The sequence below is a fragment of the Pseudomonas sp. HP_08 genome (assembly GCF_055284095.1).
In genome coordinates this window covers 111,080-312,790 of the sequence record NZ_JBTOQC010000051.1, presented here as the reverse complement: position 1 = coordinate 312,790, position 201,711 = coordinate 111,080, and the positions used below count along the sequence as shown (strand labels likewise).

General features: G+C 60.3%; 183 protein-coding genes, 2 tRNA genes, 1 pseudogene and 2 riboswitches (1 of these 188 running past the window's edge). Of the genes and pseudogenes, 89 read left to right on the top strand and 97 right to left on the bottom strand.

Annotated features, from left to right (window positions below; genetic code table 11):
* A partial coding sequence (locus tag ACYAS9_RS27865) for an amino acid adenylation domain-containing protein (protein ID WP_463571686.1) occupies positions 1 to 8,541 on the bottom strand: 8,541 nt, incomplete at its 3' end.
* Positions 8,542 to 8,983: 442 nt separating this feature from the next.
* On the opposite strand from ACYAS9_RS27865, the gene ACYAS9_RS27860 reads away from it, so the two are divergent.
* From ACYAS9_RS27860 to ACYAS9_RS27850, 3 genes are all read left to right on the top strand, one after another.
* The gene (locus ACYAS9_RS27860) at positions 8,984 to 11,101 is read left to right on the top strand and encodes an NACHT domain-containing protein (protein ID WP_463571685.1); all 2,118 of its coding nucleotides are present in this window, start codon (positions 8,984 to 8,986) and stop codon (positions 11,099 to 11,101) included.
* Position 11,102: 1 nt separating this feature from the next.
* Positions 11,103 to 11,996 carry a hypothetical protein gene (locus ACYAS9_RS27855; protein ID WP_463571684.1) on the top strand — a complete coding sequence of 298 codons (894 nt, stop codon included), beginning with the start codon at positions 11,103 to 11,105 and terminating at the stop codon, positions 11,994 to 11,996.
* 379 nt (positions 11,997 to 12,375) lie between these two features.
* Positions 12,376 to 13,140, top strand: coding sequence for a hypothetical protein (locus ACYAS9_RS27850; RefSeq protein WP_463571682.1), 765 nt, complete (start codon positions 12,376 to 12,378; stop codon positions 13,138 to 13,140).
* Between the two features lie 742 nt (positions 13,141 to 13,882).
* On the opposite strand, the gene ACYAS9_RS27845 is transcribed toward ACYAS9_RS27850, so the two are convergent.
* From ACYAS9_RS27845 to ACYAS9_RS27825, 5 genes are all read right to left on the bottom strand, one after another.
* Positions 13,883 to 14,851: a hypothetical protein gene (locus ACYAS9_RS27845; RefSeq protein ID WP_463571681.1), complete on the bottom strand. Its 969-nt coding sequence runs from the start codon at positions 14,849 to 14,851 to the stop codon at positions 13,883 to 13,885.
* Positions 14,852 to 15,313: 462 nt separating this feature from the next.
* The gene (locus tag ACYAS9_RS27840) at positions 15,314 to 15,649 is read right to left on the bottom strand and encodes a ComEA family DNA-binding protein (RefSeq protein WP_463571680.1); all 336 of its coding nucleotides are present in this window, start codon (positions 15,647 to 15,649) and stop codon (positions 15,314 to 15,316) included.
* 21 nt (positions 15,650 to 15,670) lie between these two features.
* Entirely contained in the window at positions 15,671 to 16,132 is a 462-nt protein-coding gene (locus ACYAS9_RS27835; RefSeq protein WP_463571679.1) for a hypothetical protein, read from the bottom strand.
* 553 nt (positions 16,133 to 16,685) lie between these two features.
* Positions 16,686 to 17,246, bottom strand: a complete 561-nt coding sequence (locus tag ACYAS9_RS27830; RefSeq protein ID WP_463571678.1) for a BRO-N domain-containing protein — start codon at positions 17,244 to 17,246, stop codon at positions 16,686 to 16,688.
* 786 nt (positions 17,247 to 18,032) lie between these two features.
* Entirely contained in the window at positions 18,033 to 24,440 is a 6,408-nt protein-coding gene (locus ACYAS9_RS27825; RefSeq protein ID WP_463571677.1) for an amino acid adenylation domain-containing protein, read from the bottom strand.
* Positions 24,441 to 24,676: 236 nt separating this feature from the next.
* Between ACYAS9_RS27825 and ACYAS9_RS27820 the strand changes: the two genes are divergently transcribed.
* On the top strand, positions 24,677 to 25,474 hold the full coding sequence (locus ACYAS9_RS27820; RefSeq protein ID WP_463571675.1) for a helix-turn-helix transcriptional regulator: 798 nt from the start codon (positions 24,677 to 24,679) through the stop codon (positions 25,472 to 25,474).
* Positions 25,471 to 26,889, top strand: a complete 1,419-nt coding sequence (locus tag ACYAS9_RS27815) for an efflux transporter outer membrane subunit (RefSeq protein ID WP_463571674.1) — start codon at positions 25,471 to 25,473, stop codon at positions 26,887 to 26,889. The genes ACYAS9_RS27820 and ACYAS9_RS27815 overlap by 4 nt, the downstream gene beginning before the upstream one ends.
* Here the strand turns inward: ACYAS9_RS27815 and ACYAS9_RS27810 are convergent.
* Together ACYAS9_RS27810 and ACYAS9_RS27805 are read right to left on the bottom strand one after the other, a co-directional pair.
* The gene (locus ACYAS9_RS27810) at positions 26,881 to 27,306 is read right to left on the bottom strand and encodes a DUF1294 domain-containing protein (RefSeq protein WP_463571710.1); all 426 of its coding nucleotides are present in this window, start codon (positions 27,304 to 27,306) and stop codon (positions 26,881 to 26,883) included. The genes ACYAS9_RS27815 and ACYAS9_RS27810 overlap by 9 nt on opposite strands.
* Positions 27,303 to 28,133: an undecaprenyl-diphosphate phosphatase gene (locus tag ACYAS9_RS27805; RefSeq protein ID WP_463571673.1), complete on the bottom strand. Its 831-nt coding sequence runs from the start codon at positions 28,131 to 28,133 to the stop codon at positions 27,303 to 27,305. The genes ACYAS9_RS27810 and ACYAS9_RS27805 overlap by 4 nt, the downstream gene beginning before the upstream one ends.
* A gap of 228 nt (positions 28,134 to 28,361) precedes the next feature.
* Between ACYAS9_RS27805 and pnuC the strand changes: the two genes are divergently transcribed.
* Together pnuC and ACYAS9_RS27795 are read left to right on the top strand one after the other, a co-directional pair.
* Positions 28,362 to 28,925 carry a nicotinamide riboside transporter PnuC gene (pnuC, locus tag ACYAS9_RS27800; protein WP_463571672.1) on the top strand — a complete coding sequence of 188 codons (564 nt, stop codon included), beginning with the start codon at positions 28,362 to 28,364 and terminating at the stop codon, positions 28,923 to 28,925.
* Entirely contained in the window at positions 28,922 to 29,470 is a 549-nt protein-coding gene (locus tag ACYAS9_RS27795; protein WP_463571708.1) for an AAA family ATPase, read from the top strand. The genes pnuC and ACYAS9_RS27795 overlap by 4 nt, the downstream gene beginning before the upstream one ends.
* Here ACYAS9_RS27795 and ACYAS9_RS27790 read toward each other — a convergent pair.
* Positions 29,463 to 30,788: a sigma-54 dependent transcriptional regulator gene (locus ACYAS9_RS27790; protein ID WP_463571671.1), complete on the bottom strand. Its 1,326-nt coding sequence runs from the start codon at positions 30,786 to 30,788 to the stop codon at positions 29,463 to 29,465. The two genes, ACYAS9_RS27795 and ACYAS9_RS27790, sit on opposite strands and share 8 nt — an antisense overlap.
* 376 nt (positions 30,789 to 31,164) lie before the next feature.
* Between ACYAS9_RS27790 and ACYAS9_RS27785 the strand changes: the two genes are divergently transcribed.
* Complete coding sequence (locus ACYAS9_RS27785) at positions 31,165 to 31,431, top strand: hypothetical protein (protein WP_459746307.1); 267 nt, start codon at positions 31,165 to 31,167, stop codon at positions 31,429 to 31,431.
* Positions 31,432 to 31,635: 204 nt separating this feature from the next.
* Positions 31,636 to 32,814 carry an AAA family ATPase gene (locus ACYAS9_RS27780; RefSeq protein ID WP_463571669.1) on the top strand — a complete coding sequence of 393 codons (1,179 nt, stop codon included), beginning with the start codon at positions 31,636 to 31,638 and terminating at the stop codon, positions 32,812 to 32,814.
* Between the two features lie 277 nt (positions 32,815 to 33,091).
* On the opposite strand, the gene ACYAS9_RS27775 is transcribed toward ACYAS9_RS27780, so the two are convergent.
* Genes ACYAS9_RS27775 through cobW form a run of 4 tightly spaced genes read right to left on the bottom strand, consistent with a single transcriptional unit; the run spans position 33,092 to position 39,599 of the window.
* Positions 33,092 to 33,703, bottom strand: coding sequence for a vWA domain-containing protein (locus tag ACYAS9_RS27775; protein WP_463571707.1), 612 nt, complete (start codon positions 33,701 to 33,703; stop codon positions 33,092 to 33,094).
* Positions 33,704 to 33,756: 53 nt separating this feature from the next.
* Positions 33,757 to 34,761: an ATP-binding protein gene (locus ACYAS9_RS27770; RefSeq protein ID WP_463571667.1), complete on the bottom strand. Its 1,005-nt coding sequence runs from the start codon at positions 34,759 to 34,761 to the stop codon at positions 33,757 to 33,759.
* Between the two features lie 5 nt (positions 34,762 to 34,766).
* On the bottom strand, positions 34,767 to 38,531 hold the full coding sequence (gene cobN, locus ACYAS9_RS27765; RefSeq protein WP_463571666.1) for a cobaltochelatase subunit CobN: 3,765 nt from the start codon (positions 38,529 to 38,531) through the stop codon (positions 34,767 to 34,769).
* A 3-nt stretch (positions 38,532 to 38,534) separates the two neighbouring features.
* Positions 38,535 to 39,599 carry a cobalamin biosynthesis protein CobW gene (gene cobW / locus ACYAS9_RS27760; RefSeq protein WP_463571665.1) on the bottom strand — a complete coding sequence of 355 codons (1,065 nt, stop codon included), beginning with the start codon at positions 39,597 to 39,599 and terminating at the stop codon, positions 38,535 to 38,537.
* Positions 39,600 to 39,693: 94 nt separating this feature from the next.
* Positions 39,694 to 39,884, bottom strand: a riboswitch (cobalamin riboswitch).
* Positions 39,885 to 39,940: 56 nt separating this feature from the next.
* A riboswitch (cobalamin riboswitch) is annotated at positions 39,941 to 40,157 on the top strand.
* Positions 40,158 to 40,262: 105 nt separating this feature from the next.
* On the opposite strand from cobW, the gene ACYAS9_RS27755 reads away from it, so the two are divergent.
* From ACYAS9_RS27755 to cobM, 4 genes are read left to right on the top strand one after another with little or no spacing between them, the layout of a single operon-like run.
* Positions 40,263 to 40,448, top strand: coding sequence for a CbtB domain-containing protein (locus ACYAS9_RS27755; RefSeq protein ID WP_463571663.1), 186 nt, complete (start codon positions 40,263 to 40,265; stop codon positions 40,446 to 40,448).
* Positions 40,449 to 40,459: 11 nt separating this feature from the next.
* Complete coding sequence (locus tag ACYAS9_RS27750; protein ID WP_463571662.1) at positions 40,460 to 41,161, top strand: CbtA family protein; 702 nt, start codon at positions 40,460 to 40,462, stop codon at positions 41,159 to 41,161.
* Positions 41,145 to 41,570, top strand: a complete 426-nt coding sequence (locus tag ACYAS9_RS27745; protein WP_463571661.1) for a cobalamin biosynthesis protein — start codon at positions 41,145 to 41,147, stop codon at positions 41,568 to 41,570. Before ACYAS9_RS27750 ends, ACYAS9_RS27745 begins: the two co-directional genes overlap by 17 nt.
* Positions 41,571 to 41,603: 33 nt before the next feature.
* Positions 41,604 to 42,350, top strand: a complete 747-nt coding sequence (gene cobM / locus ACYAS9_RS27740; RefSeq protein ID WP_463571660.1) for a precorrin-4 C(11)-methyltransferase — start codon at positions 41,604 to 41,606, stop codon at positions 42,348 to 42,350.
* Between the two features lie 124 nt (positions 42,351 to 42,474).
* On the opposite strand, the gene nfuA is transcribed toward cobM, so the two are convergent.
* From nfuA to ACYAS9_RS27725, 3 genes are all read right to left on the bottom strand, one after another.
* Complete coding sequence (gene nfuA / locus ACYAS9_RS27735) at positions 42,475 to 43,068, bottom strand: Fe-S biogenesis protein NfuA (RefSeq protein WP_459746328.1); 594 nt, start codon at positions 43,066 to 43,068, stop codon at positions 42,475 to 42,477.
* A 69-nt stretch (positions 43,069 to 43,137) separates the two neighbouring features.
* Positions 43,138 to 44,160, bottom strand: coding sequence for an acyltransferase family protein (locus tag ACYAS9_RS27730; RefSeq protein WP_463571658.1), 1,023 nt, complete (start codon positions 44,158 to 44,160; stop codon positions 43,138 to 43,140).
* A 176-nt stretch (positions 44,161 to 44,336) separates the two neighbouring features.
* Positions 44,337 to 46,628 (bottom strand): fatty acid cis/trans isomerase, encoded by a 2,292-nt coding sequence (locus tag ACYAS9_RS27725; protein ID WP_463571657.1) that lies wholly within the window; start codon positions 46,626 to 46,628, stop codon positions 44,337 to 44,339.
* A 156-nt stretch (positions 46,629 to 46,784) separates the two neighbouring features.
* Between ACYAS9_RS27725 and metH the strand changes: the two genes are divergently transcribed.
* Both metH and ACYAS9_RS27715 read left to right on the top strand, forming a co-directional pair.
* Positions 46,785 to 50,504, top strand: coding sequence for a methionine synthase (gene metH, locus ACYAS9_RS27720; protein WP_463571655.1), 3,720 nt, complete (start codon positions 46,785 to 46,787; stop codon positions 50,502 to 50,504).
* A 173-nt stretch (positions 50,505 to 50,677) separates the two neighbouring features.
* The gene (locus ACYAS9_RS27715) at positions 50,678 to 50,854 is read left to right on the top strand and encodes a DUF2970 domain-containing protein (protein WP_463571705.1); all 177 of its coding nucleotides are present in this window, start codon (positions 50,678 to 50,680) and stop codon (positions 50,852 to 50,854) included.
* Here ACYAS9_RS27715 and ACYAS9_RS27710 read toward each other — a convergent pair.
* Positions 50,836 to 51,942 carry an ABC transporter substrate-binding protein gene (locus tag ACYAS9_RS27710; RefSeq protein WP_463571654.1) on the bottom strand — a complete coding sequence of 369 codons (1,107 nt, stop codon included), beginning with the start codon at positions 51,940 to 51,942 and terminating at the stop codon, positions 50,836 to 50,838. The genes ACYAS9_RS27715 and ACYAS9_RS27710 overlap by 19 nt on opposite strands.
* 613 nt (positions 51,943 to 52,555) lie before the next feature.
* Here ACYAS9_RS27710 and ACYAS9_RS27705 point away from each other — a divergent pair.
* The 3 genes from ACYAS9_RS27705 to ACYAS9_RS27695 all read left to right on the top strand — a co-directional run bounded on the left by ACYAS9_RS27705 (position 52,556) and on the right by ACYAS9_RS27695 (position 55,841).
* On the top strand, positions 52,556 to 54,214 hold the full coding sequence (locus ACYAS9_RS27705) for a nitrite/sulfite reductase (RefSeq protein WP_463571653.1): 1,659 nt from the start codon (positions 52,556 to 52,558) through the stop codon (positions 54,212 to 54,214).
* Positions 54,198 to 54,692, top strand: coding sequence for a DUF934 domain-containing protein (locus tag ACYAS9_RS27700; protein ID WP_463571651.1), 495 nt, complete (start codon positions 54,198 to 54,200; stop codon positions 54,690 to 54,692). Before ACYAS9_RS27705 ends, ACYAS9_RS27700 begins: the two co-directional genes overlap by 17 nt.
* Positions 54,693 to 54,815: 123 nt before the next feature.
* Positions 54,816 to 55,841, top strand: coding sequence for an IS110 family RNA-guided transposase (locus tag ACYAS9_RS27695; protein ID WP_463571649.1), 1,026 nt, complete (start codon positions 54,816 to 54,818; stop codon positions 55,839 to 55,841).
* A 295-nt stretch (positions 55,842 to 56,136) separates the two neighbouring features.
* Here the strand turns inward: ACYAS9_RS27695 and sohB are convergent, their stop codons facing one another.
* Positions 56,137 to 57,168 (bottom strand): protease SohB, encoded by a 1,032-nt coding sequence (gene sohB, locus ACYAS9_RS27690; RefSeq protein ID WP_463571648.1) that lies wholly within the window; start codon positions 57,166 to 57,168, stop codon positions 56,137 to 56,139.
* 210 nt (positions 57,169 to 57,378) lie between these two features.
* On the opposite strand from sohB, the gene ACYAS9_RS27685 reads away from it, so the two are divergent.
* From ACYAS9_RS27685 to ACYAS9_RS27670, 4 genes are all read left to right on the top strand, one after another.
* Positions 57,379 to 57,696, top strand: coding sequence for an SCP2 sterol-binding domain-containing protein (locus ACYAS9_RS27685; protein ID WP_463571646.1), 318 nt, complete (start codon positions 57,379 to 57,381; stop codon positions 57,694 to 57,696).
* A 79-nt stretch (positions 57,697 to 57,775) separates the two neighbouring features.
* Positions 57,776 to 58,543: an SDR family oxidoreductase gene (locus ACYAS9_RS27680; protein WP_463571644.1), complete on the top strand. Its 768-nt coding sequence runs from the start codon at positions 57,776 to 57,778 to the stop codon at positions 58,541 to 58,543.
* 92 nt (positions 58,544 to 58,635) lie between these two features.
* Positions 58,636 to 59,784, top strand: a complete 1,149-nt coding sequence (locus ACYAS9_RS27675; protein WP_463571643.1) for a Gfo/Idh/MocA family protein — start codon at positions 58,636 to 58,638, stop codon at positions 59,782 to 59,784.
* A gap of 83 nt (positions 59,785 to 59,867) precedes the next feature.
* Positions 59,868 to 60,647: a TSUP family transporter gene (locus ACYAS9_RS27670; RefSeq protein WP_463571642.1), complete on the top strand. Its 780-nt coding sequence runs from the start codon at positions 59,868 to 59,870 to the stop codon at positions 60,645 to 60,647.
* Here ACYAS9_RS27670 and nudC read toward each other — a convergent pair.
* Entirely contained in the window at positions 60,600 to 61,445 is an 846-nt protein-coding gene (gene nudC / locus ACYAS9_RS27665; protein WP_463571640.1) for an NAD(+) diphosphatase, read from the bottom strand. The two genes, ACYAS9_RS27670 and nudC, sit on opposite strands and share 48 nt — an antisense overlap.
* Positions 61,446 to 61,470: 25 nt before the next feature.
* Complete coding sequence (locus ACYAS9_RS27660; RefSeq protein WP_463571639.1) at positions 61,471 to 62,283, bottom strand: crotonase/enoyl-CoA hydratase family protein; 813 nt, start codon at positions 62,281 to 62,283, stop codon at positions 61,471 to 61,473.
* A 105-nt stretch (positions 62,284 to 62,388) separates the two neighbouring features.
* Here ACYAS9_RS27660 and ACYAS9_RS27655 point away from each other — a divergent pair.
* From ACYAS9_RS27655 to ACYAS9_RS27645, 3 genes and pseudogenes are all read left to right on the top strand, one after another.
* Positions 62,389 to 62,574: pseudogene (locus ACYAS9_RS27655) on the top strand (RHS repeat domain-containing protein); the annotation flags it as partial.
* A 476-nt stretch (positions 62,575 to 63,050) separates the two neighbouring features.
* Positions 63,051 to 64,535 carry an ATPase domain-containing protein gene (locus ACYAS9_RS27650; RefSeq protein ID WP_463571638.1) on the top strand — a complete coding sequence of 495 codons (1,485 nt, stop codon included), beginning with the start codon at positions 63,051 to 63,053 and terminating at the stop codon, positions 64,533 to 64,535.
* Positions 64,532 to 66,556, top strand: a complete 2,025-nt coding sequence (locus ACYAS9_RS27645; protein ID WP_463571636.1) for a response regulator — start codon at positions 64,532 to 64,534, stop codon at positions 66,554 to 66,556. The genes ACYAS9_RS27650 and ACYAS9_RS27645 overlap by 4 nt, the downstream gene beginning before the upstream one ends.
* A 9-nt stretch (positions 66,557 to 66,565) precedes the next feature.
* Here the strand turns inward: ACYAS9_RS27645 and ACYAS9_RS27640 are convergent, their stop codons facing one another.
* The 5 genes from ACYAS9_RS27640 to ACYAS9_RS27620 form a co-directional block, all read right to left on the bottom strand.
* On the bottom strand, positions 66,566 to 66,943 hold the full coding sequence (locus ACYAS9_RS27640) for a response regulator (RefSeq protein ID WP_459745694.1): 378 nt from the start codon (positions 66,941 to 66,943) through the stop codon (positions 66,566 to 66,568).
* Between the two features lie 110 nt (positions 66,944 to 67,053).
* On the bottom strand, positions 67,054 to 68,253 hold the full coding sequence (locus tag ACYAS9_RS27635) for a hybrid sensor histidine kinase/response regulator (protein ID WP_463571634.1): 1,200 nt from the start codon (positions 68,251 to 68,253) through the stop codon (positions 67,054 to 67,056).
* Positions 68,247 to 68,858 carry a chemotaxis protein CheB gene (locus tag ACYAS9_RS27630; RefSeq protein ID WP_463571632.1) on the bottom strand — a complete coding sequence of 204 codons (612 nt, stop codon included), beginning with the start codon at positions 68,856 to 68,858 and terminating at the stop codon, positions 68,247 to 68,249. Before ACYAS9_RS27630 ends, ACYAS9_RS27635 begins: the two co-directional genes overlap by 7 nt.
* Positions 68,855 to 69,676 (bottom strand): CheR family methyltransferase, encoded by an 822-nt coding sequence (locus ACYAS9_RS27625; RefSeq protein WP_463571631.1) that lies wholly within the window; start codon positions 69,674 to 69,676, stop codon positions 68,855 to 68,857. The genes ACYAS9_RS27630 and ACYAS9_RS27625 overlap by 4 nt, the downstream gene beginning before the upstream one ends.
* 48 nt (positions 69,677 to 69,724) lie before the next feature.
* Positions 69,725 to 73,237 (bottom strand): response regulator, encoded by a 3,513-nt coding sequence (locus ACYAS9_RS27620; RefSeq protein ID WP_463571630.1) that lies wholly within the window; start codon positions 73,235 to 73,237, stop codon positions 69,725 to 69,727.
* 258 nt (positions 73,238 to 73,495) lie between these two features.
* On the opposite strand from ACYAS9_RS27620, the gene ACYAS9_RS27615 reads away from it, so the two are divergent.
* Positions 73,496 to 73,861 (top strand): response regulator, encoded by a 366-nt coding sequence (locus ACYAS9_RS27615; protein ID WP_463571628.1) that lies wholly within the window; start codon positions 73,496 to 73,498, stop codon positions 73,859 to 73,861.
* A 10-nt stretch (positions 73,862 to 73,871) separates the two neighbouring features.
* Positions 73,872 to 75,164 (top strand): glycosyltransferase, encoded by a 1,293-nt coding sequence (locus ACYAS9_RS27610; protein WP_463571626.1) that lies wholly within the window; start codon positions 73,872 to 73,874, stop codon positions 75,162 to 75,164.
* 3 nt (positions 75,165 to 75,167) lie between these two features.
* On the opposite strand, the gene ACYAS9_RS27605 is transcribed toward ACYAS9_RS27610, so the two are convergent.
* Both ACYAS9_RS27605 and ACYAS9_RS27600 read right to left on the bottom strand, forming a co-directional pair.
* Positions 75,168 to 75,716, bottom strand: a complete 549-nt coding sequence (locus ACYAS9_RS27605; protein WP_463571625.1) for a hypothetical protein — start codon at positions 75,714 to 75,716, stop codon at positions 75,168 to 75,170.
* 157 nt (positions 75,717 to 75,873) lie between these two features.
* Positions 75,874 to 78,735 (bottom strand): sensor domain-containing phosphodiesterase, encoded by a 2,862-nt coding sequence (locus tag ACYAS9_RS27600; RefSeq protein ID WP_463571623.1) that lies wholly within the window; start codon positions 78,733 to 78,735, stop codon positions 75,874 to 75,876.
* A 190-nt stretch (positions 78,736 to 78,925) separates the two neighbouring features.
* On the opposite strand from ACYAS9_RS27600, the gene ACYAS9_RS27595 reads away from it, so the two are divergent.
* From ACYAS9_RS27595 to ACYAS9_RS27580, 4 genes are all read left to right on the top strand, one after another.
* The gene (locus ACYAS9_RS27595) at positions 78,926 to 79,990 is read left to right on the top strand and encodes an NAD(P)-dependent alcohol dehydrogenase (protein WP_463571622.1); all 1,065 of its coding nucleotides are present in this window, start codon (positions 78,926 to 78,928) and stop codon (positions 79,988 to 79,990) included.
* A gap of 131 nt (positions 79,991 to 80,121) precedes the next feature.
* Complete coding sequence (locus ACYAS9_RS27590) at positions 80,122 to 80,484, top strand: hypothetical protein (protein ID WP_463571620.1); 363 nt, start codon at positions 80,122 to 80,124, stop codon at positions 80,482 to 80,484.
* A 68-nt stretch (positions 80,485 to 80,552) separates the two neighbouring features.
* Entirely contained in the window at positions 80,553 to 80,915 is a 363-nt protein-coding gene (locus ACYAS9_RS27585) for an NUDIX hydrolase (RefSeq protein ID WP_463571619.1), read from the top strand.
* A gap of 106 nt (positions 80,916 to 81,021) precedes the next feature.
* Entirely contained in the window at positions 81,022 to 81,252 is a 231-nt protein-coding gene (locus ACYAS9_RS27580) for a zinc ribbon domain-containing protein (RefSeq protein WP_463571617.1), read from the top strand.
* Positions 81,253 to 81,338: 86 nt separating this feature from the next.
* Here the strand turns inward: ACYAS9_RS27580 and ACYAS9_RS27575 are convergent.
* The 3 genes from ACYAS9_RS27575 to ACYAS9_RS27565 form a co-directional block, all read right to left on the bottom strand.
* Positions 81,339 to 81,415 (bottom strand) — tRNA-Val (locus ACYAS9_RS27575).
* 100 nt (positions 81,416 to 81,515) lie between these two features.
* On the bottom strand, positions 81,516 to 83,015 hold the full coding sequence (locus ACYAS9_RS27570; RefSeq protein ID WP_463571615.1) for a sensor domain-containing diguanylate cyclase: 1,500 nt from the start codon (positions 83,013 to 83,015) through the stop codon (positions 81,516 to 81,518).
* 152 nt (positions 83,016 to 83,167) lie between these two features.
* Positions 83,168 to 83,518: a PLD nuclease N-terminal domain-containing protein gene (locus tag ACYAS9_RS27565; RefSeq protein WP_463571614.1), complete on the bottom strand. Its 351-nt coding sequence runs from the start codon at positions 83,516 to 83,518 to the stop codon at positions 83,168 to 83,170.
* A gap of 104 nt (positions 83,519 to 83,622) precedes the next feature.
* Between ACYAS9_RS27565 and ACYAS9_RS27560 the strand changes: the two genes are divergently transcribed.
* Positions 83,623 to 84,528 (top strand): DHH family phosphoesterase, encoded by a 906-nt coding sequence (locus ACYAS9_RS27560; protein ID WP_463571613.1) that lies wholly within the window; start codon positions 83,623 to 83,625, stop codon positions 84,526 to 84,528.
* A 104-nt stretch (positions 84,529 to 84,632) separates the two neighbouring features.
* The gene (locus tag ACYAS9_RS27555) at positions 84,633 to 84,959 is read left to right on the top strand and encodes a DUF2388 domain-containing protein (protein WP_463571612.1); all 327 of its coding nucleotides are present in this window, start codon (positions 84,633 to 84,635) and stop codon (positions 84,957 to 84,959) included.
* Positions 84,960 to 85,144: 185 nt separating this feature from the next.
* Here the strand turns inward: ACYAS9_RS27555 and ACYAS9_RS27550 are convergent.
* A tRNA-Val gene (locus tag ACYAS9_RS27550) sits at positions 85,145 to 85,221 on the bottom strand.
* 160 nt (positions 85,222 to 85,381) lie between these two features.
* Here ACYAS9_RS27550 and ACYAS9_RS27545 point away from each other — a divergent pair.
* A complete protein-coding gene (locus tag ACYAS9_RS27545) occupies positions 85,382 to 86,665 on the top strand; it encodes an NAD(P)/FAD-dependent oxidoreductase (RefSeq protein WP_463571610.1) in 1,284 nt (427 codons plus the stop codon).
* 3 nt (positions 86,666 to 86,668) lie between these two features.
* Here ACYAS9_RS27545 and ACYAS9_RS27540 read toward each other — a convergent pair whose 3' ends face one another.
* Positions 86,669 to 87,364: a peptidase C39 family protein gene (locus ACYAS9_RS27540; RefSeq protein WP_463571609.1), complete on the bottom strand. Its 696-nt coding sequence runs from the start codon at positions 87,362 to 87,364 to the stop codon at positions 86,669 to 86,671.
* Positions 87,365 to 87,586: 222 nt separating this feature from the next.
* Here ACYAS9_RS27540 and ACYAS9_RS27535 point away from each other — a divergent pair, with 222 nt between their 5' ends.
* On the top strand, positions 87,587 to 87,769 hold the full coding sequence (locus tag ACYAS9_RS27535) for a hypothetical protein (protein ID WP_463571608.1): 183 nt from the start codon (positions 87,587 to 87,589) through the stop codon (positions 87,767 to 87,769).
* A gap of 79 nt (positions 87,770 to 87,848) precedes the next feature.
* On the opposite strand, the gene ACYAS9_RS27530 is transcribed toward ACYAS9_RS27535, so the two are convergent.
* Together ACYAS9_RS27530 and ACYAS9_RS27525 are read right to left on the bottom strand one after the other, a co-directional pair.
* Positions 87,849 to 88,595 (bottom strand): TerC family protein, encoded by a 747-nt coding sequence (locus ACYAS9_RS27530; RefSeq protein WP_463571607.1) that lies wholly within the window; start codon positions 88,593 to 88,595, stop codon positions 87,849 to 87,851.
* Positions 88,596 to 88,630: 35 nt separating this feature from the next.
* A complete protein-coding gene (locus tag ACYAS9_RS27525; protein ID WP_463571704.1) occupies positions 88,631 to 88,873 on the bottom strand; it encodes a hypothetical protein in 243 nt (80 codons plus the stop codon).
* 132 nt (positions 88,874 to 89,005) lie between these two features.
* Between ACYAS9_RS27525 and nhaR the strand changes: the two genes are divergently transcribed.
* Entirely contained in the window at positions 89,006 to 89,902 is an 897-nt protein-coding gene (gene nhaR, locus ACYAS9_RS27520) for a transcriptional activator NhaR (RefSeq protein WP_463571605.1), read from the top strand.
* Here the strand turns inward: nhaR and ACYAS9_RS27515 are convergent, their stop codons facing one another.
* Positions 89,903 to 91,048, bottom strand: a complete 1,146-nt coding sequence (locus ACYAS9_RS27515) for an MFS transporter (protein ID WP_463571603.1) — start codon at positions 91,046 to 91,048, stop codon at positions 89,903 to 89,905. It lies immediately after the preceding gene.
* A gap of 181 nt (positions 91,049 to 91,229) precedes the next feature.
* Here ACYAS9_RS27515 and ACYAS9_RS27510 point away from each other — a divergent pair, with 181 nt between their 5' ends.
* Entirely contained in the window at positions 91,230 to 91,880 is a 651-nt protein-coding gene (locus ACYAS9_RS27510) for a YceH family protein (protein WP_463571602.1), read from the top strand.
* A 3-nt stretch (positions 91,881 to 91,883) separates the two neighbouring features.
* On the opposite strand, the gene ACYAS9_RS27505 is transcribed toward ACYAS9_RS27510, so the two are convergent.
* Entirely contained in the window at positions 91,884 to 92,699 is an 816-nt protein-coding gene (locus ACYAS9_RS27505) for a shikimate 5-dehydrogenase (RefSeq protein ID WP_463571600.1), read from the bottom strand.
* Positions 92,700 to 92,924: 225 nt separating this feature from the next.
* Between ACYAS9_RS27505 and ACYAS9_RS27500 the strand changes: the two genes are divergently transcribed.
* Both ACYAS9_RS27500 and ACYAS9_RS27495 read left to right on the top strand, forming a co-directional pair.
* Positions 92,925 to 93,281, top strand: a complete 357-nt coding sequence (locus tag ACYAS9_RS27500) for a hypothetical protein (protein WP_463571599.1) — start codon at positions 92,925 to 92,927, stop codon at positions 93,279 to 93,281.
* A 140-nt stretch (positions 93,282 to 93,421) separates the two neighbouring features.
* Positions 93,422 to 93,604, top strand: coding sequence for a hypothetical protein (locus tag ACYAS9_RS27495; RefSeq protein ID WP_463571597.1), 183 nt, complete (start codon positions 93,422 to 93,424; stop codon positions 93,602 to 93,604).
* A 6-nt stretch (positions 93,605 to 93,610) separates the two neighbouring features.
* Here ACYAS9_RS27495 and ACYAS9_RS27490 read toward each other — a convergent pair whose 3' ends face one another.
* Positions 93,611 to 94,171: a hypothetical protein gene (locus tag ACYAS9_RS27490; RefSeq protein WP_463571596.1), complete on the bottom strand. Its 561-nt coding sequence runs from the start codon at positions 94,169 to 94,171 to the stop codon at positions 93,611 to 93,613.
* 256 nt (positions 94,172 to 94,427) lie between these two features.
* Here ACYAS9_RS27490 and pbpG point away from each other — a divergent pair, with 256 nt between their 5' ends.
* Positions 94,428 to 95,366, top strand: coding sequence for a D-alanyl-D-alanine endopeptidase (gene pbpG / locus ACYAS9_RS27485; protein ID WP_463571594.1), 939 nt, complete (start codon positions 94,428 to 94,430; stop codon positions 95,364 to 95,366).
* Positions 95,367 to 95,416: 50 nt separating this feature from the next.
* Here pbpG and ACYAS9_RS27480 read toward each other — a convergent pair whose 3' ends face one another.
* The 4 genes from ACYAS9_RS27480 to ACYAS9_RS27465 all read right to left on the bottom strand — a co-directional run bounded on the left by ACYAS9_RS27480 (position 95,417) and on the right by ACYAS9_RS27465 (position 100,445).
* Positions 95,417 to 96,847: an NAD-dependent succinate-semialdehyde dehydrogenase gene (locus ACYAS9_RS27480; RefSeq protein WP_463571592.1), complete on the bottom strand. Its 1,431-nt coding sequence runs from the start codon at positions 96,845 to 96,847 to the stop codon at positions 95,417 to 95,419.
* Between the two features lie 65 nt (positions 96,848 to 96,912).
* Entirely contained in the window at positions 96,913 to 97,770 is an 858-nt protein-coding gene (locus tag ACYAS9_RS27475; protein ID WP_463571591.1) for an SDR family oxidoreductase, read from the bottom strand.
* Between the two features lie 93 nt (positions 97,771 to 97,863).
* Positions 97,864 to 99,594 (bottom strand): FAD-dependent oxidoreductase, encoded by a 1,731-nt coding sequence (locus ACYAS9_RS27470; RefSeq protein WP_463571589.1) that lies wholly within the window; start codon positions 99,592 to 99,594, stop codon positions 97,864 to 97,866.
* Positions 99,591 to 100,445: an IclR family transcriptional regulator gene (locus ACYAS9_RS27465; RefSeq protein WP_463571588.1), complete on the bottom strand. Its 855-nt coding sequence runs from the start codon at positions 100,443 to 100,445 to the stop codon at positions 99,591 to 99,593. Before ACYAS9_RS27465 ends, ACYAS9_RS27470 begins: the two co-directional genes overlap by 4 nt.
* 245 nt (positions 100,446 to 100,690) lie before the next feature.
* On the opposite strand from ACYAS9_RS27465, the gene ACYAS9_RS27460 reads away from it, so the two are divergent.
* Positions 100,691 to 101,524, top strand: coding sequence for a sugar phosphate isomerase/epimerase family protein (locus ACYAS9_RS27460; RefSeq protein ID WP_463571587.1), 834 nt, complete (start codon positions 100,691 to 100,693; stop codon positions 101,522 to 101,524).
* Between the two features lie 16 nt (positions 101,525 to 101,540).
* Here the strand turns inward: ACYAS9_RS27460 and ACYAS9_RS27455 are convergent, their stop codons facing one another.
* On the bottom strand, positions 101,541 to 101,933 hold the full coding sequence (locus ACYAS9_RS27455) for a RidA family protein (protein ID WP_463571586.1): 393 nt from the start codon (positions 101,931 to 101,933) through the stop codon (positions 101,541 to 101,543).
* Positions 101,923 to 103,059 (bottom strand): DSD1 family PLP-dependent enzyme, encoded by a 1,137-nt coding sequence (locus ACYAS9_RS27450; RefSeq protein ID WP_463571585.1) that lies wholly within the window; start codon positions 103,057 to 103,059, stop codon positions 101,923 to 101,925. The genes ACYAS9_RS27455 and ACYAS9_RS27450 overlap by 11 nt, the downstream gene beginning before the upstream one ends.
* Before the next feature lie 95 nt (positions 103,060 to 103,154).
* Between ACYAS9_RS27450 and ACYAS9_RS27445 the strand changes: the two genes are divergently transcribed.
* On the top strand, positions 103,155 to 104,039 hold the full coding sequence (locus ACYAS9_RS27445) for a LysR family transcriptional regulator (protein ID WP_463571584.1): 885 nt from the start codon (positions 103,155 to 103,157) through the stop codon (positions 104,037 to 104,039).
* Between the two features lie 58 nt (positions 104,040 to 104,097).
* On the opposite strand, the gene ACYAS9_RS27440 is transcribed toward ACYAS9_RS27445, so the two are convergent.
* Complete coding sequence (locus ACYAS9_RS27440) at positions 104,098 to 105,723, bottom strand: FMN-binding glutamate synthase family protein (RefSeq protein ID WP_463571582.1); 1,626 nt, start codon at positions 105,721 to 105,723, stop codon at positions 104,098 to 104,100.
* Between the two features lie 176 nt (positions 105,724 to 105,899).
* Between ACYAS9_RS27440 and ACYAS9_RS27435 the strand changes: the two genes are divergently transcribed.
* Positions 105,900 to 107,189, top strand: a complete 1,290-nt coding sequence (locus tag ACYAS9_RS27435) for a M16 family metallopeptidase (RefSeq protein ID WP_463571580.1) — start codon at positions 105,900 to 105,902, stop codon at positions 107,187 to 107,189.
* On the top strand, positions 107,182 to 108,504 hold the full coding sequence (locus ACYAS9_RS27430; RefSeq protein ID WP_463571579.1) for a M16 family metallopeptidase: 1,323 nt from the start codon (positions 107,182 to 107,184) through the stop codon (positions 108,502 to 108,504). The genes ACYAS9_RS27435 and ACYAS9_RS27430 overlap by 8 nt, the downstream gene beginning before the upstream one ends.
* Positions 108,505 to 108,514: 10 nt before the next feature.
* On the opposite strand, the gene ACYAS9_RS27425 is transcribed toward ACYAS9_RS27430, so the two are convergent.
* Positions 108,515 to 109,567, bottom strand: a complete 1,053-nt coding sequence (locus tag ACYAS9_RS27425; protein ID WP_463571577.1) for a LacI family DNA-binding transcriptional regulator — start codon at positions 109,565 to 109,567, stop codon at positions 108,515 to 108,517.
* Positions 109,568 to 109,710: 143 nt separating this feature from the next.
* On the opposite strand from ACYAS9_RS27425, the gene ACYAS9_RS27420 reads away from it, so the two are divergent.
* Genes ACYAS9_RS27420 through ACYAS9_RS27410 form a run of 3 tightly spaced genes read left to right on the top strand, consistent with a single transcriptional unit; the run spans position 109,711 to position 112,776 of the window.
* Positions 109,711 to 110,634: a sugar phosphate isomerase/epimerase family protein gene (locus tag ACYAS9_RS27420; RefSeq protein ID WP_463571576.1), complete on the top strand. Its 924-nt coding sequence runs from the start codon at positions 109,711 to 109,713 to the stop codon at positions 110,632 to 110,634.
* Between the two features lie 37 nt (positions 110,635 to 110,671).
* On the top strand, positions 110,672 to 111,841 hold the full coding sequence (locus tag ACYAS9_RS27415; RefSeq protein WP_463571575.1) for a Gfo/Idh/MocA family protein: 1,170 nt from the start codon (positions 110,672 to 110,674) through the stop codon (positions 111,839 to 111,841).
* Positions 111,842 to 111,873: 32 nt separating this feature from the next.
* Positions 111,874 to 112,776 (top strand): sugar phosphate isomerase/epimerase family protein, encoded by a 903-nt coding sequence (locus ACYAS9_RS27410; RefSeq protein ID WP_463571574.1) that lies wholly within the window; start codon positions 111,874 to 111,876, stop codon positions 112,774 to 112,776.
* Between the two features lie 27 nt (positions 112,777 to 112,803).
* Here the strand turns inward: ACYAS9_RS27410 and ACYAS9_RS27405 are convergent, their stop codons facing one another.
* The 3 genes from ACYAS9_RS27405 to ACYAS9_RS27395 all read right to left on the bottom strand — a co-directional run bounded on the left by ACYAS9_RS27405 (position 112,804) and on the right by ACYAS9_RS27395 (position 114,364).
* Positions 112,804 to 113,550 (bottom strand): DUF72 domain-containing protein, encoded by a 747-nt coding sequence (locus ACYAS9_RS27405; protein ID WP_463571573.1) that lies wholly within the window; start codon positions 113,548 to 113,550, stop codon positions 112,804 to 112,806.
* Positions 113,547 to 113,978 (bottom strand): HhH-GDP family DNA glycosylase, encoded by a 432-nt coding sequence (locus ACYAS9_RS27400; RefSeq protein WP_463571572.1) that lies wholly within the window; start codon positions 113,976 to 113,978, stop codon positions 113,547 to 113,549. The genes ACYAS9_RS27405 and ACYAS9_RS27400 overlap by 4 nt, the downstream gene beginning before the upstream one ends.
* Positions 113,979 to 114,076: 98 nt before the next feature.
* Positions 114,077 to 114,364 carry a DUF1330 domain-containing protein gene (locus ACYAS9_RS27395; protein ID WP_463571570.1) on the bottom strand — a complete coding sequence of 96 codons (288 nt, stop codon included), beginning with the start codon at positions 114,362 to 114,364 and terminating at the stop codon, positions 114,077 to 114,079.
* Positions 114,365 to 114,458: 94 nt separating this feature from the next.
* On the opposite strand from ACYAS9_RS27395, the gene ribBA reads away from it, so the two are divergent.
* The 5 genes from ribBA to ACYAS9_RS27370 all read left to right on the top strand — a co-directional run bounded on the left by ribBA (position 114,459) and on the right by ACYAS9_RS27370 (position 119,787).
* A complete protein-coding gene (gene ribBA / locus ACYAS9_RS27390) occupies positions 114,459 to 115,568 on the top strand; it encodes a bifunctional 3,4-dihydroxy-2-butanone-4-phosphate synthase/GTP cyclohydrolase II (RefSeq protein ID WP_463571568.1) in 1,110 nt (369 codons plus the stop codon).
* A 270-nt stretch (positions 115,569 to 115,838) separates the two neighbouring features.
* The gene (locus ACYAS9_RS27385; protein WP_463571566.1) at positions 115,839 to 116,864 is read left to right on the top strand and encodes an ABC transporter substrate-binding protein; all 1,026 of its coding nucleotides are present in this window, start codon (positions 115,839 to 115,841) and stop codon (positions 116,862 to 116,864) included.
* Entirely contained in the window at positions 116,849 to 117,817 is a 969-nt protein-coding gene (locus tag ACYAS9_RS27380) for an ABC transporter permease (RefSeq protein WP_463571565.1), read from the top strand. Before ACYAS9_RS27385 ends, ACYAS9_RS27380 begins: the two co-directional genes overlap by 16 nt.
* A 6-nt stretch (positions 117,818 to 117,823) precedes the next feature.
* On the top strand, positions 117,824 to 118,639 hold the full coding sequence (locus ACYAS9_RS27375) for an ABC transporter permease (protein WP_459745631.1): 816 nt from the start codon (positions 117,824 to 117,826) through the stop codon (positions 118,637 to 118,639).
* Positions 118,636 to 119,787 (top strand): ABC transporter ATP-binding protein, encoded by a 1,152-nt coding sequence (locus ACYAS9_RS27370; protein WP_463571564.1) that lies wholly within the window; start codon positions 118,636 to 118,638, stop codon positions 119,785 to 119,787. The genes ACYAS9_RS27375 and ACYAS9_RS27370 overlap by 4 nt, the downstream gene beginning before the upstream one ends.
* Before the next feature lie 135 nt (positions 119,788 to 119,922).
* On the opposite strand, the gene ACYAS9_RS27365 is transcribed toward ACYAS9_RS27370, so the two are convergent.
* Together ACYAS9_RS27365 and ACYAS9_RS27360 are read right to left on the bottom strand one after the other, a co-directional pair.
* Entirely contained in the window at positions 119,923 to 121,113 is a 1,191-nt protein-coding gene (locus tag ACYAS9_RS27365) for an MFS transporter (protein WP_463571563.1), read from the bottom strand.
* 102 nt (positions 121,114 to 121,215) lie between these two features.
* Positions 121,216 to 121,890, bottom strand: a complete 675-nt coding sequence (locus ACYAS9_RS27360) for an NADPH-dependent F420 reductase (RefSeq protein WP_463571561.1) — start codon at positions 121,888 to 121,890, stop codon at positions 121,216 to 121,218.
* 125 nt (positions 121,891 to 122,015) lie between these two features.
* On the opposite strand from ACYAS9_RS27360, the gene ACYAS9_RS27355 reads away from it, so the two are divergent.
* The 5 genes from ACYAS9_RS27355 to ACYAS9_RS27335 all read left to right on the top strand — a co-directional run bounded on the left by ACYAS9_RS27355 (position 122,016) and on the right by ACYAS9_RS27335 (position 126,157).
* Positions 122,016 to 122,882, top strand: coding sequence for a LysR family transcriptional regulator (locus ACYAS9_RS27355; RefSeq protein WP_463571560.1), 867 nt, complete (start codon positions 122,016 to 122,018; stop codon positions 122,880 to 122,882).
* Positions 122,883 to 122,973: 91 nt separating this feature from the next.
* A complete protein-coding gene (locus tag ACYAS9_RS27350) occupies positions 122,974 to 124,140 on the top strand; it encodes a pyridoxal phosphate-dependent aminotransferase (RefSeq protein WP_463571702.1) in 1,167 nt (388 codons plus the stop codon).
* Complete coding sequence (locus tag ACYAS9_RS27345) at positions 124,137 to 125,057, top strand: AEC family transporter (protein ID WP_463571559.1); 921 nt, start codon at positions 124,137 to 124,139, stop codon at positions 125,055 to 125,057. The genes ACYAS9_RS27350 and ACYAS9_RS27345 overlap by 4 nt, the downstream gene beginning before the upstream one ends.
* A gap of 238 nt (positions 125,058 to 125,295) precedes the next feature.
* Positions 125,296 to 125,571: a hypothetical protein gene (locus tag ACYAS9_RS27340; protein ID WP_463571558.1), complete on the top strand. Its 276-nt coding sequence runs from the start codon at positions 125,296 to 125,298 to the stop codon at positions 125,569 to 125,571.
* Between the two features lie 79 nt (positions 125,572 to 125,650).
* Complete coding sequence (locus ACYAS9_RS27335) at positions 125,651 to 126,157, top strand: hypothetical protein (RefSeq protein ID WP_463571556.1); 507 nt, start codon at positions 125,651 to 125,653, stop codon at positions 126,155 to 126,157.
* Positions 126,158 to 126,177: 20 nt separating this feature from the next.
* On the opposite strand, the gene ACYAS9_RS27330 is transcribed toward ACYAS9_RS27335, so the two are convergent.
* The 8 genes from ACYAS9_RS27330 to ACYAS9_RS27295 form a co-directional block, all read right to left on the bottom strand.
* Positions 126,178 to 127,119, bottom strand: coding sequence for a hypothetical protein (locus ACYAS9_RS27330; RefSeq protein ID WP_463571555.1), 942 nt, complete (start codon positions 127,117 to 127,119; stop codon positions 126,178 to 126,180).
* Between the two features lie 263 nt (positions 127,120 to 127,382).
* A complete protein-coding gene (locus ACYAS9_RS27325; RefSeq protein ID WP_463571553.1) occupies positions 127,383 to 127,574 on the bottom strand; it encodes a PAAR domain-containing protein in 192 nt (63 codons plus the stop codon).
* Positions 127,575 to 127,797: 223 nt separating this feature from the next.
* Positions 127,798 to 128,208 (bottom strand): hypothetical protein, encoded by a 411-nt coding sequence (locus tag ACYAS9_RS27320; RefSeq protein WP_463571551.1) that lies wholly within the window; start codon positions 128,206 to 128,208, stop codon positions 127,798 to 127,800.
* Positions 128,209 to 128,630: 422 nt separating this feature from the next.
* Positions 128,631 to 129,023 (bottom strand): RidA family protein, encoded by a 393-nt coding sequence (locus ACYAS9_RS27315; RefSeq protein ID WP_463571549.1) that lies wholly within the window; start codon positions 129,021 to 129,023, stop codon positions 128,631 to 128,633.
* Positions 129,024 to 129,059: 36 nt separating this feature from the next.
* A complete protein-coding gene (dsdC, locus tag ACYAS9_RS27310; RefSeq protein ID WP_463571548.1) occupies positions 129,060 to 129,998 on the bottom strand; it encodes a DNA-binding transcriptional regulator DsdC in 939 nt (312 codons plus the stop codon).
* 34 nt (positions 129,999 to 130,032) lie between these two features.
* Positions 130,033 to 131,385 carry a D-serine ammonia-lyase gene (locus ACYAS9_RS27305; protein ID WP_463571547.1) on the bottom strand — a complete coding sequence of 451 codons (1,353 nt, stop codon included), beginning with the start codon at positions 131,383 to 131,385 and terminating at the stop codon, positions 130,033 to 130,035.
* Between the two features lie 105 nt (positions 131,386 to 131,490).
* Positions 131,491 to 132,795, bottom strand: coding sequence for an MFS transporter (locus ACYAS9_RS27300; RefSeq protein WP_463571546.1), 1,305 nt, complete (start codon positions 132,793 to 132,795; stop codon positions 131,491 to 131,493).
* Between the two features lie 49 nt (positions 132,796 to 132,844).
* Positions 132,845 to 133,267 (bottom strand): MarR family winged helix-turn-helix transcriptional regulator, encoded by a 423-nt coding sequence (locus ACYAS9_RS27295; RefSeq protein WP_463571545.1) that lies wholly within the window; start codon positions 133,265 to 133,267, stop codon positions 132,845 to 132,847.
* A 169-nt stretch (positions 133,268 to 133,436) separates the two neighbouring features.
* Here ACYAS9_RS27295 and ACYAS9_RS27290 point away from each other — a divergent pair, with 169 nt between their 5' ends.
* Positions 133,437 to 134,264 (top strand): aldo/keto reductase, encoded by an 828-nt coding sequence (locus tag ACYAS9_RS27290; protein ID WP_463571543.1) that lies wholly within the window; start codon positions 133,437 to 133,439, stop codon positions 134,262 to 134,264.
* Between the two features lie 3 nt (positions 134,265 to 134,267).
* Here the strand turns inward: ACYAS9_RS27290 and ACYAS9_RS27285 are convergent, their stop codons facing one another.
* A complete protein-coding gene (locus ACYAS9_RS27285) occupies positions 134,268 to 134,720 on the bottom strand; it encodes an Lrp/AsnC family transcriptional regulator (RefSeq protein ID WP_463571542.1) in 453 nt (150 codons plus the stop codon).
* A gap of 164 nt (positions 134,721 to 134,884) precedes the next feature.
* On the opposite strand from ACYAS9_RS27285, the gene ACYAS9_RS27280 reads away from it, so the two are divergent.
* Genes ACYAS9_RS27280 through ACYAS9_RS27270 form a run of 3 tightly spaced genes read left to right on the top strand, consistent with a single transcriptional unit; the run spans position 134,885 to position 136,396 of the window.
* On the top strand, positions 134,885 to 135,499 hold the full coding sequence (locus ACYAS9_RS27280; protein WP_463571700.1) for a LysE family translocator: 615 nt from the start codon (positions 134,885 to 134,887) through the stop codon (positions 135,497 to 135,499).
* A gap of 25 nt (positions 135,500 to 135,524) precedes the next feature.
* The gene (locus ACYAS9_RS27275) at positions 135,525 to 135,863 is read left to right on the top strand and encodes a tRNA-binding protein (protein ID WP_459745598.1); all 339 of its coding nucleotides are present in this window, start codon (positions 135,525 to 135,527) and stop codon (positions 135,861 to 135,863) included.
* A gap of 50 nt (positions 135,864 to 135,913) precedes the next feature.
* Complete coding sequence (locus ACYAS9_RS27270) at positions 135,914 to 136,396, top strand: OsmC family protein (protein ID WP_463571540.1); 483 nt, start codon at positions 135,914 to 135,916, stop codon at positions 136,394 to 136,396.
* 29 nt (positions 136,397 to 136,425) lie between these two features.
* Here the strand turns inward: ACYAS9_RS27270 and ACYAS9_RS27265 are convergent, their stop codons facing one another.
* Positions 136,426 to 137,013 (bottom strand): glutathione S-transferase family protein, encoded by a 588-nt coding sequence (locus ACYAS9_RS27265; RefSeq protein WP_463571539.1) that lies wholly within the window; start codon positions 137,011 to 137,013, stop codon positions 136,426 to 136,428.
* Positions 137,010 to 137,480 (bottom strand): VOC family protein, encoded by a 471-nt coding sequence (locus ACYAS9_RS27260; protein WP_463571537.1) that lies wholly within the window; start codon positions 137,478 to 137,480, stop codon positions 137,010 to 137,012. The genes ACYAS9_RS27265 and ACYAS9_RS27260 overlap by 4 nt, the downstream gene beginning before the upstream one ends.
* Before the next feature lie 117 nt (positions 137,481 to 137,597).
* On the opposite strand from ACYAS9_RS27260, the gene ACYAS9_RS27255 reads away from it, so the two are divergent.
* Positions 137,598 to 138,509: a LysR family transcriptional regulator gene (locus ACYAS9_RS27255; RefSeq protein ID WP_463571536.1), complete on the top strand. Its 912-nt coding sequence runs from the start codon at positions 137,598 to 137,600 to the stop codon at positions 138,507 to 138,509.
* Between the two features lie 61 nt (positions 138,510 to 138,570).
* On the top strand, positions 138,571 to 139,515 hold the full coding sequence (locus ACYAS9_RS27250; protein ID WP_463571535.1) for a lysozyme inhibitor LprI family protein: 945 nt from the start codon (positions 138,571 to 138,573) through the stop codon (positions 139,513 to 139,515).
* 42 nt (positions 139,516 to 139,557) lie between these two features.
* Here ACYAS9_RS27250 and ACYAS9_RS27245 read toward each other — a convergent pair whose 3' ends face one another.
* On the bottom strand, positions 139,558 to 140,268 hold the full coding sequence (locus tag ACYAS9_RS27245) for a hypothetical protein (RefSeq protein WP_463571533.1): 711 nt from the start codon (positions 140,266 to 140,268) through the stop codon (positions 139,558 to 139,560).
* Positions 140,269 to 140,374: 106 nt separating this feature from the next.
* On the opposite strand from ACYAS9_RS27245, the gene ACYAS9_RS27240 reads away from it, so the two are divergent.
* Complete coding sequence (locus ACYAS9_RS27240) at positions 140,375 to 140,791, top strand: DUF1810 domain-containing protein (RefSeq protein ID WP_463571532.1); 417 nt, start codon at positions 140,375 to 140,377, stop codon at positions 140,789 to 140,791.
* Here ACYAS9_RS27240 and ACYAS9_RS27235 read toward each other — a convergent pair.
* Together ACYAS9_RS27235 and ACYAS9_RS27230 are read right to left on the bottom strand one after the other, a co-directional pair.
* Positions 140,785 to 141,666, bottom strand: coding sequence for a carbon-nitrogen hydrolase family protein (locus ACYAS9_RS27235; RefSeq protein WP_463571531.1), 882 nt, complete (start codon positions 141,664 to 141,666; stop codon positions 140,785 to 140,787). The two genes, ACYAS9_RS27240 and ACYAS9_RS27235, sit on opposite strands and share 7 nt — an antisense overlap.
* Positions 141,666 to 142,256: a GNAT family N-acetyltransferase gene (locus ACYAS9_RS27230; RefSeq protein WP_463571529.1), complete on the bottom strand. Its 591-nt coding sequence runs from the start codon at positions 142,254 to 142,256 to the stop codon at positions 141,666 to 141,668. Before ACYAS9_RS27230 ends, ACYAS9_RS27235 begins: the two co-directional genes overlap by 1 nt.
* A gap of 92 nt (positions 142,257 to 142,348) precedes the next feature.
* Here ACYAS9_RS27230 and ACYAS9_RS27225 point away from each other — a divergent pair, with 92 nt between their 5' ends.
* Together ACYAS9_RS27225 and ACYAS9_RS27220 are read left to right on the top strand one after the other, a co-directional pair.
* Positions 142,349 to 142,747 (top strand): nuclear transport factor 2 family protein, encoded by a 399-nt coding sequence (locus tag ACYAS9_RS27225; protein ID WP_463571527.1) that lies wholly within the window; start codon positions 142,349 to 142,351, stop codon positions 142,745 to 142,747.
* Positions 142,748 to 142,808: 61 nt separating this feature from the next.
* Positions 142,809 to 143,774 carry a ribonuclease Z gene (locus tag ACYAS9_RS27220; RefSeq protein WP_463571699.1) on the top strand — a complete coding sequence of 322 codons (966 nt, stop codon included), beginning with the start codon at positions 142,809 to 142,811 and terminating at the stop codon, positions 143,772 to 143,774.
* On the opposite strand, the gene ACYAS9_RS27215 is transcribed toward ACYAS9_RS27220, so the two are convergent.
* Genes ACYAS9_RS27215 through ACYAS9_RS27205 form a run of 3 tightly spaced genes read right to left on the bottom strand, consistent with a single transcriptional unit; the run spans position 143,767 to position 146,896 of the window.
* Positions 143,767 to 145,071, bottom strand: a complete 1,305-nt coding sequence (locus tag ACYAS9_RS27215) for a CitMHS family transporter (RefSeq protein ID WP_463571526.1) — start codon at positions 145,069 to 145,071, stop codon at positions 143,767 to 143,769. The genes ACYAS9_RS27220 and ACYAS9_RS27215 overlap by 8 nt on opposite strands.
* Before the next feature lie 39 nt (positions 145,072 to 145,110).
* The gene (locus ACYAS9_RS27210) at positions 145,111 to 145,839 is read right to left on the bottom strand and encodes an ABC transporter substrate-binding protein (protein ID WP_463571524.1); all 729 of its coding nucleotides are present in this window, start codon (positions 145,837 to 145,839) and stop codon (positions 145,111 to 145,113) included.
* Positions 145,840 to 145,849: 10 nt separating this feature from the next.
* Complete coding sequence (locus ACYAS9_RS27205; RefSeq protein WP_463571523.1) at positions 145,850 to 146,896, bottom strand: Ldh family oxidoreductase; 1,047 nt, start codon at positions 146,894 to 146,896, stop codon at positions 145,850 to 145,852.
* A 190-nt stretch (positions 146,897 to 147,086) separates the two neighbouring features.
* On the opposite strand from ACYAS9_RS27205, the gene ACYAS9_RS27200 reads away from it, so the two are divergent.
* The 4 genes from ACYAS9_RS27200 to ACYAS9_RS27185 all read left to right on the top strand — a co-directional run bounded on the left by ACYAS9_RS27200 (position 147,087) and on the right by ACYAS9_RS27185 (position 150,626).
* Positions 147,087 to 147,974: a LysR family transcriptional regulator gene (locus ACYAS9_RS27200; RefSeq protein WP_463571521.1), complete on the top strand. Its 888-nt coding sequence runs from the start codon at positions 147,087 to 147,089 to the stop codon at positions 147,972 to 147,974.
* Positions 147,975 to 148,094: 120 nt separating this feature from the next.
* On the top strand, positions 148,095 to 149,000 hold the full coding sequence (locus ACYAS9_RS27195; RefSeq protein ID WP_463571519.1) for a DMT family transporter: 906 nt from the start codon (positions 148,095 to 148,097) through the stop codon (positions 148,998 to 149,000).
* 70 nt (positions 149,001 to 149,070) lie between these two features.
* Positions 149,071 to 149,400: a DHCW motif cupin fold protein gene (locus ACYAS9_RS27190; RefSeq protein WP_463571518.1), complete on the top strand. Its 330-nt coding sequence runs from the start codon at positions 149,071 to 149,073 to the stop codon at positions 149,398 to 149,400.
* Positions 149,401 to 149,585: 185 nt separating this feature from the next.
* The gene (locus ACYAS9_RS27185; protein WP_463571517.1) at positions 149,586 to 150,626 is read left to right on the top strand and encodes a GGDEF domain-containing protein; all 1,041 of its coding nucleotides are present in this window, start codon (positions 149,586 to 149,588) and stop codon (positions 150,624 to 150,626) included.
* 99 nt (positions 150,627 to 150,725) lie between these two features.
* Here the strand turns inward: ACYAS9_RS27185 and ACYAS9_RS27180 are convergent, their stop codons facing one another.
* The gene (locus ACYAS9_RS27180; RefSeq protein WP_463571516.1) at positions 150,726 to 151,226 is read right to left on the bottom strand and encodes a hypothetical protein; all 501 of its coding nucleotides are present in this window, start codon (positions 151,224 to 151,226) and stop codon (positions 150,726 to 150,728) included.
* A 17-nt stretch (positions 151,227 to 151,243) separates the two neighbouring features.
* Here ACYAS9_RS27180 and ACYAS9_RS27175 point away from each other — a divergent pair, with 17 nt between their 5' ends.
* Positions 151,244 to 151,462 (top strand): hypothetical protein, encoded by a 219-nt coding sequence (locus ACYAS9_RS27175; protein WP_463571515.1) that lies wholly within the window; start codon positions 151,244 to 151,246, stop codon positions 151,460 to 151,462.
* Positions 151,463 to 151,500: 38 nt separating this feature from the next.
* On the opposite strand, the gene ACYAS9_RS27170 is transcribed toward ACYAS9_RS27175, so the two are convergent.
* Together ACYAS9_RS27170 and ACYAS9_RS27165 are read right to left on the bottom strand one after the other, a co-directional pair.
* Entirely contained in the window at positions 151,501 to 152,856 is a 1,356-nt protein-coding gene (locus ACYAS9_RS27170; RefSeq protein ID WP_463571514.1) for a sensor histidine kinase, read from the bottom strand.
* Positions 152,853 to 153,563 (bottom strand): response regulator, encoded by a 711-nt coding sequence (locus ACYAS9_RS27165; RefSeq protein WP_463571513.1) that lies wholly within the window; start codon positions 153,561 to 153,563, stop codon positions 152,853 to 152,855. Before ACYAS9_RS27165 ends, ACYAS9_RS27170 begins: the two co-directional genes overlap by 4 nt.
* Before the next feature lie 168 nt (positions 153,564 to 153,731).
* Here ACYAS9_RS27165 and ACYAS9_RS27160 point away from each other — a divergent pair, with 168 nt between their 5' ends.
* Together ACYAS9_RS27160 and ACYAS9_RS27155 are read left to right on the top strand one after the other, a co-directional pair.
* Positions 153,732 to 154,520, top strand: a complete 789-nt coding sequence (locus ACYAS9_RS27160) for an MlaA family lipoprotein (protein WP_463571512.1) — start codon at positions 153,732 to 153,734, stop codon at positions 154,518 to 154,520.
* Positions 154,510 to 154,749, top strand: coding sequence for a hypothetical protein (locus tag ACYAS9_RS27155; RefSeq protein ID WP_463571511.1), 240 nt, complete (start codon positions 154,510 to 154,512; stop codon positions 154,747 to 154,749). The genes ACYAS9_RS27160 and ACYAS9_RS27155 overlap by 11 nt, the downstream gene beginning before the upstream one ends.
* On the opposite strand, the gene ACYAS9_RS27150 is transcribed toward ACYAS9_RS27155, so the two are convergent.
* Entirely contained in the window at positions 154,724 to 155,653 is a 930-nt protein-coding gene (locus ACYAS9_RS27150) for a LysR substrate-binding domain-containing protein (protein WP_463571510.1), read from the bottom strand. The two genes, ACYAS9_RS27155 and ACYAS9_RS27150, sit on opposite strands and share 26 nt — an antisense overlap.
* Before the next feature lie 103 nt (positions 155,654 to 155,756).
* Between ACYAS9_RS27150 and ACYAS9_RS27145 the strand changes: the two genes are divergently transcribed.
* Positions 155,757 to 156,374, top strand: a complete 618-nt coding sequence (locus tag ACYAS9_RS27145) for a LysE family translocator (protein WP_463571698.1) — start codon at positions 155,757 to 155,759, stop codon at positions 156,372 to 156,374.
* On the opposite strand, the gene ACYAS9_RS27140 is transcribed toward ACYAS9_RS27145, so the two are convergent.
* The 4 genes from ACYAS9_RS27140 to ACYAS9_RS27125 form a co-directional block, all read right to left on the bottom strand.
* Positions 156,352 to 157,113 carry a sulfite exporter TauE/SafE family protein gene (locus ACYAS9_RS27140; RefSeq protein WP_463571509.1) on the bottom strand — a complete coding sequence of 254 codons (762 nt, stop codon included), beginning with the start codon at positions 157,111 to 157,113 and terminating at the stop codon, positions 156,352 to 156,354. The genes ACYAS9_RS27145 and ACYAS9_RS27140 overlap by 23 nt on opposite strands.
* A gap of 17 nt (positions 157,114 to 157,130) precedes the next feature.
* A complete protein-coding gene (locus ACYAS9_RS27135; protein WP_463571508.1) occupies positions 157,131 to 157,622 on the bottom strand; it encodes a GNAT family N-acetyltransferase in 492 nt (163 codons plus the stop codon).
* A gap of 97 nt (positions 157,623 to 157,719) precedes the next feature.
* A complete protein-coding gene (gene dctA, locus ACYAS9_RS27130; RefSeq protein ID WP_463571507.1) occupies positions 157,720 to 159,042 on the bottom strand; it encodes a C4-dicarboxylate transporter DctA in 1,323 nt (440 codons plus the stop codon).
* Between the two features lie 77 nt (positions 159,043 to 159,119).
* A complete protein-coding gene (locus ACYAS9_RS27125) occupies positions 159,120 to 160,289 on the bottom strand; it encodes a mandelate racemase/muconate lactonizing enzyme family protein (RefSeq protein WP_463571506.1) in 1,170 nt (389 codons plus the stop codon).
* Positions 160,290 to 160,464: 175 nt separating this feature from the next.
* On the opposite strand from ACYAS9_RS27125, the gene ACYAS9_RS27120 reads away from it, so the two are divergent.
* Entirely contained in the window at positions 160,465 to 161,346 is an 882-nt protein-coding gene (locus tag ACYAS9_RS27120; protein WP_463571505.1) for a LysR family transcriptional regulator, read from the top strand.
* Positions 161,347 to 161,356: 10 nt separating this feature from the next.
* Here the strand turns inward: ACYAS9_RS27120 and thpR are convergent, their stop codons facing one another.
* Positions 161,357 to 161,941, bottom strand: a complete 585-nt coding sequence (gene thpR / locus ACYAS9_RS27115) for an RNA 2',3'-cyclic phosphodiesterase (protein ID WP_463571504.1) — start codon at positions 161,939 to 161,941, stop codon at positions 161,357 to 161,359.
* A gap of 29 nt (positions 161,942 to 161,970) precedes the next feature.
* The gene (locus tag ACYAS9_RS27110) at positions 161,971 to 163,038 is read right to left on the bottom strand and encodes an NAD(P)H-dependent flavin oxidoreductase (protein WP_463571503.1); all 1,068 of its coding nucleotides are present in this window, start codon (positions 163,036 to 163,038) and stop codon (positions 161,971 to 161,973) included.
* 92 nt (positions 163,039 to 163,130) lie between these two features.
* Here ACYAS9_RS27110 and ACYAS9_RS27105 point away from each other — a divergent pair, with 92 nt between their 5' ends.
* A complete protein-coding gene (locus tag ACYAS9_RS27105; RefSeq protein ID WP_463571502.1) occupies positions 163,131 to 163,997 on the top strand; it encodes a LysR substrate-binding domain-containing protein in 867 nt (288 codons plus the stop codon).
* Between the two features lie 9 nt (positions 163,998 to 164,006).
* Here the strand turns inward: ACYAS9_RS27105 and ACYAS9_RS27100 are convergent, their stop codons facing one another.
* Together ACYAS9_RS27100 and ACYAS9_RS27095 are read right to left on the bottom strand one after the other, a co-directional pair.
* A complete protein-coding gene (locus ACYAS9_RS27100; RefSeq protein ID WP_463571501.1) occupies positions 164,007 to 164,537 on the bottom strand; it encodes a glyoxalase superfamily protein in 531 nt (176 codons plus the stop codon).
* 191 nt (positions 164,538 to 164,728) lie between these two features.
* On the bottom strand, positions 164,729 to 165,898 hold the full coding sequence (locus ACYAS9_RS27095; RefSeq protein ID WP_463571500.1) for an MFS transporter: 1,170 nt from the start codon (positions 165,896 to 165,898) through the stop codon (positions 164,729 to 164,731).
* A gap of 172 nt (positions 165,899 to 166,070) precedes the next feature.
* Here ACYAS9_RS27095 and ACYAS9_RS27090 point away from each other — a divergent pair, with 172 nt between their 5' ends.
* The gene (locus ACYAS9_RS27090) at positions 166,071 to 166,973 is read left to right on the top strand and encodes a LysR substrate-binding domain-containing protein (RefSeq protein WP_463571499.1); all 903 of its coding nucleotides are present in this window, start codon (positions 166,071 to 166,073) and stop codon (positions 166,971 to 166,973) included.
* A gap of 24 nt (positions 166,974 to 166,997) precedes the next feature.
* On the opposite strand, the gene metE is transcribed toward ACYAS9_RS27090, so the two are convergent.
* Complete coding sequence (gene metE / locus ACYAS9_RS27085; RefSeq protein ID WP_463571498.1) at positions 166,998 to 169,307, bottom strand: 5-methyltetrahydropteroyltriglutamate--homocysteine S-methyltransferase; 2,310 nt, start codon at positions 169,305 to 169,307, stop codon at positions 166,998 to 167,000.
* Positions 169,308 to 169,543: 236 nt separating this feature from the next.
* On the opposite strand from metE, the gene ACYAS9_RS27080 reads away from it, so the two are divergent.
* From ACYAS9_RS27080 to ACYAS9_RS27070, 3 genes are all read left to right on the top strand, one after another.
* Positions 169,544 to 171,055, top strand: a complete 1,512-nt coding sequence (locus ACYAS9_RS27080; protein WP_463571497.1) for a methylenetetrahydrofolate reductase C-terminal domain-containing protein — start codon at positions 169,544 to 169,546, stop codon at positions 171,053 to 171,055.
* Position 171,056: 1 nt separating this feature from the next.
* Positions 171,057 to 171,557, top strand: a complete 501-nt coding sequence (locus ACYAS9_RS27075; protein WP_463571496.1) for a P-loop nucleotide/nucleoside kinase family protein — start codon at positions 171,057 to 171,059, stop codon at positions 171,555 to 171,557.
* Positions 171,558 to 171,787: 230 nt separating this feature from the next.
* Positions 171,788 to 172,426, top strand: a complete 639-nt coding sequence (locus ACYAS9_RS27070) for an RES family NAD+ phosphorylase (RefSeq protein WP_463571495.1) — start codon at positions 171,788 to 171,790, stop codon at positions 172,424 to 172,426.
* Between the two features lie 22 nt (positions 172,427 to 172,448).
* Here the strand turns inward: ACYAS9_RS27070 and ACYAS9_RS27065 are convergent, their stop codons facing one another.
* Positions 172,449 to 173,084 carry a hypothetical protein gene (locus ACYAS9_RS27065; RefSeq protein ID WP_463571494.1) on the bottom strand — a complete coding sequence of 212 codons (636 nt, stop codon included), beginning with the start codon at positions 173,082 to 173,084 and terminating at the stop codon, positions 172,449 to 172,451.
* A gap of 289 nt (positions 173,085 to 173,373) precedes the next feature.
* Between ACYAS9_RS27065 and ACYAS9_RS27060 the strand changes: the two genes are divergently transcribed.
* Positions 173,374 to 175,380 carry a DUF262 domain-containing protein gene (locus tag ACYAS9_RS27060; RefSeq protein WP_463571493.1) on the top strand — a complete coding sequence of 669 codons (2,007 nt, stop codon included), beginning with the start codon at positions 173,374 to 173,376 and terminating at the stop codon, positions 175,378 to 175,380.
* A 38-nt stretch (positions 175,381 to 175,418) separates the two neighbouring features.
* Here ACYAS9_RS27060 and dapA read toward each other — a convergent pair whose 3' ends face one another.
* Together dapA and ACYAS9_RS27050 are read right to left on the bottom strand one after the other, a co-directional pair.
* Positions 175,419 to 176,300 (bottom strand): 4-hydroxy-tetrahydrodipicolinate synthase, encoded by an 882-nt coding sequence (dapA, locus tag ACYAS9_RS27055; RefSeq protein ID WP_463571492.1) that lies wholly within the window; start codon positions 176,298 to 176,300, stop codon positions 175,419 to 175,421.
* A gap of 296 nt (positions 176,301 to 176,596) precedes the next feature.
* On the bottom strand, positions 176,597 to 177,517 hold the full coding sequence (locus tag ACYAS9_RS27050) for a LysR family transcriptional regulator (protein WP_463571491.1): 921 nt from the start codon (positions 177,515 to 177,517) through the stop codon (positions 176,597 to 176,599).
* Positions 177,518 to 177,630: 113 nt separating this feature from the next.
* Here ACYAS9_RS27050 and ACYAS9_RS27045 point away from each other — a divergent pair, with 113 nt between their 5' ends.
* Entirely contained in the window at positions 177,631 to 178,035 is a 405-nt protein-coding gene (locus ACYAS9_RS27045) for a RidA family protein (RefSeq protein ID WP_463571490.1), read from the top strand.
* Here ACYAS9_RS27045 and ACYAS9_RS27040 read toward each other — a convergent pair.
* From ACYAS9_RS27040 to ACYAS9_RS27020, 5 genes are all read right to left on the bottom strand, one after another.
* Complete coding sequence (locus tag ACYAS9_RS27040; protein ID WP_463571489.1) at positions 178,001 to 178,396, bottom strand: VOC family protein; 396 nt, start codon at positions 178,394 to 178,396, stop codon at positions 178,001 to 178,003. The two genes, ACYAS9_RS27045 and ACYAS9_RS27040, sit on opposite strands and share 35 nt — an antisense overlap.
* A gap of 16 nt (positions 178,397 to 178,412) precedes the next feature.
* Positions 178,413 to 179,603, bottom strand: coding sequence for a CaiB/BaiF CoA transferase family protein (locus ACYAS9_RS27035; RefSeq protein ID WP_463571488.1), 1,191 nt, complete (start codon positions 179,601 to 179,603; stop codon positions 178,413 to 178,415).
* 98 nt (positions 179,604 to 179,701) lie between these two features.
* Positions 179,702 to 180,487: a hypothetical protein gene (locus ACYAS9_RS27030; protein ID WP_463571487.1), complete on the bottom strand. Its 786-nt coding sequence runs from the start codon at positions 180,485 to 180,487 to the stop codon at positions 179,702 to 179,704.
* 8 nt (positions 180,488 to 180,495) lie between these two features.
* The gene (locus ACYAS9_RS27025; protein WP_463571486.1) at positions 180,496 to 180,972 is read right to left on the bottom strand and encodes a hypothetical protein; all 477 of its coding nucleotides are present in this window, start codon (positions 180,970 to 180,972) and stop codon (positions 180,496 to 180,498) included.
* Between the two features lie 527 nt (positions 180,973 to 181,499).
* The gene (locus ACYAS9_RS27020) at positions 181,500 to 182,906 is read right to left on the bottom strand and encodes a purine-cytosine permease family protein (RefSeq protein ID WP_463571485.1); all 1,407 of its coding nucleotides are present in this window, start codon (positions 182,904 to 182,906) and stop codon (positions 181,500 to 181,502) included.
* Positions 182,907 to 183,541: 635 nt separating this feature from the next.
* Between ACYAS9_RS27020 and ACYAS9_RS27015 the strand changes: the two genes are divergently transcribed.
* The gene (locus ACYAS9_RS27015; RefSeq protein ID WP_463571484.1) at positions 183,542 to 184,027 is read left to right on the top strand and encodes a flavin reductase family protein; all 486 of its coding nucleotides are present in this window, start codon (positions 183,542 to 183,544) and stop codon (positions 184,025 to 184,027) included.
* A 91-nt stretch (positions 184,028 to 184,118) separates the two neighbouring features.
* Complete coding sequence (locus ACYAS9_RS27010) at positions 184,119 to 185,156, top strand: LLM class flavin-dependent oxidoreductase (RefSeq protein ID WP_463571483.1); 1,038 nt, start codon at positions 184,119 to 184,121, stop codon at positions 185,154 to 185,156.
* A gap of 94 nt (positions 185,157 to 185,250) precedes the next feature.
* Here the strand turns inward: ACYAS9_RS27010 and ACYAS9_RS27005 are convergent, their stop codons facing one another.
* Both ACYAS9_RS27005 and ACYAS9_RS27000 read right to left on the bottom strand, forming a co-directional pair.
* Positions 185,251 to 188,343 (bottom strand): M10 family metallopeptidase C-terminal domain-containing protein, encoded by a 3,093-nt coding sequence (locus tag ACYAS9_RS27005; protein ID WP_463571482.1) that lies wholly within the window; start codon positions 188,341 to 188,343, stop codon positions 185,251 to 185,253.
* A gap of 93 nt (positions 188,344 to 188,436) precedes the next feature.
* Positions 188,437 to 188,661 carry a hypothetical protein gene (locus tag ACYAS9_RS27000; RefSeq protein ID WP_463571481.1) on the bottom strand — a complete coding sequence of 75 codons (225 nt, stop codon included), beginning with the start codon at positions 188,659 to 188,661 and terminating at the stop codon, positions 188,437 to 188,439.
* On the opposite strand from ACYAS9_RS27000, the gene ACYAS9_RS26995 reads away from it, so the two are divergent.
* Positions 188,660 to 189,874 carry an alpha/beta hydrolase gene (locus ACYAS9_RS26995; RefSeq protein ID WP_463571480.1) on the top strand — a complete coding sequence of 405 codons (1,215 nt, stop codon included), beginning with the start codon at positions 188,660 to 188,662 and terminating at the stop codon, positions 189,872 to 189,874. The two genes, ACYAS9_RS27000 and ACYAS9_RS26995, sit on opposite strands and share 2 nt — an antisense overlap.
* Before the next feature lie 139 nt (positions 189,875 to 190,013).
* On the opposite strand, the gene ACYAS9_RS26990 is transcribed toward ACYAS9_RS26995, so the two are convergent.
* The 5 genes from ACYAS9_RS26990 to glnT all read right to left on the bottom strand — a co-directional run bounded on the left by ACYAS9_RS26990 (position 190,014) and on the right by glnT (position 195,958).
* Positions 190,014 to 191,339: an ammonium transporter gene (locus tag ACYAS9_RS26990; RefSeq protein ID WP_463571479.1), complete on the bottom strand. Its 1,326-nt coding sequence runs from the start codon at positions 191,337 to 191,339 to the stop codon at positions 190,014 to 190,016.
* A 227-nt stretch (positions 191,340 to 191,566) separates the two neighbouring features.
* The gene (locus ACYAS9_RS26985) at positions 191,567 to 192,889 is read right to left on the bottom strand and encodes an FMN-binding glutamate synthase family protein (RefSeq protein WP_459743948.1); all 1,323 of its coding nucleotides are present in this window, start codon (positions 192,887 to 192,889) and stop codon (positions 191,567 to 191,569) included.
* A 15-nt stretch (positions 192,890 to 192,904) separates the two neighbouring features.
* The gene (locus tag ACYAS9_RS26980; RefSeq protein WP_463571478.1) at positions 192,905 to 193,588 is read right to left on the bottom strand and encodes a GltB/FmdC/FwdC-like GXGXG domain-containing protein; all 684 of its coding nucleotides are present in this window, start codon (positions 193,586 to 193,588) and stop codon (positions 192,905 to 192,907) included.
* Between the two features lie 12 nt (positions 193,589 to 193,600).
* Positions 193,601 to 194,506 (bottom strand): class II glutamine amidotransferase, encoded by a 906-nt coding sequence (locus tag ACYAS9_RS26975; protein ID WP_463571477.1) that lies wholly within the window; start codon positions 194,504 to 194,506, stop codon positions 193,601 to 193,603.
* A gap of 117 nt (positions 194,507 to 194,623) precedes the next feature.
* A complete protein-coding gene (gene glnT / locus ACYAS9_RS26970; protein ID WP_463571476.1) occupies positions 194,624 to 195,958 on the bottom strand; it encodes a type III glutamate--ammonia ligase in 1,335 nt (444 codons plus the stop codon).
* Between the two features lie 291 nt (positions 195,959 to 196,249).
* On the opposite strand from glnT, the gene ACYAS9_RS26965 reads away from it, so the two are divergent.
* Entirely contained in the window at positions 196,250 to 196,843 is a 594-nt protein-coding gene (locus ACYAS9_RS26965) for a helix-turn-helix domain-containing protein (RefSeq protein ID WP_459743954.1), read from the top strand.
* A 57-nt stretch (positions 196,844 to 196,900) separates the two neighbouring features.
* On the opposite strand, the gene ACYAS9_RS26960 is transcribed toward ACYAS9_RS26965, so the two are convergent.
* Positions 196,901 to 197,563, bottom strand: a complete 663-nt coding sequence (locus tag ACYAS9_RS26960; protein ID WP_459743955.1) for an RraA family protein — start codon at positions 197,561 to 197,563, stop codon at positions 196,901 to 196,903.
* A gap of 1 nt (position 197,564) precedes the next feature.
* On the bottom strand, positions 197,565 to 198,968 hold the full coding sequence (locus tag ACYAS9_RS26955) for an MFS transporter (RefSeq protein WP_463571475.1): 1,404 nt from the start codon (positions 198,966 to 198,968) through the stop codon (positions 197,565 to 197,567).
* A gap of 158 nt (positions 198,969 to 199,126) precedes the next feature.
* Here ACYAS9_RS26955 and ACYAS9_RS26950 point away from each other — a divergent pair, with 158 nt between their 5' ends.
* From ACYAS9_RS26950 to ACYAS9_RS26940, 3 genes are all read left to right on the top strand, one after another.
* Positions 199,127 to 200,029 (top strand): LysR family transcriptional regulator, encoded by a 903-nt coding sequence (locus ACYAS9_RS26950; RefSeq protein ID WP_463571474.1) that lies wholly within the window; start codon positions 199,127 to 199,129, stop codon positions 200,027 to 200,029.
* Positions 200,030 to 200,153: 124 nt separating this feature from the next.
* Positions 200,154 to 200,819, top strand: coding sequence for an RraA family protein (locus tag ACYAS9_RS26945; RefSeq protein WP_463571473.1), 666 nt, complete (start codon positions 200,154 to 200,156; stop codon positions 200,817 to 200,819).
* 194 nt (positions 200,820 to 201,013) lie between these two features.
* Positions 201,014 to 201,711, top strand: the 5' portion of a protein-coding gene (locus tag ACYAS9_RS26940) for an MFS family transporter (RefSeq protein ID WP_463571472.1). 679 nt of this gene lie beyond the right edge of the window; 698 of the gene's 1,377 nt are visible here — the first part of the coding sequence; its start codon is at positions 201,014 to 201,016; its stop codon lies beyond the right edge, outside the window.

Sequence of the window (201,711 nt, the reverse complement as noted above, 5' to 3'; positions counted from 1 at the left end):
TAAAGCCGCTCCTACGACGGACCGCATTTTTCGCGTAGGAGCGGCTTTAGCCGCGAAGAATTCACCACGGTCCAGATCAATAACCGGCACAGCCAAGTCGGGCAAGCGTCCACGCAATGCGCGGAGGGTCAACACCACCTTCGGCGCGCTATCCGTCAATAAATACTCGATCCGCTCGGCCGGATGCGCCGGATCAATCGGCACATACCCTGCCCCGGCCTTCAAAACGCCCAATAACCCCACCAGCGTTTCCAGACCGCGCCGGGCGACGATGGCGATACGGTCGTCCGCCTGCACGCCCAGCCCGATCAAGTGCTGCGCCAGCCCGTCGGCCTGCCGGTTCAGTTCGGCATAGGTCAGCGACTGATCCTGGTACACCGCCGCCACGGCCTCCGGCCGCGCTTGAGCCTGCTGCTCAACGCGCCGATGAATGCTCAAGCCCTGCGGATAGTCCGCCTGCGTGGCGTTGAACCCTTCCAGCACCTGCGTCCGCTCGCTCACCGGCAGGATCGGCAACTGATCGAGCCGCTGCTGCGGCTGCTGTTCCAGCGCCGCGACCAGTTGTTCTACCGCCGTGAGCATATAGCCGCCGATTCGTTCGGCGCCGCTGTTCGCAGCGGCGAGTACAGTCAGGGTGAAGTCTTCGCCCAGGTCATCGACGCTGAGGGTCAGCGGGTAGTTGCTGCGTTCTTCGCCGCCAAGCAGGCGCACGCCTTCCCAGATGCCCTGGCCGTCGCGCGGCGAGTGCTCGGCGCTGCTGTGGCGGTAATTGAGCAAGGCGCTGAACAGCGTCGATGACGCCGGCACCGCGCTGCAACGCTGGGCCAGGGCCAGCGATGCATGTTCGTGGCCCAGCAAGGCGGTGAGCCGCTGGTGGGTGATGCGTACGCCGTCGCGCACGCTGCCGCCGGCATCGACGCGCAGCGGCAAGGTGTTGATAAAGACCCCCAGCGCCCGGTCGGCGCCCTCGCCGCCTTGCATGCGGCCCAGCAGCACGGTGCCGAACACCACGTCGCGACGGTTGGCCAGAACGCCCAGCACTCGCGCCCAGGCCAGGTGCATCAGGCTTGCGGCGCTGACCCCCAAGTGCCGGGCCTGGCTGCGCAGGCGCAGGCTCAGCGCCGGGTCCAGCGCCCGACGGGCTTCCTGAATGCCGCTGCCGTCGCCCTGTACGTCTTGCAGGCCAAAGGGCAGCGTCGGCTCATCGATATCGCCGAGCATGTCGTGGAAAAACGCCTCGTGCTCCTGCTCGTCCGCGCCCAGCCGCGCCTGCGCCACGTAGTTGCGGTACGGCACCGGCGTGCCCAATGTGGCGCCGTGACCGAACATCAGCGCCTGCATTTCCTGGCCGACCACCTCCATGGCCGTGTGGTCCAGCACCAGATGGTGAAACAACAGAATCGCCACCACCCGCTGCTGCGCCGGGTCGTGGGCATAGACGATGCGCAGCAGCGGCGCCTGACTCAGGTCCAGGCGGTAATGACGGGCGTCGAAACGTGCATGCAATTGCTCGAGAATGTCGCCCTTGGCCGGGTCCAGCGGCACTTCCAGCAGCGGCAGCTCGGCCTTGCGCCACACCACTTGCTGCGGCGCCGGCAAACCTTCCCAGACCACCGAGGTGCGCAAAATGTCGTGGCGGTCGATGACCTGCTGCAAGGTCGCGGCAAAACTGTGCAGCCGCGCCAGGCTGTCGAATGCCAGGCGCGACTGCAACAGGTACGGGTCGCCCTGGGCGGCGCTGATGTGGTGATACAGAATGCCTTCCTGCAACGGCGCCAGGCTGTAGATTTCCTGCACATTGGCCGCGCCACCCGGCACGCTGGCAACGATGCGCGCGATGGCCCCCGGCGCCAGCGTGGTCAGCGCCAGCATGTCGGGCGTGATGGACCGCGCATCGTGCGGCACCCGATTGCCCGGCACGCTCACCTCGCGGCCGCTGCCCACCGCATCGGCCAGCGCGGCCAGGCTTGGCTGGCTGAACAGCGCACGCACATCACAACTCAGGCCGATCTGGCGCATGCGCTCGATCAGCGTCACCGCCAGCAACGAATGCCCGCCCAGTTCGAAAAAGTGATCATGACGGCCGACCTGGCCGACCTTGAGCAACTCGGCCCAGATCTGCGCCAGGGCGATTTCGGTCGCGCCTTGCGGGGCGACATAACCACGGCTGAGCAGCGCGTCCTGATCCGGTGCCGGCAAGGCGCGGCGGTCCAGTTTGCCGTTACTGGTCAGCGGCAACTGCGCAAGCTGCACATAGGCCGAGGGCACCATGTAGTCCGGCAACAGGCGGTGCAAATGCCCGTGCAGATCGCTGATGGCCGGGGCCTGTTCGCCCTGGTGAAGGGTGAAATACGCCACCAGGCGCTTGTCGCCCGGCGTCTCTTCGCGCACCAGCACCGCCGCCTCGCGAATCGCCGTCAAGCTGGCCAGGCGCGCTTCGATTTCGCCCGGTTCAATGCGGAAGCCGCGAATCTTCACTTGCTGGTCAGTGCGCCCCAGGTACAACAAGGTGCCGTCGGCCTGCCAGCTGACACGGTCGCCGGTGCGGTACATGCGTGCGCTGCTGTCGGCCACAAACGGGTCGACGAGAAATTTTTCGGCGCTCAGTTGCGGCTGGTTCAGATACCCCTTGGCCACGCCATCGCCGCCGACATACAGCTCGCCCACCGCTCCCACCGGCAACGGTTGCTGCCAGGCATCGAGCACATACACCCGGCTATTGCCGACCGGCCGGCCAATCGGAATGCTGCCCGCGCCCACCGCATCGATCTCGAACGTGGTGGTAAAGGTCGTGGCTTCGGTCGGGCCGTAGCCATTAAGCAGATGCTGCGGCGCACCGTCGCGCAACACGAGGGCGATCACCGCAGGGTCCAGCACATCGCCGCCGACCATCAGGTAGCGCAAACGGCTGAAGGCTGGCAGCAGGTCGGCGGCGTACTGGTGAAACAGCCCGGCGGTCATCCACAGTACGGTGATCGCCTGCGCGGCCAGCACGTCGGCGAAGGCCTGGCGCGACAACACCGTCTGCTGATCGACCACCACCACGCGGCCGCCATTGAGCAGCGGTGCCCAGACTTCCAGGGTGCTGGCGTCGAACGCCGGGTTGGAGGCAAACGCGACCCGGTCGTGCTCATCAAAGTCGGCATAGCCATTATTGAGCACCAGCCGGCTGATCGCACGGTGCGGCACCAGCACACCCTTGGGCGTGCCGGTAGAACCGGAGGTGTACATGATGTAGGCGACCGATTCGGCGGACTGCATCACCTGCGGGTCGTGCGCCGGGTAGTCGTTCAGCGGCAACGATTCGAGACCGTTCGCGTCGAGCGTCAGCAGCGCCTGGCTGTCCTGCACCATGAACGCCTGGCGTTCGGCCGGCGCGTTGATGTCCAGCGGCACATACACCGCCGCGCACTTGAGCACCGCCAACTGAGCGACCAGCAACGCCAGCGAACGCTCCAGCAACAACGCCACGCTGTGCCCCGGTTGCACACCGAGGCTGATCAGGTGATGGGCCAGGCGGTTGGCCTGCGCGTTCAGCTCGCGGTAGCTCAACTGCTGCGCGCCATGCACCGCCGCCACGGCCTCGGGATGAGTGGCAGCCCGGTGTTCAAACAAGCGCTGCACGGTCTGCTCGCGGGGGAACGGTCGACCGGTCAGGTTGAAGCCGACCAGCACGCGCTCACGCTCGCGGGCCGAGAGGCTCGACAGCGCCTGCAACGGCGTCGGCGCTGAGTGTTCCAGCGCGGCGATCAGGTTCTCCAGCACCGTGCTGAAGTACTCGCAGACCCGCGCACCGTCCACCGACGCCACGGCCTGCACGGTCACACGCAGGCCATCGCCCTGGTCGTCGACATTGACGGTCAGCGGGTAGTTGCTGCGCTCGCGCGAGCTGAGCACTTCAATACCGGCCCAACGCGCAGCGCCGGTCCGCTCGGCCGCGGCGCTATGGCGGTAATTGAGCAGGCTGCTGAATAGCGGCTGCCCGCCGGCCATCGCACTGCAACGCTGCGCCAGGGCCAGCGAGGCCTGCTCATGACCGAGCAATTGCGCCAGACGCTGATGCGTGGCACGGACACCATCAGCCACACTCGCGCCTGCGGTATCGACCCGCAGCGGCAAGGTATTGATGAACATGCCCAACGCCCGATCGGCTCCCGCACCGCCCTGCAAACGCCCCAGCAGCACGGTGCCGAACACCACATCCTGGCGCCCGGAAAGCTGCGCCAGCACCTGTGCCCAGGCCTGATGCACCAGGCTGGCGACGCTGATCCCGAGTTGACGCGCCTGCTGCCGGGCGCGCCGATCAAGGGTCGCGTCCAGTTGCAGATGGCTGTCGACAACCGCGCTGCCGTCGCCATGAATGTCGTGCAGGCCGAACACCGCCGTGGCTTCGTCGACATCGCCGAGCATGGCGCTGAAGAACGCCTCATGCGCCTGATCGCTCGCCCCCAGCCGCGCCTGGGCCACATAGTTACGGTACTGCGCAGGCGCGGGCTGCAATTGGCCAACGCCTTGCAAGTGCTCGCTGATTTCTGCCACCAGCACCTCAAGCCCGGTGTGGTCGAGCAGAATATGGTGCAGCAGCAAAATGCCGACCCAGCGCTGATTGGCCGCGTCCTGGGTATACGCCAGGCGCATCAGCGGCGCCTGTTGCAGGTGCAAGCGGTAATGGCGCGGGTCGAAGCGGGCCTGCAAGTGCTCCAGCACATCACCGTGCAGTTCACTTTCGTCGATGCGTTCCAGCGCCAGCGAAGCCTGGCGCCAGACCACTTGCACCGGTTCCGGCAGGCCTTCCCAGACCACGCTGGTGCGCAAAATGTCATGCCGGCCGATCACCGCGTTCAGCGCCGCGACAAAGGCCTTGATCGACGCCAGCCCGTCAAAGGCGAACTGCACCTGCAACACATACGGGTCGCCGGCGTCGCTGGCCAGGTGGTGATACAAAATGCCGGCCTGCAACGGTGCCAGGCCATAGATGTCCTGCACATTGGCCGCACCGCCCGGCACGCTGGCCAGCACCCGGTCGATCTGCGCCTGATCCAGGCTCACCAGCGGCAGCATTTGCGGCGTGATCTCTACGGCGCCTGCCGGAATCAGGTTGGCCGGCACCGCCACCTCATGCCCACCGCCCACCGCGGCGGCCAGTGCCGCCAGTGTCGGCTGGCCAAACAGCACGCGCACATCAGCGTGCAGTTCCTGCTGGCGCATGCGCTCGACCAGCTTGACCGCCAGCAACGAATGCCCGCCCAGCTCGAAGAAATTGTCCTGCCGCCCCACCCGCTCGACCTGCAACAAATCCTGCCAGAGCGCGGCAATGCGGCGCTCGGTATCGCTCACTGGCGCTTCGAACCCGCGCCGGGCCAACGCCTCGCTGTCCGGGCGCGGCAAGGCCTTGCGGTCCAGCTTGCCGTTGACCGTCAACGGCCAGGCTTCAAGGCGCACAAAGGCGCTCGGCACCATATAGTCGGCCAGTGACTGCAACAGCTGCTCACGCAGCACGGCCGCCGCCGGCTCCGCGCCCGCAGTGGCGATCCAGTAAGCCACCAGGCGCTGGTCGCCCGGTTGATCTTCACGGGCAATCACCACGGCCTCGCGCACCCCGGCACAGGCTGCCAGCCGCGCCTGGATTTCGCCCAGTTCGATCCGGAAACCGCGAATCTTGACCTGATCGTCGTTACGCCCCAGGTAATCGAGGCTGCCGTCGGCATTCCAGCGCGCCAGGTCGCCGGTCTTGTACAGCCGCGCCGTCGTCCCTGGCGCAGTCCGGCCGCTGAACGGGTCGGCAATAAAGCGCTCGGCACTCAACTGCTCACGGTTCAGATACCCGCGCGCCACGCCGGCGCCGCCGACATACAGCTCGCCGACCACGCCCACCGGCAGCGGCTCGCGCTGCTCATCCAGCACATACAGCTGCAAATCGGCAATCGCCCGGCCAATCGGGCTGACCCCGACCAACTGGGCGTCTTGCGCCTGCAACGGCCGATAGGTGACATGCACCGTGGTTTCAGTGATGCCATACATGTTCACCAACCGTGTGCCGGCATTGCCGAGCTGCGCGTACCACGGCTTGAGCATGCCCGGCTCCAGCGCCTCACCCCCGAAAATCACCTCGCGCAGCGAATGCTTCAGCGGGCTGGCCTGCTGCGCGGCAATCAACTGGCGAAACGCGCTGGGCGTCTGGTTCAAAATGCTCACGCCATGCTGGCACAGCAACGCATAGCACTCGTCCGGCGAACGACTGACCCGCTGCGGCACGATCAGCAACTGGCCGCCATGACTCAGCGCGCCCCAGATTTCCCACACGGAAAAATCGAACGCGAATGAATGGAACAGCGCCCACACATCCTGCGCATTGAAAGCAAAATCGGCCTGCGTGGCACTGAACAACCGCGTGACGTTGTGGTGCTCGACCATCACCCCCTTGGGCGTGCCAGTGGAGCCGGAGGTGTAAATCACATAGGCCAGGTGACGCTTGCCGAGGTCGACGATCACCGGGTTACTGTCCGCAAAGTACGCCAATGCAGCGCTGCCCAACTCGATGCCCGGCACACCGGCAGCCGCTATCAAATGGCGGGTATCCGGCTGCACCAGCACCGCCACCGGCGCGCTGTCGTGCAACGTGAAATTGATTCGCTCCTGCGGATAACCCGGGTCGATGGGCACATAACCGGCCCCGGCCTTGAGCACGCCCAACAGGCCGACCATCATCTCGACACCGCGCTCGACACAGATCGCCACCCGGTCATCAGCCCCCGCCCCCAGCGCCAGCAACTGATGCGCGACCTGATTGGCACGACGGTTCAGCTCGCCGTAACTCAGGGTCTGGCCTTCAAAAATCAGCGCCGTGGCCTGCGGGCGCGCCAGCGCGTGGGCCTCAAACTGCTGATGGATCAAAGGCACATCAGCAAACGTTTGCGCTGGTGCGTTAAAACCGTGCAACAGGTGCTGACGCTCCTCGGCCGGGAGGATATTCAAGCGGTGCAACGGCGCGTGCGGCTCGACCTCCAGCGCCTCGACCAGGCTGTACAGCGTGCTGTGCAAGTAATTGGCAATGCGCTGCGCACCGATGCGCGTGTCGGCCAGCACGGTGATGCGCAGCGCCTCGCCCAGGTCATCGATATTCACCGTGAGCGGATAATTGGTGCGCTCCTCACTGCCCAGAACCTGAATACCCGGCGCCACCTCGATGACCTCGGCGCTGTCGCCGGCATCGCTGTGGCGATAATTGAGAATCGCGCCAAACAGCGGTGTCGGCACCGCCACGGCACTGCAACGCTGGGCCAGCGCCAGCGACGCCTGCTCATGATCGAGCAACGCCGTCAGGCGCTGATGGGTGCTCAACACCCCGTCGCGCACGCCCTGCTCGCCGACATCCACCCGCAGCGGCAAGGTATTGATAAACATGCCCAGCGCCCGGTCGCTGCCGTCGCCGGCGTCCATGCGCCCCAGCAACACCGTGCCGAACACCACCGCCTGCCGCTCCGATGACGGGCCCGACAACTGCCCCAGCACCCGCGCCATCGCCAGGTGCAACAGGCTCGCCACACTGACACCCAACTGCCGTGCCTGAGCGCGCAAGCGCAGGCTCAACGGGCTGTCGAGCATCAAGCGGGTCTCTTCGATCACCTGCCCGTCTTGCGCCTGCACACCGAACGGCAAGGTCGGCGCATCGATGTCGCTGAGCATCGCGCGGAAAAAATCCTGCTGCGCCGCCACATCGTTGTTCAAGCGCACCCGCGCCAGCGCATCGCGAAACGGCACTGCCGCCGCCACCTGCGCCGTCTGCCCGGCCAGAAACGCCTGAATCTCGCGGCGCACCACATCCAGCGCCGTGTGGTCCAGCGCCATGTGATGAAACAACAACAGCGCCACCACCCGGCTGTTCGCAGGATCCTGCGCATACACCAGCCGCAACAACGGCGCCTGTCGCACATCCAGGCGGAAATGCTGAGAATCGTAACGCGCCCGCAGCTGCGCCAACACATCCCCGCACGTGTCCAGCGCCAGCGCCTCACGCACCAGGGTCGCCTGCCGCCAGACCACCTGCAACGGCTCGTCGAGCCGCTCCCACACCACCGCCGTGCGCAAAATATCGTGACGATCGATCACCCACTGCAACGCCTCACCAAACGCCTCGAGCCGCCCGGCATCGGCAAAGGCAAACTGCGCCTGCAAGACATAAGGATCACCCTGCGCCGCGCTCAAATGGTGATACAGCATGCCCTCCTGCAACGGCGCCAACGGGTAAATGTCCTGAACATTGGCCACCCCGCCCGGCACCGTTTCAACGATACGGTCGATGGCCGCCTGGTCCAGATTCACCAGCGGCAGCATGTCCGGGGTAATGCGATAGGCAGGGCTCAGCCAGTTGCCGCCACGGATGGCGAGCATGTCCAGCAGATTGGCCTTGTGGGTGATCAGATGATCCCAGAGCGCGTCGTCCAGAGAATCGTCGTTGCCGAGGATGACCAGGTCATCACCTTCGCGTTGAAGACCGATTGCGTGGGTGGAGAGAACAGCCATCAAATCGCGCAAATGCATGGGGTGACCTGCCTTGAGAATCGTTGACGGGAACGTGCGCGGGGGCATGTTCCGGGTGTAAAGCCAACGCGGGCCGTCCTGGCTCGCTAGTGGGGTGGGAAATTAGAAGATTTGAGGGGTGGGGGGTGACATGGGAAGGGGGGACATGGGAAGGGGGGACATGGGAAGGGGGGACATGGGGCCACCGGGGGCGGCGTTTGGACAGAAGCGACAGATCCACAATCGTGCCGGTGCCGCGTGACTCTGAGCACTACTGGTCCCGCAGCAACCCACTGCTGACCAGATAGACGCGTTTCGACCTTGACATCATGCAGTGTCGAATCCGCTGTGGTTACCACTGGCGACCGATCTATGGGAAAGCGAACACCTACCGCCACACGGAGAGTGATATCATATAGACATCAATGCACAGCATTCGAATCAGATGCTTTATGGAGTAAGCATGATAGACCCAAGTTCACTTACTAGAATATATAAACAATATGGATTTGAATCTGCGAAGTGCCGAGAGGATGGAATATATGTTTACACCATTAGGTCCGGACACTTTCATAACGCAGATATTGTAAAAGTCAACGGCAATGGAGATGAAGAAAAAGTATTCGACGAATTTAAAAGATCCGGCTTCGCATGTAAAATACGCAACTATGAAAACAACTCCTCAGTAGAGCAGGAGCTTTTCAAGGGCTTCTTCTCGGTAGAGTCGACAAAGTCTCGCCTAGACAAAGAGTATGAAAAACATGCAGACGCCATTACTAAAATACACTCTGACGAGGGTGTATATTCTTACATAAACTCTAACTACACCATCAATGAAAAGCCAGGCGAAAATGATGTAGTTCAGGAAATCTTTTCAAGACTTTCCGTAAGAAAACCAGTGCTATTTTTAGTTGAGGCGGCGGCTGGCTTTGGAAAAACATGTACTGCTTTTGAGTTACTAAAAAAAATCACTACATGCTCAGCTGACAAAGTTCCTCTTTTTAGTGAGCTATCTAGAAATCGCCAAGCAAAAATTTTTCGATATGTATTACTTGACGAAATTGATCGTAGCTTTCCTCTCCTCAGTTCCGCACTTGTAAGGTCTGAAATCCAAAACGGGAACGTTCCTGTTATATTGGATGGCTTTGATGAACTTCTCCACCAAAGCAAAAACAAAGAAGGTGATGGTTATGACAACACTGAGCCAATGCTTGAAACAATTGGGGAACTATTAAAAAACTCCGCAAAAGTAGTATTGACTACTCGTCGAACTGCTATTTTCGATGGAGATGAATTTCATAGCTGGGTTGAGTCTCACAATGAAGATTTTGAGATATATAGAATTAGAATAAGTGAACCAACTATTAATGATTGGATCCCACCCAACAGACTAGAAGAGCTTAGAAAGTTAAAATTTCCCATCGACAGACTAAATAACCCCGTACTACTATCTTATATTCGGTGCATCACGGACCAGCAATTTACAGAGGCTGTACAGTCACCGGACTTGATCGTAGACAAATACTTCAACTCAATGTTGGAGCGGGAGCGTAAGCGCCAAGATCTAAGAGTGTTACCGGGCGATCAATACAAAATACTCAAGCACATCGCCAAGGACATGATGGCTTTAGACTACACCTCAGAATCAAGAGATTATATCTCAGAAGTAATTTTTGATGGATTTAGCGACTTACTTGATAGCACACGCAAGCAATATCCGGCCGATGAAAGACCAACCTTGGATGAGCTGGTAACCAAACTGGCTGGCCATGCACTTCTAGACAGAAGCTCAGATGATGGGCAAGGAATTGGATTTGTAAATGAGTTCGTACTAGGGAATTTTTGTTCAGAATTAATTATAGAAGATACTACTGGTGAATGGGTTGGAAGCGCTAGATTTGTCGAACCTTCAGTAGTGGCTACCTTGCCGAGATCTAACATTCGACGTGAAACATTCTGGCAGTCCATAAAATTCTTTTTAGAGTTTCTTCCTGCGAGTGACAAGCTTTCGTTTACGATTAGTTTAACTGGCAATGCAGATATCGAACTGTCAGATAGCGCGATAGAAAACCTCGAAATAGGCGCCGTCGAGTTAGGCGCTATTGAAATTATTAAAAATTATCTATTTATTGGCTGCGCGTTCACCAATACTTCCTTCAACACTTCCAACCTTCAAAATGTCACATTTGTGAATTGTAAATTCTATAGCTGCACAGTTAATCATCAAGGCATTTTTGGTGATATATTTACTCGCGGATGCCACAGCGATACGGAAGGTTTTTTAAGTCAACTATCTCAGTCTGACGAAGCAAATGAACTACTGCCGGACTTAAATGAATCTGTTAAAGCTCAAATATACGTACTTGAAAAATTCTGGCCTCGTGGACGTCCTACATTCACTAAGCACCGCCCTATACGGGTTATCTGCGCTTACAATAGCTTTTTTTCTCAAGAGCAGATATTGGCGGCGATTTCAGAGCTGAGAAATAAGCAGTTTCTCCTTGAAGGAGATAAAATTAGCTTCCTAGAGCTAAATATGACGTTTATTCCTGAGATAAAAGAACTGCTGGGAAAGTCCTAAAATGTATAACTCCTCCGAACTTCGTATCGCAAAGCAGTTGCAGGATATTATTGAAGCTGAGCTAGCCAAACTCGGCTTGCTGTGCCGAGTCTTCTCTAGATCAAAATCTGAACACTCGATCGCAAGCAAAATCAACAGAGAGCCTGGAAAGTACAGCCGCAATGGAAAAAAGATCCAAGATATATTCGGCATACGCATCGCCCTTTATTTTTTGGACGACCAAAAAATAGCAATCGACACAATTAAAAATATTTTCATCTATGATGCTAAATCGTCAACCATTGATTCTCCAAATGGAAGCAGCTTCTCTGCAACGCGATGCAACTTAGTGTTTAGACTCCCAGACCATATAGCCGAGACCAGTAGCATATTTAAAAAATATGATTGCATTGACAGGACGTTTGAAGTACAGATCAGAACGATCTTGTCTGAAGGCTGGCATGAAGTAGAGCATGATCTGAGATACAAATGCAAAGAGGACTGGGAAAGTCACTCAGACCTAGATAGAGCACTTAATGGCATTTACGCCAGCTTAGAAACTTCAGACTGGAGCATGCTGAAGGTCCTAGAAGATTTGGCGTACCGGCACTATAAACAATCTGAATGGACACAGATGCTTAGGGCAAAATTCCGTTTGAGATCGAACGGCACAATTAGCCCGAAAATCACTGCCATCTTAGATGAAGATCTTGGAGTTGGTAAATCCATCTATAGAGTGGATAGAAAAAAGCTGATGGAAAAATTGTCCAATAGAAAAATATCCATCCCAATCACTCCTGACAATATCGTTTACTTGTGTAATTATTTTTTTATAAAATCAGAGAAGATAACAGCCGCCACTCCACCTCCAATAATTGATATATTTGAGGAGTCACACATGGAGACAGAAACTTAGGACCCGAATTGGCAACTACTTACAAAATCAGTTGATCCTTGATTACGATACCATTGAGTATTTTCGGGTGTCCAACCGCCGAAAGACTGATTTCGGCGAAGGCTTCCTTTCGCGACCGTCCACTTTGGATCTGAAGCGGACATAGTCGAACATCCGTTAATGGCGATAGATACCAAGTGGTGATGGGCGGCTTTTAATCGTTTTGGCTCAATCAGTAGATTAAACGTGGCAAATTTCACATAAAGAAAAGATTTTCGGAAGGTATTACTATCGACGAGGATCGTTAATTCCAGCATTCTTCAGACCAATACGCAAGAGGAGCGGCAATTGCATAGAGCTTCTCACTCACAACCTAATTTAATAACACAGCTCACACAAAATGAATATTCTAAACCCCTTCAAAAAAAAACCTAATACACCCACTACATCTGAATTGCAAAAAATTGAAATTCTCTCCTTAAGCAAAACAGAGAAAAATAGGAAGCTACCAAAAAAATCAGTTCCAGAATTCTCCAACACACATAGATCCATAATGGAAATCTGGAGCAAAATCGGGGCAAAGTCCTGCATCGTTGATAAAGACACAATTTTCTACTCAGGAATTCGTTCAAGATCGCCTATCGTGGATATTAATAAGCTCTTTAAAAGCCGCAACAATTTATGGATGTCTCAAAGTGCTTTTTATGCCGGCGAATATTGCTATCGCGACGCTAGCTCAACAAGCTATTTCGCACTGTTAAAACTCCGCATTACTCAACCTACTATTTTCCTAGAGTTCCCAAACGGATTCCATCCAGCCACCGCTTTTTTTGTGTACAAAGAAACTGAATCCGGATTCGAAGCTGACTATTCTATCCCTCCAAGATACGAGTGGTTCGAACACGGGCAAGCCGACCACCATATAGATGTCTACTTTCGCGACATTGTAAAGAACGGCAACTTTAAATCCGACCCAATTGGCCACATACGAAGAACTATAAAACATGAACTTGGCGCAACTCCTGGAGAAATAATAGAACTTTATACTACAGACTTAAGCGCCATTAAGATTATTGATTGGATCGTGCCGCCTGCGACAAAACCAGAATACATTAACTTGATTGGTTCCAGCCAAGTCAATGCTGCAAAAACGCTATTTTCATAAGCTCCAACTTCTTCAAAAAAGCCCTTTCAATAAGATAGGCTTTTTGACAAGCAAAAAGGGGATATATATTACTCACCGTCGACACTCTGTGCCTGTGATATCTGAGTTTTTTACACTCTGGAGCACCTCAAAAAAACCAAGTTTCGGTATCCGAGGCTGTACTACCAGCGTCTTGACTCAGGTAGGCCTGCTCCCAAGTTCACTTTGTCTTCCGACCAAAAACATGAAGCGAAGCTAGACCAGCTCAGTGATTCACTCGCAGTAGTGAACGCGCACGTTGATTGCACTGCCATCGCCGCCAAGATTGACCGCTAAATTCCAAGACCCAGCAGGGTCAAGAGCGGTTGGCCGTCATATCCCACAGAACTCATGATTCGTTTGCTTGCGCTTCAGCAGCTTTCAACCTGTCTGACGAAAAGGTCGAGTACCAAATACTTGACCGTATGAACTTCCAGCGCTTTGCCAAATTACTCAAGACGGGTTTGATCCCGAATCGCAACATGCTCTAGTTTTTTCGTGAGTAGTTGATCAAGTCCAAGGAAGCCCCCCAAAAACAGCCCTAACGTCGTTGCAACCAAATGCGCAGATACTATTTCGACGGTGGTCATTGCCGGCCATTTGAGTCGCAAACAGTCTTGGTCGGCTAGCTAATAAAGAGGGATTGGACATCGACTGATACGCGCCTATCCCTCGACACCAAGAGATGCTCAGTAGCAGGATCGCAACTGCCAGAAACAATTGACTAAGATTCTGCCTGCATCTGGAAAAGCTTCTTCACCTTGCTCATGAGATGGGTATCGCAGAATTGCTCCATATCCAACACAGACACTAAGGACTTAATCTGCGCGTCACTGCGGTGCTCGAACGACATCACCTTCTCAAGCTGATCCGCCGTCAGGTACCGCGCTAAATACTGATACGGATTCAGCCCTGCAGGCACATGCCCGAGAATAAGACTCCACTTCATTTGCTGATTAAGGCCTTGGTGAATTCGCTTGTACTCGAAGTATTGCTGTAGGAGACCAGCATATTGGACGAGCACGGCACCCTTGAGCCACTCGTAAAAAGATTTCACCTGTTTTTTATACTCAAAAAGCGTAGCTCCTATATCAATGCTTTCCCCAGCATTTTCGATAAACAGCTTGGCCTCAGCTTTCCAGCCGTCCCAGGCGAGTAAGTCCTCACGCACAACCACAAACCGAGCAACCCGCCCGCCTTTTTCAAGGTCGTAATTGATCACCCAATCCGCCGCCACAATCCGTCTGTGAGAGTTGTAATTTCGAAGATCCTGAAGAAACCTATGCAAGCCCGGTGTAGCAAAATAGGCTTTCAACTTATCATCGTATCCTGCGACCGGCCATTTTTTATTGAAAATCCTAGAGACCTCTACGAGAGCCATCACAGACGTCGTAGTGTAAAACAGCTTCCGCTTAACTTCCTTACAAAAATACTCCGAATCTACTTTGTTTGTCTCTTCCCAAAAGCCTGAATCCTTTGTTCTCTCCGAAAACAAGCTGATTACCTGAAACAACTCATCTGCGCTAGTCTGAAAAACCCACACTGTATCATCCAGCTCTTCTACTGCATTCCAAAGACGTCCACCTGCGGTATCGTCAATTGTTCGTTGGGCCTCTCCAATCTTATTCATTATCGCAGCGCGAATATCATCTACCGACCACGGTTCGGGGATAGTATCTAGGTAACGTGTCATAGAGATCCTAGTGGCTTGCTGAGAAAATTCCTGCAGCCTTAATACCAAAAAAAGAGCACCAATACAACGTCGGCTCTCCACTCAACCTAAATTTTCTAACACGACGTCCTTACAAACTCTGCGTCAACAGCGGCCATTTGTGAGTTACAGCTATCGGCCGATTCTATTGAAAAATATGGTCCTTCCAGACTACACCATGCTACACGCTATAAAAATGACAATTTTTCGAGCCGTTTCGCGTAATCTTATTCCAGAATTCCTCGGGTCAAAATGAGGTTTTCAATCTCAAGCGCATACTTTTCTGCGGTGGAATGCCATCGCCGAATTTTTCAACAGAGTCGGCCAAAAGCGGAAATTCTAGAAAAGCCGTATTTTCCCAATTTGAGCGAATATGACTTTTAGAAAGTAGAAGCGACGCCGCTCCTACTTTTTGTGAAGCAACAAGAGATAGAATTTTTCTTGCTATAGATTGAATACCTCAATTGCTCTCGACATAGTTTTTGTACCCACGCCCTTAACCTTGGACAACGAATCCTTATCTAGCCCTCCAAACTGGAATCGCGCCTTGATGATTTCTTTCGCAGTACTTCTACTCACATCCAGCAATGCTTCAATCTCATCAATGGTCGAGACGTTAATATCCAGAGTAGTCATAGTCCTTTGGGATGCATCCATATATTCCAGAAGGCCTGCAATTATGAGACATATATGAAAGACAGCCTTGACAGCTTCTACCTGCTCAACATCAGCGTGAACGCTTTTATTAATTATTTTTTTGTTTTTCAAGCCATGAGCCAAGAAAGTCCACATGTGCCTTGGCTAAATCTCGATTACTTTCTGATTCAATAGCATTATGCATAAAAGCTCAAGTTTATTCACATACTGTCCCTGACCAAGGATCCGCCCTTTATGGGGGGGTTGATTTGCAGGGCAAAGCTCGTCAGCCAGGCCCTCGAGAATCCGTCTACATGATGTAAGTGCTTGAGACCACTCTTCGGCCTTAGTCGCGGATACTGAACGAAAAGCTATCATGAGCTGCTCAGCCAACAATGGGTTCAGATCAAAAAGCTTGTCATCGATAATTGTTTTTAATAAATCAAAGCTACTACTGATCGCTCCCGAAAAACGCAATTTATTATAAAGCTCAGTAGCAAACTCATGCGCCTTCCTGCGAACATAACCAAGGTGGTTATACAGAGGTGTTTTATAATAGACCCCATCGTTACCTTTCTTGATGCGAGCAAGATCAGAGTACCGTTCCTCGACAAACTCAATACTCAAATAACCGCCACCTGCGGCACTATTTTTCAGTATTAGCTCTTCGGTAACAAAGTGCAGCTTGCGCTTTATGCCAAGCTTTTCAAGCTCTGAGACAACCCTATCAATTTCTTGCTGCTTAACCTCTTCACTGAATGGTCGCCTTTAGTCACAGCAGCCAATAGCTTTTTCAATTAGCCAACATAATTATGATCACCAAAATGAATTTTGCACCATACTTGCTTGAATATCGACTTTATCAACCAGCACTGCTGCGCGCGATAATTTTTGCACTGACGAAAAAACCGAACCCTTTGGCGACTCCAAACCCTTTAAAACCTGCTCTAATAAATTCAAAGCTTCAGCTTTTTACGTCATAGCCCACTCGCAAGACAAAAAATTAAAATGGATTTTTCTTTGCAAATAGTACGCAAATTACAACCACTGAGATAGAGGCGACTTACGTTGAACATCATTCATGCTTTGGTTGAATACATCTGGCTAAATATATCCATGAGCACACTCAGCCTCAATCGATTCTGGCCGATAGCGTCCTACCGGGCGCCTTGCTGTTTAGCTATAGAAAATCATTGCCCCTCAGCACAGCTGAGTCGCTGCAACAAAACCAATCCCAAACCCGCCGCCACATCCCCCGCCCCCTCGGCACCTCCGCCACCAAACACGGCATATCCCGCCACCTCACCCAGCTCTCATTCTTCCACTGCAACATCAACAACGTATTCCCCAACCACTCCAGCCGACTCACATCCGGCTCTTCCACCATCCGCTCCGCCCGCTTGTGCAGCTCCGGCAGCACCTCATGCGTCAACCATTGCCGCAACGCCCGGTTCTCCGGCACGTAATGATGAATCAACAAAGCAAACACTCCGGATTCACTAATCATCAGGCATTTTTCCCAAATGCCATGACATTCAAGCCAGGCCGTCCGGCGTTGGTCAGGATCGAGTTTTATCGTGCAGCGTTCGTCGAGTCGCACGCCCATCAGGCGGGCAAGGTCGGGGAGGCAGAACCAGGCTTGGCCGTCGTGGCGGATGGTGCGCAGGCGGCGGTGATGGCGGAAAAAGCATTCAGCGGGGTAGAGCTCCAGAATTGGGGCGCTGGGAGTCAGATTTTGCATAAGCGGCATTCCTTCCTTGTGAATGAGGAACTGCCACGAATCGTCGCCAAACAATGGGTGACAGCTGCACGCAGGTTGGCGAACCGGAGTAGAAGGCAACCCGGCAGGCCCGAAGGCCTCCCACGTGCAGCCGCCATGACACGATTTGCGCGCGCGGTTATGCGCTTGCGATCGTGCTGTAGCACTGCAATGCCGACTATTTACGGGTCGCCAAACCCGCCTCGCTGATTTGGCAGCGAGAGGCGCGCAGGTTAACGAAGCAAGATAGTCATCACAAGTGATGGCAGGTTATTACCGGGTGATTACAGATATTTCAGAATCGGGCTACAGAGGTGCGGGTTGGTTTGGGGGTGGCGAGGTTTGTGAAACGCTGGAATCTAACGGCTGCTGACTTGTCATCGTATCCAGTGATTGATCGCGTGTTCTGCCGAGTGGTGAACTGTCTTGGTCGCGACCGAGCGGCTAAGCGCGAATTGTTTAAATGCTGAGAATTTACGACTGCTAGGCAGCCGTTAGCGGCGGCCCGGTATTCCGGCAGAGCCCCAGCCACAGGCTAATGCCGATCAGTCAAGATGGTTTGCGCCGATATTTAGCCTGGCACCGAATCCATAGGAGTGAATCGGATCGCCGCCCGGTAGCTTGCGGAAGGGCCCGTAAAACCGGCACATCGGCTGTGTTTGTAGTGCAGCATTCGCGAGCTTGCGCTCACTCCTACGGATCCGTGTTTTGCCTTGACTGATCGGCATTACTTTTACAGGCCTGTTTTTACTGCGCTGTTGTCTGCGCTCAAATCCTCCGCTTGCGATTCAACGCCGGAATGGTGGTCGCCGGAATGGCTTGTTGTTCCACTTGCCGCCGTGTCTGCGCCGCCAATGCCTGCAAGGTCGGGTGGCTGAACAAAGTTCTGGCATCCGCATGCAGCCCGGCCTGTCGCAACCGTGCAACCAGGGTGACAGCCAGCAGCGAGTGCCCGCCCAGTTCGAAGAAGTTGTCGTCGCGCCCTACCCGTTCCACGCCCAAAAGCTGTGCCCAGACGCGGGCCAGGATGGTTTCGACCTCGCCTTGCGGCGCTTGATAGTCGCGGCTGAGCAGTGCGTGTTGATCCGGGGCCGGCAACGCTTTGCGTTCGACTTTGCCGTTGGGGCTCAGTGGCAGTGCGTCGAGGGTGACGTAGGCGGAGGGCACCATGTAGTCGGGCAGTTGCGCCAGTACAAAGGCGCGCAGGGCTTCGATGCCGGGTGCGGGCTGGCCGGGTTGCAGGGTGAAGTACGCCACCAGGCGTTGTTCGCGCAGCATTACCACGGCTTCGCGCAAAGCCGGGTGTTGGGTCAGGCGGGCTTCGATTTCACCCAGTTCGAGGCGCAGGCCGTGCAGTTTGACCTGAAAGTCGTTGCGACCCAGAAATTCGATCTCGCCATCGGGGCGCAGGCGCACCAGGTCGCCGCTGCGGTACAGGCGGTCGCCGGGCACGAAGGGGCTGTCGATGAAGCGTTCGCCGTTGAGTTGTGTCAGGCCGCGATAGCCGCGCGCGACGCCGACGCCGCCGATGTGCAGTTGGCCGCTGACGCCGTGCGGCACCGGACGGTCCTGGGCGTCGAGCACGTAGACGCGAGTGTTGGGCAATGGCCGGCCAATCGGCAACTGGCTGTCGGGCAGCGGCGCGTCGGGTTCGAGGGTGAAGGCGGTGCTGTCGACGGTGGTTTCGGTGGGGCCGTAGACGTTGTGCAGGCGCACCTGCGGCAGGCGTTCGCGGACCAGACGGGCCAGCGCGGCGGTGAGTTCGCCGCCACCGCACACGACGTCGGTCAGGCTGTGGCACTGTTCGACGCCGTCGGCTTCGAGAAACTGTTGCAGCAGCGCCGGCACGAATTTGACCACGCTGATGCGTTGCTCGCGCACTTCGCGCACCAGGTAATCGGGGTCGCGGTGACCGTCGGGGCGCGCCAGCACCAGGCGCAGGCCGGCGCTCAGCGGCCAGAAGAATTCCCACACCGAGCCGTCGAAGCTGAACGGGGCTTTTTGCAGCAAGGCGACCTCGGCACGCGGCGCAATCAGTTGCGAGCCCCAGCGCACCAGGTTGCACAGGCCACGGTGCTGGAGCATCACGCCTTTGGGCGTGCCGGTAGAGCCGGAGGTGTAGATCATGTAGGCCAGGTTCGAGGCGCTGAAGTCTGGCAACTGCGGGTCATGTTCGGGTTGTGCGTGCCAGTCGCAGCGGTCGAAGTCGAGCAGTGTTCGATCATCCGCCACCACGCGCTCACGGGTCGCCGCGTGCACCAGCACCGCCACCGGGGCGCTGTCGTCGAGCATGAAGTCGAGGCGTTCGGACGGGTATCCGGGGTCGAGCGGCACATACGCGGCGCCGGCCTTGAGAATGCCCAGCAGGCCGATGACCAGTTCCAGCCCGCGCTCGACACACAGTCCGACCCGGTCGTCGGGCTTTACACCCAGCGCGATCAGGTGATGGGCCAGGCGGTTGGCTTGCTGGTTCAGGGCTTGATAACTCAGGCGGCTGTCGCCGGCTTGCAGGGCGATGGCGCGTGGCTGGCGGCGCACCTGCTCTTCGAACAGCGCCTGAATGCCCTGCTCCAGCGGCCACTCGACGGCGGTGGCGTTGTAGTCCACCAGCCACTGGCGGCGCTCGGCTTCGGGCAGCACCGGCACGTCGCCAAGTGCGCGGTGCGGCGCTTGCGCCAGTGCGTCGGCCAGGCCCAGCAAGGCGCTGCGCAGGTAGTCGAGCACCCGCTGCGCGCCAATCTGACGCGGCACTCGCGCAGTAATGCGCAAACCGCTGGCGGTGTCGTCGACCGCGAGCATCAAGGCGTAGCTGACCACTTCGGTGCTGCTCAGGCGGTCGATGCCGGGCAGTTCGGGCTCGGGCTGCGCATGGCGGTAGTTGAGCAGGCTGTTGAACAGCGGCGTGCCGGCCGCCAGTGCGCTGCAGCGCTGGGCCAGCGCCAGGGGCGCGTGTTCATGGGCGAGCAGCGCCGCCAGCCGTGCATGGGTCTGCAAGGCAGCGGCGCTGACGCTTTGCCCGGCCAGGTCGATGCGCAGCGGCAAGGTGTTGATGAACATGCCCAGCGCCCGGTCGGCGCCCTCGCCGGCCAGCAGGCGGCCAAGCAGCACGGTGCCGAACACCACGTCCTGGCGCCCGGCCAGGCTGCCGAGCACGTGCGCCCACGCAAGGTGAAACAGGCTTGCCGTGCTGACGCCCCACTGCCGCGCCTGGGCACGCAGTTGTTCGCTGAGCGCATCGTCGAGCCAGGCCCGCGCCTCTTGATGGTCGCGGTCGTCCAGCGGGCGTTCGCGCAGGTCGAAGGCCAGGGTTGGCTCGTCGACATCGCCGAGCAATTGACTGAAGAACTGCTCATGCCCGGCCTGACGGTTGGCCGCGCCGGCCTGCGCCACATAGTTGCGGTACGGCACCGGTGCCGAAAGGCTGGCGCCGGCGTCGTGCAGCAGGGCCTTGATTTCTGTCATCAACACAGCGGTAGAGGTGGCGTCGTTGATCAGGTGATGAAACTGCAACAGGCCCAGCCAGCGCGGCTGGTCGGGGTCTTCGGCACAGGCCAGGGCCATCATCGGCGCACGGCGGATATCCAGCGGGCGCACGCCAGGCTCGAAGGCTGCACATAACTGCCCGATGGCATCGCCTGACGCCAGGATCAGGGTTTCGATCGGCAGCAGCGCCTCGCGCCACACCACTTGCACCGGTTGTTCCAGGCCTTCCCAGAACAGGCTGGTGCGCAGAATGTCGTGACGCGCGATGACCTGTTGCAGCGCGGCAATAAAGGCATCGAGGCGCTCGCGGCTGGCAAAGGCAAAGACCGCCTGTTGTTGGTAGGGATCGCGCTGGCCGGCGGTCATGTGGTGGTACAGCAGACCGTGTTGCAGCGGCGCCAGCGGGTAGATTTCCTGCACATTGGCCGCGCCGCCCGGCACGCTGGCAACGATGCGCTCGATGCTGGCCTGGTCCAGCGTCAGCAGGGCCAGCGTGTCCGGGGTGATTTGCGTGCAGCCGGCCGGCACGCGATTGCCGGGCACGTCTACCTCACGGTCGCTGCTGACGGCTGCCGCCAGGCTGGCCAGGGTTGGCTGGCCGAACAGCACCTGTACATCGGCGCCAAGGCCCTGGCGGCGCATGCGCTCGACCAGTTTGACCGCCAGCAACGAATGCCCGCCCAGTTCGAAGAAGTGATCCTCGCGGCCGACCTTTTCCACGCCCAGCAACTCGGCCCACAGCGCGGCCAGCAGGATTTCGACTTCCCCTTGCGGGGCCTGGTACTCACCGCGGATCGAGGCGTCGATGCCCGGTGCCGGCAAGGCCTTGCGGTCCAGCTTGCCGTTGGCGGTCAGCGGAAAGTGCTGCAAGCGCACATAAGCGGCGGGCAACAAAGCGACGGGCAGGCGTTGTTTCAGATGCTGGTGCAGGTGCGCGACAGGCAGCGGATGGTGGGCAGTGAACCAGGTCAGCAACTGGCCGTCGCGCACTAGTGCCACGGCCTCTTTGATTTCCGGGTGGCTGGTCAGCGCGGCTTCGATTTCACCCAGCTCGACACGTACGCCACGGATCTTGACCTGATCGTCGTTGCGGCCCAGGTACTCGAGATTGCCATCGGCCAGCCAGCGCACCAGGTCGCCGGTTCTGTACATGCGCGCCTTGGGTTGCGGGCTGAACGGGTCTTTGAGAAAGCGCTCGGCGCTTAGGTCGGGACGATTCAGATAGCCACGGGCGACGCCGGCACCGCCGACATACAGCTCGCCGGTGACGCCGATCGGGACTGGATTTTGCTGTTCATCCAGCACATAGGCCTTGGCGTTGGCCATGGGTTTGCCGATGTGCAGCGGCTGGCCTGCTTGTACCAGGCCCGAGGTGGCGACGACGGTGGCTTCGGTCGGGCCGTAGTTGTTGACCACCTCGAAGCGCTGGTTGTGCGGAAACTGGCGCAGGCGGTCGCCGCCGATCAGCAAGGTGCGCAGGGTTGGGTGTGGTGTGTCGTGATTGAAGGCGTACTCGGCGATGGGCGTGGGCAGGAAGCTGACATCCAGCGGCTGGGCGCGCCACCAGTTGAGCAAGGCATCAATGTCTTCGGCGCCGTCCTGACTCGGGGCCAGATGCAGGGTTGCGCCGCTGCACAGGGCTGGCCAGATTTCCCAGGCAGTGGCATCGAAGCCGAAGCCGGCGAGGCTGGAGGTGTGTGTGCCGGGTTTCAGATCGAAGGTCTGGCAGTGCCAGTCGACCAGATTCGACAAGGTTTGATGTTCGACCATGACGCCTTTGGGGCGGCCGGTGGAGCCGGAGGTGTAGATCACGTAGGCCAGTGTGTGGGTGGCCTTCGCGGCTAAAGCCGCTCCTACGACGGACCGCATTTTTCGCGTAGGAGCGGCTTTAGCCGCGAAGAATTCACCACGGTCCAGATCAATAACCGGCACAGCCAAGTCGGGCAAGCGTCCGCGCAATGCGCGGAGGGTCAGCACCACTTTTGGCTCGCTGTCCGTCAGTAAATACTCGATCCGCTCCTGCGGATGCGCCGGGTCAATCGGCACATAGCCGGCCCCCGCTTTCAAAACCGCCAGCAACCCGACCAGCGTCTCCAGCCCGCGCCGCGCGACGACGGCGATACGGTCATCCGCCTGAACGCCCAGCCCGAGCAGGTGCAGCGCCAGCCCGTCGGCCTGCCGGTTCAGTTCGCCATAGGTCAGCGGCTGCCCTGCATAAACAGCCGCTACAGCGTCTGGCCGTGCCTGCGCCTGTTGTTCTATTCGCTGGTGAATCGTCAGCCCTTGCGGATAGGCGGCCCCGGTCTGGTTCCATGCGTCTATCTGCGCCCGCTCATCCGGCGTGCTCAAGGTGAACGCCGCCACGCACCGTTGAGGATGCTCCAGCGCCTGCTCCATCACGTGCATCAACCGGTCGGCCAGGGCCTGGACTTCATCGGCCTGGAAATAGGCCTCGTTGTAGACGAAATGAATCCAGGCCTTGTCGTTGTAGCGGTTGCTGCGCAGGTGAATGGCCAGCGGTGTCGGCTCGTGGCGGTTGGAAACCTTGACCGTGTGCGCCACTGCCTCGCCATAGCGGTAGTCGTGGTCGTCCTGTTCCCAGGACACCGACACTTCAAACAATTGTGCGCGGTCTTCGCGCAGCAGGCCCAGGGCGCGGTTCAGCTCGCTGAGCGGCAGGCGCTGGTGGCGAAAGTCCTGGCGCAGTTCGTCGCGCACCCCGCGCAGCAGTTCGGCAAAGGTCAACTGGCGGCCGAAGCGCAGGCACACCGCGCTGACCTGGGCGAACAACCCCAGCGTGGATTTGAACCGCGCCCCGGCACGGTTGAGGATCGGCAGGCCCACCACCCATTCGTCACGTTGGGCCGTGCCGCTGAAATACACATGCAGCGCTGCCAGCAACACCTGAAAGGCCGACGCCTGATGCTCGCGCGCCACGTGCTGCATGCGCGTGTGCAGCTCGGAGCAGAACGGCTGCACCAGCGTGTGGCTGGGTGTCGTCTGGCTGGAGGTTGCACGGTAGCGCGGGGTCAGCAGCGGGTCGGGAATACTGGCGTATTTGTTCAGCCACCAGGCGCGGTCCTGGGCGTGGCGCGGCGAATCCTGATAGCGCGTGTCGTCGGCGATGAATTCGATGTAGGACGGTGCGGCCGCAGGTGCTGGCTGGCCGGCGCTCAGGGCGCTGTAGATCTCGCCCAGCGACTTGAGCATCTGGCCGAAGCCCCAGCCATCGAGAATCAGGTGGTGGGCCTGGGTGGCGAGAAAGTGGCGCTGCGCATCGAGACGGATCAGGAAAAACCGAAACAGCGGGCTGCTGTCGAGCGCGTAGCTACGGCGCATCTGTTCCTGGATCAGCGCTTGCGCTGCGCTTTCGGGCGCGTCCAGCGACGAGCAATCGTAGTGCGGCACGCTCACCGGTACGCTGTCGGCAAAGGTCTGCAAGGGCAGACCGTCAGCACCGGCCCCCGGCAGCAGCACGGTGCGCAAGGCATCGTGGCGGCTGACCAGGTGCTCCACGGCACGCTGCAACAATGCCGCATCCAGCTCGCCGTTGAGTTCCACATAGCCGCCGATGTTGTACAGCGGCGAGTCGCCACGGCTCAGTTGGTCAAGCCAGATATCGCGCTGGGCGCAGGTCAACGGCAAGGTCGGGGTGGTGACAGCGACAGGCAGGGCAGCGCAAAGGAGGTTCATAAGGTCCGTCTCATATGATTCTGCGCCGGATTTAAGCACCGCCCCCAGGTACTGCATGCCCCCCGAAACCCGGACAGTTGTAAGGTTCTGCAGAATAGGCGACCCGATTCGTCTGAAAAGGTGTCGCCACGTGTCCCTGTTTTCCACTACAGACGCAGGCCAAATGCCTGGGATTAAATCGTCGACGAAACACGAATACCGCCGGGCCTTGGCTCGACTTCAAGGATGATAAACAGATGAACCTCACCGACCGCATTCGGGACGTCCACAGCCCGCAGTTTTATCTGCAACTGGGTGAGCTGATTTCCAGCACCGGCAGCGAAGCCTTTGCCGCCCATATGTTCCGCCTGATCGACCCGCTGGTGCCGATCAAATGGCTGGAACTCAGTGAATGGATTCTTGATGAGCGCCAGGCCTGCGGCGTGATGCAGGTCAAGCCGTTGGGCCGCGCCGGCCCCCCTTCGCAGCTGAGCACAGAACAAACACCGATTGACCGGCAGGAACACCTGCTGTTGCCCAACATGCTGGACATGGACGATTCGCTGCTGATCCAGTTGCGCGCCCCGGTGCAGCCGCGTGCGCAGCACGAAAGTGCCCATCAGTGCAGCCTGGTGTCGCGCAGCGGCAATCGGCGCTGCGTCATTTCGCTGTACCGCACGCCAACCCAACGGCTGTTTTCCCTGTCGGAATCGTCGTTTCTGAAGAACCTGTCCGACACCCTGTTGCCGCTGATCGAGCGACATGCGCAGGTCGAACGCCAGGTCACCGCGCGCAAACCGGGTTTGTCGTTGCGTAAACAGCAAGCGTTGCCGCTGCATCAGGCGTTCACCGAGCGCCTGGCGCTGGGCGAGATCACCTTGTCGGCGCGTGAACAGGAAGTCTGCCTGGGCTTGTTGACCGGCGGCACCGTGCCGCAGATGGCAGAAAAGCTGAAGGTCAAGAACAGCTCGGTCGAAACCTACCTCAAGCGCGCCGCCGCCAAGCTGGGCGTCAGTGGCCGGCATGGCCTGGCCAAGTGGATGGCCGGCGTATGAAGCGCTTGCCCATCGTGGTGTTGGCGATCGGTCTGGCGGGCTGCTCGCTGATTCCCGACTACCAGCGCCCGCCCTCGCCCAGCCCCGATCAGTACCCGCAAGGCCAGGCTTACCCGGCCAGAGACGCCGCGGCCAGCACCACGGGCGACTGGCAGCCCCTGTTCCATGACCCGCAACTGCGCCGCCTGATCGAACAGGCGCTGGTCAATAATCGTGATCTGCGGGTGGCGGTGCTGAATGTTGAGGCGTTTCAGGCGCAGTACCGGATTCAACGCGCTGATCTGCTGCCGGCGCTGTCGGCCAACGTCACTCAATCGCGCCAGCGTGTGCCGCCCAGCCTGACCGGCACCGGGGAGCCTGCGATCAGTAGCAGCGCTTCGGCGACGCTGGGCATCAGTGCCTATGAGCTGGACGCCTTCGGCCGGGTGCGCAGCCTCAGCGAACAGGCGCTGTTGACCTGGCAGGCCAACGAGCAGTCGCGGCGTGCGGTGCAATTGAGCCTGGTGGCCAATGTCAGCCGTGCCTGGTTGACCTGGCGCGCCGATCAGGCACTGCTGGAAGTGACCCGCCAGACGCTGACCGCCGACGAAGACACCCTGCGCCTGACCCGTCGCAGCCGCGAGGCGGGCAGGCAGTCGGCGCTGGAACAGGCCCAGGCGCGCACCCGCGTCGACGCCAGCCGCGCCAATCTGGCCCGCTACCAGCGCCAGGTGGCCCAGGACTTGAATAACCTGAGCCTGCTGGTGGGCATAGCGGTACCCGACAACTTGCCAGCGATTGGCCTGGACACTGACCCGATCGCCTCGTTGCCCGCCGGGCTGCCCTCGGATTTGCTGCAACGACGCCCGGACATTCTGCAGGCCGAATTTCAGCTGAAGGCCGCCAACGCCAATATCGGCGCGGCCCGGGCGGCGTTTTTTCCCAGCATCAGCCTGACCGCCAACGCGGGCACCTCCAGCACCGACCTGGCCGGGCTGTTCAAGGGCGGTTCGGGAAGCTGGACGTTTCAGCCGCAGATCAACCTGCCGATCTTCAATGCCGGCAGCCTCAAGGCCAGCCTGGATTACGCCCGGCTGCAAAAAGAGGTGACGGTGGCACAGTACGAAAAGTCGATTCAGACCGCCTTTCAGGAAGTCGCCAACGGCTTGGCCGCACGCCAGACCTACCAGGCCCAGTTGCAGGCGCAACGCGACCTGGTCAAGGCCTCGGAGGATTACTACCGCCTGGCCGAACAGCGCTACAGCAATGGCGTCGACAGCAGCCTGGTATTTCTTGATGCCAAGCGCTCGCTGTACAGCGCCCGCGAGGCGTTGATCGGCGACCGCTTGGCGCAGTGGGTGGCAGAGGTGGATTTGTATGCCGCGCTGGGCGGTGGATGGGAGGTGGCGGCACTGCACGAAGCGCCGCTACGCTAGAACCAGCCCTGACAACTGCCGCTGCAGAAACAGCCAGTCGACCCAGAAGAGCTGGTGCGCAATCACAATCAGCCAGAACACCAGTTGATACGACAGCTTGCGGGTCTTGTGCCGAAACAGTTGCTGGGCGAGCAAGGCCCCAGGCCAGCCGCCCAGCAGTTCGATGCCGTGCAGCAGGTTTTCCGGGGTGCGCTGGCCGCCCTGTCCGGCCTGGCGTTTGTCGTGCCGGTACAGCAGCAGCGCCAGCAGGCTGGGCAACAGGTACACCAGCGCCGCCAGGCGAATGCCCTGTTCTTGCCACAGGCTGAACAGCCCGGCCACCGGCAACCCGCACAGGATCAGCCAGACCAGCAGCTTGAGCCCCGGCGCGCGTACCGCCTGGCGCGCCGGAGGTGCAGTGCGCGAGCGCGCCATCAGCCTTGCGCCGTGGACCAGTCGACCCAGCCGAACAGCCAGGTGGCCAGGATCAGCAGGCCGAAGGCAATGCGGTACCAGGCGAACAGCGCATAGCTGTGGCTGGCAATGAACTTGAGCAAGCCGCGCACAGCGATCATCGCGAAGATGAACGACACCACAAAGCCCACGGCAAACACCGAGAAGTCTTCCGGCTGGAACAGGTCGCGGTACTTGTAGCCTGAGTACACCGCGGCGCCGACCATGGTCGGCATCGCCAAGAAGAACGAGAACTCGGTGGCCGCCTTGCGCGACAGGCCGAACAGCAGGCCGCCGATGATGGTCGAGCCGGAGCGCGACGTGCCGGGGATCATCGCCAGGCACTGGGCGAAGCCGATTTTCAGCGCGTCTTTCCAGGTCATGTCATCGACCTGCTCGACCTTGATCACATGCTCGCGGCGCTCGGCCCAGAGCATGATGATGCCGCCGATCACCAGCGCCACGGCCACGGTGATGGGGTTGAACAGGTAATGGTGGATCCAGTCGGCAAACAAGACGCCCAGCACCACGGCGGGCAGGAACGCCAGCAGCAGGTTACCGGTAAAGCGCTGCGCCTGGCGCTGGCGCGGCAAGCCCACGACCACTTCGAAGATCTTGCTGCGAAACTCCCAGACCACGGCCAGAATCGCGCCGAGCTGAATGATGATGTTGAACGCCATGGCCCGTTCGCCACCGAAGCCGATCAGGTCGGCCACGATAATCTGGTGACCGGTGCTCGAAATCGGCAAGAACTCCGTCAACCCTTCCACAATGCCCAGTATCAACGCCTGGACAGCGACCCATGCATCCATCATTCCCCCATACGGCGCAGCCATCCGCTGCACCGGTCAGTCTTGTGGTTGGTCCAACGATATGCGAAAGCAATAAATACCTTCCGCGAAGGGCGCAAATGCTAGCAGACCCTCAGGTGGCGCGCCTGTCTGTTGCCTGTACAGCCGCCTGCAGCATGGACTCCCCGTATGAGTCATATGCGCTTACAATCGCCGCCCATTCGAATTCGCCTTTATTCAGGAGCCCGCATGTCAGGGATTGAACTGTTCGCTGCCGCACTGGGTGTACTCGCGGTCTGGCTGACCGTCAGGCAGAACCCGTTGTGCTGGCCGATCGGCCTGGTCATGGTGCTGATCTACACCTGGATATTCTTCGATGTGAAGTTGTACTCGGACATGCTGCTGCAAGTGGTCTACGCGGTGCTTCAGGTGTATGGCTGGTGGCAATGGACGCGCCATGGGGCGAATGTGCCGGCGCGGGCCGTGACCACGCTGCACGGCAGTTCGGTGCTGGGCGGGCTGGCAGTCGGCGCACTGGCAAGCCTGGCGCTGGGCGCCGGCATGGCGCACTTCACCGATGCCGCGCAGCCCTGGCTGGATGCAGCGCTGACCGGTTTCAGCCTGGTCGCGCAGGTGTGGATGGCGCAGAAGCGCCTGCAATGCTGGCCGCTGTGGATCGTGCTGGATGTGATTTTCGTCGGGCTGTTCCTTTATAAGGCGCTGTACCTGACCGCCGCGCTGTATGCCCTGTTCACCCTGCTGGCCGTCCAGGGCTGGCGCGAATGGCGCATCGCGATGGTGCCGGCCCGATGAAAGTGCTGGTGCTGACAGGCCCCGAGTCCAGCGGCAAGAGCTGGCTGGCCAATGAAACCCGCAACCGCTTCGGTGGCGTGCTGGTCGGCGAATACGTGCGTCATTTCATCGACGAACAACGCCGCGACACGGTTTATGCCGACATCACGCCCATCGCCCAAGGGCAACTGGCCTGGGAAGATGCCGCCCGCGCAGCCGCACCGGCGCTGGTGATTCTCGACACTCACCTGCTGAGCAACATGCTCTGGAGCCGCACGCTGTTCGGCGATTGCCCGGCCTGGCTGGAACAGCAACTGCTGGCCCGGCAGTACGACCTGCACCTGTTATTGAGCCCGGAAGGCGTGAACTGGACCCAGGACGGGCAGCGCTGCCAGCCGGCGCTTGAAGACCGGCTGGCGTTTTTTGCCGCCAGCCGCGACTGGCTGCAAGCCCATGATCAGCCTTATCAGGTGGTCGGCGGTGACTGGAATGAGCGGCTTGAGACGGTGATGCAGGCGGTGGCGCACTTGTTGGCGGCTACAGATGCCGATGCAGCCATCACCTGATCTGGTGTTTGTGCAGTAACCGGTAAAACGTCGGCCTGGAAATACCCAGCACTTTGGCGGCCACACTGAGGTTATCGCTGTGCCGGGTCAGCACATCACACAGCGCCTGACGTTCGGCACGGGACTTGTATTCGTCCAGCGTGCTCATGTTGCTGGTCATTTCCTCCTCTCCCAACAATCCCAGGTCACTGGCTTCGATCTGCCGCCCTTCGGCCAGCACCAACCCGCGTCGCACGCGATTGGCCAGTTCGCGCACATTGCCGGGCCAGTCATGCTTGCCCATGGCGATCAGCGCATCCTGGCTGAAGTTTCGCGCCCGCCTTCCGGTTTCCTGGCTGTAGAAGTGCGCAAAATGGTTGGCCAGCATCGCCAGGTCGCCATGCCGCTCGCGCAGCGGCGCAGTGCCGACCTGCAAGACATTGAGGCGGTAATACAGGTCTTCGCGAAAACGCTTCTTGCGTATCGCCGCTTCCAGATCGACATGAGTGGCGGCGAGTACCCGCACATCCACCGCGATCGGCTCGCTGCCGCCAATGCGCTCGATCTGCCGGTCCTGGAGAAAGCGCAACAAGTGGCCCTGCGCTTCCAGCGGCAAATCGCCGATCTCGTCGAGAAACAGCGTGCCACCATCGGCCGCTTCGATGCGCCCGATACGCCGTTCCTGGGCGCCATTGAACGCACCCTGCTCATAACCAAACAACTCGGCATGAATCAGATGCTCGGCAATCGCGCCGCAATGCACCACCACAAACGGCTTGTTACGCCGCTGCGACTGGTTATGCAGGGTGCGCGCAACGAGTTCCTTGCCGGTGCCCCGCTCGCCACGGATCAACACCGGCGACTCAGTGGGCGCCAGCTTGCCTAGCAAGCGGCGCAATTCACGGATCGGCCGGCTTTCACCGAGCATTTCCTGATCCGAGGCCGACAACTGCTGCGCCCCTTGGGTACGCAAGCGTGCCATGCCGTAAGCGCGACCCAGCGTCACCTGCATACGGGCCACGTCGAACGGCAAGGTATGAAAGTCGAAAAACCATTCGCAGACAAAATCGCCGATCTTCTCGCGGCGCAAATCGTCGGGCGTCAGCACGGCTATCCATTCAGTGTTGCTGCGGGTAATAAGCTCGCGAACCGCTTCGGGATGCTCGAAGTGGTAAGGCATCAGACGAATCAGACCTACATCACACCCCAGGTCTAGCGCCGATTCCAGCGAACTGCTGTCCACGCCCCAACCAGCGGCGTGCAACACGGGAATCAACTGGTGACAATCATCACAGGGGTCAACGATCAAAAGACGTCGCGAGGGGGCCGTTTCGGGCATGAGGGTTTCCTTGGCGCACGGCGGCGATGCGATTGGTCTAAAAACTTTGTGTAAACAGCGTGTTGGCGCATGTGAATGTTACGTTAGCAAATATTTGACACAGCCTTGTACCGTTTGCGACTAAGCCCTATAACCAGATTTCCGCGGCAGTTACAGCACGCTGTAACTGCACGGTACACGCTGCCGAAAAGCCACTCGAACCGGCAATAAAGTTGCGTAGGATTACTACATTGCGACAGTGGCGTAAAAAATCCGAAAATTATCGAGCAGGTGTGTGACTCCTTGATCAACCACGGCATCAACCAAGTAACCAGCCGCACGGTATGCCCGCCGACGAGACTGTACTGGACTGAATGGGCACTTTGAGGAAATGACCATGAACGCCCCACTGCGCTTCAACGATGCACTGCTGATTGCCGGTAAAGCTTTCCATCCCTTCCAGTGCGTGGCCTGGGCCCCACAGGACGGTAATGGCGAACTGAGCCTGACAGTGCTCGACCGCTTCAGCGCACGTATTGGACGCCAACAACTTCCACGTGGCACTTATTCAGACCCGGTGCAACTGGCCAACGCCTTGCAACAAGCACGCGAAGAACTAAGCCGCGACGGTTACAGCCTTCAGCCATGGACCATGCCGGCCTGAAAGTTTTAATAAGCCTGTGAATGAAAGTGGCTCTTTCAAGAGCCACTTCATTAATTATCAAGCTGGCTTAATCTGCGTTTTCCACTGTCGGTCGAAAGACCCTGTCATGTGTACAGCGCCCCAAAAGACTGGATAAACCCCCAGCCTTTCTTGTACCGTTGCTCCTCCTGCCGCCTACACCCGCCAGGTACAAGGAGCTCCACCTTGCTGCATACCCTCGCTGTCGAAAACTATCGTTCCCTCCATGACGTGCAGCTTGCGCTGGGCCGGCTGACGGTGGTGACCGGGGCCAATGGCAGTGGCAAATCCAACCTTTATCGCGCACTCAGGCTGCTGGCCGAAACGGCTCAGGAAGGCGTGGTTCAAGGCATCGCCCGTGAAGGCGGGCTGGACTCGTGCTTCTGGGCCGGACCGGAGCAGCTATCGGCGGCGGTGTTGCGTGGCGAACAGCCAGTGCAAGGCCTGCACAGACGCAAACCGCAACGCATGCGCCTGGGCTTTGCCAGCGAGCATTTCAGCTACGCCCTGAGCCTGGGGCTGCCGGAGCCCGACGCCGGTGAGGCACGCAATCGCCCGTCGCTGTTCGGGCGCGACCCGCAAATCAAGCGCGAGATGATCTGGGCAGGTCCTGTGTATCGGCCGGCCAGCGTGCTGGTCGAACGCAAAGGCCCGAGTGTGCGCATGCGCGAGCAGCGTGAGTGGCGCACGCTGACCACACGATTGCCAGATTTTTACAGCCTGTTCGATACCGGCGGCACCCTCGATTGCCCGGAGATAGAAACCCTGCGCAACAGCGTGCGCGACTGGCGCTTTTATGATCATTTCCGCACCGATGCCACAGCACCGGCGCGCCAGCCTCAGGTGGGCACGCGCACGCCAGTGCTGCACCACAGCGGCCGCGACCTTGCCGCAGCGCTACAGACCATCCGCGAAATCGGCGACCCGCAGGCACTGGATGCCGCCATCGACGACGCCTTCCCCGGCTCGACCATGCACATCAGCGTACGCGACGGGCTGTTCGGTCTGGCCTTGCAGCAACCGGGCATGTTGCGTCCCTTGCTGGTCAGCGAACTGTCCGACGGCACGCTACGTTACTTGCTGCTGGTCGCCGCCCTGCTCACGCCACGCCCGCCGGCCTTGATGGTGCTTAACGAACCGGAAAGCAGCCTGCATCCCGATTTGCTGCCCGCGTTGGCACGTTTGATCAGCCAGGCGGCAGTGCGGGGCCAGGTGTGGGTGGTGTCGCACTCCAGCCGACTGGTGGCGGCACTTGAGCAATCGCCGGAGTGCGTGAGTGTGGTGCTGGAAAAGCAGTTGGGACAAACCAGGATACAAGGGCAGCAAGGGCTGCTGGATGGGCCGGCGTGGCAATGGCCAGCTTGAATACACCAGCAAACATGGGATGTAGGAAGGGGCTCTGCCCTGAGCCGCACCCGTTCGCAAAACTCTGTAAGTGCTTTTATAAACTTAATTAAATCAATACGTTATTTTATGTTCGATCAGAGCCCGTGCTTCGTCGCTGACACAGCGCTGTCGCCCAGCAAACATCAGACCGGTAGGAGCCCGCTTGCCGGCGACCGAGGGCGAAGCGCTCGCAGAAATCTATGAACCGCTGAAAATTTACGACTGCTAACGCAGCCGTTCGCGGCTATAGCCGCTCCTATGCGGTTTGCAGCGTTTCGACGTGCCGGTAATCAATCCCTAATCCACTCGCCAATGCCTTTGCCCTGCCCAGCCTGATCGGTCCGGTTTCGATGTCGATCAGCAAACCGGGGCACTCAAACACCGGCAAGGCCGGCATCTGCGCCAATCGGCCGTCGGTGAGCACCAGCACGCGCTGCTGTTCACTGGGGTGGCGTTTGCGCCGTTGTTCCAACCAGTGCGCCGCTTGCTGCAAGGCTTCGCCCAACGGTGTGCCGCCACCGGCGCCGAGGCTTTCGAGCCAGGGTTGCAGGGCGCGGCTGGCCTTGAGGCCCTGATGCTGCCAGCGCGGCTGGCTGCCGCTGGCGGTGAGCAGCGCCAGCCGGGCGCGGCGACGGTAGGCATCGTCGAAGGTTTGCGCGAGTACGCCCTTGGCCAGGCTCAAACCCTGATTACGCCGGGTCGAGGCGGAAGCGTCGACGATCACCAGCAGCAATTCCAGCGGGCGCTGGCTGCGCGGTTGGCGGATCAGGTCGCGAGCCTGTTTGGGCCGGCCGCGCAGCAGGGTCGGCAGCCAGGCGATCTGACCGGCCTGCCCTGTGCGTGCGGCGCCCAGTCGGCCGCCAGCCAGTTTGCCTTTGCGAGGGCTGGCATCCGCCCCCTTGGCTTGACGGGGGCGAATGCCTAGGGCTTTTTTGGCCAGCTCGGCACCTGGCGGCGCTGAGCAGTAGCGACGCTCTGCGCCGGCAGCTCGCCCCAACTGCCCTGCCCCTCGCTTTGATTACCAGGCTGTTGCGCAGAAGGAGGCGGAGACTGTTCAGGCGACTTTGATTGCGGGGTGGTATTACTCCGACGATGACGCAGTGCAAACTCGGCGACGGCGTCGATATCTTCCGGCGTTATTTCTTCCGCGCCGCGCCAGGCGGCATGCGCACGGGCGGCGCGCAGCCAGACCAGATCGGCGCGCAGGCCGTCGACGCCGGCGGCGAAACAGCGTTCATTGATCAACGCCAGGCTGGCGTCATCCAGCGGGATGCTTGCCAGGCGCTGCCGGGCGTGCGTGCAGCGTTGTTGCAAGGCCTGTTGCGCGGGTTGCCATTGCGCGATAAACGCGTGCGGGTCGCTGTCGAAAGCCAGCCGGCGGCGGATGATCTGCCCGCGCTCGGCCGGCAGGGTCTGGCCACTGAGAGCGACATTGAGGCCGAAGCGGTCGAGCAGTTGCGGGCGCAGCTCGCCCTCCTCCGGGTTCATGGTGCCGATCAGGATGAAGCGCGCGGCATGGCGATGGGAGATGCCGTCACGCTCGACCAGATTGGTGCCGCTGGCGGCGACGTCGAGCAGCAGGTCGACCAGGTGATCGGCCAGCAGGTTGACCTCGTCGACATACAGCACGCCGCCGTCGGCCTTGGCCAGTACGCCGGGCGAGAACTTCGCCTTGCCCTCGCCCAGCGCCGCTTCCAGGTCGAGGGTACCGACCAGCCGCTCTTCGCTGGCACCCAGTGGCAAGGTGACGAACGCCGCACCTTCGAGCAGATCGGCAAGACCACGAGCCAGTGTCGACTTGGCCATGCCGCGCGGGCCTTCGATCAGCACGCCGCCGATCTTCGGGTCGATGGCGGTCAGGCACAGCGCCAGCTTGAGTTCGTCGGCGCCGACCACGGCGGCTAGAGGAAAATGCGCAGTGCTCACGGTGTTCAGTTCTCTTCTATGTCCAGCAACAGGGTTTCCAGCGCTTCGCGGTATTCGCCGGGCGCTTGCCACAGGCCGCGCTGCTGGGCTTCGAGCAGGCGCTCGGTCATGTCGCGCAGGGCGTCGGGGTTGTGCTGCTGGATGAAATCACGGGTGTCGGCGTCCAGTAGATAGGCGTCGGCGAGCAACGCATATTGATGGTCGTCGATCAGTTCGGTGGTGGCATCGAAACCAAACAGGAAGTCGACGGTGGCGGCCATTTCAAACGCGCCTTTATAGCCGTGGCGCTTGACCCCTTTGATCCACTTGGGATTGGCCGCGCGCGAGCGGATCACCCGGTTCAGCTCTTCTTTGAGCGTGCGGATTTTCGGCAGGTCGGGCTGGCTGTGGTCGCCGTGGTAACTGGCGGTTTGCTCGCCGCGCAAGGTGTCGGCCGCCGCGAGCATGCCGCCCTGAAACTGGTAGTAGTCGTTGGAGTCGAGCAGATCGTGCTCGCGGTTGTCCTGGTTTTGCAGCACCGCCTGCACGTTCGACAGGCGCTGGGCGAAGTTCTGTCGCGCCGGCGTGCCGTCGTCGCTGCCACCGTAGGCGTAGCCGCCCCAGTTCAGGTAGACCTCGGCCAGGTCTTCGCGGCTCTGCCACAAGCGCCCGTCGATGGCGCCTTGCACACCGGCGCCATAGGCACCCGGCTTGGCACCGAAGATGCGCCAGCCGGCCTGACGCCGGGCGTCTTCTTCACTGATGCCTTTGGCTTGCAATTCCAGGCGTTCCTGGCGAACCCGTGCGGCCAGCGGATTGAGATCGTCCGGCTCATCGAGTGCTGCGACGGCTTGCACAGCGGCATCGAACAGCCGGATCAGGCTGGCAAAGGCATCGCGGAAGAAGCCCGATACGCGCAGGGTCACATCGACCCGTGGCCGGTCGAGAATACTCAACGGCAGGATCTCGAAATCGTCGACCCGCTGGCTGCCGGTGGCCCACACCGGGCGCACGCCCATCAGCGCCATGGCCTGGGCGATGTCGTCGCCGCCGGTGCGCATGGTGGCCGTGCCCCATACCGACAGGCCAAGCTGGCGAAGGTGATCGCCATGGTCTTGCAGGTGACGCTCCAGCAGCAGGCTGGTGGATTGAAAGCCGATGCGCCACGCGGTCGGCGTCGGCAGGTTGCGCACATCGACACTGAAAAAGTTGCGCCCGGTGGGCAGTACGTCGAGCCGCCCGCGACTTGGCGCGCCGCTGGGGCCGGCGGGCACGAACTTGCCGGCCAAGGCATCGAGCAAGCCCTGCATTTCTGCCGGGCCGCAGGCGTCCAGTCTCGGGGCGACCAGCTCACGCAGGTGCTCGATGATCGATTGCAAGTCTTCATACACCGGCACATCGCTCAGGCTTTCACCGGCGGTGACGCGCTCGATCAGTTGCGCCGCATACAGTTCCAGCCGTTCACGGCTGTCGCCCAGCGTACGCCATGGCTCGTGGCTGATCGCTTGCAGCACGGCAGGCCGGGCATGGCTGCACGGCTCGGCCAGCGCGCAATCCAGCGGGTCGAAGTCCAGCGCGAAGGCCTTGGCCAGCGCACGCAGCAGGCTGGAACGCGGGCCACGCCCGTCGCCACGCGGGATGCGCAGCAGCGCCAGCAAGGTGTCGGTGCGCAAGCGCCCGCTCGGCGACTCGCCGAACACGTGCAGGCCATCGCGAATCTGCGATTCCTTGAGGTCGCACAGGTAGGTGTCCAGGCGCGGCAGCCAGACGGCGGCATCGGCGTCGGCATTCAGCGAGGCGTCCAGTTGCAGTTCCTGGTCGAGCCGGGTGTCGCGCACGCGCTGGAGAATCTCGCGTTGCAGCTCGCGGGCGCGGCGCGGGTCGAGCAGTTGCGCTTCGTAATATTCGTCGGCCAGCAGCTCAAGGTCGCGCAGCGGCCCGTAGGTTTCGGCGCGGGTCAGCGGCGGCATCAGGTGGTCGATGATCACCGCCTGCGTGCGGCGCTTGGCCTGGGCGCCCTCGCCCGGGTCGTTGACGATAAACGGATAGATGTTCGGCAGCGGCCCGAGGACCGCGTCCGGCCAGCACTCGGCCGACAGCCCGACGCCCTTGCCCGGCAACCACTCCAGATTGCCGTGTTTACCGACATGGATCACCGCCTGAGCGCCATAGGCACGACGCAGCCAGAAGTAGAACGCCAGGTAGCCATGGGGTGGTATTAAGTCGGGATCGTGATACACCGCACTCGGGTCGACCTGATAGCCACGGGCCGGCTGGATGCCGACAAACGTCAGGCCAAAGCGCAGGCCGGCGATCATCATCCGCCCGCCACGGCACATCGGGTCGGCCGCAGGCTGGCCCCAGCGCTGGATCACCGCCTGTTGACTGGCTGCCGGCAACATGGCGAACGCCGCCAAGTACTCATCCATCGCCATACTTTGCTGGCACGGCCGCAGGTCCAGGGTTTCAAGGTCGTTGGTGACGCCGCCGAGCAGTTGCTGGATCAGCGCGGTGCCGCTGTCGGGCAACCCTTCGACCGGGTAGCCCTGCTGCTGCATGGCGCACAGGATATTCAGCGCCGCTGCCGGCGTGTCCAGGCCAACACCGTTGCCGATGCGCCCGTCGCGGGTCGGGTAGTTGGCCAGAATCAACGCCACACGCTTGTCGGCGTTATCGCGCTGCGCCAGCTCGACCCAGTTGCGCGCCAGTTGCGCGACAAAGTCCATGCGCTCGGGCTGCGCGCGGTAGCAGACCACATCCGACTGGCTGCGCTCGCTGCGCCAGGCCAGGTCCTTGAAGCTGATCGGCCGGCTGATGATGCGCCCGTCCAGTTCCGGCAGGGCAATGTGCATCGCCAGGTCGCGTGCGCCCAGGCCCAGTTCGCTGGCCTGCCAGGCCGGCTCGTTGTCTTGGGCGCAAATGGCCTGAATCACCGGAATATTGCGTCGAAACGGACGCATGTGCGGCGCTTCGGGGCTCGATTGCGCAAACCCCGTGGTGTTGAGAATCAGCGCGGCACCCGCCTCGTCCAGCCAGTCTTCGACCACGGTCAGGCAACCGGGCTCCTTGAGGCTGGCCACGGCAATCGGCAGCGGGTTAAGACCTTGCGCCTGCAAGCGTTGGCAGAACACATCGATAAAGGCGGTGTTGGCCGCTTGCAAATGTGAGCGATAAAACAGCAAGGCCACCACCGGCGCGTCATCAACCCATTCGGCTTGCCAATCGGCCAGACCGGCGCGGGTGTTACGCGGGTGATAAATGGCGGTGCGCGGCAAGGCCTGCGGCTCGCGCCACGGGTAATCGCGGGCCAGCCACTGGCTGGCCATGCAGTTGAACAGATTCAGCGCGTTGTCCAGCCCGCCCTGGCGCAGGTATTGCCAGAGCCGGTCGCGCTGCTCGGCGGGCACCGTGCTGAAGTCCGACAGTTCAGGGTCCGGGCGATCGTCGCCCGGCACCAGAATCACCTGCACACCGCGCGCGGCCAGTTCCAGCAGCCGCTGCACGCCGTAGCGCCAGTAGCCGATGCCGCCGTGCAGCGAGATCAGGATGATCCGTGCGTGTTGCAGCACCTCTTCGACATACAGGTCGACCGAGGCGTGGTTCTGCACCTGCATCGGGTTGGCCAGGCGCAGGCTCGGGTAATCATCGGGCAGTTGCTGCGCCGCCTCGGCCAGCAAGGCCAGGCTGGAGTCGCCGCTGCAGAGAATCACCAGCTCGGCGGGGGTTTGCCCGAGGTCGGCGATGCTGTCGTCCGGTACAAAACCACCGGGCTGGGTTCTCAGCAGGTGCATGGATCAGCCAGCCAGTGCCGCGTGCAGACGCGCTTCGAGAACGGCCGCGTCCAGTTCCTGGCCGATCAGCACCAGTTGCGTGGCGCGTTCTTCATCGGCGCGCCAGGCGCGGTCGAAATGCTTGTCGAAACGGGTGCCGACACCCTGCACCAGCAGGCGCATCGGTTTGCCGGGGATGGCCACAAAGCCTTTGACGCGCAGGATGCCGTACTCGACCACCAGTTGCGTCAGGGCCGCGAGCAGGCGTGCTTCGTCGGCTTCGGGCAGTTTGATCGAGATCGAGTCGAAGGCATCGTGATCATGGTCGTCGTGATCGTCGCCTTCGTGATGATCGTGGTGGGTCTTGCGCCCGTCGATGTGCAGCTCCGACTCGGCGCCCAGGCCCAGCAATACGCTCAGCGGCAGGCGGCCGTTGCTGGCTTCGATGACCTTGACCGCGGGCGGCAGCTCTTCGGCGACTTCAGCGCGCACCGCCGCCAGGCCTTCGGCGTCGATCATGTCGGCTTTATTGAGGATTACCAGATCGGCACTGGCCAGTTGATCAGCGAACAGCTCGTGCAGCGGCGATTCGTGGTCCAGGTTCGGGTCCAGCTTGCGCTGCGCGTCGACCTGATCCGGGTAAGCGGCGAAGGTGCCGGCCTTGACTGCCGGGCTGTCGACCACGGTGATGACCGCATCCACCGTGCAGGCATTGCGGATTTCCGGCCACTGGAAGGCCTGGACCAGCGGCTTGGGCAGCGCCAGGCCCGAGGTTTCAATCAGGATATGATCCAGGTCGCCACGGCGCTCGACCAGTTCGCGCATGACCGGGAAGAACTCTTCTTGCACGGTGCAGCACAGGCAGCCGTTGGCCAGCTCGAAGATACGGCCGCTGGCCTCTTCTTCAGTGCAGCCGATGGTGCATTGCTTGAGGATTTCACCGTCGATGCCCAGCTCGCCGAACTCGTTGACGATCACCGCGATGCGCCGGCCTTCGGCGTTGTCGAGCATGTGCCGCAGCAGCGTGGTTTTACCCGAGCCCAGAAAGCCGGTGACGATGGTGACGGGAAGCTTGGCGAGAGTTTTCATCGGATGCCCTTTGGCAATGCGGCGGGCAAGCAGGACGACCACCGCACGCCGTGCGCACAGTGCGAATCGCCACCGGATCACCCCGCCCGGTTGTAGTGAGAATTCGGTTGAGGCAGGTCTCCTGGCTGGCGGTGGCCTTGAAGGCATCCGGCGCGCCTTCCCGCTTGCGCAGTGGCTGTGCGACGAACATGACCGCTTACAGTTGCGGGGGCAGCTACGGCTTGACCGTATTCCCGTCTTAGCCTTGCCTGTACAGGTCAAGGAACCTCAAGGGCGCAAGGCTACGCAGTGGCCGCTGACAGGTCAATGTCGAGATTGACGTTGGCCGTGCCCCATGATCTTCTACACACCTTGTTACGGGTGCCCTTCACAGGGTGAAACGGGAAACCGGTGCTGCGTCTGTGTTTTTCAAGCGACGCAAAGTCCGGTGCTGCCCCCGCAACGGTAAGCGAGTGAGGAGTCAATCCACTGTGCCCTCGGGCATGGGAAGGCGATTCCTGGCAGATGCTCCAAGCATCCCTCGCGAGCCCGGAGACCGGCCCGCAATCGAATTCAGACACCCCGCGGTGGGCGGGCGCAGTCGATACCTGCCCGTGTTCGCTGGCCGGTGTCCGTGCGCATGCCTGCCCTTCACACCTGCCCTTCACTCAAGAGGCACGCAGCATGTCGATCATCAGCAGCAGCCATTCAGCCGCTACCCCCACGACCCTCAGCCAGCGCCTGACCGCCGCCATCGGCGCCGTTCTGCTCGGCTGCAGCCTGGTGTATTTCGCCGGCTTCTCGCACATCGATGCCGTGCACAACGCCGCGCACGACACCCGGCACAGCGCCGCCTTTCCTTGCCATTGAGACCTGAACCCATGTTCAAGCGAATTGTGCAGACAGCCGGTTTCAGCGGCCTGCTCGCGGCCCTGCTGTTGACCCTGGTGCAAAGCCTGTGGCTGACGCCGTTGATTCTTGAAGCAGAAACCTTCGAGCAGGCGCCTGCCGCTCAAGAGCATTCCCATGAGCCGGGCGCTGCTGCGCATGTGCATGAACACGACGAAGAAGCCTGGTCGCCGGAAGATGGCTGGCAGCGCCTGCTGTCGACCACCGGCGGCAACCTTGTGGTCGCCGTGGGTTTTGCCTTGATGCTGGCCGGGCTTTATACCCTGCGCGCACCGGGCAGCGCGGTTCAGGGGCTGTTCTGGGGACTGGCCGGGTTTGCGGTATTTGTTCTGGCACCCACGCTGGGATTGCCACCGGAATTGCCGGGCACCGCAGCGGCCGATCTTGGCCAGCGCCAGACCTGGTGGATTTCCACCGCCGCGGCAACGGCCGCCGGTCTTGCGCTGATCGTCTTCGGTCGAGGCGCACTGCTCAAGCTGCTGGGTGTTGCCTTGCTGGTGGTGCCGCACGTGATCGGCGCGCCACAGCCGGAGCAGCATTCCAGCCTGGCGCCTGAAGCACTGGAGTCGCAGTTTATCGTCGCCTCCCTGGTAACCAATGCACTGTTCTGGGCAGCATTGGGTGCGATCAGCGCCTGGCTGTTCCGTCGCGGCCGGCATGCCGGGCAATACTGATAGACCGTTGTTGGCGATCGGCCTGGGCTGCCAACAAGGCTGCCCGGCCGAGGTGCTGCTGGACCTGATCGAGCGCAGCCTGCATGAGTACGGCCTGAAGACCAGCGCGATCAGTGCGCTGACCTCTATCGACAGCAAGCGTGACGAACCAGGCCTGCGGCAACTGGCCGGGCAGCTTGGCTTGCCGCTGGTGTTTTTCAGTGCGGCGCAGTTGCAGGTAAATGAAGGCCAGTTGACCCATCGCTCGGCGCTCGCCTTCGAGCGCACCGGCTGTCATGGCGTTGCCGAAAGTGCCGCGCTGGCAATGGCCAGCCAGTTGAGCGGTGCCCCTTCCCGGCTGCTGATCGAGTACCGGAAAAACCGCCAGGCGACATTGGCCTTGGCAATCAGCCCATCAAGGGGCGGATAATGCCGGCTTTGATTCAAGCTTCCGGAGTGTTCATTGACTGTTTATTTCATCGGCGCCGGCCCCGGCGACCCGGAACTGATCACCGTCAAGGGCCAGCGTCTGATCCGTAGCTGCCCGGTGATTATTTATGCAGGTTCGCTGGTACCCATGGCGGTGCTGGAAGGCAATAACGCCCGTCAAGTGGTCAACAGTGCCGAGTTGCACCTCGAACAGATCGTCGCCTTGATGAAATCTGCTCATGCACAGGGCCTGGATGTCGCTCGTGTCCATTCCGGCGACCCGAGCCTGTATGGCGCCATTGGCGAGCAGATTCGCTGCCTGCGCGAGCTGGATATTCCGTTCCAGATCATCCCCGGCGTCACCGCGACAGCGGCGTGCGCGGCGTTGCTGGAAAGCGAGCTGACCCTGCCTGATATTGCCCAAAGCGTGATCCTGACCCGCTTTGCCGACAGCACCGAGATGCCTGCCGGTGAAGCACTCGGCGACCTGGCGCGGCACGGCACGACCATGGCGATTCACTTGGGGGTCAAGAATATCGGGCGGATTGTCGATGAGTTGCTGCCGCATTACGGCGCCGATTGCCCGATTGCCGTGGTGCATCGCGCCAGCTGGCCGGACCAGGATTGGGTGCTGGGCACGCTTGCGGACATTGAGCAGAAGGTAACGGCCAAAGGCTTCAGGCGTACGGCGTTGATTCTGGTTGGGCGGGTATTGGCAGCGGACAATTTTGCCGAGTCATCGCTGTACCGGGCGGGACACGCACATTTGTACAGGCCGTAGGAGCGCGCTTGCCCGCGACCGAGTGCGCAGCGCTCGCAAAATCTCGGAAACGCTGAAAATTTACGACTGCTAACGCAGCCGGTCGCGGGCAAGCGCGCTCCTACAGGGGAGCGCTGCTGCTTACTTAGTAGTAGGCGTTTTCTTTCTGCGTATGGTCGGTGACGTCGCGTACGCCGTGCAGCTCGGGGATGCGCTCGAGCAGGGTGCGCTCGATGCCTTCCTTGAGCGTCACGTCCGCCTGGCCGCAGCCCTGGCAGCCGCCGCCGAATTGCAGGATGGCGATGTTCTGCGCATCTTCCTCGACCACGTCGATCAGGCTGACCTGGCCGCCATGGCTGGCCAGACCCGGATTGATCTCGGTTTGCAGGTAGTAATTGATGCGCTCGTTGACCGGGCTGTCGGCATTGACCGATGGCACCTTTGCATTGGGCGCCTTGATGGTCAGCTGGCCGCCCATGCGGTCGGTCGCGTAATCAACCACGGCGTCATCCAGAAACGCCTCGCTGAAACCGTCGATCCACGCCGTGAAGCGTGCAAGGCCAATGGCCTTGTCTTCAGGTTTTTCTTCGCCCGGCTTGCAGTAGGCAATGCAAGTCTCGGCGTATTGAGTGCCGGGCTGGGTAATGAAAACACGGATGCCGATGCCCGGGGTATTCTGCTTTTCCAGCAGATCGGCCAGGTAGTCGTGGGCAGCATCGGTAATAGTGATAGCGGTCATGAAATTTCCTCGCAGACGTGCTGGCAGTTTACGCCAATCGGTGGCATCGCACAAAACCCAGTATTTTTGTCAGGATAGTGCAACCGACCGGCGCCCGGCCCGGCGTTCGTCCAGCCAGGTTTTCATGCGCACGTACACGCCCTTCTCGATCCACTCATAACTGAGCCAGGCACCAATGCCGATCACCGGCACGCAGACCGCAAAGACCAGATACGGATCCAGCCCGTAGCGCTGCGCCACCAACAGGCCACCGTAAAGCACCAACACATGCAGCAGGTAGACCGAGTACGAACAGTCGCCCAGCGTCTTGAGCAGCTTGCTGCCACGAAAAAGCGGTTCCAGCGAGACGCAGCACAGCACGATCAACGCACTCGGCAGCCCCCAGTTCAGCAGGCGCTGGCTGTTATCCAGGTTTTGAATCAGTGCCAGCGCCGCAATGATGCCGGCCAGTGGCAACCACACCGCCTGGCGAATCCAGCCGCGTTGGTAAAGCATGCCGATACCGATGCCCAACAGGAATTCATAAATGATGTCGTTGCCATAGAAGCGGCTGACCAGGCCCGAACGCGCCAGCACTTCGGTGACCACAAACAACGCTGCGGCGACGATCAGCACGCGGTGGCGGCGCTCGAACAGGAAGACCATGGAGAACAACAGGTAGAAGAGCATTTCATAATTCAGCGTCCAGCCCACGTTCAGCGTCGGGTACAGCCCGTAGCCACCGGGGTTTTCCGAAGGAATGAACGCCAGAGACAGCAGGAAGTTCTGCCAGCCTATGACCTGATGCGGCAACCACGGCGCAGCCCACAGCAGCAACAGGCCCATGGCCAGGGTGTACAGCCAATAGGCAGGAACAATGCGAAACAATCGATAGGCAATGAAGCGCGAGGCTGGCATGTCGCGCTCGCAGGTAGACAGGTAGATCACCAAGCCGCTGATGACGAAGAAGATGTCGACGCCCACGGCGCCCTTGGAAACGAAAAATTCACCGATCGGGCCACTGGCCTTGAAGTCGAAGAAGATCTGCATGAAGTGATGGCAGACTACAACCCATGCAGCAATTGCCCGCAGGGCCTGAACCGAAATCAGCATTTCTGAACCTCTTTTTTGCGCGTCTCTCACTGATCGCCCGCACCGAAAATGGTCGAACACTCAAAACAAGGGACCGTAACAATTGGCAAAAGGTCAGCAAAAAAGCACTTCGTTCAGCTATTCAATAATGGCTGCAGGCCATATCCAGCGTGGCCTGCAGCCCTGAGACCGCGATTCTAGAGGTTCTCGTAGCGATTCATGTCCAGCACGCCTGCCTCGTGCGGATCGCGCTCCTGAATGTAACGATTCAGGTCATGGAACCAGGTCCAGAACTGCGGATGGGTGCGGCGGATGCCCCAGCGCTCGACGATCTTTTCAAAGGCTGGCTGGTCGCCGGCCTGCTGCATGGCCTGGACGAACTGCCCTGCTTCGGCCGCTGGAATATTGAACATGAAGTTGGGGTAGCTGCTCAGCACGCCGGGGTAAATCGTCAGGTTGTCGAGCCGTGGCTGGTAGCGATACGACTCGCCCAGCAAGAACGCGACGTTGCTGTGTGCCCGGTTGCGCAGCAGGCTGTAGATCTCGCGGTGGCCGTCGCTGTCTTCAATGCGCAGCATGGTTGCTTCAGGCAACTGATCGATGACTTTGAGCTGGGCGGCAGGCCGCGCGGTCAGGCGGCTGAGCAATTGCTCGGCCTCGGCCAGTTGCGCAGGCAATCCCGGCCGCGAGCATTCGCCCTGGCAGCGATTCAGCGGGTCTGGCGTCGCGTTCAGCGAGCCGACGCGCTGCAACAGTTGCCCGGCAAAGTCGCGCATCGGCCGGCGCTCGTCGAGTTTCAGGTTACTGGGCGTGTCGTCATCGATGCTCTGGTAATCGAGCCACATCTTGATCTTGCCGGAATTCTCGTAAAGGCCGTCCAGCAAGTCTTCACGGCGATCGGCCGGCATCAGGCGCAGGAAGTTGATCTCTGCTCCATTACGAATCAGGTCGAAATACAAGCGCGTTTGCGCCTGATGGGCGACGTTGCCGTACACATCGAAATTGACCACCAACTGGTAATAGGTGCGTTCCAGCAGCGGGTAGTCGAACAGCCACATCGATGTCGGCACATCGCCGATCAGGCCCTTGTTCACCGTGGCGCTGTCGAAGTGCCGGAAAACCGTGAGCAAGGCATTGTCGTTGCCGGTCCACAGGCTTGGCCAGCCCGCAGGCGTGGCCTTGGCGTAATGGTCGCGGCGCAGGTCTTCATAGGCATTGCGCCGCTCGCGGTAGGACAGCCAGACACTGAGGACACTGCCGACCTCGTCATTTTGTCCCGGCATGGCCAGCAGCGGCGTGGCCTGGCCCTGATAACGGGCATCGGACAGGTAAAGGTCGCTGGACGGGTCCTGGAACAGCACCCAGAACTGGTCACGGATCACGTCAGTGGCAATCTGACCACGGCATACCGGGCCGCGAATGAAGCTGCGCACGAAGTATTCGGCGTTGTCGAGCATGAACTGGTAGCGCGCCCTGGCCGGAATCGCTTCAAAGGTCAGAAACGGATTGGCCCGATGCCCCGGTCCATAACCGGGCACGGCCTGGGTCTGCCAGTCGTTGCCATAGAACAGCTCGCGCAGGCGCTGCAGTTTCTTTGGCCCCACCGGGTAAGTGATGTGGGTCTTGTGCACGATCACGCCCTGCACCGGCACCAGGCGGTAATAGAACTCGCTGCGTCCCGGATCATCGTTGGGCCGCCGCGTGGCGATGATGTCGGCCGGCTGACCGCTTGGCGTGCGCGAGCGAACCCACTGGAAGAAGTGCCCAGGCTCGCCGCCCTCGAAATAGATGTGCGCCAGAAACAGATGCTCATAGAGCCAGCGCCCGACCAGCGCCTGATTGGCGCCGGGCAGGTTGAACTGCGCTTCCCACTCGGCAATTTGTGCAGCTTCGACGCGGCTGGGCTGGATCGGCTGCTGGTCCACCGGCGCGCCGGCAGCCAGCCAGCGTTGCAGGGTCTGATACTCGGCCGCGCTGAGCCCCGTGACCGCCAGCGGCATGCCCTGATTGGCGTGAGCCCCGGCGTAGGCGTTGAATTCTTCAGGCAGCGGGCAGATGTTCTCGCGGTTGATGCCCAGCGCGATGTTCTCGGGCAGCTTGCTGTTGGGCGGCAGTTGCGTTTGCTGGCCCAGTTCCAGCATGCGGGTCATCAGCGCGGCCTGGCCGCCACGCGGTTCGAGCACCGAGTAGAAGCCTTTGCGCTGCCAGGCCGACACGCCATTGGCATCGTAGAACAAGCGCGTCGGGTCAACGGCCTGCGACCGGTCGCCCTGATAGACCGGCACCTTGTTGGCACCGCGCAGCAGGCCTTCGCCACTGCCCAGGTTGAGTTGGCACGGCGCATCGTTGCAGGCATGGCAGGCCACGCATTTCTCGGTAAGGATCGGCTGGATGTCGCGAGTGTAGGAAACGGGTGCAGGCAGGTCACCGGCTTGAAGCGTGTAGCAGGATAAAAACAAGGCAAGCCCTGCTAACAGACGGTACGGCATATCCGGATTATTCCCCAAGGCAATTGGCCACGAGTTTAACGTGGTTAACGCGCGTCAACATGAGCGTTTTTCATGGAAAAGCCCAGGCAACGCTAAAAGTGTTGTGGTTTGTTATGATTTCGGCCTTTCTGTTCCAGCCTTTTCAAGGTAGCCCCAATGTCAGACCGCAGCGCCCGTCATCAAGCTTTGCTCAATGCTCTCCAACAGCGCATCCTGATTCTCGATGGCGGTATGGGCACCATGATCCAGAGCTATCGGCTCGAAGAAGAAGACTATCGTGGCGCGCGCTTCGCCGACTGGCCCAGCGATGTCAAGGGTAACAACGACCTGCTGATTCTGACTCGCCCGGATGTCATTGGTGCCATTGAAAAGGCTTACCTGGATGCCGGCGCCGACATTCTCGAAACCAACACCTTCAACGCCACCAAAGTTTCCCAGGCCGACTACGGCATGGAAGAACTGGTGTATGAGCTGAACGTCGAAGGCGCGCGCATTGCCCGCCAGGTGGCTGACGCCAAGACCCTCGAAACCCCGGACCGCCCGCGCTTCGTCGCCGGCGTACTCGGCCCGACCAGCCGCACCTGCTCGATCTCGCCCGACGTCAACGACCCTGGCTACCGCAACGTCACCTTTGACGAGCTGGTCGAGAACTATATCGAGGCCACGCGCGGCCTGATCGAGGGCGGCGCCGACCTGATCCTGATCGAAACCATCTTCGACACCCTGAACGCCAAGGCGGCGATTTTTGCGGTGCAGCAGGTGTTCGAGGACGACGGCGTCGAACTGCCGATCATGATCAGCGGCACCATCACCGACGCCTCGGGCCGCACGCTGTCCGGGCAAACCACCGAAGCGTTCTGGAACTCGGTGCGCCACGCCAACCCGATTTCGGTCGGCCTGAACTGCGCGCTGGGCGCCAAGGATCTGCGTCCGTACCTTGAAGAACTGTCGAACAAGGCCGGCACGCATGTTTCGGCGCACCCTAACGCCGGCCTGCCCAACGCCTTCGGCGAGTACGACGAAACGCCGGCGCAAATGGCCGAAGTGGTCGAAGAGTTCGCTGCCAGTGGCTTCCTGAACATCATCGGCGGTTGCTGCGGCAGCACGCCTGCGCACATCCAGGCAATTGCCGAAGCGGTGGCCAAGTACGCGCCGCGCCCTATTCCAGACATTCCCAAGGCCTGTCGCCTGTCGGGGCTTGAGCCGTTCACGATTGATCGCAGCTCGTTGTTCGTCAACGTCGGCGAGCGCACCAACATCACCGGTTCCGCCAAATTCGCCCGTCTGATCCGCGAAGAGAACTACACCGAAGCTCTGGAAGTTGCGCTGCAACAGGTTGAAGCCGGCGCCCAGATCATCGACATCAACATGGACGAAGGGATGCTCGATTCCCAGGCGGCCATGGTGCGCTTCCTCAACCTGATTGCCGGCGAGCCGGACATCTCGCGCGTGCCGATCATGATCGACTCCTCGAAATGGGAAGTGATCGAAGCAGGCCTGAAATGCATTCAGGGCAAGGGCATCGTCAACTCGATCTCGATGAAAGAAGGCGTCGAGGCCTTCAAGCACCATGCGCGCCTGTGCAAGCGCTATGGCGCCGCCGTGGTGGTCATGGCCTTCGACGAGGTCGGCCAGGCCGACACCGCCGCGCGCAAGCGCGAAATCTGCCAGCGCAGCTATGACATTCTGGTCAACGAAGTGGGCTTTCCGCCGGAAGACATCATTTTCGACCCGAACATCTTCGCGGTCGCCACCGGTATCGAGGAGCACAACAACTATGCCGTGGACTTCATCGAAGCCTGCGCCTATATCCGCGATCACCTGCCGTATGCGCTGACCTCGGGCGGCGTATCGAACGTGTCGTTCTCGTTCCGCGGCAACAACCCGGTGCGCGAGGCGATCCACTCGGTATTTCTCTACCACGCGATCCAGAACGGCCTGACCATGGGCATCGTCAACGCCGGCCAGCTGGAGATCTACGACGAGATCCCGGCCAAGCTGCGCGAGAAGGTCGAAGACGTGGTGCTCAACCGCACCCCGGAAGGCACCGACGCCCTGCTGGCCATCGCCGAAGACTATCGCGGCGACGGCAGCGTCAAGGAAGCGGAAACCGAAGAATGGCGCAGCTGGCCGGTCAACGAGCGCCTGGAGCACGCGCTGGTCAAGGGCATCACCGCCTACATCGTCGAAGACACCGAACTGTCGCGCCAATCGTTCAAGCGCCCGATCGAGGTGATTGAAGGCCCGTTGATGTCCGGCATGAACCTGGTCGGTGACCTGTTCGGTTCGGGCAAGATGTTCCTGCCGCAAGTGGTCAAGTCGGCGCGGGTCATGAAACAGGCCGTCGCGCACCTGATTCCATTCATCGAAGCCGAAAAAGGCGACAAGCCGGAAGCCAAGGGCAAGATCCTCATGGCCACGGTGAAAGGCGATGTGCATGACATCGGCAAGAACATTGTCGGCGTGGTGCTGGGCTGTAACGGCTACGACATCGTCGACCTGGGCGTCATGGTTCCGGCCGAGAAAATCCTGCAAGTGGCGCGTGAGCAGAAGTGCGACATTATTGGGCTGTCCGGTCTGATTACTCCGTCGCTGGACGAAATGGTGCATGTGGCGCGTGAGATGCAGCGCCAGGATTTCCACCTGCCGCTGTTGATCGGTGGCGCGACCACCTCCAAGGCGCACACGGCGGTGAAGATCGAGCCGCGCTACAGCAATGACGCGGTGATCTATGTCACCGACGCTTCGCGTGCGGTCGGCGTGGCCACCCAGTTGTTGTCCAAAGAGCTCAAGCCGGCCTTCGTGGAGAAAACCCGCGAAGAATACGTACAGGTTCGCGAACGCACCTCGGCCCGCAGCTCGCGCACCGAGCGCCTGCCCTACGCCGCCGCCGTGGCCAACAAGCCAAAATTCGACTGGGCCAGCTACACCCCGATCAAACCGACGTTCACCGGCACCCGGGTGCTGGAAGACATCGACCTCAACGTGCTGGCCGAGTACATCGACTGGACGCCGTTCTTCATTTCCTGGGACCTGGCCGGCAAGTACCCGCGCATTCTGACCGACGAAGTGGTCGGTGAAGCGGCCACCGTGCTGTTCGACGATGCCCAGACACTGCTGCGCAAGCTGATCGACGAAAAACTGATTCGTGCCCGCGCGGTATTCGGTTTCTGGCCGGCCAGTCAGGTCGACGATGACGACCTGGAAGTCTACGGCGACGACGGCCAGCCACTGGCGCGCCTGCACCACTTGCGCCAGCAGACCATCAAGCCCGACGGCAAGCCGAACCTGTCGCTGGCCGATTACATCGCGCCCAAAGACAGCGGCGTGACCGACCACATGGGCGGCTTTATCACCACCGCCGGCATCGGTGCCGAAGAAGTCGCCAAGGCCTATCAGGACAACGGCGATGACTACAACTCGATCATGGTCAAGGCGCTGGCCGACCGTCTGGCCGAAGCCTGCGCCGAGTGGCTGCACCAGCAGGTGCGTAAAGAGTACTGGGGCTATGCGCGTGACGAGCACCTGGACAACGAGGCACTGATTCGCGAGCAGTACACCGGCATCCGCCCGGCGCCGGGCTATCCGGCCTGTCCGGACCACACCGAAAAAGGCACGCTGTTCACCCTGCTCGACCCGTTGCCGATCGACGCTGCACCGATGACTGCCGGCCGCAGTGGCGTGTTCCTCACCGAGCATTACGCCATGTTCCCGGCAGCCTCGGTCAGCGGCTGGTACTTCGCCCATCCACAGGCGCAGTATTTCGCCGTGGGCAAGGTCGACAAGGATCAGGTCGACAGTTACACCGCCCGCAAGGATCAACCGCTGAGCGTGACCGAACGCTGGCTGGCACCGATTCTGGGCTACGACGAGTAAACCGATCGCAGGAGCGGCCGGCCCTACGGTCGCTTCGTGCAACATTACCCGCGTGATGGGACTACCCTGCATGACACATGCGTGCGCAGGGCAGGCCCGTGAACGATCCCCTCGAAAAACCCAAGCCTGAAAAACGTAAGCCCGAAACACTTAAGCCGCCGACGTTCTGGCAGATGCTGCGCAGTGTGGCCGCGGCGGCGCTTGGCGTGCAGAGCAACAAGAACCGCCAGCGTGACTTCAACCACGACAAGCCCTGGCACTTTATCGTGCTGGGAGTCGGTCTTATGTTGGTGCTGGTGCTGAGCCTGCTGCTGATCGTACGCCTGGTGCTCTATTGCCTGGTGGCTTGAGGCGCTGGCAGCAGATGGCGCAGGGCAAAGGGTGAATCCCCGGCAGTGTCCAGCTTCTGGAAGGCCTGCGTGTCGACCTGATAGCGCTCGACGCGCGCCGCTTGCAGAAATCGCAGGGTCTCTTCAGGCTCGACCAGCTGCAACACGCGAATCTGTCGGTTGCCCAGCGGCGTTGGTCCGTCATGGCCAATCTTGCCCTGGTCATACTCGTTGAGCAGCACCAGCGCCCAGCCGCCCAAGGTGAAATGACCACTGGCCACAACACTCAAACGCCCATCCAGCTGCGCCTGCAACGAAGTCGCAGTGCCATTGATCGCACTGAATAAAACGTCTTTGCCTGGCACACCACCGATTTCAGTCAGGGCATCCATCGCGCCGTAGGCCATTTGCTCGTTGGCTGACCAGATCAGGGAAATGTCCGGGTAGCGCTTGAGCAATGTGCGTGCCTGCTCCAGCGCCCGGTCACGACGCCAGACACCGAGTACCACCTGGCGCAGACGCACCTCGGGATGCTCGGCCACGGCGCGGCGCATGCCTTTTTCGCGTTGCAGCGACACCGGCGTGGCGCTGGTACCGGAGAACGCCAGCATGTCGATGAACTGACCGGGCTCGACCGCTGGATGCAGGCGGATCAAGCGCTTGGCCGTCTGATAGCCGCCCTCCTCGTCATTGCCGATCAGGCTGCCCAGCAGGTTCGGATACCGCGCCGACAGATCACCGAGAATCCGCACCTGATCGGCGGTGAGGGTGTTATTGACCGCAAACAATTTGACCCCGCTGCCTTCAGACAGGCGCAGGATTTCGGGGGCGACGTTGAGTTCGTTGGAGAACAACAGGTAGTCAGGCCGGGTATCGCCCTTGAGGGTCTTGCGGGCCAACTCGACCTGGGTTCGGGTATCGCGATCGGAAAATTCCACGGTCAGTTGCATGCCCGTGGCCTGGGCGGCCGCCTGCAAGACAATGGCGTAACTGTTCCAGTAGCCGTCGGACGCAGGTCCCGGACTCAGAAAGACCACCGAGGCGGCTCCACCAGAGCCGCACCATAGTGCGCAAACAACTGCCAGTAATCTGGTAAACCTATCCGTCATGTCATCCGAAGCCTTGAGCGCTTACTTGATTGCCTGCCACCTGGTTACGTATCACTTGAATACTTGCCAAGGGTGCTCGCCCGCTTCGTACCTGCATAGCTTCAAGGGTATCGGCCGCACTCGGATAAAACTGGAGGCCTGTATTGCCTTATATAAGGTGCGTTTTTGTGAAGGCGCCGTTATTGGCCGCTGACCCAGAACACCGCAGCCCCCACCACCAGCAGAATCAGAAAGAATATGGCCCAGGCGTCTACGGCACTGTCGGAACTGGCGCTTTTCGGGTGATTACGCATTGCATCGCCTCTTGTCGGTTTTATGGCTGATTGCACATCGAAACTCACGGTTTCACCCAGTAAAGACGAGCCTTGACCATACTTCAAGTGTGGACATGGACAGAGGCACCCGCCTTTATCGCTTTTAGCGATTTGCATATATATAAACATCACTTTTACCGATAACGGCAAGCTGGTATCTTCGCCACCGCTCCGCAGGGAGTGCGCGACCGTGCGCGCAGAATTGTCCAGATGGTGTTGCCCCGGTTACCCGGTTACTCCACGAACGTGGCGAACCAGGCCGCCTGACATCATCGCCGAAGCCTGAGAACAGGACTTATATGTACGTATACGACGAATACGATCAGCAGATCATCGAGGACCGCGTAAGGCAGTTCCGGGATCAGACCCGACGCTACCTGGCAGGGGAACTGAGCGAGGAAGAGTTCCGACCGCTGCGCCTGCAAAACGGTCTGTATGTCCAGCGTTTCGCGCCCATGCTGCGCGTGGCCGTGCCTTATGGCCAGCTGACGTCGCGACAGATGCGCATGATGGCCAAGATTGCCCGCGATTACGACAAGGGCTACGCGCACATCAGCACCCGGCAGAACGTGCAGTTCAACTGGCCGGCGCTGGAAGACGTGCCGGACATCCTGGCAGAACTGGCCACCGTGCAGATGCACGCGATCCAGACCAGCGGCAACTGCCTGCGCAACGTCACCACCGACCAGTTCGCCGGCGTGGCCGCCGATGAGGTGGTCGACCCGCGCCCATGGTGTGAAATCATCCGTCAGTGGACCACCTTCCACCCTGAATTCGCCTATCTGCCGCGCAAGTTCAAGATCGCTGTCAATGGCTCGGCCAGTGACCGTGTCGCCATCGAAGTTCATGACATCGGCCTGGAGCCGGTCCTGAACGACGCCGGCGAGCTGGGCTTCCGGGTACTGGTCGGTGGCGGTCTGGGACGTACTCCGGTGGTCGGCGCCTTCATCAATGAGTTCCTGCCATGGCAGGACCTGTTGAGCTATCTCGATGCCATTCTGCGTGTCTACAACCGCTATGGCCGTCGTGACAACAAGTACAAGGCGCGCATCAAGATTCTGGTCAAGGCCCTGACGCCTGAGGTTTTCGCCGAGAAGGTCGAAGCCGAAATGGCTCACCTGCGTGGTGGCTCGACCACCCTGACCGAAGCCGAACTGCAGCGCGTGGCCAAGCACTTCGTTGATCCCGAGTACAAGACGCTGACCAACCAGGACGCGGAACTTGCCGCTCTAGACGCCGAGCACCCAGGCTTTGCCCGCTGGCGCCAGCGCAACATCACCGCACACAAGAAGCCGGGCTATATCGCCGTGACCCTGTCGCTGAAGCCGACCGGCGTGGCGCCGGGCGATGCGACCGACAAACAGCTCGATGCCATCGCCGACCTGGCCGATCGCTACAGCTTCGGTCAACTGCGCACCTCCCACGAGCAGAACGTGATCCTCGCCGATGTCGAGCAATCGCGCCTGTTCGAGCTGTGGGGCGAACTGCGCGAGAACGGTTTTGCAACGCCGAACATCGGCCTGCTGACCGACATCATCTGCTGCCCTGGCGGCGATTTCTGCTCGCTGGCCAACGCCAAGTCGATCCCGATTGCCGAGTCGATCCAGCGTCGTTTCGACGATCTGGATTACCTGTTCGATATCGGCGAACTGGACCTGAACATTTCCGGTTGCATGAACGCCTGCGGTCACCACCATGTCGGCCATATCGGCATTCTGGGCGTGGACAAGAAAGGCGCCGAGTTCTACCAGGTGTCGCTGGGTGGCAGCGCCAACCGTGACGCGACCCTGGGCAAGATCCTCGGCCCGTCCTTCGCCCAGGAGGCGATGCCGGATGTGATCGAGAAGCTGATCAACGTGTACATTGAAAAACGTACCGAAGACGAGCGCTTCATCGACACCTACCAACGTATTGGCATCGACCCTTTCAAGGAGCGCGTCTATGCAGCGAATCATTAAGAACAACGAAGTCATCGATGAAACCTGGCACTTGCTGCCCAAGGACACGACCTTCGACAGCCTGTCCAACTGCGACGACCTGATCGTACCGCTGGCGCTGTGGCGCGAGCACGGCCATGCCCTCAAGGCCCGCGATGGCGGCCTGGGCGTGTGGCTGGACAGCGATGAAGAAGCCGAAGAAATCGGTGAAGACGTTAATCAGTTCCAGGTCATTGCCCTGAACTTCCCGGCCTTCACCGACGGCCGCAGCTATTCCAACGCCCGCCTGCTGCGTGACCGCTATGGCTACAAAGGCGAGCTGCGCGCCATTGGCGATGTGTTGCGCGACCAGTTGTTCTATCTGCGCCGCTGCGGTTTCGATGCCTTCGCCATTCGCGCCGACAAAGACCCGTATGACGCACTGGAAAGCCTGAAAGACTTTTCCGTGACCTACCAGGCTGCCACCGACGAACCGCTGCCGCTGTTCCGTCGCCGCTGACAGGCGCCTGATGTAAAAAAGCCCGGTTCTCTGTGAGGAGACCGGGCTTAATGAGATGGTCACCCCCAACACCCTGTGAGGGCTACGCTTTCACAGGGTGTTTTGTTTTCGGAGGCCATCATCATGAGCGAGTCAGCGCTGATCGGTATCGATCTCGGCAAACATACTTTCCACCTTCACGGCCAGGATAAGTCGGGCCGTGAGGTATTTCGCAAAAAATGCTCACGTGCGCAGATGATGCAGTTTTTCGGCAATGTGCCGAGCTGTGTCGTGGTGATGGAAGCCTGTGCGGGATCGCACTATGTTGCTCGTCAGTTGGCGGCAATGGGGCACACGGCCAAGCTCATTTCCCCGCAGTTCGTTAAGCCTTTCGTCAAAGGCAACAAAAACGACTTTGTCGACGCTGAGGCAATCTGCGAAGCCGCTTCGCGCCCATCCATGCGCTTCGTTGCGCCCAAGACCGAGTCCCGGCAAACCTTGTCTGTACTACACCGTATGCGCGAATCGCTGGTACATGACCGCACCAAAACGGCTAATCAGATGCACGGATTCCTGCTGGAATTCGGGATCAGTCTGCCCAAGGGACTGGCCATCATGAAGCGTTTGGCGAACGTCCTGGCCGAGCATGAATTACCCGCTCGGCTGACGGCATTGTTGCAACGCCTGCACGATCACTTTGCCTATCTGGATGAGCAGATCAAGGTCCTGGACAAAGAGCTTGCGGGCCAACTGGCCGACGATGATCTGGGTAGTCGTTTGCTGAGCCTGCCCTGTGTCGGCCCGATCACCGCCAGCCTGCTGGCTGTGGAGATGGGCGATGGCAAGCAGTATCGATGCAGTCGGGACTTTGCCGCCTCAGTGGGCTTGGTACCAAGACAGTACAGCACGGGCGGCAAGGCTAATTTGCTGGGGATCAGCAAGCGTGGCGACAAGCACCTGCGACAACTGCTGGTGCAATGTTCCAGGGTCTATATGCAGAATCTGGAGCGCCAAAAAGGAGCCTTGGCCGATTGGGTGCGCTCATTGCTGAGTCGACGACACTCAAATGTCGTGGCCTGTGCCCTGGCTAACAAACTGGCGCGTATCGCCTGGGCGATAGCCGCCCACCATACGCAATATGAAGCAGGGCCAGACGCCTTGAGCGCCTGACCCTGCGGTTGTTGCAGTACCACGATTCACCCTTCAGGTTTTGCGATAGCTGAACAACAGATGATGTGAACGGCACACCGGCCTGGCGAAGATCCTGACATAAAAATCGGCTTCAGAAGCCGAGGGCTTTTTAAGGATCGTCAGGCGCGACTCTCATCGTGGCGCTGGGGCATGCCCCAAACAGACGCCGGATAGATTTAAGCAAGCCAACCACACCACCCGTTAATCAGTATTGCAAAAATGGGGGTGACCATAGATTTTTATAGGCGCTGGAGCCGTTGTGTCGCGATACCTGTTACGACCAGAAGCGTTGCTGGGTCAGGCGGCTCCACCATTTGATCGCCACGCTGTCGACCGAGGCGGCAGCAGCCATGCCGACGCGCTCCTGCAGGCTTTTGCGCTGGGCATAGTGCAAGTGGAATACATCGGCGCTTTTGGCCTTGTCCGACAGGTATTCATCGCTGGTCTTGAGCTCGTCGACCAGTTGCTTGTCGAGTGCCGCCATGCCCAGCCAGACTTCGCCGGTGGCCACTTCGTCGATGCTCAACTGCGGCCGGTAGCTGGCCACAAAGCCCTTGAACAGGTCGTGGGTGATTTCGAGATCCTGCTGGAATTTCTCCCGGCCCTTCTGGGTGTTTTCGCCAAACACGGTCAGGGTACGCTTGTACTCGCCTGCGGTCAGCACTTCGAAATCGATGTCGTGCTTCTTGAGCAAACGGTTGACGTTGGGCAACTGCGCCACCACGCCAATCGAGCCGAGTATCGCAAACGGTGCGCTGATGATGCGGTCGCCGATGCACGCCATCATGTAGCCGCCGCTGGCCGCCACCTTGTCGATGCACACGGTCAGCGGGATGCCAGCCTGACGAATGCGCGCCAGTTGCGAAGAGGCCAGGCCATAGCTGTGCACCAGGCCGCCGCCGCTTTCCAGACGCAGGACCACTTCGTCCTTGTCGGTGGCCAGGGTCAGCAACGCGGTGATTTCGTGACGCAGGCTCTCGGTGGCCGAGGCCTTGATATCACCATTGAAGTCCAGCACATAGACCCGCGCCTTCGGTTCGGCCTGGGCCTGCTTCTTGTCTTTCTTCTGCGCCTTGGCCTGCTCTTTGCGCAAGGCCTTCAGGCGCGACTTGTCGAGCAACGAACCCTCAAGGCGCTCGCGCAGGCCTTTATAGAAGTCGTTGAGCCGGGTGACCTGCAATTGCCCTGCAGTGCGGGCCCGGCCCTTGCTGCGCAGCGAAGCGATGGCGACCAGCACGACCACAATGGCGACCACCAGCGTGACGGTCTTGGCCAGAAAGCCTAAGTAATCAGCAACAAAATCCACGGATACTCCTTGATTGCCCGGCGCCCTTCAGCCGAGGACGCGATGGCCAAGCATACCGAGCAGGTCGGCCGATCACCAGCGCACAGCGTGTCGAGCGGGTTTAAACAGCTAATTCAAACACACGTATGATTTACGGTTGACAGGCTCCTGGCATCCTCATAACCTCGCCAGCAGCTGCGCACGCAGACACTCATTCATAAGGACCGAACCATGACTTCAGTAGCCGATGCAGTCCAAACCATGCAAGCCAAATTCAATCCTGCCGCCGCTGCCGGCCTGGATCTGGTGTTCGGCTTCAATATCACCGACGAAGACAAGCACTACGCGCTGATCGTCAAGGACGGCACCTGCCAGTTGCAGGAAGGCGAGAACCCGGACGCCAACGTCACTCTGGTCATGGACAGCGAAACCCTCAAGGGCATCGTCAGCGGCGAAACCGACGGCATGCAGGCCTTCATGGGCGGCAAGCTGCGCACAGAGGGCGACATGATGCTGGCGCTGAAACTGAGCGAGCTGTTCCCGGTCTGAGCCTGATACCTGGCCTGCCCAAGCAAAAAACCGAAGCCTGCGTGCTTCGGTTTTTTTTCGTCCGCATGAAGGAGCCATCATGAGCAAAACCACTCTGTTCGACCTCGACGGCAAGATTGCCCTGGTTTCCGGCGCCAGCCGCGGGATTGGCGAGGCCATCGCCCGACTGCTGGCCAGCCAGGGCGCGCATGTGATTGTCTCCAGCCGCAAGCTTGCGGCCTGCCAGCAGGTCGCCGACAGCATCGTCGCAGACGGCGGCCAGGCCACGGCGCTGGCCTGCCATATCGGCGAGACCGCGCAGATCGAGCAGGTCTTTGCGCAGGTTCGCGAACGTTTTGGCCGGCTGGACATTCTGGTCAACAACGCGGCCACCAATCCGCAGTTTTGCCACATTCTGGACACCGACCCCGGCGCCTTCCAGAAGACCGTCGATGTAAACATTCGCGGCTATTTCTTCATGTCCGTGCAGGCAGGCCGACTGATGCGCGAGCACGGCGGCGGCAGCATCATCAACGTCGCCTCGATCAATGGCGTCTCACCCGGTGAGTTCCAGGGCATTTATTCGGTGACCAAAGCCGCTGTGATCAACATGACCAAGGCCTTTGCCAAGGAGTGCGCGCCGTTCGGTATTCGCTGCAACGCCCTGTTGCCAGGGCTCACCGATACCCGCTTTGCCTCGGCACTGGTCAACGACCCGAACATTCTGAAAACCGCACTGGCGCGTATTCCTCTCAAGCGTGTTGCTGCCCCTGAAGAGATGGCCGGCGCGGTGCTGTACCTGGCCAGCGCGGCGTCGAGCTATACCACCGGCGCGATCCTGAATGTCGATGGCGGCTTTCTGTCCTGAGAGAAAGTCACTCAATTAAGAATTAAATTTCCAGTATTTTAATTTTTGGAATATATTTTCTGCACAACAACATTTCCTGTCAGGAGAGTGTCATGCAGAAAACTTCCCCCACCGGTCAGGCTGAGCTGGGTATCGGTCTGATCGGCACCGGGTTCATGGGCCGCGCCCATGCGCTAGCCTTCCACAGCGCTCGAGCGGCGCTGGATCTGCCGGTGCGGATTCGCCTGGCGGCCCTGGCCGATGCCGACAGCGCACGCGCCGAACAATGCGCCCAGGCCTGGGGTTTCGATCATAGCCACAGCGACTGGCAGCAACTGGTGCAGGATCCTGACGTTGACATCGTGGCGATCACCACGCCCAACCATTTGCACTTTCCGATGGCCATGGCGGCCATTGCCGCCGGCAAGGCGGTGTACTGCGAAAAACCTTTGGCCGTCAGCCTTGCGCAGGCCACTGAGATGCATCTGGCCGCCAAGGTAGCGAACGTGGTGACCCAGGTCGGTTACAACTACCAGCACAACCCCATGATCGGTCTGGCGCGCGAGATGATCCAGAGCGGCGAGCTGGGCGACATCATCAGCTTTCAGGGCGAGTTCTGCGAAGACTTCATGGGCGATGCCCGCTCACCCTGGTCGTGGCGTTGTGAAGCGGCACATGCCGGCGGCGCTTTGGCCGATCTGGGCAGCCATTTACTGGCGATGGCCCGCTATCTGCTCGGCGATATCGAGGCGGTATGCGCCGACTCCAGTACAGTGCACGCCAAACGCCCGGCCAGCGCCGGCAGTCGGGAACTGCGTGCCATTGCCGTCGACGACCAGACCCATGCCCTGCTGCGTTTCGCCAGCGGCGCGCGCGGCACCGTCAGCACCAGCTGGCTCAAGCACGGCTACAAGAATCACCTGAGCTTCGAGATCAGCGGCACCCGCGGCACCCTGGCCTTCGATCAGGAGCGACTAAACGAACTGCGCCTGTATCGCAGCGGCAATCCGGGGCGCGATGGCTTTCAACGGATTCTGGCGGGTCCTGCCCAGGCCGGTTACGCTGCGTTTTGCCCGGCACCGGGGCATCAACTGGGTTACAACGAGCTCAAGGCACTGGAGGTCCGCGACCTGATTCTGGCGGTAGCAGGCGTTGGGCAACAGGGCCCGGACTTTACCGAGGCCTGGCAGGTCGAGCGGCTGGCCAGCGCGATTCGACTCGCCGCCAGTGAGCAGCGCTGGGTGGCGCTGGGGGAAATCTGATGTCTGACAGACAGCGTTGATCGGCGTAGAATGCGCCGCCTTCGGGCAGCCATTCTGCCCCCCTGCCGAACAAGTCTGCCGTCATGTTTTTTGAACTCAGTGTCGAACCCACCACCCTTGCCATTCTTGCGGTCGTCGCCTTTGTGGCCGGCTTTATCGACGCCATTGCCGGCGGTGGCGGGCTGCTCACCACGCCCGCGCTGATGACCGCCGGCCTGCCGCCGCACCTGGTGCTGGGCACCAACAAACTCTGCGCCACCTTTGGCTCGGCCACCGCCAGTTTTACCTATTACCGACGCAAGCTGTTCGACCCACGGCAATGGAAGCTGGCACTGTTCAGCACCGCGGCGGGCGCCCTGATCGGCGCCATCATTGCCCATTACCTGCCGGCCGAGTGGATCAACCAGATGTTGCCGGTCATCGTGTTCGCGTGCGGCATTTACCTGCTGTTCGGCGGCACCCCCAAGGCACCGCTGAACAGCGATGCACCGATCAAGAAAGGCCGGCAATTGCCGCAAGGGTTCGGGCTGGGTTTCTATGACGGTGTGGCCGGCCCCGGCACCGGCGCTTTCTGGACCGTCAGCACCCTGCTGCTCTACCCGGTCGATCTGGTCAAGGCCAGCGGCGTGGCACGCAGCATGAACTTTGTCAGCAATGCCGCCGCGCTGTCGGTGTTTGCGTTCTCGGGTCAGGTCGATGTGCTGATTGGCGTCAGCATGGGCCTGGCGGTGATGCTCGGCGCCTATTTCGGCGCCGGCACTGCGATCAAGGGCGGCGCCAAATTCATCCGCCCGGTGTTCATCACCATGGTGCTGCTACTCACCGTGCGCCTGGCCTGGCAGCACTGGTTCGGGGGCGCCTGAGCGGCGCGCCAGATACAGCTCGATCAAGTGCCGGGCAATCGAGCGGCTGGCCGGCAGCGGCGGCATATCGTGGATGCTGAACCAGCGTGCATCCTCGATTTCATCGGCCTGTGGGACAATGTCGCCGCTTTCGTATTCGGCATGAAAGCCCAGCATCATCGAGTGCGGGAACGGCCAGCACTGGCTGCCCACGTACTGGATATTACGGATGCGCACCTGCACCTCTTCCATCACCTCGCGGCGCACGCAATCTTCGGCAGATTCGCCGGGCTCGGCAAACCCTGCCAGCGTGCTGTACACGCCGGGCACGAAGCGCGGCGAACGGGCCAGTAATACCTCATCGCCACGGGTGATCAGCACGATCATGCTCGGGGAGATACGCGGATAAAAACGCAGGTTGTCATCGCTGCAGTACATCGCCCGCTCGCCGGTGACCTGCACCGTCGGCTGGCCGCACGCCCCACAGAAACGGTGCTCGCGCGCCCAGGTGGCGATCTGCGCGGCATAACCCAGTTTCTGGTAAACGGCATAGTCGCCTTGCAGCATGAACTGACGCAAACCCTGCCAGGCAAGGCCTTCAACCTCTACATCACGCTGCAGCACCCAGACATACACCGGCTCGCCGTCGAAATGACCAATACCGTGTTCGCCCAGCAACGGCAGATCCAGGCTGGCCAGCCATTGCCTGGAAAACAGCACGCCCTCCTCGCCCAGCAGAAAGCCTTGAGGGCTATGCACGACGGCACGCCCGCCCGTGACTTGAGGGTCCAGTACGGCAGTGGTCCAACGGGGTGTCATCGAAAAACTCCTTTATGCGCCATGTTCAATCGTCGAACACCGGTTGCTGCTTGCTCATCTGCGCCATCATGGCCAGCTTGAGGTCGGCTGATTGCAGCATGGACGCGTTCCAGATAGCAACGTGTTCCAGGCCGTCAGCAATCCGATGGTCGCGCATGTAGTCGATCATCCGCTTGGTGCCTTCAACAGCAATCGGCGATTTTTGTGCAATCTGTCGGGCCAGGGTCAGTACCGCCTCGAGCAATTGGGTACTGTCGTCGTAGACCCGGTTGACCAGGCCGATGCGCTCGGCCTCATTGGCATCGACGCTGCGCCCGGTGTAGGCCAGTTCACGCAACATGCCATCACCGATGATGCGCGGCAAGCGTTGCAGGGTGCCGACATCGGCGGCCATGCCCATGTCGATCTCACGAATTGCAAACTGCGCATCCCGGGCGGCGTAACGCATATCGCAGGCGGCAACCAGATCGACTCCGGCGCCCAGGCAATAGCCTTGAATCGCGGCCAGCACTGGCTTGCGGCACTGCGCCACGGCGTTGAACGATGCCTGCAACTGCTCGATCTTGCGCCGCAACAAGCGCGCATTGCGCCCGGCATCGGGTCCCAGCTCACTGGCCACCGCCCCCAGCAACGCCAGATCGATACCCGCAGAAAAATGCTTGCCCGCACCGCTGAGCACCACGGCGCGCACCTCATCGTGCTCGTCGATCCAACGGAAGATATCGATTATTTCGTGCCAGAACGCCGTATTCATGGCGTTGGCCTTGTCCGGGCGATTGATCTGCACATGAGCGACCTGCTCATGCAACTGGACGATAAAAGCGTGGTAGTCGGACACGGCAGGTTCCTTTTGCGTTCGGGGCTGAGCGCCAGACTATAACAAGCCTGAGAGAAGCGTCGTAAGGCGGCGCAAGTGCCATTTGCCGGACCGGCCAGATAGCTAGACATTACCGACGCCTATGGCGAACTGCTCTGGTCCGCCCGCTTGCGCGCCTATGGCAGCGTGGCGATACAAGACATAGCAAAAATCGACAACCCGCTGCGTTTTCAGGGCCCGTACTTCGACGCCGAAACCGGCCTGCACTGCAAACGCCACCGGTACTACAATCCGCGTAACGATCGCTACCTGAGAGACAATCATAAAGACCTAATTGTCAGAAAAAAGCCCACACAAACTCACAGACATAGATACATGCTATTAAAAAAGCTTGAAAACACACTGCACAACAAGTATTTCGATTTCTCCGCGCTATTTGATAATGACGACGATGACGACTACACAAGTGCAGCATGGGAATCGCATGAGATAGACGACCCAAGAGGCTTCTTCGAGGACATTTATAGAATCGCGATGAACGTATGGAAAGAAGATATAGAAAAGGCAAAATCAGAAAATCAGGATGAATGGTAGCGGCTCGAAGGAGCTGCATCGTGGTATTCAGTTTTGCAACAAATCAAGTCGCAGGCCCTGACCAACCACTCGCATCCCGCACCCCGCAAAAACTCTGAACCCCCACCCACCCGCCGCTGTCTAGCATCAATGCGATACGACGACTGGCCGGGAGGCCGGGTCGGTGTCCTGTTTTCCGACATCGAGGGTTTTCATTGAGTACATCCAAAGCGGCAACCGGTATTGACGGGCTGGACGACATCCTGACGGGCGGGCTTTCCCGTGGTCATGTGTTTCTGGTCGAAGGTGAGCCTGGTACAGGCAAGACCACCGTGGCGCTGAAGTTTTTGCTGACCGGCGCTGCGGCCGGTGAGACAACGCTGTACATCACCCTGTCGGAGACCGAGCGTGAGTTGCGTGACAGTGCGCGCTCGCATGGCTGGGAGCTGGGGGAGAACATTCATATCTTCGAGTTGACCCCACCAGAAAGCCTGCTCAGTGCCGAGCAACAGCAGAGCCTGCTGTATTCCTCTGATCTGGAACTGGGCGAAACCATTGCCAAGCTGTTTGAAGCCGTCGAGCGCACCCAGCCGACGCGGGTGGTGATCGACAGCCTTTCTGAAATTCGTTTGCTGGCACAGAGTTCCTTGCGCTATCGCCGGCAGGTTCTGGCGATGAAGCATTACTTCGCCCGCTTTGATACGACTGTGCTGCTGCTCGACGACCTGACCACCGATACGCTGGACAAGACCGTGCACAGCGTTGCCCATGGTGTGATCCGCTTGCAGGAGCTGACGCCCAACTATGGCGGCGAACGCAGGCGCTTGAAGATCATCAAGTACCGTGGCCAGAAGTACCGTGGCGGCTTTCATGACTTCACCATCCAGGAAGGCGGCGTGCAGGTGTTCCCGCGCCTGGTGGCAGCGGAGCACCGCAATCAGTATGAACGGCGCCAGTACAGCAGCGGCATTCCCGAGCTTGATGGCTTGTTGGGCGGCGGCGTCGACAGTGGCTCCAGCACGTTGATTCTCGGCCCGGCGGGTACGGGTAAATCGCTGATTTCGCTGATATTCGCTGTGCAGGCCATGGCCCGTGGCGAGCGGGTCGGGCTGTTTGTTTTCGATGAAGAACTGGGCTTGCTGTACGACCGTATGCTCAGCATAGGCATTGATCTGCAGGCGTATCAGGACAGTGGCAAGTTGTGGGTCGAGCAGGTCGACGCTGCCGAGCTGTCGCCGGGTGAGTTTTCTCATCGCGTGCGCCGTTATGTGGATGAACAGCAGATCAAAACGGTGATCATCGACAGCCTTAACGGTTATCAGGCTGCAATGCCGGAAGAGAATGCTCTGGTGCTGCACATGCATGAACTGTTGCTGTACCTCAATCGCCAGGGCGCTTCGACGTTCATGACCGTGGCCCAACATGGCCTGGTCGGTGATATGCGTGCGCCGGTAGACATTACCTACCTGGCCGATACGGTGGTTCTGCTGCGCTATTTCGAGGCGCTGGGCAAGGTGCGCCGGGCTGTTTCGGTGATCAAGAAGCGCACCGGCGCGCACGAAACCACCATCCGTGAATACCGCATCAGTAACAAAGGCCTGCGCATCGGCGCGCCCCTGCATGAGTTTCAGGGTGTGTTGCGTGGCGTACCCAGCTATCGAGGCGATGGGCAGCCACTGCTGCAGGATGATGAAAAGTGACTCCAGCGTTTTCAGAACGGGCAATCATCCTGGCCCCCAACGGCCGCGACAGCCAGATCGCGGCGGCGATTCTCAACGAAGCCGGTTTGCGCACGAAGATCGCCAACGATACAGCCGAGCTGGTCAAGGAGTTGAGTATCGGCGCGGGGCTGGCAATCATCGCCGACGAAGCCTTGCGGGGTGTGGACTTTAACCCTTTGCTCAAACTGCTGGCCAGCCAGCCGGCGTGGTCCGATTTGCCGGTGGTGTTACTGACCCGGCATGGCGGCCCTGACCAGAACCCTTCGACGCGCCTGGGCACATTGCTCGGCAACGTGACGTTTCTGGAGCGGCCTTTTCATCCGATGACGCTGGTCACGCTGGTGACCACCGCTGTGCGCGGCCGGCGTCGTCAATACGAAGCCCGGGCGCGCATGGAGGATCTGCTTGAAGGCGAAAGGCGCTTGCAGAATGCCCTAACCGCTGGACGCCTGGGTTCCTGGCAACTGGAAGCCGAATTTCTCACCCTCACCTGCTCAGCCATCAGCAAGGCCCACTACGGGCTTGCCGAGGATGCCGCGTTTGACTATCAGGCCTGGCTGGACTCGGTGTATGCCGCCGATCAGCCGCGCATGCAGTCAGCCTTGCAGCGCAGCCTGGATACGGGGGTCGACTTCATTATCGAATACCGCAACCTGTGGCCGGACGGTTCGCTCAACTGGGTCGATGTTCGTGCGCGGGCCATCTATGGCAAAAGCGGCCAGGTGATTGCGCTGGTCGGGGTCACTTCCGATATCAGCGAGCGCAAGCAAGGCGAAGCCGAGTTGCGCCGGCTCAACGAAACCCTTGAGCAACAGGTTGAAGAGCGCACCTCGCAACTGCGCCACAACGAGGAAGCGTTGCGCCAGTCGCAGAAGATGGAAGCGGTGGGGCAACTCACCGGCGGTATCGCGCACGACTTCAACAATATGCTGACCGGCATCATCGGCAGCCTGGAGCTGATGCGCCGGCGCATTGCGCGCGGGCGGGTAGATGATCTGGATAATCTGATCGACCTTGGCGTGACTTCGGCCAACCGCGCCGCCGCCCTCACCCATCGTCTGCTGGCGTTTTCCAGACGCCAGTCGCTGGATTCCAGGCCGGTGGAAATCAACCACCTGGTCAAGGCCATGGACGAGTTGATTCTGCGCAGCCTGAATGAAAGCATTCATCTGGACATGCAACTGGACACGCAGTTGTGGACCGCAGAAGCCGACCCCAACCAGCTGGAAAGCGCCCTGCTTAATCTGGTGCTCAATGCCCGCGATGCCATGCCCGACGGTGGACTGCTGCAGGTAGAGACCCGCAACGAGCGGCTTGAAAGCAGCTTTACCGACGCCTACGAAAACCTGCTGCCTGGCGATTATGTGCTGCTCAGTGTCAGCGACACCGGCTGCGGCATGCCCGAAAACGTGGTCAGCCGCGCTTTTGATCCGTTCTTCACCACCAAGCCGATCGGCCAGGGCACCGGCCTTGGCTTGTCGATGATCTACGGTTTCAGCAAGCAATCACGCGGGCATGTGCTGATTGAAAGCGAAGTGGGTCACGGCACCACCGTCAAGCTGTACCTGCCGCGCCACAAGGGTGTTCTGGAAGACGATCAACTGGCATTTCAAAGCAACGCCACCTACGCCAAGGCCGGCGAAACCGTGTTGATTGTGGAAGACGATCCAGCAGTAAGAACACTGGTCAGTGAAGTGCTCAGCGAGCTGGGTTATGCCTTTATCGAAGCCGCCGACGCACAAAGTGCGATGCCGGTGCTCGAGTCGCAGACGCGCATCGATCTGCTGATCAGCGATGTGGGATTACCCGGCATGAACGGCCGGCAACTGGCCGAAATAGCCCGGCAATTGCGTCCCGGCCTCAAAGTGCTGTTCATCACCGGTTACGCCGAGCATGCCGCGGTGCGTGCCGACTTCCTCGGCAACGACATGCAGATGATCACCAAGCCCTTCGCGTTCGATCACCTCACCTCGAAAGTACGCGAGATGATCGAGGCCTGACCCTTGCGGTCAGGCCAGCAAGTGCTCGATCTGCGCGTGCAAGGTTTCCATGGTGAACGGCTTGGCCAGAATCGGAGCCTTCAAGGTAATCGGGCTGCCGGAATCGACGATCTCTGCCGGATAGCCACTGATGAAGATCACTTTCAGGTCCGGACGCAGTTTCACGGCGGGCTCGGCGATCATTACGCCAGAGATGCCACCGGGCAGCCGGTAATCGGTGATCATCAGGTCCAGGTGCGGCCGGGTGGCGAGGATTTCAAAAGCCTGCTCACCATTTTCGGCCTGCAACACACGATAGCCCTCGCCCGACAGATAGTCGGCCAGGAGCATCATGATCAGGGGTTCGTCTTCGACAATCAGTACAACGTCTTGGGCATCAGCGCTCATTGCAACGGCCTTCAGTGTTCAAATAGCTGCCAATACGACCACGGTGCGCACTGGAGGTTGCGCGAAATGTCAGACAATTCGCACATCATTGAGGTTTATTTTGCAAAGCTTCATGCCGTTGTCTGCAACGGCAGGCACACGGTAAATGTAGAGCCCTTGCCTTCTTCGCTTTCGACCAGAATCCGGCCGCCATGGGCAATGACGATCTGCTCTGAAATGAACAGGCCCAGGCCCAGTCCTGCGACCGCATGGTTAGCCGAGACCCGCTCGAACTGCTGAAAGATGCGCTTCTGGTTCTCTTCGGAAATACCAATGCCCTGATCGGCGACTTCAACGCGCGCCCGGTGCTGTTCAGTGTCGGCATAGACCCGCACATGAATCGGCTTGCCGGCGCCATAACGCAGGGCGTTGGTCAACAGGTTGACAACCACCTGTTCGATGCGGAACTCATCCCAGATACCAATGACCGGCTGCTCGGCGCTCAAGGTAACGCTGCAATTGGCGGCGGCAATCTGTGCGGCGAAGTTTTCCAGCAGCCGACCGGCCAGTTCCGACAGGTCGAACGGATGGGTACGGATCGACAGTTTGCCGGTGCGGATACGCGAGACATCGAGCATGTCTTCGATCAAGCGGATCAGGCTCTGGATCTGCCGCTCGTCGCGCTCGACCATGCCGCGCAGCTTTTCCATGCTGAACGCGGCTTCGTTGTTCTTGGCCAGGTGCAGCTTGCGCAGCTGGGTTTCCAGAATCAGGCCATTGAGCGGTGTACGCACCTCATGGGAGACGATCGACATGAAGTCGTCGCGCATGCGCACCGCGTGCTCCAGCTCGGCCTGGGTGGCTTGCAGGCGATTGAGCAGAAGCTCCTGCTCCTGGCGACTCTGCTCCAGCGCCTCGACCTGCAACTTCACGGCCTTGCGCTGGCGGTACAGCTCGACAAAGACATTGACCTTGCTCTTGACCGCATGAATGTCCAGTGGCTTGTAGAGAAAGTCCACCGCGCCGCTTTCATAGCCCTTGAAGGCGTAGTTCAGCTCGCGGCCGGCGGCGGTGACGAAGACGATGGGAATGTTTTTGGTCTTCTCGGTGCCGCGCATCATTTCGGCCAGCTCGAAGCCGTTCATGCCGGGCATCTGCACATCGAGCATGGCCAGGGCGAATTCGTGCTGCAGCAGCAACGACAGGGCCTCATCGGCGGACAGCGCCTTATAGACAATGCGGTCTTCGCGTTTGATCAGGGCTTCAAGCGCCAGCAGGTTCTCTGGCAGATCGTCGACGATCAGAAGTTTTGTCTGGGTATTACTTAGCATGCGATTCGTTCCAGCTGGACCAGCAAGGGACCGATGTCCGACAAGGGCAACAGGTAATTGGGCGTGTGCAGGCTCAACCCGGCTTCAGGCATGGTGCGTGCCAGCGCAGTCTCCGGATCCTGGATGACCGTCAGGCCACCCACGACCCTGATCTTCGCCAGCCCCCGGGCGCCGTCATTGTTGGCACCGGTCAGCAGCATCCCGGCGAGTCGCGGGCCATAAGCATCGGCTGCCGATTCAAAAAGGATGTCGATGCTGGGCCGCGAATGAAACACTTTATCTTCCTGGCTCAGCGACAGGCTCAGGTCGTCTTCAACCGACAAGTGATAACCGGCCGGGGCAAAATACAGCGTGCCGGCCTTGATGGTTTCCTTGTCCCGGGCTTCACGCACCGGAATCGGCAAACGATTCTGAAAGACCTGCGCCAGCTGGCTGTTGCGCTCTTCGGGCAGGTGCAACACCGCCAGGATCGGCAGGGTAAAACCCGGCCGCACGCTGCGCAGCACGGTCAGCAAAGCCTCTACGCCACCGGCCGAGGCGCCCATCACGATTGCATCGACCACCGGCAAATCGCCGGCGGCTTGAGCCTCGAAGGATGTGTTCATAACTTGCGGTAGATCCGTTCCGGCTTGACCAGGGTTTCGAAAGCATCGCTGTACCCGGAGAAATCCAGGGTTTCCTTGCTGCCCAGGGCCAGGAAACCCCGGTGGCAGAGGGACTCGTGGAATAGTCCAAAGGCGCGATCCTGTAGTTTTTTATTGAAATAAATCAGGACGTTACGGCAAGAAACCAAATGAGTTTCGGAGAATACACTGTCGGTCGCCAGGCTGTGATCGGCAAAGGTCACTGTTTCACGCAGGGTCTTGTCGAAAATCGCGTAGTCGTAGCCCGAGGTGTAGTAATCGGAAAAGTCACGCAGCCCGCCCGCCAGCCGGTAATTCTCGGCCCAGCCATGCACGCTGTCCATCGAGAAGATGCCTTGCTTGGCTTTCTCCAGCGAGCTGGGATTGATGTCGGTGGCATAGATGATGGTGCGTTCCAGCAGGCCTTCTTCACGCAACAGAATGGCCGTCGAATACACCTCTTCACCGGTGCTGCACCCGGCGATCCAGACCTTCAGGGATGGATAGGTGCGCAGCAGCGGCACCACTTCGCGGCGGATCGCCAGAAAATGCGACGGGTCGCGAAACATCTCGCTGACCGGAATGGTCAGCAATTGCAGCAACTGCATGAAGGCTGCCGGGTCGTGCAACACCCGCTCCTGCAAGGCCGAGATGGTGCTGCACTCGAACTGGCGCAAAGCGTGTTGCACACGGCGCTTGATCGAAGCGCCGGAATAATCACGAAAATCGTAGCTGTATTTGAGATAGATCGCCTCGATCAACAGGCGCAGCTCGATATCGGCATTCTTGTCGTAAGACATGCTTGAACCTGACGAGGTGAATCGGAGTGCTGCTTTGGCCGCAAACACTCAGATACGTTCCATTTTTGGCAGCCAGACCCGGATCAGCGAAAACAGCCTGTCCAGATCGATCGGCTTGGCCAGGTAATCGTTGGCCCCCGCCTGCAGGCAACGCTCCTGATCGTCCTTCATGGCCTTGGCGGTCACGGCGATGATCGGCAGCTTGCGCCAGCGCGGGTCCTTGCGGATATGCTGGGTGGCTTCGAAGCCGTCCATTTCCGGCATCATCACGTCCATCAGCACCAGATCGATGTCTTGCACCGCGTTCAACCGCTCGATGGCCTCAAGACCGTTACGCGCCACCTCGACCACTGCGCCCTTGTGTTCCAGCGCACTGGTCAGGGCGAAGATATTGCGCACATCGTCATCGACTACCAGAATCTTGCGGGCCTCGAAGACCTTGTCGCGGCTGCGCGCGGTCAAGAGCATTTTCTGCCGTTCGTTGGACAACTGCGACTCGACCTTGTGCAGGAACAGCGTGACCTCATCGAGCAGCCGCTCCGGCGAACGCGCGCCCTTGATGATGATCGAGCGCGAGTACTTCATCAGCTCGGCTTCTTCATCACGGGTCATGTTGCGCCCGGTGTAGACGATGACCGGCGGGAAGGCGCAGATGTCCTCGGTCGACATGCGCTTGAGCAGTTCGTTACCGAGCATGTCGGGCAGCTTGAGGTCGATGATCATGCAGTCGTAGACATGTTCGCGCAGCAGATCGAGCGCTTGCTGGGCATAGCCTACGGCGGTGATTTCGATATCGTCGTCGCCGATCAACCGGGCAATGCTGTCGCGTTGCAAGGCATCGTCTTCGACCAGCAGGATGCGCTTGACCTTCTGGGTGCGCTTGGCTTCCAGTTTGGCAAACACATCCTTGAGTTCTTCACGGGTGGTCGGCTTGACCGCATAGCCGATGGCACCCATGTGCATGGCCGCTTCCTGGCGGTCTTCGACAGAAATCACATGCACCGGGATGTGCCGGGTTTCAGCCTGTTCCTTGAGGCGCTGCAACACGGTCAACCCGGAATGGTCGGGCAGGCGCATGTCCAGCAGCACCGCGTCCGGCGTGTAGTTCAAGGCCAGGTCGAAGCCTTCGTCGGCGGCATGCGCCACCAGGCAGTGATACCCCAGCTCATGGGCCAGATCGAAGAGAATCTGCGCGAACGACACATCGTCTTCGATGACCAGAATGCTGCGGCTCTCGAACGGCGCCTTGTGCCGGTCATCAGCAAATGGCGCGGCGACAACGTCTACCGGCGCGGGCGCAGGTTCTGGCTCTGGGCGACGAACCGGCAGCGTGGTGACACCGGGCGACATCGCCGAGACCACGGCCGACAACGGCGCAGCGCGCTCTTCCCCTTCGGCACGCCAGGCTTGCGGCAGCACCAGCGTAAAAATGCTGCCCTGGCCCAGCTCGCTGACCACGCTGATCGAGCCGCCGAGCAAGGCAGCCAGGTCACGGGAAATCGACAGGCCAAGACCGGTGCCGCCATAACGGCGGTTGGTGGTGCCATCGGCCTGATGGAAGGCTTCGAAAATGCTTTGCAACTGATCGCCGGCAATGCCGATGCCTGAGTCGCGCACCGCAAAGGCGATGCCGTCACCCGGCTGACGCGAGACGATCAGGCTGACCGTGCCGCCTTCGGTGAACTTGATGGCATTGGACAACAGGTTCTTGAGGATCTGTTCCAGGCGCTGGAAGTCGGTGTACAGCAAGGCCGGCGCGCCCTCTTGCAGCTCGACGCTGAACTGCAGGCGCTTCTCCTGAGCCATGGGCTGGAACACGTTGTGCAGGTTCTCCAGCAAGCGGGCGACGCTGCTGTTTTCCGGGCGCACTTCCAGCTTGCCGGCCTCAACCTTGGCGATGTCGAGAATGTCATTGATCAGGTTGAGCAGGTCGTTGCCCGCCGAATAAATGGATTCGGCAAACTTGACCTGTTCGTCGGTCAGGTTGCGGATCGGGTTTTCCGCCAGCAGCTTGGCCAGGATCAACGAACTGTTGAGCGGCGTGCGCAGCTCGTGGGACATGTTGGCGAGAAACTCCGATTTGTAGCGGCTCGAACGCTGCAACTCATCGGCACGCGCCTGCAATTGCACCTGCGCGTAGCTCAACTCTTCGTTGTTGCGGTCCAGCGCGTCACGCTGCTCGGCAACCGCCTGGCTTTGCTCGGCCAGTTGCAGGTTGGTCTGCTCAAGCTCGGCCTGCTGGGTTTCCAGCTGGGCCTGGGATTCCTTGAGAATCCGCGACTGCTCTTCAAGCTCTTCGTTGGCGGTGCGCAACTCTTCCTGTTGCACCTGCAACTCTTCGTTGAGCTGCTGGGTTTCGCTCAGCACTTCTTGCAGGCGTTGACGATAGCGCGCCGCCTCGACCGAGGTGCCGACGTTGTCGGACACCAGTTCGAGAAACTCCAGATCGCGCTCGGTCAAAGGCCGCAGGAAGCCCAGCTCGACCACCGCATTGACCTGGTTGTCGTTGCTGGTCGGCACGATCACTACGCTGGACGGCTCGCCCTCGCCCAGGCCCGAGCTGACCTTGAAATAGTCGCTGGGCAGGTTGTCGAGGGTGATGATGCGGTCTTGCTGCACAGCCTGGCCGATCACGCCTTCGCCGGCGTAAATCGACTGCTCGTGCTGCTCCTGCTCGCGAGAAAAGCCGTAGGAGGCAACCCGCACCAGGCCGCCGTGCTCCTGGCGCACGTACACCGCCGCCACGACTGCACCGAGGTACTGGGCAAAAAACTGCAGCACGTTACGGCCGACCAGGTTCAGGGTCAGTTGGCCCAGCACCTCCTCGGCCAGGGCGCTTTGGCCATTGCGCAGCCAGGCAACCTTTTCCAGGCGCTCGGCGTTGATCTGCTGCTGTTTCAGATTGGCGTCATAGGTGGTGGACAGCGACAACAAGTCACGACGACCGACATAGGCCAGCGCCGCACTGACGCTCAGTACAAAGATCAGGTACAACGTGACCGACAGCACGGTGGTGCGCGTCACATCAGCGTTGCGGGAAATGCGCAGTTGTTGCTCCATGGCCACGGCCAGGTCGTACTCGGTGCGCATCTGGTCGGTGATGCGCTTGCCGCGCCCGGCCTGGGTCGGTGTCAGGTAGTCGCCGTTCTGGCGACGCAGGCTGATCATCTGCTGGGCGAAGTTATCCCATTCTTCCTGCAAGGTGGACAGCCGACGGATCCGGTCCTGTTGCGTGGGGTTATCGGCCACCAGCTCTTCGAGGCCACCAAGCTCAGCCTTGAGCAAGGGTCGGGCAACCTCGTAAGGATCGAGAAAATGTTCGTCACCTACCAACAGAAAACCGCGCATGCCGGTTTCCATGTCGATGGACAGCTTCATCGAACGGTTGATGTTATTGATCACCCTGTCGGTGTGCTCGACCCACTGGATCGCCTGCAACAGATAGTTGATCAGAATGATGAAAAACACGGCGCTGAGCACGCCGACACCCAGCGGCAGACCGACGTTACGCCCCAGCAGTTTACGAAAACGCTGCGCGTCGATAGTGGACAGGCGATTCATGTAAAGTCCCTGATGGCCCAGTGAAACCATGGAGTTTGCCGCAAACTTAACAAAAAGACTCGGTTTTCGGTCTTACAGGATTGAAATTCCAGACATAAATCGGCGATAAGCTCGCCCACATCACAGAAAGCCGGCCGTTTTGGAGAAGGAATGCATGGCGTTGAGCTGCTCATGGAACTTCTGAGGGTGTTTTACTTACAGATTTAGGAGGCTGCGCGACAAAGCCGCCTTTAATGATCATTTCCAGGGGAGTTAACCATGTCCGATCCAACCAGCACGATTCTTGTGGTCGAAGACGACGACATCGTGCGCATGCTGATCGTCGATGTCCTTGAAGAGCTGGAATACCAGGTGCTTGAGGCCGGTGACGGCACAGTGGCACTGGAAACGCTCGGCGACACGCAGAAAACCATTGATCTGCTGATGACCGACCAGGGCTTGCCTGACATGAAAGGCACCGATCTGGCCTTGAAAGCCCGTCAGTTGCGTCCGCAGCTGCCCGTGCTGTTCGCCAGTGGCTATTCGGAAAACATTGAAGTGCCCGAGGGCATGCATTCGATCGGCAAGCCGTTTTCTATCGATCAATTGCGCGACAAGGTAACCGCTATTCTTGGCCAGGCATGACGTATCCAACGTGACCCTTTCTTCATCTGTTCGCCTGCTGATCATTGGTTATGTCTGGCCAGAGCCCCGCTCTTCAGCGGCCAGCGGTCATGTGATGCAACTGATTCATTGTTTTCTCGATCAGGGTTGGCGGATCACCTTCGCCAGCCCCGCCACAGAGGGCGCGCACAAGGCCGACCTCGCTTGCCTGGGCATCGACGAGCAGCACATCGAACTCAATAGCAGCAGTTTCGATGACTTTGTCCGCCAACTGGACCCGCACATCGTGGTTTTCGATCAATTCATGATCGAGGAACAGTTTGGCTGGCGCGTCGAAAAACATTGCCCGAATGCCCTGCGCCTGCTCGAGACCTCGGACCTGCAAAGCCTGCGGCATGCGCGCCATCAGCAGCTCAGGGACTTGCTCAAGAACGAACCGCAAGCCGATGACAGCGCTGAGCTTTTTCAACAGAACCATGACCAGTTGTTCGAGCGCATGGCCGGCACCGATCTGGCCCAGCGAGAAATAGCGGCGCTGTATCGCTGCGACCTCAACCTGATGACGTCCGATGTAGAAATACACCTGCTCACCGAGCAGTTCGGCGTGCCGCCGGCGTTACTGCACTGGTGCCCGCTGATGATCGAAGAAGGCCTGGCACAACCACCGGCATTCGAACAACGGGCAAATTTTCTGAGTATCGGCAATTTCCGCCACGCCCCGAACTGGGACGCCGTACTGTGGATGAAGCAAAGCATCTGGCCGTTGATTCGCCAGCAACTGCCGGGCGCGCAACTGCATGTGTATGGCGCCTATACGCCGCCCAAAGCCACGGCGCTGCACAATGCTGCGCAGGGTTTTCATGTGATGGATTGGGCCGAAGATGCGCTGGCGGTCATGAGCAACGCGCGGGTGTGCCTGGCGCCCTTGCGTTTCGGCGCGGGCATCAAAGGCAAACTGATCGACGCCATGCTCTGCGCCACCCCGTCGGTAACCACGCCGATCGGCAGCGAGGCCATGCACGGTGACCTGCCGTGGCCAGGCCTGGTGGCCGAAAGCGCTGAGGACCTTGCCGCTGCCGCCGTGCGCCTTTATCAGGACCAGACGCTGTGGGAACAGGCGCAACAGGCAGGTCAGACCCTGTTGCAGGCCCGCTATCAGTACCGCCAGCATGCGCAGAGCCTGATCGAGCGCATCGAAGCCCTGCGCCGCGACCTGCCTCGGCACCGCTTGCGCAATTTCACCGGGGCGATGCTGCGCCATCACCAGCACAAGAGCACGCAGTACATGGCGCAGTGGATCGAAGCGAAAAATCGCCCGGCCTGATCTTTATCCGATCAAGCCGGCCTTCAGGGCATTAATGCGCACATTGATGTCTTGTTGGGCGACTTCCTGCTGCTGCTTGAGCGCGTCCTTGAACTTCTCGTCTACGCCGTGCTTTTCCTCAGCACTCATGGCCTCGTACTCGTCCTTACTGACGCCGGTGAGTTGCTCGCGCAAGCGGTCTTCGGCCGGTTGCTTCATGTAATCGAGAAACTGCTGCTGGGCCGAGGTGTAGGTGGTGTCGTTGGCGGCCGCCGTCTGCACGTCACTGCTGACGCCGTTGTCACGGTCGGCGGTGGTTTCAGACAGCGTCGCCTCGGCCTGGGTCTTGAGCCCCAGCATCATCCGCGCAAACGACTCTTCATAGGCCGAGCTGTTCTGGGCGCTGCCTTGCGACGCGCCATTGTCTGAGTCTGAGGTGAGGGCTGCGGCAGAAGCCTTGGCCTCAGGCGGCGAGATCAGGCTGAACGACGCCTGGGAAAGCTCATCCAGCGCCCCGCGCCCGACGACAAACCTGGACGCCAGGCTTTCGAGCGTACTGTTACTGACTAACATGGTTGTCTCCTGCTATAGCGGGGCAGTCCAGCCCCGGCCAGGCTCTGTGCAGCAAGATAAATGCCACCGCGCAAATCCCCGGCGTTAGCGGGACATTGACCTCTTGCCACTCGCTCACGCCGGAGACACCTTGCCAACCGTGGCAATACCTTGCCGGTCAACCGGCGCCTGGCAGCTCCAGTCGATGCTGGGGCATGGGCACGGAAAAGTGATAACCCTGAGCCTGACCGGCGCCGATGCTGCGCAGCAGTTCAAGCGTCGCCTGGTCTTCAACGCCCTCGGCCACCACGGTCAGGTCCAGCGACTCGGCCATGCGCACAATTGCACGCACGATCGCCCGGCTGCGCGCGCTGGTGCTGAGTTCGAAAATGAACGACTTGTCGATCTTCAGGCCGCTGAAGTGATACTGGTGCACATAACTGAGCGATGAAAAGCCCGCGCCAAAGTCATCGAGGACCACTGACATGCCGTTGTCGGCCAGTTGCTTCATGGTCTGGCGCGCCTGCTCCGGTTCGGCAACCAGTGCGCCTTCGGTCAACTCCAGGCAAATCCGCGACGGCGCCACGCCCTGCCCGGCCAGCATGGCCAGCACCTCGGCGGCGAACTCCGGCCGGGTGATGCTGTAGCTTGAGCAATTGACGTGTACGGCCGGCCAATGAGCATTGGCCGGCAGCGCAAGAATGGCGATGACCTGCTGCAGCATGTAGAGATCCAGACGACCGATCAGTCGCAAACCCTCAAGAGCCGGTAAAAAGTGTCCGGGGGCGATCACCCGGCCATCGGGCTGGTGCCAGCGAATCAGCGCTTCAAGTGCCAGCAGCTTGCCGCTGTTGACGCAGACGATGGGCTGAAAATACGGGATCAGCTCATCAGTACGCTTGAGCGCGTTCCGCAGCGCGCCCTCTTGCTCGACCTGATCGGACACCTCACGGCGCAGTGCCTGGTTGAACACCGCAAAGCTGTCACGCCCGGCATTCTTGACCCGGTACATGGCAATGTCGGCATCGCGCAGCAGGTCTGCAGGCTCGCGATGAAACTGGCTGTCGGCACCGACCACACCAATGCTGCACGAAGAAAACACCGCATGGCCGTCAATGAAGAACGGCAGGTCGAAGCTCGCCAGAATACGCTCGGCAATGCCGCTGCCGACCTCCAGCGAAGCTCCGACCGCCAGCACCGCGAATTCGTCACCGCCCAGGCGGGCCAGCAGGTCGCTGCCGCGCATGCAACTGCGCAAACGCTCGGCGGCCTGGACCAGCAGGTCGTCGCCGCAATGATGGCCCAGGCTGTCGTTGACCAGCTTGAAACGGTCCAGGTCGATGAACATCACCACCAGTGGCCGTCCCTGCTCACAGAAATCGCGCCACACCGTGTGCAGCCGCTGTTGCAGATGACTGCGGTTGGCCAGCCCGGTCAGCGCGTCGTGGGCATTTTCGTATTGCAGCTTGGCATTGGCGTGATCCAGCTCACGGGTGCGGTCCTGCACCCGCGCTTCAAGTTGCAGGTTGGCCGCATGAATGGCCTCGGCCGCGCTGCGCCGCGACAAGGCAGTGTCGATATGCCGGGACACAAACGTCAGCAGCTCCTGATCGCGCTGGGTGTAGCTGACGTTTGGCGAATAGCTTTGCACGACAAGAATGCCGCGCACCTGATCGCCCTCGAACAGCGGGATACCGAGCCACGACCAGGAACGCTGCGACTCTTGCTGTTCTTCGATCTCGCCCAGCGCCGCAAGGCGCATGGCCTCTTCGCGATTGATCAGGCACGGGCGACGCTGACGGATCACGTATTCGGTATAACCGCGCTGGCCACGCCGCGAACGAGGACGCGCGCTTTTTTCGTCGACAAAATAGGGGAACGCGACCTCGCCGGTGTTGTGGTCATACAGGGCGATGTAGAAATTCAGCGCCACGAGCAGTTCGGCCACGATCAGGTGCAAGCGCTGGAACAGCTCAGCCATGTCGCCCTGCTGGCTGGACAGCTCGGTGATCTGGAACAGGGCGCTTTGCAGGTGTTCGGCACGCTCGCGGTCGGCCACTTCCTGGCGCAAGGCATCGTTGGCGGCTGACAGTTGCTGGGTGCGCAGCAACACGGTCTGCTCAAGATCGGTACGGTGCAGCAGCCGGTCCAGAGCCATGGCCACATGGCGGGAGACCACCTGAAACAGCGCGCGGTCCTCAAGGCTGTAGACCCGGCTGGCATCGTAGACCTGCATGGCCAGCATGCCGAAGACTTCGTCCGAGGCGTTTTTCAGCGGCGCGCCCATCCAGAATTCCGGACGGTGCCCGACACAACAGAAGCGCCCCTCGAGCCGGGCCTGTTCGATATCGGCGGCATCCACGAACAAGGACTGGCCGGTGGTCAGCACATAGCCGGTCATGGACATCTGGCCGCGGTCGAGAAACTCGAAGGCGTCTGCCTCCGGCGCCTCGCCGTCGATGCTGTCGACGTAATACGGCCAGGTGATCTTGTCGCGCAGCCGGTCGTACAGGGCCAGGGCAAAGTTCTCGGTATCGATCAGTTTCGACAACTGCTGGTGAACGCCCTTGATGAACTCGCCACGGTCACGCGTCGAGCTGGCCAGGTGACTGATTTCATAGAGCACACGCTGGGTGTGCTGGGCACGGATCAGGGCCGCACTCTGCAACAGCGAGCCCACACGAAGGGCCAGATCCGCAAACCATGGACTGTGAGCCTGCGCGTCCGGCGCCACGACCCAGCCCAGAACATCTTCGCCCATGCCGGCGACCCAGCGAGACAAGCCGCGCGCCTGGCAGAAGCCATCGAAATCTGCACTGGCGATATGCTCGGGCCAGTCACCGCCGGCATCGTCCTGGCCCAGCAGGCGCTTCTGCTCGCCGGCGCCATAGACAGCCCACAGGGCAGCGGGTTGGTTGGCTCGTACCACCTGCAGCAGGCCGCCGATCGAGGTGGCGGTGCAAGGCAGCTCACCGGCCAGGCCCTGGTCAGGCCATGGAGCGGGATGACGCCTGTCATCGATCAGAGAAGGACTATTCATCTTCAAGCATCACACCCGTAAACCCGTTAGCGCCCACTGTCATGAAACCCGCCCCCATCGAACTGCACCATGGGAAAAACGGACCTATTCTATGCGCCTGCAGGTTGCGCGCCGATGGCACCAGGCATCCGCAGAGCGGTCACATCCACACACACCATCTTCCACCGACTTGACCTTGCAGAGGTGATCCATGGTCCAGACCTACAGCTACGCGGCTCATTCAGCCACCGACAGCCTCAAGCCTTATCGCTTTGAGCGACGCGCCCCCGGCCACGACGACGTACAAATCGATATTCTTTACTGCGGCGTCTGCCACTCGGACCTGCACACCGCACGCAACGAATGGAACAACACGCTTTATCCTTCGGTGCCGGGCCACGAAATCGTCGGACGGGTAAGCGCCGTGGGCGCAGGCGTGACGAACTTCAAGGTTGGCGATCTGGCTGGCGTCGGCTGCATGGTCGACAGTTGCAAGCAATGTGCCTCCTGCGCTGACGGTGAAGAACAATACTGCGAAAACGGCTTCACCGGAACCTATAACGGCCCGGTATTCGGCGGCGAAAACACCTTCGGTGGCTACAGCGACACGATTGTCGTCAAGCAGGCGTTTGTACTGCGCATTGCGCCCACTGACAATCTCGCCGCCGTCGCGCCATTGTTGTGCGCCGGCATCACCACCTATTCGCCCTTGCGCCACTGGAAAGTCGGCCCCGGGCAACGGGTCGGCGTGGTAGGCCTTGGCGGGCTGGGACACATGGCCGTCAAGATCGCGCACGCCATGGGCGCCCATGTGGTGCTGTTCACCACCTCGGCCAACAAGCGCGAAGACGGCCTGCGCCTGGGCGCCGATGAAGTGGTGGTGTCGCGCAACCCCGATGAGATGGCGGCGCATGCCAACAGCCTGGACTTCATTCTCAATACCGTGGCAGCCCGGCACGATCTGGATGCGTTTCTGAATCTGCTCAAACGCGACGGCACCATGACCCTGGTCGGCGCCCCCGCAGAGCCGCACCCCTCGCCCACTGTCTTCAACCTGATCTTCAAGCGCCGCAGCCTCGCCGGCTCGCTGATCGGCGGCATCCGCGAGACCCAGGAGATGCTCGACTTTTGCGCAGAGCACGGCATCGTCTCGGACATCGAAACCATCGCCATACAAGACATCAATCAGGCCTATGAGCGGATGCTCAAGGGCGACGTCAAATATCGCTTCGTCATCGACATGACCAGCCTCAAGCAAGAAGCTTCGGCGGCCTGACAGCCAAGGCTGAGCGAGAAGTGGCTGCCGTTCCATCTGACGAATGCCACCCCAGCTCGTCTATCGGCGTTTGACTCCTTTGCCAGGCAGGCGCGCAATGTGCGCCTGCTTGAAAATCAGGAGAGATGAACATGGCAAGGATCAATGTTTTATCAGGCGATTTTCTTCAGGGTGACGGGGACTATCACTCTGGCATCCTCACACTGGTGACCCCGCTGTTTCCATGGCCAGGTATCAGTTTCAAGCACAGTGACATCCAGTCCATGGAAATAGCCAGCCAGGCCAGCAGGAAGAGCATCGACGACACCATTGGCATGGGGCTGGCCGGAGCGCTGATGCTGGGCCCGGTCGGTGCGGCAGCGGGCATGATGCTGGCCGGCGAGGATAAGGAAGTCACGTTTCTGGTCAACCTCAAGGATGGCCGAACCTTGCTGGCAGCCAGCGACGACAAGACATTTCGGCGCATTGCACGGCATATCGGGCTGAACCTTTGACGTCTTGCGTGGGACAAAGCCTGACAGCGCATAAACGCCCTTCCGCAGGCCAGGATATCTATCCCCACATGAAAGACAGAGCCACCGTTATCTGCAAACGCGACGACCAGATTCTTTGTGTACGCAAGCCCAAATCGCGCTGGAACCTGCCAGGCGGCAAGATCGAAGCCGGCGAAACCCCCAAGCAAGCCGCCACCCGTGAGTTACGCGAAGAAACCGGGCTGCGCGATCTGCAACTGTTGTATCTGGACGAGTTTACCGGTGACCAGGTGCGCCATTATGTGTTTGTGACCGTGGTGCCAAAGAAGGACAAGCCCAAGCCCCACAATGAGATCAGTGCCTGCAAGTGGCTGGCGGACACTCAGTGGAGCGACCTCAAGGTCAGCAACGCCACCAAGTCGATCATCAAGGCCTTTGCTCGCCAATCCTGAACGGGCCTGCAAAGTGCCAACTGCTGCACATCCCTGCCATGTGCAGGCGAACCTGCGCGGTTTTTCAGGGTCTTTCAGGCTGAGAAAACAACGACGGACCACGACAATGAGCCTGATCGACTGCCCTGAATGCGCTGCCCGCATTTCTGACAAGGCCTATGCCTGCCCACAATGCGGCAACCCCATGCGCGAAGCGTCCAGCCGCCTGCTTAGCGAGAAAAACATCGGCCAGATTGCCGGCGCCACCGGTGTCTGGCTGACAGCCCCCTGGATTGCGCGGATGATTTTTGGCGTGGTGTTTGTGATTGCAGCCGCTGCCGTGCTGATTTTCCGGTAAGCCGGCGCTTTTAAAAGCACCAGACGCAAAAAAGGCGACCCTTTCGGATCGCCTTTTTTGTACCGCCCAGCAGAGCGGATTTTGTTTGGTAGGCGCGATTGGACTCGAACCAACGACCCCCACCATGTCAAGGTGGTGCTCTAACCAACTGAGCTACGTGCCTGCTGTGAGGCGGCATTCTACGGAAATTCAAAACCCTGTCAACGACTTTTTTCAGTAAGCCACTGAAAAACCGGATTTTTTATCGAGAGGCGTGCCCGCGCTCATACCTCTACCCGATTGCGCCCGCAGGCCTTGGCCCTGTAAAGCGCGCTGTCAGCCACCTCAATGATCGAGGGCTTGCGCAGGGCAATCTCGTTACCGCGGAAACAGGCGATGCCAAAGCTCATGGTTACGCGACCGCATGGGCTCGACGCATGAGCGATATTCGCTTGAGCCAGCGCTTCGAGCATCGCAGTGGCCAGCTGATGTGCACCTTCGGCGTCCGTGTCCGGCAGAATCGCCGCCAACTCTTCGCCGCCATACCTGGCCACCAGGTCTGAAGGACGCCGCACGCAACCTGCGATTACACGACTGACCGCTTGCAGGCACTCGTCGCCTGCGACATGGCCATACGTGTCGTTGAACAGTTTGAACAGATCGATATCCATCAGGATCAACGACAACGGCGTCCCGGCACGCTGAGCACGCCGGGCTTCCGTTTCCAGTGTTTCGTCGAAACAGCGTCGATTGGCCAGGCCCGTCAGTTGATCCTTCGAGGCCAATTGTTCCAGCTTTTGATTGGCGCTCATCAGTTGCTGACGGGCCATCTGCAGTTGGGATTGCGCTTCAATTCTGCGCTTGATGAGATTGAACAACACCCAGCCGGTGCCGGCCGTTAACAGGATCAATACCGTCAGCACCATCAATGACAGCTGGGTTTCAATCCGCCAGGTTCGCAAAGCCTCGTTTTTGCCAAGGGCTACGGTCGTGATCAATGGAAAGTTGTCGCTCTTGCGAAAAGCATATAAACGCTCGACACCGTCAAGCGTTGAAGTGAGCGAAGCCGTCCCGGAGTCGCGGTCCATAAAATACTTTCTAAACCCCGGCGACTGGGAAAAGTCCTTGCCCATGTCTTGTTCACGGAAGGGATAGCGCACCAGCAACTGACCGCTGGCATAGGCCAGGGAAATCGCGCCATATTCACCAACATCGATCTTGCCGTACAAGTCCAGAAAGTTCTTGATGCCCAGCCTCGCGACGACCACTCCGGCAAACCTGTCGTCGTCATCGTCCACACGACGACTGATCGTAATGACCCACTCTTTGGTCACGCGATGCAGGATGGGCGGACCAATGAATAGATCGCGCGACGGATCATCACGGTGATGAGTGAAGTAGGCACGGTCGCTGCCATTGAGTCCGGAAGCAATAGTGCCGCCCGATGACAACAGCGAGTTGCCATCCTTGTCGTAGAGGGTGATGCCGCTCAATTGCGGCATGGCGCCATGCTGAACCTTCAGAAACTTGTGCAGCCGATCAAACTGCGCAGGACCCGCGCCTTCAGTTTCAATACGTTCGACCACGCTGTTAAGCAGCATCGAACTCTGACGCATGATGCCTTCGGAATAAGTCACTAACGCCTGGGCCAGGTTCGCGCCATTGATATTCACATTGCTCAAGGCTCCTTCACGTGCCGCCATGATTTTCCAGAAAGTGATGAACACCAGCGAAAAACACACGATCAATAAAAGCGCTACGACGAGCTGAAGATCACGTTTCACTTGAGCACCTGACAGCCAGATCCAGTACACGCTGCCGCGACCAACCCTTGACGGGATGACCCGACACAGCGAGCCAACCCCTGGCCCGCCGTGGCGCATGGTAGCACTTGAGCGAGTGATAGCCCTATGCCGTGTAATGGATTAAAAGCAGGTCACGCCCCCGAACTGCCCCTGCGCGGCCCTGCAATTGCCCAGGCGATCAAGCCCAGCACGGGAAACAGAAAGATACCTGCACTCCAGGCCGCTTTGACGCCTGGACTTTTCTCGCTGCGCCATACTCCGATGATCACCACCACGTCTGCAATTAATACGAGCAACGTGAACGGCAGCCATAACAGGCTGATAATTGCTTCCATGACGGGTACCCCGCAATTGATAAATACAGCTAAACGAATACCGGCACGGCATTCGGAGGCGGGGCATTTTGCAAAAAATCCCCCCATAAAAGAAGGGCGGTCGTCGCGGATCATCTGATGGAGACATGATTCAAGTCTGGCTTTCATGAATATTCGATGCAATGGTGCCGCATCGATCAGGACTGCAGCATTGATGTGCCGGCCCGCAGCGCCTCATTCACAGGGCTGATAATCTCGAACCAGGAGCCGAAATGGCCATAGCATCGACACTTTGCATCTACCACGCCAATTGCGCCGATGGCTTCGGCGCCGCCTGGGTCGTGCGCCGCCGGTTCGGAGCCGACGTCGAGTTCTACGCTGCCAGGCATGGAGAACCGGCGCCTGAAGTCTCTGGCCAGCATGTCGTGATTGTGGACTTCGCCTACTCCTTCGACGTGCTGACCGCGATGGCCAGCACCGCGCTGTCAGTTCTGGTTATCGATCACCACAAGACTGCACAAGCCGATCTGGCTGATGTGAAGCCGGTTCCTGACCGGCAGCAGCCAGGTCCACTCGAAGGACTGCATGCCGTGTTCGACATGAACCGCTCCGGTGCCGGACTGACCTGGGATTACTATTTCAAAGGCAAGCCGCGGCCCGACCTCATCAATCACATTGAGGATCGTGACCTGTGGCTGTTCAAGCTTGAAGGTACACGGGAGATCACCGCGAACCTGTTCAGCCATCCGCAAGACTTCGAGGTGTGGGATGAGCTCATGGCTACGCCGGTCAGCGCACTGCGCGACGAAGGCGCCGCGATTGAGCGCAGCCGACGCAAAGAACTGGCTGATCTCTTGCGGACCACTCAGCGGCGCCTGGTGATTGGCGGATTCGACGTGCCGGCAGCCAACCTGCCCTTTACCCACGCCAGCGATGCAGGGAATCTGATGTGCGCTGATGAGCCTTTCGCTGCGATCTATTGGGATACGCCGAAAGGACGGTCTTTCTCTTTGCGCAGTACCGACGCCGGCGAGGATGTGTCTGCGATTGCCAGGCACTTCGGCGGCGGAGGACATCGTAATGCGGCGGGCTTTAGTGTGCCGTACGGGCATGAGCTGACGTTGTACGTTGAGCCGGACCACATCAAGGACGGTGATTGCACAGTCCAGGCCGATTAAGATAGCGGCTTACACCAACCCGGCCCAGCGCCGGGCCTTTTGTTTGTGGTGATCCCCTGCTCTGCCAGGGTGGCGACCATTCAAGTGCCGGGAAGCAAAGACAAGTGGACTCATGGAAATCTCTTTCATTTATCGTCGTCGCGGCGATCAGCACTCCGTCATTGGCAGCCGAAAACAACAACCCATTCCAGGCGGCGTTGATGCTTACCACTGTAGCTCCGTTTGTTATCGTTTCAGGAGCAACAGCAGTTACATCAAACATTCCTGAAGCTTTCAAGTCAGCCAGGACCGACGCTCTGGTATTCATTGGTTCAGGTGGCGAGATTCGTGGCGCGGAGTTCGAACAGGCTTCCCGTTATTACCGCTCCACCTACACCTCGCCGCTTATGTCCGACATACAACTGGCCCAGGCAATCGCGGCTTCGCTCTGACACCCGTCGTAAAGATGCCTGCATTAACAGGAAGGACACGGAAAAAGGGGATCGAGTACATCGAAGCGAATGCCGGACTGGCTTTTTGAATGCGGGGAGTTTTGCAAAGTTTTTTGCAAATAAAAAAGGGGGAGATCATTTCTGATCTCCCCCCTTCCCAGCCCGCGCATTACGCGGGTTTTGTCTGGTAGGCACGATTGGACTCGAACCAACGACCCCCACCATGTCAAGGTGGTGCTCTAACCAACTGAGCTACGTGCCTGCTGTGAGGCGGCATTCTACGGAAATTCAAAACCGTGTCAAACGTTTTTTTCGCTAAGCCACTGAATTCGAAAACTTTTTATAAACGACCCGTTTTGCATCTTTAACAATCTCGGGTAGGATCGCCATCATTCGTCAAGAATTTTAAACGGAGAGTTCGCATGGCGAGCATTGCCTATCCTCAGTCTTATTACGCAGCGTCAGCCAATCCGGTGCCGGAGCGCCCTGCCCTGCAAGGCGATGTCGAGACCGATGTGTGCATTATCGGTGCCGGCTACACCGGGCTTTCCAGCGCGCTGTTTCTGCTTGAGCATGGCTTTAAAGTCACGGTGCTGGAGGCGGCGAAAGTCGGTTTCGGTGCCTCGGGCCGCAATGGCGGGCAGATCGTCAACAGTTATAGCCGCGACATCGATGTGATCGAGCGCAGTGTGGGCGCGGACCAGGCGCAACTGCTGGGTCATATGGCCTTTGAAGGCGCGCAGATCATTCGCGAGCGCATTTCGCGTTATGCCATTCAGTGCGACCTGAAAGATGGCGGTGTGTTTGCCGCCCTGAATTCCAGGCAGATGGCGCATCTGGAAGGCCAGAAACACTTGTGGGAACGCTATGGTCATTCGCAACTGCAACTGCTGGACACCGCGCGCATGCGTGAGGTGGTGCAGTGCGACCAGTATGTCGGCGGCATGCTGGACATGAGTGGCGGGCATATTCATCCGCTGAACCTCGCACTGGGCGAAGCGGCTGCGGTTGAATCGCTGGGCGGCGTGATCTACGAGCAGTCGGCGGCGATTCGCATCGAGCGCGGCGCCAATCCTGTGGTGCATACCGCTCAGGGCCGGGTGCGGAGCAAGTTCATCATCGTGGCGGGCAATGCCTACCTGGGCAATCTGGTCCCGGAACTGGCGGCCAAGTCGATGCCGTGTGGCACGCAGGTGATTACCACTGAACCGCTTGGCGATGAGCTGGCGCGCACGCTGCTGCCGCAAGACTATTGCGTCGAGGACTGTAACTACCTGCTGGACTATTACCGCCTGAGCGCCGACAAGCGTCTGATCTTCGGCGGTGGCGTGGTTTATGGCGCACGGGACCCTGCCAATATCGAAGCGATCATCCGCCCGAAGATGCTCAAGGTCTTCCCGCAGCTGAAGAACGTGAAGATCGATTACGCCTGGACCGGCAATTTCCTGCTCACCCTGTCGCGGCTGCCGCAGGTTGGCCGTCTGGGCGACAACATCTATTACTCGCAAGGCTGCAGCGGCCATGGCGTGACCTACACGCACCTGGCCGGCAAGCTGCTGGCCGAAGCGCTGCGCGGCCAGGCGGAGCGCTTCGATGCGTTTGCCAGCCTGCCGCATTATCCGTTCCCGGGCGGCCAGTTGCTGCGCACGCCGTTTACGGCGCTGGGTGCGTGGTATTACAGCTTGCGGGACAAGCTGGGGTTCTGACGCCTAGCGCCCCAGCGTCTTGACCGCCTCCCCGGCCGCCTGCTCCTGGCCGGCCTTTGCCAGCGCCTCGGCCGCTTGCAGCCAGCGCTGGCGGTCGACATTGACGGGGAGCTGGCGGGCGCCCTGCACCAGCACGGCCCAATGGCCGGCGTCATTCCAGGCCGAAGTGAAGCTGTCGAACTTCATCAACAGACGCCGGTTCATACCCGCCTGCAACAACACCCCGTCACGGTAACGGTCGTAGCCGACCAGTACGGCGTAGCGCGGCTCTTTCCACAGCGCCGAACCTTCGCTGAAGCGCAACAGCACCGGGTAACCGGCAGCCAGTTGAGCCTTCAGATCGCTCAACTGGCCATTTAGCGGATAAACCACAAACCCGTACTCACGGGCGACACGCTGCAGGTTCTGCTCCAGCTGCGCCTCAGCGCCGGGCAGTTGCAGGTTTTTCTCCAGCAGGCCGGGTGTCGTACCAACGTTTTGGTGGGCCAATACAGTGGCCAAGGCGTTCGGCCCGCTCTGGAAGGCATTGCCGCGAAAGAATGGCATCGACGTCAGTTCGACCCGGTCGGGCAACCCTTGTGGATCTGGCGGCAGTGCATGCAAGGTGCGTGGCGAGGACGAACAGCCTCCCAGAATCGCCAGCATGGTAACTGCCAGCCCGACCCGGACCGCCCTGGACGCAAATGATACCGGCAACATGTTCCCTCACTTGATCGAACGTCAGGCGACCGCTGACCTGACGGGAATGCGGATCATAGAGCGGCGCACGCCGTCGGTATAGCCTTTAGGCCTGTTGCCATCATTGCATAGAGCAAAACAGTCGAAGCCGGCAACCACTTGTCAAGTTGGCGAAACACTCAGGGGTCTAGACTGTCGGTTATCAAGACTGCAACAGATTGCAGCAACTGTGGAGGTACATCCATGAACCTGGAAATGACCATCGTGATGTTGATCGCCGCCTGGCTTGCGGTAGCCTGCGCCATGCTCTGGGGCGTTATGCGTATTGCCCGCCGCCATCATCGTCATCACACCCAACCCACTCCAGTTGTTCAACGTTCCAAGCCCGCCAGACATCACAAGATTCGACCGGCGACCGCTCACTGATATTGTTTTTTCAGACCTGAAAGCAAAACGGTCGGCCCCATGACAGGACCGACCGTTTTTTTTCACTCGCCTGCAGGCATCAGGCGGTAGAGGCTTTCTTGCGTTTGGAGCGACGCGCCAGCATGTTCAGCACCTCGATCAGCGCCGAGAAAGCCATCGCTGCGTACACATAGCCTTTCGGCACATGGGCACCAAAGCCTTCGGCGATCAGCGTCATGCCGATCATGATCAGGAAGCCCAGGGCCAGCATCACCACGCTCGGGTTCTCGTTGATGAACTTGGCCAGCGGGTCAGCGGCAACCAGCATCACCACAACAGCGGCCACCACAGCAATGATCATGATTGGCAAGTGTTCGGTCATGCCCACTGCGGTAATGATGCTGTCGATGGAGAACACCAGGTCGAGCAACAGGATCTGCGCAATGGCGGCGCCCATGCTCAGGGTTACCTTGGAACCGACGGTGTCTTCCTTGTCGTGCGCCTCATCCATGCTGTGGTGGATTTCAGTGGTCGCTTTCCAGACCAGAAACAGACCACCGGCGATCAGGATCATGTCTTTCCAGGAGAATGCCTGGCCCAGCAACTCGATCACCGGCTCGGTCAACTGCACGATCCAGGCCACGGTGCTGAGCAGACCCAGGCGCATGATCAGCGCCATGCCGATACCCAGCCGGCGCGCCTTGGGCCGCTGATGCTCCGGCAGCTTGTTGGTCAGAATCGAGATAAAGATCAGGTTGTCGATGCCCAGCACCACTTCCATCACCACCAGTGTTGCCAGCGCCACCCAGGCCGCCGGGCTTGAAGCAAGTTCCAACAGGTATTCCATATAGATATGTCCCGAATGAGCCAAGGTTAATAACGTCAGATTTCCTGCCCGGCTTTAGTGCCGGAATCTTTTGGCTTTGCCGCAGGCTCCACGACCGACAACTCTTCACGAGCTTCCTGAAGCGCCTTGGTGGCCGCTTCATGGGTGTCGTCGATGGCCTGTTTGGCGGAACTTGCCGCCGTATCGAGCATTTGCTTGCCGGCTGTTTCAACCTGATCACAGCCACTTATTACAAACAGAGAACATGTCAACAATGCAGCATAAATAGAGACTTTCATGGTTTCCTCGATCATCGGTGCCTGCCGCGTGAGCATCATGGCGATGAGGAAGCATTCTAAAGACCTTGTAACATCAGGAAAATTCGCATTTACAAGGTATATACTTCGGTTTTTACGAAGTGTTTCAAACCCATGCTCAATTACCGTCAACTGCACTATTTCTGGGTGGTTGCCAAGACTGGCAGCATCGTTCGCGCCTGCGAGCATCTGAACCTCACTGCCCAGACCATCAGCGGTCAGATCAGCCTGCTGGAGCAAGGCCTTGGCGTAGACCTGTTCCAGCGCGTGGGCCGGCAACTGGAGCTCACCGAAGCCGGGCGCCAGGCGCTGCCCTATGCCGAGCAGATGTTTCAACTGGGCAACGAACTGGAAACCGTATTGCGCTCACGGCTCGATGAACAGCAGATCCTGTTTCGCATCGGCGTGGCCGATGTGGTGCCCAAGTCCATCGTGTACCGCCTCATCGCGCCGACCATGGAGCTGAACGAGCCGGTACGTATCACCTGCCGTGAGGACAAACTCGAACGCCTGCTCGCGGACCTCGCTATCCAGCGCCTGGACATGGTGGTGTCCGACAGCCCCATGCCGCCGCACCTGGACATTCGTGGCTACAGCCAGAAACTGGGCGAATGCGGCGTCAGCTTCTTTGCTACCGAAGAGGTCGCGCAGCGCTTGCACCCGGATTTTCCGCAAGCGCTGGACAACGCACCGCTGCTGATCCCCGGCCAGGACACCGTGGTACGTGGACGCCTGATGCGCTGGTTTGCCGAGCAAAAGATACGCCCGCGCATCATTGGCGAGTTCGACGACAGTGCGCTGATGAAGGCGTTTGGCAAATCCGGCAGCGGCGTGTTCGTTGCCCCCAGCGTCATCGCTGACGAAGTACAGGCGCAGTACGGCGTGCGCATGATCGGTCAGACCGACGCGGTGACCGAATCGTTCTACGCCATCACGGTAGAACGCAAAGTGCGCCACCCCGGCGTCGTGGCGATCACCGAGGGCGCGCGCAACAAGCTGTTCAGCGACTGATCAGGCGCTGGCAGGCTGGCCTGCCCTGATCATGCCCAGCGCCAGAATGATGGCCAGCACAATGATGCCGGCCGCCGCGAAGCCAAGGCTGGCCAGCCCCAGGCTGTCGATGACCCGCCCGCCAATCAGCGCGCCCAGGCCGATACCGAGGTTGCCACCGGCCACGTTCAGCGAGGCGGCAAAGGCCGGCGCCTGAGGCGCAGCCTTCATGATGCGCACATGGCAGACCAGAAACAGCGCCGCCTGAGTCACGCCCCAGACGGTCAAGGCCGCCGCCAGGGCCGGCAACGAATGAATGCTTGGCACCACCGCCAGCATGCCGGCAATCAGAAAGGCACAGAACACCAGGCTGGCGACCAGCGGATGACGATCGACCATGCGCCCGCCCAGGGCATTGCCCAGCAAGCCCACCGCACCAAAGCCCATCAGGCACCACCCCACCACCGAACCATCGAAGCCGGCCAGGCGCTCGAGAATGTCGGCCAGATAGGTGTAGGCAGTGAACATGCCACTGAACACCAGCACCGACAGCAATACATGCCCCTGCATCAGGCGGCTGCGCAGGATGCCGAACTGGCTGAGCATCGACACCTGTTGCGCCGGCCTGGATTCAGGCAGCCAGATGGCCAGCAGCAAGGCCTTGAGCAGCGCCATGCCGGCCAGCACCGCAAAGGCGCTGCGCCAGCCGAACATATCGCTGATCAAGGTGCCGGCCGGAATGCCGAAGACCATGGCGCAAATGATGCCGACGCCAAAACGCGCCACCGCGCGACCGGCAAACTCGGGGCCGGCGATATTCACCACGGTTTCACTGGCCAGCGCCCAGAACACCGGCAGACCCAACGCCGGGATCAACCGCGCCACGGCCATCACTGCAAAATTGCTGGCCAGCGCAGCAATCAGGTTGGAGGCTGCAAACAACAGCAGCACGCCAATGAACAGCCGCTTGCGCTCGAAGCGCGAGAAGTACGCGGTCAGAAAAGGGCCGAAGGCGGCCACGGTAAAGGCAAACAGGGTCACCAGCAGCCCCGCCTGTGAAATCGAAACATTCAGATCACGGGCAAGCGCCGGCAACAGGCCGACGATAACGAACTCCGTAGTCAGCACCGTAAAGCCGGCCGCCGACAACAGAAAAATGGGCAACATGCGCAAACTCCAGAACGACACGAATCAGCCGCAGCAATGGGCGGCCTTAAGAAGGGCCGACGATTATAGACGGCCCGGCCGGCCGATCGTTGCGACTTTTCGCCCGTCAGGGCGCTGTCCTCTGGCAATAATTCTCGCCACACCATAGGCTGGCGGCCTGCCATTGCTCAGGGAGTACAGCATGTCCAATACCACCGAAACCACCGCCGATTCACACGCATTGCATCTGGACAGCAGCCAGGTACGGGTACTCGGTTGCCTGATCGAGAAAAAGGCGACCAACCCGGAAACCTACCCGCTGACGCTCAACGCACTGATGCTGGCCTGTAACCAGAAAACCAGCCGCGACCCGGTCATGAGCCTGACCCAGGGCCAGATCGGCCAAAGCCTGCGCAGCCTGGAAAACATTGGTCTGACCCGCCTGGTGATGGGCAGCCGCGCCGACCGCTGGGAGCATAGGGTCGACAAGCACCTGGAACTGGTGCCGGCGCAGGTGATCCTCACCGGCCTGTTGCTGCTTCGCGGTCCGCAGACGGTCAACGAGTTGCTGACGCGCAGCAATCGCATGCACGACTTCGAAGATGCCGAACAGGTGGTGCACCAGCTCGAACGCCTGATCGCCCGCGGCCTGGCGTCGCTGTTGCCACGCCAGAGCGGCCAGCGCGAAGATCGCTATATGCACAACCTCGGTACCGAGGAAGACCTGCAGGCGCTGCTGGCCAACCGGCCGCAAGCTACAGAACGCAGTGCCCCGCCTTCAAGCGAGCGCCTGGACGAACTGGAAGCACGCATCGCCGCACTGGAAGCGCGGCTGGCGCAGCTCGAGGGCTGAGGTTTACAGACTGCGGGCAAACGCCGCCGCACGCTGATACTGCTCGTCACTGGGACGCACGCCGGTGTACAGCACAAACTGCTCCAGCGCCTGGATCGCCGCCACCTGATCGCCGCTGATCAGGTGTTTGCCCAACCGGCGACCGGCCCGGATCAGCGGCGTTTCAGCGGGCGTGGCAACCACATCGAACAGCGTCTGGGCCGCTTCGATGGCCGCCAGCTCAAAGGCCAGCTCATCAGCCTGGGCGCCAGCCATGCCCAGCGGCGTGACATTGACCAGCAAGGGTGGTCGCTCATCACCCAGTTCAGGCTGCCAGCGCAGGCCGCACGTCTCGGCCAGGCGCCGGCCCGCTGCCTCGTTGCGGGCAACGATGATTCCATCGGTAAAGCCTGCATCGCGCATGGCGCACGCCACCGCCTTGGCCATGCCGCCGCTGCCGCGCAGGGCAAATGGTGTGCGCGGCACGGCATGCGCGTCGAGCAGCTGCGCCACAGCAATGTAGTCGGTGTTATAGGCTTTGAGATGGCCCTCGGTGTTGACAATGGTGTTGATCGACTCGATGGCCGCCGCCGAAGCGTCCAGCTCGTCGACCAGTGCGATGCAGTCTTCCTTGAACGGCATCGACACGCCGCAACCGCGAATGCCCAGCGCACGCATGCCATTGACCGCGCCGACCAGGTCGTTGGGCGCAAAGGCCTTGTAATAGAAATCCAGCCCCAGTTCACGGTACAGATGGTTATGAAAACGCACTCCGAAGTTACCGGGACGGGCGGCAAGGGACATGCACAACAGCGTGTCCTTGCTGGCGGTGACGGGCATGTAAATCTCCTGAACGGTATTGGCTAAAGCCTGCAAAACAGGCGTACACTCGCGGCCACAGACGCTGCCGAAAAAGACGGTTTGGTGCAACAGGTGCCTACCTTACACAAACTTTACTCAACGGCTTCGCAGATCTGAACAAAACCGCTGTCTTAGCAATAACCCCGTAGCAGCACCAGAGCCGGTGCAACGCGATAACGGGTCGAAAGCCGAGGAACAACCATCATGATTCGTCAATTACCCAAGATCGCCTTGTTTGTAGGTGCACTGGCCCTGGCAGGTCAGGCCAACGCCGGTGGCCATGGTTGGGGAGGTCCTGCGATCGTCGGCGCAATCGTCGGCGCAGCTGTTGTCGGTGCCGCCGTGTCTTCGGACCGCGGTCGCGATCGCACGGTGTATGTAGAGCGCGAGCCTGTCTATGTGCAGCAGCCACGCACCGTTTACTACGCACCGCCACCGCCGCCGGTCTATTACCAGCCGGCTTATGAAGTGGTCGAGCGCTACCCTGGCCCACCGCCAGGCTACTACCGCCAGTACGCGCCACCGCCGCCGGTCTACTACGGTCGTCCGAGCCGCTGGTAACCCACAAGACCCCGCCCTCCCGGCGGGGTTTTGTTTTATGGCGTCCCCAAGCTTCTATCAATGACCACTATCGAAACGGTTGATTTCTACGTGACATCAGCCTTGAGTAAAGTGGCCAGCATGAATAGATGGAGGCAGCCATGAACGAAGTACACATCATGTCGGTAGTCGGCAGTGCCGTTCCCGTGCCACTCAGAGAACAAGGCCTGCTGGCCTGCTGGTACCTGATCCGCGACGGCGAGCCGATTGGCGGGCCGTTCACTTCACGCCCGCAGGCCCAGGCGTTGTCCGAGCAACTGGCTGCCCCCACGCTCAACAGCTAAGGCGTTTCACGAGCGCTCGGCAATCACCACAATCAACTGGCAGCGCTGGGTCAGCTTTTGCAAGCGCCGCTCCAGCGCCACATATTCGGTGCGATCGGTACGCCCGCTGTCCAGCTCTTCGATGAGGTTATTGGCCACCTGACGCAACTCATGCGCTACCACAATCCGGTCATCGTTGAGGTCGCGCTTGTGCGACTCGAACACCCGGTGCAGGTAATCCTGCAGGGTGAACTTCAAACGATGGCGGTCATTGGCACGCAGATGCGGCAAGTTCAGGCTGATGCGCCCGTGCATCTCGCTCAATTCCCCACACAGGTACTGAATGCGCCGCGCATAACCAACCTCACGTGCGCGATGACGCAAGGCGGCCTGATGCGCCTCTTGCTGGCGCTGAATGGCCGGCACTGCCACCGCCATCAACAGTGCAACGATCACACCGCTGGCCTGTACCCAACCGGCCCAGTCGACCGGCCTGACGAAAAACCCCGCCCCCAGCAGCAGGACTGCAAGAGCCACTGCAACGATTACCAGCACGCCATAATCCTTGCCGATCAAGCCTTTGGGCATTACCTGACTCCTTGAATCCGTTACATACGATAGGGCTGGGATGCTAATCGGTGTCAGCATTGGATACCACGAATATCGGTCCTGGCCTGGCTAAAAGCGCTTTCCTACTTAACAGTGTCTGAATAAGCACACTTTCGTATGATTAAAAGGATGAAATGCCGGTGGCGCCCCATCGACTTTAAGTAAAACCTGCTCCTAAAATGCACACTTTATTTCTGTTTACGTGCACGTGCGCACAATCATCGAGTGAGCTTACTTGAAAATTCGTCATACGCTTCTGGGCCTCTTGTTTGCACTCACCGGCCCACTGCTTGGCACTCAGGCCTTTGCCAATGAATCGGCAGCCCTGGCACGCGACCCGGCCAATCTTCACCTGGCCTCCGGCAGTACCATGGTCGTCGATCTGCAAAGCAACAAAGTGCTGTATTCCAATAACCCGGATGTGATTGTGCCCATTGCCTCGGTCACCAAGTTGATGACCGCCATGATTGTGCTGGACGCCAAACAATCGATGGACGAAGTCATCCCGGTCGATATTTCCCAGACAGCAGAAATGAAGGGCGTGTTCTCCAGAGTCAAACTGGGCAGCCAGCTTAACCGTCGCGACATGCTGCTGATCACATTGATGTCATCGGAGAACCGTGCCGCCGCCAGCCTGGCCCACAGTTACCCCGGCGGTTATCCGGCCTTCATTCTGGCCATGAACAACAAGGCCAAGGCGCTGGGCATGAAGCACACCGTCTATGTCGAGCCTACCGGGCTTTCGGTCTATAACGTCTCGACTGCTCGCGACCTGACCAAGCTGCTGCTGGAGGCGCGCAAATACCCGATGCTCAGCGAACTGAGCGCCACCGAAGAGAAGACCGTACGGTTTACCAAACCCAACTACACCCTGGGCTTTCGTAACACCGACCATCTGGTACACCGCGAAAACTGGGACATCCGCCTGACCAAGACCGGCTTCACCAACCAGGCCGGGCATTGTCTGGTGCTGCTGACCAACATGGCCAAACGTCCGGTGTCGGTGGTGATCCTCGATGCCTTCGGCAAACAGACCCACTTCGCCGATGCCAGCCGCCTGCGCAAATGGCTGGAAACCGGCCAGAGCGGCCCGGTGCCGGAAGTGGCGTTGCAGTACAAGAAGGAAAAGAACCTGGCGATCCGCCAGAACGGCTTGCAGCAAGCCAAGGAATAATCGGGGAAGGAGCGGCATAGCCGCTCCTTTTGCATTGCCTTGGTTAAACTTTAGTTAAACTGCGTCACCAGTTTGGTATTCAGGTAAGCCTCGATTGCCTCGATCCCGCCCTCTGAGCCATAGCCGGAATCCTTGATGCCGCCAAACGGCACTTCCGGCAAGCCAATGCCCTGATGGTTGATCGACAGCATGCCCGCTTCGATACCGTAGCTCAGGGCCTGCGCAGTCTTCATCGAGGTGGTGAAGGCATACGATGCCAGCCCGAACGGCACGCGGTTGGATTCGGCGATGGCTTCTTCCAGCGTATCGAACGGCACCAGCAAGGCCACCGGGCCGAACGGCTCGTCGTTCATGATGCGCATCGCCGGCGTCAACCCGGTCAGCACGGTGGGTTCGAAGAACCAGCCCTCGCCTGCCACAGCCTTGCCGCCGGTCTCGACCTTGGCACCCGCGCCGACTGCATCGTTAACCAGATCACGCAACGCCGGCACCCGGCGCTCATTGGCCAGCGGGCCCATGGTGGTGTCCGACTCCAGGCCGCTACCGACCTTGATTTCGCGGGTCAGGCCGACAAACTGCTCGGTAAATGCATCGAATACCGAACGCTGGACCAGAATCCGCGTGGGCGACACGCATACCTGCCCGGCATTGCGGAACTTGGCGGTGGCCAGAGTACGGGCCGCCAGGTTCAGGTCGGCGTCTGCGAACACCAGCGCCGGCGCATGACCGCCCAGTTCCATGGTCGCGCGCTTCATGTGCTTGCCGGCCAGCGCCGCCAGCTGCTTGCCCACCGGCGTCGAGCCGGTAAAGGTGACCTTGCGGATCACCGGGTGCGGAATCAGGTAGCCGGAAATCTGCGCAGGATCGCCATACACCAGACCGATCACACCGGCCGGGACGCCGGCATCATGAAAGGCACGAATCAGTTCGGCAGGCGATGCCGGGGTTTCTTCCGGGGCCTTGACGATGATCGAGCAACCCGCCGCCAGCGCCGAGGACAGCTTGCGCACGACCTGGTTGATCGGGAAGTTCCACGGCGTGAACGCCGCCACCGGGCCGACCGGTTCCTTGATCACCTTCTGCTCGACATTGGCGCCGCGCGATGGCACCAGGCGGCCATAGCTGCGACGGGCTTCTTCGGCCAGCCAGTCGATGATATCGGCGGCCGACAATGCTTCGGCACGCGCTTCGCTGAGCGGCTTGCCTTGTTCCTGGGTCATGATGCGGGCAATCGAGTCAGCGCGTTCGCGCACCAGTACCGCCGCCTTGCGCATGATCTTGTAGCGATCGAAGGCCGACACCGCGCGCCAGGCGGCAAAGCCACGGTCAGCAGCGGCCAGTGCGTCGTCCAGGTCGCTGATATCGGCATGTGCTACCTGGCCGATGATCTGGCCGGTCGCAGGGTCAAGCACTGGCTGGGTACGGCCGTCGTGAGCAGCGCGCCATTGACCATTGATATAAAGCTGAACATCCGGATACATGAAGCTCTCCATTAACCGTTGAACAAAGGGCTAGAGGGCCATCATCCAGTGGCCCTCGTCAAGCCTTAAAGAATCGGCTTGCCGCCGGTCACGCCAAAGCGTTCGCCAGACAAGTAACTGCCCTCTTCGCTGGCCAGCAGCACATACAGCGGCGCCACTTCGACCGGCTGGCCGGGACGACCCAGCGGGGTATTGCTGCCGAACTGCTCGACTTCATCCTCAGGCATGGTGGCGACGATCAACGGTGTCCAGATCGGACCCGGCGCGACGCTGTTGACGCGAATGCCGCGCTCGCCCAGCAACTGCGCCAGGCCACCGGTGAAGTTGGCAATCGCGCCCTTGGTGGTGGCGTACGGCAGCAACGTCGGCTTGGGCATGTCGGAGTTGACCGAGCTGGTATTGATGATCGACCCGCCCTTGGGCATGTGCGGAACTGCGGCCTGGCAGATGCGGAAAATCGCGGTGATATTGATATCGAAGGTGCGCACCCACTCTTCATCGGGGATGTCTTCGAAGCGCTGGTGGGTCATCTGGAATGCCGCGTTGTTGACCAGCACATCGATGCGGCCGAATTGCTCGACGGTCTTGGCCACCGTCTCCTGGCACACCGATCTGTGCGCCAGATCACCCGGCAACAACAGGCACTGACGACCGGCTTGCTCGACCCAGCGTGCCGTTTCCTGAGCGTCTTCATGTTCATCCAGATAAGCGATGGCGACATCGGCGCCTTCACGGGCAAAGGCGATGGCCACCGCACGACCGATGCCGCTGTCGCCGCCGGTGATCAGCGCAATCTTGTTCTGCAAACGGCCGGAGCCTTTATAACTTTCTTCGCCGCAGTCCGGATACGGGTCCATCTTGCCTTGCAAACCAGGCACTGGCTGTTGCTGCCTGGGGAAAGGTGGACGTGGATAATCGGTCATGAGATTTCTCCTGAGTGTTCGGAACGTGACCTCTTTGTGTCCCGCTATTCAGGTGCAATGTTCAACGCGATTTCGCCTGGCCCTGACGAATGGTTAGTCCGCACTGCCTTGTTTGCCCGCCGCATGCCTGCCGGCGATATAGCCAAAGGTCATCGCCGGCCCCAGGTTGATACCGCCCGAGGGATACACGCCGCCCATCACACTGGCCATGTCGGTGCCGACCGCATACAGGCCGGCAATGACGTCGCCATGGGCGTCGAGCACCTGCGCCGCAGGGTTGGTCTTGAGCCCGGCAAACGTGCCAAAACTGCCGGGCAGGACTTTGACCGCATAGAACGGCGCCTGCTCGATCGGCGCCACGCACGGGTTGCCCTCACGCATCAGCGGGTCGCCCTGTTTGCGGTTGTAGGGCGTCGAGCCGCGGCCAAATTCGGGGTCTTCGCCGTTGCGCGCATGTTCATTGAAGACACGCACGGTTTGCGCAAGACCTGTCGGATCAATGCCGCAGGCACGCGCCAGCGCTTCGATGGACTCGCCGCGCTGCAGATAACCGCTGCGCACGGCCGGGCCTACCGGCAAGGGAAATGGCCGCGAATGGCCCAGCCCGAAGCGGCGCTGAAAGCGGTGATCGCAGATCAGCCACGACGCCACCTCTTCGCCGTGCGGCGCCTGGGCGACCATGGCGGCGGTGTAATCGTAGTAACCGTCGGCCTCGTTGACGAAGCGCTTGCCGTTCGACAACACACCGATCAGGCCGGGTTTGGCGCGGTCGATGATGTGCGGAAAATGCCCGCTCGTGCCATCGGCATGCATAACCCGCGACACCGGCGCCCAGGCCACCGGCGAGGCCAGATCGACAGCCAGCACGCCGCCGGCCGATTCACCCAGGCTGATGCCGTCGCCAGAGCATTCCTGCGGCGGCAACGCCAGGTGTTCATGGCCAGAAGGCGTACGCGGGAACAACGCCTTGCGCCGGGCGATGTCATGCGGAAAGCCGCCTGCGGCCAGCACCACACCCCGACGTGCATGAATCTCGGTCACGCCTTGTGGCGTGTCGACGCGGGCGCCGGTCACCCGCCCCTGTTCGATGAGCAACTGCCGCGCCGGCGCCGACTCGATCAGCGTCACACCCAGGTCGACGGCGGACCTGGCCAGCCGCCCGATCAGCGCCACGCCATTGACCAGGTGCATGGCCCGGCCATGCCGTGCCAGGTCACGCAGGTGGCGGACAAAGCGTTTGCTCACATGCACGAAGGATTTGAACGAGCGGGTCATGCTCAGGAACGCCGCCAGGTCCGCGCCGGCCATGATCGGCATGCCCAGAAACGAGGTTTCACGCATCGTCTTGCGCAAGCGCTGTAGCAGCGGACCCAGCTCGCGGGCGTCATACGGCGCGGCGATGACCTGATGACCCTGCAGTCCGGCGCCCGGTACGTGACCATGGATGTCCGGAATGCCATTGCCGTCGACCCATTGCACGGCGGTGTGCTGCTCGAAAAACGCGACCATGCGCGGCGCATGCTCGAGAAAGGCATCGACCCGCCCGGCGTCGAAACGCTCGCCCAGTTCGTGTTGCAGGTAAGTGCGCGGCTGTTGCGGGTCTTCGTTGATGCCGGCGCGCCTGGCCAGCGGATTGCCGGGCACCCATAGCCAGCCGCCGGACCAGGCGCTGGCCCCGCCGAAGGTGTCATGCTTTTCCACGACGATGACCTTCAGCCCGTGATGGGCGGCCGTCACCGCAGCCGCCAGGCCCGAAGCCCCCGAGCCGATCACCAGCAGGTCACAGTCCAGACGCCGCACCGCGTTTTGAGAATGCTCGCTCACCGTGGCTCTCCTTGCTGTGCATCCAGGGCGCTGAGCCGCGGGCTCATCAGCGCCGGCGAGCCTGGCATCAAGTGGCGGATTTCTTCGGCGGCCGCCAGCAGCGCAGGTGCGATCTGGTGCAAACGCGCTTCAGGCAGGCGAAACACCGGACCGGCCACGCTGACCACGCCGATCACCTTGCCGCTGACCGGATGGGTCACGGCCACGGCAATCGCCGACATCCAGTCGGCAAAGGTCTGGATCGCCAGGGCATAGCCCAGCGTGCGCGTCACTTCAATGCGCGGCAGCAGCGTGCCGATGCTTTGCGGCGCGTCGGGACCGTAGTCCTGCACGCTGCCGAAACCCTGTTGCGCCACCCGTTCAAGCGCTTGCGGGTTGTCCATGCTCGCCAGCCAGGCGTAACCGCTGGCCGAGCAGGACAACCGCGCGGCCATGCCCATGTCCGGGTCATAGCGCAGCCCTGAACGGGCGCCCTGCGCGCGCGCCACCCAGACCAGGCGGTCTTCGTCGACCACCGACAGGCGCACAAGCTCGCCGACCTCGCCCGCCAGGCGGTTGAGCACCGGCTGCACGGCATCGACCATGCCTTCGGCGCTCAGGTGGGTGAAGGCCAGGGTTTGCAGCTTCGAGGTCAGCACATAGGTGCCGCGCTCATGCTCCTGGCGCACAAAACCGGCCTCGCACAGGGTATTGAGCAGCCGATGGGTCGCGCTGCGCGGAATCTGCAACTGCTCGGCAATCACGGTCAGGGCAATGCCCTCGGCGCTGCTGGCGAGCATTTCCAGAATGGCCAGGCCGCGTTCGAGCAAACCGGCGTGGCTGGAAGGTGTGGCACTGGCAGCGCTCGGCATCAGCGGTCTCCTGTCGGGATAATCACGATTTCTGGAAGAGTGTTCCAGTTGATGGCGAGGAAAGTATTCCAGCCCTGCCCATGCTGTCAATTGCTTTACCAGGGACACGACCAGTCACTGGAAATCAATTCCAGATAGCCACTTGATTTAAAACCGGAACTCGGTTCTAACTAGAAAAAGGCGTTCGACCCGGTGATCACCGATCGAGCATTTTTTGCGCAACCCTCCAACAACGAGAGTCGACCATGAGCGAACCGGTCTTTTCCCTTGCCGCCCTCACCGTGCTGGAGCTATCGCCGCCGGACATGGTGGAGGTCGCCGCGCGCGCAGGTTACAGCCACGTGGGGCTGCGGCTGTTGCCGGCCACGCCGCAGGAGCATCACTTTGCCCTGCTGAGCGACGCCGGTTTGCGCCGCCAGACGCATCGGCGTTTGCGCGACACCGGCATCAAGGTGATGGACATCGAAATCCTGCGCCTCACACCGCAGACGCAGGTGGCGGACTGCCAGGCCCTGCTGGAAACCGGGGCGGAATTTGGCGCCACCGAACTGCTGGTAGCCGGCAACGACCCGGTTGAGGCGCGAATGATCGAGCATTTTGCGGCGCTCTGCGACCTGGCGGCCGGCTTCGGTATTCATCCGCACCTTGAGTTCATGCCCTGGACCGACACGCCGGACCTGACGCAGGCCCTGCACATTGTCGAGCAGGCCAATCGCGCCAATGGCGGCGTACTGGTCGATGCGTTTCACTTCAACCGTTCGGGTTCATCACTGGCGCAACTGGCCACCGCCACAGCGGCCAGTCCACAGCGCTTTCGCTATGCCCAGCTGTGCGATGTAGCCGGCCCGCGCCCTGACGACATGGATGAAATCCTGCGCCAGGCACGCAACGAACGGCGCTTTCCGGGCGACGGCGAGTGTGATCTGCACGGGTTGCTCAAGGCGCTGCCCGCCGCGACGCCGCTGAGCCTGGAAATTCCCACGCGGCAATTGCTGGAGCAAGGCGTAAGCGCCTATGAACGCGCCAGTGTCGCCTTGCAAAAAGCCCGCTCGGTGCTCGGCCTGGCGAACACCCGGTAACCTTGCACGGCAGCGCTCAGCCCAGACGTGCAATCGCCTCGATCTCGATGAGATAGCCATGATGCAGTTCTGGCACGGGAACCACGGCACGCGCGGGAAGGTGCGCGCCCAAAGCCTGGGCATACAGCGCGTTGAAGGCGGGCCAGTGCTTGACGCCGACAATGTAGACCGTGACTTTCACCAGGTCGGTCATTTGTGCTCCTGCGTGTTCGAGAATGGCCAGCAGGTTATTCAAGGCGATTTGCGCTTGCGTCTCGAAAGGCTCATTCGCGCTATGGCTGCCATCGGCACGAACCGGAAGTTGCCCCGAGACATACAGCGTGTCCTGATAACGCACGGCCTGAGCGTAATGCCCGCCGGGAGGCGCTGCCTGGGCGGTTTGCACAGGTTGAATCGTATTACCAGCCATAGAGCCGACTCCATTGCTCGGCAGCACCGTTGCTGTCGATGCCTTGGTAAAAAGGAAATTGTGCACCGGTCGCGCAGGCGTGGTTGGGCAGGATGCGTAACCGGCTACCGATGGGAAAACGCTGTTCGAGGGCCTCGCCGTCCAGGCCCTCAAGGGTCACGATGCCATGTTCCTGATTGGCGCTGTGCAGTAGCGCACCCTCGATCCACTGGCCCTGAAGGGTGCAGACCTGGCCGTAGCCATAGTCATGGTTTTGCCGTTGGGTACCGCGGTCCCGGCTCATGGCCATCCAGCCTGAATCGGTAATCACCCAGCCTTTTTCCGCCTGGTGGCCGATCACGGTCGTCAGCACGCTCAGGGCCAGTTCATCGCGCTGACAGACCCCCACGTTGTGCATGACCAGGTCAAAAAACACATAGACCCCGGCGCGGACTTCCGTCACGCCGACAAGATCCTGTGCCGACAGCGCGGTGGGCGTAGAGCCGATGCTCACTTCGGGGCACGCGATGCCCAAGGCCCGAATGCGCTCGGCTGCGGCAACACACTCACGCCGCTCCTGTTCAGCGAGTCGCTCAAGCGCCGGTCGATTATCGAGTTCATAGCTTGAGCCGGCGTGGGTCAAAACGCCTTTTACATTCATGGCGCCACGCTGAAGGGTTCGCGCCACCTCTAGCAACGCTGCGGATTCGCTCTTGAGTCCCGAGCGATGCCCGTCGCAGTCCACTTCAATCCACACGTCGAACACCGCGCCATGCTGATGAGCAAAGGCAACGATTGCCGCTGCACCCTGGACGCTGTCCGTGAGAATGCTCAAATTGCATCCGCGCTGTTTCAGCTCATGCGCCTGGGACAGCTTTGCCGGCGCCATCGACACCGCGTAGAGGATGTCATCGATGCCTGAATCGAAGCATTGCTGCGCTTCCTTGAGCGTCGAAACGGTGACGCCGCACGCGCCCGCCTCGATCTGCGCGTTGATCACCGGCAGGCATTTTGTGGTCTTAACATGCGGCCGCAGGCGCACGCCGAGGCGGTCCATTCGCTGCTGCATACGCTCGATATTCGCGAGCATCTTCGCCCTGTCGATAATGGCGGCCGGCGTTTGCAATCGGGAAAGTGAAGAGGTCATGGGCAGTACCTGGTTGAAAGCTGACCTGAGTACTCTACTCATTCGAGATTAAGCTGTGGTTCAATGTTGGGTCATCAATGATTAAGAAAGACTGAATGATCTCCATAGAAGACTTGCGCCTGGCCGTGACCCTGGCGCATTCGGAATCGCTCAGCGCGGCCGCGAGAAGACTGAATGTTTCTGCACCTGCGCTATCGATGCGGCTGCGTAAGCTGGAAGCGCATCTGGGCGTCAACCTGGCGAGTCGGGACGCGCGCAGGTTAAGCCTGACGGCAGAGGGAGAACGCTTCGCAGCGGAGTCGGCCACATTGCTGCAACAGCTGGAGGCGCTGCCCGAATCATTCAGGCGCGCTGATGACGCACTGACCGGAACACTGCGACTGGCAGCACCGTTCGGTTTTGGCCGCCAACGTATTGCGCCATTGCTCTCCAGATTCGCTACAGCGCATCCACAATTGCGCGTTCATCTGGATTTACGCGAGACGCCCTGGCCCGATCGCCATGACAGCGATGCGGTGATTCACATCGGCCGTATCAGCGACAGTTCGTGGGTGGCGCGTACGCTTGTCAGTAACGAGCGATGGTTGTGCGCCAGCCCTGAGTACCTGGCCGTACGCGGCACTGCGCAGACGCCAGAAGACCTGGTCAACCATCGGTGCCTCTGTATCCGCGAAAACGAAGAAGATGTAACGCTGTGGCACTTGCGCAAGCGCTCGGTGAGTCGTGTGTTACGCATCGAGCCTGCCATGCTGACCAACGACGGCAGTGTTGCCCGCGATTGGGCTGAGCAGGGACAAGGGCTGGTGCTTCGTTCCGAATGGGATGTCAGGGAGTCCATCAGCTCTGGAAGGCTGGTCAGGGTGTTGGCTGACTGGTCATTCGAAAGTGCCCCCGTCTCACTGCTGATACCTTCGCGCAAACATCAGACTGCCAGAGTGCGCGCCTTGGCGAATTTTTTGATTGAGGCAATCAAACTTTAAAACGCCTTGCGCACTCCAGCATCAAGCCAGGTTCTTCGATGAAAAGCGCCTTGGGCGGTCAGGCCGCTTCATCCCCCGGCATCGGGTCGAAACTGTCCGCCCGCGCCGCCCGCCACATGCGTTCATAGAACTCGCCACGGACCTGATCGGCCAGTAATTCCCCAGGCTTGAGGAACACGTGCATTTGCGAGAACAGCTTGACCTCGGTGGCCGACATGCGCCGCACCAGATGGCGAGCGGTCAATTGCGAGGGATGCGTGAGCCCCGCCGCCGCGAGCATCTCGGCCAGTGCCTTCAAGGTGCTGCGGTGGAAGTTGTAGACCCGCGTGGCCTTGTCTTCGACCACCAGCGCCCGCTGGCGCAGCGGGTCCTGGGTGGCGACGCCGGTGGGGCATTTGTTGGTGTGGCACGACTGCGACTGAATACAGCCGATGGCAAACATGAAGCCGCGCGCGGCGTTGGCCCAGTCGGCACCGATGGCCAGCAGGCTGGCGATGTCGAACGCGCTGATCACCTTGCCGCTGGCGCCCAGCTTGATCTTGTCGCGCAGATTGATGCCCACCAGGGTGTTGTGCACGAACAACAAGCCTTCGCGCATCGGCACGCCGAGGTGATCGGTGAATTCCACCGGTGCCGCACCCGTCCCGCCTTCGGCGCCGTCGATGACGATAAAGTCGGGCAGGATGCCGCTCTCGAGCATCGCCTTGGCGATGCCCATGAACTCCCACGGATGACCCAGGCACAGCTTGAAGCCCACCGGTTTGCCGCCGGACAGCTCACGCAGGCGGGCGACGAACTGCATCAGCTCAAGCGGGGTATTGAAGGCGCTGTGGCGTGACGGCGAGATGCAGTCTTCGCCCATCATGATGCCGCGGGTGCTGGCGATTTCCTGAGTAACCTTGTGCTTGGGCAGGATGCCGCCGTGGCCGGGCTTGGCGCCCTGGCTCAGCTTGATTTCGATCATTTTCACCTGCGGGTCGGCGGCCTGCAGGGCAAATTTGTCCGGGTCGAAACGACCGTCGGCGGTGCGACAGCCAAAGTAGCCGCTGCCCAGTTCCCAGGTCAGATCGCCGCCGTGCTCACGGTGGTAAGGGCTGATGCTGCCCTCGCCGGTGTCATGCGCGAAGTTGCCCAGGTGCGCGCCTTTGTTCAGCGCCCGGATGGCATTGGCACTGAGCGAACCAAAACTCATGGCCGAGATATTGAACACCGACGCCGAGTACGGCTGCGTGCATTGCGGCCCGCCGATTTCGACCCTGAAGCTTTCAGGGTCGGTCAACGGCGCGGGGCGCATGGAGTGGCTGATGAATTCATAGCCGGTTTCGTAGACGTTCATCAAGGTGCCGAACGGCTTGTCCGACGCCTCGCTCTTGGCGCGCGAGTACACCAGCGCCCTTTGCGCCCTGGAAAACGGCGTGGCTTCAGAGTCGGCTTCCAGCAGGTACTGGCGAATTTCCGGGCGGATACCCTCGATCAGGTAACGGATGTTGCCCAGGATCGGGTAATTGCGCCGCACCGCATGGCGCGACTGCAACAGGTCGAACACCCCAAGCAGGCTCAGGGCACCTGCGATCAGCGTAAACACCCAGAGCCATTCATGCTGCGGGGCAAACGGCAGCGTGGCGAGGGTGAACACCACACATCCTACAAAGAAAGCGTAACGGCTCAGCAAAGACAGACTCATGGGATTTCCTTTAAGGCGTTGCACGGTCAAAGCAACTTACCTTCAAAATAGCGGCATTTTGAAATCCCGAAAGATTTGTGCCGTGTAACCGGCTTCGCGTTCAGGCGATATGTATATAGCCCCACTCATGATCGGGGCCGGTGGATGCTTAACCTTCACGTCAAAGGAAGGGCACCATGCCGAATCAACCGCCAACGCTCGCTACCCATGATTTTTCGCTGCCCAATGGGCTGCGCGTCATCCTGCGCGAGGATCACAGGGCTCCCGTGGCAGCCTGTCATCTTTGCTACAAGGTCGGTTCCGCCCAGGAGCCTCCGGGCCAGTCGGGCATGAGTCATGCGCTGGAACACTTGTTGTACGAGGGCAGCAGCAAGCTCGATGCCGGTCAGGCGAGCCGTTTGCTGGAGCGCCTGGGCGCTCGGGAGAACGCCTACACCACCCAGGACATGACGGTCTTTCATCAGACCCTGGCCAGCCATTACCTGGACGTTGCGCTGGAAATCGGTGCCGACATGATGAACGACGCCCTGTTGCCGGATGCCGCCTTCAATCGCGAAATCGAGGTCATCAAGTCCGAGCGCAGCCTCAGTGTCGATGCCGACGTTACCAGCAGCGCCCATGAACTGTTCCAGAGCGCCGCGCACCCCATGAGCAGCTACCGGACGCCGGTCATCGGCTGGCCAGCCGACCTCGAACGCCTGAGCAATGCCGAGGTACAGCACTGGTATCGCCAGTGGTATACGCCGGCCAACGCCACCCTGGTGGTGGTCGGCGACCTGCAACCGAAGCCTTTCAGGGCAATGGTCGAACGACACTTCGCTCACCTGCCGCCCGGCATCCCGGTGGTACACAAGCGTGCGCTGGAACTGTCGGCGCCCGGAGAGCGCAGGATCGAGATCAGACGGGCAGGCGCAATGCCTGCGCTGATCCTGGCAATCAACGTGCCCAGCCGCGCCACTGGCACCGACCTGCGCATGATCAATGCGCTGCGCTTGCTGGCGGTGATATTGGGCATCGGCCGCAGCGCGCGAATCGTCGCGCGGTTGATGCACGCCGCCGACATCCTGACCTTCGCGCAGATGACCTACAACGCCAACGCCTGCGGCGATACCCTGCTGGAATTGTCAGCGAGCCCCAAAGCCGGCATCGGCCTGCAACAGCTTGAAGACCGGGTGTGGGCGCAGTTTCAGCAAGTGACCACGGAGCTGGTGAGCCTGCCGGAGCTTGAGCGCGCCCGTGCCCGCCTCCTCGCCGCACAGGTTTATGCCCGCGACTCGATCCAGGCCCAGGCCGAGCAATTGAGCGAGCTGGCCGTGGCAGGCCTGCCTTTGTCGCTGCTCGACAGCGAGCAGAACGACCTGCAGGAAATCACCCCTCAAGACCTGCGTGAGGCGGCGCGAAGCTGGTTTACCCGCGACCGGCTTTGCATTGCCCATATTCTGCCCAGGGACGACAGCCATGAATGAATTCAGCCGTTTGCAATCACTCAAGGGCCTGGCGCCCATCGCGCCCTGCCACACGCCGCAGATCGAACAGTGGCTGACCGCTGAAGGCGCGCGCGTCCTGTTCGTGCCCGCCAGGGAGTTGCCTATGTTCGATGTGCGCCTGGACATCGCCGCGGGCAGCTGTCGCGATGACGCCCGCTCCGGCAGCGCGTACCTGACCCTGAGCCTGCTGAGCGAGGGCGTTCCGGGACGTGATGCAACGCAGATTGCCGACACCTTCGAGGGCGCAGGCGCCAGGTTCGATATGCACCTGGAAAAGGACCATGCCGTGCTTTCGCTGCGCTGTCTCAGTGCCGCCGCCCAGCGCGAAGCGGCCGTCGAGACCTTCGCCAGCGTCGTCGGCCAGCCCAGCTTTCCCGACGCCGCCATCGCTCGGGTCAAAGGCCTGTGCGCAGACTTTGTCGACGCTCGCGAGCACGTGCCTCACTACCGCCTGCAGAACCAGATCTATCGCCATCTGTTTGCCGGCCATCCCTATGGCTACCCGCGCTACGGCGACCGCGCAAGCATCGCCAGCCTTGCGCGCGAGGACTTGCAGGCGTTTCACCAACGCCACTACACCGCGCCCAATACCGCCATCAATCTGGTCGGGGACCTGAGCCTGGAACAGGCCCAGGCCATTGCCGCGAGGATATCGGCACAGTTGCCGCGCGGGCCGGCGACGCCGCTTATCCAAAGCCCGGCCGTCAGCGAACCGGAAGTGCTGCATCTCGCCACCGACAGCGGGCCGACACTGGTGATGTTTGTGCTGCCGGGCATCCTGCGCCATTCACCCGACCATGCCGCCATGACCGTCGCCAACGACATATTCGGCGCAGGCGTACATTCCAGAATCTTCCATGAACTGCGGACGCGCCGTGGTCTGTCCTACAGCGCGGGTTCCAGCCTGGCCTACACGCTGGCCGACGGCCGGTTTGCCATCGCGTGGCAATGTGCGGCGCAGTACAACAACGCATCACAGGATCGAATCAAGGAAATGCTCAACGAGTTTGTCGCCAACGGCCCGACCGAGGATGAGCTGAGCCAGTCGCAACAACGCATCCTCAACCAGGCGGCACTGCGCGTCGCGACAAACCAGGCCATTCTGGCGCAACTGGCAACGCTCAATGCCTTCAGGCTACCGGTCGATGCCATCGGGCAATTTCACGCCCGGGTCATGGCCTTGACCCCGGCAACGGTAAAAGACGCCATTGGCCGCAACGTGCAGCCCGATCACCTGCTGTACGCCAGTATCGGCCCGGATATCGCGCAAGTGCCTCTGCCGCCCCTGCCCTGAAGGCACGGTTTCAGACGCTTTCCGGCACGTCGATCTGGATCGGCAGCAGGCAGGTATCCGATTCCTCCGGCACCTTGATCACCGCGTGCACCAGCCGGACGATGGTGGCCTGCGCCAAGGCCTCGATCGGGTGTGACAGCACCACATTGACCACGCCTTCGCGCAGGGCCGTTCGGGTCAGCGGCGTCAGGTCGTGGCAGACCACGACCGGCATCGCGACCTGTTGCGCCTTGAGTTCGCGCAGTGCCTTGATCACCCCTTCGATGCCGCCACCGCCCACATACAGGCCGGCAAGGTCCGGCTGGCTGGTCAGCAGGTCAAGGGTGCCGGCATAGGCAAAGGCCGGGTCTTCGAGAGTCAGCCGCGTGGCAAGCACTTCCCAGTCGGCGCCCTGCTCGGCCATGCACGAGCGAAAGCTCAGCTCGCAGAGTTCCTGGCACTGATAGCGCTGGGTGCCGACCATCACCGCCACCGCACCGGGCCGCGCCGCCAGCTGGCTGACGAACCAGGCGGCGGTGCGGCCCATGCGCCGGTTGTCGACGCCGACATACCCGGCCCCGGCGGCCGCGCTCAATTGCGAAACCATGGCGATCACCGGCACACCGGCTTCACGCAACTGCGCAACGGCGGCGCGCACGGCGCTGTGATCAGCGGCCACCACGCTCAGGGCATCGACTTCGTGTTGCAAGGCCAGAATCCGCTCGGCGGTGGCGACAGGGTCGAGGTCGTCGATATAGCCGATCATCACCCGCACCTGCGCCCGCACGCTGGCTGCAGCGGCGTCAGCCAGTGCCTTGGCCAGGTTCTGATAAAACGCCACGCCGCGCTTTTGCAGCAACAGGCCGATGCGCACCGTAGGCCGGTGTTGCAGCAAACGCTGCTCGATGACCTTGCGCCCGTAAAAGCCCAATTGCTCTGCCGCCTCGGCGATGCGCTGCGCGGTGTCGGCACGCACGTTGGCGCGCAGGCTCATGACCCGGTCGACCGTCGACACGCTGACCCCGGCCAGCCGGGCGACATCCTCCAGCGTGGCGCGGCGTGAGGGCGGCTGTGCGTCTGACATGAAATGACATCCCTTTTCGGCTATTTGACAGGTTATGACAGGTATTGCCGGGCAACTATAGCAACGGCACCGCGCCTGCCTCAGGATTGTTTCAAGCCTTGCACACAGGCCATACAACAATAATGAATGACGGAGCCCTTCCCATGACCCTGCATATCTGCACGGCCCCTTGCTGCTGGGGCGTCGACGACCCCAAAAACCCGCACCTGCCGGCATGGCAACAGGTCTTGAGCGAAGCCGCCCAGGCCGGTTATCGCGGCATCGAACTAGGCCCTTACGGCTACTTGCCGCTGGACGCCGAGCGTGTTGGCAGCGCCTTGCAAGCCAACGGCTTGAACGTCGTGGCCGGGACCATTTTCGATAACCTGGTAGCGCCGGCCAATCTGGCCAGTCTGCTGCAACAAACCCACGACATCTGCGCCCTGCTCAAGCAACTGCCGCAGGTGGCGCCCGAGCCCGGCCAGCGCTATGCCGCGCCTTATCTGGTGGTCATCGACTGGGGCCATGAAGCCCGCGATTACGCCGCCGGGCATTCGGACCGGGCACTGCGCCTGGCGCCTGAAGCGTGGCAGACGATGATCGGCCATATCCGCGCCATCGCCGAACTGTCGTGGCGCGAATACGGCGTGCGCACCGTGGTGCATCCGCATGCCGGCGGGCATATCGAGTTCGCCGATGAACTGGCGCAACTGGTGCAGGACATTCCCGCCGACGTGGCCGGCCTGTGCCTGGACACCGGCCACCTGTATTACGCCGGCATGGACCCGGTGGCGACGCTGCGCCAGTACGCCGGGCGCCTGGACTACATCCATTTCAAAGACATTGATCAGGTGGTGTTCGATCAGGTGCTGAACGAGCGCATCCGTTTCTTCGAGGCCTGCGCCAGGGGCGTGATGTGCCCGATCGGGCGCGGGGTCATCGATTACCCGGCGCTGCACGCGCTGCTCGAGGAGATCGGCTACCAGGGCTATATCACCGTCGAGCAGGAGCGTGACCCGCGCAATGCCGGCGGCAGCCTGCAAGACGTCGCCGCCAGCCGCGCCTGGCTGGCCAGCACCGGTTTCTGAGCCAGACGCCCCCTTTTGATCAAACAAGGACAATTCCATGATCAACGGCAGCAAACGCATTGCCTCCCCTATTCGCTGGGCCATGGTCGGCGGCGGCATCCACAGCCAGATCGGCTATATCCATCGCTCGGCCGCCCTGCGCGACCAGAATTTCGTGCTGGTGGCGGGCGCATTCGATATCGACCCGCAGCGCTGCCGCAGTTTCGGTGAGCAACTGGGGGTCGACCCCGAGCGTTGCTATGCCGACTACCTGAGCCTGTTCGAGCAAGAGGCGCAGCGCGAAGACGGCATTCAGGCGGTGTCGATCGCCACGCCCAACGGCACCCATTACGCGATCACCAAAGCAGCGCTGGAGGCCGGCCTGCATGTGGTGTGCGAAAAGCCTTTGTGTTTCACCCTCGCCGAAGCCGAATCGCTGCGCACGCTGGCCACGGCCAGATCGCGGATTGTCGGCGTCACTTACGGCTATGCCGGGCACCAGTTGATCGAACAGGCGCGGGCCATGATTGCCGCCGGCGAGCTGGGCGATATCCGCATGGTGCACATGCAGTTTGCCCACGGCTTTCACAGCGCCCCGGTCGAGGCCCAGAGCCAGGCCACGCAATGGCGCGTCGATCCGCGTCAGGCCGGTCCCAGCTATGTGCTGGGCGATGTCGGCACGCACCCGCTGTACCTGTCGGAAGTGATGCTGCCGGACCTGAAGATCAAACGCCTGATGTGCAGCCGGCAAAGCTTCGTCGCCAGTCGTGCGCCACTGGAAGACAACGCCTACACCTTGATGGAGTACGAGGGAGGTGCGATGGGCATGGTCTGGTCGAGCGCGGTCAACGCAGGCTCCATGCACGGCCAGAAGATCCGCGTGATCGGCTCGCGGGCCAGCCTGGAATGGTGGGACGAACGCCCCAACCAGTTGAGTTTTGAAGTCCAGGGCCAGCCGGCCCAGGTGCTGGAGCGCGGCATGGGCTATCTGCATGCCGACGCCTTGCTGGATGACCGCATCGGCGGTGGCCACCCCGAAGGGTTGTTCGAAGCCTGGTCGAACCTGTACTACCGATTTGCCCTGGCCATGGACGCCGCCAGCCGTGGCGATGACGCCGCGCTGGCCGCCGTGCGCTACCCGGACATCGATGCCGGCGTCGAAGGCGTGCGCTGGGTCGAGCGCTGCGTGGCCTCTGCCGATCAGGACTCTGCCTGGGTTGCTTACTGACTTCGCGTTGACTTTTTACCTGGAGAACAATAATGAAAATAGCCATCGACCCTTACATGCAGCGCCACCTGAGCCTGCCGGAACTGTGCCGCAGCACCGCCGAGCAAGGTTTCGAATACCTCGAGATGTCGCCGCGCGAGGATTTCCTGCCGTGGTGGGTACACCCGCGCGCACACAAGGAACGCATCGCCGAGTTCAAGAAAGCCTTGCGCGACCATAACCTGCAACTGGCCTCCATCCTGCCGATGTACCGCTGGGCCAGCCCCCATGAAGACGAACGCCTGACCGCCGTCGAACACTGGAAACAAGCCATCGAGGTGGCGGTGGAAATGGGCTGCACCACCATGAACTCCGAATTCGGCCGCGGCCCTTCGCCCGATCGCGGGCACAAGGTCAGTTGCTGCGGCGGCTCGCACAGCCACGAGTCCAGCGAAGCGGCCTGGTGGCGCACGATGGAAGAACTGGTGCCGATTCTGGAACGCGAAGGCATCACCCTCAACGTCGAGCCGCATCCCGAGGACTGGTGTGAAACGCTCAATCCCGCCGTCGACATGCTCAAGACGATCGGTTCCGACAACGTCAAATTCCTCTACTGCGCGCCGCACACCTTCTACTTTGGCGACGACATGGCGAAGATGATCAGCGACGCAGGATCGATGATCGCCCACGTGCACATTGCCGACACCTGGAACCACAAGGCCTCGTCGGGGCTGCGCTACATCGTCAACCCGCCGGGCGCGAAGGTCTCGGTGCACCAGCACATGGAAATGCACCAGGGCGAGGTCGACTGGGACGTGTTCTTCAGTTCACTGTCCAAAACCGGCTTCGACGGCATCGTCACCGCCTGCGTGTTTGGCTGGGAAGAACGCGCCGAAGCCTCGGGAAAGTTCATGCGCCAGGAAATCCAGAAGTACGTGGACCGGTATTTCAAATAACGCCGCGGCTCACCTGAAACGATACGCTCAGTCGGCCTGTACACCTGCTGCGCCTTCGAGCATGGCGTGCAGGCTCAGGGCGTCATGCACGGCAGCGCCGGCGGCGGTGTTGTCGAAGATGCACCAGGTCTCGATGCCTTCGCTTGCCGAGCGCCGCAATGCGCTCGCCAGGCTGAGCAAACGCTCGTGGCCATAGGCGCTGTAATAGATTTTCGGGGAGCCATGCAGCCGCCAGTAATGAAGCTGCGGCCAGCCTGAGGGGCGCGTGTCGGTGCTCAGCCGCGAAGGGTCGGCGGCCACCTGCGCCACCCGGTAGTCGATCAGTTGCGCTTGCGCCGCAGCCCAGGACTCATGCCGTGGCTCGATGACCAGGGCACCACTGAAGCGCTGCCTGAAGGCTTCGAAAAACCGCGCCACCCGCAGCGGCTCATAGTCCAGCGAGGGCGGCAGCTGAATCAGGATGCAGCCCAGCCGCTCGCCCAGTTGCGTGCATTCGCCCAGAAACCGCTCAAGCAAAGGCTCGCAGTCGACCAGCCGTTGAACATGGGTGATGGTTTGCGGCAGCTTGACTGAAAAGCGAAACCCCGCCGGCACGGACTCGCCCCAGCGCGCCCAAGTCTGTGGACGGTGCGGGCGATAAAAACAGCTGTTCACCTCCACTGCGCTCAACCGTGCGGCATAGCGCTGCAGGTGCGTCCCCTCGGCCACGAAGTCAGCCTGGTGTTCACGGGCCAGGGCCCAGCCCGCGCACCCCAGGAATATGCCCGTGTTCAATAGAGCACCCTCGCCGCTTCGCGCATGAAGATTTCTACGGTCTTCGGGCCAATGCCTGTGAATTCCAGCAAGCGTTGCTCGAACGTTTCACGGTCAATGCTCACCGCATGAATGCCGGTGACTTTGCCGTGATAATCGTTCTTGAGCTTGCCGGCCAGGGCCAGCAAACGCTCGGCAGTGGATTCGTCGTAGCGGGTGTAATTGCCTTCACCGAGCATGACCACCAGTTCCCGGTGCGTGCAGTGCAGGAGCTTGAGCGGTGTGTCGCGCTGACGGTGCTCGACAATCACACGCCAGGCCTGAACAGCGATGTCTGCCTGGATACGCTTGCCCAGTAGAAAGCTGGCCAGCAACCATTTGAACAGGCCCTTTTCGCGATCGATGACAAACTCGATGCCCAGGTCTTGCGCGCAGAGTGTCTTGCTCATCGTCAACCTCATCAACGCCGTACCGGCGAGAGTTGTGTCTCAGATGTGGAGGGCGGGTGCAGGACAAAATTCCCCCGCCAATCCAGGCAAGACCTGATTCAGATCCCTTCTACAATCACGATCTCCGCCTTGGCCACGCCCTGGCGGTGGCTCATGGCTTCCTGATACTGCGGCGAGTTGTAGCAGGCCAGCGCTTGTTCGTAGGACTCAAACTCGATCACCACAGTACGTTGCGGTGTCTCACGGCCTTCGATGGCTTCGGAGCGACCGCCGCGTGCCATGAATTTGCCACCAAATAATTTGAACGCTTCGGGCGCGCGCTGGGTATATTCGCTGTACTGCTGCGGGTCGGTTACATCGACATGGGCGATCCAATAAGCTTTCATCACGATCTCACTGTTTCATTGATAGGGAATTCATGAAATATTCTGTCTTATGGTATACCACGATTCATTCATCCATAAAACCGAGATCCTGAGCATGCCGTTCGACCGTATCGAAGACATCATTGACGACTATCGCCAAGGCAAGATGGTCTTGCTGGTGGATGACGAGGACCGGGAAAACGAAGGCGATCTGCTGCTGGCCGCCGATCGTTGCACCCCGCAGGCGATCAGTTTCATGGCCTGCGAAGCGCGCGGGCTGATTTGCCTGACCCTCACCGAAGAACACTGCCAGCGCCTGGGCCTTGAGCAGATGGTGCCCAGCAACGGCAGCGTGTTCGCCACCGCTTTTACCATCTCTATCGAAGCCGCCACCGGCGTCACCACCGGCATCAGCGCCGCCGACCGGGCGCGTACCGTGCAAGCGGCCGTGGCCGCCAATGCCACGGCCGAAGACCTGGTGCAGCCGGGGCATATCTTTCCGCTGCGCGCCCGCGAAGGTGGCGTGCTGACCCGCGCCGGGCACACCGAGGCCGGTTGCGACCTGGCGCGCCTGGCCGGCTTCAGCCCGGCCTCGGTGATCGTCGAAGTCATGAACGACGACGGCACCATGGCCCGCCGCCCGGACCTTGAAGCCTTTGCCGCCAGACACGGCATTCGCATCGGCACCATCGCCGACCTGATCCACTACCGCCTGAGCACCGAACACACGGTCGAGCGCATCGGCGAGCGCGAGCTGCCGACGGTGCATGGCACCTTCCGTCTGTTTACCTACGAAGACCGCATCGAAGGCGGCGTACACATGGCCATGGTCATGGGCGACATCAAGCGCGACGAGCCGACGCTGGTGCGCGTACATGTGGTCGATCCGCTGCGTGACCTGGTCGGCGCCGAATACACCGGGCCTGCCAACTGGACCCTGTGGGCCGCCCTGCAAAAGGTCGCCGAAGAAGGCCACGGCGTGGTCGTGGTGCTGGCCAACCACGAATCCTCGCAAGCATTGCTGGAGCGCGTGCCGCAGCTGACCAAGCCGCCGCGCCAGTACACCCGCTCGCAATCGCGCATCTATTCGGAGGTCGGCACCGGGGCGCAGATCCTTCAGGACCTGGGCGTCGGCAAGCTGCGTCACCTGGGCGCACCGCTGAAATACGCGGGCTTGACCGGTTACGACCTTGAGGTTGTAGAGAGCATTCCTTTCACCGGTTAAGCCCGCTTTTCACGGGTAAAGACCGCCTATGAAAAAACGTCAGATGGAGGGGTCTTGAGGCAGGCAAAACGCTTGCAGAAAGTTTGGAATACCATAATATGATATCCCGTAGACCGAGATTTTCGTCAGGGGCACGCGTCAACACGTAGCCCAATAACAAAAGCACCTGGCACGGTCGCCCAGTTTCAAAAGGTCCACTTGGACCTACTGCTCCGAATACGCGGGCGAAAACACAAGCCCGCTCAAAACACAACAAATGAGGGCGTGAAAATGGTGTTGAACAAACGTGCAACTGCAGTGCTGGCCGCTGGTGTGTTGGCATTCTCGAGTGTTGCCGCCATGGCTGCCGAGAGCGTCAACTTCGTCAGTTGGGGCGGCTCGACCCAGGACGCCCAGAAACAGGCGTGGGCCGTACCTTTCCAGAAAACCAGCGGGATCACGGTCGTACAGGACGGCCCAACCGACTACGGCAAACTCAAGGCCATGGTCGAAAGCGGCAACGTCCAGTGGGACGTGGTCGACGTAGAGGCTGACTTTGCCCTGCGTGCTGCCGCCGAAGGCCTGCTGGAACCGCTGGACTTCAACACGATCAAGCGCGACAAGATCGACCCGCGTTTCGTCTCCGACCATGGCGCCGGCTCGTTCTTCTTCTCCTTCGTGCTGGGCTACAACGAAGGCAAAGTGGGCAAGACCACGCCAGAAAGCTGGGCCGCCCTGTTCGACACCAAAACCTACCCCGGCAAGCGCGCCCTCTACAAATGGCCAAGCCCTGGCGTGCTGGAACTGGCCCTGCTGGCCGACGGCGTAGAAAAAGACAAGCTCTACCCGCTGGACCTGGACCGCGCCTTCAAGAAGCTCGACACCATCAAGAAAGACATCGTCTGGTGGGGCGGCGGTGCTCAGTCGCAGCAACTGCTGGCGTCCGGTGAAGCCTCGATGGGCCAGATGTGGAACGGCCGCGTCTATGCCCTGCAGCAAGACGGCGCACCGGTCGGTGTGAGCTGGAAACAGAACCTGGTCATGGCCGATTTCCTCGTCGTGCCAAAAGGCGCCAAGAACAAAGACGCCGCCATGAAGTTCATTGCCGAGGCCACCAGCGCCAAAGGCCAGGCCGACTTCTCCAACCTCAGCGCCTATGCCCCGGTCAACACGGACAGCGTGGCGCGCCTGGATTCGACCCTGGCGAAAAACCTGCCAACCAACTACGCATCCGAGCAGATCACCCTGGACTTCGCCTACTGGGCGAAAAATGGTCCTGATATTGCTACACGGTGGAACGAATGGCTGGTCAAGTAAAAATGGCGGCCACGCTACCCGGCCAACCCTCTGTGTCCGGTGGTGCCTCGCGCACCGCCGGCGCGGTTCACGCCCCGGCCCAGACCTTGCGAGCGAACATGACTATCAAGCCTTCCCTGGCCCAACGCTGGCGCGGCAGCCGCAATCTACTGCCGGCGCTGCTGTTTCTCGGCGTGTTCTTCTTCGCCCCATTGATCGGTCTGCTGCTGCGCGGCTTTCTGGAGCCGGTTCCGGGTTTGGGCAACTACGAACAACTGTTTGCCAACTCGGCTTATTCGCGCGTGCTGTTCAACACCTTTTCGGTCGCAGGCCTGGTGACCCTGTTCAGCGTGCTGCTGGGCTTCCCGCTGGCCTGGGCCATTACCCTGGTGCCCAAGGGCTGGGGCCGCTGGCTGCTTAACGTGGTCCTGCTGTCGATGTGGACCAGCCTGCTGGCCCGCACCTATTCCTGGCTGGTGTTGCTGCAAGCCTCGGGCGTGATCAACAAGGCCTTGATGGGCATGGGCCTCATCGATCAACCACTGGAGATGGTGCATAACCTCACCGGCGTGGTGATCGGCATGAGCTACATCATGATTCCGTTCATCGTCCTGCCCTTGCAGGCGACCATGCAGGCCATCGACCCGATGGTGCTGCAAGCCGGTTCCATTTGCGGCGCAAGCCCATGGACCAACTTTTTCCGGGTGTTCCTGCCGCTGTGCCGGCCGGGGCTGTTTTCCGGCGCCTTGATGGTGTTCGTGATGTCGCTCGGTTACTACGTCACGCCGGCCCTGCTGGGCGGCGCGCAGAACATGATGTTGCCCGAGTTCATCGTCCAGCAGGTGCAGTCGTTCCTCAACTGGGGCCTGGCCAGCGCCGCCGCTGCGCTCCTGGTCGCCATCACCCTGGTGATGTTCTATTTCTACCTGAAGCTCCAGCCGGAATCCCCGGTAGGCGCCAGCAACGCGAGGTAAGCGATCATGCTCCTGACCCCCAACGCGATGGGCTCGCGGCTACGGATTGGCCTGTACACCGTCACTGGATTGATCGCCCTGTTTCTCCTGTTGCCCATTGTGTTCATCGTGCTGTTGTCGTTCGGCTCCTCGCAGTGGCTGGTATTCCCGCCACCGGGCTGGACGCTCAAATGGTACGAGCAGTTCTTCTCCAACCCCGACTGGATGGCGGCCGCGATGTCGAGCTTCAAGGTCGCCATCCTGACCACGATCTTCGCCGTCGCGCTGGGCCTGCCCACCGCCTTTGCCCTGGTGCGCGGGCGCTTTCCCGGCCGCGACATGCTCTACGGGCTGTTCACCCTGCCGATGATCGTGCCGCTGGTGATCATCGCCGTGGCGGTCTATGCACTGTTTCTCAAGCTGGGCTACACCGGCACGCTGTTTTCGTTTGTGGTCAGCCATGTGATCGTTGCCTTGCCGTTCACGATCATCTCGATCATCAACTCGCTGAAACTGTTCGACCAGTCCATCGAAGACGCCGCCGTGATTTGCGGTGCCTCGCGGCTGCAGGCGATCTACAAGGTGACCTTTCCGGGCATTCGCCCCGGCATGATCGCCGGCGCCCTGTTCGCCTTTCTGGTCTCGTGGGATGAAGTGGTGCTGAGCGTGATGATGGCCAGCCCGACCCTGCAAACCCTGCCCGTGAAAATGTGGACCACCCTGCGCCAGGACCTGACCCCGGTCATTGCTGTCGCCTCGACCCTGCTGATCGGCCTGTCGGTGCTGGTCATGTTCATCGCCGCGACCCTGCGTCGCCGTAACGAAGCCCGGAGTACCTCATGAGCGCCGTGATCAAAGATTCCGAAACCGCCGGCCAGCCCCTGGTGCGCCTGCGCAACCTGAACAAGCACTACGGCGACTTCGCTGCGGTGGACAATATCGACCTGGACATCAAGGACGGCGAGTTCCTGACCTTCCTCGGTTCCAGCGGCTCGGGCAAGAGCACCACGCTGTCGATGCTGGCCGGTTTCGAGACGCCAAGCAGCGGCGAGATTCTGGTCAACGGCAAATCGCTGATCAACGTGCCGCCGCACAAACGCGGCATCGGCATGGTGTTTCAGCGCTACTCGCTGTTCCCGCACCTGAACGTGCGCGACAACATTGCCTTCCCGCTCAACATCCGCAAGATGTCAGCCGCCGAGCGCGACCAGAAAGTCGACGCGATGCTCAAGCTGGTGCAACTCGACCAGTTCGCCCATCGTCGCCCGTCGCAAATGTCCGGCGGCCAGCAACAGCGCGTGGCCATTGCCCGGGCGCTGGTCTACGAGCCACGCATCCTGCTGATGGACGAACCGCTTGGCGCACTCGACAAGAAGCTGCGTGAAGACCTGCAGGACGAGTTGCGCCAGCTGCATCGCCGCCTGGGCATCACCATTGTCTATGTGACCCACGACCAGGAAGAAGCCATGCGCCTGAGCCAGCGCATCGCGATTTTCAGCCACGGCAAGATCGTCGGCCTGGGCACCGGTTACGACCTGTACCAGAACCCGCCGAATGCGTTTGTCGCCTCGTTTCTGGGCAACTCCAACTTCCTGCGCCTCAAGGCCCAGGGCAATGCGGTGGCGACCTTCGAGGGCCAGCCCTTGTCGATCCGCCTGACCGCAGGCTTGAAAACCGATCAGGACATTCTGCTGATGGTCCGCCCGGAAAAAGCCCAGGCCCTGAGCGTCAGCCAGGCCTTGAGCACGCCATTGGCCGAAGGCTGGAACGAAGTCACCGCCAAGGTCACCGAAGTGCTGTTTCTCGGTGAAAGCCAGACCTGCGCAGTGGTCACCGACAGCGGCACGGCCATGACCGTCAAGGCGCTTTCAGCCACCGGCATGCCGCTGCAAGCCGGCGATACGGTGAAAGTGCGCTGGGCCACGGCAGATGCCTGCATCTACACCGAATGGGCCGACGGCGACCTGAACAAGGCCGCTGGCGCGCATTGAAGCCGCGTTTACCTGTAGGAGCGCGCTCTGCCCGCGACCGAGTGCGTAGCGCTCGCAAAATCTCGGAACCGCTGAGAATTTACGACTGCTAACGCAGCCGGTCGCGGCGGTCCGACAGAACGCGCTTCTACGGGATTAACGTGAAGACAAACTTGCGCAATCTACCGGTCTGCGCGCCATTTTCGGCAGCATGACACTGAGCAGGCCCAGCAACGCCATGCCCGCGCCCACCCACAGCGGCGCGCGCAAACCATAACCGGCCTCGATGGCGGCGCCGCCCGCCCAACTGCCGAACGCCAACCCTGCGGTGATCACCGAGGTGTGCAAGGTATTGACCAGTGCACCGGGCTCAGCCGCCTTCATCACCCGCGCAACCATGGCCGGGTTCAGCGCCACGCCAGTCAGGCCCAGCGCGATAAAGCACGCAAGACTCAGCCAGTGCTGCTCGCCCGACAGGGCAAAACCCGCCAGTGCCAGCACCATGACCGCCAGCCCCGCACGCAACGCGGTAAACGTATGGCTGTCGGCGATGCGGCCAATAAGCATGTTGCCCAGCAGGTTGGCCACGCCGTACAACGCCAGCAACGGCGCCACCTGGCCCGGCGATATGCCCACTTCTTCAATCAGGATCGGCGTGCAATAGCTGAAGGCGGCGAAGGTCGCGCCGATGATCAGCCCGCTGGTGACATAAGCGCCCCACAGGCTGCGGCTTTTCAAGGTTGCCCATTGCCGCGAAAGCGCAGGCTCGCTGCCGGCCTTGCTGCTCGGCAGGCGTGTCGCCGCCAGTGCGGTGCAGATCAGCGCCAGCCCGACCACCAGCCATGAACTGGCGCGCCAGCCGTAATGATGTTCGACCCAGGCGGTCATCGGCACGCCGGCAACCGGCGACAGCATCAGCCCGGCCAACACCACCGACACCGCCTGACCACGACGTTCCAGCGGCACCAGGCCTGCGCACACGGTCATGCACAGGCCGATGCAGGCCGCGCTGGAAATCCCCATGATGATCCGCGCCAGCGCCAGCAGCGTGTAGCTGGGCGCAACGGCGGCCAGCACGCCGGCCGCGACATAGACCGCCAGCAACCCGACCAGCGCCTGCTTGTTGCCGATGCCGCGCGACAGCAGCAACACCGTGACCGGCGGACCACCCAAGGCCATGCCCAGCGCATAGAAGGCGATGAGGTTGCCCACCTGCGCCAGGCTTACCGAGAACGCTTCGGCGAGGGCGGGCATCATGCCGGCGACCATGAACTCGGCGGTGACCAGTGAGAAGATGGTCAAGCCCAGCAGGTAGACGGTCGGGGGCAATTTAGAGCGGTCGGTCATGAGGGTCTCAGGCAGAAAAACGGCCAGACACCCTATGGATTGTTGAGCGATTGGTCAAATAATCATTAGCGAATATTTCAAAACTGCAGGGTATAAGCGCCGTCAAAGCCCCAGTTTCTGCTTGAGTTCAGCCTCGCTCATCACCCCGCTGGTCAGGCCGCCCGGCAAGCCATCGTTGGCCCGCGCCAAGGGTAAAAGCACCGGCACAAAGCCTGCGTCGCGCACCAGCCGGGCACCCATCTCGCGGGCCTGGGCATCATCGGCAAAAGTGGCAATCGCCTTGCCCTTGCCGGACTGGCTGCTCATCGAGGCATAACCGATAGCGTTGAACGCCCGCACCAGATGCACGCCGGGCAGATACTGCTGGTCCGCCAGCGCAACGCCTTGCTCCAGCGCTTTGCGGCCAATCTCGGCATCGCGGCCACTGAACGGGTTGCTGGCACTGAGCACCATCTTGCCCGCCAGTGCGTCCTTGATCTGCCTGGACAGCGCCGGCATTGCGCCATAAGGCACGCTCAGCACAATCACATCGCCCCATTGCGCCGCCTCGCTGATCGAGCCCGCCCGCGCAGTGGGTCCGGCGCTCTTGACCAGATCGGTCAATTCCTCGGGATGACGCGAGGAAAACATCACCTCATGGCCGGCCTTGACCCACAAGGTGCCCAGCGTGCCGCCGACCTTGCCGGCGCCAATCACACTGATTTTCAGGGTATCGGCCATGGCCTGGCTGGTGCACAGGATCATGGCGGCGAGGAAGACGAAAAAGGTTCTGGGCATGCACTGCGCTCCTGGGTCGGGAAATGGCCTGGTTAGCAACCGTAGTAGAGCTTGTGCCGAAAGGAAAGGTAAGCTTGCCGCGCCTGCGTTTCCTATGCACTTTGCCTGCACCAGAAGGTTGATCAATGTCTCTGAAGGCCCTGCGTTCCCTTGTTGCCATTGCCCGATACGGCAGCTTTGTCAAAGCCGCCGATATCCTCAGCCTGACGCCGTCCGCGATCAGCCTGCAGATCAAATCACTGGAGGATGAGCTGCACGTCAGCCTGTTTGATCGCAGCAGACGCCAGGTCACGCTGACCGAGGCAGGCCAACTCGCGCTGGCCCAGGCTGAAAGCCTCATTGCACAGTACGATGACCTGGCCAACCAACTGTATGCAGGGCCCGGACTGAGCGGCAAGCTCAGGATCGGTGCCATTCAGACCGCCTTGGCAGGCCCGTTGCCCGAAGCCTTGGTGTGGATCAGGAATCATCACCCCAAACTGCATATCAGCGTGGTTTCCGGCATGTCATCGGAACTCGCAAGACGGGTTCAGGACGGCGAGCTGGATGCTGCCATTACCACCGAACCCGTCAAACCCTTCCCGTCGGGCCTGAAGGTGACGCCCCTTTACCACGATCTGTTCTGGGCGGTAGCAGCACGACACCTTGAGGGACAGAGCCTGGCGGAACTGCTGGCCAATCAGCCCTTTCTGCGCTTCGACAAGCGCGCCTGGGCTGGCCGGGTCATCGAGCAGGAACTTAACCGGATGGGCATTGATGTCACCGAGGCCATGGAGCTCGATAGTCAGGAAGCGTTGTCGCGCATGGCCTCGCAGGGGCTGGGAGTAGCCGTAGTGCCGATGCCGGACCAGGATTTACTGAAACTGGAAGGCGTCACCCTTCTGCCCTTTGGCGACCCGCAGCTCATTCGCCGGGTTGTGCTGCTGGAACATGAAAAAAGCAGCCGTCAGCACTTGGCTGGCGTGCTGGTCAAGGCACTGGGCAACCATTAAGTTTTTCTCAATCCTCACGTGAAAACATCCCGTTTTTATTTATCGAACGCATTCACTACCTTGTCTGCAACCCCCAGCCAAGGCGCCTTTGATGAACATTGCACTCCCTCCACCCTCCCCTATTCTGGCCATGGCCCGGCGCGCAGCCGAGCTGAAAGCAGCGGGTCACGACATCATCGACCTGACCCTGGGCGAGCCTGATTTCAATGCGCCCGCGCATGTCATCGAGGCCGCTCATGCCGCGCTGCAAACACGAAAGCTGGGCTATTCGCCCGCCAACGGTTTAGCGGAACTGCGCAACGCCATCGTTCATGCTTTTGAGCGAGACCGGGGTTTGCGCTATGGCACTGACGAAATTGCAGTCGGTTGCGGGGCTAAACAGATCATTTTCAACGCCTTCCTGGCCACCATCGCACACGCTGACGAAGTCATTATTCCCACGCCCTACTGGGCTTCCTATCCCGACATGGTCAATGCCTGCGGTGGCCGGTCCGTCATCGTGCCCTGCAGCCAGACAAACGGATTTCGCCTGCAGGCCGGGCAGCTTGAAGCGGCAATCACCGAACGAACCCGCTGGTTGATCATCAATGCTCCCGGCAACCCGAGCGGCGTGACTTACAACGCCAACGATCTAGAGGCACTGGGTGCGGTGCTGCTCAAGCACCCGCACGTCATGATCATGTCAGACGACATTTATGCGCCTATCCATTTTGCGGATAACGGCCAACCCTTGCGCACGTTGCTGAGTGTCGTGCCGTCGCTCAAGGACCGGACACTGACGGTGGACGGCGTCTCGAAAGCCTATGCAATGACTGGCTGGCGAGTCGGCTGGGGCGCCGGGCCACGGCACCTGATCGAGCGCATAAATGCCGTGCAGTCGCAGAACTGCACGCAAACCTCAACCCTGAGCCAGATTGCCGCCGTGGCCGCGTTACAGGGTTCTCAGCAGTGCTTGCGAGAGCGCAATGAGATTTATCGCGAGCGACGGGACGCCGCGTTGTCGATACTCCAGTCATCGCCCGGACTGATCGTCACACGGCCCGAGGGCGCCTTTTATCTGTTTCCGACCCTGACCTGCGCCATGGCCGATGGTGATGCCACGGCGCAACGGTTGTTGTACGACTACGGCGTCGCGCTCGTACCGGGCTCGGCCTTTGGCGTGCCCAATGCCTTGCGCCTGTCCTTTGCGACCGAAAAACAGCACCTGATCGAGGGCTGCAAGCGCATCGTGGACTGCATCGGGAATGGCCGAAAATGATCCCTCTGGTGCTCTCGACTGTTTGCCCGGTTATTTTATTGATTGCGCTGGGGTGGCTGATCAAGATCAAAGGCTTCGTGGCCGACAGCTACTGGCAAGGCGCTGAACGCATTGGCTATTACATCCTGCTGCCTGCGCTGTTCTTTTATAGCCTGGCCACGGCGGACCTCCAGCAGGTGCCCATAACCGCAATGGCCTCGGTGCTACTGGCATCCACATTGTGCAGCGCAGCCATTCTGTACCTCTTTCGCCAACGGATAAGCACACAAGGCCCGGCCTTTACCTCCGTGTTCCAGGGCGGCATCCGCTTCAACAATTTTATTGGCGTGACCGTGGCCGCCGGACTGTTTGGCAGCGCAGGCGTCGCCATGGCGGCGGTGGCCAATGCCGTTATCGTGCCCACCGTGAACATTCTTTGTGTCGCGGTGTTTGCCAAATGTGCAACGGGCGATAAAGCGCTCAACAGCATCGTCAGGTCGATCCTGACCAATCCACTGCTGCTGTCATGCTTGCTGGGCGTACTGTTTCGTCTCAGCGGCCTGCCACTGCCGGGCTATTTGTCGCCCGTGATCGAGTCATTGGGGCACGCCGCCTTGCCCTTGGGATTGATGTGCGTCGGCGCCGCCCTGAATCTGCATTCACTGCGCCCTCACATAAGGCCGATCGCGTGGTCATCGTTGTTCAAGTTTCTGGTCATGCCCGCGACGGTCTATGCGGCGTGTCGAGCATCGGGATTCGGCGGAGAAGCCGCCGCCGTCGCGGTGATCTTTCAGGCACTGCCGACGGCGTCGTCCTCGTACATCATGGCCAGGCAAATGGGCGGTGACGCCGTGTTGATGGCCAATATCATTGCGGTGCAGACAGTGTCGGCGGCGCTCATATTACCGGTAGTCATGGTGTTCGCTCTGGCACTGTAATGCCTGTGCAGCGAGATACTTACCGTCTGAACTCAACCCGAAGCGCAACTCTGCATCACAGCAGGCGCCTTCAGGGCACCTGCTCGCAGCTCGGTCTGCCACACGGCCTGAGCCTGCCGCTGACGTTGAGCGGCCGCCCGCTGGATTGCCGCACAGTCTGAAAATCGGTGGTGCTGATACGTCCTTGAGTGAGCGGTGTCTTCATAGGCATCAGGCAGAACACCCAAGGATCAGATAAATGATTTTCACTCGCCGGATAAAAGCGGCACTGCCAAGCGTGTCGATAGTATTGCTCTGCGCATCGGCCTGGTACCTGGGCAGTATGTTGACGTCGTTTTCCGTACACGATTGCTACACCCAGGTGCTTGTCGAGGTGTCCGCCGATGTACAGAACGCTGCCGCCTCACAGGAGGCAGCCACGCTGCAAGCCTTGAGCAAGCGGCTTCAGGCGCTGCCGTTACGCGGGTATGAATCGGACTGTCAGAGCATTCTTGCGGCTATTCGCGACAAATAATGACTGACTGGTTTGAAATGCAGAGTCGCTTTTCGTGGCCTGCCTGACATTAGTTCTACGGCTGCACAGGATGCCTCTCATGCTTCATCGATTCTGTTACTGGCTGGGCGGTATTGTGCTGGCGCTTGTTGTGTTGGTGCTGCTCTCGCCCATGATGATTTATTGGGTGGGTTTACACGGTATTTCGCGCCTTCCCGAACCGCCGACCGAGGTGCTGTCAGCGGCGCAGCAGGACTGGGTATGGCGGCTTACCAAAAGCCCGGGCGAACCGGTCATTGAAAAGCGCAATCCCTACAGCTACGTCTACCGCTTTTACACGATGGCTAACACGGACAACGTGGCCAGCCTTCAGAAAACCTCTGGCGGCGACAGAGTTGTGCATTGGGTCACTCGCGATTATTTACACACGCTGGAAGCGAGGCCTTCCAACACGTGGTGGCAACTTTCAAATGCTTCACTAAGCATCTGGTTAACGCGCCACTGGACGCAGGAGCAAATCTTCGCGGCGTCATTCAAGGCGCTGCATAACATGCGTGAGGTGTATGACGAGGCCACGAGCTCTGCTCAGAAGATCCCTCGTTCATGACCAAGCCATGCTGCGGGCCATTATTGTGGTGAAGGCAATTTCACAGGTGCCACGACCGTACTCCAGAGCCGGCCCCTTGGATGGTCATTGCCGCTCACCACAAATTGCCACCCCCCTTCAAACTGAGCGGCTTGAATCGCAGCGGCAATCGCCAGCCATGACGAAGCCTCACCGGCTCGTCCCAGCAAGGCATCCAGATGGCACAGCGTCATGCCGGGTTGCAGAGGTATGGACAGGCGACTGTACATCTGGCTAAAACATGCATTGCGCCGCATATCGACACCCGCTCGCCAGCCTCGATAAATCTTCTGCCCGGATACAGCCGCCCATTCCAGCGCGTTCTCGGCAGCCTGCTGCAAAGACTCTGCATTGGGTTCACGCTCCTGCTCCGGCCGGTGCAGACAGGCGATGGGAGGCACAGTAGCTTTGTGCTTATTGCCCAGCAGCAACCTCAGCGCTACCTCAGCAGAACCTTTCAGGGGCTGCGGCGCAAGACGTACGGCAACGATCAACCCCAGTTCCTGATCAGACATAGGCCGCTCCAGCCACTGATCCACAGCATCCAGACCTGTGCGGTCTACTGCGATGGTCGTTTGGAGAATGCCTGACTCGGCCCACGCGCTTGCCAAAATCCGCTGCACCTGATCCTCGGGCAAGCCGCAGTCGATTTCCAGCAACAAGGCCAAGCGCGTGGTAGCAGGAACCTGTAGCAACGTCGGCGCCAGATCGGCAAGCACCTGTTTCAATGTTTGCAGCAGCACACTGTGAGGCGATCCTTCAATACCGGCCAACCGGCTATAACCCACAACGTCAGAGCCGAGTCTGGAAGGCTGCCGCTTGAGCGCCCTGCCATCACTGAGCATGGCTTGCAGTTGCGCGGCACCACTGCGGTCACCTGCCTGCCGCAAGCCGGTGTACAGGCTTGTACCCAGCACGTCCAAAGAGCGACGTCCAATCTTCATGAGTTTCTGACGGTGTTTTTCAAGATCTTCATTAAAGCGTGTGCTTAGAAAAAAAGGAATGTACTAAAAGGTCAGTCTGATTATAGTCACCGGGCTAAACACCAGCAACGCTGTGGACAGTATCGACGGCCATAACAAGTCACGACCAGCTAACACATCTGACCCCGCTACGAGCAGCACGACAAATAATGGCCACACCAACATCCAAAACCATACATGTGACTGTTCGGGCAGTTCGGCCTCTTCTGGAAGTTGATCCAGTCTCACCGGCATGAGGAATGCATTCCTGCTTCGGGCAATGACGAAATCACCGCAAGTACATGAAGTGGTACTGAACACATCACAGGATCACCCTGCCGAGCCACACCGATACCGCTGAATATCATGGCACTGGAGCCGGACATGACCGTGCCGCCACATGTGGTTTTATCGCCAATGCGGATGATGCCGTGCATAGTAAATCCTCGATAAGTAAATAATTCAGACTAAAGCTGGGTTACGGGTTTGCAAGCCCCTGACAATTTAATCAGTACACATACCTCTCAGAGGAGAGCAGTGACGATCATCCAACGGTTGCCGCTTTTCAAAATCAGGATCATCCGATACCGAATAATCAACCGATGAGCCATCGCTGTCATATTGCTTACGCCTGACCTCCCCGCAGCCAACGCAGCTATCCTATAGAATGGGTAACGCCTTACCCCCTGCCAACCTATAAACATCTTCTTTCCACATTGCGCCATCCCGATAACGGCTAATCAAATACCCATTCCGAGTTTCAAGATTGCACACATCACCGTTTGAAAAAATCAACTCGTCTAGCGAACGACTATCCGCATCGTAAATCAATATTCTTGAGCAAGCATTTACAGCGCTCGCCGGCATCCTGAATACAACCTCATGTATGCCGTCATCATTTAAGTCCTGCAGGAACACATCGTCATAAATATCTTCAATCCCTTCCATAAACTCAACGGGAATTGATAAAGGGTATGACCCACCCTGTTCAGTCACAGAAAACGCAACAGGCGACTTCCTGTCAATCTCCAATACAGGTTTTTTTTTGGGGGGGGGGGGGGGGTAGAGCATGAGCCCTAGCTAGCAAGGCAGCAGTCAAACCACCCACCAGTACAAGCCAATATCTCACGCGCCAACACTGGGCCATTTCAATTAATCAATCCAGAGCCCTCTATCAAAATAAGAAATATCCCAGCACATTTAAAGACATTTCCTACAAAGCAAGAAAGCGAGCCCATCACGAGGCCTTTGTTAATCAACACTCATAATTACTTAAAAAATACGACTTAACCCTAAGCATTCGGGCAATCAAGCAGATGTTTTCCGAAATTATCTCGTCGCAGCAATCACGAACAATCAGCAATCGATAAAGCTAGGGACATTAACTTAATGCCCCCCCTGTTTCATTACAAACCAAAAGCCGTTTTAATCAAGCAAGCCGCCACAACATAGGTACCGCCTTCCCTGAGCAGAATCTTGTTTGAACCCATGGTTCATTGCCTCACCGCTACGCACTTGATCTCCACCAGCAAACCCGGTTTTGCCAGTTCGCTCACGCCTATGCATGTCCATGCGCAAGTATTTCGAGGAAAGACCTTGTCCTTCACGCTTCTGAACAGCGGCATGTGGCGTTGCAGGTCAATGTGGTAAGTCGTCATATCCACCACATCTTCAAAACTGCAGCCGCCCGCTTGCAGGACAAGACGCAGGTTTTCCCAGGCAGCGAAAAACTGTTGTTCAGGGTCTTCGATTACCACCAACTCGGGTGTGCGGCCTACCTGCCCTGCGCAATAAAGCGTGGTACCGACCTTGATGGCGGGCGCGTAGCCGGCACGCTCGGAGAGTGATTTCATGCTGTCCGGGACGATGATCTGGCGGTCGCTCATGATGGTTGACGCTCAACGATTAATCGGAAGAGCAACCTATCCGATGCTCGCCTGTTCAACCAGCCATTCGATCAACACCTTTAACCGCCTGGGCATGATTTCGTGCGGCGGATGAACCAGAGAGTAGCCATACCCGGTCACCTCCCTGAAGCCACCGAATGGCAGCACCAGTTCGCCGCTGTCGATGTGCCTGCGCACCAGTTGCTCGCGCCCCATGGCAACGCCGGCATGATTGATTGCCGCCAGTGTGCTCAGGTCGGAGCGGTCAAAGGTCATGAAGCGGGCCGGCAGTTCGCGGGTGTCGTCCACCGCTTCCAGCCATGCACGCCACTCGGCATCGAACGCCATGTTTTCCCACGCGGCCACGTCATGCAACACCTTGCAGTCCGACAAGCGCTCTGGACGATCGATCAAACCGTGATCCCGGGCATATTGCGGGCTGCACACCGGCGCGATTCTTTCGGGCATCAGGCGCAGGCTTTCAAGCCCAGGGTAGTTGCCATTGGAATAGCACAGCATCAGGTCGATGCGCCGGGTGCGGAAGTCGATCGGCTCGTTACCGACCCGAATATCGAGTTGAATGGCAGGATAACGCGCTGTGAAATCGGCCAGTCTTGGCACCAGCCAGCCTTGCGCGACCGAAGGCCTGGCGTAGAAGCACAGTTGCCCTTCGATCTGTGCGTGCGAACGTTCTTTTACCGCCGCTGACAGCGTGTCCATGGTCTGCTGCATGACCTTGAAAATCCGCTCGCCATCGTCGGTGAGTTCGACTTTTCGCGGCAGCCGGTGGAACAGCTTGAGCGACAGCTCTTCTTCCAGGCGCGCGATGCGGTGACTGACCGCGCTGGCGGTCAGGCACAACTCATCGGCCGCGCGGGCGAAGCTCAAATGCCGGGCGGCCACCAGAAAGGTATGCAGGTTGGACAGATGCGCGCCATTGAGCCTGGGCGCCTGGGTCAAGCCCGATACGGGCATGGCTGCACTCCTGTTGTGTGGCTGTGCGTTCTGGTCAGTGCGCAGGATGTTGCAGCACACTGCCCTTTTCAAGATAGTCAGCGAACTCTGCCGCAGGCACCATGCTTCCGCCGGTCCCCCAGATCAGGTGCGTGGCGTTGGCCAACCGGGCCGCCGAAACACCCATACGTTGCAGATACGCCTCATTACCCAGTACCCGCACGATACCCGGCGCACCGGCCAGCGCTGAAGGCTCCAGTTTTACCTGCTCAAGTTCATGGGCCAGAAACATCAGGCGATAAAGTGCTTCATCTGTGACGGTGTAGTAACCATCGATAAGCCGCTGCATGGCCCGCCCGACAAAACCTGAAGGGCGCCCAACTGCCAACCCGTCGGCAGCCGTGACGTTGTCGATGCCAAAATCCTGAACACTCACTTGGTCATGCAGACCGGTATAGACCCCGAGCAGCATGCACGGTGAATGGGTCGGTTCGGCAAATACGCAGTGCACCGCATCACCAAAGACGAGCTTCAAGCCAAACGCAACTCCGCCAGGGCCGCCGCCCACGCCGCAGGGCAGGTAAACGAACAATGGATGATCGGCATCCACCTGCACGTTTTCCTGTGCAAACTGCCGGGCCAGACGTTCGGCGGCAACGGCATAGCCGAGGAACAAGTGCGGTGAGTTCTCATCGTCGATGAAGTAACACGCGGGATCGTTTTGCGCTTGCAAGCGACCGTTTTCGACCGCCACGCTGTAGTCGGACGCGTACTCGACAACCGTCACGCCACTGGCGCGCAGTTTGTCTTTCTTCCATTGTCGGGCGTCGGCGGACATATGCACCGTGGCCTGGAACCCCAGCGTTGCACTCATGATGCCGATGGATAAACCCAGGTTGCCTGTCGAGCCTACCGCGATCTTGTAGCGGCTGAAGAATGCCCGTGCCGTGTCACTGGCCAGCACTTCATAGTTGTCATCCAGCGTGATCAGTCCGGCTTGCAGCGCCAGGTCTTCAGCATGCTTGAGCACTTCATGAATACCCCCACGCGCCTTGATGGAGCCGGAGATCGGCAGTTCGCTGTCTTTTTTCAGCCACAGCGAACCGCTATTCGCGATACCGGCCTCACTCAACAACCGTTGCTGCAATAACGTGAGCGGAACAATCCCGGACTCGATGATGCCGCCCGCTGCCGCGGTTTCCGGGAACACGCTGGCGATATAAGGCGCGAAGCGGCGCAGGCGTTCACTGGCGGCGTTGACATCGTCGACTGTCAGGCCAACATCGGCCAAGGCCTGTGAAGCCGGCGCAATCGCCGGATTGAACCAGGTGGTTTCCTGCAATGAAACCAGATCCTTGATAACAGGATGGCTTTGATACCAGGTGTCGAGCGTCTTGCCGTGAATCATGGGAACGACCTGTCGTGAGAACGTGTGCATGGATTAGATTTCAAGCCTTTGGCGTTCACAAACGATCGTTCGTCAGGCACTGGATGACGCCTGTTCACTTACGCTTCACGCCGGTTGCGCCACCGGCTTTGCCGCAGCCGCCGCAGGTGCCGGCGTGATCGACAATACAAGCAACGCCGCAATCAGGCACAACAGCCCCGCGACAAAAAACGCCGGCAGGTAAGTCGCCAGATTCGTGCGTGTCCAGCCGGCGCCGTAGGCCGCACACGCCGCGCCTAACTGATGCCCGGCGAAAATCCAGCCGAAGACGATGTTGGCACGCGCTGGTCCAAAACGTTGTGCGGTCAGTTTGACGGTGGGCGGCACGGTGGCGATCCAGTCCAGGCCGTACAGCAAGGCAAAGATCGACAGGCCGAACAGGGTGAAATCCGAAAACGGCAGCAGCATCAGGGCAATACCGCGCAGCCCGTAGTACCAGAACAGCAGCCAGCGATTATCGAAACGGTCCGAGAGCCAGCCCGAGCCGACGGTGCCGATGAAATCGAAGATCCCCATCATCGCCAGCACCCCGGCAGCGGTGGTCGCAACGATGCCGTAGTCCCCGCACAGGCTGACGAAGTGGGTCTGGATCAGGCCATTGGTGCTGGCGCCGCAGATGAAAAAGGTCAGGAACAGCACCCAGAAGGTCCAGCTGGAACTGACCTCGACCAGCACCTTGATCGGGCTGGCCAGCATCTGCGCCATGCTCGCGGTGCGTGCGGCGGGCGGTTCGGCCTTGTCGTCGCCGTAGGCCGGCAGGTCGAGATCGGCGGGGTGATTGCGCATCAGCAGGAACACCGCCAGCGCCACCAGCGCAATCGCCACCCCGATGTAGCCCAGCGCGACGCGCCAGCCGTAGGCTTCGGTCAGGCCGGCCATGATCGGCATGAACACCAGTTGCCCGGTGGCCGAACTGGCCGCCAGTAACCCGAGCGCCAGACCGCGCCGCTGGCTGAACCAGCGCGTGGCGACCGTGGCGCCGAGTACCATGGCGGTCAGCCCGGTGCCGAAACCGACCAGCAATCCCCAGAGCACGACCAACTGCCAGAACTGGGTCATGAACAGCGACAAGCCAAGTCCTGTGGCGACGATGCCCAGCGCCGTCAGCATCACCCGGCGCACGCCGTAGTAGTTCATGAACACCGCTGCAAACGGCCCGATCAGACCGAACAAGGCAAAACGCAGCGCCAGCGCCGCCGAGATATCGGCGGTGTCCCAGCCGAATTCCATACGCAGCGGCGTGATCAACACGCCCGGTGCGCCGATGGCACCGGCCATCACCAGCATGGTCAGGAAGGTGACGGTCAGGGCGACCCAACTGTAGTGAATCTTGCGGCGGGCCAGCGAGGTCGCCAGAGCGGTCGAGAGCATAATGACGGTTCCATGATGTGTGTAATTGCACATGTATAAGCAAAAAAAATCAGTCGCCCGCCGAAACCTGCAACGACTCGCGAATCGCCACGGCGCGTTCAGCGCCCACAAGGTCTTCGTACTCCTGCTGCGCCGCCAGCCAGAACGGCCTGGCCTCCTTGACCTTGAGCAAGCCTTGCTCCGAAAGCGCCAGCCGCAGCGCAGCACGCGGCCCTTCGGCCCGGCTGTGAATCAACCCCTCGGCCTGCAACGGCTTGAGTGCCCTGACCAGCGTGGTTCTTTCCATGACCATGGCCTCGGCCAGCTCGGCAATGGCGATGTCGGGATTTTTATTGACCAGCACGAGGATGGAAAACTGCGAGATCGAGATGTTCGCGGCAGACAAATGCCGGTCGTACAGCCGGGTCAGAAAGCGCGCATGGCGCCTGACGGCATGACAGTGGCAGAGCCCGGTGGCTTGGGATTTATTCATGAGCCGATCATATGTGCAATTACACAGATGTCAATGGCAACTTTACGCCTCAATGACGTCCAATACGCCAAGGGCATGCCTGTTCACTTGCAGAAAATGCAATTGACGGCCTGCCGAAAAACACAGGAAGGTCTTGGTCCATCCTGTTCAACCACCCAGCGAGGCATTCATGACCCAGCGACAATCCATCATCGACCTGTCCGACGGCAAACAGATCCCGCAACTGGGCCTGGGCGTCTGGCAAGCCAGCCCGGAACAGGCGCGCACCGCCGTCAGCCAGGCCTTGCAGATCGGCTATCGGCACATCGACACGGCCGCCATCTACGGCAACGAAGAAGGTGTCGGCGCCGGTATCCGCGATGCCGGTCTCGGCCGTGACCAGGTGTTCGTCACCACCAAGGTCTGGAACGCTGACCAGGGCTTTGCGGCCGCAGGCCTGGCGCTGGAACAAAGCCTGAGCCGCCTGCAACTCGACTATGTCGACCTGCTGCTGATCCACTGGCCGACGCCCGCCAAAAACCTCTACGTCGACACCTGGCGTGCCCTGATCAAGGCTCAGGAGCAAGGCAAGGTGCGCTCGATCGGTGTGTCGAACTTTACCGGCGAGCACCTGCAACGGCTGATTGACGAGACCGGCGTCGCCCCGGTGTTGAACCAGATCGAACTGCACCCGTCGTTGCAGCAACGCGAGCTGCGCCGCCTTCATGAGCAACTGGGCATTCGCACCCAGTCATGGAGCCCGCTGGGCCAGGGCAAGGCGCTGGACAATCCAGTGATCAAGAACATTGCCGCCCGGCACAACCGCAGCAGCGCCCAGGTGATCATTCGCTGGCACCTGCAACTGGGGCTGATCGCCATTCCCAAATCGGTGACCGAATCGCGCATTGCGGAAAACTTTCAGGTGTTCGATTTCCAGCTCGATGCCGAGGACCTGGCGGCCATTGCGACGCTCGACAGCGGCGAGCGTCTGGGGCCGGATCCTGAGACGTTGAACTGAGTTTCAGAGCGGCAACGGCCGGCCCGCGATCACCTGCTTCATCACCAGTGTCGAGGTCAGCCGTTGCACATTGGGTAAGCGGGTCAGGCGCTCGTCATACAAACGCTGAAAGGCTGGCAAATCCTTGCTGATCACATGCAGCAGATAATCCGGGTCGCCGAACAGCCGCTGTGCTTCGACCACTTGCGCGATGTCTTGCAGCGCCGTTTCAAAAGCGATAACCGCTTCGCTGTTGCCTTCGCGCATGGTTACGAATACCAGTGCAGAAAAATTCAAACCGACCGCTTCCGGCGCCAGCTGGGCGCGGTAACCCTTGATCACGCCGCCCTCTTCCAGCGCCCGTAATCGACGGTGACACGGCGACAGGCTCAAGCCCACCCGCTCGGCCAGTTCGGTGACCGACAAGCGACCGTCGGATTGCAACTCGGCAAGAATCTTTTTATCAGTGCGATCCATAAGCAAGAATCTACCCCTTTTGCAGCTTTATTCTGGAAGATTTGGAAGCCAATTCTAGCAGCATCTCTTTATCGTTCTTTTTCCGATATCCCTTGAGAGAAAGAACCCATGCCGTCTTGCATTTCTGCTTCAGCCACCCCGATGACACCCCGAGTCGCAGCCCGATGAGCGCCAGCCTGTTGGCCGCGTTCTGGGCCGTGTCGTTGTTGTTCATCATCACGCCCGGCGTCGACTGGGCCTACATGATCTCGGCGGGCATGCGCGGCAACAGTGTGGTGCCGGCAGCCGGCGGGCTGTTATCCGGGCACCTGGCAGCCACGCTGGTGGTCGCCGCCGGGGTCGGCACGATCGTGGCGGGCACACCGGTGGCGATGGCCGTGCTGACGTTGGCCGGTGCCGGCTATCTGCTGTGGCTGGGCGTCAACCTGCTGCTCAAGCCGGCAACGCCTGCGGCCGGTGAGATTCAGGCGCCGGCGTCCTGGACTCACTGGACACTGAAAGGCGCCTGCGTCAGCGGACTGAACCCGAAAGTCTTCCTGTTGTTTCTGGCGCTGTTGCCGCAATTTACCGACCCCGATGGCAGCTGGCCGATACCGTTGCAGATCGTCGCCATGGGTCTGTTGCATGTGTGCAGTTGCGCGGTGGTTTACCTGCTGGTCGGATTCAGCGCTCAGGCGGTGCTGCGCACACGTCCGGCAGCGGCGCGGATCGTCGGGCGAATTTCCGGGATGGCCATGATCGTCATTGCCGCAGCATTGCTGCTTGAACATCTACTATGATGGCGCTCCACATCAAGGAGCGCCCATGGAACTGATCGACTGGCAGGATTTCACCAAGGTCCAACTGCGCGTCGGCCGCATTGTGTCCGCCGAACCCTTTGAGAAGGCGCGCAAGCCCGCCTATATCCTTCACGTCGATTTCGGCGAAGAGCTGGGCATCAAGAAATCCAGCGCCCAGATCACCGATCACTACGCCGCTGACGCGCTGATCGGCAAGCTGGTGGTCGCCGTGGTGAATTTTCCCAGGAAGCAGATCGGCCCGATTCAGTCCGAATGCCTGGTCACCGGCTTTCATGATGAAAACGGCGCCGTGGCCTTATGCGTACCGGATCTGAATGTGCCGCTGGGTACGCGCTTGCTGTAACCCCTGCACACCGTAGAATTGCTGACCACCCCACTCCCAGGAAGGAAGACATGGCTGACAAACAGCACCACTACCCGGTCCAGGTCGTATGGACCGGTAACCAGGGCACCGGCACGGCCTCCTACCGTGGCTACAGTCGCAACCATGACATCAAGGTCGCCGGCAAGCAGACCCTTGAAGGTTCATCCGACCCCAGTTTTCGCGGCGATCCCGCCCGCTGGAACCCGGAAGAACTGCTGGTGGCCTCGCTCTCGGCCTGTCACAAACTCTGGTACCTGGGCCTGTGCGCCGAAGCCGGGCTCGTCGTGCTGGCCTACGAGGACAACGCGCACGGTGCCATGCTCGAGCAAGCCGATGGCGCGGGGCAATTCACCTCGGTGGTGTTGAGGCCGAAGGTGGTTCTGGCACCAGGCACCGACCTTGAAAAAGCGCATGAGCTGCATCGGGTCGCTCACGAGAAATGCTTCATCGCCCGCTCGGTGAATTTTCCGGTCAGCCATGAACCTGAATTGTCGGTCAGTGCGGTTGCCTGACACGACAATCATGGGCCGCCAGCGCTGTATCAGGGCTTGCCCAGATACCCCGGCAGGCCCTCGACGCGTTGCAGCCAGCGGTTCACATGCGGATAAGGCTGCAGGTGCACGCCGCCTTCCGGCGCCAGCGCCACGTACGGGTACACCGCGCAGTCGGCAATGCTCGGCCGGCCGATGGCCAGCCAGTCGTGCTGCTGCAGGTGGGCGTCGAGCACTGCCAGGGTTCGTACGGACTTTTCCAGTGCTGCCGCCTTGTCCAGCGCATAGCCAAACTTGTCGACCAGGCGGGCCGCACACAAGCTGTGCTGCACCTCATTGGCGGCAAACGATAGCCACTGCACAATCTGCGCCTGGGCGGCCGCTTCGCCGGGCCACCAGGCAAGGCCGCCATAAGTGCCGGCCAGGTGCACCAGAATGGCCTGTGAATCACGCAGCAGCGTCTTGCCGTCGACCAGCACCGGCACTTGCGCCAGCGGATTGAGCTCGATAAAAGGCGCACGCAAATGTTCGCCCCCTGCCAGGTCCACCGGCACGATGTCCAGCTCGATGCGTGCCAGGGCGGCGAACAGCCGGACCTTGTAGCAGTTGCCGGACAATGTCAGGTCATAGAGTTTCATGCGTCTGCGCCTTCTGCGATCAGTTGATTGAATTCCAGTACATTGCCGTCCGGGTCGCGGATAAACAGCGCGATGCGCCGTGGTCCGATGCGGTGCGGGCCTTGGGTAATGCGGATGCCCTGCTCGCCCAGCCAGCCCTGCAAGGCCTCGAGGTCGTCGACGATAAAAGCCGGATGGGTGATGCCCGGCAGCTTGATCGCCGCGTCGAGCAAGACGTTATGCGCGGCGGGCAAGCGGGCGCCGTTGAAGATCAGGTTGATGCGCACGCCGTCCGGGCTGAGCATCTCGTTGGCTTCATGCTCGACAAAGCGATCGCTTTCGACAAAGCCCAGCGCCTGGTAGAAGCTCAGGGCACGCTGCTTGTCGCTGACGCGGATGCCGATATGATCGTAGGCCATGATCCGCGCCGGATTGAGCGGACGTACAAGGTTACTGACAGGATTTTCAAGCGTGGCTGGGCTGTGCATGATCGGGATGCTCCGTGGCAATGATTCACCGGCACAGTCTGGCGGTTGCAGGCGCCCGAACCTATACCGCGCACCTGACAACACTTATGCACTTACTGCACAGATCAGAGAGGATCAATGGACCGGCTCAAGGCCATGGCCAACTTCATACGCATTAATGACAGCGGCAGCCTGAGTGCAGCGGCCGACAGCACGGGCCAATCGGTGGCTTCACTGGTGCGCTCGCTGGCGGCACTGGAAAAACACCTCGGCGTGCGCCTGCTCAACCGCAGCACCCGTCGCATGGCATTGACCGAGGAAGGTACCGAGTACCTGGCCTGGAGCCGGCGCATGCTCGCCGATTTCGATGCGATGGAGCAGCGGCTCGATGCCCGCCACGATCGCCCGGCCGGGCTGTTGCGGCTCACCGCGCCGGTGGAGTTCGGCCAGCGCTACATCGCCCCGCTGGTCAACGATTTTCTCAAGGCGCACGCCGACATGCGCATTGAGCTGACCCTTGATGACCGCATCGTTGACCTGCTCGACGATGGCCTGGACCTGGCGATCCGCATTGGCCGCCTGCCCGACTCCTCGATGGTTGCGCGCAATGTCGGGCGCACGCGGCTGATTACCTGCGCCAGCCCTGATTACCTCCACAGCGCCGCGCCCCTCGACAGCCCGGAAATGCTCCAGCAGCACGCCTGCATCGCCATCGCCGGTCAAGGCCGGCACTGGTATTTTCGCCAGGGCAAAACCGAACAGGTGCACAGCGTGCAGCCGCGCCTGACCACCAACCAGATCCGCTCGACCCGTCTGGCTTGCGTGCAGGGCCTGGGCATTGCGCGGCTGTTGCACTATCAGGTCTGGGAAGAGCTGCAAACCGGGCGTCTGCAACGGGTCCTGCAGGACTTCGAACCCGAAGACCTGCCGGTGCAACTGGTCTACCCGCATGCGCAGATGCTGTCGTCACGGGTGCGGGCATTTATCGACTGGGCCTGCCCGAGATTACAAACTCAGGTGCCGAACCCCGACCTGACTGATAGCCAATAGACATCAACCTTCTGGATCTGCATCATGCGCGCCCGGATTGATAACTTCAAAGGACGAAACGATGATGTTGCGCAGTGCGCTTCTGCTGCTGTTGACCCTGTTGGCTGGAACAGCCACCGCCAGCAGTCTCGATTGCAGCCAGGCGGCCGGCTTTGCCGACAAGACGATCTGTCGCGATCAAGTGCTGAGCGAAATGAATGACGCCCTGAACCTGGTGTACCGCGAAGCCTTGCAGGTCAGCCGCAACCCGGCAGCCTTGCAAAGCAACCAGCAACAGTGGTTGGCGACGCAAAACGCCTGCACGGTTGCCAAATGCGTCGACGACGGCATCACCTCACGAATGAACGCCCTCAACCAGCTCATCCGTGCCGAGCGCACGCCGGTCAAGGTCAACAACGAAGCGAGCAGTCCAGCCCTGGAAAAAGGCCTGTGGCAGCGCTTTGTCGATGGGCCGGCGTGGAAATACGCCCTGACCCTGCTGGTGATCGGTGTCGTGGCCTGCGTGTTCCTGCATCGGCGCGAGACACTGACCGTCTATACCAACTTCACCGATGCACTGGTCACCAACCTTGTGCCGCTTGGCGCGCTGATCGTCTGGGGCGTGCTGGCCTGGCTGGAACTGCCCTCGCCGATCCCGCAGGCCATCGCCGTCATGGTGCTGGTGCTGGCGGCGGTGTTCGCCTGGATCAGCTCATGGAACGCCAACGATGCGCTGTGGAAAGTCGTCGCGTCGTTTCTGTGCAAGATGATCCTGGTCAGCGTCTTTTATGCGCTGGTGCTGTTCCTGCTGCTTCTGTTGATGCCGACCCGCAAGAAGGGCGAAAGCCGCCGTGAAGCTGAAATTCGCAACTATAACCAGCAGGTTGTCGCTGATGTTGTCGTCCACGAGATGAGCTACGCCTACACTTTCCTCAGTGTCTGGCTGTGCCGTTATGTCGAGTTCAGCTCCCTTGTCGATTGCATGACGCACTACGCGAACTACCCGCAAATTGAAGAACAGGCGTGAGCCAATGTCTTGCAGGAGTGACGCGCTTGATCTGTGGGCCCTTCATTTTTCGTAGTAAATCTTGACCGGGTAGTTGTAGTTTCGTCCTCGCTCCGCGCACCACTCCGGGAAGCCGCCCTGGGGATTTTCCGAATAGGCTTTCCAGTCCGCGATGAGGCGATCGAAATAGTGCACTTCAGATGTCAGGTGAGCCAGCGCCTCGGGATCAGGGGCTTTTGCTATGAGGCTTCTGGCACGTTCCAGCGCTGAGATCGCCTCGTCAACGCTGCCCAGGAACATCGACTCGTCAAGATGATGGGTGGCGTGGTCAGCCCATCCAAGTGCGAAGTCGATCAGTATCGTCCGCACAGGCCTGTCTTCGGGGCACAGAGCAAGTGCTCGGGTCAGCAGTTCGGGGTCGCGGTGGAGTATCCCGAGCCATCGCACAGGCAAGTTTGCTCCAGCATCTTCCTCCATCCATGCCCTCAACGTAGGCACCAGAAAACGAGCGGTGAGCGGCTGGGTCAGAAACTGATGGGATTCCGAGGTCCGCGAATTGGCTTCCAGGATTTCGATTGCCGCGCGACGTGCTGTGGCGCTGTCAAACGAACGTGATGCGACGAGAAACCCTTCAAGTGCAGAAAATGCTTCGCGACGTAGCCCTTGTTCTCGATATCGACAATAGCTCGCCAGTGGCTTCAGGTCGGGATCTGCATCCAGGCTTTGCGCAAGCGTCAGAAGCCCTTCGAAATTATCTTTGTTCCAGTAATACATGGTGGTACGTCCCGATAGGTGATCATCCAGATGTTCTGTCAGTGGGCACCTTGCTGCCAGGCAGCACTCAAAGGCTTTAACCCACCTGTTTTCCAGGAGTACGACCATGTACAACCTGCAACGCTTCATCGATGCCCAGAACCCGGTCTTCGAACAAGTCATGGCCGAGCTGCATGCCGGGCGCAAGACCCGCCACTGGATCTGGTTCGTGTTCCCGCAGCTCAAAGGCCTGGGCCGCAGTTTGACGGCTGAACACTATGGCCTGAGCGACGCCGCCGAGGCGCAGGCCTATCTGGAGCATGACGTGTTGGGGCCACGCCTGGTCCAGGCCGTCGAAGCCATGCTGCAGCACAAGCACAAGAGCGCCTTGCAGATCCTGGGCACGCCCGATGACCTGAAGTTCTGCTCTTGTCTTACGCTGTTTGCTCAGGTGGCGCCGCAGCAGGCGCTGTTCAGGCAGGCCTTGGCGCATTTCTACAATGGCAAACAAGACGCGCGAACGCTTGAGCTACTGGGTCATTGATCCAGCCATTGATGTTCAAACTGCTGCGGCCAGTCTTTACGGGTAAACACCTGCCCATGCTCACGCAGCCGCCTTACCTCGTTCAAATCCAGCGTCGTGATCAGCCACTGGCTGCTCGCCGGGCACAGCGATACGCTCTCGGCCAGCACGCCATTGGCCGGCATGCCGTAATCCGACGGCACGTACAACGCGGCGCGGCCAAAATTCTCATCCAGTGACGGCGACCACGGCGCCAGGCCGACGGTGGGCGATTGCAGTACCGCGATCTGGTTTTCCAGCGCCCGTGCCTGGGCGCCAATGCGCACGCGGTAAAAGCCGGCTTCGGTGTCGGTGCAGCTCGGCGCCAGAATCAAGTCCGCGCCGCCTTCGGCCAGACGCCGCGCCAGCAGCGGGAATTCGTTGTCGTAGCAGATAAGGATGCCCAGCTTGCCCAGTTCGGTGTCGAACACCCGCAAGCCACTGCCAGCGGCGATGTTCCATTGTTCGCGCTCGAAGCGGGTCATCATCAGTTTGTCCTGGCTGCCCAGGCAACCGTGCGGGCCGAACAGCCAGGCGCGGTTGCGGTACTGGCCGTCGTCGTCCAGCACCGCCACGCTGCCGGGTTGCAGGTAAATCTTCAGGCGCCTGGCCAGGGCTTCACAGAGTTGCAGCCAGCGCGGCAGCAACGGCTGGATGCCGGCGATCGAGGCGTGCAGGTCGCTGCGTTCGGCGGCCGGCAGTTGACCGCTCAGCACCAGGCCTGCGTATTCGGGCAACAGCAGCAATTGCGCGCCCTGCCCGGCGGCTTGCTCACACAGCTCGGTGAGGTGGGCCGCGTAGGCGTCCCAGGTGTGCAGCAGGTCGATATGGTACTGACAGGCGGCGACCGTAATCATCAGGCAAGTTCCTTCAACCAGAACGACATGGGCTTGGCCGACTCTTCGGTTTCGTCCAGGTCGCGCCAGTGGTAGTCGGTGTGCAGTTCAGGGTGATGGCGATACCCGCGCCGCGCCCAGAAGGCGTCCAGCGGCTGGTAATCGGCCGGGCGACGCGGGTGATCCACCGGGCGCTGCACGGCGCAAAAGGCGCACCAGTCAAAGCGTTCCAGACGCCGGGCATGGGCTTCGCGCGCTTCAAAAAATCGCACGCCCAGGCCGCGCCCACGCCAGGCCGGCAAGACGATGGACTCGGCGCAATAGAACACCCGCTGCGTATTCCAGCCGGCCTGGATAAATGGCCGCTGAAATTCCTCGGTTTCCTCATTCAGCGGCAACGCGGTGCTGGCGCCAACCACCTGGCCGGCCTCGTCACGCACCAGCACGCACAGGCTGTCGGCGCTGCGCAGGTACGTCGACAGGTATTCGGTCTCGTAATCCAGGGTGCCGTCGTACAAGTACGGAAATTCGCGAAACACCGTGATGCGCAGGTGCGCCAGCGCTTCGATAAAGGGCTCGATCTGCGCGCCCTTGAGCAATTGAATGTGCATGGATACGCTCGCCACCAACCAAGTGACGCTGACGGATATGCCAGCTGCCGGCGCAAAACTTATCATGCACGCCACCCACACAGGAATCGCCCATGACCACCACCGAACTGATTCAGGCCTACTACGCCGCCTTCAACGCCGGCGACATGCCCGCCTTTCTCGACCTGCTGGCCGAGGACGTGGTGCACGACATCAACCAGGGCGAACGCCAGACCGGCAAGGCCACCTTTGCCGCGTTCATGAACAAGATGAATCGCTGCTACCGCGAGCGCCTGACCGACATCGTGGTCATGCAAACCCCGGACGGCCTGCGTGCGGCCGCCGAGTTTGTCGTGCATGGCGAGTACCTGGCCGACGACGAAGGCCTGCCGCCCGCCAACGGCCAGACCTATGTGCTGCCGGCCGGCGCCTTTTTCTATGTGATCAACGGCAAGATCGCGCGCATCAGCAACTACTACAACCTCAATGACTGGATCGAGCAAGTGGGCTGACCCGAGCAACGCAGCGCTGGCAATCACGTACACTACGGCTTTTGCCAGCGAGACCTTCAGCATGGACCTGCTGTTTCTCGGGACCTCTTCCGGGGCCCCGACCAAAACCCGTAACGTCAGCGCCACCGCCGTCATCGAGACCGCCGGCAAAGCCTGGTACCTGGTCGATTGCGGCGAAGGCACCCAGCATCAACTGCTGCGCAGCCCGTTGTCGGTGCGTGACCTGCGCGCCATCTTCATCACCCATGTGCATGGCGACCATTGCTTCGGCCTGCCGGGGTTGCTGGCCAGCGCCGGCATGTCCGGGCGCAGCGAACCGCTGGCGCTGATCCTTCCGGCCGCGCTGCACGACTGGGTGCGCCAGAGCCTGGCGGTCAGCGACACTCACCTGCCCTTCGAACTACGCCTGCACACGCTGGAAACCCTCGGCACCTGGAGCAGCGAGGCCATGCAGGTCAGCACGGTCGAGTTATCTCATCGCGTGCCCAGCTACGGTTATGTGTTCGTCGAAAGCAATCCCGAACCACGCCTGGATACCGCGCGCCTTGAGGCCGATGGCATTCCGCGTGGGCCGCTCTGGGGCGAACTGGCGAAGGGACGCATTCTTGAGCACGACGGGCGACTGATTGACCCCAGCCACTACCTTCGCCCCGCAGCACCGGGCCGCAAGATTATCGTGTGCGGCGACAATGATCAGCCGGCGCTATTGGCACAAGTGGCCAAGGGCGCGGATGTGCTGGTGCATGAGGCGACCTTTACCCAACCGGTGATTGCAAAATCCCAGACGACCTACGGGCACAGTACCGCAGCGGCAGTGGCGCAATTTGCCGAAGCGGCCGGCGTGCCCAATCTGGCGTTGATGCACTTCAGCGCCCGCTTCCAGGACAACCCGCAGCGCCGCCCGAGCATCGACGATGTACGTGAGGAAGCGGCGGCGCAGTACAACGGGCGGCTGATTCTGGCGCAGGATCTGCAGCGCTATCACTTGTCGAAGGATGGCGCTCTGGAGTTGGTCGATTTCATGTAAACAGCGTTATGGCCCCGGTCAGCAATGACACCCCGGTCATCAACAATGAGAGCAACACCGCCCATTTGATTGTGGTTTTCTGAAAATCCCCCAGGTCTCGGTCAATCATGCCGACCAGCAGCAATGTAGACGCCACCAGCGGGCTGATCTGGTGAACCGGCTGGCCGAGAACCGACGCCCGGGCGATTTCGATCGGGCTGATGCCGTAGGCTGCCGCCGCATTGGCCAGGATGGGCACCACGCCGAAGTAGTACGCGTCGTTCGACAGTAGAAATGTCAGCGGCATGCTGGTGATTGCAACGACCAGCGGGAAAAGATGGCCCCAGGACGCGGGGATCGTGTTCACCAGCAGTTGTGCAATGGCATCGACCATCTTGGTGCCGGAAAAAATGCCCGCAAACACCCCGGCAGCAAACACCAGAAGCACCACGACCATGGCGTTACCGGCATGCGCGAGCATTCGTTCTTTTTGCAGGTTCAGGCGCGGGTAGTTCATTACCAGAGCAATGACAAACCCCAGCAGGAAGCTGATCACCGAATGCAGCGCGCCAGTGACCAGGCACACCATCACCGTCAGCACCAGAATCAGGTTGGGGATCACCATTTTCGGTTTCTTGTTTTCGCCGTGGCCGACGATGGATTCGATATAGCAGTCGTCACCACCGCTGGACAGGTTCACCACGCCGATGCGTTTGCGCTCCCGCCGGCCCAGCACAAACGCGGTATACAGCACGCCAAGCGCACCAACGGCCATGGTCGGCAGCATCGGAATGAAATACTCCGCGGCATCCAGCCCCAGGACTGCGATCACCCGTGTCGCCGGGCCGCCCCACGGGGTCATGCCGCCCATGACGCTTAACGACAGCACACAAATGCTTGCCAGAATCATCGGGTTCATACCGATGCGTTTGTAGAGTGGCAGCATGGCCGCGCAGGTAATCATGTAGGTCGTGGTGCCGTCGCCATCCAGGGCGGTGGTCAACGAAAGCAGCGCCGAGCCGATGGCGATTTTCACCGGATCGCCATTCACCTTCTTCAGGATCATTTTGATCATCGGATCAAACAGCCCGGCATCGAACAGCACGCCAAAGAACAGGATCGCGAACAGCAACAAGGCGGCGGATGGCGCGACCATCTTGATGCCGTCCAGCATCATTTTGTCGGTGGTCAGCGCAAAGCCTGCGATGACCGAAAAAACCACCGGCACCACGATCAACGCAACAATGGGCGAAAGCCGCTTCGCCATGATCAGGTACGTGAATACCACGACCATTGATAAGCCGAGAAATGCCAACATGTCAGTTACTCTTGTTTTTATTGGGGGTGCCGCGGGCGTTCAGCGGGCGACGGTGGCGCCGACGATGCCGTGACGTTCAAGCGCCTCTGCGACAAAACCGCTGGCCTTGGCCCGCTCGACGAACTGGCGTAATTGCTCGGCGGCGCCTTGGCCGTAGGCATGCGGTACGCCCATGGCCTGGCGTATCTCCATAAAGCGGCCAGGCAATAACCGCAGCCCCGGAAACCGGCCTGCGTCGAATTCCAGCTGCTGCCTCACACCCGCCGCGACCTCGGCAGACTCGGCCACGAACGTGTCGACGACGGTCGGCGATGTGGGTGAGCGAATGATCGTCGCCGCCTTCAGCTCGCGGGTCAGGTGCAAGTCATAGGCACTGCCCTTGCCGACCACGACACGCACGCCCGCGCGGTCAACCTCGTCGTTGTCGTGTAACGACGAGTCTTCACGCACCAGGTAGCAGCCTTCGATCAATACATAAGGCTGGGTGAAAGCGAGCTGCTCTCCTCGAAGCGGATCGATGGCGAAGAACCCGAAATCGGCCTGACCGCCCGACACCGCTGCCACCGACTCCCCCGCGCTTTTGAAGACACGCAGCTCCAGCGGCAAGCCGAGCTCGGCTGCAAAAGCAAACGCCAGATCGACAGAGACACCCGCCGCAGCGCCGGCTTCGTCCAGACGGGCGAGGATTGGATTGCCCACGTTGATCGAGGCCCGCAATGTCCCGGTGGGGGCGAAGCCGGTCGCCCATTGTGTGTTTGATTCGTTCATGTCCATGGCCTCACGCCGTCCGGCTTGCGTAGTGATCGAGCAACACTTGGGTGGCGGCATCGACAGGCACGCCTTCCTGCAAATAACGCTGCATCTTCTTCAGTTCTATTTCGCCGGGCACGATGACGGGCGATCCACTGTTCACCGGCGGGCTCTGGTGAAGGATCGATGCAAAGTCAGTCATCCGCGCTTTCAACCACTCACTGGAGCCCAGCCGGGCGGTGTCGATGAGAATGAAGAAATGACCGAGGTTTTGCGGCTCATCCGGCGCATCGACCCACGACTTCACATGGGTGAGGTAAGCCGCATTGGATAAGAGTCCCGCCAGCAGATCGACGACCAGCGCCAGGCCATAACCCTTGTGGCCGCCAATCGGCAGAAGAAAGCCGTCCAGGGCGGCGCGGGGGTCGGTGGTCGGTTTGCCGTCAGCGTCGGTCGCCCAAGTGTCCGGAATACGCTCCCCACCCTTGAGTGCATTGCGAATCTTGGCGCGCGCCACCACGCTCATCGCCATGTCCAGCATGAAATGGCTGCCATCGGGATTAGGCACGCCAAAGCCCAATGGGCTATTACCCAGGCGGGCGTCACTGCCGCCGGAAGGCGCGATTGTCGTGGTGGCGTTACTGCCGATGATGCTGGCAAAACCCTGCTCAGCCGCGAGATAGGCATACGGCGAAACCGGCCCGAAGTGGTTGCTGCCCCGTGCCAATACCAGGCTGATGCCAAACTGTCTGGCAAGCTCGATACCGGCGTCCAGCGCAGCCATGCCTACCAACGGGCCGACGGCATTGCGGCCGTCGATGCGGGCAATGGCCGGTGCGACGGTTTCCAGTGCCGGTTCGGCGCTGGCGCTGATGCCTCCCGATTCGAGCCGCTCGCCGTAGGATTCGATACGGCTCAGACCGTGAGTGGTCAAGCCGAACAGATCGGCCAGTACCAGCACTTCGGCAACTTTTTCGGCAGCCGAAGGTGTCAGGCCAAGCCCTTGAAATGCCAGACGCCCACGTTGACGAAGTTCATCGACAGGGGCGCTGTGAAGTTCTTTTTTATTGTTCATTTAAATACGCTCGTTTCCATTCGGCCAGGCACACGTCTGCCTGCGCGATAACCTGGCTCGATGATTGAAAGGTGGGACCGTGGGGCATGGCACCCTGGAAAAGACTCCGATGTGCCTGCGAGTTGACAGAGTGGCGGCCGAGGATTAAAAAGTAAATTGCAAATAAAAGTGCAATTTATGAGTAAAACGCATGAATTTTGATTTGGCCGATTTGCGTGGTTTTCTCGCCGTTGCCGATCTTGGCGGGTTCAGCGCGGCCGCCAAGGCGCTGCACTTGTCGCAGTCGGCCCTGTCGCGGCGGGTCGACAAGCTGGAGCAAGCTCTGGGGGTACAACTGTTCGAACGCACGACCCGTCGGGTCGAGCTGTCAACGGTTGGCCGGGGCTTCGTGCCCAAGGCCAGGAATGTGCTGAACGAACTCGAACAGGCGCTGATTGGCTTTCACGACCTTTCGTATCGCCTGTCGGGTGAGGTGACGATTGCCTGCGTGCCCTCGGCCGTCGCATACTTTCTGCCCGATGTGATCCGGCAATACCACGCCAAATACCCCGGCATCCGCATTCGGGTTATCGATGAGTCGTCGTCCGCCATTCTGACCGTGGTGGCCAGGGGCGAAGCCGACTTCGGGCTGACCTACATTGGTACCCAGGATTCGGAAGTGGTGTTCCAGCCGCTGCTGGAAGAAGCGTTCGTCGTGGCACTCAAGGTCGGTCATCCGCTTACGAAGCGCACATCACTGACGTGGGACGACCTGTCGACGACCGATTACATCAGCCTGGCGCAGGGCAGTGGCAATCGCTTCCTGATCGATCAGGCCCTTGCCAACCGTGACATTCGCCCGCGTTCATTCTGTGAAGTGAAACACGTACCGGCCCTGGTAAGCCTGGTTGAAGCAGGACTGGGCATTGGTGTGGTGCCAAAACTGGCCATGCCAGAGAACGGCCATCCCACACTGGTGACACGCCCGCTCAAGGATCCTTCGATCAGCAGGACATTGGGGCTTATATCGCGGCGCGGGAGAACGTTATCGCCGGTGGCGCAATTGTTGTTCGATCTGTTGATCGACATCCGCAAGTAACGCTTGCGGCCGTGGCTTCTTGCCAAATTCAATGCCTGCCATTACCTTTCTGCACTTCGGGTACCGCTGCATAACTTTCTGGCCAGTCGTTCGGTATAAATGACTGCCTGGGGAGTTGTCATGTCTCGAAATACCGGCTGGTCCATGGCCTTGATCGGCGTTACTGCCATATGGGGCTGGAGCTTCGTTGCCAAGCATGAAGTCCTGACAACGATCAGCGCATCGACCTTCAATGCGCTGACCTTTCTGCTCGCGGCCGCCTTACTGTTGCCCTTTGCAATCGCAGCATTGCCCGCATTGCGGCGCAAGGATTGGCTGGGTGGTCTTGGCGCGGGTCTTGTGCTGTTTATCGCCTTCTCGCTGCAGACCACCGGCGTCGCCCATACCACACCGTCCAACGCCGGGTTCATCACCGGATTGTGCACGGTGTTTACTCCATTGATCCTGTACTTCACAGGTCACGGACGGCCGAGTTCAAGACAAGTCCTGGGCACCGCGATTGCGATGGTGGGCCTTGGTTTCCTAAGCCTTGAAGGATTCTCTGTGCATTACGGCGACTTGCTTGTGCTGGGTTGCGCGCTTGGCTTTGCGTTACACATCGTGGTGTTGTCGACACTTGAAAGTTCGGCGCCCTCGCAAGTATTCGCGTTTCTGCAACTGGCCACCGTGGGCGTGCTGTCGCTGGCCTGGAGTTTGATGGCGGGTGAGTTTTCAATCCCGACTTCAAACAACTCGCTCATCAACATCGTGGCGATTGCACTGTTGGGGACGGCGTTGGCCTATTACATCCAGACGCGCGCCCAAGCCACCGTCTCACCTCATAAAGTGGCCCTGATCCTGATCTGTGAACCGGTCTTCAGCGGAATCTTTGGCTATTTTCTGGCCGGCGACCGGTTTACCCAGGCCAAGGCCCTTGGCGCTCTACTGATACTGGCAGGCCTGCTGCTGAGTGAGTGGCGTACTCGTTCAGCCCTGACCGAAGCGCCCGGGCCAGCCGCGCTTGAAGACGCTGTATCAAGGAAATAAAACCGGTCTGTATCTATCGTCCCGCGTGCCGCCTCGGTACGGTTCCGGCTCCCTAATCTGCGAGGCTCCCATGAACCTGACCGACATCCCCTTTGGCACCACCGACTGGTCGAAGATTGAAGCTGTTGCGCATCCGGGCGACACCGGCACGGCTTACTGGCGTACCTGCCAGTTCGGCGCAATACGGGTTCGTATGGTCGAATACACGCCTGGCTACCTGGCTGACCATTGGTGCCACAAGGGCCACATTTTGCTTTGCCTGGAAGGCCAGCTCGACACCGAACTGGAGGATGGCCGGGTATTCACGCTGGCCGCAGGCATGAGTTACCAGGTCGCCGATAACGCCGAGGCGCACCGCTCGTCAACCTCGACCGGCGCCAGGCTGTTTATCGTCGACTGACTGAACACTTCTCTTATGCCTTGAACCCTCAGACGAAACATCTGTTAACTAGCATGGTCGCACGCACCGTGGTAATCAGTAGTTACGGCTTGTGACAGAGCAACGTCCATCGCCACACCCTGTTTTGAGAGCAGATGCACCGGTCGCCATCATGAGCGACCGGGCATCCGGCGAGGTCGTAAAGCATGCATGTAGCAGAAGAAAGTCTTGAGCAACACTCCTTTGCCCAGTTACGCCCGCTGAAGATTTCAAGTGAAATCATGGCGACGGCCATCTGCCTGCTGGTCCTGGGGCTGGCCAACGCAAGCCAGGCCCTGTCTGCCTGGCTGTATGGCTATGCCCCGGTTGCAGCCATTGCCTGTTTCCTGACCTGGCGGGCGCGCACCACGCATCATTTATGGCTGAGCGGTCTGCTGTTGCTGTGTACCTGCACCGCCTGGCTGGGCTCACTGTCTAACGCCATTGGCAACCCGCTGGTGTGGTTCCTGCCCATTGGCCTGGTGCTAAGCCTGCCTGTTTCAGCCATGCACGCTCAGCCCTGGCATGCCTTGAGCACCGGGACCGCTATCTGGCTGACCTTGTTTTATGTCGTCGACCCGCACTTCGGCCGGCCACTGGACTTCGTCCTGACACTGATCCTGATTGTGGCGAGCCTGCTGATTGCCACGCTGGTGTGCATGACGTTTTGCCGGATACGCAAGAACGTCTTCGATCTGCAGCGCCAACTGCATGGCATGGCCTACACCGACACCCTGACCGGGCTGCCCAATCGCCGCGCCTTCATGGAGCGTCTGACCGCCACACTGGCCAATGACACCGCGTCTGCGCCGCTGTTTTTCCTGATGCTCGACATCGACGACTTCAAGAAGATCAACGACAGTTTCGGCCACGATGTCGGCGACCGGGTACTGGTGGAAGTCGCCCGGATATTAAGCGACCACAGCCTGGGTCATAACATTGCCCGTCTGGGCGGCGAAGAGTTCGCGGTGGTCGCCCGGGTAGCCGACGTCACGCAGGCGCAGGAACTGGCGCGCAGCATTGTCGATGCGGTCAACTCCAGCCAGTTGTTCGGTACGCGCCTTTCGATCAGTGTGGGGCTGGCGAAACGTGAACCCGCAGAGTCGATGGTCAGCCTGATGCGCCGCGCCGATCTTGCGCTGTATGACGCCAAGAGCGAAGGCAAGAACCGTTATGCAATGGCGGCGCAGGTGGTGCTGAGTGTTTGATGGATGAGGGCGATCATCCTGCCTGATCCTTGCCGCGAAGAATCGACAGGCAGCCCGGCGCATTCGGCTGTGATTGCTCCTCAAGAGCACCTCTAACGGTCAACGTGTGATCGCTTTTCGGCACTCCAGCATTGTTGCCTCAAGATAGGGCCTGATCTGCGCTGATTGCATTGATTGCAGCGCTCGCCTGGACGCCTTGCGAATGGACTGCCATTCATCTTGATCGAAGATAGATCGGTCTGCACAACGAAAGGCTGACTCCGGCAGCGAACTGCACAGCGTCCAGACCGCCTGGACCTGACTGCGAACGACGGTTGGCATGGCGGCACCGCACACGGCAAGCGCCTCACCGAGAGGCAGCATGGCTGAATACCAGGCCTCACATGCCGGGCAGTCCGGAATGGAGTATCGCTGCTCCTCTGCGCTTTTAGCCAAGAAGGTAAGCGCCTGCAATGCATCGCCTACGGCAAGAAGTCGTGCGAACTCATCCTGCCCATACCATTGCCAAAAAGTAGCGGCAAAATCCATCTTCAACTCCACAATGACTTCAGGTGTTTCATACCGGCAGACCCGCGTCATAAGACGCATACCATCATTCAAATCAAGGGGCCTTTCCTATGAATAACAAAATAAAGCCTGAAATCGAAAAAGCAACCTACGATGAATTTCTGGCACTTTGGGAAGCTGGCACATTTGAGGGACTGCGGCTGGGGCAGGCTTTCTACAACCACATGCGCCTGCATCGCCTTAACGATCAAGACATGCTGCAGGGCTTATATGAAGCCGATGGCAGCAAGGCCCTGAAAGCCATTGCCGGAATCTTCCACATCAAGTAACACCCCATTTTTTGTTGCTTCAACCGTCGACCAAACGCTCAACTCAACGGCAACCTCACGTTGACCTCAAGCCCGCCGCTACGCCGGTTACGCAACGTGATCGAGCCGCCATGCTCAAGTACCGTCGCCCGTGCGGCCGACAGGCCCAGGCCGACGCCACCGGTGTTCTTGTTGCGTGACCCTTCGAGGCGATAAAAGGGAGCAAACACCTGCTCATGATGCTCAATGGCAATCCCCGGCCCGCGATCCAGCACGTAAATCTCGACGTATTCACCGGCGATTATCAAGCGCACGCCGGGTTGATCGGCATATTTGATGGCGTTGTCGACCAGATTGGTCAGCGCCCTTTTAATCCCGTTGGGACGTCCGCAGTAAACAAAGCGCATGGGGCCATTGAATGAAACGTCCACGCCCGCATCCTTGAAGTCATCGACGACGGTCAATAACAGCTCGGCCAGATCGAACGCCGTGGCCGGCTCAAGCCGTGCCTCATCGCGGAAGAAATCCAGGGCGCTGTTGACCATTGCCTGCATCTCATCCACATCCCTGAACAACCGGGCCTGCTGCGCACCATCCTCGATGAACTCGCCGCGCAGGCGCATGCGCGTCAACGGCGCCCGCAGGTCGTGGGAAATGGCGGCAAGCATTTGCGTGCGGTCATTGAGGAAGTGCTGGATCTGGGCCTGCATGGCATTGAACGCCAATATGGCCTGGCGAATTTCATGTGGCCCGACCACAGGAATGGGGGGCGCACGAAAATCCTTGCCAAAGCGCCGGGCCCCTTCGGCAAAACGCTCCAGCGGTAGCGCCAGGTGCCGGGTGGCGATCAGCGCCACGACCACCGTCGACAACAGCGCCAGAACGATAACGATCAGGTTGCGTTGCAGCGGATCCAGCCCCCATTTACGGGTCAGCACCGAATACTGCATCCAGGACTGGTCAGGCAGCTGGATCATCAATACATAAGGGCGCTCGGCCTGTTGCGCGGGCCAGTCGCCCGGCTCGTAAGCCTCTATGCTCGCCTCAGGCATCTCCAGCAAGTCACGCAGCATTTGCTGCCCCTCATCAAAGCCTGGCTCGTTGGTTTCGGGTAAAGAGGCGTTTTCATGGCGCGGTAACCATTGGGCGTTGAATACCTTGTCACTGGCCGCTTGCGCGATGCCCGGCCGCTGATCCAGCGAGGCGGCGTTGATGATCCGCGTGATGGTGGCGGCCTTTTCCATCAAGCCGGTCTCGAGAATGGGCGGACGCGCCCAGACACCGGCCAGCAGGTTGAAAGCGCCATACAGCGCCAGCGAGGTCAGCATCGCCGCCATGGTGGTCAGGGCAATCCAGCGCGCCACCGTGTCATGCGGGCGGTTATACCTGGCGCGCAAACGGGTCAGAAAACTCATCGTTTCACGACCGCAGGGCTGAACAAATAGCCGGCATTGCGCAGGGTACGAATCATCGGCTCACTGTGCATATCGGTCTGCAACTTGCGGCGCAGCCGGCTGACCTGCACATCAACGCTACGATCAAAGGCGTCGTACGCCTCACCCCGCGCCAGATCCAGCAACTGCTGCCGGCTGAGGACGCGCTGCGGGTGTTCGGTAAACACCAATAGCAGCTCGAACTCTCCGCTCGACAAGGGAATCATGACTTTGTCCGGTGAACGCAGTTCGCGGCGGGCGATATCCAGTTGCCAATTGGCAAACTCCAGAACCGCACGCGAAGGGTCGCTTGATACCGCTGCAACCTCGCCCGTGCGCCTGAGCACAGCCCGAACCCTGGCCAGCAACTCTCTGGCATCGAACGGCTTGGTCAGGTAATCGTCGGCGCCCAGCTCCAGCCCGACCACCCTGTCGCTCAGCTCGCCCATGGCCGTCAGCATGATCACCGCAACGGTATGCCGGGCGCGCAGTTGCTGGCACAACACCAGGCCGCTTTCGCCAGGCAGCATGACATCGAGAATGATCAGGTCCGGTAAGCGCCGCTCGACAGCGCGCCACAACGAAGGGCCATCGGTGGCAACTTCCACACTGTAGCCATGGCGCTGAAGAAACTTCTGCAAGAGGGCGAGAACTTCAAGGTCATCGTCGACCAGTAATAAATGGCTCACTGTGGGCTCGCTGCCTGATGAATATACAGCGCCTATCTAAAATCATTCCGGGCGCTGCGTCATATATTTCAATTCGGCAATAAAGTGACCGCTGGGCAATAAAGCGGACATTTTCAGGCAAAAAAGTGCAGGCAAGATCGCCCACACTTCTTGCCGAGATGACCTTGCATGCTACTTATCAAACGCGCCTCACCTTTCGTTCGCCTCACGATTGCCGGTTTTGTCGTTGCCGTCGCCAGCGGCTGTGCCAGCGCGCCGTCAACGCCGGTTGGCCCTTGCGACCCGATCAGCTACAACGTTGATGACCCGGCAGAATCGCTCAATCGCGGCATCTTCGCCCTTAACCGTACCGTGGACGATTACGCCCTGGCGCCGGTTGCCCGTGGTTACAAGCACCTGCCGGTGTTTTTCCAGACCGGTGTCCACAACTTTGTCGCCAACTTCGGCGAGCCCAAGGTCTTTATCAACGACCTGCTGCAAGGCAATGGCCAGCGCTCGGTCACCACATTCGGGCGCTTTGTGATAAACACCACCGCCGGTGTGGTCGGGCTGATCGACGTGTCAGGCAAGATGGGCATCGCGCGGCATAAAGCCGACTTCGGCCAGACATTCGGGGTGTGGAACATCGCCAGCGGCCCCATCATTGAACTGCCCATATTCGGCAGCGCCAACGTGCGCGACGGCGCCGGCAAGTTGCTGAGCTTTGTGGTCGACCCGCTTGGCAGCAACAGCGACACCGTCGAAACCCTGGGCACCATCAATACCGTCGGCGGCATCGTCGATGGCCGCGCCGAGGCCTTGCCAGTCACTGACCATCTGCGCCAATACCCTGATTACTACCTGGCCGTGCGCGACACCGTGGCGCATCAGCGCGCCAGCTTCGTCCTGGAAGGCAAGTCCGGCGCCGTTGCTCAAGCTCCGTCATCCTGCCCCGACGGTGAACCCGATGACCAATAGCGACGATGTCCTGGTGCTGCACCGCAGAACCCGAACGCCCTGCCCGGCTTCATTGCACTGCCGCGAAATCGAGCTGCGCCTTGCCGATGATGGCCAGCACATCGTGCTGAGCCGCTATGTCGAGCTGTACCGCGACGAGCACACGGCGTGGTGCTCGGTTCAGCAGCACTGTGTGCCGCTGGCCAGCCTGATTCGCTGGATGGTCAGCACCGGCGAACGGCTGACTTGAGCGGCTGGTGCCTGGCAGGCCGCTCTTTCAGAACCTGTTCAATACACTCGTTCATCTGCCCCGCCACCCATTCCAGAAATACCTGGCACTTGGAACTTTCCGCAAACGGCCTGGGCGATAACAGGCAATAAGTCGAGCCATCGCGAATGAAGCCGAACGGCGCGCTGAGTTGCCCGGCTTCCAGTTCGTTCTGAACCATCAACAACGACGCCATACTTGTCCCCAGCCCTGCCGTTGCGGCCTGGATACACAGGTAAAAGTGTTCGTAGTCGGTCCAGAGCACATCGCTCAGTGTCACCGCGCTGAGGCGCAGCCAGTTATCCCAGGCCATCGGGCGGGTCTTGCTGCGCAATAAGCGCGCGCCGTGCAATTGCTGGTGATCGGGAACGCTGGCGGGCGCACACACCGGGCCGATCCACTCATCACACAGCGTGACGCTGTGCACCGATTCACCCCAATGAAAATCATCCCGGCGAATCGCCAGGTCCGCGCCGCTACGGGCGAAATCGATAGGGCCACCGGCGGCCAACAGCTGGACCTGCACACCAGGATAAGCCTCATTGAAGGCCGGCAGGCGCGGGATCAGCCACTTCATGGCAATGGTCGGCTCGCATGAGAGCACCAATACGTCTTCGCGTGCTTCGCGTTGCAGTCGATCGACGACGTTTTCGAGCTGATCGAACAACGGACCGGTGACGCTGTGCAGCTGGCGGCCAGCCTCATTGAGGAAGATCGCCCGGTTGCGCCGCTCGAACAATTCGACGCCCATGGCCTCTTCCAGCAAGCGCACCTGACGGCTGACAGCGCCATGGGTGACGTGCAAGTGCTGGGCGGCTTTGACGAAGCTCTGGGTCTGGGCAGCCACGTTAAAGAAGCGAAACGCTGCCAGCGGCGGTAGGGTCATGGTCGATGATTTTTCACAGATTTCGCGGACTATAAATCGTTTTTCCAAACGCCTTCAACTCGCCATCATTGGCGCACTTTTATCATCCGTTCGGAGAGCATTCATGAACGAACTACTGGCCGTCGCTGCAATTACCGTTCTGGCGGTGATCAGTCCGGGCCCCGACTTTGCCATGGTGACCCGCAACAGCTATGCATTTGGACGGCGCATGGGCTTGATGGCCGCTCTAGGCATTGCGTGCGGGGTTCAGGTTCACGTCTTCTACACAGTGTTTGGCATCGCCGTGCTCATCACTCAATCGCCGCTGCTGTTGATGAGCATGAAAGTGCTCGGCGCCGGCTACCTGATCTACCTGGGCATCAAGTCGTTCATCAATAAAACCGCACTGACGCTCAATGAAGCCCAAGGCCGCAGCCCTTCGGCGTGGAGCGCTTTCAGGAGCGGCTTTTTTACCAATGCGCTCAACCCCAAGACCATGCTGTTTGTCGTGGCGACGTACAGTCAGGTTGTGCAAATCAACAGCTCACTGGCGGCCAACTTCGCCTATGGCGCGTTCATGTCGGTGTCGCACTGGGTATGGTTCAGCCTCGTGGCGGTGTTTTTCTCGGCGCCGGCGCTGCGCCAACGCCTTCTGGAAAAACAGCATGTGGTCGACAAGGTGATTGGTGTCGCGCTTGTCAGCCTGGGCGCTTGCCTGCTTATGCCGGGCTTTGGACGCTGAACATTACGAGTAGCGCCTGTCCGATCAACACCCAGCCTGCCAGCGTCAACAAGCCCAGAACCACCTTGCGAAAGCTCTGGTCGCTCAAGCCGCGATACAGCCGCACGCCGAACAGCGTCGGCAACAACACCGCCAGGATCACCACGGGAAACAAGGCAAACGCCTGAGCGCTGATGGTGCCCGACACCAGGTAAGTGATCAGGGTCGTGGCCTGCATGGCCAGGTTGAAACCCTGAATCACCGAGCGCTGGCTGTCGCGGCTCCAGCCCTTGAGCACGGCCCACAAGGCCGGCGCAGGTCCGGTCAGACCGCCCAACCCGCCCATGATGCCGCCGACGACACCGACGCCGGCATTGGCCGCGCGGCTGTCGCCCGGCAGTTGCGGCAGGTGGCTGGCGAACAGCATCAGCGGGCACCACAACGCCAGCAGAATGCCGACCAGCAGGCGGAACAGAACCGGGTCGACCTGATGCAACAGCAACACGCCCAACGGCACGCCGAGCAGCCCGCCGGCAACCATCGGCCACAGCTGCGGCAGGTCCAGTTGTTTACGCAGGGCACTGGCGGCCAGCAATTGCCCGGTCAGCGAGCCGCAGACCACCAGCGGCCCGGTAAGGGTCGGGTCCAGTACCCAGGCCCAGACGGCCATGGCCACCAGACCGAAATTGGAGCCCGACAGGCCCTGGACGAAACCGGCCAGCGCCGCGCCCAGGACCACGATGATCAATACCGAATCCATGGCTCGATGCCCTGCCGTCAGAGCTGCATGAGCATTTCATGCCACGCCATGCCGCCGTGGTCCGAGGTCGACGGCTGGACATAGCCATAGCCCATGCGCTGGTACAGCGGCACATGCCGCTCTTTGCACATCAAGTGAATGCTCTGCTTGCCCATCGCGCGCATGCGCTCGACGAACTGCGCCATCATCCGCGTGGCGTAGCCTTTGCCTTGGTGAACCGGATCGATCACCACCGACATGATCACCACGTTGGGCGCCTCGCTGCTGTGGCCGACCAGCTCCTTGAAGGCTTCGTCGGCCATCTGCACCTCATGGGCACAGCCGCCGTTGATAAAGCCGATGACCTGGCCCTCCAGTTCCATGATCAGAAAGCCCTGCGGGTACAGCGCGATGCGCGTGGCGATCTTTTCCTGGGTGGCGGCTTCGTCACCTTCGTAGGCGCCGATTTCGATCTGGTAGCAACGTGGGGCATCGAGCGGGGTGGCAGTGCGAAAGCTGGGCGCGGGCATTTCAGGGTGATCCGGACAGTCTGGAGAAGAGCGCATGGTAGACAAAGACGGGCTGCCAAACACTGGGTTTGTTCGACAGCCCATGCCCTTTGTGCAATCAGCCCTTGTCGATACCCGGTAACGGCACCGCTTGCGGCGCCTTGGCCTTATCAGTGTCCAGCGCGGCGATTTCACGTTTGGCCGCATCAAGGTCAAAGGCGTTGTCCCACTTGGCAATCGCGATGGTGCCGATACCGTTGCCGATCAGGTTGGTCACGGCCCGCGCTTCGTTGAGAAAGCGGTCGATACCCAGCAACAGGACCAGGCCCACCAACGGAATGGTATGGATGGTGGTCAAGGTCGCGGCCAGCGTCACAAAGCCCGCCCCCGCTACACCGGCCGAGCCCTTGGAGGTCAGCAGCAATACACCCAGCAGCACGCACTGATCCATGAAGGTCAGCGGCGTGTTGGTGGCCTGGGCGACAAAGATCGCGGCCATGGTCAGGTAAATGCAGGTGCCGTCAGCGTTGAAGGTAAAGCCGGTGGGCAGCACCATGCCGACCACCGATTTCTCGCAGCCGAGTTTTTCCAGCTTGGCCATCATGCGTGGCAGCACCGATTCGGTGGAACAGGTGCCCAGCACGATGAGGATTTCATCCTTGAAGTAGCGCAGGAACTGCATCAGCGGCAAGCCGGACCAGCGCGCCACGGTGCCGAGAATCACCACGATGAACACCAGCGTGGTGATGTACAGCGCAATCAGCAGTTGCCCCAGCGACAACAAGGTGCCAAGCCCGTATTTACCGATGGTGAAGGCCATGCCCGCGCCGGCACCGATGGGCGCCAGGCGCATGACCATCGCGACGATCTTGAACAGCCCTTGCAGCAGCAGGTCAATGATATTGATCAGCGGCTTGCTGACCGGGCCCATCTGCACCAGCGCCACGCCCATCAGCACCGACAGCAGAATGACCTGCAGCATCGAGCCCTTGGCGAAGGCATCGATAAAGGTGTGGGGAATGATATTGAGGAAGAAATCCACGGTGCCGCCCTGATCGTTGGCGACCTGGGTGTATTTGCTGATCGCACTGCCATCGAGCTTGGCCGAGTCGATGTTCATGCCGACGCCGGGCTTGACGATATTGACCACCACCAGGCCGATGACCAGTGCGATGGTCGACAGGATCTCGAAATAGATCAGCGCCTTGACGCCGATTCGCCCGACCTCCTTGATGCTGCCCATCTTGGCCATGCCGACCACCACGGTACCGAAGATGATCGGCGCCAGCAGCATCTTGATCAACTTGATGAAACCGTCGGCCAGCGGTTGCAGCTTGGCCGCGAAGCCGGGTTCGATATAACCCACAATGCCGCCGATGATGATGCCGATCAGCACCTGCACATAGAGCTGGCCATACCAGCGTGATCCTGACTTTTCCATGTTGTCGCACCTCGTTTTGTTTTTGTGTAGAGGGCAAAAAGCGGCCGCTTCTGATGAAGCGGCCGCTGTACAACCGATTAACGCTCGCCCAGCTCGCGCATCACTTCATAGAGCGCCGCCTTGGCTTCGAAGCCCACACCCGGAATGTCCGGCAGGCCGACATAACCGTTCTCGACCCGAATGCCATCGGCAAAGCCGCCGAAGGGCTGGAACACGTCCGGGTAGGATTCGTTGCCGCCCAGATGCAGGCCGGCAGCGATGTTCAGCGACATCTGGTGACCGCCATGCGGCACCACGCGGCGCGACGACCAGCCCAGTTCCTGCATGACATCGAGGGTGCGCAGGTACTCGACCAGGCCGTAGGACAGCGCGCAGTCGAACTGTACAAAGTCGCGGTCCGGGCGCATGCCGCCGTGGCGCAGCAGATTGCGGGCATCCTGGTGCGAGAACAGGTTTTCGCCGGTGGCCATCGGCAGGTCGTAGTGGTTGGCCAGCTCTGCTTGCAGGGCATAGTCCAGCGGATCGCCCGCCTCTTCGTACCAGAACAGGTCGTAAGGCTTGAGCGCTTCGGCGTAGGCGATGGCGGTCTTCAGGTCGAACCGGCCGTTGGCGTCCACCGCCAGGCGCCGGCCGCTGCCGACCACGTCCAGCACCGCTTCGATGCGCGACAGGTCTTCGGCCAGCGGCACGGCGCCGATCTTCATTTTCACCACGTCATAGCCGCGATCCAGATAGCTCTGCATTTCGGTCTTGAGCTGGGTGTGATCCTTGCCGGGATAGTAGTAACCACCGGCGGCGTAGACCCAGACCTTGTCGTCGGCCACGCCGTTGCGGTAACGGTCGGCGAGCACGCGGTACAGCGGCTTGCCTTCGATCTTGGCCACCGCGTCCCACACCGCCATGTCGATGGTGCCGACAGCGACCGAGCGCTCGCCGTGACCGCCGGGCTTTTCGTTGGTCATCAGGGTTTTCCAGATGGCGAACGGGTCGAGGTTGTCATTGGCTTCATCGATCAGCGACTCAGGTCTGGCTTCGCTGATGCGCGCCAGAAAGCGGTCGCGCATCAACGCGCCCTGGCCGTAACGCCCGTTGGAGTTGAAGCCGTAGCCGATCACCGGTTTGCCGTCGCGAATAACATCGGTAACCACCGCCACGACCGAGCAGGTCATCTTGGAAAAGTCGATGTAGGCATTGGCGATGGGCGAGGCAATGGAGACGGTCTTTTCGCGGATATCTACGATGCGCATGGCGTTGTCCTCTTGTTGTGATGCTTGCCACGTTAGGCGCATCGAGAACGCGCCGATAATGCTGTTATCGGCGCAGGCAATGCCTTTTCGGCATGGCTATCTGTTGCAGGCCTCTCGGTTGGTTCAAGGCTGCCGTGCTATAAAACGCTAAACCAATGCAGGGTCAGCATCACTCATGGAACTCGTCTGGCTTGAAGACTTCATCGCCCTGGCCGAACACGGCAGCTTTATTCGTGCAGCCCAGGCGCGGCATGTGACCCAACCTGCGTTCAGCCGGCGCATTCGTGCGCTGGAGCAATGGATGGGCGTCGAGCTGTTTCAGCGCACGTTTCAGGGCGCGACCCTGACGCTGGCCGGCGAGCATGTGCTGGCCAGCATGCAGGACGCCGCCACGCGGCTATACCGGATTCGTGAGGACGCCCGCGAAGTGGCCGGCACCGCGGCCAAGAGCCTGAAGTTTTCCGCGACCCACTCGCTGTCGTTCACGTTCTTTCCCAAGTGGATTCGCCAGCTTGGCCGCGGTGCGCCCATCGAGGCGGTCAGGCTGCAATCGGACAGCATGGCCGAATGCGAACGCATGCTGATGCACGGCCAGGTGCAGTTTCTGCTCAGCCATCGCCACCCGCAGGTGCCGCCAAAACTGCCGTTCGGCCAGTATTTGAGCAAGGCGGTGGGCGTCGACACGCTGATCCCGTTGATGGGTGCCGATGCCGACTTTGGCGCGGACCTGCAAACCCTGCCCTATCTGGCTTACACCAAGGAGTCGGGGCTGGGGCGGATTCTGGAGCAGCAGTTACAGGACAAGGCCGGCTACCTGCATTTGCAGCCTTCGTTCAGCAGCCATCTGGCGGCGGTGTTGACGTCGATGGCGCTGGAAAACAAGGGCGTGGCCTGGCTGCCGAAAAGCCTGACCGAACAGGAGCGCGCCGACGGCAAACTGATCCGCGCGCTGGATGAAAGCTGGGACATCGCCTTGGAGATTCACCTGGCAAGGCCGGTGGCGCCGCTGCCACCGTTTGCCGAGGCGTTCTGGGAGGATCTGGGCCGCAGTCTGTAAATCGGCACCTCTAGAACGGATGACGAAGCGGTGGCGCTCGCTCACTGAGCGCAGGGACTTGCACCAGCGGCCAGTGCGCCAACGCCTGATAGCGCCCTTTGTACGACTCGAACAGCACGAACTCGCGCGCGTTCCAGCGAAAATCAGGCGGCACCCTGGCTTCAGGCACCGGGTCGCGGTAATCGCGCATCAGCGTAAGGTGTGGACGAAAATCTTGCGACTCAAGCTCAAGGCCCAGTGGCAGCATCGCCTGTTGCAGGTCATAGACCCAACGCAGCAAGGCCGGTGGTGCGTCCTGAGTGGTCAACACCAGCGCCTGGCTGCGGCGCCAGACATCGAGTTGATCGAGTTCGAACGCCACTGGCGCCGTGAGCGGGCGCAAACGTGCAGCGGTTTCGAGGATCGCCGCCAGCTGCTTGACGCTGACAGCGCCCAGAAACATCAGGGTCAGGTGAAAATTCTCGGCTGGCACCGGACGTCCGCTGCGCAAGCGCAGATCACTGCGCCAGCGAGAAATGGCCTTGCGCTGGACAGGCTCACAGGGCAAGGCGAAAAACAGCCGCTTGAACGGCTCGCTCGGGATGGCTTCATTCATCACATTTCTCCGGTCTTGGCGCGGTCATCTTAACCGTTGGACTCACGCCATTCCTCAATCAACACACGCATCAATTCCTGCGCCGGCAATTCCCGGACCAAGGGCGCGCCCTGGCCTGCCCAGTGCGCGGCGAACGCGTGATTGTCCGATTTTGCCGCCGCACCATTGAGTTGTTTGGCCGCATCGTAGGCCAGCGGATACGCCGCCGGTTGTACAGCACCTGCCCGTTCGGCGTGTTCGATAAAGCGATTGACGATCCCGCGTGCCGGCCGCCCGGACAACGCCGCAGTCAGGCGGGTGACCGCCGCACGCGGACTTTTCAGGTTGGCGCGATAGCCTGCATTGGCCGCCGATTCGGGGCACAGAATAAACGCGGTGCCCAGCTGCGCTGCGGCGGCGCCCAGCGCCAGTGCCGCGCGGATGCCCTGCCCGTCCATGATGCCGCCGGCCGCAATGATCGGCAGGTCGATGTGCTTGACCAGCAAGCGCACCAGCACCGAGGTGCTCAGTTGCTCATCGATGGCCTGCGGCTCGAACATGCCGCGATGCCCACCCGCCTCGATGCCCTGAGCCACGATGGCGTCGAAGCCCAGTTGCTGAATCTGCAGGGCCTCGTGCAGGTTGGTCGCGGTCGCGAGGGTGCAGATGCCCGCCTGTTTGAGCGCCTGCAATTGCCCGGCTGACGGCAGGCCAAAATGAAAGCTGACCACCGCCGGACGGGTCTCAAGCAGCAGGTCGAGGATTTCAGCGTCCTGAACGAAGCTGCTATAGATTTCGTCCAGCGTGGCCGGTGCCTGGGCGTCGACCTCGGCAAATAAAGGCTGTAGATGTTCAAGCCAGGCGTGCTCACGTGCAGCATCGCGGATGGCCGGGGCGTGGCAGAAGACATTCACATTGAACGGCCGATCGGTCAGCGCCTGGGTTTGCTCGATCATTTGCCGGGCCTGGGCCACGCTACTGGCGCCGATGCCCAGAGAGCCCAGACCGCCGGCGTTGGAAACGGCGGCCGCCAATGACGGCGTAGCGACCCCGGCCATCGGCGCCTGAATGATCGGGTGGATGCGCAGCCGGGCTGCGAAGGAACTGGAATGGCTCATTGATCGGCTCCGTGACGTGAGGGAATCGGCCGTTGATAATTATCGATATGAGAATAATATAAGCACATCATTTTCATATTGAGAACACCAAAGTGGATCTCGACACGCTAAAAATCTTCGACACCGTGGCCACCGAGCTGAGCATCACCCGCGCCGCCGCCCTGCTTGGCCGGGCGCCGTCGAATGTCACGACGCGCATTCAGCAACTGGAAGCCGACATGGGCGCCGAGCTGTTTACACGCACAGGCAAGCGCATCAGCCTGTCCGCTGCCGGCCAACAGTTTCGAGTGTACGCCCAGCGCATGCTGGCCCTTGAAGATGAGGCGCGGCAGGTGATCGGCGGCGGCGCCCTTGGCGGCACTTTGCGCATCGGCAGCATGGAAAGCACGGCCGCCAGCCGGCTGCCGATGCGGCTGGCGGCCTTCAACAAGGCCTGGCCTGCGACGCGGCTGGAAGTCAGCACCGGGCCATCGGGTGTACTGCTCAATCAACTGCGCGCCGGCCAACTGGACTGTGCGTTCGTGGCACTGCCGCCGGCCAGCGATGTCGAGCCGGAACTGGCTGCGCACGGCATGCAAGCCGTGGCGGTCTGGCAAGAAGCGCTGGTGCTGTTGCTGCCGGCCAGCGAAGCGGGCATCACAGAACCACAACACGTGCGCAGCCGAACGCTGGCAGCTTTCAAGGCGGGCTGTACCTATCGGAGTATTGCTCAGGATCAGTTGGGCATTTCGGCCGGCTCGTCCTGGCAGATCCAGGAGCTGGGCTCTTATCACGCGATGGTTGCCTGCGTCGCGGCAGGCGCCTGCGTCACCCTGCTGCCGCGCAGCGTGCTGGCGTTGTGTCAGGTGCCGCAGGGTTTGCCGGTGCTGGAGGCAGGTCTGGTCGACACCTGGTTGGTCTGGCGACAAGGCTACAACGCACCGGCTTTTCAGAACTTTTTCGCGTCCCTTGGTCTTTAAGGGTGCGCTTTAGCCTTCGCAGAACCGCAGCCGATTGCCAAACGGATCGTAGACCTGCATTTCCTTGCCCCAGCCTTGCTCGACGATGTCCGGGCGTCCATAGCTGTAACGCTTGCCAAGCAACTCATCGCGCAGTTGCTCGATGTTTTGCGTGGGGATAAAGACCGTCGCGCCGGGGCTGGCATCGCCGTGGTGCTCGGACAGATGCAGGGGCAAGCCTGCGCGAACCAGGCCCAGGTACAGCGGTAGATCGGCCTCGAAGCGGTGCTCGAACTCGACGCTGAACCCCAGAAAATCCAGGTAAAACTCCCGCGCCTTGGCTTCATCGAAGCTGCGCAGCACAGGAATGGCTTTACCGAATGTCACGCTGGTGGGTGCAGGTTCAGGGCTCAAGAGGGCCGCTGCGGTGTTCCAGTCCTTGTAGCCCAGCTGCCGGGCGACCAGTTCCAGTGCCGCGGCGTGCGACAGCGCTTCAAGCGGCGTTTGCAGTGAGGCGCGCAGCCTCTTGGCCATCTGTTTGGCGTGTTCTATCGAAATCATTTACAGCTCCTTGGGGCCAAGGCCTTTCGGTGCTCGCGTTGCCGAGCCTCGACGCTACAAAGAAGCGGTTGAGTTCGCAAGATAGTCGAGATGCTTTCACCTTCCCCAAAGGGTGCGAGCGGCGGGCAGCATGGGCCGGGCATGATCCTACACAATGCCCGGCTGATTGCCATCCCTGCTGTAAGAAAACCTCACACGCTGCCGGGGTTGACCGTCTCGACCTTGCGGCCTCGATTGGCCAGTACCAGCAGCAAGCCTGCGCTGGCCAGTACGGCACCGGCCAGGGGAACGGCGGCGTAACCCAGGCCCATCGAGATGACCGCGCCGCCGGCCGCCGCGCCCAGCGCATTGCCAAGGTTGAAGGCACCGACGTTGACCGAGGCCGCAAGGCCCGGCGCATCATGAGCAGCCTGCATGACGCGAATCTGCACCGGCGGAACAATGGCGAAGGTCACAATACCCCAGACCAACAGGCCAATGGCGGCGCCAATGTGGTTGCCGAGCAACAGCGGCAGCACCAACATCACCAGTGCCAGCAGGCCCAGGAACAGTTTTGTACTGCCTTCCAGCGACCAATCCGCCAGACGCCCACCCAGCGCATTACCGATCGTGAAGCCGACGCCAATCAACACCAGGCCCAGGGTGATGAACGTTGCCGAAGCACCGGTCAGGGCTTCCAGCACCGGCGCGACATAGGTGTAGAGCGTGAACATGGCACCCGCGCCCATCACGGTGGTCGCCAGCGCCATGAGCACCGCCGGCCGGGTCAGGACCTTGAGTTCTGCGCGGATGTCGGGCATCGGATTGGCCTTGCCTTTGGGCAAGGTGATGGCCAGCGCAACAATGGCGACGATCCCCAGCACGGCGGTAATCGCAAAGGCCATGCGCCAGCCGATCTGCTGGCCGATCCAGGTGGCGGCAGGCACGCCACCGATGTTGGCGATGGTCAGGCCCAGGAACATGGTTGCCACCGCGCTGGCCTGTTTGTCTTTCGCCACCAGGCTGGCAGCAAGCACCGACCCCAGGCCAAAAAAAGCGCCATGGTTAAGGCTGGTGATCAACCGTGAAATCAGCAGGGTCCAGTACCCTGGCGCGATCACCGACAACAGGTTGCCGACGACAAAAATGCCCATCAAGAACATCAACGCCTTCTTGGTCGGGAAGCGTCCCAGCGCCAGGGTCATGACCGGCGCACCGATCATGACGCCCAAGGCATAGGCGGTGATCAGCATGCCAGCGGTCGGGATGGAAACATCAACGCCACTGGCAATGACGGGCAACAGCCCCATGGGCGTGAACTCGGTGGTACCGATGGCGAAAGCACCGATGGCCAGTGCGACAAGGGCCCAGATGGGTTTCATGACGGCGATCCTGCGTAAGAGAAAGTGCGGCGATAGTAGCGACTTGCTCTTTTGACTTAAACGCAAGTTCGGTAAAGACATAATTGATTTGAGGTCGACAATGGCTGCAAAACGCTTGGCACTTTGTGTTTAGATGCGTTTCACGACGTTTCAGAAGCGCAGAGACATTCAGATGAAAACCACGCTCGATGAGCTACAGGCCTTCGTCGCCATTGTCGACACCGGGTCTATCACCTCGGCGGCCGAAATGATCGGCCTGACCATCTCGGCCACCAGTAGAACCATCAAACGTCTGGAACAGAAACTTGAAACCACACTGCTTCGGCGCACCACGCGGCGATTGGAACTGACCGAAGAAGGCGCGGCGTTTCTGATCAATGCCAGAGACATTCTGATGGCCGTCGACCGGGCCGAAGAGCAAATGGCCGCCCGCCGGTTGCGCCCTGTGGGCCGGCTGCGCGTCGATGCGGCATCGCCGTTCATGCTTCACGTGCTGGTGCCGTTGGTGGAAAGCTTTCGTGAGCGCTACCCCGAGGTTGAGCTGGAGCTGAAGTCCAGCGAGGGCATCATCGACCTGATTGAAAAGCGCGCCGATGTCGCCTTCCGCATTGCACCGCTCAAGGACTCGACGCTGCATGCACGGCTGATCGGCAATAGCCGCATCCGGATCATGGCCAGCCCTCGCTATCTCGAGAAGCACGGCCATCCGGTGGTCGCTGCCGACTTGTCACGCCATACCCTGCTCGGTTTCAGTGAGCCGGAATCACTGAACACCTGGCCGCTGCACGATGAAAGTGGCGCGAGAATCCATATCAGACCGACGCTCCTGTCCACCAGCGGCGAGTCATTACGGCATCTGGCGCTCAGCGCCAACGGGATTGTCTGCCTGTCTGACTTCATGACCGTGGAAGATCGACGCCGTGGCGACCTGGTCACGTTATTTGACGATCAGACGCTGGACGTTCGTCAGCCCGTCAATGCGGTGTATTACCGTAATACGACCCTGGCTTCGCGCATCACCTGCTTTTTGGACCATGTGGTCGAGAAGCTCGGGCCTGAGCCCTTCAATGGCTAGGCCCGGCAGGTAAAATGCCTGCGCTCAGCTCGACAGCGCCCTTTCTTTACGCAGCGCTCTTGCCGCCGCAACCATGTTCACCAGTGCCGCTTCGGTCTCTGGCCAGCCACGGGTTTTCAGGCCGCAATCCGGGTTGACCCACAGGCGTTCGGCCGGAATACGGCGGGCCGCCTTGCGCAGCAGTTTGACCATTTCGTCCTTGCCCGGCACCCGCGGCGAGTGAATGTCATAGACGCCCGGGCCGATCTCGTTCGGGTAGTCGAACTTCTCGAAGGCCTCCAGCAACTCCATGTCCGAGCGCGAGGTTTCGATGGTGATCACATCGGCGTCCATGGCAGCGATGGACTCGATCACATCGTTGAATTCGCTGTAGCACATGTGCGTGTGAATCTGGGTTTCGTCACGCACGCCCGAGGCGCACAGGCGGAACGCTTCGGTCGCCCAGTGCAGGTACGGTGCCCAGGCGCCGGTGCGTAACGGCAAGCCTTCGCGGAAGGCAGCTTCGTCGATCTGCACAATGCGGATGCCGGCCGCTTCCAGGTCGAGCACTTCGTCGCGAATCGCCAGCGCCAGTTGCCGGGCTTGGGTTTCGCGGCTTACATCTTCCCGCGCGAAGGACCACATCAGCATGGTCACCGGCCCGGTCAGCATGCCCTTCATGACCTTGTCGGTCAGGCCTTGGGCGTATGTGCTCCAGGCCACGGTCATGGGCTGCGGACGGCTCAGGTCACCGAAGATCACCGCCGGTTTCACGCAGCGCGAGCCGTAGCTTTGCACCCAGCCGAAGCGGGTGAAGGCATAGCCGTCCAGTTGTTCGGCGAAGTATTCGACCATGTCGTTGCGCTCGGCCTCGCCATGCACCAACACATCCAGACCCAGCTTTTCCTGCACATCCACCGCGTGGCGAATCTCGCTGTGCATGGCTTCGGTGTATTGGGCCGCGCTCAACGTGCCCTGCTTGAACGACTGCCGCGCCAGGCGGATAGCCGAGGTCTGCGGGAACGAGCCAATCGTGGTGGTCGGGAACGCTGGCAGATCCAGGCCCGAGCGCTGTTTGCCGATACGCTCGGCGAATGACGACTGGCGCTGGCTGTCAGCCGGCCTGATCGCGGCCAGACGCGCCTGCACGTCTGGTTTGTGAATACGCGACGACGCGGCACGGGCCGCCTGCACGGCGCGGCTTTGCTCAAGTGCCAGAGTGACTTCAGGGGCATCGGGCTGATTGATCGCCTGGGTCAGCAGCGCCACTTCCTGGCACTTTTGCACCGCGAAGGCCAGCCAGCTTTTCAGTTCGCTGTCGAGGGTGTCTTCACGCGCCAGATCCACCGGGCTGTGCAACAGCGAGCACGACGGCGCCAGCCACAAGCGTTCGCCCAGGCGTTCATGGGCATGGCGCACCACGTCCAGCGCCTTGTCCAGATCGCAACGCCATACGTTGCGGCCGTTGACCAGGCCCAGCGACAGAATCTTGTAGGCCGGCAGGCGATCAAGAATCACCGGGTACTGCTCCGGCGCCCGTACCAGGTCGATGTGCAAACCGTCGACCGGCAGGCTGGCGGCCAGACCGAGGTTATCTTCCAGGCCGCCAAAATAGGTGGCGACCAGCTTTTTCAGCGGCTCGCGCTGGAGAATGTTGTAGACGCGCTCATAGGCGTTTTTCCAGGCTTGCGGCAGGTCCAGGACCAGAATCGGCTCATCGATCTGCACCCACTCCACGCCCTGCTCGGCCAGGCGACGGAAAATCTGCCCGTACAGCGGCAGCAGGCGGTCGACCAGATCCAGCTTGTCGAAGTCGCCACCCTTGGTCTTGCCCAGCCACAGGTAGGTCAGCGGGCCGATCACCACCGGCTTGACCGCATGGCCCAGATCCTTGGCCTCTTGCACCTCGTCGAACAACTGCTCCCAGCTCAGGCTGAACGTTTGGTCAACGGTGAATTCCGGGACCAGATAGTGGTAATTGGTGTCGAACCACTTGGTCATTTCCTGAGCATGAGCGCCACCGCAGCAGGTGTCGCCAGTGCCTTGCGCCGCGCCACGGGCCATGGCGAACAGGGTTTGCAGGGTGGGCTTTTCAGCCTGATGGCGGAATCGTTCCGGGATCACGCCGAAAGTCAGCGAGTGGGTCAGCACCTGGTCGTACCAGGCAAAATCGCCGACCGGCAGCAGCTCGATACCGGCGTTTTTTTGCACCTGCCAATGGGCAGCACGTAACTGGCGGCCTACCACACGCAAGCCGGCTTCATCGAGATCGCCCTTCCAGAAGGCCTCTTGCGCTTTCTTCAGTTCACGATCGCCGCCGATACGCGGAAAACCCAGGTTATGTGCCAAAGCCATGTGCCAATCCTCCAATGGAATCATTCAATGGGAGAATTCTCGGCGCCAGGCGAGCTTGAGACAAACTCATTATATTTGTGATCAACTCAAGATCTGCTCATGTTCCCTTTGACAGCCATGTCTTGTTCAGAGCAGTTTCATGCGTTTTCGGACATGGGTGCCTGCTACCAATGCGCCACACTGCACTCGGGTAGACTCTGCCTTTTCAGATTCGGAACAGCCCGGTACGCGACCCTATGAATGTGTTGAAACAAGCGCTACACGAGCAACGCTTCATTTGCCTGGTGGAGTTCGTGCCCAAGCCGTCGGCCAAGAGTTTCGAGGCCTTTGAAGCCTTGATGCAGCGAACGACGCTGAGCGGCTGGCCGATGCTGGCGACCATTGCCGACCGGGTCGGCAGCCGTTTCGACCTGGCGCCGCTGGACGCCTTCAGCCGGCTGACGGAGCCTGCGCCTGCGCTGGTGCATTTTTCCGGCAAGGACCGCGAGCGCCACGATCTGCTCAGCCAGCTCGAACGCATGGACAGCCTGGGCCTTGAGCAATTGTTCATCATCAGCGGCGACCGCTTGCCCGGCCATGAGCCCGGCCAACAGCCGGTGCGCTATCTGGAGTCGGTGCCAGCCTTGCAGATCGTGCGTCAGGCGCGGCCGGACTGGTTGCTGGGGGCTGCACTCAACCCGTTCAAATACCGCGAGGAAGAAGGCGGTGCACAGTATTTCAAGGCACAGAAAAAGCTGGCGGCGGGTGCAGATTTTCTGACCTTGCAACTGGGCTTCGATGCGCAGAAGCATCTTGAGGCGCTGGCCTGGATGCGTCAGCAACCCTCGCCCAAGCCGCTGCTGGCCTGCCTCATGGGCCTGACCGTCGGCCGCGCGACCCTGCTGGAGCATGTCGCCGGCACGGTGGTCAGCCCGTCCATGCGCGAGGCGGTCGCCGCCGAGGCCGAAGTCTCCAAAGCCCACGCCCAGCAACGCAGTGTCAGCCGTCTGGGTTTGCAGGTTGTTGGCCTGAAATTGATGGGTTACGCAGGCGTGGAGCTGTCGGGCATTCATGATCTGGCGCAGTTGCAGGCGCTGGAGCAGGCAATCAATGACTGGAAATCGCGGATCAGCACGCTGGAGCAATGGTTTACGGCCTGGCAGGACAGTTGGCAGGTTCAAGGCATGGCGCCCGTGACGTTTCACCCGCCGGGAGAAAGCTGGCAATTGGGCGACTCCTGCATCAGCGCCTCGCGCAAGGAAAAGGCCCGTTATCACCTGCTCGAAGGCCTGCATCACCAGTTATTCAGCCGCACGACCTGGCTGAGCCAGGCATTCGGCTGGGGCGTACAACGCTCGCTGTGGTCCAGACCTGCCGGCGCACGCTGGTTGCACCGGCTGGAGCGCAGCGTCAAACGGCCCATGGTCGGGTGCGACACCTGCGGTCAATGCCGCCTTGAAGACACCTTGTACATCTGCCCGGAAAGCTGCCCCAAAGGCTTGGCCAATGGACCGTGCGGCGGCACAAAACTCAACCGCTGCGAGTTCGGCGACCGCGAATGCATTCACAGCATCAAATACCGCACGGCCAAGGCCGTAGGCCAAACCGCTGTGCTGACCGAACGCCTGATTCCGTGTGTCGAAGCCGGTAACCGGCATCGCAGTTCCTGGCCGGGCTGGTTCGATGCCACGGCGCCGGCGGCCGAAATCATTCCGACAGCCTCTGTAGATCGCTATGATCCACAGCCCTCTCGCTCTGGATCACCCTGACATGCTGATCGTCTTTAGCGGCCTGCCCGGCAGCGGCAAGACCACCATCGCCCGCCAACTCGCCCTTGCCACGGGCGCGGTGTATTTGCGCATCGACGTTATCGAGCAAGCCATCCGCAACGCCGCCGTACTGGCCAACGATGTCGGCGCCAGCGGCTACGGCGTCGCCAATGCGCTGGCCTTGAGTAACCTGCAACTGGGCCAGCGGGTCATCGTCGACTGCGTGAACCCGGTGGCTGAAAGCCGAGAAGCCTGGCGCGCCACAGCGCTGGAAGCGGGTGTAAAGCAGGTGGATATCCGGATTGTCTGTACAGATGCAGGTGAACATCAGCGCCGGGTAGAAAGCCGCCAGGCCGATATTCCAGGGCTGACGCCGCCAGGCTGGGCCTCGGTATTGCGCCATGAATATGAGCCGTGGGATGAAGAGCCGTTTACGCTTGATACCGCGCAGGTATCTGCTGATGAGGCTGTTGTGACGATTGTTGAGCGGTTTTTCGAGTGATCCGCTTTAACTGACCACACCGACCTGCCTGATAAATTTGAAAATACTTATTCAATACCTTTTCTATTAATTATCGACACCTGCAAAAAACCCTGGCTATTGCAGGTTTCTTGATATTAAATTTCCGCCCCTGCAATTGCCTCTGACATTTTCAGGACTCGCACTATTAAACAGAAACTTCCTACACGCCAGAAGCCTGTTTCTTAATCACAACAAGAAAGAAGCCACCCATGTCGGTTAAGAAAGAAATTCAAACCATCATTTCAAAACTGGGAATTTCCACCCGAAAAATACAGGCGCATGTTCGGCTTTATCGGGTACAGGAAATCCGGCATGGCCATCCGGTTTACTACAACGCCGATTCAGACACACGTTACGGCGACCCTCAAAAAATACTGGGCGTTTGCTATGTCGCAGCCAGCGATATGGTGGCGATCGCAGAAACATTACAACATGGCAAAAAAGGCATGGGCGCGCCTGTTTTACGTTCGGAAATAGAAAGCAAATCGCTGCATCAACTTGAAGCGGCTCGGGAGCTGGCCGTGGTTGATGTCGCCGAACTGGCCCGTAATACAGGCAGAGTGCTGAGTGCGATTGTCGAGTCACGAGGTCAAGGCAGCGAAGGCTATGCCTACACGCAAACCTTGAGTGAGGTAGTGATGCGCTACACACCCTGTGTTGATGGTCTGCTTTACCCCTCACGGGTATACCCGATCACTGGCAGGTGGGAAGGATGCAATCTGGTGCTTTTTGAAGGCCGCCCGCAGCAACTGACAGCGATTTGCATGCAGCCATTAGAAGACATAGAACTGTCCAGCGGAGAGACCGTAGGCGAATTCCTGAATCGCCTGCAGATTCCTGTCGAGTGACCGCAATGCTCAAATGAGCCCTTTACTTACCCATGGAGAGTCTATTGTTGAAATCCCTGACGATAATTGCCCACGCGTCACGACTAGCCAACAGCTTATACCTTGGCTGACTATTTTCCGGCTCACCAGGGTTTGCATAATCCATTGCCTGGGCCAGAAAACCCAATAGCCCATTCAAGGCATCACCCTCTTTGCAGTCCACAGAGACCGCCTCTGTAAACATCCCGATTTCACGCATGACTGTATTACGTTCAAATTGAAACGATGGATAGTACTTTCGCGCGCCGTGGGTGTAAGCAAGCACTTGCCCTGATTGCACTTTCTTGTTGAGTGCCTGACGGGTGATATTCAATAGCTCGCACACCGTTCTGGAATCAAGCAGTTCGTAAGCACTTTTTATGTTCTCAAAGGCCAATGCCTTGCCTTTGGCGTACGCCATCTGATTACGTACTTTTATACTTGCCTTCGGAGGCGCTGCGGCACTCAGCGTCTGTTGAAGTGCATCAAAATAACGATCCTCCATGCCTCCTTTGGCGAGCTCAGCGAGCAATGGCTGAGTCAGTCCTTCCAGAAACTGCTCGAAACCCTTCAGCAATGCGGCCTTGGCGGCCTGCGGTGAGCTGGTTGAGTGTGCTGCGCTTTCGATAGTCGCTTTCATTGCTTTATCCCTGGGTGCTGTCAGCGTTTGCAGGCTATCCTCAAGTACGCCTTACGTCAACTTGTCAACCAGACTACTCGTCAACCTGCTTGAAGGGTTCTCTTGCGACAAAGCCACCGCTTATCGACGACGTCATGCAGGCAAAAATCCGACGCCCGTCAATCCGCCGCCTGTACGTCCTCCAGTGTCGACAGTGATGGCAAGCAGCACAGACAGTGATGGCACCTGATGCGCAAACTCCTTATCCTGCGCCGCGCGCCCAATCAAGGGATGAAGTTAAGGACAAACGATGGGCTCCAGTGACATGAATCTGCGCCGCTTTGGCGAAATACTCAGCGAATTCAGTTTTGAAATTCCCGACTATCAACGTGGCTACTCGTGGTCAGAGCCTCAATGGCAGGCACTCTGGCGAGATATCGGACATGTTGGACAGAACGAGGTACGCCAACACTTTACCGGCATGATGCTGGTGCGCAGGCTTGGCACCGGCGAGCAGCGCATCGAAGTTATCGATGGTCAGCAACGCCTGGTCACTGCCATGATTTTCGCTAATGCGTTACGCGGCCGCCTGGGAGAAGCTGCAACCACTTATCCAATTATCTTTAATGGCAATCCGGAGTTTCAGGACTATTTCAGTTTCTACGTTGCAGGTGTGAATTCGGTCGAAGCCCGCCTCACCCGTGATGCCTCAAGTTATGCACTGAACCTCAAGGCAGCCGTTGCCTGGTTCACGCTCAGGGTTCAGGAGCTGACGTCAGCGCAGGCCTGTGAGACGCTGAACACGCTTCTGGAAAAATGTTGCCTGTTCATGCTTGAGGTGTCGGCGACATTCGATATTCATGTGGCCTTCGAGACGCTGAATAATCGGGGACGGCCGCTGTCGAAGATGGAGTTGCTGAAAAATCGCTTGATCTACCTGACCACGATTCTTCAGGCGCCAAGCGAGGCTTCCCAGCAACTACGCGAGCAGATTCATAGCGCCTGGAAAGGTATCTACCGTGCTCTTGGGCGGAGCACAAAAACACAAAATCACGACGATGAATTTCTGCAGGCGCATGCCACGGCGTACTTCAAACGCTCTCGCGAAGCGGACTGGCTGGACAAGGTATTGTTCGAGACCGAGTTTGCACCGGGTAATCAAACCCTCAGTTTTTCCGGCATCGCCGAATATGTTCAAAGCCTGGAAGTCGGTGCTGTGTGGTGGTCGCATATCCACGCGCCGGCACAACTGCCCAAAGAACTTCAGAAGCACCTCGACAGGTTGTCCCATGCAGGTTTCGCCTATTTCAAATCGCTGATTCTTTCAGCCTGCCTGCGCGTGGCAAGCACCACTGCGGGCGCTACAAGTCGCCCCGGCGAATTTGCCTCGACATTGGCATGCCTTGCTCCGCTGCTGGAGCAGATCGAGCGTTTTATCGTGATCGTGTTTCGTCTTCTGGGTAACCGAAGTACGTATGCGCGGGCGCATATGGATGGATTGGCGTATGAACTATTCAAACCTGAACGCACTGGTATCCTCTTCGATGAAGACAGCATGCGTAATGCTGATAGCGAAACAGCTATCCACCTTGCCACTGCGTGGATCAAAGCCTCCATTTGCAATGCCTCTCCCGGATCGGATGCCCCTTTTGACGAACGCTTTGAGCCGGACGGTATTTTTTCACTGACAAGCTTACGTAACAGCATCGAAAAACGCTTTCAAAAAGACGAGGGTTACTACAAGTGGGACTTTACCCGTCTGGCGCTGTTTGAATATGAAGCCAGCTTTCAGCTCGATGGCAATCACCCTCCCAAGCTGGCCTGGGCCGACTTCCACTTCGACGAAACAGTCGAACATATCTACCCACAAACGCCTTCGGGTGCGGGCCAGGAGTACTGGGACCAACACATTCCCTTCGACCGTCGTTCGGACCGGGGCGGAAAATTGAGCAAGGCCCTGCAAAACTCATTGGGCAACCTGTTATTGCTCTCGCGCAGTAGCAACTCAGCCGCCTCCAACGAGGCGTACAGAATCAAAAAGCAACGTGAGGAAAGCGGCAAGCGCGTACGTTTTCGAAATGCCAGCTATTCGGCAACCGAAGTCTCGCAACAATTTCAGGACTGGAATGCACAAAGCATTGCTGTACGCGGCATTGCCTTGCTGAAATTCATCGAGCAACGCTGGGATATCCGCCTGAGCGAAACCCCTGACGACCTCAAGAGCTACCTGCCCTTGTGCTTCGGCTTGAAAAGCGACGCGATCATAGACGGCAAGATGGGTAAGTTTTCACCGCGCAGCCTGAAAGCCAAAGGCTGAAAGCCGGCGAGTGGTCGAGACGGCCACTCGCCCCACCACTACACCGCCGCTTGCACGCTCTCCAACTCAGCCAACACACCTCGGACCCGCTCCAGCGTCGGCGCCGAGCACCGTTGCATGGGCTCGCGCAGTTCGTCCTGAATAATGCCTTGCACGGCCAACGCCGCCTTGATCACCGCGGGGTTAGCTTCGGCAAAGGCCACGTTGATCCACGGCAGCAACCGGTAGAACGTCTCCCGCGCGGCGGTCAGTTGCCCGTTATCGATCAAACGTTGCAGGGCCACGTAGAGGTCGGCGCGGATGTGCGCCGAGGCGGATATCGCCCCCGCGCCGCCCAGGCACAGGTTGTTGAAAATCTGCAGGTCTTCGCCGGTGAGAATCTCGGCGTGGCCGTCGGCGATCAGCGCGGTGGTGGTTTCAAGGTCGCCGCCGCAATCCTTTACTGCGGCAATGCGCGGATGGCGAACGATGCGGCGCAGGGTCTCGCGCTCGATGCGCACGCCGGTGCGGTACGGAATGTCATACAGCACCAGCGGCACCGTGGCAGCATCGGCCACGGTCTTGAAGAACGACTCAAGACCCTGCTGCGACGGGCGGATGTAGTAAGGCGCCGGCACCAGCAGGCCGGCCAGCGGGCGTTGCTGGAGCTGTTGCTGGAATGCCAGCAGCTCACGCAGGTTATTGCCGGCCAGGCCCATGATCACTTGCTGCGCCGGCACCCGTTGCAGCACGGCATCGAGCACCGCCAGTTGTTCATCATGGCTGAGCGCGGCCGCTTCGCCAGTGGTGCCGCAGACCACCAGGCCTCGAACGCCGTCGTCCAGCAGCTTGCCCACCAAAGCGTGCAGCGCGCTGAAATCGACTTCTCCATCACGAAACGGTGTGGCCAGCGCCACCCAGATACCTCGAAAAGCGGACATGCAAAATCTCCTGTGGCTAACCGTTCGGGTCACCGTCAGAAGGAGTGCGGGAGGGGGTGCGAGGGAAAGCTTTGCCTGGCGCCTTGTGTCCTGTCAGCCCATCTGACGGGACAGCGCGCCCCGGTCAAATGAGCGACTGTTTCTTCGATTTATTGGCAACGGCCACGCGCGCGCAGACCTGGGCAAGAAGGCCCGGCTGAATCGGCGAGTGGTCAAGGCTGGAACGCATTGGGGAGTCCGTTGCATAGCAAAGTGCCGGCAGATCATGCGTAATCCTGCGCAAATTTGTCAACGGATTATTGAGCGCCCTGCTCCGGCCCCCATTCACCGACCACCTCGACCACCCACTCGATAAACACCCGCAGCTTGGCGCTCACATGGCGGTTAGGTGGCCAGGCGATGTACATCGGCATCACATCGAGCTGCCAGTCGCTGAACAGCTGTACCAGTTCGCCGCTGTGCACGTGCCCCTTGGCCATGTATTCCGGCAGCCAGAGGATCCCCAAACCGGCCAGGCCCGCCGCCAGGTAAGCGTTGCCGTCGTCGACCATCAAGGCATTGTGGCCGGTGATGTTCAGGGTTTCGCCCTGACGTTGCAGCGCGTAGGGAAACGTTTTGCCGGTGCGCGCCCAGCGATAGCCGACGATGCGCTGAGCCGGATTTTCAAGCGCGCGGGGATGGTTCGGTGTACCGGCGCGTTGCAGGTAAGCGGGCGCGGCATACACGCCCAGGCGCAGGTCGCCGAGGCGCCGGGCCATAAGCGACTGATCGGTCAATTCACCACCGCGCACCACGCAGTCGACATTTTCGTCGATCAGGTCGACCTTGCGGTCGCTGACGCCCATGTCCAGCTGGATGTCCGGGTAACGCGCATAGAAGTCCGGCAACGCCGGGATCAGCACCATGCGCGCCAGCGGGCTGGGCACATCGACACGCAAGCGTCCACGCGGCGCGGCCGAGGCGCTGGACAGGCTGGTTTCAGCGTCATCGATTTCGGCCAGCAGGCGCACCACCCGCTCGTAATAGGCGGCGCCATCGGCGGTGACATTGACCTTGCGCGTGGTGCGGTTGAGCAATCGCACCCGCAGCCGCGCTTCAAGCTGCTGCACCAGTTGGGTGACGCTGGTCTTGCTCAGGTGCAGGGTGTCGGCCGCCTTGGTGAAGCTGCCGGTTTCCACGACTCGGGCGAAGGCCTGCATGGCATCGAAACGGTCCACAGCGGCTCCTGATTGTTTGTGATTTGCAAACAGTGATGGGTGGGGTTGCGAGTTTATCCGCCTGGCAGCGCGCTCTAAAGTCTTCTCCATCACTTACCGATGGAGAATGTCCCATGAGCCAACGTGACGTTGTTTTTCCAGCAGGCCGTCAGGCGCTTTACGAGCAGAATCGTTACTCGCCGGCGATCCGCTCCAATGGTTTTCTGTTCGTGTCGGGCCAGGTCGGCAGCCGCGAGGACGGCTCGAAAGAGCCAGAACTGCAAGCCCAGGTACGCCGCGCTTTCGACAACCTCAATGCGATTCTTGAAGCCGCCGGTGGCAGTTTTGCCGATGCGGTGGATGTGACGGTGTTCATGGTCGACCCGCAAGCGACCTTCGAGACCATCTGGCAGGTGGTGGCCGAATACTGGGGCGAGGCACCCTACCCGACCGTGACGGCGGTCGGGGTAACGTGGCTGTATGGTTTCGATTTTGAAATCAAGGTTATTGCCCAGGCACCGACTCAAGCCGCTCGCTGATCTCGATCAGGTTCAGATCGGGGTCGCGCACATAGACCGAACGAATCGGCCCGGTGGCGCCCGTGCGCTGCACCGGGCCTTCGACGATCGGCCAGCCTTGGGTGTGCAACTGCGCAATGACCTCATCCAGGCTGACGCTGGCGATAAAACACAGGTCCAGCGCGCCCGGCACCGGCAGGTGCGCCTTGGGCTCGAACTCATGCCCGCGCACATGCACATTGATTTTCTGCTCGCCGAAGCGAAAGGCCAGACGCCCGCTGCCGAAGGTCTCCAGCTGCATGCCGAGCACGCGCACATAGAAATCCTTGCAGGCCTGCAGGTTGATGGTGGTCAGCACCAGGTGGTCAAGGTGGTCGATCATGTCTGCACTCCTGTTTTCAGATAAGGCCGCGCTGGCGCCACGACTCGCGGGTCGGGGCGTCGATACCCAGCCCGTCCAGCACCGTGTCGGTGTGTTGGCCCAGCGTCGGCGCACGGGACTGAACGCGACCCGGTGTCAGCGTCAGTTTGGGCACGATGCCCGGTAAAGTCACCGGCGTGCCGTCATCCAGCGTGCTGGCCAGCAGCATGTCGCGGGCCTGGTAATGCGGGTCGACGGCGATGTCGGCAGCATCGAGAATCTTGCCCACCGGAATATCCGCCTCTTGCAAGGCGGCCACCACCTGGTCGAGCGAGCGCTCGGCGGTCCAGGTCGAAATCGCCGCATCGATGCGCGCCACATGGCGCACGCGACCATCGTTGTGCGCCAGTTCAGGATCATTGGCCAGGTCCGGGCGCTCGATCTTCTCCATCAAACGGCGGTAGATGCTATCGCCATTGCCGGCGATCAGCACGTACTTGGCGTCTTGGCAACGGTAGGCATTGCTTGGCGCAATACCGGGCAAACTGCTGCCGGCAGGCTCTCGTACGGTGCCAAACACCGAATGCTCGGGAATCAGGCTTTCCATCATGTTGAACACCGACTCGTACAGCGCGACATCGACCTGCTGCCCGGCGCCGCCTTGCTGTTCGCGGTGACGCAAGGCCAGCAGCACGCCGATGACGCCATGCAGCGCCGATAACGAATCGCCAATCGACACCCCGACCCGCACCGGCGTCCGGCCCGGCTCGCCAGAAAGGTGCCGCAGCCCGCCCATTGCCTCACCGATCACGCCAAAGCCCGGCAGGTCACGATACGGCCCGGTCTGCCCGTAACCGGATACGCGCAGCATGATCAGCCCAGGGTTGATCGCCGACAACTGCTCCCACCCCAGCCCCCATTTTTCCAGGGTGCCGGGGCGGAAATTCTCGATCAGGATGTCCGCATCCCTGACCAGCTTTTTGACCACCTCATGCGCCTCGGCCTGGCGCAGATCCAGGGTCACCGACTGCTTGTTACGCGACTGCACCGCCCACCAGACCGAGGTGCCGTTGTGCAGCAGACGCCATTTGCGCAGCGGGTCACCGGTGACCGGCGGTTCGATCTTGATCACTTGAGCGCCGAATTCGGCGAGGATTTTGGCGGCGAAGGGACCGGCAATCAACTGGCCCATCTCGACCACCTTGATGCCTTGCAGGGGGAGGCTCATGACGTTTTCCGTTCTTTTTGGAGGTGTAGCCGATCATCTCTCCAAAACGAGGATGTCGCCATCCTCAGGGACCACTATTCACAAGGTCACTCATGACATCACAGATAATCAGCGAACCAGAAATTGACGGCGTCTTCGTTGACGCCCTCTTTGCCGGTCCAGAAATCCACGGGATAGCTCCAGTCCGTCGAGCTGCTTTTCCTCGGTGCAAGGCCCATGTACGTGTACTGATGCACGAAGCCCTTATGCGTGGCGGTTTGCAGAATGCCTGTCTGACCGAGCAAATCCAGAAGCCCTCGCGATTGCTCCTGGTCCATATCGATACCCGCAATCGCTCTGATCTTTTTCTCCATCGTCACGGGCTTATCGTCAGGATCAGACGCTCTTAATACAGCCAGAACCTTTTCCAGCATTAAGACGGATTGCACCTGCGGGATGGACGCCTTGTTATGCTCCCGGAGAAAAAGATACACATCCTCGGGCGAGCCGCTACCGCTGACACCGGCTGAATAGCGGGCCAGGTTACACAGCGTCATGTTTCTCTTTTTATTCTGGAAAGCGCCACACACGTCACATTGAATACCGTGCGCCGATGTAAAGCTATGCGCCGGAAAGTTGAGCGAGATTGCATAGGCAGACAGTGCGGCTCTTTTCTCAGCCTGACTGTTTTCCAGGCCGATCAGAAAGGACGCCACGACCGATTGCTTATCAGCCGTGTCTCGTTCCTTGAGCAGTTTGACGATGAGCTCGTCATGCGCCATCTCTTCGTCAGGAAGTATCATGTTATTGGCGTGTAAAAGGCTGAGAGACTCAGGATCTTGAGCGACCTTTGTCCACACGCTTCGATAGTAGTCCTTGATTGATTTCTTTAACTTACGGTCCATGATTCGCCCTACACCACAACCAACTTATCCGCTGAGTAACCCACAGGCCAATGCCCTGAGTAATACACCTCGACTATCTTTTCCCAGCGCTTTCCCAGGCCATAATAGCGTTCCGTTACGTACTGCCTGAACGCAAAGCCTATGGCGTTTCTCGCGGCCACGCTGAAGTCATGCTGGTCGACGATAAAAATTGTCTTGTCGTAATCTTTGAGGGCGCCCATGACAGCCTTGGTGATGCTTATGCGAAGTTCAACCAGGTCTTTACCCGGCTTCTCCAGCACGTAGAACGGATCGTTCTGAGTCGGCGATGTCGGCAGCCATTCCATGGCGTTGAAACAGGGATTGAAGCAAGGCTCATCCGGCGTTGCGAACACCTCACGCAGGCTATTGGCGTATATCAAATCCGCCGTGTCTGAAGGTCGCGCGCCCATGTTCGAGAAAAAATCACTTTCTTTTATCCTGACCAGCGCTGCATCGACAGGCATGAGCCACCTCCTCTATCAGCCTCAATGAGTGCCAGGACCCGCAACGGGATAGTGCTTGATACGGCACGCATGACTGTGGCCATCGCCTTTGCACACGCCATCCAGATACCGGTAATCAACCTGCACCGTCTGCCCTTTATGGGGCCACTGTCGGCGTGGGAGCGTACGTTGGTAGTCTGTCGTTTCGGGTGTAAACAGCAGGGTCGCCCCTTCAGGCGGACATTCGACAGTGGGCGATGCCGGCTTGGCCTTCAGGACCTGGGCCTGCAGCTGCGGATAGGGATGTTTCACTGAATCGGTGATGCGAAGTTGCAGGCTGCAAATTTGCCACGTGGCGGCATGCACGGGCTCGCACAACACTAAGAGGAGCAAAGCAAACGTCACATGACGTGCGGCATAACAGTCCATTACTTACCTGCCTGGAACCCTTGGATGCCGGACATTATCAGACCTCGCCTCATCGATTCATAGGGCGTAACAAAACGCCCTGCCATCTCTGGCAGGGCGCTGGTCTTTCAAACCTTCATTCAATCGCCATAGCGCAACCGCGCCGCGCGGCGGGCTTCGCTCTTGCCGCGTGTTGCCAGGCAGTAATACAGCGGCGCGGTGACCGCCAGCCCGACCAGCCAGGATAAATCAGCGCCTTCTATATAGTTGGCGTAAGGGCCGACATACAGCGAGGTGTTGGCGAACGGCAGTTGCACCAGCGTGCCGATGGCGTAGGCGATGATCGCGTGTGGGTTGAAGCGGCCGTAGATGCCGCCGTCGTTGCGGAAGATCGACTCGATGTCGTAGACGCCGCGCTTGATCAGGTAAAAGTCGATGATGTTGATCGCCGCCCACGGCACCAGCACGATCAGCAGCGCCAGGATCAGGCCGATGAATTTGCCGATGAAGTCACCCGAGGCGCTCACCGCCACCAGGCAGCAGCCGGTCAGGACGATGGCCGACAGCACCACGCGCAGTTTGATGGTCGGTGTCCACTGGCCGGCGAAGGTCTGGATCGAGGTGACGATCGACAGGACCGCGCCATACAGGTTCAGGGCGTTGTGGCTGATGATGTTGAGCAAGAACAGCACCATCAGGATCGGCCCCAGCCAGCCGGTCGCTTGTTTGACTGCGGTCATGGCCTCGGTGCCTTCGGGGGTGGCCAGCGCGGCGACCATGCCGAAGCTGAATGAGGCAATGGTGCCCAGGCTGGCGCCGAAATAGGTGGCCCAGAACGGTTTGCCGATGCCGATTTCCTTGGGCAGGTAGCGCGAATAGTCCGAGGTGTACGGTGAGAAGCTGATCTGCCAGATGATCCCCAGCGACAGCGTCGCGATCCAGCCAGCGGCATTGAAACCGCCGCGAATGAAGAAGTCGTCGGGCAAATCCTGCAGGAAGATCATGCTGAAACCGGCCAGCAGTGCAGCGCCCATCACCCAGGTGCCGATGCGGTTCAGGGTATGGATGAAGCGGTAGCCGATCACGCCGATGGCCGTGGCGCTCAGGGCGCCGATGATGATGCCGGTGGGCAACGGCACCGACGGCGCCAGGCCCTGGATCGATTTGCCCGACAGCACGATGTTGGAAATGAAGAAGCCGACATAGATCAGCGCGGTAATGAACACGATCAGCAAGGCGCCATAGCGGCCGAACTGGCCACGGCTCTGGACCATCTGCGGGATGCCCAGTTGCGGGCCCTGCGCGGAGGCCAGGCCGATCACCAGGCCGCCGATCAGGTTGCCCAGCACGATGGCGATCAGGCCCCAGAGGAAGTCGAGCTGGAAGACCTGCACGGCCATCGCCCCGGTGACGATGGGCAACGGTGCAATGTTGGTGCTGAACCACAGGGTAAACAGGTCGCGGGCCTTGCCGTGGCGTTCGGCCGGCGGCACATAGTCGACGGTGTGGTTTTCAATGAGCGGAGCTGCTGCGCTGTTCTGGGACATGAGGACGATCTCGAAGCCGGTGGTCAGGCGCCGGTCTGGGCGCCAGATGACGAATCCATCGGGTCCTGCGGCTTGGCGAAGGCGAACGGCCCCGCGATCTGCACAAACAGACCGGCGTCAGGTTGATCATCTTCAGAAAAGCGGCAGGCCCGATGCCTTACGCACGGACGGAGCGAGGGCTCCTGGCAGTAGAGAAGCCGAATCGGATAACGCTAAGCAGCGGGGTGTCGGACACCCTTGGGTTGGAATGAAAAAACATCGTCTCGCCTGAATTGTTGTTGTGCAGAGCCAAACCATGCAGCGCCCCCGTTCAAGGGCACGTAATGAGTGTGTCGCAGTGGGCGGTGTCGATCATGCCATTCACTACGCTGATAACACCATATTATGGTATGCCAAATTTTTGCAACCCCCGTTGATAACCTTTCACAATCGCTTCAGCGCCCGTATGGGCCTTTTTGGTGCATGACAAAACGCCCCGCACGTCAGGTAATTTAAGGCGTTGCGCGTTGCCGACCGGCCCCACCTGCCTCTTCGGGTGAACAAAAAATTCTTGCCAACAAAGTATTACGGTATACCATCAGACAGACAAGAAACTGCTTCGACAACGTCCAGAAGTGCGCAATGAGGGCTACATAATGATCGATCCGAATGTCTACAAGAACGTCATGGGCTCCTTCCCTTCCGGCGTGACTGTCATCACCACGCTGGATGATGACGGCGAAGTGGTCGGCCTGACCGCCAGTGCTTTCAGTGCCCTGTCGCTGGAACCGGCGCTGGTGCTGTTCTGCCCTCAATACAACTCCGATTCGTATCCGGCCCTGATCAAAAGCAAACGCTTTGCCATTCACCTGTTGTCGGCCGAACAGCAAGCGTGCGCCTATGCGTTTGCGCGCAAGGGCAAAGACAAGGCCCAAGGCCTGGCCTGGCGCCTGAGCGAGCTGGGCAACCCGCTGCTGGAAGGCGCCACGGCGATCATCGAATGCGAGTTGTGGCGTGAATACGAAGGCGGCGACCACGCGATCATGGTCGGCGCGGTGAAGAATCTGATCCTGCCCGAGCAGCCTGCCGCGCCCATGGTGTATTGCCGCGGGAAAATGGGTGCCCTGAGCATCGCGGCTTGATCTGCGTCACGCACTGATATTACGGTATACCAAAAAAATACAGGCCCCGCCCCACTCAACGCCGGGCGCCACGACAGACCGAGGTAACGTCATGAAATTTTCGTTGTTCGTGCACATGGAACGCTGGGATGAGCAAGTCAGTCACCGTCAGTTGTTTGAAGACCTGACCGAATTGACGCTGCTCGCCGAAGAAGGCGGTTTCAGCACGGTCTGGGTGGGCGAGCACCACGCCATGGAATACACCATTTCGCCAAGCCCGATGCCGATCCTGGCGTACCTGGCTGCGCGCACCACCACCATTCACCTGGGCGCCGGCACCATCATTGCGCCGTTCTGGCACCCGCTGCGCGTCGCAGGCGAATGCGCCCTGCTGGATGTGATCAGCAACGGCCGGATGGAAGTGGGCCTGGCGCGTGGCGCCTATCAGGTCGAGTTCGACCGCATGGCTGGCGGCATGCCCGCCTCCGAAGGCGGCAAGGCCCTGCGCGAGATGGTCCCGGTGGTCAAGGCGCTGTGGGCCGGCGACTATGCGCACGACGGCGAAATCTGGAAATTCCCGACCTCCACCAGCGTGCCGAAACCTGTCAGCACTCCGCCGATGTGGATCGCCGCCCGCGACCCGGACTCGCACAACTTTGCCGTGGCCAATGGCTGCAACGTGATGGTCACCCCGCTGATGAAGGGCGACGAAGAAGTCCTGGACCTGAAGAACAAATTCCAGGCCGCGCTGGACAACAACCCCGACGTGCCACGCCCGCAACTGATGGTGCTGCGCCACACCCACGTACACGCCGTGGACGACCCCGAAGGCTGGAAAGTCGGCGCAGCGGCGATCAACCGCTTCTACCGCACCTTCGACGCCTGGTTCGGCAACAAGACCGTACCGGCCAATGGTTTCCTGGAGCCAAGCCCGGAATCGAAATTCGCCGAGCGTCCTGAGTTCGAGCTGGAGAACATCCGCAAGAACACCATGATCGGCACCCCGGAAGAAATCATTGCGCGGATCCGTTACTACCAGGAACTGGGCGTGGACGAATTCAGCTTCTGGTGCGACAACAGCCTGCCGCACGCCGAGAAGAAGAAATCGCTGGAGCTGTTTGTGAAGCATGTGGTGCCGGCGTTTCGTTGAAACTGATTGAGCGGTGGAGCAGCCGGGATTGTCCTGATCCCGGTCTACCAAGGATGGCATGCCCTCTCTACTTGCGGACCCGCAACTATTCTGGCTAGGCCGATTCCAACGCGCTCTCGGTCGACAAGACACCCGCGAGCGTCACGGCCACGTGCTCTGTACCCGTCACCACGAAGTTAGCAGCGGTCAGCGCAAGGTTTGGAGTGACGCTGGCAAACCTGACGGCAACTGCACTGCCATTGCCGTCCGCATCGTAGTAAAGCAAGCCATGATCGACGTCATACAGGATGTAATCGTTCGCATCGCTTGCGACCGGGGCATTGCTGGCGACAAAACTCCCGGAAGCCAATCCCCCAACGCTGGTCAGTTGCGAAAAGATGGCGTTATCAAGCTGGATCTTGTCTTCAGCCAGCACAAAATCCTTGATCTGGTCGATGTTGGGATCAGAGCCATTGAGCAAGGAGGCAAAGCGGAAAATATCCTGCCCTGCTCCGCCGGTCAGAATGTCGTTACCCGCCCCGCCATCAAGCGTGTCATTGCCAGCGCCACCGCTAAGGCTGTTGGCCGCGCTGTTGCCGGTCAGCTTGTCGGCCTGGCCTGAACCCACCAGGTTTTCAATGCCGATCAAGGTATCGCTACCCGAACCACCGGTGGCCTGCGCCGTTGTCACCGCCAGGCTGACCGTGACCCCGATCGTGCCCGCCACCCCGAAGGTGTAGCTCGCCGTATCGATGCCCGCGCCACCATTGAGGACGTTATTGCCCTGCCCGGCGGCCAGCACGTTGTTCAGGCCGTTGCCGGTCAGGTTGGCAGCACCTGTGGTCATGATCCGGCCGTTCTCGACATTGGCGGTCAGGGTGTAGGCCGACAGGTAGCTGTACGCCAGGTCCGTACCACCAGTGCTGGCCGTGGCGTTGGTCTCGATGACCACGTCGCCCTGCCGTACGTGGTAGGTATCATTACCGTCGCCGCCGGTCAGGGTATCGTAGCCCGCACCGCCATCGAGCGTATCGTTACCGGCGCCGCCACTCAGACTATTGTTCGCACTGCTGCCGGTCAGTTTGTCGCCGTAAGCCGAACCTGCCAAGTTTTTGATGGCAATCAAGGTGTCGCTGCCCGAACCACCGGTGGCCTGCGCCGTCGTCACTGCCAGGCTCGCCATGACCCCGGCCATGGCGTAGGCGTAGCTCACTGTGTCGACGCCCCCACCACCGTCGAGGACATTGTTGCCCTGTCCGGCGTACAGAAAATTATTCAGAGCATTGCCGGTCAGGTTCGCGGCAGTGCTGGCCATGATCTGGCCGTTCTCGACATTGGCGGTCAGGGTGTAGGCCGACAGATAGCTGTACACCGTATCCCCAGGACCAAAGCTTGGCCCGGTTATGGTTTCGATGACCAAATCGCCGCTCTGGCGCACATGGTAGCTGTCATCGCCGGCGCCGCCGATCATGGTATCGAGCCCCGCCCCGCCATCGAGCGTGTCATTGCCGGCACCGCCGCTCAGGCTGTTCGCCGCACTGTTGCCGGTCAACTTGTCGTCGTATGGCGAGCCCACCAGGTTTTCAATGGAAATCAGGGTGTCGATGCCCGAACCACTGGTGGCCTGCGCCGTCACCACCGCCAGGCTGACCGTGACTCCGGCGGTCAGCCCGTAGGCGTAGGTGACGGTATCGTTACCCGCGCCACCATCGATGACATTGTTGCCATACGCGGCAGCCAGCCGGTTGTCCAGACTGTTGCCGGTCAGGTTCGCCGCCAAGGTGGTATCGATCTGGCCGTTCTCGACATTATCGGGCAGGGTGTAGGCCGACAGGGAGGTGTACACCACGTCCGTGCCGCCAGTGCTGGCCGTGGCATTGGTCTCGATGACTACGTCGCCCTCACGGCGCAGGTAGTAGGCGTCACTGCCGTCGCCGCCGATCAGGGTATCGGGGTCCGCAGTGCCCGTGAAGCTCTTACCGCCATCGAGAGTGTCGCTACCAGCGCCGCCACTGAGAATATTGGACGCGCTGTTGCCGGTCAGCCTGTCGGCGTAAGCCGAGCCCACCACGTTTTCAATGGACTTCAAGACATCGTAGCCCGAATCAGCGTAGAGCTGCGACGGCGCCGTCAGGCTGATTATGGCCCCTTTCGTACCCTTCACTCCGAAGGCGTAGCTCACCGTATCGATGCCGGCGCCACCATCGATCCTATTGTCGCCCTGCCCGGCGTACAGCAGGTTGTTCAGGCCATTGCCGGTCAGGTTCGCACTACCTGTGGACATGATCCGGCCGTTCTCGACATTGGCGGTCAGGGTGTAGTCCGACAGGTAGCTGTACACCAGGTCCGAACCCCCAGTGCTGGCGGCGGCGTTGGTCTCGATAACCACATCGCCGCTCTGGCGCACGTAGTAGCTGTCGCTGCCGTCGCCGCCTATCATGGTATCGATGCCATCACCGCCATCGATAATGTCGCTGCCAGCGCCGCCACTCAAGATGTTGGCCTCGCTGTTGCCGGTCAGCCTGTCGGCGTAAGCCGAGCCCTCCAGGTTCTCAATGGAAATCAGGGTGTCGGTGCCCGAACCACCGGTTGCCTGGGCGGTGGTCACTGCCAGGCTCACCGTGACCCCGGTCGTGCCGGTCAGCCCGTAGACATAACTCACGGTATCGATGCCCGCGCCGCCGTTGAGGACTTTGTTGCCTTGCCCGGCGTACAGCAGGTTGTTCAGGTCATTGCCAGTCAGGTTGGCAGCGCCAGTGGCCATGATCCGTCCGTTCTCGACATTGGCGGTCAGGGTGTAGGCTGACAGGTAGCTGTACACCGTGTCGGTACCGCCAGTACTGGCCGTGGCATTGGTTTCGATGACCACGTCGCCGCTCTGGCGCACATAGTAGGTATCGCTGCCATCGCCACCAATCATCGTATCGAGGCCTTCACCGCCATCGAGCGTATCGTTACCGGCGCCACCCTCAAGCAGGTCGTTACCGGGACCGCCCTCGATAATCTCATTCCCGTCCAGCGCCTGCAGCAACATAGTGTTCTGCTGCGCCGTTCCCATATAGGCCGGTCCCATATAGGAAGCAGCGTCGACAAGACCATAGCGCTGCAACAGGATCGAAGAATCGATGACAGGCGTCAATGATTTGCTCACAGAGGTGAAATGATCGTAAAAAGTCGTTGAATCATCAGGATTGAACGCGTTAGCCATCTGCTATCTCCATGAGCCCATGCTCGTCAGTCTTATTATTCGAGACCGGCCTGCAATAACGGCATCATGCCGTTTAGCCATATCTATACCCTGTTAATAAAAACCGAGCAAGCCGCTACCGACGATCAGGCTCTCACTCAGTGACTGGCCAGAAAACCAATGCACGCCATAAACATTAACATCTCGACCTGAAAAGTCTTTTGGGTGGCTGAGCTTACGATAGAGAGGAATACCCAAGAGGAGGCTCATGCCACCAACGATGTTCAAACGGCTGAAGCGCTTGTACACTCGTTGGCTTTGCAAGAAAACGGATGTCATGCAAAATACCACAATTCCCCTTGACTTCCCCGATTCCGACAAAATCATCTATAGCTCGGACAACCTTGTTGCGATCCACTGCCCCGCATCAAGTGTACGGTCAAAGCAACTGGTAGTTACATTCCACCCTCTGCAACTCACGCACACCCTACATATGCCGCGCAAAGGGCAAAGCCGTGAGACGCTCAGAGCTGCCGGGCTTGATTCGGTGCAGATAATCCCTAGAGGTAATCACTGGTATCAATATGATGATATTAGGGAAATGATTGCTGAGGTGCGCCAAATAGCTGACCATTATTCAGAAGTCTTGGCCTATGGGCAGTCCATGGGAGCATATGGCGCCATTCACACCTCGGCGCTGCTTCGCCCTTCGAAGGTTTTAGCAATATGTCCACAGTTCTCCATTGATCCAGCCCGAATAAGCTTTGACTCCGGGTTCAAGGTTTTAGCGAGAGACATCTCTTTTATACGAGACGAGATTAAACATAACGCAAGTCAGGACACTGAGTTCGTTATCGCTTACGACCCGCTTTTCCCCATTGACGGAAATCATTACCTTGAATATGAAAAGCATTTGAAAAATCTTTACAGACTGCGAATGCCTTTTTGTGGCCATGGTGTAAGCGAGGCGCTTAAAGACGCCACCATGATCCCCTCTTACCTTCTAAGGCTTATCACCAAAGGCAAGGACGAAATCACTGCAACACGGCAAGAGTTCCGACGCCACAGAAATAATATAAAGATTTACCAAGAGTCAATGAGGCTGGCCTTAGCCAAGTGGCATATTAAAAATAAAAACATCGAATTAGCCAGTATGAATGCTCTCAAGCTTTACGGATCAACAAAGCGATTCTCATCGATACAGCTTTTTTGCGAAGTCGCGGAAAAACTGGGAACCCCGCAGCGCGCTGCGTCCAGGTGGTTTTTCGCCTTGGCGAATTTTGACAAGGAAATTCCCCCCCTTGCCTATGTCCGAGCGGTTAGATACTCATGCTTGAGTGGGCACCACGACATCGCGCATGAAACCTGTTTAGCTGCCCTGAGAAAGCACCCAAATGATTTCGGTCTCATGAGGGAATACATAGATATCCTTATCCACGAATCAAAACTTGAGGAAGCCAAAGCGGTAGCCGTTGAAATGAGAAAAAATCACGGTTCCAGAGCAGATGACGTAATAAGAAATCGAAAATCTGCTTTCGATTTGACTGTCTAAGCGCGTCCAGGACACGCATTGGCGCGATGCAGATGTTGTGATCCTGTAGGCCTTGCGCCCAAGTGGCTGGATAGCCGATCTACAGATGGAGTCTGGCAGTGTTGTGCACTGCCAGAAAATTGATGGATCCCTTCACCACTCAGTGGTTATAAGCCCGCTCGTTATGCTCCGCCAGGTCCAGCCCCATCTCTTCCACCGAATCATGCGCACGCAAGCCCACCAGCGCATTGACCAGCTTGAGAATCGCCCAGCTCACCACGAAGCAATACACGATGGTCAGCGCCACGCCTTTGAACTGCGCGATCACCTGATCGAGCATGTTCACATCCGGCACCAGGCCGCCCAGTGACGGCACGCAGAACACGCCGGTCAGCAGCGCGCCAATGATGCCGCCCACGCCATGCAGGCCGAAGACGTCGAGGCTGTCGTCGTAGCCCAGGCGTTTTTTCAGCACGGTCACGGCCAGGTAGCAGCCCACGCCGCACAGCAGACCGATCACCAGGGCACCGCCGACACCGACATAGGCGCAAGCCGGCGTGATACCGACCAGCCCCGCCAGGGCGCCGCTTGCCAGACCCAAGGCACTGGGCTTGCCGACTTTCAGCCATTCGACGAGCATCCAGCCCAGAATGCCGGCGCAGGCGCCGACCTGGGTGTTGATCATGACCATGCCGCTCAAGCCGCTGAGACCGCCGCCGGAACCGATATTGAAGCCGAACCAGCCGACCCAGAGCATCGCCGCGCCGACCATGGTCAGGCTCAGGTTATGCGCCGGCATCGGCGTGTTCTGGTAGCCCTTGCGTTTGCCCAGCACCATGCACGCGGCCAGTGCCGCCACGCCTGCGTTGATGTGCACGGCGGTGCCGCCGGCAAAATCCAGCACGCCCCAGTTGTGCATCAAGGCCCCTGCCCCGCCCCAGACCATGTGCGCCACCGGTGCATAGACCAGCGTGAACCAGAGGGCCATGAACAGCAGTGCGGCAGAGAATTTCATGCGCTCGGCAAATGCGCCGGCAATCAGCGCCGGGGTGATGATGGCGAAGGTCATCTGGAAGGTGACGAACACCCCTTCCGGAATCTCGCCCACCAGGCTGTCGGGGGTCATGCCGGACAGAAAGGCCCGGTTCAGGCCGCCGACGAAGCTGTTGAAGGTGACTTCGCCTTCGACCATGTTGCTGCTGTCGAGCACCAGGCTGTAGCCGTACACCACCCACAGCACACCGACCACGCCGGCGATGCCGAAGCATTGGGTGAACAACGACAGCATGTTCTTGGCCCGCACCAGACCGCCATAAAACAGCGCCAGCCCCGGCAGGCACATGAATAGCACCAGCACAGCGGCGGTGACCATCCAGGCGGTGCTGCCGGTATTGAGCGTCGGGGTTTCGGCCGCATGGGCCAGGGGAATGAAGGCGCTGAGCGCCAGTAACGCCAGAAGGGATTTGCCAGGTAGACGGTTAACCATATTCGAAGCTCCTGCTATGAATGGTAAATGTCTGGCAGAGAAGCAATGTTGTTATAAAGCCGGGCCATACCTGGCCTCTCGAAATGAAATACAAAACCCTGTAGGAGTCCGCTTGCCAGCGACTGAGTGCGAAGCACTCACAAAAATTGATGAAACGCTGAAATTTTACGACTGCTAACGCAGCCGGTCGCGGGCAAGCGCGCTCCTACCGGTATTACCAAATCACATTAATACTGCGAACCCGGAATCCAGTTGGTGCCTGCCAACGGCACTCGGGCCATCGCGGCCGATTCCACGGTCAGTGCCACCAGGTCCTCGGGGTCGAGGTTATGCAGGTGCGACTTGCCGCAAGCACGGGCCATGGTCTGGGCTTCCAGCACCAGTACACGCAAATAGTTTGCCAGGCGGCGCCCGCCTTCGACCGGGTCGAGGCGTTTCGACAGTTCCGGGTCCTGGGTGGTAATACCCGCCGGGTCACGGCCGTTCTGCCAGTCGTCATAGAAACCGGCTGCCGAACCGATCTTTTTCAGCTCTTCATCCAGGCGCGGGTGGTTGTCGCCCAGTGCGATCAGCGCCGCTGTGCCGATGGCCACCGCGTCGGCGCCCAGGGCCATGGCCTTGGCCACGTCTGCACCATTACGGATCCCGCCGGAGACGATCAACTGCACTTTGCGGTGCATGCCCATCTCTTGCAGTGCCTGAACCGCTTGCGGGATGGCTGGCAGAATCGGGATGCCGACGTGTTCGATGAACACTTCCTGAGTGGCCGCCGTGCCGCCCTGCATGCCGTCGAGCACGATCACGTCGGCGCCGGCTTTGACCGCCAGTTTCACATCGTAGTAAGGACGGCTGGCGCCGATCTTCACGTAGATAGGTTTTTCCCAGTCGGTGATCTCACGGATCTCGGCGATCTTGATCGCCAAGTCGTCGGGGCCGGTCCAGTCCGGGTGACGGCAGGCCGAACGCTGGTCGACGCCGATCGGCAAGGTGCGCATGCCGGCCACGCGCTCGGTGACTTTCATGCCCAGCAGCATGCCGCCGCCGCCCGGCTTGGCGCCCTGGCCGAGGACGATTTCAATGGCATCGGCCTTGCGCAAGTCGTCCGGGTTCATGCCGTAGCGCGACGGCAGGTATTGATACACCAGATGCTGCGACTGGCCGCGCTCTTCAGGGGTCATGCCGCCGTCACCGGTGGTGGTGCTGGTGCCGGCGATGCTGGCGCCACGGCCCAGCGCTTCTTTGGCGTTGGCCGACAGCGCGCCGAAGCTCATGCCGGCGATGGTCACCGGAATCTTCAGGTACAGCGGCTTCTTGGCGAAGCGGTTGCCGAGGACCACGTCGGTGCCGCATTTCTCGCGGTAGCCTTCCAGCGGGTAACGCGACACGCTGGCGCCGAGCAGCAGCAGGTCGTCGAAGTGCGGCAGCTTGCGCTTGGTGCCGCCGCCACGGATGTCATAGATACCGGTTTCGGCCGCGCGCTGGATTTCCTGGATGGTCAGGCGATCGAAGGTGGCCGATTCGCGCAGTACGGGAGGTTGCTTGTCTGTCATGGTAAAGCTCCTGAATCAGTACGCGCTGGCGTTATCGACTTTGAAGTTGTACAGCTGACGGGCCGAGCCGTAGCGTTTGAAATCGGCGGCGTTCTCTTTGAAGCCGGCGCGATTGAGCAACGCCTGCAACTCTTCAATGTGTTCGGCGCGCATCTCTTTTTCGATGCAGTCCGACCCCAGCGACTCGACGCTGCCTTTGACGAAGATCTTGGTTTCGTACAGCGAGTCGCCCAGTGCATCGCCGGCATCGCCGCAAACGACTAAACGCCCGGCCTGGCCCATGAAGCAGCTCATGTGGCCGATGCTGCCACCGACCACGATGTCGATGCCTTTCATCGAGATGCCGCACCGTGCGCCGGCATCGCCTTCGATGACCAGCAGGCCACCATGGGCGGTCGCGCCGGCGGCCTGAGAGGCGCTGCCCTTGACGCGCACATAGCCGCTCATCATGTTTTCGGCGCAGCCCACGCCGACGTTGCCGTGTACGGTGATCGAGGCTTTCTGGTTCATGCCGGCGCAGTAGTAGCCCGCATGCCCCTGAATATCGATGGACACCGCTTCGTTGACGCCGACGGCCAGGTTATGCGCGCCATTGGCGTGGGTAACCACCCACTCGCGGTCCTGAACATTGTTGACCTGGTCGTGCAGCGCCTGGTTGAGGTCACGCACGGTTGCTACGGATAGATCGATGGTTTTCATGCTGCGTGCTCCTTAGGCCGACTCGCGTTCCCAGATGTACATGGTGGCGGGAACGGGTTCCCAGACTTTGGCCTTCTCGATGCCCGGCAGGCTCGACAGCGCCTGATACTCCGAGGCCATGGCGACGTAGTCGTCGGTCTCGGCGAGGATCGCCGGCTTGCAGGCAATCGGGTCGCGGATCACCGCAAAGCCGTTACGGGTGCCGATGGCGAAGGTAAAGAAGCCGTCCAGGGCTTCCAGCGAGTTGTCCAGCGCCTGCTTCAGGGAATCGCCCTGCTGCAGGCGCCAGGCCAGGTAACCGGCGGCGACTTCAGTGTCGTTCTCGGTTTCGAAATTGATGCCTTCGCGGCGCAGTTCCTGACGCAGGCGGAAGTGGTTCGACAACGAGCCGTTGTGCACCAGGCACAGGTCGGCGCCGGTGGAGAACGGGTGGCTGCCTTCCATGGTCACCGCGCTTTCAGTGGCCATGCGGGTGTGGCCGATGATGTGGCTGCCCTTCATCGAGGCCAGGCCGAAACGCTCGGAGATTTCTTTAGGCAAGCCCATGCCCTTGAGGATTTCGATGCTCTGGCCGGCGCTCATGATGCGCACCGTTGGCGCCAGCTCCGTGAGGGCTGCACGTACCGGGGCTTCTTCGGCCTTGATTTTCAGCACGATGGCACTGGCGTTCTGGAACCAGTCCAGCTCGGCCTCGATCTTGTCTTGCAGTGCGCCGATCAGCGCCTTGAAGTCATAGCCTTCGGTGGTGGCCTGCAGGGTCAGCTTGACCCAGCCATCAGCCACTTCATCACCATAAATGGCAAAGCCTGCGCTGTCCGGACCGCGGTCGGTCATGGCTTCGAGCATCGGCTCGAACAGCTTGCCCAGCTGAGACTCCAGCGCCGGGTTCTTCAGATACAAACCAACAATTCCACACATGAAGGCAGTCCTCACTTTGTTCGGCAGTGGCAAGCTTCAAGCTGCAAGCTGACCGTGTTGATAAAAAACCTGTGTTCGCCACAACCTGCTGTTACTTGCAGCTTGCGGCTTGGGAGTTCAGAAGAACTCCGTATAACGCTTGATTTCCCAATCCGAGACATGGCGGCTGTACTCGACCCATTCCATGCGCTTGAGCTTGATGAATTCGCCGACGATTTCCGGGCCCAGGACCTCGCTGAACAGCGGGTCGGCTTCCAGTGCGTCGCAGGCTTCCTTGAGCGATTGCGGCAGGGTCTTGATGCCGCGTGCGGCGATCTCTTCCAGGCTCAGCTTGTAGAGGTTCTCGTTGCAGACCTGGTCGATCTGCAACTGGCGGTCGATGCCGTCAAGGCCTGCAGCGATGATTGCGGCGCTGACCAGGTACGGGTTGCAACCGGCGTCCGGCAGACGAAATTCCAGGCGACCGTACGGCACGCGGACCATCGCCGAGCGGTTGTTGGCGCCGAAGGCGATAAACGCCGGCGCCCAGGTGGCGCCGGACAGCGAGTTGCCGACCACCAGGCGCTTGTAGGAGTTGACGGTCGGCGCGGCGAAGGCGCACAGCGCAGGGCCGTGGGCCAACAGGCCGGCGGCGAAGTGGTAGGCCATTTTCGACAGGCCCATGCCGCTCGGGTCGCTGGCGTCATGGAACAGGTTCTTGTTGGTCGCGCTGCTGATCGACAGGTGAAAGTGCATGCCGTTGCCGGCGCGCTTTGGATCAGGCTTGGGCATGAACGAGCAGATCATGCCCATGTCGTTGGCGATTTCGCCGGCGGCCATGCGGAAGAAGGTAAAGCGGTCGGCCGACTCCATGGCGTCGCTGTAGGTGTAGTTGATCTCGAACTGGCCGTTGGCGTCTTCGTGGTCGATCTGGTAAATGTCGAAACCCACCGGTTGCAGGGCTTCGGTCAGGCGCTCCAGGAACTCGCGGGACCGCGACAGGCCCTTGTAGTCGTAGCAAGGCTTGTCGAGGCTGTCGCTGGCATCGACCAGTTGCAGGCTGCCGGCGGCATCGCGCTTGAACAGGCTGAACTCAGGCTCCAGACCGGTGTTCAGGGTCCAGCCGCGCTGGCTGAGGCGCTCGACCTGCTGTTGCAGCACAAAGCGGCTGTCGTAAGGCCATGGCTTGCCGTCGACGTGACCGATGCACACCACCCGGCCATAACCTGGCTGCCACGGCACCGGAATCAACGAAGCCAGGTCGCCCTTGGCCATGAAGTCCGGGCCATGCGGTTCCATGCCCATGCCGCAGATGGCGAAACCGGCAAAGCCGGCGCCCGCCTCGGCAACCATTTCCAGGCCGTTGACCGGCACCGATTTGGTCTTGGACGAGCCGTGGATGTCCACGAACTGAGCCAGCACATACTTGATGCCGTGCTCCTGGATCAGACGCTGCGTTTCGGGTGGCAACATGAGGCGGGACTCCTGGGTCGAAAGCAAAGTGGAGAGTTGAAAACCGTGGTTTCACTGTCTGGAAAAGCACTTATTCCAATCAGGAAACTTACTTTCACTACAGGAATGCAAGGCGCTTGCCAGTTTTGCCAGGACGGCGCGAAATTCGCTTGAACGAGGTTTTTCGTCTGTATATATGGGAAACTCTTTTTCCCACTGCGAATAATCCATCCGCCCATGACCGAGGCGAATGAATAAGTGCACTTTCCCAGTGCGAAATAAAAATTATTGAACGGAAACCGTGCAGACCTTATGAGCCATGAAGACCCACCCAAGCTCAAGCTTGAGCAGTACCTGGGTATCCAGATCAAGCGCCAGCGCCAGGCGCAGGAACTCAAGCTCGCCGATGTGGCGCGCATTGCCGGCATCAGCCAGGGCATGTTGAGCAAGATCGAGAACGCCCAGGTGTCGACCAGCCTCGACAACCTCAGCCGTCTGTGCGACGTGCTGGGCATGCCGATGTCCAAGCTGTTCAGCCAGTACGACCAGCAAGGCAGCAGCGCGCTGCTGGTCAAGGCCGATGAGGGGCTGGAAGTGGTGCGCCGGGGCACCGAGAAGGGCCACACCTATCACCTGCTCAACCATACACGCGGGCCGAAGAAGAGTTTCGAGGCCTACATGGTGAGCATGGACGACGCCAGCGAGGAGTTTCCGACCTTCTCGCACCCTGGCACCGAGTTCCTGCATTTGCTTGAGGGGGAGTTGATCTACCGCCACGGCAATCAGCTGTACCGCATGCAGGCCGGCGACAGCCTGACCTTCGACGGTGATATTCCGCATGGGCCAGAGCAACTGGTGCAGGTGCCGATTCGCTTGTTGTCGATCATGAACTACGGCGAATCCTGAAAAGCCTGCGCCACCGGGCAGCCTTGCCGCCCCGTGGCGCAGCTTCTTCGAGGCGACTCAGCCCTTGCGTTGCAGGGTGTGATAACCCAGGGCTTCGCGGGCTTGCTTGAGGGTCTTGCCTTCGCTGATCAGCGCGCGGATGTCGGCTTCGACCGCTTCGATCTGCCGAGCGGTTTCGGCCACTTCACGGGCGCGACCGCGTGGCACCACCACCACGCCATTGGCGTCGGCAATCACGATGTCACGCGGGCACACCCGCGCCTCGCCGATCGACACCGGCTGGTTGACCGCCTCCACTTGCACCCGGTCCTTGCCGGTGCGCATGAAACGCCCCTTGGTGAACAGCGGATAGCCATCGCCCAGCGCCTTGTTGACATCGCGGCAGACGCCGTCGATCACCGTGGCGGCAATGTTCCGGGCGCCGGCGTACTGGGTCATGATGTCGCCCCACACGGTGCAATCGGTGCGGCCATCGTTGTCGATGACCACCACATCGCCTTCGGCGACGTCTTCGATAAAGTCGCCGACGGTGCCCGGTGGCGTACTGGCGCTGACATAGCGGACCGTGAACGCCGGGCCCACGATGACCTGCTTGTAGTTGTCCAGCGGCATCACCCCGAAGCAGTGCCCCGGCAGGCCGAGTTTATCCATGGCGTCGGAAACACCCGGCGTATCGAGCCCGGCAAACAGGGCGGTCAGTTCTTGGTCTTCGGGGTGCATATCAGGCTCCTGCAACGGCAGTGGTTTTCGGGGGAATGGGTTCGGCAATGGTCAGCAGCAACACGAAACTGATGAACGAGCCGATGGCCAGGTAGGAGAACACGTAGTTCCAGCCATAGCTGTCCAGCAACAGGCCGGTCAGGAAAGGCGTTGCCGCCGCGCCCAACTGCCCGATCATGTTGACGATGGCGTTGGCCACCGGAAAGGTGGTCTTGCTGGCCAGCGCCATCGGGTAGGTCATGTAGGAAGAAAAGCCCAGGCTCAGGACGACACCGGTGAGCATCAGCAGCAACCCGTACGCCAGCGGCTCGGCCGGCGAATTGATCAGCAGGTACATCATCAGCGAGGTGCCGAGTGCCGACAGCAGCATGCCGGGCTTGCGCCGCCCGCCCAACAGGCGGTCCGAGCAATAGCCGCCGAACAGGTTACCCAGCACGGCGCCGACCCAGGGCGCAGCCGACACCAGGCCCATGTTCATCACGGAAAAGCCCTTGACGGTCATCAGGTAAGTCGGAATCCAGGCCAGCAGCACGCTCGACACACCCAGCTGGAAACAGTAGCTGGTGGCGCAGCCCCAGATATTCCACGAGCGAAACACCTGACGCTTGGTTTCCAGCGGCGTTTCTTCACGGCGGCGAATGAACACATCGAGCTTTTTCAGCCATGCGCCGTCAGCTTTGACAGTCGGTGCGACGTTTGCCTGGCCGCTGGTTTCAGCCGGGGTTTTATCGGCGATATAGTCCAGCTCGGCCTGATTGACGAAGCGGCTTTTCGACGGGTGATCGGCGACCAGAAAGTACCAGACGATCGACAGCAGGATGCCGGGGATGGCAAAGAAGTAAAACACCTCGCGCCAGCCCCACACCGAGATGATCACCGCACACAACGGCGGCACGATCACCGGACCAAACTTGACCGCCGAGAGGAAAATGCCCGAGGCAATGCCCTTCTCCCGCGTCGGAAACCAGTTGTTGATGGTGGTGGTCATGCTGATCGGCAGCGGCCCTTCAGCCAGGCCCAGGCCAAAGCGGTAGATCTTCAGCGCCAGCAACGAGCTCGCCGTGCCGACCAGCCCGGTCAGCACCGAAGTCATTATCATCGCGGTGGGCAGGACCTTGCTCACACCCAGGCGGGTGAACACCAGGCCTGCGGGAATCTGTGCCAGGGCATACGCCAGCAGGAACAGGCTCATCAAGCCGCCCGCTTCGGCGTTGGTCATCTCGAACTCTTTGCGGATAAAGGGCAGCGCGACACCCAGGTTAGCCCGGTCGGCGGCGGCGATGGTGTAGATCGAGAAGATCAGCCCGGCCACGACCCAGCGATAAGCACTTCGTGGAGAGGCACGGCGTGTTTTAGTCGCCGCCGAGACCTGCGGGGCGGCCTTGGTGTGTTCAACGGTTGGCATGGGGATACCCTTATTTTTGTAATTCGCCGGGTAATCTAGGGCCAACAATGCCTCAAAAAAAGCGACAAATACTCACCCCATTCCATCACTTTTGGTGAACAATTGCGCCTTCAGATCAGTATCGACCCAGCCAGCGCGTTGAACGTACGGGGTATGCAGTGATTACGTTGAAGCAACTTGAGGCCATCTACTGGATCGTGGAACTGGGCAGTTTCGAGGCCGCATCGGCAAAGCTGAACATGTCACAGTCGGCCATTTCCAAACGGGTGCAGGAGCTTGAAGAAGCCTTCGGCGTCTCGATCTTCGACCGCTCCAGACGCAGTGCGCGCCTGACCCACAAAGGTTTCGAGCTGTACGAATGCGCGGTCGAGATGCTGCGTCAGCGTGACGATCTACTCGAGCGCATCAGCTCGAAAGACACCCTGGTCAGGCGCTTTCGGCTCGGAGTGACCGAACTGACGGCCCTGACCTGGTTGCCGGCGCTGGTCGAGCAGATTCGTCAGACGTACCCCAAGGTCACGCTGGAACCCTCCATCGAGCTGAGCACCGACCTGTTGCGCAAGCTGGAGAACGACCAACTCGACCTGATCATCGTCCCCGACATCTTTCGCGACAGCCGTTTCGTCACCACGCCGCTCAAGGAGGTCGAGAACGCATGGATGTGCGCGCCTTCGCTGCACGAGGGCGATGAGCCCATCGATCTGCAGAAACTGGCCTCGTTCACCGTGCTCACCCAGGGCGGCAGCTCGGGCACCGGGCTGATCTACGAGCGCTGGCTGGCCGAGCACGATGTGCGCTTGAACACCGCCCTGACCAGCCACTACCTGGTCGCCCAGGTGGGGCTGACCATTGCCGGCGTGGGCATCAGTTATTTGCCCAGGCAATGCCTGAGTCCGGTGATCGACCAGGGCCGGCTCAAGGTGCTGAACACGCAAATGCCGTTGCCACGCATCGGCTATGCCGCGGTACACCGGGTCGACCGCTTGCAAGGCCTGAGCGTCGAGGTGTCGCGCCTGGCGCAACACTGCTGCGATTTCAGCCGGCTGATTCTGGAATGCTGAGAGCACCGCAAAGCATTACTTAAATCGATGATTAATCATCCATAAATATCGCTAAAAGTAGCGGCGTTACTTGCCTACCATCGATGCCCATCCCCACGGGGTTCACATCATTCTGGAGGTTGTCATGCCGTTACCCGGGTCTCGTATTTTTCCATCCCCTGCCCTTGCGCCCGCACAGTTGATCGAAGCGTTCGCTTCGGTGGTCACGCCGCACATCAGCGACAACCTGGGCCGGCACATCGGCGCACGCGGCCTGACCCGCTACAACCGCAGCGGCAAGCTGGTCGGCACGGCGCTGACCGTCAAGACCCGTCCGGGCGACAACCTTTACATCTACAAGGCGCTGACCCTGCTCGAACCCGGCCATGTGCTGGTGATCGATGCCCAGGGCGATACCAACAATGCCGTCATCGGCGAACTGATCAAGCTGTACGCCGAGCAGCGCGGCTGCGTCGGCTTTATCGTCGACGGCGCGATTCGCGATGTCGCCAGCTTCGAGAACAGCCCGTGCTATGCGCGCAGCGTCGTGCATTGCGGCCCGTACAAGACCGGGCCCGGTGAAATCAACGTCCCGGTGTCGGTCGGCGGCATGATCGTCAATCCCGGCGATATCGTGGTCGGCGATGAAGACGGTTTCGTCGCGTTTGCCCAGGACATTGCCGAGCAGGTGCTGGCAAAGGCCCGCGAGCACGAAGCCCATGAAGAACAGGTCAAGGCCGAGATCGCCACCGGGGCGATCGATCAATCGTGGCTGGAAAAAGTGCTGGAAAAAGCCGGGCTGGCCAACTGAATCACGCGCGTGCGCAGCCTGCTCGAATCCCCGCAGCGCCGTGATCTTCACGGCGCTCGATCGCGCGTGCCTGCCCGTTTTAACCACCCATAAAATATCGGCATAACTGATAGTGGATGCCTGCAATGTCTGCCTCATCGGGCATCTGTTAGCGTCAATTGGCATCGTCCCAATAAAAACAACAGGGCACCGCCATGAACAATCGTCACGACGCTCCACCCGCCGCGTTCACGAAAAAAGAGCGCAAGACCGCCATCCTCGGGGTGTGCTCGGGTAATTTGGTCGAGTGGTACGACTTCTTTATCTACGCCTACACCGCCATCTATTTTGCTTCGCTGTTTTTCCCCTCGGGCGACCAGACCAGCCAGCTGCTGGCCACCGCCGGGATCTTCGCCGTGGGCTTTTTCATGCGCCCGCTGGGCGGTTGGGTGTTTGGCTACATTGCCGACACCCGTGGCCGCAAAGTCTCGATGATCATCTCGGTGTTCATGATGTGCGGCGGCTCGCTGATGATCGCCGTCATGCCGACCTACAGCACCCTGGGCGTCGCCGCGCCGATCCTGCTGGTGATTGCGCGCCTGATGCAGGGCCTGTCGGTGGGCGCCGAATATGGCACCGGCGCGACCTATATCAGCGAAGTGTCCACGGCGGGCAAGCGCTCGTTCTATGGCTCGTTCCAGTACCTGACGATCATTGCCGGCCAGTTGCTGGCGTTGCTCACCGTCGCGGTGCTGCAACAGACCTTGCCTGAACAGGCCATGAAGGAATGGGGCTGGCGCGTGCCGTTCCTGATCGGCGCGCTGGGCTCGGTGGTGGTGGTCTACCTGCGCCGCACCATGCGCGAAACCGCCACCGAAGAGAGCATGAAGCGCAAGGAAGCCGGCTCGCTGAA

Coding starts and splice junctions, on each gene's coding strand:
- ACYAS9_RS27860 (WP_463571685.1), top strand. CDS start 8,984: ATGATAGACCCAAGTTCACTTACTAGAATATATAAACAATATGGATTT.
- ACYAS9_RS27855 (WP_463571684.1), top strand. CDS start 11,103: ATGTATAACTCCTCCGAACTTCGTATCGCAAAGCAGTTGCAGGATATT.
- ACYAS9_RS27850 (WP_463571682.1), top strand. CDS start 12,376: ATGAATATTCTAAACCCCTTCAAAAAAAAACCTAATACACCCACTACA.
- ACYAS9_RS27845 (WP_463571681.1), bottom strand. CDS start 14,851: ATGACACGTTACCTAGATACTATCCCCGAACCGTGGTCGGTAGATGAT.
- ACYAS9_RS27830 (WP_463571678.1), bottom strand. CDS start 17,246: ATGCAAAATCTGACTCCCAGCGCCCCAATTCTGGAGCTCTACCCCGCT.
- ACYAS9_RS27825 (WP_463571677.1), bottom strand. CDS start 24,440: ATGAACCTCCTTTGCGCTGCCCTGCCTGTCGCTGTCACCACCCCGACC.
- ACYAS9_RS27820 (WP_463571675.1), top strand. CDS start 24,677: ATGAACCTCACCGACCGCATTCGGGACGTCCACAGCCCGCAGTTTTAT.
- ACYAS9_RS27815 (WP_463571674.1), top strand. CDS start 25,471: ATGAAGCGCTTGCCCATCGTGGTGTTGGCGATCGGTCTGGCGGGCTGC.
- ACYAS9_RS27805 (WP_463571673.1), bottom strand. CDS start 28,133: ATGGATGCATGGGTCGCTGTCCAGGCGTTGATACTGGGCATTGTGGAA.
- pnuC (WP_463571672.1), top strand. CDS start 28,362: ATGTCAGGGATTGAACTGTTCGCTGCCGCACTGGGTGTACTCGCGGTC.
- ACYAS9_RS27795 (WP_463571708.1), top strand. CDS start 28,922: ATGAAAGTGCTGGTGCTGACAGGCCCCGAGTCCAGCGGCAAGAGCTGG.
- ACYAS9_RS27790 (WP_463571671.1), bottom strand. CDS start 30,788: ATGCCCGAAACGGCCCCCTCGCGACGTCTTTTGATCGTTGACCCCTGT.
- ACYAS9_RS27785 (WP_459746307.1), top strand. CDS start 31,165: ATGAACGCCCCACTGCGCTTCAACGATGCACTGCTGATTGCCGGTAAA.
- cobN (WP_463571666.1), bottom strand. CDS start 38,531: ATGCACCTGCTGAGAACCCAGCCCGGTGGTTTTGTACCGGACGACAGC.
- cobW (WP_463571665.1), bottom strand. CDS start 39,599: ATGAAAACTCTCGCCAAGCTTCCCGTCACCATCGTCACCGGCTTTCTG.
- ACYAS9_RS27755 (WP_463571663.1), top strand. CDS start 40,263: ATGTCGATCATCAGCAGCAGCCATTCAGCCGCTACCCCCACGACCCTC.
- ACYAS9_RS27750 (WP_463571662.1), top strand. CDS start 40,460: ATGTTCAAGCGAATTGTGCAGACAGCCGGTTTCAGCGGCCTGCTCGCG.
- ACYAS9_RS27745 (WP_463571661.1), top strand. CDS start 41,145: ATGCCGGGCAATACTGATAGACCGTTGTTGGCGATCGGCCTGGGCTGC.
- nfuA (WP_459746328.1), bottom strand. CDS start 43,068: ATGACCGCTATCACTATTACCGATGCTGCCCACGACTACCTGGCCGAT.
- ACYAS9_RS27730 (WP_463571658.1), bottom strand. CDS start 44,160: ATGCTGATTTCGGTTCAGGCCCTGCGGGCAATTGCTGCATGGGTTGTA.
- ACYAS9_RS27725 (WP_463571657.1), bottom strand. CDS start 46,628: ATGCCGTACCGTCTGTTAGCAGGGCTTGCCTTGTTTTTATCCTGCTAC.
- metH (WP_463571655.1), top strand. CDS start 46,785: ATGTCAGACCGCAGCGCCCGTCATCAAGCTTTGCTCAATGCTCTCCAA.
- ACYAS9_RS27715 (WP_463571705.1), top strand. CDS start 50,678: ATGCTGCGCAGTGTGGCCGCGGCGGCGCTTGGCGTGCAGAGCAACAAG.
- ACYAS9_RS27710 (WP_463571654.1), bottom strand. CDS start 51,942: ATGACGGATAGGTTTACCAGATTACTGGCAGTTGTTTGCGCACTATGG.
- ACYAS9_RS27705 (WP_463571653.1), top strand. CDS start 52,556: ATGTACGTATACGACGAATACGATCAGCAGATCATCGAGGACCGCGTA.
- ACYAS9_RS27700 (WP_463571651.1), top strand. CDS start 54,198: ATGCAGCGAATCATTAAGAACAACGAAGTCATCGATGAAACCTGGCAC.
- ACYAS9_RS27695 (WP_463571649.1), top strand. CDS start 54,816: ATGAGCGAGTCAGCGCTGATCGGTATCGATCTCGGCAAACATACTTTC.
- ACYAS9_RS27685 (WP_463571646.1), top strand. CDS start 57,379: ATGACTTCAGTAGCCGATGCAGTCCAAACCATGCAAGCCAAATTCAAT.
- ACYAS9_RS27680 (WP_463571644.1), top strand. CDS start 57,776: ATGAGCAAAACCACTCTGTTCGACCTCGACGGCAAGATTGCCCTGGTT.
- ACYAS9_RS27675 (WP_463571643.1), top strand. CDS start 58,636: ATGCAGAAAACTTCCCCCACCGGTCAGGCTGAGCTGGGTATCGGTCTG.
- ACYAS9_RS27670 (WP_463571642.1), top strand. CDS start 59,868: ATGTTTTTTGAACTCAGTGTCGAACCCACCACCCTTGCCATTCTTGCG.
- nudC (WP_463571640.1), bottom strand. CDS start 61,445: ATGACACCCCGTTGGACCACTGCCGTACTGGACCCTCAAGTCACGGGC.
- ACYAS9_RS27640 (WP_459745694.1), bottom strand. CDS start 66,943: ATGAGCGCTGATGCCCAAGACGTTGTACTGATTGTCGAAGACGAACCC.
- ACYAS9_RS27635 (WP_463571634.1), bottom strand. CDS start 68,253: ATGCTAAGTAATACCCAGACAAAACTTCTGATCGTCGACGATCTGCCA.
- ACYAS9_RS27630 (WP_463571632.1), bottom strand. CDS start 68,858: ATGAACACATCCTTCGAGGCTCAAGCCGCCGGCGATTTGCCGGTGGTC.
- ACYAS9_RS27625 (WP_463571631.1), bottom strand. CDS start 69,676: ATGTCTTACGACAAGAATGCCGATATCGAGCTGCGCCTGTTGATCGAG.
- ACYAS9_RS27620 (WP_463571630.1), bottom strand. CDS start 73,237: ATGAATCGCCTGTCCACTATCGACGCGCAGCGTTTTCGTAAACTGCTG.
- ACYAS9_RS27615 (WP_463571628.1), top strand. CDS start 73,496: ATGTCCGATCCAACCAGCACGATTCTTGTGGTCGAAGACGACGACATC.
- ACYAS9_RS27605 (WP_463571625.1), bottom strand. CDS start 75,716: ATGTTAGTCAGTAACAGTACGCTCGAAAGCCTGGCGTCCAGGTTTGTC.
- ACYAS9_RS27600 (WP_463571623.1), bottom strand. CDS start 78,735: ATGAATAGTCCTTCTCTGATCGATGACAGGCGTCATCCCGCTCCATGG.
- ACYAS9_RS27595 (WP_463571622.1), top strand. CDS start 78,926: ATGGTCCAGACCTACAGCTACGCGGCTCATTCAGCCACCGACAGCCTC.
- ACYAS9_RS27590 (WP_463571620.1), top strand. CDS start 80,122: ATGGCAAGGATCAATGTTTTATCAGGCGATTTTCTTCAGGGTGACGGG.
- ACYAS9_RS27585 (WP_463571619.1), top strand. CDS start 80,553: ATGAAAGACAGAGCCACCGTTATCTGCAAACGCGACGACCAGATTCTT.
- ACYAS9_RS27580 (WP_463571617.1), top strand. CDS start 81,022: ATGAGCCTGATCGACTGCCCTGAATGCGCTGCCCGCATTTCTGACAAG.
- ACYAS9_RS27565 (WP_463571614.1), bottom strand. CDS start 83,518: ATGAAAGCCAGACTTGAATCATGTCTCCATCAGATGATCCGCGACGAC.
- ACYAS9_RS27560 (WP_463571613.1), top strand. CDS start 83,623: ATGGCCATAGCATCGACACTTTGCATCTACCACGCCAATTGCGCCGAT.
- ACYAS9_RS27545 (WP_463571610.1), top strand. CDS start 85,382: ATGGCGAGCATTGCCTATCCTCAGTCTTATTACGCAGCGTCAGCCAAT.
- ACYAS9_RS27540 (WP_463571609.1), bottom strand. CDS start 87,364: ATGTTGCCGGTATCATTTGCGTCCAGGGCGGTCCGGGTCGGGCTGGCA.
- ACYAS9_RS27535 (WP_463571608.1), top strand. CDS start 87,587: ATGAACCTGGAAATGACCATCGTGATGTTGATCGCCGCCTGGCTTGCG.
- ACYAS9_RS27530 (WP_463571607.1), bottom strand. CDS start 88,595: ATGGAATACCTGTTGGAACTTGCTTCAAGCCCGGCGGCCTGGGTGGCG.
- ACYAS9_RS27525 (WP_463571704.1), bottom strand. CDS start 88,873: ATGAAAGTCTCTATTTATGCTGCATTGTTGACATGTTCTCTGTTTGTA.
- nhaR (WP_463571605.1), top strand. CDS start 89,006: ATGCTCAATTACCGTCAACTGCACTATTTCTGGGTGGTTGCCAAGACT.
- ACYAS9_RS27515 (WP_463571603.1), bottom strand. CDS start 91,048: ATGTTGCCCATTTTTCTGTTGTCGGCGGCCGGCTTTACGGTGCTGACT.
- ACYAS9_RS27510 (WP_463571602.1), top strand. CDS start 91,230: ATGTCCAATACCACCGAAACCACCGCCGATTCACACGCATTGCATCTG.
- ACYAS9_RS27505 (WP_463571600.1), bottom strand. CDS start 92,699: ATGCCCGTCACCGCCAGCAAGGACACGCTGTTGTGCATGTCCCTTGCC.
- ACYAS9_RS27500 (WP_463571599.1), top strand. CDS start 92,925: ATGATTCGTCAATTACCCAAGATCGCCTTGTTTGTAGGTGCACTGGCC.
- ACYAS9_RS27495 (WP_463571597.1), top strand. CDS start 93,422: ATGAACGAAGTACACATCATGTCGGTAGTCGGCAGTGCCGTTCCCGTG.
- ACYAS9_RS27490 (WP_463571596.1), bottom strand. CDS start 94,171: ATGCCCAAAGGCTTGATCGGCAAGGATTATGGCGTGCTGGTAATCGTT.
- ACYAS9_RS27480 (WP_463571592.1), bottom strand. CDS start 96,847: ATGTATCCGGATGTTCAGCTTTATATCAATGGTCAATGGCGCGCTGCT.
- ACYAS9_RS27475 (WP_463571591.1), bottom strand. CDS start 97,770: ATGACCGATTATCCACGTCCACCTTTCCCCAGGCAGCAACAGCCAGTG.
- ACYAS9_RS27465 (WP_463571588.1), bottom strand. CDS start 100,445: ATGCCGAGCGCTGCCAGTGCCACACCTTCCAGCCACGCCGGTTTGCTC.
- ACYAS9_RS27460 (WP_463571587.1), top strand. CDS start 100,691: ATGAGCGAACCGGTCTTTTCCCTTGCCGCCCTCACCGTGCTGGAGCTA.
- ACYAS9_RS27455 (WP_463571586.1), bottom strand. CDS start 101,933: ATGGCTGGTAATACGATTCAACCTGTGCAAACCGCCCAGGCAGCGCCT.
- ACYAS9_RS27450 (WP_463571585.1), bottom strand. CDS start 103,059: ATGACCTCTTCACTTTCCCGATTGCAAACGCCGGCCGCCATTATCGAC.
- ACYAS9_RS27445 (WP_463571584.1), top strand. CDS start 103,155: ATGATCTCCATAGAAGACTTGCGCCTGGCCGTGACCCTGGCGCATTCG.
- ACYAS9_RS27440 (WP_463571582.1), bottom strand. CDS start 105,723: ATGAGTCTGTCTTTGCTGAGCCGTTACGCTTTCTTTGTAGGATGTGTG.
- ACYAS9_RS27435 (WP_463571580.1), top strand. CDS start 105,900: ATGCCGAATCAACCGCCAACGCTCGCTACCCATGATTTTTCGCTGCCC.
- ACYAS9_RS27430 (WP_463571579.1), top strand. CDS start 107,182: ATGAATGAATTCAGCCGTTTGCAATCACTCAAGGGCCTGGCGCCCATC.
- ACYAS9_RS27425 (WP_463571577.1), bottom strand. CDS start 109,567: ATGTCAGACGCACAGCCGCCCTCACGCCGCGCCACGCTGGAGGATGTC.
- ACYAS9_RS27420 (WP_463571576.1), top strand. CDS start 109,711: ATGACCCTGCATATCTGCACGGCCCCTTGCTGCTGGGGCGTCGACGAC.
- ACYAS9_RS27415 (WP_463571575.1), top strand. CDS start 110,672: ATGATCAACGGCAGCAAACGCATTGCCTCCCCTATTCGCTGGGCCATG.
- ACYAS9_RS27410 (WP_463571574.1), top strand. CDS start 111,874: ATGAAAATAGCCATCGACCCTTACATGCAGCGCCACCTGAGCCTGCCG.
- ACYAS9_RS27400 (WP_463571572.1), bottom strand. CDS start 113,978: ATGAGCAAGACACTCTGCGCGCAAGACCTGGGCATCGAGTTTGTCATC.
- ACYAS9_RS27395 (WP_463571570.1), bottom strand. CDS start 114,364: ATGAAAGCTTATTGGATCGCCCATGTCGATGTAACCGACCCGCAGCAG.
- ribBA (WP_463571568.1), top strand. CDS start 114,459: ATGCCGTTCGACCGTATCGAAGACATCATTGACGACTATCGCCAAGGC.
- ACYAS9_RS27385 (WP_463571566.1), top strand. CDS start 115,839: ATGGTGTTGAACAAACGTGCAACTGCAGTGCTGGCCGCTGGTGTGTTG.
- ACYAS9_RS27380 (WP_463571565.1), top strand. CDS start 116,849: ATGGCTGGTCAAGTAAAAATGGCGGCCACGCTACCCGGCCAACCCTCT.
- ACYAS9_RS27375 (WP_459745631.1), top strand. CDS start 117,824: ATGCTCCTGACCCCCAACGCGATGGGCTCGCGGCTACGGATTGGCCTG.
- ACYAS9_RS27370 (WP_463571564.1), top strand. CDS start 118,636: ATGAGCGCCGTGATCAAAGATTCCGAAACCGCCGGCCAGCCCCTGGTG.
- ACYAS9_RS27365 (WP_463571563.1), bottom strand. CDS start 121,113: ATGACCGACCGCTCTAAATTGCCCCCGACCGTCTACCTGCTGGGCTTG.
- ACYAS9_RS27360 (WP_463571561.1), bottom strand. CDS start 121,890: ATGCCCAGAACCTTTTTCGTCTTCCTCGCCGCCATGATCCTGTGCACC.
- ACYAS9_RS27355 (WP_463571560.1), top strand. CDS start 122,016: ATGTCTCTGAAGGCCCTGCGTTCCCTTGTTGCCATTGCCCGATACGGC.
- ACYAS9_RS27350 (WP_463571702.1), top strand. CDS start 122,974: ATGAACATTGCACTCCCTCCACCCTCCCCTATTCTGGCCATGGCCCGG.
- ACYAS9_RS27345 (WP_463571559.1), top strand. CDS start 124,137: ATGATCCCTCTGGTGCTCTCGACTGTTTGCCCGGTTATTTTATTGATT.
- ACYAS9_RS27340 (WP_463571558.1), top strand. CDS start 125,296: ATGATTTTCACTCGCCGGATAAAAGCGGCACTGCCAAGCGTGTCGATA.
- ACYAS9_RS27335 (WP_463571556.1), top strand. CDS start 125,651: ATGCTTCATCGATTCTGTTACTGGCTGGGCGGTATTGTGCTGGCGCTT.
- ACYAS9_RS27330 (WP_463571555.1), bottom strand. CDS start 127,119: ATGAAGATTGGACGTCGCTCTTTGGACGTGCTGGGTACAAGCCTGTAC.
- ACYAS9_RS27325 (WP_463571553.1), bottom strand. CDS start 127,574: ATGCACGGCATCATCCGCATTGGCGATAAAACCACATGTGGCGGCACG.
- ACYAS9_RS27320 (WP_463571551.1), bottom strand. CDS start 128,208: ATGCTCTACCCCCCCCCCCCCCCCAAAAAAAAACCTGTATTGGAGATT.
- ACYAS9_RS27315 (WP_463571549.1), bottom strand. CDS start 129,023: ATGAGCGACCGCCAGATCATCGTCCCGGACAGCATGAAATCACTCTCC.
- dsdC (WP_463571548.1), bottom strand. CDS start 129,998: ATGCCCGTATCGGGCTTGACCCAGGCGCCCAGGCTCAATGGCGCGCAT.
- ACYAS9_RS27305 (WP_463571547.1), bottom strand. CDS start 131,385: ATGATTCACGGCAAGACGCTCGACACCTGGTATCAAAGCCATCCTGTT.
- ACYAS9_RS27300 (WP_463571546.1), bottom strand. CDS start 132,795: ATGCTCTCGACCGCTCTGGCGACCTCGCTGGCCCGCCGCAAGATTCAC.
- ACYAS9_RS27295 (WP_463571545.1), bottom strand. CDS start 133,267: ATGAATAAATCCCAAGCCACCGGGCTCTGCCACTGTCATGCCGTCAGG.
- ACYAS9_RS27290 (WP_463571543.1), top strand. CDS start 133,437: ATGACCCAGCGACAATCCATCATCGACCTGTCCGACGGCAAACAGATC.
- ACYAS9_RS27285 (WP_463571542.1), bottom strand. CDS start 134,720: ATGGATCGCACTGATAAAAAGATTCTTGCCGAGTTGCAATCCGACGGT.
- ACYAS9_RS27280 (WP_463571700.1), top strand. CDS start 134,885: ATGAGCGCCAGCCTGTTGGCCGCGTTCTGGGCCGTGTCGTTGTTGTTC.
- ACYAS9_RS27275 (WP_459745598.1), top strand. CDS start 135,525: ATGGAACTGATCGACTGGCAGGATTTCACCAAGGTCCAACTGCGCGTC.
- ACYAS9_RS27270 (WP_463571540.1), top strand. CDS start 135,914: ATGGCTGACAAACAGCACCACTACCCGGTCCAGGTCGTATGGACCGGT.
- ACYAS9_RS27265 (WP_463571539.1), bottom strand. CDS start 137,013: ATGAAACTCTATGACCTGACATTGTCCGGCAACTGCTACAAGGTCCGG.
- ACYAS9_RS27260 (WP_463571537.1), bottom strand. CDS start 137,480: ATGCACAGCCCAGCCACGCTTGAAAATCCTGTCAGTAACCTTGTACGT.
- ACYAS9_RS27255 (WP_463571536.1), top strand. CDS start 137,598: ATGGACCGGCTCAAGGCCATGGCCAACTTCATACGCATTAATGACAGC.
- ACYAS9_RS27250 (WP_463571535.1), top strand. CDS start 138,571: ATGATGTTGCGCAGTGCGCTTCTGCTGCTGTTGACCCTGTTGGCTGGA.
- ACYAS9_RS27245 (WP_463571533.1), bottom strand. CDS start 140,268: ATGTATTACTGGAACAAAGATAATTTCGAAGGGCTTCTGACGCTTGCG.
- ACYAS9_RS27240 (WP_463571532.1), top strand. CDS start 140,375: ATGTACAACCTGCAACGCTTCATCGATGCCCAGAACCCGGTCTTCGAA.
- ACYAS9_RS27235 (WP_463571531.1), bottom strand. CDS start 141,666: ATGATTACGGTCGCCGCCTGTCAGTACCATATCGACCTGCTGCACACC.
- ACYAS9_RS27230 (WP_463571529.1), bottom strand. CDS start 142,256: ATGCACATTCAATTGCTCAAGGGCGCGCAGATCGAGCCCTTTATCGAA.
- ACYAS9_RS27225 (WP_463571527.1), top strand. CDS start 142,349: ATGACCACCACCGAACTGATTCAGGCCTACTACGCCGCCTTCAACGCC.
- ACYAS9_RS27220 (WP_463571699.1), top strand. CDS start 142,809: ATGGACCTGCTGTTTCTCGGGACCTCTTCCGGGGCCCCGACCAAAACC.
- ACYAS9_RS27215 (WP_463571526.1), bottom strand. CDS start 145,071: ATGTTGGCATTTCTCGGCTTATCAATGGTCGTGGTATTCACGTACCTG.
- ACYAS9_RS27210 (WP_463571524.1), bottom strand. CDS start 145,839: ATGAACGAATCAAACACACAATGGGCGACCGGCTTCGCCCCCACCGGG.
- ACYAS9_RS27205 (WP_463571523.1), bottom strand. CDS start 146,896: ATGAACAATAAAAAAGAACTTCACAGCGCCCCTGTCGATGAACTTCGT.
- ACYAS9_RS27200 (WP_463571521.1), top strand. CDS start 147,087: ATGAATTTTGATTTGGCCGATTTGCGTGGTTTTCTCGCCGTTGCCGAT.
- ACYAS9_RS27195 (WP_463571519.1), top strand. CDS start 148,095: ATGTCTCGAAATACCGGCTGGTCCATGGCCTTGATCGGCGTTACTGCC.
- ACYAS9_RS27190 (WP_463571518.1), top strand. CDS start 149,071: ATGAACCTGACCGACATCCCCTTTGGCACCACCGACTGGTCGAAGATT.
- ACYAS9_RS27185 (WP_463571517.1), top strand. CDS start 149,586: ATGCATGTAGCAGAAGAAAGTCTTGAGCAACACTCCTTTGCCCAGTTA.
- ACYAS9_RS27175 (WP_463571515.1), top strand. CDS start 151,244: ATGAATAACAAAATAAAGCCTGAAATCGAAAAAGCAACCTACGATGAA.
- ACYAS9_RS27170 (WP_463571514.1), bottom strand. CDS start 152,856: ATGAGTTTTCTGACCCGTTTGCGCGCCAGGTATAACCGCCCGCATGAC.
- ACYAS9_RS27160 (WP_463571512.1), top strand. CDS start 153,732: ATGCTACTTATCAAACGCGCCTCACCTTTCGTTCGCCTCACGATTGCC.
- ACYAS9_RS27155 (WP_463571511.1), top strand. CDS start 154,510: ATGACCAATAGCGACGATGTCCTGGTGCTGCACCGCAGAACCCGAACG.
- ACYAS9_RS27150 (WP_463571510.1), bottom strand. CDS start 155,653: ATGACCCTACCGCCGCTGGCAGCGTTTCGCTTCTTTAACGTGGCTGCC.
- ACYAS9_RS27145 (WP_463571698.1), top strand. CDS start 155,757: ATGAACGAACTACTGGCCGTCGCTGCAATTACCGTTCTGGCGGTGATC.
- ACYAS9_RS27140 (WP_463571509.1), bottom strand. CDS start 157,113: ATGGATTCGGTATTGATCATCGTGGTCCTGGGCGCGGCGCTGGCCGGT.
- ACYAS9_RS27135 (WP_463571508.1), bottom strand. CDS start 157,622: ATGCCCGCGCCCAGCTTTCGCACTGCCACCCCGCTCGATGCCCCACGT.
- dctA (WP_463571507.1), bottom strand. CDS start 159,042: ATGGAAAAGTCAGGATCACGCTGGTATGGCCAGCTCTATGTGCAGGTG.
- ACYAS9_RS27125 (WP_463571506.1), bottom strand. CDS start 160,289: ATGCGCATCGTAGATATCCGCGAAAAGACCGTCTCCATTGCCTCGCCC.
- ACYAS9_RS27120 (WP_463571505.1), top strand. CDS start 160,465: ATGGAACTCGTCTGGCTTGAAGACTTCATCGCCCTGGCCGAACACGGC.
- thpR (WP_463571504.1), bottom strand. CDS start 161,941: ATGAATGAAGCCATCCCGAGCGAGCCGTTCAAGCGGCTGTTTTTCGCC.
- ACYAS9_RS27110 (WP_463571503.1), bottom strand. CDS start 163,038: ATGAGCCATTCCAGTTCCTTCGCAGCCCGGCTGCGCATCCACCCGATC.
- ACYAS9_RS27100 (WP_463571501.1), bottom strand. CDS start 164,537: ATGATTTCGATAGAACACGCCAAACAGATGGCCAAGAGGCTGCGCGCC.
- ACYAS9_RS27095 (WP_463571500.1), bottom strand. CDS start 165,898: ATGAAACCCATCTGGGCCCTTGTCGCACTGGCCATCGGTGCTTTCGCC.
- ACYAS9_RS27090 (WP_463571499.1), top strand. CDS start 166,071: ATGAAAACCACGCTCGATGAGCTACAGGCCTTCGTCGCCATTGTCGAC.
- metE (WP_463571498.1), bottom strand. CDS start 169,307: ATGGCTTTGGCACATAACCTGGGTTTTCCGCGTATCGGCGGCGATCGT.
- ACYAS9_RS27080 (WP_463571497.1), top strand. CDS start 169,544: ATGAATGTGTTGAAACAAGCGCTACACGAGCAACGCTTCATTTGCCTG.
- ACYAS9_RS27075 (WP_463571496.1), top strand. CDS start 171,057: ATGCTGATCGTCTTTAGCGGCCTGCCCGGCAGCGGCAAGACCACCATC.
- ACYAS9_RS27070 (WP_463571495.1), top strand. CDS start 171,788: ATGTCGGTTAAGAAAGAAATTCAAACCATCATTTCAAAACTGGGAATT.
- ACYAS9_RS27065 (WP_463571494.1), bottom strand. CDS start 173,084: ATGAAAGCGACTATCGAAAGCGCAGCACACTCAACCAGCTCACCGCAG.
- ACYAS9_RS27060 (WP_463571493.1), top strand. CDS start 173,374: ATGGGCTCCAGTGACATGAATCTGCGCCGCTTTGGCGAAATACTCAGC.
- dapA (WP_463571492.1), bottom strand. CDS start 176,300: ATGTCCGCTTTTCGAGGTATCTGGGTGGCGCTGGCCACACCGTTTCGT.
- ACYAS9_RS27045 (WP_463571490.1), top strand. CDS start 177,631: ATGAGCCAACGTGACGTTGTTTTTCCAGCAGGCCGTCAGGCGCTTTAC.
- ACYAS9_RS27040 (WP_463571489.1), bottom strand. CDS start 178,396: ATGATCGACCACCTTGACCACCTGGTGCTGACCACCATCAACCTGCAG.
- ACYAS9_RS27035 (WP_463571488.1), bottom strand. CDS start 179,603: ATGAGCCTCCCCCTGCAAGGCATCAAGGTGGTCGAGATGGGCCAGTTG.
- ACYAS9_RS27030 (WP_463571487.1), bottom strand. CDS start 180,487: ATGGACCGTAAGTTAAAGAAATCAATCAAGGACTACTATCGAAGCGTG.
- ACYAS9_RS27025 (WP_463571486.1), bottom strand. CDS start 180,972: ATGCCTGTCGATGCAGCGCTGGTCAGGATAAAAGAAAGTGATTTTTTC.
- ACYAS9_RS27020 (WP_463571485.1), bottom strand. CDS start 182,906: ATGTCCCAGAACAGCGCAGCAGCTCCGCTCATTGAAAACCACACCGTC.
- ACYAS9_RS27015 (WP_463571484.1), top strand. CDS start 183,542: ATGATCGATCCGAATGTCTACAAGAACGTCATGGGCTCCTTCCCTTCC.
- ACYAS9_RS27010 (WP_463571483.1), top strand. CDS start 184,119: ATGAAATTTTCGTTGTTCGTGCACATGGAACGCTGGGATGAGCAAGTC.
- ACYAS9_RS27005 (WP_463571482.1), bottom strand. CDS start 188,343: ATGGCTAACGCGTTCAATCCTGATGATTCAACGACTTTTTACGATCAT.
- ACYAS9_RS26995 (WP_463571480.1), top strand. CDS start 188,660: ATGCAAAATACCACAATTCCCCTTGACTTCCCCGATTCCGACAAAATC.
- ACYAS9_RS27000 (WP_463571481.1), bottom strand. CDS start 188,661: ATGACATCCGTTTTCTTGCAAAGCCAACGAGTGTACAAGCGCTTCAGC.
- ACYAS9_RS26990 (WP_463571479.1), bottom strand. CDS start 191,339: ATGGTTAACCGTCTACCTGGCAAATCCCTTCTGGCGTTACTGGCGCTC.
- ACYAS9_RS26985 (WP_459743948.1), bottom strand. CDS start 192,889: ATGACAGACAAGCAACCTCCCGTACTGCGCGAATCGGCCACCTTCGAT.
- ACYAS9_RS26980 (WP_463571478.1), bottom strand. CDS start 193,588: ATGAAAACCATCGATCTATCCGTAGCAACCGTGCGTGACCTCAACCAG.
- ACYAS9_RS26975 (WP_463571477.1), bottom strand. CDS start 194,506: ATGTGTGGAATTGTTGGTTTGTATCTGAAGAACCCGGCGCTGGAGTCT.
- glnT (WP_463571476.1), bottom strand. CDS start 195,958: ATGTTGCCACCCGAAACGCAGCGTCTGATCCAGGAGCACGGCATCAAG.
- ACYAS9_RS26965 (WP_459743954.1), top strand. CDS start 196,250: ATGAGCCATGAAGACCCACCCAAGCTCAAGCTTGAGCAGTACCTGGGT.
- ACYAS9_RS26960 (WP_459743955.1), bottom strand. CDS start 197,563: ATGCACCCCGAAGACCAAGAACTGACCGCCCTGTTTGCCGGGCTCGAT.
- ACYAS9_RS26955 (WP_463571475.1), bottom strand. CDS start 198,968: ATGCCAACCGTTGAACACACCAAGGCCGCCCCGCAGGTCTCGGCGGCG.
- ACYAS9_RS26945 (WP_463571473.1), top strand. CDS start 200,154: ATGCCGTTACCCGGGTCTCGTATTTTTCCATCCCCTGCCCTTGCGCCC.